Genomic DNA, 230,686 nt, shown 5'->3' with positions numbered 1-230,686 from the left:
CCCTCGGCGCAATGCCTCATGTTGATGCCTGAGTTGCGCTAAGTCACCCAGCGCCAGATAAATCGGGTGCAGAGGATCAAAGTTATCATCCGCGGTGCTCGCGCTGCTTCCCAGTAATGGATCGTCGTTGTCGCTGGCCACCAAAGAAGGGAACATATCTTGTCTGGCGTTTACGTCATTACCGTCACCGGTAAACCCCTGCTCGTCTCCGTAATACACAACAGGTATACCGCGAGATAAATACATAAACGCATGAGATAAAATACTGCGTTGCAGTTTTTCTTCGTTGCTAGCATCAGGTACCCCTTGCTCGATAAAGTAGCCAGTGCGGCCCATATCGTGATTACCTAAAAAAGTCATTAATAAATCCGCTTGGCTGTCTTCATCTGTATATAAATCATCCTGAGCGAATAAGGCATCAATAGTCTGAGGATTATGTTTGCGATAGAACACGTCAGCAGCGGCTTGCTGAAAACCAAAATCCAGCACGGATGGCAACTTACCTAGTGTAGTAAAGCGGCTTAATTGCGCTGGGTCTGGGTCATACACTTCACCGAAAATATGAAAATTAGGGATGCCCTGCTCTTGCGCGTAAGCCATTATCGAAGGGCTGAACGTCTGCCAAAATGGCATGCGCACATGGCGCACTGTATCAATTCTGAAACCATCGGGTTTAAATTCTTTGATCAAATCTTTGTAGATTTCGATCATGCCCTGCAACACCTTGGGGTTTTCTGTATCTAAATCATCGAGTCCATTGAAATCACCGTTTAACGAGCTCTCCCCTGTAAAGGTAGTATCCCCCTGGTTGTGGTAAAATTGCGGATCGTTTAGCCAGGCTGGCACTTTTACAGTTTGTTCGTTAAGCGGCACGAAAGGCGTGTAGTCGTCACCCTCAGCAAGCTGCTGTAAAGATTTATACAAGCAGTGGTTCTCTGCCTTAAAATCACCGTTGGCATGATGGCACTCTTCATACTTCACCACGTCGGCAGTGTGATTAGTGATGATATCGAAAAACACTTTAATGCCTTTTTCATGTGCTGTGGCAATTAGGCTTTTAAGGTCATCGTTCGAGCCGAAATGCGGATCGATCTCTGTGAAATCCACTATCCAGTAACCATGGTGGGCAACGCCATCCCTTTGAACCGCTTTATTGCGCAAGATTGGCGTCATCCAAATGGCGGTGATCCCCATGCCTTGCAGGTAATCAAGTTTCTGCTCAATGCCCTGCATATCACCACCATGAAAACCTCGGTTTGAGGTTGCATCGAAGCCACCAACAGAAATACCGCCCTCTACAGCCCCATTATCATTGCTTGAGTCACCATTGTTAAACCTATCCGGCATCACGAAATAAAACACATCGTCGCGCACATCACGCAACAAATAGTTATCGTTTGGCAGTTTGTTGTTCGCTTTACCGATGCCAGCGACCTTGCTCTCGCTGTTTACTGTGTGCTGCGTATCCTGATTTTCGGCGGTGCCGCAACCAGCAATAACCATAGCAAAAAGAATAAGTGATAATGCTTTGCTCAATATCATGCTGCAGTGTCCTTCATCTTAGCTTTTACAGTAAAACCGCAATCTTCAATTGCCGCTATTCCTAAGGCTTCATCTTCTAATTCGCTTAAACCGCTCACGCCGACTGCCCCCACACACTTTGTATCAACAAATACTGGCACACCACCTGCGATCCCAGTAAATTTAGCATCATTCCAATATCCCATGTCTTTATGGGTTTCTTGCGCCCACGTGGCAAGTTGGCGCGTAGTTTGTCGCTCTCGTGCTGCAGTATATGCCTTGGTTTGCGCCAAGACACCCGCTTGCAAGCTGGCGTCATCCATACGACTGAAGCACAACAGTTCACCGTGTCCATCGGTGACACAAATCGCGATGTGTTGATTATTTGCACGCGCCGTTGTTATGGCTGCTTGCATCATGTTTGTTGCTGTATTTAAATTCACTAAAGCGCTCTTTTGTTTTTATTTGCTGTTAATTGCGGTTGCTAGCTATTACTCAATGGTATCTGGTAATGAATAAGTACACCCTTATTACGGTAACTCATGGCCTTTAGCACTTTCATACAAGGCGTACCAATGTTCGCGACTGAGCTGAATATTCATGGCTTGGCAAGACGCCGCGATCCGCGCACAGTCTGTAGTACCAATAACGGGTTGTAGCTGCGCAGGATGTCGCATTAACCAAGCGAGCACTATCGCTTCAGAGCTTGTGTTATAGACACCAGCTAGGGTTGCGACCAACTGACTAGTGCGTTGTACGGCATCCGATTGCCCCTTTACATCACGCCCTGAATACACGCCCTGGGCTAAGCTCCCCCAACTTTGTAGTTGTATGTTTTGACGGCGACAGTATTCCAACGTACCCGACGTAAAATTGATGTGGCGCCCTTCACTGTTCCCCGCGTAAACGCCTTCATCGATCCAGTCTTGTTTAAGTAAACTGGCTTCAATTTGATTGGCCACTAACGGTTCATCCAATGCGCGTTGCAAGAAGGCGATTTGATGATGCTGCATATTGGACACGGCAAAATGATGTACCTTGCCTTCACGCTTTAAGGCCTCAAACACCCGAGCAATTTCTTCAGGTTGCATCAGAGGGTCCGGTCTGTGCAGCATAAGTACATCTAAATAGTCTGTGTTTAAACGTTGTAAGCTGCTCTCAACCGAGGCTTCGATCCAATCTGCTGACAGGTCATACCGTTTTGGGCCATTGGCATCCGCAAACCGGATCCCACATTTCGATTGAATATAAATTTGTTTACGTAACTGCGGGCGCTCACTAAGTACCTTGCCAAATACCTGCTCGGCTTTACCAAGCGTGTAGATATCTGCGTGGTCAAAAAAATTGATCCCTGATTCCAAAGCGGTATTCACGCAATCATTAGCCTGTTCGACATGCGCGTCAGTAATGGGTGAATCATCCCAATTGCCACCAAGGCCCATGCAGCCATAGGCAATTGAACTGACATTGGGTAAATAGTGAGCTAGGGGGAAATACGAACTTGTCATGACAGTCTCTTAAAGGAATATAGTGATTGAGCACAGTGTAGTGAGTTAACAGCAAAGCAAAAGAGTGAGTTAGTGAAAACATTATTTGATATAGCGAACAATGGAGCGCTAGAATATCGATATTATTTTCCAGTGTGAACGTTTGCCATGAGCCGTGAACATAAAAAGTTTGAACGCTTAATTTTATTCAGTGAAGTAGCAAAGCAATTAAGCTTCACCCGCGCAGCACAAGTGCTTTCAATATCCCGTGGGTATTTGTCAGAGCAAATTCGTAAGCTTGAACAAGACATGGATAAACATTTATTTATTCGCTCTACACGTCATGTATCGCTCACCGAGGAAGGGGCGCAATTATTGGCTGGCATGAATCAAATAAAGCGCTCACTACTGGCCCTAGAGCGTGAAGTTCGCCACGACAATGATGCCCTTGAGGGCGAGCTACGCATCACCGCACCCAATCAATTTACTCAACGTTATATACTGGATTTATGCGCTGAATTTCAAGCGTGCTATCCCGCAATTTCCGTCAGTGTTGATTGCAGCTACACCACTTACGACCTTTCTCAGAATGATTTTGATTTAGCCTTTAGAGCGACCAAAACGCCCCCACAAAACATGGTTGCTAAGAAACTATTTGATTATCGTCATACCTGTTGTGCCAGTCCTGAGTATTTAGCTAAACACGGCGAACCCAAGCGCATTGAGGACTTAGGGGCGCATATTTGCTTAAGTCAGTCGCCTAAGACCCACTGGCAATTTGCTGAGCACAAGGTGAATATTAATAGCCCGCTAGCAGTTAACGACAATTTTATTCTTAAGAAGCATGCCATGGCTGGAAAGGGCATTATTTTAGTGCCCGAATATGTTGTCGAACAAGAGGTTAGCTCAGGTGAGCTGGTTCCTTTGTTGGGCAACGCATTAAGCCCAGACTTTGCCATGTATCTTATTCATCCCCAATTGATCCATCAATCCGCTAGATTAAAGGCATTTATTGCCTTTACTAGAGAGTACTTTGATAACAGAGGTTGAGGATTACTGAATAGGAGCTGCCATAAAAAATCCCCATTACCGGCAATCAGTAATGGGGATGTCACGTTTGCTCATGCGCGCAGTGTGAGTATGCGTTTACAATGCAGCCGCTAAACGAGTACCTTGATCGATTGCGCGTTTCGCATCAAGCTCGACAGCGACATCAGCACCACCGATTAGATGATACGGCTTGGTTAAACCTTCCACTAATTCTCGCAGTGGCTCTTGGCCGGCACAAATAATAACGTTATCTACGTCCAGCACTTGCACCTCTTCATTCACTTTAATATGAATACCTTGGTCATCAATTTTCAAGTACTCACAACCGGCTACCATGCTCACGCCTTTACTCAACAAACCAACGCGATGCGCCCAGCCCGTGGTTTTACCCAGGCCTGCGCCTACTTTGGTGGTTTTACGCTGTAGTAAGAAAATTTCTCGTGGCGAAGGTGTTGGTTGGGGTTTAACACCTTCAATACCGCCACGAGAAGAAAAGGTCATATCAATGCCCCACTCTTTCATAAAGGCAGGAATATTCAAGCTAGTTGACTCGCCCGAGTGGGATAAAAACTCAGATACGTCAAAACCAATACCACCAGCGCCAATCACAGCCACTTTTTTGCCTACCGGTTTGTGCTCTTTAATGACTTCAATGTAGGTCATGACTTTCGCATGGTCGATACCTTCAATCGGTGGTGTGCGTGGCTCAATACCTGTTGCCACAATCACGTCATCAAAATCGCTATCGTTTAAGTCACTTGCGCTTACGCGTGTATTGAGCTTAACGGTCACATTGTGTAATTCGAGCTGACGTTTGAAGTACCGAATGGTCTCATAAAACTCTTCTTTGCCCGGCACTTGCTTAGCAATATTGAATTGCCCACCTAGCTCATCGGCAGAATCAAACAAGGTCACCGAATGACCTCGCTCAGCTGCGGTTTTAGCCGCTGCAAGCCCTGCAGGGCCAGCGCCAATAACGGCAATTTTCTTGGCAGCTTGTGTGGGGAGTATATTTAACTCTGTTTCATGGCAGGCTCTAGGGTTAACCAAACAACTGGTCATCTTGCCTTCAAACACGTGATCCAAGCAGGCCTGGTTACAACCGATACAGGTATTGATTTCATCAGAGCGGTTTTCGATAGCCTTAATAACAAAATCAGGGTCGGCTAAAAACGGGCGCGCCATAGACACCATATCAGCATCGCCCCGGGCGAGCACTTGCTCAGCCACTTCAGGGGTGTTAATACGATTCGACGTGATAACCGGAATAGACAATGATTCGCGGAATTTTGCTGTTACCCAAGTAAATGCAGCACGTGGGACTTTGGTTGCTATGGTAGGAATTCGTGCTTCGTGCCAGCCAATACCCGTATTAATGATGGTCGCACCGGCTTTTTCAATCAACTTACCTAGCTCAACCACTTCTTCATAGGTGGAACCACCTTCTACCAAATCAAGCATTGATAAGCGGTAAATAATAATGAATTTCTCACCTACGGCTTCACGTACACGGCGCACGACTTCAAGGGGTAATTTAATGCGGTTTTCGTAACTACCACCCCACTCGTCGTCACGTTGGTTAGTACGAGCAGCAATGAATTGGTTTAAAAAATATCCTTCAGAACCCATGATTTCAACACCATCATAACCGGCTTTTTGCGCCTGAGTTGAGGTGAAAATGAAATCTTCTATCTGTTTTTCAATCCCATCGTCATCTAAAGCCTTAGGCTTAAATGGATTAATAGGCGCTTGCACCGCCGAAGGCGCAACCAAATTCGGGTTGTAAGCGTAACGACCGGTGTGCAGAATTTGCATACAGATTTTGCCGCCTTCGTTGTGCACCGCATCCGTGATGACTTTATGGTGAGCCACTTCTTTATCGTTGCTCAAGCGTTTGGTATTTTGGTGTGTTGCGCCCTCATCGTTGGGGCCGATGCCACCAGTCACGATTAGGCCCACACCACCTCTGGCACGTTCAGCGAAAAACTTCGCCATGCGTTCATGGCCGTTAGGCGCTTCTTCGAGGCCAGTATGCATTGAGCCCATCAATACACGGTTTCTTAATTTAGTGAAGCCTAAATCCAGTGGCTTAAGAAGATTTGGATATACACTAGCGCCTGCTAGATTTGCTGTTGATGTCGTCATTTTTTGGTCCTGTTTTGTTCTGAATCAGCGCTTACTTATTACGCTGCATACCACTGATATTCTTATGTAATTCTTCGTAAACGGGTTTGCGCTGCTCTTTCGCCGCGCTCATGGCTTCTTGTATATCCGGCATTTGGAACATACCTGTTTGCCATGTAGCCATGTAGTTCAATGCATCTGCTACGGTATGGTCACGGGTGTAGTTAATCATCTCTTTACAACCCGCTACGGCGAGAGGCGAATTACTGGCAATTTTGGCCGCTATTTTCATAACGCCTGCGAGTAAACTTTCTTGGTCAGCAAATACTTGATTCACTAAACCAGACTCTTTGGCTTCTTTAGCGCCCATGTTACGACCGGTATAAGCCAGTTCGCGCACCAAGCCCTGAGGAATAAGGTGCGGTAAACGCTGTAGTGTGCCCACATCTGCGGTCATGCCAATTTCAGTTTCTTTAATTGTGAAGTAGGTATCTTCGGTGCAATAACGACTGTCTGCTGCGCAAACCATGTCAACTGCACCACCAATGACACCGCCCTGCATCGCCACTAATACAGGCATGCGAACGGATTCTAGGGCATTAAAACTGTCTTGCAGTTCGAGCACCATGCGACGCATTCGCTCACCTCGACGAGCAGGCTCACCCACAAAGTCCTTACCCATCTGGGTAAAAACTGACAGATCCATGCCTGCACTAAAATGTTTGCCCTGCGAGGAAATAACAATGACACGCGCTGCTGACTGTTCATCAATTTTGCGCACAGTGGCCGGCAGTTCATGCCAAAAGATGGGGATCATACTGTTCAATGCTTCGGGGCGAGACAACTGAATATGAGCGATATGTTGGTCAATACTGACGCTCAAGGTTTCCAGCTTTGAAAAATCTAAATCAGACACGTTACTCTCCATTTTCCGGATTTTAGGTTGCTAATTAGCGCGTTTTCTCGTGAAAAACGATGTCACGCCCATCAGCCAGTTAAACTAGACAACGTCAAGATAAAGTCTTATTTTGACGCTGTCAAGATGTGTGGTAAATTATCATTATGCAAAATACATCATCTAAAAAAGCTTCCGCCAAAGGCAGCTATCATCACGGCGACCTTCGCTCTAGTTTGCTTGAAGCAGCGAAAGCCATGCTTAGCGAATCGGGCATTGAAGGCCTTTCTTTGCGCAAATTGGCGGACCGGGTGGGTGTTTCGCGCACGGCGCCCTACCATCACTTTAAAGATAAAAATGAGCTGCTGTGCGCCATCGCTCAAGAAGGTTTTGATCATTGGCATAGCAATGCTGAGCGTATTTTGGCGCAAACCGACATCAGTAACCGAGAAAAGTATCACCAGTTTTTTCAAAGCTACATTGGCTACGCCGCTGAAAACCCTGAAATGTACGACCTGATGTTTGGCCGCACAATTTGGAAGCAGAACAGCGCGACTAAAGATCTGCGCGCCATTGCTTACCCTAGCTTTCAGCGCCAAGTTGAAATGACCAAAAAATGGCAAGAGCAGGGTCTAATGTCACCACAAGAAGATACCCTTCGTCTTGCCCAGGTCACCTGGGGCACGATGCACGGCATCGCACGCTTATTAATAGACGGCATATACGCTGATCGCAGTCATATCGAAGAAATGTGCACTTGCGCAGTCAATTTATTTATTCGCGAGCCTGATTAAACATACGCTGCTCGTAAGCGTTGTTTAAATATTTTGCCGCTGTCTTCTCTTGGCAACTGAGCATGTAGCTCTAGTTTTTTAGGCCATTTGAAACGCGCGATACGCCCGTCCAAAAACTCACACACTTGCGCTATGTCTAAATGTTGATCTGGCTGACATTGAGCCGCCAACACTATCATCTCGCCAAATTCACTGTCAGGAATACCGAAGATTGCGCAATCGGCTATTTGCGGCATATGAATCAGAACGGCCTCTATTTCGGCGGGGAATATATTTGCGCCGCCTGAGATGATCATGTCTTTCTTACGATCGTTGATGAACAAGTATCCGTCGGCATCTAAATAGCCCATATCACCGAGTGTGGTGTAATTTTGGTAATGCAGGCCATCGAGCGTCCCCTGCGTATTGGTGTATTTAAACGGTCCAAACATGGGTAGATGTACGTAAATAGAACCTGATTCCCCCGTGGGCACTGGCTGCATAGCATCATCCAGAATAATTATCGAACCGCCTGCTATCGCTTTGCCTACTGAGCCGGGTTTCGCCAGCGACTCTTGAGATGAAATTAACGTCATAAAACCTAATTCACTGGCACCATAGGACTCAAAAAATATCGGCCCGAACCAGTCAATCATGCCTTGTTTAACATCAACAGGCCAAGCCGAGCCCGTGGATAATGCGTAGCGTAAACTCGACACATCGTATTTTTCACGTACCTCTTGTGGCAGCTTTAACAAGCGGATCATCATAGTAGGCACTATGTAGGTATGGGTTATTTTATGCTGCTGCACATCGGCTAGAAAGCGCTCTGGATCAAATTTAGGCTCGATAAATACAGTTACGTTTCCTGCCGCCAGGCAGCATAGTGTTAATGCATGTGGAGCACTGTGGTAAAGCGGCGCTGCTATATAGAAGCGATCACCGCGGTCTAATTGCATAAGCGCCTTTGCTAGACCAGCAAAGACAGTGTAAGGATCGGGTCTTTGTTCATCGTATTCGCGTTTAATGCCTTTTGGCTTCCCTGTACTGCCAGACGTATATGAAAACATGCCTCTAAAGCGCTCAGGCTGACTTTCTATTTCGGGGGTATCACTAAGCACTGCGGACAATCGTTCCCCATGGTTAGCAGCGCTGAGCCTATCGTCGGTCGAATTTTTTGCTGTGGGAACTACATCGGACTGTGCGTAGCGGTGATTGATAACGTCTGGCGTATCAACCACTAAAACGGCTAAATCTGGGGGTAGCGGTTGCGTAAATTGATCCAGTAGATTGCTGTGGCCGACTAATACTTTCGCGCCGCTATCACTAAGGATGGGCATTAATTCCGCTTGGGTGCCATGCCAATTCAAAGTGACATAATACGCCCCAACATAGCGACATGCCTCTACGACCTCGTAAAGCGTAGTATCGTTACGCAGTAAAATGGCAATTACGTCACCTGTTGACACCCCTTTGTTTTGCAGTATTTGAGCAATTTTTCTCGCTCGGGATAACATGTCTTCACGCTTTACTTGTTCACCCGCTAAATGAAAATGGCCTGACATTCGCTTCTCCTATCCTTGGTGTAGCGTCCCCTTCATTGCTTTAAGCAATTTTATCAACACCCAAGGTTTGATTAATAAATCGACAGTATCAGCAGGATAACCCAAGCAAGGCTTTGGTTTGCATCAGCATTTTAAATGGGAGGGTATATCTAAAGTGAATGGCCAGTATGCACTGCGCGGCTGCGACCTAGTAGAGCACTGGGTCCGGTAAAAAAGTGCTACTGCAAAAACCTCGTGCACTTAGCGAAAGGAATGCCAAGTGAACTTAGGCCTGAAAGGCAATGTTTATTGCGCGGAGCCTTGACGCTCACTCAGTGTTTTTTAATACCCTCGGGCAGCGCTGCGAAATCAAATGCCGCCTCATTTGAGAAGTTTATGCAGCCCTTACCGGTTTTTTTAGGGTAAACATTTTATACGCCGCATTGTATTGAGCCTGGCAAGTATAAACCAACAAATGATGTTTTTAATTAGCGGCGGCTATCCAGCCATACTCTGTTCTGCATGCGGGCATCTTATAATCCATAGGGAGACTAGCAAAAGGCGAACACAGTTCAATGCAGTTCATGGCTTTTATCAGCCGCTCGCGCTTGTCTACTTGGTATTAAAAATATATTCCTTTTCCGGCGCATTGCCGTTAATGACAAATTCACCAAGTGATGTGGATAATGTTTATTGTTAGGTAAACAAACGCATAAACCAGCCTTTCTCTAACTCTTTACGGCAGCCCTTAAGTTGAGTTGCGTAACGCAACGAGCGCGCCTTGACGGTTTTGGCGACCTTTTGTAACCAGCGTTTTTTACGATAGCTTTTACGCTTATAACCGCCCCATCCTTCATGGTAATTCAGATATTGCAGCTCAGCGTCCCATTTTGAAACGCGGTTAATTTTGTTGGTTTTACTGATAAACCACCCCATGAAATCCATGGCGTCGTCAAAATCTTCTCGGCTCGCCCAGCCATTTCCTGTCTCGCGCGTGTAATCAGCCCACGTTGGAGTTTTAGCTTGGGAGTAACCATAAGCGCTGCTCACCCGCCCCCAAGGGATTAAACCGAAAAACACATAGTCTTTTGGCGGCAAAGCATCTGCCCGGAACGAACTTTCCTGATACATCATTGCCATAGGCACATGCATAGGCACGCCCCACTTTTCCGTCATGTCGTCAGCGGCATCAAACCAATCGCGTTTTTCGAAAAATATTTCACAAATATTACTGATGTTCTTCGGTGGCGTTGTGGTGCAACTTGACAGACAAAAGATGGAAGCAGCCAGCAGTAAAATTTGACCGAGCTTAATTTGACCGGACTTTGGATGAAGGTACACATTACGAGACATACGTCACTCTCGTCAAAAGTTACAGGAGAAGCACAAGTGTTAATTCATTCGTACCCAATGAATGCCTATACTAACCCGATCGACATGACGATGGTAAGTATGAGCAGTAAATCTGGCTAGATTATAAACAGATAACAAAAATTAAACTCACAATTGAACTATTCATGCGTGGCCGACTCTTACCTGTGTGTGTTTTAGTTTATGTGTGTTTCCAAAAATTTTTAGCCCGACATTTTGTTGGGCTTTTTTTTGCCCTTTTTTCGTCTTTCTTTTTGTACTTACACGCACAAAACCTTGGTCAGATACCATTTGAGTACACATGCTTACTTCGCAAGCCCTGCTTTGAATGGGACCAACTGTCGCTAAACGAACGGTTAGTAAAGAGCACGAGTGGTAAGTGGTAAACGGCACCAGAAGCCAACACGTTATAATGTTGAATGGACGAAGCTTAACTTTTGCTCAAACCAAAATGTTTAATTGAAAACACGCCTTGAGACGCGCTGTACGCCTTGCCGACTACCTTTTATGATTTTTTGTATATTTGTTTGAACTAACTGGCAGCACCTAGGGTCATAATTAGCGTGTGTTTTAGTTTATGTGTGTTTCCAAAAATTTTTAGCCCAACGTCTAGTTGGGCTTTTTTTTGCCTACCTTTTAGCATAATAACTAGATTCAATTGTTGTTTATGGCCAAATACAAGTTAAGTTGGTTCTTGGTTCTTGCGAAGCAAGTATTCTAAATCTGTCTCTCACAAAGTGCATTCAGCAGAGCACTCACTAAAGACACAGGGCTTTCTAGTGTTTCTTGTGTTCAGTAGCCCGTCGTTCAAAATCAAGGTAACCCAACTCATCCGGCTACATTAGGACTCCAGCCCAAGTATTTCAGTTTTTTAGTATATTTGTTTGAACTAACTGGCAGTACCTAGGGTCATAATTAGCGTGTGTTTTAGTTTATGTGTGTTTCCAAAAATTTTTAGCCCAACGTCTAGTTGGGCTTTTTTTTGCCTGTGATTTATATTTTACGTTGGTTCTCGCGCAAACTCTTTTTCGTTTCCTACCCTTTGTCACTGCTTTTTGACCTAACCTAATACGCCTGCTGGATTCTTACGCGATCAAAAACCACTGTCATTAAAGTACCTCTGAGTAACCAAGGTGAGCAAAGACAAGCAGCTGCAGTATTCAGCGTTAGCTGAACTCATTGCGTATTACGTATTACGTATTACGTCACGATATCGGTTTATTAACGAGCTCAAGTAAACCTACCTATGATGATAAAAACAGCCCGTAGGCCGCTAAATTAGTACTATCGACCAAAAAATTTAATTTTTGTTATTTTGTTGGGAACTATTTTTCGATATTTACGGTCATATTTAGCGTGTGTTTTAGTTTATGTGTGTTTTCCGAGTAAACTATTTGGCCCGACTTTTAGTCGGGCTTTTTTTTGACCTAAATAAAATTAGAAAAATGCCCATCACACTGAAAAATTTACCGCTAGCATCTACCCTCAACAGTGTCTCCGATGGGCTTATTTCGCATTAAATTTGCGCCAATTTCATACCAATCGATAAATAATTATTTTTTAACTCTTTTTAATGAACTAAATAAAGGATAGGTTGGTCATACTCGGTGTGTGTTTTAGTTTATGTGTGTTTCCTGAATAAACTATTTAGCCCAGCTCTTTAGCTGGGCTTTTTTTTAACCATAATGAAATCACCTAGCGAACCAAATTGTTGCTCATCTAAACCCTGTCTAAACTGATTGCGCTATTCGTTTAATGCTTTCAGCATAATAGATGGATTTTTACTGCCTGAACTCTCTAATCAATTTTTTTCATCTTTTTGTGAACTAAAGACGGAACACGCTAGTCATATGTAGCGTGTGTTTTAGTTTATGTGTGTTCCCGATTAAACTATTTTAGCCCAGCTCTTTAGCTGGGCTTTTTTTTGACCTAAGATCACGTCACTTTTCCAGACATCAAACGAACCAAGCGCTAACCGCTAGTCCTCCTATCTTGGGATAACCATCAGAAGGGATTGATTTAGTACCGATAGTTACGGAATTTATCTTTTTATATTTTTGTTGAACTAAATAGTGATGTGCCAATCATATCCAGTGTGTGTTTTAGTTTATGTGTGTTCCCGATTAAACTATTTTAGCCCGGCTCTTTAGTCGGGCTTTTTTTTGACCGATGAAAAGTCCCTAAGGCAAGGAAAAGTCACGTAAATTAGATAGGAAAGAACAGACAATATCGACGCCTCCCTAGTGGGTAAACTTACTCGCCTCACTACCAATTTAGTACCGATAGTAAACTAATTTATTTTTTGCATTTTTGTTTGAACTAAATTGAGAGTATATGGGTCATATTTAGTGTGTGTTTTAGTTTATGTGTGTTCCCTTATTAAACTATTTAGCCCAGCTTCTAGCTGGGCTTTTTTTTACCCTTAAAAGGTCAAATAAGAACACGTTTTGCAGCCCCCATGGTTATCCGTTTTGTGATTTTTCCTCGATTATTCTCAAAGTGCGTTCTACACCACCAAAATGACACCTATCAAAGAAAAATTTTATTTTCGTGAACTAACACCATTTGCTTCGGTCATAAGTTATGTGTGTTTTAGTTTATGTGTGTTCCTAAAATTTTTAAGCTCAGCTTTTTAGCTGGGCTTTTTTTTTGCACTGACCAACAGTTTAGCAAGTAGCAACAGGCATAAAAAAACCCGGCGTAGGCCGGGCTTATCTAATAGAATCGCTACCAAGCTAATTAAACTGATAGGTAAAATAGTCACTTAAGAATTGATCAAAGCTCACCGTGTCAGACTTCTCGATATGATGCTGAGCATCTAACGAGCTCACAGCATGCTGACTAAGCTTTTCTGCGTCGAAGAACTTATATTCAGCTTCATTTAGGCTCTGCTTGTACGCTGAGGCCAATTCTACCCCTAGCGTGCCATTATCTTTGTTTTCACCTAGTAATATTGCTAATACCTTGGCAGAAGGTGTTAACGCTGGATCAACAATTTTTTGCCACTCTTGTTCTACCGCTTGACTGTATTCTGCCACGGCATGGTTACTGTCCAGTACTTTGGCCACTTCTCTCATGCCTGCAAACAATTCAGCGGCCCATTGGGTCATTGGTACAGATTTACCCTCTTTCGAGAGCATCAGTTCAGGGTCGCGACCATGATCAACCACGGCACGTAAGTTAGTTTCTGTTTCACGGTACGAGTCTGGCGTCATATCCGGGCTCGGCATCACCACACAATACACAAGAAAAACATCTAAGAAGAAAAACTGATTACGCTCGATGCCAATATCACTAAACGGATCCACATCCAATGCGCGTACTTCTATGTACTCAACCCCTCGGGCTTGCAAAGCGTCTGTGGGCTTCTCTAACGGTTTTGTGGGTTGTTTCGGACGGATGGGTGAATACAGCTCATTTTCTATCTGTAACATGTTGCTGTTAAGTTGCTGGTATTGTCCGTCTTTCTTGCCCGCGTATTTCTCGAATATTTCTGAGGGCGTACTAATGGCTTTGCGTAACGAGGCTATATAACTGTCGACTTGGTTGTAACATGTCATCAACCCCGACTGAGCACTGTTAGTGTAGCCAAGATCACTCATACGTAATGACGTTGCATAAGGTAGATAGAGCGACCCTTTACCGATGGTTTTAAAAGGTAAAGTGGTGTTTTTACCTTTGATAAATGAACTGCATAATGCAGGTGACGCGCCATATAAATAGGGAATTAACCAGCAGAAACGCCGATAGTTTCTGATTAACGCGAAATAAGCTGCTGACTTCGTTTCTTTATTATTTTCGCTACTTTCGACTTTATCTAGCCAAAGATCCCAAAAACTGTCTGGCAATGAAAAATTAAAATGCACTCCCGCAATCGCTTGCATCATACTGCCATATCGATTCTTTAGGCCTTCCCGATAAAGGCTTTTCATTTTACCTACATTAGATTTGCCGAACTGCGCAATGGGGATCTCATTTTGATCATCTATGTAGCAAGGCATACTCATAGGCCACAAACATTCATCACCAATATTGGCGAGTGCAAATTTATGCACGTCACGAAGCTGGCCCAATGTTTTATCAACATTTTGCTCAGGTGGCGTAATAAACTCCAAAAGGGACTCAGAGAAATCAGTCGTAATGTAATCGTGGGTTAAAGCGGCCCCCAATTTTTCATTGTGGGGCGTTTGCGCTAACTTACCATTAGGTTGAATGCGCAGCGCTTCACGCTCTATTCCATGGCTTATGCCCGCTAATGTAGAAGCAAGGTCTTCTTTCGCTAGGATGGCTAAACGCTCGCTAAAATCTTTATCTAATGTTTGCAAAGTAAATTCCAATAGTGTCAGCAACCCACAGTAAATGGGGAGCGTAAAAGTTATTTCAAGGAATATAGACCCTCGCTAAGCAATTATTCGCTCAGCTCAGGCATTAATATTCAACGGTCAGGTCAACCACTTCCCTTCCAAGCGTTGCCAACTGAGCGCGGATGACACTTGCATCTCCAACGACTACAACTTGCATTGAGTTGGGATCAAGCACCTTTGCAGCAAGTGCATTCAGTTCATCTTTACCAATATTATGAATAATCTTGTTTTGCGTCCCGCGGTACGATTTGTCCAAGCCGTAGGTCAGCAGGTGACGCAGGAATCCCGCTTTGCTGGACGGTGTCTCATATTCTAATGCATCTCCTTGCGTAAAGGCATTGCGCATCAGCTCTAACTCAGTTTGCGTCATCCCTTTCTCATGATACTCAGTTATTTCACTGAGCATTTCACGAATACCATCAGCGGTGTTGCCTTGCTTGAGGTCAGCGCTAGCGTTAAACCAACCTAGCGTTTTGCCACCAATAAAATTGGTTGAAGCGCCATAGGTATAGCCTTTATCTTCGCGCAAATTCAGGTTGATACGACTACTGAATACGCCACCAAGAGCGAAATTCATCAGCTTACTTCTAAATTGCTCGCCTGTGGCATCGTATGGCAAGTAAGGTTTAAAGATAGATACAACCGATTGCTTTGCCCCTGGTTTATCCACCAGATAAATAACCGGCTTACCCATCTTAGGAAATTCAGCATAATCTTTAATCTGATAAGGCTTGGCTGGCCAATTTGTTAAAAAGTCTAAAGATGTCTGCAAAGATTGCGTGTCTACGTCTCCCACTACGACTACATTTGCTTTCGAAGGTGAATAATATTGCTGATAGTAAGCTTTCACATCATCTAGCGAAATATTTTGAATCGTGTTCAGGGTGCCAGAATCTGGCAGGCTGACACGGTTATCCTTGCCAAACAGTAACTCGCTGACCGCTCGACTTGCCAAAACAGACGGGTTTTTAACTTGCTGTTGAAGTGACTGAGCAGAACGTTGTTTTAATCGCTGGAAATCACTTTGTAAAAACGCGGGGCTGAACATCTTCTTTTTAAATAACGCCAAGGTTGCATCTAAGTTACGTGACAAACTATTAATACGCACCGTGGTAAAGCGGCCATTTGCATCGAAACGAATGCTGCTACCTAATAACGCTAATTGATTGGCCATTTCTTCATTGGTGAAGCCCTTAGTCGTTTCATTCATCATTTGCGCAGTAAAAGACGCTAAACCAGCCTTGTCGATAGGGTCGAGTAAAGGCCCGCCTTCCATGTTGAAGCTAATCGACACCGTGGGCGTTTCATCCGTTGCTAAGCTGACAAGGGTTAACCCGTTCTCAAAACGCTGCTCGTCAAAATCAGGCACACTGACCACAGGTGAAGGCCCCGCAGGGGGCTGAACACTGCGATCGAAGGTATCGACAATCGTGGCTTGTTCGATATGCGCTTGCACTGTTTTGATATTATCTAGTTGACGCTTAGGGACCGTGAAATTAGCCGGCTTGGCAGCTAAATCCACTTGGCCATTAGGCACGATACTTAACACCACACTCGGTTTATCTTTTATGTAACGCTGGTAAACACGCATCACGTCTTGTGCTGTGACAGCATTGTAGCGGTCCAAATCGTACTGCACCATGTCAGGCTCACCGTCAAAGGTTTGATTTGATGCTAGCGTTGATACCTTACCGGACACACTTTGCAAACCGAAGATCGTTGAAGATTCAATACCCACTTTAGTGCGGTTTAAGTCGTCTTCGCTCACACCGCGCTCTTCAAACTCAGCCAACGTTTGCTCGAAACGTGCATAAAGCTCAGACAAGTTGGTGCTATTTTGCGGGTTAGCAAGTGCTATCAATTGAAATTCACAGGCCAGCTCTCGGCAGGGGTGAGAAACCATTGCTTGGACTGCGTAGCCATCTTTGACCAGATTCTTATAAAACAATGACGTTTTACCCGCCCCTAGAATATTGGATAATACATCAAGCGGCGCCTCGTCTTCATGGCGCACATAAACAGTAGGAAACGTGACCTGCAATAAGGGCAAATGTATTTCATCTTCTAAAGTAACAAAGCGCGCTTCATCTAGGGTGACAAGTTCTTTCTCAGCGTTTTTCACACTTGGGCCAGCAGGAATAGAACCGAAGTATTTGTTTGCCCATGCAAGTACTTGCTCTGGCTCGATGTCACCGCCAATAGTCAACACTGCATTATTAGGGCCATACCAGCGTTTGAAGAACGCTTTTAGGTCATCTACGTTAACGCGATTCAAATCCTCAATATATCCAATGGTTGACCACGAATAAGGGTGCCCTGCCGGATACAAGGCTTCAGAGTTACGCTCACTACGCAGGCCATAAGGCTGATTGTCGTAACTCTGACCACGCTCGTTTTTGACCGTTTCGCGCTGTATCTCAAACTTTTCTTGAGTCACTGAGCCGAGCAAGAAACCCATGCGATCGGCTTCAAGCCACATCATTTTTTCAAGTTGATTAGCCGGAACCGTTTCATAATAGTTAGTGCGGTCAGAATTGGTGGTGCCATTCATATTACCACCAGCCTCAGTCACTACTTTTATATGTTCGTCATCTGCAACGTTTTTCGAGCCTTGGAACATCATGTGTTCAAAAAAATGAGCAAAGCCTGACTTGCCCACTTCTTCTCGAGCTGAGCCCACGTGGTAGGTCACATCAACATGTACAAGGGGATCGGAATGGTCTTCGTGTAAGACTAGGGTTAATCCATTGGCAAGACGATACTTTTTATAAGGGATCCTGACTTGGTCGTCACTTGCACCCTGCTCAGCGACTAAGGTTACCCCAGTGGGTAAATTTGTAGTCGTTGGTTGTGTCACAGTGTTGGTAGGTTGACATGCGGATAAAATGCCAGCAAATGTCGATAATATAACGATTTTTTTTACCACGAGAAACTTGCCCATTGATTTACACTAGTTGAATAGTCTACCCTTTCATTCATAATAAAGTCACCCAGCTTATCTGGTTGGCAACGCGCGATGTTACCGCCCGCTCAAAGGATCCTGTACATGAATCAAGAACCCGTAATTTTCGACGTAGACTTTGCACTGCGCCAGTTTAGCGGCAATCAGAGCCTATTGGTTAAAATGCTTGGTAAATTTAACGAGCAATATTCTGATGCTGAAAACACGCTTGTCAGTGATATTCGCTTACAAAATTTAGACTCGGTTCGACAGCTGGTTCACACTATAAAGGGCGTTAGTGGTAATTTGGGCATGTCGGCGCTGCATCAGGCCAGCCGTGATTTTGAAGCTCAAATCAAGAATGAGGAAGATCGAGCCTTAGATTGCACCACATACAATACAGTGCTTCGTGAAACATTAACGTGTATCAATGAATACGTAGCCGCATCGCAGGACGCAGCGGGCACTGCATCAGTAGAAACCTCAGGTGTGGTCAATGCCCAAGGTAAGCAAGACTTATTAACAGCGCTCAATAGAAACGAATTTATTACCCCCAGCAAACTCGATCAATATATTCGCGATTGCGCTTTAGATGCCGCAGGTCAGGTTGCACTGCGAGATGCCATTGATGATCTTGATTACCCCGCGGCGATTGCCTTACTTGAATAGCTCCCCGGCCACGTCTATTCGTGTTGTTTTAGATCACCCTGATTTTTTTGTTATCGACAAGCCCCATGGAATAAGCGTTCAAAATGAATTGGACGCCCAAGGTATCCTGCCTGTGGTTTGCGCTCAGCAAGCAGTCGACAAACTCTGGCTGGTACACCGCTTAGACAAAGTGACGTCAGGTTTACTGATTTTGGCCAAGCATGCTCAAGCAGCAAGCACACTGGGCAAACTGTTCGAAACACGTGCAATTGAAAAGTATTACCTCGCCTTAGGTGGCTCAAAACCCAAAAAAAAGCAAGGCACTGTCAGCGGTGCTATGAAGAAAATTCGCGATGGGAAGTGGGCGTTTAGTCAAGACGGTACTGGGATAGCGACCACACAGTTTTTCAGTAAAAGCGCTTCAGCGGGTATTCGTCTCTTCTTGCTAAAACCGTTAACGGGCAAAACCCACCAGTTGCGTGTCATGCTAAAAAGCTTAGGCTGCCCCATTTTAGGTGATGCTTTATATAAGGGCACTGAGCAAGATAGGACCTACCTACATGCTTATTGCTTGCGCTTCGAATACCAAGGGCAACTGATACAGCTTACGTGCCTCCCCTCCAGCGGGGAGCTTTTTACCAACGAAGACTGCCAAGTGGCTATGCAAGAGTATATTGAGCCATGGTTACTATCTTGGCCGAAAATAAAACCAACTGCCGCCAGTAAATGAAATAGAGGAACCTATCAATGAAAGTGGCGATTTTGGGTAATGGCGCTATCGGTAATTTACTGATGCTTAAATGTTATCAAATACAGCAAGATGTTGGTGTCTTCATGCGCTCCCAGCAGCACTTTACACTTACCGCAACCGACATTGAGCATCGGGTCCATCAAATTAACATCGACTCATTTGCACGCGCTAGCCTGAGCGAATTTAATGTGCTGATTATTCCGGTAAAGGCCTATCAGGTAGAGGATGCGCTCAAGCAGTTGCAAGCAGATTTAACACCTGTGCAAACGATTGTGTTGCTGCACAATGGTATGGGGGTGATTGAGAGTGCAAAAGCACTGCTGCCTGATAATCCAATTATCGCAGCAACCACTAGTCACGCTGCCTATAAGCCAGATGCGCAGAGCGTGACTGAAACGGGGTTGGGAGTTTGTCATTTAGGCTATCTACAACATTCAGAGGCGACTGACTCTGAAAAAATCCACAACATATTAAACCGTCTTTTAGGCCCATGTACCTGGCACCAAAACATCGAACAAGCCCTGTGGGACAAGCTTGCGATTAATGCAGCAATCAACCCATTGACTGCCATTCACGGGGTCAAAAATGGTCAGTTAACCGAGTTGAAATACCGCGCTGATATTGGAAGAATTTGTGCTGAAACAGTAAGCGTGATGACAGCAAGTGGATTTCATGCAGATGAAAGTGAACTGGTTGAAAAGGTGCTTGATGTGGCTAACGCCACCGCTGAAAACTACTCATCTATGTATCAAGATATTGCTCATCATCGTCTAAGCGAAATTGCTTTTATCAACGGGTACATATGCCAGGAAGCCCAAAAACAGGGATTAGACGCGCCATTTAATACTGAGTTGGTTAACAAAATAAACGCCTTAGCATAGAGCCTTTGCGCTCAAACGGTAAGATTAAGTATTAGCTATAAAGGGGCCCATTGTTTTAAAAGAGCGAGAGCTACTTTAGCGCAGCATTTCTTCAGTCCCCAAATACAAAAAGAGCGCTTAAAAGCGCTCTTTTTCATTCTGAACTTATTGGCTGATTATTCAGCCTTGTCGCCACTGACTTCTGGTTTCATGTGCGGGAACAAGATCACATCTTTAATCGTTGGGCTGTTAGTGAATAACATCACCAACCGGTCGATACCGATACCCTCGCCCGCTGTTGGCGGTAAACCATATTCAAGAGCACGAATATAGTCGTCATCGAAGTGCATGGCTTCATCATCGCCTGCATCTTTCTCTGCCACTTGTTTACGAAAACGTGCTTCTTGATCTTCAGAGTCATTCAACTCAGAGAAACCATTGGCTAATTCACGGCCGCCTACGAAGAACTCAAAACGGTCAGTTACAAAATGATTATCATCGTTACGACGCGCTAAAGGCGACACTTCCCAAGGATAAGCAGTAATGAATGTAGGCTGATCAAGTTGCTCTTCTGCTGTTGCTTCAAAAATTTCACATAGGTACTTACCAGCACCCCAAATGCCATCCACTTCAGGCTCTTTAATGTGCAGCTGTTTCGCCATGGCTTTTAGCTCATCGAGATGCGCTTCAGGATCGTTGATCGCCGCTACATTTGCTTCAGGCCAGTATTTAATGACCGCTTCACTCATGGTTAAACGTTGGAAAGGCTGGCCAAAGTCATAAGTTTTCTCTTCGACTACGTTACCTTCAGTATCTTTGATGGTGTTCTTAACGATGGCGGTACCTAATACATCTTGTGCAACGGTACGCAGCATTTCTTCTGTCAGGTTCATCAAGTCTTGATAGTCAGCATAAGCTTGGTAGAACTCAAGCATAGTGAACTCAGGGTTATGACGTGTTGATAAGCCTTCGTTACGGAAGTTACGGTTTATTTCAAACACACGCTCAAACCCACCTACCACTAAGCGCTTTAAGTAAAGCTCAGGGGCGATACGCAAGTACATGTCAATGTCTAAAGCGTTGTGATGCGTGTTGAACGGTTTTGCCGTGGCGCCACCTGGGATCACTTGTAGCATAGGCGTTTCGACTTCCATGAACTTACGCTCACTTAGGAAATTGCGAATACCGGTGACAATTTTGCTACGGATCATAAAGGTCTCGCGGGTTTGTTGATTAGTGATCAAATCAACATAACGCTGGCGATACTTTGTCTCTTGGTCAGCAAGGCCATGGAACTTTTCAGGCAACGGTCGCAGTGACTTCGTCAACAATTGATATTCGTTCATGTTAACGTACAAGTCGCCTTTACCCGACTTGTGTAGCTCACCTTTAACACCAATGATGTCACCAATATCTAAACTGGTGTAACGTGCTTTAATGTCTTTTTGCGTGTCTTTTGAGGCGTACGCTTGAATACGACCCGTCATGTCTTGCAACAACAGAAATGGACCACGTTTAGCAAGAATACGCCCAGCAATGCTGACCACTTTACCGAGTTCTTCTAGGGCTGCCTTCTCGTGCTCACCAAATTCAGCTTGAAGATCTTCGCTGTAAAATTCACGGCGGAAGGTATTAGGGAAGCCGTTCGATTTACAATTTTCACGGATCTGTGAAAGTTTAGCCCGGCGCTCAGCTATGAGCTTGTTTTCATCTTGTTGCTGTTCAGTCATCGACTTTCCTGATTTCTAGTAGCTGTATATTAATGTGGGTTACTTACAGACCAGACTTTAAGCTGGCTTGTATAAATTTGTCTAAATCGCCGTCTAATACGGCTTGAGTATTGCGTGTTTCAACACCGGTACGTAAGTCTTTAATCCGTGAATCGTCCAGCACGTAGGAACGAATTTGGCTACCCCAACCGATATCAGACTTACTGTCTTCCATGGTTTGCTTCTCTTCGTTCTGCTTTTGCATCTCGAATTCATACAGCTTGGCTTTTAGCTGTTTCATGGCTTGGGCTTTGTTTTTATGTTGTGAACGGTCATTTTGACACTGCACCACAATATTCGTCGGTTCGTGGGTAATACGTACCGCAGAATCGGTTCTGTTTACGTGCTGACCACCTGCACCAGAGGCGCGATACGTATCAATACGCAAATCAGACGGGTCGATGTCTATCTCAATATCATCATCAATTTCTGGGTAAGCAAACACAGAAGCAAACGAGGTATGGCGACGACTACCCGAATCAAAAGGGGACTTTCGTACCAAACGATGTACACCCGTTTCGGTGCGCAGCCAACCGAAAGCATATTCACCTTCAAAGCGAATGGTTGCACTTTTAATACCGGCAACATCCCCATCAGAAACTTCAATCAACTCAGTCTTAAAGCCATGCGCTTCACCCCAGCGAAGATACATGCGCAGCAACATACTGGCCCAATCTTGCGCTTCTGTGCCGCCCGAGCCTGACTGGATGTCAATATAGCCATCATTAGCATCATTCGGGCCGCTAAACATACGACGAAACTCTAAGGTTTCAAGTCTAGATACCAACTCGGCTAAGTCTTTTTCAGCTTCGTCCAGGGTTTCTTGATCGCTTTCCTCTACCGCCAGTTCAAGTAGCTCTTCAACCTCAACACAACCCTGCTCAAGAAAAACAATGGTTTCTACCACTTGCTCTAAGGCAACTTTTTCCTTACCAAGGGCCTGAGCACGTTCCGGCTCATTCCATACATCAGGGCTTTCTAATTCGCGGTTAACTTCTTCAAGGCGTTCACTCTTTTGGTCATAGTCAAAGGTACCCCCGAAGCGATGCACTGCGCTGCTTTACGTCACTGATAGTATTTAATATTGGATTGATTTCGAACATAAACCTTAACATTATCATAGCGATTGAATGGCGGCGGATTTTACCGGATTTTCTGTATTAATGACAGACGTCAAGGGCGATGAACTAAAAATCAATGTCCGCCAGCCATGACTACCGCCATCACCACAAACAAAAACACCCGCTAAAAAGCGGGTGTTTGCATTTTAATGTCGTTAAAGCGACTGTGTTACATGCGCTCCATCGTATCGATACCCAACAAACTTAACCCCGATTGCAAGGTTTTAGCCGTTAAGGCCGCAAGTGTCATTCGACTATCGCGCACGTCTTGTTCAATGCCGTCTTTTAACATCGGGCAGGCTTCGTAAAAGCTCATAAACAAGCTAGCAAGCTCGTACAGGTACGTACACAAGACATGAGGGGTGCCCTCTGCAATGACCTGATTGATGGCCTCAACATATTGTAATTGCTTTACTGCAAGGATTTTTTCTTGAGGGGCATCGAGTGAAATCGGTGCATTTAAGGTTTGGTGATCAACTCCTGCCTTACGGAAAATACTCATCACGCGAGTATACGCGTACTGCAAATATGGCGCTGTATTGCCTTCAAAACTAAGCATGCTGTCCCAGCTAAACATGTAATCAGTAGTGCGGTTTTTACTTAAATCAGCATACTTCACCGCACCAATACCAATCTTATTGGCCAGTACTTTTAGCTCATCACTGGATAAATCAGTCTCACGTTTACTCAATAACGTTTCAGCACGCTCAACCGCTTCATCTAGCAGTTCAACCAGTTTCACCGTACCGCCTGTACGGGTTTTAAACGGACGACCGTCATTGCCTAGCATCATCCCAAATGGGCAGTGCTCATAGGTTTGCTCTGGCTCAATAAAGCCTGCTTTACGGGCAACCAATTCAGTTTGTTTGAAGTGCAATGCTTGGCGCGCGTCGGTTAAGATCAGCGTGCGATCTGCGTGTAACTGCTTGTTACGGTGGCGGATAGCGGCCAAATCTGTAGTGGCGTACAAGTATCCGCCACCAGATTTTTGCACGATATAGGCAGCAGGGTTGCCTTCCTTATCGGCTAATTCAGGTAAAAACACCACTTGTGCGCCTTGGCTTTCAACCGCTAAGCCTTTGGCTTGCAGTTCGCTTACTACGTTGGCCAAGTCGTGGTTGTAGGCACTTTCACCCATAATGTCGTCACGGGTTAAGCTCACATTGAGCTTGTGGTAAACCTCTTCACTGTGGGTAATCGACACATCAATAAAGTTTTGCCAAAGTGCTAGGCAATGACTGTCGCCGCCTTGAAGTTTAACCACGTACTCGCGGGCGCGATCAGCAAATCCCTCTTCTTCATCAAAACGTACTTTTGCTTCACGATAGAAGTCTTCTAAATCTGAAAGTGCTGTTTCAGCGACCTGATTCGATTCAAGCTTATCGTTTAGATGCGCCAGCAACATACCAAATTGCGTCCCCCAATCCCCCATGTGATTTTGGCGAATAACCTTGTGGCCCATAAATTCGAGCGCTTTGACGACGGCATCACCAATGATGGTGGTACGTAAGTGACCTACGTGCATCTCTTTTGCTAAATTAGGCGAAGAGTAATCCACGACCACCGTTTTAGTCGGTTGGGTTTCAATGTTTAAGCGCGGGTCTGCCGCGGCGTGTGACAGCTGCGCGGCGAGCCATTCTTTGCTCAAGTAAATGTTGATAAAACCTGGGCCAGCAACTTCTAGTTTTTCTGCAATGCCATCAAGCTCAACGGCTTCTACTATTTTTTCCGCAATATCCCGAGGCTTTTGCTTAAGTACTTTGGCTAACGCCATAGCGCCGTTAAATTGATAATCGCCGAAGCCGACTTTGGTCGCACGGCTAAGAGGTGCAGGTGAGTTTTCAGGCGCACCGATAGCAACTAACGCTGCGCGAAATTTATTTAATAAAAGTGTGTGTAAATTCATAATGTAAAGCCAGTAATCGTATTTGTTAAACACATAGAAGATGTGCAGATTGGCGGGGCGAATTGCCCCGAACCATTAATGCTCGCGAGTTTGATGGAACTCAATCTCTGGGTAGCGCTCTTGGGCTAACGACAAGTTGACCATAGTCGGTGCGATGTAGGTTAGGTTGTCACCACCATCGAGGGCTAAATTAGCTTCAGCTTTGCGCCTAAATTCATCCACTTTGCGCTCATCTTTGCCATAAATCCAGCGAGCTGTCGCCACATTAATATGCTCATACATAGCATCAACATTGTATTCGCCTTTAAGTCGTGCAACCACCACATCGAACTGCAACACACCTACGGCGCCCACAATCAAATCGTTGTTTTGCAATGGTCTAAATACTTGCACCGCACCTTCTTCAGATAACTGGATCAAGCCCTTAAGTAATTGCTTTTGCTTAAGCGGATCGCGCAGACGAATACGCTTGAATAACTCTGGAGCAAAATTAGGGATACCGGCAAAACGGAACTTGTCACCTGAAGTAAAGGTATCGCCAATTTGAATAGAGCCATGATTATGTAAACCAATGATATCGCCCGCGTAGGCTTCTTCAAGAAGCTCTCGGTCGCCCGCTAAAAACGTTAAGGCATCAGAAATACGCACATCTTTACCGATACGGCTTTGATGCATTTTCATGCCCTTTTGATATTTACCTGACACGATCCGGCAAAACGCAATACGATCTCGATGCTTGGGATCCATATTGGCCTGTATTTTAAACACGAAACCACTGAATTTTTCGTCTTTTGCTTCCACTTTACCTTGGTCAGTTTCACGTCCTTGCGGAGAAGGAGCCCAATCAACCAGACCATCTAGCATGTGATCCACACCAAAATTACCCATCGCTGTACCAAAGAATACAGGAGTTAATTCACCGGCAATAAATTCTTCATGATTGAACTCGTGAGATGCACCTTTAACCAAATCCAGCATGTCACGTAGTTCTTCAGCATAATCGCCTATGGCAGTATCAAGTTCTGGGTTATCTAACCCTTTGATAACGCGTTTTTCCTGGATGGTATGGCCTTGCCCCGTACTGTACAGAATGGTTTCATCACGCAACAAATGGTACACACCTTTAAATTCTTTACCCATTCCAATAGGCCAAGTGATGGGTGCGCATTTGATATTCAGTACGCTTTCCACTTCGTCCAATAAGTCGATGGGGTCACGCGTATCGCGGTCGAGCTTGTTCATAAAGGTGATGATCGGCGTATCGCGCAAGCGAGTGACTTCCATCAACTTAATCGTACGTGCCTCTACCCCTTTAGCAGCATCAATTACCATCAAGCAGGAATCAACGGCGGTTAGTGTACGGTAGGTATCTTCTGAGAAATCTTCGTGACCTGGGGTGTCAAGCAAATTCACCAAGCAATCAGAATAAGGAAATTGCATCACGGACGTAGTGACAGAGATGCCCCTTTCTTTTTCCATCTCCATCCAGTCAGACTTAGCATGCTGTCCAGACTTCTTACCTTTAACGGTACCGGCACGTTGTAAGGCATTTCCGAACAATAATACTTTTTCTGTAATGGTGGTTTTACCCGCATCCGGGTGAGAAATAATAGCAAAAGTACGTCTGCGTGAGACTTCTTGCGGGACTAAAGCGTTCGACATCTAATAAAATCTTCTCGTGTTTTCACGGTTTTGCATGCACAGGTAGAAGCCATCGATAGCGCTTCAATCGTCAAATCCGTCTTGTTAATCGTCATTGCGCGCTATTTTCGCTGATATTAGGCACATAAACAATCAATGCTTGTGGATCAGCTTGGATTTATACTTTTAAAACGACTAATAGTGTTTTCTCAGCAGTTCTGCTGAATGTGAATGACACATCGTAAGATTGGGTAAGGCATCATTTGAAAGGCTAAAAGTGAAAACTAAGTAACAGAAAAAAGAGAAATAAAAAAGGGGCCGAATTGGCCCCAAAACTAGCGCATCGCGCTAGTAACGCAGTATGTACTCAACTTTATTCAATATCGATAACGACTTTACCTAGCCCTTGACCACTGGCTAAACGATCGTGCGCTTTGCTCACGTCTTCGAGGCTGAATGTCAGATCATCTAGTATCGGCCGTAAATGACCTGCTTCAATGATATCTGCTAATTCTGTTAAAATTTGTCCGTGCACTTCACGTTTGTGGTCGTGCAGCATCGGAATAAGCATAAACACCACGTGTAATGATAATCCCTTGAAATGCGCGCCTGATAGGTCAAGTTCAAGCAACGATACTGTTGTGGCAATTTGTCCATTTAACGCAGCCGCTTCAAAAGAGTTCAGTAGGTTTTCGCCACCGACTGAATCAAATATGACGTCAAAACCAGTACCTTGGGTGTGCTTTTGTACATAATCAGCAACCGTTTCTGTTTTGTAATTAATGCTCGTCGCGCCCAATTCTTCAATCAGTGCAGTTTGCGCATCGCCGCCACCCGTTGAAAAAACATTAGCTCCGAAGTAACGGGCCAGTTGCAATGCGATGTGACCCACACCGCCAGAACCACCATGTACCAAGACGTTTTGACCTTCTTTAACCTGTGCGCGTTTTAGGCCTTCGTAGGCAGTGATAGCAACCAAAGGCAATGCAGCGGCTTCACGCATCGATAAATTTTTAGGCTTAGTCGCGATTAGTTTTGCGTCAGCAAGCATGTATTCGGCGAGAGTACCCTGTAAATCGGCTAGCCCACCAGCGCAGCCGTAGACTTCATCACCCACGGTGAAGTCCGTGACTCCTTCGCCTACTGCTTCGATGGTACCCGCGAAATCCATGCCTAATATGGCTGGTGCAGGTGGCGACAATGGCAAGTCTGGGCCCATTTGCCTAATCATCATGTCAACTGTATTAACGCTACTGGCGGCAACACGCACTAGCACGTGGCCAGGCTTAATTTCAGGCTTGGCTATCTCGGTTGGCGTAAAAACACTGGAATCACCAAATTCATTTACAATCATCGCTTTCATCACAAGGGCCTCTTTATTGATTAAGAATGTGCATTGTAACCACTTCACTTTGTAGTGATAATCGGGCAATGGATACAATCAGTTTTTAGATTTAGTTGATAATAGAATGAATATTGAACACCTCAAGCTTTTCGTGCGTATCGCCAGAACCTGCAACATTAGTGCAGCGGGCCAAGAACAGGACTTATCACCTGCCGTAGCAAGCGCTTATATAAGCAAACTTGAAGATAACTTAGGTGTTCGCCTTGTACATCGAACCACCCGTAAGGTGTCATTAACTGAAGAAGGTGAAGCGTTTTTACCTCATGCAGAAGAAATACTCACGAATATCGAAACCGCACGGGCTTCCGTGGGAGATGGAGAACACAACCCAAAAGGTGTGTTGAGAGTCACGGCTCCAGCCTCTTTCGGGCGGATGCATATTGTTCCCGCATTGGATGAATTTTTAGCGCGCTATCCAGATTTATCAGTGGATTTTCGCTTTAACGACTCGATAGTCGATTTAGTTGAAGGTGGCTTTGATATTGCTATACGCGATGCTGCTTTAAAAGACTCCAATTTATTTGCACGCAAACTCGCGCCAGATCGCCGCATTGTTTGCGCTTCGCCAAAGTACATAAAAAGCCATGGCGCCCCTAAAATCCCTCAAGATATAGACGCACATCAGTGCGTTAATCTAATGGGGTTAGACACTTGGGATTTTGAAACAGATAAAGGCCCGGTGAGTATTAAAGCAACGGGTAGAATCCGTATTGATAATGGTGAGGCAGTACGAGACGCTGCCATTGAAGGCTCAGGCCTTGTTATGTCATCTATCTGGTGTGCCTATCAGGCTTTGCAATCTGGGCAATTAGTTCAAGTGTTAGAAGATTACCCCATGGTGTCCAAAACGGCGATTTGGGCAGTTTACCCGAGTAATCGCCAGTTAGCGCCAAAGGTGCGCGCTTTCATTGATTTCTTCTTGGCGTATTATGGGCAAACCCCTTATTGGGAGCGAGCGTTGCAAAATTAGTAACTCACAATGTTCACAGCGATAGCGTTTGCAGTGCGCGATAGTTATTTCCTGTACCAATGATTGACAAACGGCCCTATCGTCCCTATGTCTTTTGGTGGTGGCGTTAACAGTTTGATTGAACACGCTTCGCGTTGAAATATTACCAGCGTCGATTGAAATTCAATGCTGATTGTATATGTCAGTTTATTCATAAAATAAGGAGTCAATATGTTAGGCGAAAATCACTCACTTAATAGCGATTTCCCTGAGTACAGAGAAGTCATCTCAGCACTCAATAAGAATGATGCCAAATTTGCTGAGAAGGCAAAGCAGTACGACGAATTAGATAAAGAAATACGCGTGTTAGAACTTAAAGACGCCCCTATCGATGACGAGGCAATGCATCAGATGAAACACGATCGCGCAATGTTGAAAGACCTACTCTATCAGCGGATACTCGAAGAAAGTAAATAAGAAGTGTCTGGAACTCGCTAGTTGGGAAGTACCTGTTTCAGGTACTTCCTGCATCTCCCTGTGTAATTCCGTTTGACTAAACACATATCACTAAACGTTTTTAATTGCTAAGCGCTTACCTGAGAAACCATCTATCTGAAACCAGATCAGTATAACAATCTGTTACGCTTAAAGGACTAGCCCGCCTGAGAGGTTCATGAATACTGTGGCTGGCCCTGCAAATGCACTTTTTTAACGGTGCACACATGTTACTGAAAACTGTCACACGGATAATATCCACTGCAGCCGTACACAATGGACAATCTGAACACGGGCAATTTGATCACGGCCAATTTGATAATAGACAGCATGGTTAAATCGCTGCCACATAGAGTTAATTCGATGAAGACTCCTTTACTTAGAGGTAATACGCTGAATAATATCATCCATGGCGGCCACTATTTTTGGCGTTTTTTGCTCATCTAGGGCATCACGATGTGGTTGAGCGAATTGCTCAATATCATTGTCGTAGTATTGACCAGAGGCCTGTGAAAACTCTTCAGATAACGCACCGCGACATAAAATATCTGCACCTACACGCAAATCACTGCCCGCCATGCCATAGGCATCTTTTACCATCTTGCTGCCGAGCAGGGATTTGGGATTTACCGCAACAATCACTGGTCCTTCCTGCGCGAACGATAACCCTAACTGACGCGACCACATGGTTAGCGCAAGTTTACTTTGGGCGTAGGCTTGCGAGTCGCTTATCGATTGATTGCCCGCTAATGCCGCCAGACTCACAGGCGCTTGAGCTGCCGAAGACACATTCACCACACGAGCGTTTTTAGCGAGAATAGGAAGCAATGCCTTCGTTAGTACATAAGGGGCTACCGTATTAACCACAAACCGCACGTCGAGTTCATCAGCCGTTATGACAGATGGTACTTTAAAAACACCTGCATTATTAATTAGCGCATCAAGCGCCTTGTGCTTTTCTTTAATTGCATCGGCCAATTGGATAACTTGGCTAACGTCGGACAAATCGGCCAAATAACATTCTGTTTTATCACTGCCTGTTGCAGAGGTTAATGCGGCCTGTGCATCTTGCAACTTACGATCATTGCGACCGTGTAATAGCACTGTATGACCAGCAGACAACAACATTTTTGCCGTTTCAAAGCCAATTCCATCTGTTGCGCCTGTTACTAAAACTGTTTTACTCATGCTCGTCTCTCCAAGTGATAAAATAAAGTAATCTAACGTTAGCTAAACGTTGTCAACGCGCGGTAACAGCATTTTCTAGCGTGGCATCATTCAGCCAAAATAAATGCCAGCACTTATTGCCTTATGGGAAGCATCAACGCTTCAATGTATAAACGTTTCGATTTCAAACACCATTAGATTAGCACTCAAGCATTTACCTGATAATGACTAGGAAAACGGAATCAGTTTATAGAATCGATTGATAATGGTGATAACCGACTGCATTAAGTTGCGCCAATTTGGGAGCAATTTCCTGTTTTAGTACTGTGTTTCACCTCTGAAAACCCGCATATTGCTTAAACGACTCGCCACAGTGCGGGCACCTTCGATTAACGCTTGCAATATACACTGTGTTTATGACCTCCAGCCCCTAGAATTCGCCTAAGTTTAAGAATCTTATACAAAATTTAATTATCGATTGATTAAAAATGTTTGTTAAAAGTCATTTACAAGTTACTAGCATTGCCTTATATTCGAACAATCAAGGGTAACTTTTTAGCCCGAAAACCACTAAATGTACGATTAAATCATGTTTAGGAAGGAAGCCAGCTTACTATGTCACGTAGAAAGAAGTTCAGCGGTGTACAACTCAAATCACTTCGCAAAGAAGCTGGATACACGCAAGGCGAACTCGCGTTACGAGTCGGTATAAGTCGGGAAACTGTGTCGGCCATCGAAAACGAAAAGCCTGAAACCATGAATAGCATAGGTGTTGAGGTAATTAGTAAGTGGTGGGCAGTGTGCAGGCAAAAAGCATCAGAGCAAACCCGTGAATCTTTCTTTTCTACTGTTATGGATTATTTCGGTTTCAATCATACCTAATGCTATTGCGCGCGTACTTACCTAAACTAATTACGGCCCTCTTTGGAGGGCTTTTTATCGCCGCAGGTATTTTAACGTTTAATGACGCAGTTTTATTTGATCTTCTATTTATAGGAGTTTTGGTATTCACTGCGTTAATTTGTCGCAAAGATATAAATGTGCTCGGTGTGATCACGATTATGTTTTTATTAAGGGCCGTAGAAGAAATCTCGTGGTTATATCTAGGGGATTCGGATTTGACTAAGTTTTTTATATATCTGTCATGCCTCTCCATTTCCCTCTATTTGAGGTATGACTGGGGTGCTAAAGTGCTTTTTAGCATAAGCGTTTTAGTCTCGCTTACAGAGCTCTACTGGTATTATCAAAATTACAACGCTCCACAAATATATTGGAATATGGTTTTAGTCGCTATTACACTAATTTCTCGAAATCTAATATTCTCTCGCGTAAGCATTACAGAGCACTATTTATCTAATCGTTTTCAGTTAAAGGTTAAATCAATAAATTTAGATTGGATTATTTATAGGCTGTATGGTTTATCGCTAGTAATTCAAATAATTGTTATTTTGGAATATATTGTGAGGCACCTTATTGATGCACCATCTTTAGTATTATTCTATTACACAAGCGCTTATGCTATTCGAGCTATAAGTACCCTAGCTATTTGGGCAACCTTTAACGAAAGCTATAAACAAATAGCTCCGAAGTTTCTAAAGGCATAAGACTCTACTTTCATTAACAAAACATCCATAATCAGTTTTGCGAATAATCGCATAAACTAATTTACGTGGAGTTTTTTGAATGAATGTATTAAATACAGCGTTAGGTATATTATTAGTATCAACTAGTATTAACGTTTTCTGCAACATCCAATTCCCAGATAATATAATCCTTGATTCGCGCGATCTAATAAAAAGTAGTGAAGAGAGTAAATTCCCTGTTGTCACGATGTCCAGCAGCAAAATGAAACCATCTGTCGTCGCCATGACCAGCAGCAAAATGAAACCGCCTGTTATCGCCATGACCAGCAGCAAAATGAAACCACCTGTTATCGCCATGACCAGCAGCAAAATGAAACCACCTGTTATCGCCATGACCAGCAGTAAAATGAAACCGCCTGTCGTCGCCATGACCAGCAGCAAAATGAAACCACCTGTTATCGCCATGACCAGCAGTAAAATGAAACCGCCTGTTATCGCCATGACCAGCAGTAAAATGAAACCGCCTGTTATCGCCATGACCAGCAGCAAAATGAAACCACCTGTCGTCGCCATGACAAGCAGTAAAATGAAACCGCCTGTTATCGCCATGACCAGCAGTAAAATGAAGCCGCCTGTTATTGCTATGAATACAGGTAAAAGTAAGCCACCAGTTCTTGCTATGAACACGGGTAAAAGCAAACCACCAGTTCTTGCCTAACACTTAGCCGAATAAAACAAAGATATAAGCTAAGCAAACTAACGACATATCAGTTTATCAAGTAGATTAAGCCTCACTCTGTGGGGCTTAACTTTCCGCACGCGTGTATAAATCGCTGGTAACGATTCTGCCCATAGCCCCCTCAAATAATGTGAAATTAATTCACCTTGTGGAATCCAATCCACATTTGTTGGCATACACTGCGCCTGACAATAGAAAAACAGAGTTTTTTTATATGCTGTTTTAGCTCTGTTGTAGTTTCAATAAAATTATGAGGAATAAAAGCATGTATATCACAGGTGCAGATCTAAGAAAAATGAGACAAGACGCTGGCTTAACCACGGTTAAAATGGCAAAGCTTGCTAACGTTAAAACACGTAAGACCTATGAAAACTGGGAAAAAGAAATTGGTAGCCCTAGCATGAATCAGTTCATTGCCATGTGCGTAGGTTGTAACTACAACTCATCTAAGTTTGTTAAGCTAGCGATCGAACGTCAAGATCCTACTCAACAGTTAAACATTTCTTCAGCTCGTAGATAATGTTTTCGATGTGAAGCCCGCAAGGGCTTCATCGATTATCAATGTAGTTTAAGTTTAGCCCCCCAGTACTAACTTCATCATCAACGCGTCTTCTCGTCCATCCTGCGTTTCATAATAGTCTTTACGACACTCAATTTTCTCGAAACCATATGCTTGATATAAGCCTATTGCGGCAACATTAGATGCCCTAACTTCTAACCAAACGCAATGCATGTGTTTATTTACGCACAATGCTAAAAAATGTGACATCAACACCTTACTTAGCCCTCGACCGCGAAACGCTTCACCAACAGCTATGTCCATCAAAGTGGCTTCATCAAGCACAAATAATCCAACATACAAGCCTGCATACATGTCCTCTTGCAGTAACGCATAGGCTTGATAATTATCGGTCAAGCAATCAGCAAACACAGGTTCAGACCAAGGGTGAGTGTGCCCCTGGCAATGGATGGCATAGGCACATCGGTAGTTATCTTGATTGAGCTGAATTAAATCAGTCATTATTGTGCTTGAAACCAGATAACGTCGCCCACAGCTGTTTTTTAGTAGAAGATGAGAAACCGTTTCCGTATGCAGGGGTTGTTAGTAATCTCCCCTCTAACATCACGTCATCACCAACCTGCCACGCGAATGGATACCCGTCGTACTGAGTACACTGAGCATCCGCTATCTGCTCGTAATTTTGTTTTGAAATACCAATGCTAGATAAAATATCATTCAAGAATTTTTCAGGCAATTCGGCTAGTCCCACACCTAGAACGAAACTGTTCGGCACTATTTTTTTATCTAATGTCGATGCTGTTGCTGAAGTTGCGGCGGATTGAGTTTTAAGGCGCTTTATCGCATCAGGTACTGGGCTGGTCTTTTTGCTGTCATTAGTTTTTGCAGGGTCGATATCTGAACGAATTGAATCTTGCGAGCTTAGCTGGCTAGCTTTAGGCTCTGAGCCCTGAGGGTACCAGGCAACAATGCCCATCTCGCCAAGAACAGCGTGTTGATACGAAGTCAGTGTATGTGTTGTTTTAGTATTCATGGGCATAGATTATCACGATATCTTAAAAGAAGGCGGGCGCCAGTCGTTAATTAGTAGCAATTTATCAAATCCCATTGTACTTCTCATCTCTCAGCGGGATAAATCCATAAGTCTAGGTCGTTTGAGATGTGGCTAACAATAAGGTGTAGGAAATTTGTCAGACGCTATAGGGCTTCTCACTCTGCAATAGAGCAAATAGGGTATTCTAAATTCGTGGGGGATATGACTGAAGAGTGAATCTGAAAAATTGGCAGGGGTGGAGGGATGTACTCACGTACTTCCCTGTACCTGACCGTAAACGGCGCTGTGCGGTACAAATTGTTCCAGACAATTTGTCAAACCCCATGGGGCTTCTCACCCTCCAATCGGGTAAAAAAGTTATTTTTAATTTATGGGGGATATGATTGAAGAGTGAATCTGAAAAATTGGCAGGGGTGGAGGGATTCGAACCCCCAGCCATCGGTTTTGGAGACCGCTGTTCTACCAATTGGAACTACACCCCTGCTGAGCTGCTGAATTATACGTAACAAGGGTAAAAGGTAAAGTGCTTTTGTAGCTAAAATATCAGGTTTAGGTTCAACCGCTTATTTTATCGGCAGTATGACATTGTGAGGCGGTTATTTTCTTTGCTACAGCGTACCAAAGGCGACCCGTTAGATTAACTAACGGAAGCATTTCAGTGGTCTTTTGTAATACTAACGGCAGTGGTAACTGCGTATTTTGTGCATATCTTGATAGCAAATAAGTTTGAACCTCAAAATTGAGATTATTCACTTCGATGCAAGCCGCTAAGTCAAAGTAACGATTTGATAACGCGCAATATTCCCAATCGAATATCACGTTAGATTGTTCAGTTGTGACATGCTGAAACGACAAATCATTATGGCAAAAAACTAACTCATGGGCCGGTGTAGCAGACCAAATGCTCGCTAACCCCTGCGCTTCCTCGCGCTCTTTCCAATATTGTTGCTGCGGCAATTGTGATAGATAGCCTGCCCACTGTGCAGGTAAATTCAGTCTGTGCCCTTCAATATCTAAGCTATGAATGCGATGCAATGCATCAGCCAACTGATGCGCTTTAATGTCTTCGCTCAAAGTGCTGTTTTCCAAAGTATGACTTTGTACCCAAGCATCTAATTGAAAACCAGCGGCCGTTGACAGATAGACCGGCTCACAGGCCATCCCTTTCTGCCAGACCGCTTTTTGAATATCGAATAGCTGTTGACGATCAAGTTGGTTTACCTGATCAGATTCGAACATTTTCATAAAAAATTGACCAGAAGCAGTGGTTAAACAATAACTTGTATTAACCGCCCCCGCCTTTTGAACTGGCTTTACGTTAAATCCATCTCGGCAGAGCGCTAGACTTGTTAGCTCAGCCAATACAGCTGAGTTAAGCTGATGCCGATGGGGCATAAGGCCTACCTACATGCTGTTGGCGCCAATTGATATAACCATATACCGCAAATAACACATAAAAAATAAAAAGTGCCCCCGTTAGATACATCTCTTTCGTGAAATACAAGTAACAGGCAAAGCTATTGATCACAATCCAATAAAGCCAGTTTTCTAACACTTTGTGCGCGACCATCATAGTGGTGTAAACACTGAACACTGTGATAAAAGCATCTAGGTAAAGGTATTGAGAGTCCAACCACATACTAGCAAAAACGGTCAGACCAAACGCGATACACGTCAATAACATTAATCGCACCAGGTGCTTTTGAATAGACCAGCTTTGAATGGGGATCTCTTCATCTTCACGCTGCTTCCATTGTTGCCAACCATATACCGCCATTAACAAGTAATAGGCGTTCAGTAAAGTATGAAACAGCAACGAAACTTCCCAAAATAACCAAGTATAAATGCCAGTGCTTACCAGTGCACAAGGCCAGCACCAGATATTTTCTCTCGCTGCTAGCCACACATAAGCAACAGCGAGTATTACCGCCGTTGCTTCTAGCCAAGGTAGTGCAACAAACTGCTGAGCAATATTATTGAACAGCTCGATTAAGCCTTGCATTACACATCGCTGCTCATTTTGTCACCATTTAGGAACTTGCATACAAATATTGCCTGCCCGACTTCCTGATGACTGCGCTGCATTTCTTTAGCGAGTACTTGCATGGTTGCCAAATAGTCCCCGCTCACCAAAGTACTGGTAGCACTGGTGACTACCTTCAAGTGGCCGTATTCATTCAAACGGTCGATAAAAGTTTGGATCGGCTCAAGGTACTGTTCGTTTAACGGGTACATTGAAATCTCTGCGACTAATTTCATTATTAGCTCCTCTTGCTAAAAGTTGTATTGAGCACTGATGCCCACTTGACGGCCATCTCCCAGTTGATAATAAGGCTCCGGAGTGGCGTAACCTTCTCGTGGGTCATTGTTGAATCCACCAAAACCACGGACGTAGTAAGTTCGGTCAAACACATTTTTTACCCACACAGAACACGACCAGTCTTGTACATCAAAACGCATCGCGGTATTGACCAACACATAAGATGGTGACTTTTCGTCGTGACCGTCAGAAAAGCGGTATTCGTCCTTACCATCTGCGTCTATCGACCAACTGACTTGCTCAGACAACTGCACATTGGCGCCAATATTGAAGGTGTAGTTTGGAGCTTGGGCTTGGTCTTGCTTATCAACAACCGAGCCATCGGCTAGGGTATAATCTTCAAAAGTGGCATCAAGCCAACCGAAATTAGCGTGCAAATATACACTGTCGTTTACTTGCCAGCCTGACTCTAATTCGTAACCCCAGTTAGTGCCTGTATCAGCATTACCTATGATGTCAATGAATGTGGCGCTACCGTCTGCACGAGTTTGTACATCATAATCACTGACTTGGGTGTCTTCACGGTCCATGTAGAAAACTGCCATGCGAATAAAGGCGTCGTAATTAATAAAGTTGCCCTTTACCCCAATTTCGTAGTTCCAATTGTACTCAGGTTGATAAATACGCTTGTCCGAGCTGACCCGCTCATCTGGATTAAAGCCAGCGGCTTTGTAGCCCCTTGATACGCTGGCATAAACAGAGGCGCTATCGATACTATAATCAAGCACGGCTTTACCGCCGATCAACGTTTTATCATTGCTTTGGGTGAAACCGCTTATATCGCTGTAGTCTATTTCAAAACGATCGGCGCGAAGGCCCAAGCGTAAACTAAGGGTGTCAGACAGTTCGGTATCGACTTGCGAATATACGGCGAGGTTGTCTTGTTGATAACGACTTGTAAAGTCACCGTCTGCATAGGTGTATTGGCGCAGTAAACTCTCATCCATGGATTTCGAATACAGGCCAAATAACCATTGAGTTGAGCCATTGAATAAAGTTGAGTTGTCGTTTGATAAAAAGCGTATGTCAACGTTATCTGTATCGCGCTCTCTGAAATAGCTGTCTACGGAAGAATACTCGTCAGGATGAAAGCCGACGTATGTCCAATCTTCATCATAGCTGTAGCCCATATCTGAATTTGATTGACTCAAAATAACAAAAACATCCGTAAGCTCGGTGTTTATTTCCGTTTTTAGGCCTAGGGCATGAGTTTTTTGGCGGTCGAAACCAGGTTCATCAGCACGTGATTCTCGAGTATTTTCCAGAGAAAACGCGTCATAACCGTTATCTATATCGAAATATTGATAATTAAGGTCGAAGGTCAACCAATCTGCAGGCAGATATTTCAGTTTTACTCTTGAGGTAAATTCATCTAGGTTATCGGTGTCGTCACGATTTAAAAAAGTATTCTGTACAAAACCATCACTCTTAAACTGTTGAACCGCCACACGATAGAATAGATTATCCGTTATGGCATTGCCGTAAGCGCCGCCTACACTCCATGTATTTTGCTCGGCAAGTGAAAATGATAATTTACCGCTTTGATCCGGTCCGGCATCAACGGTTTTAACCTTAATAACCCCAGCCATGGCACTCGCCCCAAACTCGGTCGCTTGTGGGCCACGCAAAATTTCAACTTGTTCCACATCAAACAATGTGCCCACACCTGCAATACCAGAGAAGTCAAAATCATCCACTAGAAATCCAACAGATGGGTTACTTGGCTCTGAAAATTGGCTGCGCTCACCGATACCGCGAATTTGAATGAATCGCCCGCGAGATGCACCACTGGCAAAGTTGATATTGGCGCCAACATTTAAAATGTCTTCAAGGTGTTGCGCTTGGCGAGCTTCAATTTGTGAATCGCTTAATATGGTTGCGCTTGCAGGGATGAACATTAACGCTTGCTGGCGAAAATCTGAGCTAACAGTAATACGTTCAATGTCTTTGGACTCATCAGCGTGGCTGGCGAAACTTGATGCTATGGATAGAGCAAGTAAGGTAGAACAAAACTTCATTGGGATCTCTTCAGTAAAGGTTGAAAAGATCCGGCTTTGCGGCAGATAAATGGGAGATGTTTACATTTTTGAAATGCGAACGAAATAACCATTCCTACGCCGGTATTATCCGGATCAGGTGTAAGGGTCATATCTCTTAAGAGACAAATCTCAGCCTTTCGGCACCCCTTGGTAGTTAACAAAATGAATCTCGACAGTGTTAACGGCGACAGTGTAGCAATACTGTCATCCAGCGCAAGCGCTGATTATTCGCATAAACATGACGTTAGGTCGCTTTATGACTCGCTAGTTTTAACTTAACTAATTTACTACTGCTAAAAATTGAAGATTCTTGAGTAAACCAAATTTGCCCAGATGGATGAGCGCACACACCTTCTACCTGCCCGTACCCTGGTAACGGTATGGTTTCAATTAATGTGAAATTTTTATCTAGTAGCACTATAAATGGATCACCAAAGCCTACGCGTTTCGAAGGATAACCAACCAAGACATACCGCTCGTTCATTTTGTCGTAATCCGCACCGGTGATCACACCTGGAATGCCTTTTACTGAGATGTGAGCGCTGAGTTTTTGTTTACTTTCATTTTTATCTACCAGATACACGTTGAGAACATCGGTACGCCAGCTTTTTGAAAATAAGACTAAGTCATCACCCACAGCGACTAACGCCTCTGCATCAAAGTCATGATTAAGCGACTCGTTTGCTTTGTGATTATTCCCTTCGTAAGACACACTAAGTTTTTTGGTTTTCGCTTTATCCATTTCATTTCGGGGTAACTTGTATATAAATACATTTTTCCGTGTCCCTCGATTGTTGCCTATATCACCCACATAGAAAAATTCGTCATCTGCAGTCAGGGCTTCCCAATCTTTATTTTTGACATTGTCTGGGCTGCGTAGAGACAAAATATCGCCGTCATCACTTAGTTGAAAAATAATAGGCGCATTGCCTGAATCATTAATACTGTAAATTTGATCTTTACCGGCACAATACAATGCCGAGCTTTCTTCTAATTCACTCGGTAAAGAATGACTTTCAATAATTGAATAATCTGATTGCCCCGCTACGGCACAACTATTTATCGAGATAAAACTTATAGCAAACGCAAGCCAAATTTTTCCGGTAAATCGCGGAAGCTCGGCAACACGATAGAAAGAACCTAGATCCATTAAGTCAGTCCCTTCATTTCTAACCTTGCTCGTTCTTGCAGCTCATCAAACGTTTTACCGTGGGCGACGGGCAAGCGCGTTTCACGATCAACACGAACAAATACAATGTCGTCTGCTAAGCAGATCGTTTTCTTTGTTTCTTTATTTCTCACCAAGCAAGTAACCGTAATTGAAGTACGGCCCACCTTTTTGGTTTCTAGACCAAACTCCACTACGTCACCTTGTAACGCTGGTGATTCAAAGCTGATTTCACCAATGTGTTTGGTGACTAATTGATTCGTTTCTAGCTGACAAATTGCGTATATCGCAGACTCTTCATCTATCCACTCCAGTGCCCTGCCCCCGAACAATGAGTTGGCATAATTAAGATCATTGGGCATCACTAATCGTCTTGATAAAAAGCGCATTCGTATTCCTTGGTAACATTGCTTAAACTGGCGATAATTTCGAGTTTATTGTACAGATAATATCAGCGTGGATTTACACTTTAAAATAGAAGATTGGGTTAAACAGCGGAAAAGCCATGTTTTTCACCGCCAATTGGTGATTGTGAGCGGTGCTAAAGAGTGGGCTGAAAAGCAGGCTGAAAACTTACTTATTAATGTCGAGTCTCTTGCGAGTAAGCATCTGTGGGTAGGTGATGCCCCTAGTACTTATCAAGAGGTTAATAGCGTAGATTATCGTCAACACTTAGGCAGAGAATATAACACTCTTATCTATAACTGTTACTCGGGGTTAAGTGCAAATGCACTTATGGCCTATAGCGGCACTATCAAAGCGAATGGGTTAATGATTTTAATTTGCCCTGAGCTGAAAAGCTGGTCTCAATATACCGCTCCCCTTTCCAAAAAACGTTACTCATACGGCTATGCTAAATACTTGGAGCCAAGTCGGTTTATCAACCGTTTGATATCGATAATTGAAAAAGATCAGGACACGGTTGTTATTACCCCATCTTCGTTTCGTGGACACAATGCCGTCATTGCGCCAGAGCACCTTAATCGACAACTAGACAGCGCGACTTTAGAGCAAGATAAGGTTGTTAGTAGCATTATCAAAGCTGCGTCTGGACACAGAAATCGTCCCTTGGTGGTCACTGCAGATAGAGGTCGAGGCAAGTCCTCGGCGCTTGGGCGGGCCGCACGAGCTTTAATGTTAGAGCAGGAAAAAAGGATCCTTATTACCGCCCCGACTAAGCACAATGTCGAACAGGTATTTGCATTTGCCACCGCGCCAGAACGAAGCACCTCGAATAAGAATGGGAGTTTAGAATTTGTAGCACCTGACGCATTGGTGTCGGGGTGTTACCACGCAGACCTACTATTTGTTGATGAAGCTGCTGCAATCCCCCCCTCTATTTTAAAAACACTTTTAGATACATATCCTAGGGTTGTTTTAAGCTCAACTGTCCATGGATATGAGGGCGCAGGTAGAGGATTTGAATTACGTTTCAAGCCATACTTAGAAACTGCGCACAAAGGTTGGAAAAGCCTAACTCTTAGCACGCCGATACGTTGGTATGTAAATGACTGTTTAGAGCATTTTTGGTTTACTGTTTTTATTATGCAAGACTCCAATTCAAGTTCACACGCCCAGCCACAAAGCAAAGTTACTGGGCAGAATAAGATACCTGAAAACCGGGAAACCTCCCCCATGAGGTTAAACGAATTTAAGTGCCAAGAAGTATCTAAGAAGCGACTGGTTGACTCCCCAGATCTATTGTCAAAAATATTCTCTTTGCTTATCAGCGCGCATTATCAAACGAGTCCTGATGACTTATTCAGATTACTCGACGCCCCTGAACAACGAGTGTATGTTTGTACACTCAACGAGGATGTCATCGGCGTTGCGTTAATTTGTTTAGAGGGAGGAAGCGCCCTAGCAGATATATCACAAGAAATACTGCTAGGTCATAGAAGAGTAAATGGTCATTTAGTCTCCCAAAACTTGGCCTTACATACCGCAGATGACAAATTCGTAACGTATGAGCAATGGCGGATTGTACGAATAGCGGTTAGTCAAGACTATAGACGCACAAGCATCGCAAGCACATTGTTAAAGTTCGTCGAATCATCCGCGATTGAACATGACATACCGTTAATCACAAGTTCATTTGGAGCAACCACAAATTTACTAAAATTCTGGGGGCATAATGACTACGTTCCTTTAAAGCTTGGCTTTAAGCGAGACGCTTCAAGCGGCGAAGTTAGTCTGATTGTGGGTAAATCCTTAAGTCCGACTACTTCTAGCCTATTAAATAAACTATCACTGCAATTTGGTGAAGAACTTATTTACCACGCTTCCCGTTATCACAGAAGCATGGATACATCTTTGCTCGCGAACCTGTTAACGTACTGCCAGCCAGAAGAGAGCTGTACGCGCACTCGGTATCGGGTTGAGCAATTTATTGCATCTACCTCTCCTTACATGCCTTTCTCTCAGTTATTAGCAAAATACGTTTTGAACAAACTAACTAAAGTAAATAGCGCTAATACCCTTACCAAGGAAACTGAAATCCTTGTAGCTGCCTTAATACAATTTAAATCGACCCAAGATTTAATCATAGAATTTAATTTAAACGGCAAAAAAGAACTGAATACATATATAAGAATCGCGATAGCCAGTATTTAGCATCCCTACACCTAGCATAGAGCTCAAACCTGACACTTTGTCGCGGGGAATGCTTCATCATGGACGTGTCTATACCGTATTTGATACCCCCTGAAAGTTTGTTGCTGAGTCGCTTTGGCGCGAAGGCATTGGCGCAACGCGGTTGTCGCATCGGATGCCGCGCATGGGGGTGAAAGCGGGGCTTTTAGGAGCGTAGTTCCTACCGCTTGAACGGGCAGCATGGATGCTGCACTGGAGGTAGCCCCATGGATGGGTGGCAACGAGTAGCTTGATATGTGCTTAACTATTGCATGGGATGCCCCGCATGACATTCGAGGGATTTGGTTTCTTTGTGTGGGGTAGCATTGCGCGACAGCGCTTAAGGGAAAGGGCTATCCGTTTGTGTTTGCATTTCCCTTGCAATAATATTTCTTACACATGCAAAAAAGGGCTACCTCGGTCGCCGCGCGATTGAGGATAGTCATTTCTTTATTGGGAGTCTGGCAGTGTCTTCCGCCAATATCGATTGTCTTTAGTATTTTCTGTGTCGCAGAAACGAAAAAAGCCACCCGATTAGGTGGCTTCATTCTAAATGGGAGTCTGGCAGTGTGCTACTCTCGCATGGGGAAACCCCATACTACCATCGCCGCTAATGCGTTTCACTTCTGAGTTCGAGATGGGATCAGGTGGGGCCGCATCGCTATGGCCGCCAGACATAAACTGTTATCTATCAAGCCGTAGCTCAATAAATCAATATGTAAAAGCTGATGCCGTTCCTGTTAAGGTCTGGCTGTAATCATCGCTAAATCTCTTTAGTCTTACTCTTGATTTTAATACTTGTCATACATGCAACACTCAAACATTTTATTTAGCTCTAACTTTAGCGAGTAGGTAATTGGTCAGGAAGGTTTCCTTCCGTTTAAGCCATTTAACACGACTCGTTCGCTAGAACGATATAAAAAGTCATTTGGGCGTTGTATGGTTAAGCCTCACGGGCAATTAGTACAGGTTAGCTTAACGCCTTGCAACGCTTCCACATCCTGCCTATCAACGTCGTAGTCTTCAACAACCCTTTAGGACAGTTAAACTGCCAGGGATGACTCATCTTGGGGCTCGCTTCCCGCTTAGATGCTTTCAGCGGTTATCGATTCCGAACGTAGCTACCGGGCAATGCTTTTGGCAAAACAACCCGAACACCAGCGGTTCGTCCACTCCGGTCCTCTCGTACTAGGAGCAGCTCCCCTCAATCATCCAACGCCCACACCAGATAGGGACCGAACTGTCTCACGACGTTCTAAACCCAGCTCGCGTACCACTTTAAATGGCGAACAGCCATACCCTTGGGACCGACTTCAGCCCCAGGATGTGATGAGCCGACATCGAGGTGCCAAACACCGCCGTCGATATGAACTCTTGGGCGGTATCAGCCTGTTATCCCCGGAGTACCTTTTATCCGTTGAGCGATGGCCCTTCCATACAGAACCACCGGATCACTATGACCTACTTTCGTACCTGCTCGACGTGTCTGTCTCGCAGTTAAGCTGGCTTATGCCATTGCACTAACCTCCTGATGTCCGACCAGGATTAGCCAACCTTCGTGCTCCTCCGTTACTCTTTGGGAGGAGACCGCCCCAGTCAAACTACCCACCAGGCACTGTCCGCATTCCCGATAAGGGAACAACGTTAGAACATCAAACGTACAAGGGTGGTATTTCAAGGTTGACTCCACGCAAACTGGCGTTCACGCTTCAAAGTCTCCCACCTATCCTACACATGTAGGGTCAATGTTCAGTGCCAAGCTATAGTAAAGGTTCACGGGGTCTTTCCGTCTAGGTGCGGGTACACAGCATCTTCACTGCGATTTCAATTTCACTGAGTCTCGGGTGGAGACAGCGTGGCCATGGTTACACCATTCGTGCAGGTCGGAACTTACCCGACAAGGAATTTCGCTACCTTAGGACCGTTATAGTTACGGCCGCCGTTTACCGGGGCTTCGATCAAGAGCTTCGCTTGCGCTAACCCCATCAATTAACCTTCCGGCACCGGGCAGGTGTCACACCGTATACGTCATCTTTCGATTTAGCACAGTGCTGTGTTTTTAATAAACAGTCCCAGCCACCTTTTCACTGCGGCCCCCATTCGCTCAAAGAGCAAGTCTCATCACAAACAGGGGCGTACCTTCTCCCGAAGTTACGGTACGATTTTGCCGAGTTCCTTCACCCGAGTTCTCTCAAGCGCCTTAGTATTCTCTACCTGACCACCTGTGTCGGTTTGGGGTACGGTTCGATATATCATAAGTTTAGAGGCTTTTCCTGGAAGCAGGGTATTTGCAACTTCAATTCCGTAGAATCTCGTCTCGTGTCTCAGGCATGTAGAATCCCGGATTTACCTAAGATTCAACCCTACACACTTTCACATAGACAACCAACGCTATGCTTGCATAACCTTCTCCGTCCCCCCATCACTGATATACCAAGTACGGAAATATTAATCCGTTTCCCATCGACTACGCATTTCTGCCTCGCCTTAGGGGCCGACTTACCCTGCCCTGATTAGCATGGGACAGGAAACCTTGGTCTTCCGGCGTGCGGGTTTTTCACCCGCATTATCGTTACTCATGTCAGCATTCGCACTTGTGATATGTCCAGCAAACCTCTCAGTTCACCTTCAGCCACTTACACAACGCTCCCCTACCACGCAAAGTAAACTTTGCGTCCGCAGCTTCGGTATATTGCTTAGCCCCGTTACATCTTCCGCGCAGGCCGACTCGACTAGTGAGCTATTACGCTTTCTTTAAAGGGTGGCTGCTTCTAAGCCAACCTCCTAGCTGTCTTAGCCTTCCCACATCGTTTCCCACTTAGCAATAATTTTGGGACCTTAGCTGGCGGTCTGGGTTGTTTCCCTCTTCACGACGGACGTTAGCACCCGCCGTGTGTCTCCCGGATAGTACTCACTGGTATTCGGAGTTTGCAAAGGGTTGGTAAGTCGGGATGACCCCCTAGCCTTAACAGTGCTCTACCCCCAGTGGTATTCGTCCGAGGCGCTACCTAAATAGCTTTCGGGGAGAACCAGCTATCTCCCGGTTTGATTGGCCTTTCACCCCCAGCCACAAGTCATCCGCTAACTTTTCAACGTTAGTCGGTTCGGTCCTCCAGTTGATGTTACTCAACCTTCAACCTGCCCATGGCTAGATCACCGGGTTTCGGGTCTATACCTTGCAACTAAAACGCGCAGTTAACACTCGCTTTCGCTACGGCTCCCCTATTCGGTTAACCTTGCTACAAAATATAAGTCGCTGACCCATTATACAAAAGGTACGCAGTCACAGAACAAGTCTGCTCCCACTGCTTGTACGTATACGGTTTCAGGTTCTATTTCACTCCCCTCACAGGGGTTCTTTTCGCCTTTCCCTCACGGTACTAGTTCACTATCGGTCAGTTAGGAGTATTTAGCCTTGGAGGATGGTCCCCCCATGTTCAGTCAAGATAACACGTGTCCCGACCTACTCGATTTCACTTAAAATTCGCGTTCGTGTACAGGGCTATCACCTTGTATCGCTGTGCTTTCCAACACCTTCCACTCGCTTATCATTAGCTTAAGGGCTAATCCCCGTTCGCTCGCCGCTACTAGGGGAATCTCGGTTGATTTCTTTTCCTAAGGGTACTTAGATGTTTCAGTTCCCCTCGTTTGCCTCATACAGCTATGTATTCACTGTATGATACCGCCGAAGCGGTGGGTTTCCCCATTCGGACATTTGTGGATCAAAGCATTTTGTCGGCTCCCCACAACTTTTCGCAGACTTACACGTCCTTCATCGCCTCTAACTGCCTAGGCATCCACCGTATACGCTTAGTCACTTAACCATACAACCCCAAATAACCTTCAATATTTGACGTATAGACATTACTCATAACCGAAGTTATCAGTGTATCTACTGTGTATGCGTGACAAGTATTCATTTTCAAATCAGATAGAGTAAGCTCTTAAAGAGTTCTCTTAGTTTTGATTACTTTTATCAGCTTTCCATATTGTTAAAGAACATTGTGATACCGAAGTACGCACAATTAAGGTTTAAAAAACCTTAATCAATAAACATTTAATGTAATGCGTATTGATTAAGGCTACTTAATCTTTTTGAGCAAAAATCACTTTCTTAGAAAGTGGTGGAGCTAAGCAGGATCGAACTGCTGACCTCCTGCGTGCAAGGCAGGCGCTCTCCCAGCTGAGCTATAGCCCCTCAAAATCATTGAGGATTTTATTTTTTGGCCAGTTCGTATTTAGGCTAGGCGGATACCGAGGACGTTTAGCCTGCTAAACGACGAGGTGTCCAACACCGCATAAATGCGAAATGGTAGGCTTGGGCAGACTTGAACTGCCGACCTCACCCTTATCAGGGGTGCGCTCTAACCAGCTGAGCTACAAGCCTCTTGCTCGGTCTTTGTCATTGATACTGCCTTGCTGCAGAATTTGCTTGGTCATTAACAGACGTTAACTCCCGGCGACAAATTCTTCGCGGCGTTGTCTCAATAACAAATCCACTTCGCAATCTTCTTTCGAACATTGCGACAAGTTGCTTGAATATCCCAAGCACTTCTTTTTTGCTCTTCTTTACTAACAACAAAACAATCTGTGTGAACACTCAGCCTGATGAGGCCGACCTAATAGTAAGGAGGTGATCCAACCCCAGGTTCCCCTAGGGTTACCTTGTTACGACTTCACCCCAGTCATGAATCACAAAGTGGTAACCGTCCTCCCGAAGGTTAAACTAGCTACTTCTTTTGCAACCCACTCCCATGGTGTGACGGGCGGTGTGTACAAGGCCCGGGAACGTATTCACCGCAACATTCTGATTTGCGATTACTAGCGATTCCGACTTCATGGAGTCGAGTTGCAGACTCCAATCCGGACTACGACGAGCTTTAAGGGATCCGCTTACTCTCGCAAGTTTGCTTCCCTCTGTACTCGCCATTGTAGCACGTGTGTAGCCCTACTCGTAAGGGCCATGATGACTTGACGTCGTCCCCACCTTCCTCCGGTTTGTCACCGGCAGTCTCCTTAGAGTGCCCAACTTAAGGCTGGCAACTAAGGACAGGGGTTGCGCTCGTTGCGGGACTTAACCCAACATCTCACGACACGAGCTGACGACAGCCATGCAGCACCTGTATCTAGATTCCCGAAGGCACCAATTCATCTCTGAAAAGTTTCTAGTATGTCAAGAGTAGGTAAGGTTCTTCGCGTTGCATCGAATTAAACCACATGCTCCACCGCTTGTGCGGGCCCCCGTCAATTCATTTGAGTTTTAACCTTGCGGCCGTACTCCCCAGGCGGTCTACTTATCGCGTTAGCTTCGCTACTCACGGATTAAATCCACAAACAGCTAGTAGACAGCGTTTACGGTGTGGACTACCAGGGTATCTAATCCTGTTCGCTACCCACACTTTCGCACATGAGCGTCAGTTACTGACCAGGGAGTCGCCTTCGCCACTGATGTTCCTCCAGATATCTACGCATTTCACCGCTACACCTGGAATTCCACTCCCCTCTCCAAAACTCTAGCCTGCCAGTTCTAAATGCAATTCCCAGGTTGAGCCCAGGGCTTTCACATCTAGCTTAACAAACCGCCTGCGTGCGCTTTACGCCCAGTAATTCCGATTAACGCTCGGACCCTCCGTATTACCGCGGCTGCTGGCACGGAGTTAGCCGGTCCTTCTTCTGTTGCTAACGTCACAGCTAACGGGTATTAACCGTTAACCTTTCCTCACAACTGAAAGTGCTTTACAACCCGAAGGCCTTCTTCACACACGCGGCATGGCTGCATCAGGGTTTCCCCCATTGTGCAATATTCCCCACTGCTGCCTCCCGTAGGAGTCTGGACCGTGTCTCAGTTCCAGTGTGGCTGATCTTCCTCTCAGAACAGCTAGAGATCGTCGCCTTGGTGAGCCTTTACCTCACCAACAAGCTAATCTCGCTTAGGCTACTCTTTGCGCGGGAGCCGAAGCCCCCTTTGGTCCGAAGACGTTATGCGGTATTAGCTATCGTTTCCAATAGTTATCCCCCACACAAAGGCATATTCCTAAGTATTACTCACCCGTCCGCCACTCGTCATCTTCTAGCAAGCTAGAAATGTTACCGTTCGACTTGCATGTGTTAGGCCTGCCGCCAGCGTTCAATCTGAGCCATGATCAAACTCTTCAATTAAATATTTATCGAACATGAATTTTTTTGGTAGACACTCATCAAGTGAGTGCCCACACAGATTGTCTTGTTATTAATTGTTAAAGAACAGTGCTACCGAAGTAGCGTGCTTCCTTGGAAGCGGCTTAAGATGCTGTCCGTGGACCCTCTTAAGCGGGAGGCGTATAATACGCTCTCAAGTTTCGATGTCAAGGCGTTATTTTTATTTAATTTTAAATCAATTTTTGACGTGAATCACAAACTGAAAAACCAAACTAAACCGCCTTACATCACGCTGATTAAAGTCTTTATAAAAGGCTTAAATCACCTGGTGAAAACCAGTGTCGGTGCAGCTGTTTTAGCGGCTGTCCCGAAGCGAGAGGCGCATTATAGAGATCCCTTTTTTGATCGCAAGTGTTTATTTCAAAAAAATGTTCAACTGCTCAACTTATAACCATTAAGCACACAGAAGGTACAAATTGGTCGATTTTTCAACGTTTTGCCTTTTGTCTTAGAATCCCTAACTTGCAATCCACCCTATAACGCCAGATTTTTAGTATCAGATTTAGACAATTAACTGCCCTGTATTATCCAAAAAGCTGTGTATATAAAAACGCAAAACATGAATGAGTTTACTAGCGGGTTATGTCTTGTTGAAAATCAGGAAGAAAATGAAACGTAAATTAAGGAAAGTATGTGTGCGATCTGGAAAAGCTAACGACTAATCACTAGCCTACATACTACACGAGATAATTATTATATTGAGAGTTAAAGAACACAGCGGTGGATTTTGAAGCAGACGACAGGGCTTAGTTCTCTAATTAGCCCTGCCATCTTTATATAAGATTATGACTTTGATTTTATGAACGTCATAGCCACAAAGCGCTACTGCTTGTTCGTTGGTTCCTCAACGTCATCATCTGTGGTGCTCTCAGATTGCTCATCACCTTGGGTAAAATCGGCATCGTTTTCATCTGCATCCCCTACTACATGTTCCAACTTGACCTTATCTACACTCCTAAAGGTGTTGATAGGCCCGGCGAGTGCGTATAAGGCAAAAACCACGAATAGAACTAAAGCAGGCTCAGTCGCTACCACTACAAAAATCAGCATCACTAGAAGTAAAGCAACAAATGGCACTTTACCGTGCCAGTTTACTTCTTTGAATGAATTGTATTTAAAATTACTCACCATCAATAGGCCTGCCAAGCTAGTGACCAAGGCAACTAGAACGCCGTAGTCGTCACCATTGACGTCATACTCTCCGCCTACCCACACGAGACCTGCCACCAATGCAGCCGCCGCGGGGCTGGCTAAACCTTGGAAATAGCGTTTATCGGCAATACCAATTTGAGTATTAAAACGCGCTAAACGCAAAGCTGCTCCAGCTACGTATATAAAGGCAGCTAACCAACCTATTTTACCTAAACCGCTTAATCCCCAGTTGTAGGCAACCAGCGCTGGCGCCATACCGAATGACACCATATCTGCCATAGAGTCATACTCAGCACCAAATTCACTTTGGGTATTGGTCATACGAGCAACACGGCCATCAAGGCCGTCAAAAATCATTGCGATGAATATCGCTACAGCCGCAGCTTCGAAGTGTCCATTCATTGACGCAACAACAGCATAGAAGCCAGAAAATAAACCGGCAGTGGTTAATAAATTAGGTAAAAGGTAAATACCTTTACGCTTAGATTCGGGCATAACAGCTCCTTAGATAAAATAACGGCGCCAAGATAACATAAACGTTTGATGGTAGTTATTGGGCAATTCAAAAAAACTGCAAGATCAATCCATTACTAAATTTTTTTTCAAACTATGTTGGCGTATTTTTAAGCATACCTATTATACGTATTTCCTATATTCGCTCCCACAAATAAATGTATAATTAGCGTAATGTGTATTGATTGAGTCACTGGTCAGCTCAGCTGTCGAACTTCTTTACAATAAAACTAAAGTGCGATTCTAAAATCAAACAACCAATTGAAATAGAAGAATTTTTATAAGTGGCTTAATTTATGCTTAGAGTGAAAATATATAATTGATAACACTCAGCATCTTTTACGGACTGGAAGGTTAAATATGAAAAAACAACTTATTTTGCGCAGTGCAGCGATTGCGGCATCGTTAATGACTATGTCATTTGCCAGCTTTGCTACCGATACCACCGAATGGAATTTTAGATCCTACGGTGGTAACGATTATGGGACTGGCAACAGCACTAGTTCATACGGCAATACTTTGAATTTTAGTTCATCAAGCAACAGTTTGTCGGTAACAGCTTGGGCAGATACTAATGAAATCAGTGGTCCGGATACTGTAGAGAACGCTACCGCTGCAAATAATGGTTATGGTTTGCTCAATTACAACCGTAACAGCGACGGACACACTGTTGATAATAGTGGTGATACAGACATGCTGTTATTTTCTTTTGATGATTTAGTGTCTATCACAGGTATTAACATTGGTTATTACTCTAACGATTCGGATATATCCATTGCTGCATTTGACGACTTACCTACACTTCAAGGGCAGAGTTGGGAAAGCGTTGCAAGCACAGCATCATTTAGTGCAAGCTTTGCCAATATAGGTAATGGTTGGAGTTCTTTAGATACTGAATCAACAGAAGCACAATACTGGATCGTTGGTGCCTATAACAGCTCCTTCGGTGGCGCAAGTGGCGCAGGCGCAGGATGGAGCGATAATCTTAAGATCGCAGGTTTATCTACCGTTGCCGGCATTGGCCCAGATCCTAAGCCACCTACAGATGTTGCAGAGCCAAGCTCATTAGCAGTGTTAGCTTCGTTTGGTTTATTCGCTGTATGGCGTCGTCGTAAAACTGCATAAACACGTTTAACGTTTTGAAAACCTCACCTTGTGAGGTTTTTTTTTGCCTTGAAATATACATTAGTATATTTGTGTCCATCAAATACCTAGGGTATTCAGGTAAAATATACCGTAGTATTTTAGCCATGCATTCTATGGAAAAGAGTCAATCCAATATATGAAACTTCGTTCACTTCCCATTTCGCTTCGTGCCATTGCTTTTTGCGCAGTATTACCTTCATTGGCGTTCGCCGATACATCTGAAAACTATGAAAAAGCGCTCTCTGCGTTTAATCAAGAAGCATTCTCTGATTCTTATATTCATCTTAAAAATGCCCTGCAAGAATCCCCGTCTCATTTACCGTCGAAACTGCTAATGGGTCGTGTTTTATTAGTAGACGGTTATATCAATGACGCTATCACAGAATTTGAAGAGGTTATGGATGCAGGCGCAGATTTAAACTTAGTGCTAGTGCCATTGGCAAATGCTTACCTGATTAGTCGAAGATTTGACGCACTTATCGATTTGCCGACACCTCGCAGTTTATCTTCATCCGTAAAGCTCGATGTTCAGCTATTAAAAGCGGCGGCGCATATTCAGAAAAAGGAGTTAGATAAAGCAAAATCTATTTATCAGAATGCCCAACTTCAGCTCGGTGAAAACAGCAATGTATTAAACGGATTAGCGCAGATAGCACTTTTGAATAAAGAATATGCTCAAGCTAACCAATATCTAGATGAAGCCCTGTCAATTGACCATAACAATGCCAAAAGTCTAATGATGCGTGGCTTAGTGTTGCAAAGCCGGGGCAAAAGTGACGAAGCTCGAACCCAATTTGAGCTTGCCTATCAGTTTGATGACTTCGACCCAACCATTAAACGCGCTCTTGCCAATAGTTACGTAGAAGCGAATATGCTCAGAAAAGCACAGGAGATGATTGCCCTTATTGAAGAACAAACCTCTGGTGACTTGCAAACGCAACTATTAAAAGCCCGCGTATTAGCGATGCAAGAAAAAAGCTCAGAGGCTGATGCACTACTCGCTCAACTTAATCAAATGTTGAGCTTGGCCACCGAAGAAAATAAAGAACAAACAAGCTGGCTCAGCTTAGTTGCTGGCATAACCGCTTATATTAATAAAAATTACGAAGTCACTGTACGAGAGCTAAGCCGCTATATTAAAAGTGGCTCAGCTCCTCCTGAATTATTAGGTATGTTGGCCGAAGCGCATATTCGCCAAGCTGACGCCAAAAAGGCCATGGAATTGCTCGAACTTAACGAGCGTATCGTGCTCAGTAGTGTTCCTGTATCGTCGTTGTTATGCGACCTGTATTTAGCAAGTAACAAAGTATTTAAGTGCGACAGCCTAGTTGAAGAATTGAAACAGGTGCATGACAGTAATCATACGATTATTTTATTAGAGGCAAAGCTGCTGGTACGTAGAGGCAAAATTGATGACGCCCTCGCTCTTTTGAGTAACAGTCTTCTTGATGCTAATGCACAAGACGTTTTGCTTTTTAAAGCGACACTTGAAGCTAACAATCAACGTTACCAAGATGCATTACTGTCTGCTAATAAATTGATTGAATTAGCGCCCGAAAATGTAGATTACAAAAATCTACATGCAGATCTGCACATCCGCTTGGGTCACTTTGCCCAAGCCACTGCTTCTTTGAACGAAGTGCTTGCGACAGATCCTAACAACATTGCGGCTCTAATGAATTTGTCCCGAGTTCAGTTTGCACAACAAGCGCTATCAGAGTCTCGTCAAACAATTGAAAAAGTCATTACTATTCAACCGACGAATATATCAGCACTTGTTTTGCGCGCTCAAATATTAGTCAAGCAGGGAAATCTTGATGATGCAATAGAGGCACTACTCACGGCGAAAGCCTCAGCCCCTAATAAAGTGGCTCCCCATGAACTTCTTGCCAATATTTATCGTGTGCAACAGAAGTACGCTATTGCATTAGATGAAATTAATGCTCTGCTGAAAATAGACCGGTTAAATTCAGCTTACATATTCGAAAAAGCGAATTTGCTGATAGCATTAGATGAACCGCAAAAAGCCAAGAACCAATTGGATATCTTATCTGCACAATGGTCAGATGATGCCTCTCAACTCGTTGAATTAAGTCGTGTTCAATTACAAGCAAACGACATAAGCGGTGCAAAATCGAGCTTAGAAAGAGCATCTGTTATTGCCCCGCAATATGCGTTAGCGAAACTTGAGTACGGTCAATTACTTATCAATCAAGGGAATTTAGCCGACGCAAAATACGTTATTGATAATATGCAAAAAAACTTTATTGATAACCCGAATGTACATGTATTACAGGGGAATTACTTTAAAGCCCTGAACGATGATGACCAAGCTTATAACGCTTATTTTGAGGCCGTAACTCTTAACCCTAACTTTACCCTGCCGCTTATCGAGTTATATCAAATAGCCAGTCACGGTAAACATCAACAAGACTTTAGGGAGTATTTGGAGCAGCACTTATTAACGAATGAAGATGCACACTTTCAAAGGCACCTTCTTGCGGATTTGCTGTACATTGAGAAAAGTATGCAAAGCGCAGAAGCCCATTACCTTAAACTTATCGCGGTTGAAGACTTGCCCAACAAAGCGCGTATATATAATAACCTCGCTTTAATCAAAGTCAGTTCTCAACCAGAACTAGGCTTAGAGTATGCTCAAAACGCAGTCGAACTAGCGCCGAACTCTGCCGCTATCTTAGACACCAAAGGTTGGTTATTGGTTAATAACGCGCGCTATCAAGAAGCACTAACGACACTGCGAACGGCGTTTACCATGCGTTCGAATGATCCCTCTATCCGATATCACTTAGCTGCCGCGTTAAAAGGGCTGGGTAAAACTGATCAGGCGAAAAATGAATTGAAACAAGCATTAGCAAGTAATAAAACCTTTCCTGAAAAACAAGATGCCCAAGCGTTGCTTCAAACGCTATAACCGCTCAGCGTCTTTTTAACCAATTAATTTTTAAAGCAAAAAAACGGCTACCTAGGTAGCCGTTTTAGTTTGTGCACGAAAATAATTGATTGCTCTACAGCATTATAGCTAGTCGATGATTAACCCGTTTTCATCAGCATCAATACTTACCACACCTTCTGACACCAATTTTCCTGACAGAATTCTTTGCGCTAATGGGTTTTCAATTTCCATTTGGATCGCGCGTTTAAGTGGGCGGGCTCCATACACTGGGTCAAACCCTGCTTCCGCTATTTTCTTAAGGGCAGCGTCGGTTAACTCCAACCCAATCCCCTTCTCTTCTAAACGGTTGCGCAAAAACTGTAATTGCTTACTCGCAATTGATGTAATTTGCGCCAAGCCGAGGGGGTGGAACACAACCGTTTCATCAACACGGTTCAGAAACTCAGGCCTGAAGTGCGTGCTCAGCACGTTCAATACAGATTGCTTCATTTTCTCGTAATCATTTTCACTGTGCTGCTCTTGAATAATGTCTGAGCCCAAGTTAGAGGTCATGATGATAACGGTATTTTTGAAATCAACCGTACGCCCTTGCCCGTCGGTCAAACGGCCGTCATCTAGCACTTGGAGCAAAATGTTAAACACATCAGGGTGGGCCTTCTCGATTTCATCTAGCAAAATGACCGAGTAAGGTTTACGTCTGACTGCTTCGGTTAAGTACCCCCCTTCTTCATAGCCAACATAGCCTGGAGGTGCACCCACTAACCTGGAAACGGAGTGCTTTTCCATAAACTCTGACATGTCGATACGCACCATGGCGTCTTCTGTGTCAAACAAGAAATTAGCCAAGGTTTTGCAAAGCTCTGTTTTACCTACACCAGTTGGCCCTAAAAACAAAAACGAACCAATCGGTTTATTCGGGTCCGCAAGGCCAGCTCTAGAGCGACGTATCGCATTAGACACCGCATTCACGGCTTCACTTTGCCCCACTACACGCTCATGCAAGGCCGCTTCCATACTCATAAGTTTGTCTTTCTCACCTTCAAGCATTTTCGATACAGGAATGCCTGTCCAACGTGAAAGCACATCAGCAATTTCACTTTCTGTTACTCGATTTTTAAGAAGTTGGTGCTCCAGTGGTTGCGATTCAGATTCTGTGGCTAGCTCTAACTTACTTTCAAGTTCAGGGATCCGGCCATATTGCAGTTCAGACATACGGCTCAGATCGGATGCACGGCGAGCAATCTCCAAATCTAGTTTCGCTTGGTCTAACTCGGCACGAATATTTTGTGTCCCTTGCATGGCTTGCTTTTCTGATTTCCAAATTTTCTCCAATTCAGAAAACTTAATTTCCGCTTGTTCTCGCTCGATCTCGATCAGCTCTAAGCGTTTGTGACTCGCTTCATCCTTTTCTTTGGCCAGCGCTTGCTCTTCCAATTTTAACTGAATGATACGTCGCTCTAACCTGTCCATGTCTTCAGGTTTAGAATCCATTTGCATACGAATGCTTGACGCTGCTTCATCGATAAGATCAATCGCTTTATCTGGTAATTGGCGATCACTTATATAGCGGTGCGATAACGACGCCGCTGCCACAATAGCAGGGTCTGTTATCTCTACCGAATGGTGTAATTCATAACGCTCTTTTAACCCGCGTAATATCGCAACGGTGTCTTCAACACTCGGCTCATCTACCAATACTTTTTGGAAGCGACGCTCTAATGCTGCATCTTTCTCGATAAACTGCCTGTACTCATCTAATGTGGTAGCGCCGACACAATGTAGCTCGCCGCGAGCCAGCGCAGGTTTTAGCATGTTACCGGCATCCATTGCGCCTTCACCTTTACCTGCACCGACCATGGTATGCAATTCATCGATAAACAGAATAACGCGGCCTTCTTCTTTAGCCAGCTCGTTTAGAACGGCTTTCAAGCGTTCTTCGAATTCACCGCGAAACTTAGCACCCGCAATTAATGCGCCCATATCAAGAGATAACACTCGCTTGTTTTTGAGCCCCTCAGGCACTTCAGAATTAATGATACGCTGGGCAAGCCCCTCAGCGATGGCAGTTTTACCCACACCAGGCTGTCCAATCAGTACGGGGTTGTTTTTGGTACGACGCTGCAGAACTTGGATAGTACGGCGAATTTCATCGTCTCGACCAATCACAGGGTCTAGTTTGCCCTGCTCTGCGCGCTCAGTCAGATCAGTCGTAAATTTCTCGAGTGCTTGGCGCACATCTTCAGCATTCGGATCATTGACGGTTTGCCCGCCACGCATTGCTTCGATTGCTTTGTCGATAGACTCTTCAGTGGCGCCAACTTGGCGTAAGATCTCGCCGAGCTTGCCTTTATCTTGTACTGCAGCCAAAACGAAAATTTCAGAGGTAATGTATTTATCTTTACGTTTTTGGGCGATTTTGTCGCTCAAATTTAACAGCACTACCGTTTCTTTCGCTAACTGAACGTCACCGCCTACGCCTTCAACACGCGGTAGGTGATCTACAGCCTCTGCTAACGCCGAGCGTAAGGTATTCACATTCAATTTGGCATGATCGAAAAGCGAACGCACTGAGCCGCCTTGTTGGTTTAACAAAGCCGTCATCAAGTGCACGGGTTCAATATATTGATGGTCACGCCCAAGCGCTATTGATTGAGCATCGGAAATGGCAAGTTGAAACTTGCTGGTAAAACTATCTAAACGCATATGCCACTCACTTTAATGGATTATTAATTAACCTATTAATGGTGCGTTGCCGTCAATATTCAAGCTGGAAATGTGACATTCGTCACTGAATATTGCGCTAGATCAATTTTTCCAAGGTCGTCAGGGCTGCAAACAAATGCCCGACACCATACGCCCTGTTTGAGAAAGGCCTTGATGGGTGGCACGTCGGTGAGAGAAGAATTGCTCTTCAAGTTCATAAGTACACTTATTGGCGGTAAATACGCCGCTCACGCCCAGCCGCCACAGTTTTTCTATGGCGATTTGCTGTAGATCAGCGTAATACTTGCCAGCAACATTGCCTTGAGTAAAGCAATGCCCATATTGCTGAAAACGACTTAACACTGCTTCATTAACTTCAAAGTTCTTCTGACTAATATGCGGACCAATCCAAGCTATCAACTCTGAAGCAGAGCTGTTCATGTTATGGCAACAGTTTTCAATCACCCCGTCAGCCAACCCTTTCCAGCCAGCATGGACGGCCGCAACTTCACTGCCTTTTTTGTTGCATAACAAAATGGGCAAACAGTCTGCCGTCATGACTGCGCAGACAACACCGGCATCTAGCGTCGTACTGGCATCAACGCTTTGATTTTGTTCGCTGCTGGCGTCAACTGAAACGCATGCATTGCCATGAACCTGATTCAACCATTTTATATGTTGATGCTTTGGCAGTAACGCGCGATTCCCCTCCACAGTGGATAGATCGTCTCCTACATGTGCTCCCACATTGAGTGAGTCGTATGGAGCTTCGCTCAAGCCACCTGTACGCGTCGTTGAGAAAGCCCGCACATTATGTGGTGCGGGCCACTGAGGGACAATCAGATCTAGTGCCATGATGTGTTAAACAAGATCATCCGGATTTTGTGCCGTGTCTTCTTTTAACACGTCCAACAAGTTAACAAAATCGTCGGGCAACGGCGCTTGAAAAGACATCCACTCTCTTGTGATTGGATGTTCAAGCTCTAACTGGATGGCGTGTAAAGCTTGGCGCTTAAAGCCACGAATCGTTTCTATCATCAATTCGCTTGCCGCTTTTGGTAATCGAGGACGACCACCGTAAGCTTGGTCGCCCACCAAAGGGTGACGTAAATGTGCCATATGCACGCGTATTTGATGGGTACGACCCGATTCGAGTTTTAAGCGTAAATGCGTATGCGCCCGGTACTTATGTTTAACCCGATAATGGGTTAACGCTGGCTTACCAGATTGCACTACTGCCATGCTGGTGCGCTTAGTCGGATGACGACCGATAGGCTCATCAACACTGCCACCAGCAATCAAGTTACCGTATACGACAGCTTCATACTCGCGGCTGATTTCACGCGCTTGCAGCTTTTCAACTAAATGTGTTTGTGCTGGTATCGTTTTGGCTACCACCATCAAACCCGTGGTGTCTTTATCTAACCGATGGACGATACCAGCACGGGGCACACTGGCAATCTCAGGCACGTGGCTTAGCAATGCATTTAAAATAGTGCCACTCGCGTTGCCCGCCCCCGGATGAACAACCAAATTGGTCGGTTTGTTTATGACTAAAATATGCTCATCTTCGTAAACAATGTTTAGCTCAATTTCTTGTGCGCTGTGACGCTCTTGTATCTCGATACTGGCATCAATTTCAATTAACTCTTCACCAAGCAATTTTTCTCTTGGCTTGTTCACTATCTGACCATCAACGGCAACTTGATCCGCCAAAATCCAATCTTTTATACGAGATCGCGAATAATCAGGGAACATTTCAGCCAAAGCTTGATCCAAACGTTTACCTAATAACGTTTGCGGCACCACGGCCTGTAGTTGTATTTTTTCATAGCTGGTAGACATGCAAAGGAGACCCTAGTAGTGTTTCGGACGATTTATATGTGCATAGCCCAATACGCTGGGTTAGAATATGCAGTTGTTATCGGTTCGGTAAAACCCTATTCTAACGGATTTTTGCCAGCAATGAATCGGCGAACGCTTATCGCAAGCATAAATAAGAGCAAATAAGACAAATATGATGAGAAAGTTATCGTTACCCAAGATTTTTCTAGCCGCTGCGATCATCGCACTAGGTGGCTGTTCGTCCTCTCCAGATGAAGAAGAAGTCGTAGTCAACAACCGTAGTGCTCAGTCTTTGTATGAAGATGCGAAAGAAAAAATGGCAATTGGTAACTTCAATGCCGCGACTGCAACACTCAGCGCATTAGATTCCAGATACCCCTTTGGTCCTTTATCCAATCAGGTTCAGTTGGACTTGATTTATGCATATTACAAGTCAGGTAAAGTAAATGAAGCGATATCAACTATCGACCGTTTCACTCGCTTGAACCCAAACCATGCTGACGTTGATTACGCTATTTATATGCGTGGATTAACCAACATGGAATCCGATAAAAACCTATTCCAAGAATTGGTCGGTATAGACCGCTCAGATCGCGATCCAAGTAAGTCTCGTGAAGCTTTCGAAGATTTCAGGCGTTTAATCGAGAAATACCCTGACAGCAAGTATGCCGCTGATGCACAAAAACGTATGTTGCATATCAAAAGTCGCTTAGCAAAGTATGAAATTGCTATTGCACGCTTTTATATGCGCCGTGAAGCGTTTGTTGCTGCAGCCAACCGCGGGCGCTATGTTTTAGAGTACTACCCTGATACAGATCATGTACAAGAAGCACTAGAGATTATGGTGGAGTGTTACGACCAACTTAAATTAGACGAATTGAAAAATAACGTCATGAAAACACTTAAGTTGAACTACCCTGATAGCAGCTTCATTAGCTAACAATCCGGTAAATTTCACAAAAAAAAACGCGCCATGAGCGCGTTTTTTATTGTCTGTTATTGGGTAAATCAGGCCAACTTTATTTGAAAAATAATTGACTGAACGGATTCAAAAGACGGGCTAAGCCTGACGTAAAATGTAACGGCTTGTCCACCATAGTAAATACCAAACATCCCTCGTCAGCTTCTGAAAACGGCATATGCTTCTTGGTACTATCCATGATCGTGAAGTCTCCGCAATCGTAATCAGCTAATCCATCACTAAATTGACCATCAATCACTAACGTAAATTCGGTTCCCTTGTGAGTATGCTCTGGTACTTTGCCGCCCTTTTCCATGTAGATGAAGTTAGCTTGTCCGTCCTGGCCTAAATCAACCGGCGCCTGCCATAGCTTACCCACAAGCCGTGACCAATTACCCGTTTTATGGGTGTATCGAGCAAGCGCTCTTGGCAGGGCAAAGTGCTTTCCATCCAACTCAAGCATGTTATTAACGGGCTGAAGAACCGGAGCTTCAACGTTGGGAGTTTGCATTATTTGCAACATCATATCGTTAAAATCAGGTTGTGTTTCGACCGCTTCTAAGTTGGTTGGAAAAACCTCAAGTCCCGCCTCTTCTTGTGCCTGCATGGTTATTGCTTGGCAGCGAGGGCACATATCTACGTGGGCGGATATCATCAAAGCTAAATTTGTTGGGCACGTTCCTTCAGCGAAAGCGCGAAGATGCGCCAAATCTGGGTGAAAATTAATCATTATCTTTTAACATCTCTTTCAATCGCTGCAAAGCAAGACGGGTTCTGGATTTGACCGTCCCCAAAGGGATGTCAAATTGGTCAGCGACTTCCTGCTGAGATTTACCTTCAATATAAATTGCTTCAATCACTTCGCGTTGCTTTTTCGGCAGGTCTTCGAATATAACCCCGAGCTGCTGAAGTGTTATTTGCTCATCTAATGAGACTTCGTTTACATCAGCGGTTTGCTCGCAAAGCACCGGCCATAGATCGTCAGCGCAGATATCTTCTTTACGGTTACGCTGTTTGCGCAACATGTCGAAGCGGATATTACGTGCAATAGTGAAAATCCAAGTGGAGGGAGCACCTTTTTCGGCATTGAATAAGTGAGATTTCTGCCACACATTCGACATGGTGTCTTGCACCAATTCCATAGCTAAAGCCTCATTACCCATTTGTTTTAGGGCATACGAGCGAAGACGTGGCGCGAAATAATTAAATATCTCTGCGAAAGAACGTTTGCAACGAGACTGCCCTACCAACACAAGATACGATGACATTTCATCCGCACAATCTTTTGGTACAACAGCATGTGAATGTTTTGATTCCAAAGGGATTCCGACTAGCATCACTTTCCACCGGTATTTAATAATAGTCTTTATACTGGCTGTGATGCGAAAAAGATCATTTCACTAATTGTGTCAAATAATCGATCGTTTTGACATAGTCCCTTTGCTGAATAAAATGTTGTTTCTGTTCTGCTGATACTGGCAGTAATTCTAGCCAACGGTAGATGACCCACATGGGATCATTAAAAAGAGGCTCAGGATACAACTCTTGGATTTCCGGATACTTGTTAAATACATCCATCAAACGTTGCTTAACTAGCGCAACATTCGCTTCTGGCTCAGGTTGCCAAATTGGTGACCAACTGCACTGCCCTACATGCAAGCCGTCTTCCTCTGTGGTCACTTTTTCGATATTGAAACACCGGTCACCCTCAACGGTTATACCTAACAAACCATCACTAAGCATATCAAAGTCAACGACAGTGACATGCGTGCCTACAGGGTGAATATGCTCATTTCGGTCTTTGTCACCCTTTGCGTTTAACATGCATATTCCGAAACCAGTTTGTGTGGCGCAGGCATTTTTGACCATACGCACATAACGTGGTTCGAAAATGCGCAAATCCATACGTCCTTGGGGTAGAACGTGTGCTGATAAAGGAAATAAAGGTAGAGTTATCATATTCACTGTAAACAACGATTTTTTGTGGTTGATAGCAATAGTACGTCTGAGTTGAAATTAGGATCGCTCTTGTAACACGGCACTATACGAGTGATCTAAAACGCGTCTATCGCGTTACTATAATATCGCTAACAATATTCATACTTTTGAAGAGCATAACAGATGGAAGTAGTAACGCTTTTTGTCAATTTTTATAAATCACTAGGCACCCAATCACTCAGTGAGCTTAAAAACATATACAGCGATGATGTGGTGTTCGTTGACCCTGTCACTGAACATAAGGGTTTTGCTGCTGTTCATCGTTATTTCGAGCAATTATTAGCAGATGTCAATGAGTGTACCTTTGATATTTCACAGATAAAAGAAGCTGACTCAACTGTGTTTGTGAACTGGAAAATGCATTTTAGACACCCTAAATTAAAGGCAGGTAAGCTTATCAGCGTTGAAGGCATCAGCCAGCTGATAGTGAAGGAACAAAAAATTTGCTACCAGCGAGATTATTACGATTTGGGCAGTATGCTCTACGAACAAGTGCCGCTGTTAGGCACAGTGATTAAATATCTCAAAAAGCGACTCGCATCATGAAACGTATACTGATTACCGGCGCCACGTCAGGAATAGGCGAAGCTTTAGTAAAGCACGCCGCCCAAAGTGGATATGACGTCATAGCCTGTGGCAGAAATGCCGATAAACTAAAAACATTTGAGGGCGTTCGAGCTGTGACCACATTACAATTTGATGTCACTGACAGGCAGCAGACGAAGCTCAAATTAGAGGCGATCAGCGCCGACATTTATGTGTTAAATGCGGGGGTATGTGAATACGTCGATTTAGATTCATTCGACCCAGATATGTTCAAACGTGTATTCGAAGCCAATTTTTTTGGCGTTGTCCACTGTATTGACGCCCTGCTTCCAAAGTTAAGCACTGGCTCACAACTTGTATTAGTAGACAGCATGGCCAGATTCCTGCCGTTTACTCAAAGTCAGGCATATGGTGCCAGTAAAGCGGCACTGCATTATTTGACTAAAACCATGGAAGTGGATTTAGCGGACAAAGGCGTTGTCGTGCAAAGTATCTCCCCCGGCTTTGTAGAAACCCCGTTAACAGACAAGAATGACTTTGATATGCCGATGAAGATTTCCGTACATGAAGCAGCAGAAAGCTTGCTAAAAGGCATAGAGCGTCAATCTGCCAGTGTCTATTTCCCCACAATGTTTGGTTTATTACTGCGTTTTCTTTCTCGCTTACCAAGCTCACTGAAAGTCGCCTTAAGCAAAAAAATGAAAAATAATTAACAGGAAACGAACCAAGATGTCTAAACGAATTGCCATTATCGGCAGCGGTATTTCAGGTTTGACCTGCGGCTACTTATTACATAAAAATCACGATATTACCGTATTTGAAGCCAACGATTATATTGGCGGTCACACGGCCACTAAGGATGTCACCGTTAATGGCCGAGAATATGCTATCGATACCGGCTTTATTGTATATAACGATTGGACCTATCCGAATTTCATCAAGTTGATGGATTCACTCAATGTAAAAAGCCAACCCACCGAGATGAGTTTCAGTGTCAAAAATCCAGCGCAGAATCTTGAGTATAACGGCAATACCATCAACAGCTTGTTTGCCCAACGACGTAACATTTTCCGCCCGTTCTTTTGGCGTATAGTAAGTGATATTTTGCGCTTCAATAAATTATGTAAAGCACAAGATTTGGATGGCATCTCCGCTGACCAGAGCCTGTTTGGCTTTTTGACGGAACAGCATTTTAGCGACGCGTTTATTTATAATTACATATTGCCCATGTGTGCCGCGATTTGGTCCACTAGTGTCGAAGATATAAAAGCCTTTCCATTCAAGTTTTTTCTACGATTTTTCAGTAATCATGGCCTATTGAATGTGACGGATCGCCCTCAATGGCGCACGTTAATCGGCGGTTCAAGGGAGTATATTGTTCCCCTGACCAGAGGCTTCACAAATAAAATATTATTGAATACTCCCGTCACCTCTGTGACCAAAACAGCACAAGGCTATGAGCTGACCAGCTCTAAAGGCAGTGAATACTTTGATGATGTTATTTTTGCTTGCCACAGTGATCAGGCGCTTCGCCTATTAGACAATACCAGTATTGTGCAGCATGCTTCGGTGAAGAGCATTTTAGGCGCCATAAAGTACATTCCCAATGAGGTCATATTGCATACTGATGAAAGCGTTTTGCCCAAACGTAAACTGGCATGGGCCAGTTGGAATTACGCCATAGCCGATGAAAAACACGCTCATCAATCCCCCGCCGTGCTGACCTACAATATGAATATACTGCAATGTTTGCGTACTGATACGACATTTTGTGTGACGTTGAACGACCGAGCCTCAATCGCAGATGACAAAATACTAGGCGTGTACCAATACGCTCACCCCCAATTCGATAATGCAGCAATAGCCGCTCAATCCAGACGCAAAGAAATATCAGGTGTTGACGGCCTACATTTCTGTGGCGCCTACTGGTATAACGGCTTTCATGAAGATGGCGTGCTGAGTGCGTTAGACGTATGCCAGCAGTTTGGTGAAAGTCTGTAATGCAAAGCGCTATTTACAAGGGCCGGGTGTTTCATGCCCGGCATTATCCTAAAAAGCATGCCTTTAATTACGATATTTTTCTTATGTGGTTAAAGCTCGATGAGATAGAAAAAGTCGAAAAAGACGTGCGTTTTTTTTCCGCCTCTCGCTGGGCGCCGCAACGTTTTAAACGAGAAGATTACTTAGGCGACAACAACACCACATTACAAGACAGTGTGCTGGAACGCATGTCGGAATTAGCCGGAAAACCGCTGCAAGGCGACGTCTATTTTCTTGGCCAAGTGCGCACGTTTGGATTGTATTTCAGCCCAGTTAATTTTTACTACTTACGTCAACCTGACGGCACATATAGCCATATGTTAGCTGAAGTCAGTAATACCCCTTGGAATGAGCGGCATCATTATTTGGTGGATTTACACGACCAGAAAAATTCACAAAAAGCGTTTCACGTTTCCCCCTTCAATCCGTTGGAGATGCAATATCAATGGTCGGTTATGCAACCAAATCAAAAACTTAACTTGACCTTGAAATGCGTGAAAGATATTACTCATTTAGACACGGGGTTAAATTTAACGCGGATTGAATTGAACTCAAAATCCCTCTTTCGCGTATTAGTATCAATACCTCATATGGCCATAAGAACCGTCGTTGGTATTTATTGGCAGGCACTAAAACTATTTATAAAACGTGTGCCGTTTTACGCTCACGCAACACAAGGTAAGAAGTAATATGGTTAACAGCGAACAGACACTCCAAGCGGTGGATTCTCTCTCTTGGCAAGACAAAATTAGCCGCCAAATCATGTTGAAAATATTTGCTAGCCTGCCGGAAGGCGAAATGGTGATAAAAGAAAATGGTGTGCTCGTCGATGTATTCGGTGAAAAGGGCTCTGACTTGCATGCTGAGATAAACTTCATCGATTTACGCGCCTATCGCCATTTGCTTTTTGGTGGTAGCGTTGCTTCAGGGGAAACCTACACGGACGGTATGTGGACGACTCCCAATTTGACCAACGTTATTCGCATATTTGCCCGAAACCTGCCTATGCTTGACCGCTGGGAAGGCAAAATGGAATGGCTCGCCCTTCCCCTTAGAAAGTTAAGTCACCTTGCAAGGCGCAATTCCACCAGCCAGGCGAAGAAAAACATCGCAGATCATTATGATCTAGGCAACAAGCTTTATACACGCTTCTTAGATCAAACCATGATGTACTCCTCGGCAATCTATCCTCATCAAGATGCAGATTTACATCAGGCGCAACAACATAAACTAAAAACAATTTGTGAGAAGTTACAGCTGACCGAAGACGATCACCTTCTTGAAATTGGTACCGGCTGGGGTGGTCTAGCTGTGTATGCAGCCAAACACTACGGTTGCAAAGTGACCACGACCACTATTTCAGAGGAGCAATATCAGTTTGCCGAACAATGGGTGGCTCGGGAAAATCTAGAGCAGCATATTACATTGCTGAAAAAAGACTATCGCTTGCTTGAAGGCCAATACGACAAACTGGTCTCCATTGAAATGATTGAAGCAGTAGGCAAAGAGTACTTACCCACTTTCTTTCAGCAGTGCTCAAACTTGCTCAAAAAAGACGGCATTATGCTGTTACAAGCGATCACCATCAGTGACCAACGCTTGAACAGTTACGCTAAGAGTGTTGATTTTATTCAAAAGCATATTTTCCCCGGCGGTTTTTTACCCTCACAGCTTTTAATCAATCAACATCTGAAAAAACATACCGATATGATGATCCGCGATCTGCATGACATCGGTCTGGATTACGCGAGAACCTTACAACATTGGCATCAAGCGTTTAACGATAATATCGAAGCGCTAGCAAAAGACGGCTACGACGAACGCTTTGGCAACATGTGGCGCTATTACTTTAGTTATTGCGAAGGCGGTTTTCTTGAGCGCACCATTAGTACGGTGCAGCTAGTGCTGAGCAAGCCCGCTTACAATGCACAACTTAGTCGATAAACGATGAAAAAGTTGCTCACATATACACTTATAAGCGCGTTGCTGTTGCCTTTGAGCTTAAGTGCGTCGCCCATTGATGCACTCAAACCTGTAGGCAGCGCTAAGTTGTCGGTCGTATTTTGGGATATATACCAATCAACGCTCTACAGTGATGACGGCACGTTTACCAGTGATGACCTGACGCAAGAAAGTCAGAGTCCTCTCGCCCTAAATATTCAGTATTTGCGGGATATTGAGGCAGATGAACTGGTAGAAGCCACTGCCGATGAATGGAACAAGCTAGGGTTAGGTGAAGCAATCTACCAGCCATGGCTTACACAACTTACGGCGATATGGCCTGATATTCAGGAAAACGATGAGCTGTTGTTTGTCTTAAACCACACTGATGGTGGCGTCTTCTATTTTAACCAAGAAGAAATTGGGCGTATTGATGATCGCAGCTTTGGCGTCAATTTTTTGCGCATCTGGCTAGACAAAAAAGCCAGTTACCCGAAACTGCGTAATAAATTAATAGGCCAATCACAATAGGAACGTATATGACGATATTAAAAACATTGGCATTAACCGCCGGAGTAGCTCTGCTTGCAGGCTGCAGTGCCTCTATCGATGATTATCGTGACACTAGGCCCACATTTTCACTCAAAAACTATTTTGATGGTGAAATAACAGCTTGGGGAATTGTGCAAGACTATTCAGGAAAGCTAACTCGCCGATTCTGCGTTGACATCGTCGCCACGTGGCAAGGTAACAAAGGGCAACTTCACGAGTCATTTTTCTTTAACGACGGTACCCGCCAGACCCGTATTTGGAAGGTGAGTGTCGCGCAAGACCAAACAGTGACGGGCACTGCCGGTGACGTTGTGGGTCAAGCGTCTGGCTCATCCCAAGGTAGCGCGTTTAATTGGCAGTACACTTTGACCGTGCCCATTGATGGCACCGAGTATGATTTTGCCATTGATGATTGGATGTACGCTCTCGACGACCAGCGCATGATGAATCGTTCGTATATGAAAAAGTTTGGCGTGACGGTGGCAGAATTCTCTATATTCTTTGACAAGAGCGCACGTATTCCCTCTTGTGAATCACAAATGTAGGTTAGTACACAGAAATGAGGAAAATAAAAAAGCGGCATATGTGCCGCTTTTTAGATTTGAATTTATTGACTAAGCTAGCCCTACTCTGCTGCCTCCGCTTAGGTCAATACCGCTTATTCTACGACCGAGATAGGCTCTGATTCTTTCGCCTTACCCTGTTTAATCGCAATTTCCACGCGGCGATTGCGGCTTCTTGCTTGAGCATCGTCTTCACCTAACAATGGGGCGGTGTCCGCTTTACCAATGACCGCCATGCGCCCCTCATCAAACCCTGGGGCTTTACGTAGCTCCTCAGCTACCGCAACTGCGCGCTGAGCTGATAAATCCCAGTTAGAACGATACAGCTCGTTAGAAATAACCAAACTGTCACTATGACCGGATATCTCAATATCCCCAGGCATATCAGCCAACAAGGTTCCAATTTTACGCAGGATAGGCTTAAACTGCGGCTGCAAGAAAGCTGAGCCCGCTGAGAAAGAGCCGTTCTCACGAATACGGATAATCAGTTGTTGCCCTAGTGACTCCATCTCGATGGCACCATCAAGAATTTCCTTCTCAAGCTGCTGCGCCACCTTCTTCATTTGCTTATTGGCTTCTTCTTGACTCGCTGTGGTTTTGGCACTGGATTGTTCACTCGCCGTTTGCTGGGCAGCCCCGCCTTTTTGTTCACCGCGTTGTTTTTGACGCCCACCAGCGGAATCTTCATTACCCGCTTGAAACTCCAACATTTGCTGAGTCATTTCTATGGTTTGCTGCTGAATGGTTTCAATAGGGGTAGGATCGGGTCGACCCGGTCTGAATTCCATGGCGATAACACTGGTGCCTTTGGGAATATCTTTGACTTCAATTTTATTTTGAACGCCAAACGCAAACTTCATCGAGCCCGCGATCTGTTTGAACTTCAGTACATCCATTTCTGAAAACGACAGCAATAACACGAAGAAGCACATCAACAGTGACATCAAATCCGCGAATGTCCCCATCCACGCGGGTAATCCGGCGGGGGGGCATTTAGGGCATTCGTCTTCCATCAGTTATGCGTCTTCTGTCGCGCTACCGCGCTTACTGGCTGCAAGATAATTTTTCAAAATACCTTCAATAACACGAGGGTTCTGGCCGTCGGCTATGCCAATTATGCCATCGAGGATTAAGCTCTGGTTTAGTTTCTCTTCCACTGCTCTGTTACCTAGCTTCTCAGCAATAGGCAAACACACAACGTTCGCTAACACCGCGCCGTAAAGCGTTGTTAATAGCGCAACCGCCATTGCTGGTCCAATGGACTTAGGATCATCCATGTTTGACAGCATGGCAACCAAACCAATCAGCGTACCAATCATCCCCATGGCGGGAGCAACATCCCCCATCCCTTTAAAGATAGTAGCACCGAATTCATGCCGCTCTGTGGTCATAGATATGTCTTTGGCCATAGTGGCACGCACAACGTCCACATCGTGACCGTCAACCAGCATATCAACGCCTTTTTGCATAAATTCGTTTTCTATTTGTGCTTCTTCTAGCGCTAAAAAACCGCCTTTACGCGCGGCATCCGCCATTTCAACGATTTTTTCAATCTGAGACTCAGGCGATTCGATTTTGAACATAAAGGCTTTACCGGCCACTTTACCTGCACCAAAGAATTGCCCAAGGGTGAATTGAGATAAAACGACAAAAAGACTACCGCAGACCACAATCAAAATGGATGGAACGTTAAAGAACATCCCCAAATCACCGCCCAGCACCATGGCCATGATCACGAAGCCGATTGCGCCAATCATGCCTATAAGGGTTGCTAAATCCACATTGTACTCCCATCAAAAAAGTGTGTTACGCGAAATATCAAATGGCCCAGCTCTAAAAACGCCTGCTTTAAAAAGCGAAAATTCGCAGGAGGTGCATTTAGGTTGTTGACTTGGTTAATCATTTTATCGACAAAGTTGAAATAATCTATAGTACTTAGCTATAAACCTGCCTAAAGAAATCCAAATAAACGCATTCGTCGTAAGATAATTACTTTATCTCGGAACAATCTTTTGTACGTTGGCCCTATGCGCCATGAAAAAGGTTTGACCACTATTTACCCCTCAGGTAAGGTGCGCTCAACTCGCAAAAGAGCAAGATATAAAAGAAGCAAAACCTATGACCAGTCGCAAAAAAACCGAAAACTTAAGCTTTGAAGAATCAATGCAAGAGCTCGATAGCATAGTCAATCAAATGGAAGAAGGTGAGCTAAGTTTAGAAGACGCTTTAGGGCGCTTTGAGCGAGGCATTCAATTAGCCCGCCATAGTCAAAACAAACTTAAACAAGCCGAACAGAAAGTTCAGATCTTAATGGGTCAAGACGAGCAAGCTCCACTGACTGACTTCGACCCCAACAATACCCAAGACTAATGACATTTGAGACTCAACAGAAGCGTGTGCATCGACACGTTGACGCTTTATTACAAGCGCAAATTGGCAACCTTGGTGACCATGCCCCAACGTTAAAAAATGCCATGCAGTACGCCTTGCTAATGGGCGGAAAACGCATGCGACCTTTTTTGGTGTATGCTGTCGGCGAAGCTTTAGGGGTTGAACAGTCTGATCTTGATGCCCCCGCCCTCGCATTAGAATGCATCCATGCTTATTCCTTGGTACACGATGATTTGCCTGCGATGGACGACGACGATTTACGCCGCGGGCACCCCACGTGTCACATTCAGTTTGATGAAGCCAACGCTATTTTAGCCGGCGATGCCCTGCAAACTTTGGCCTTTGAGATCATCGTTAATTACCCATTATCAGATTTTGCCAATGTGCAACGTATCGAATTGGTGCGTATTTTAGGTCAAGCATCTGGTTACGACGGCATGTGTGGCGGACAAGGAATTGATTTAGCGTCCACCAATAAGCTGATCACTCAAACACAACTGGAGTTGCTGCATAGCAAAAAAACCGGGGCGCTTATCACTGCAGCGGTAAAAATGGCATCCGCGTTGTGCCCGTCAGTTAGCGATGAAAGCAAAACGCTATTGCAGCAATATGCGTCCACCATTGGTTTGGCGTTTCAGGTGCAGGACGATATTTTGGATGTGGTCGGTGATTCACAAACCTTAGGTAAACCCCAAGGTTCAGACCAAGAGCAGAATAAAAGTACCTATCCTGCACTGCTTGGTTTAGAAGGTGCTCAGGGCTATCTCGCTCAACTTCATCAAGAAGCGCTTCAAGCTTTGGACGCTTTACCTTACAATACACAGGTGTTGAAATCATTTACCGATTTCGTCATTCATCGTAATCATTGATTACGAACGATACATCATCCAATAATAATAGTAGAAACGTACCTCATGACCCTGGATTTAGCCCACTACCCGCTTCTGGCTTTAGCGGACACGCCCGAGCAATTGCGAGAGCTTCCTCAAGACAAACTAAAGCAAGTCGCCAAAGAATTACGTCAATATTTGTTAACCAGCGTAAGCCAAAGTAGTGGTCATTTTGCCTCTGGGTTGGGCACAGTCGAATTAACCGTCGCCCTGCATTATGTTTACAACACCCCGTTCGACCGCCTTATCTGGGATGTGGGCCATCAAGCTTATCCCCATAAGATTTTGACAGGCCGTCGTGATCGTATGCCTACCATTCGCCAAAAGAACGGTTTGCACCCTTTCCCTTGGCCGAACGAAAGTGAGTACGATACCTTTGCCGTAGGTCACTCATCTACCTCCATCAGCGCTGCAGTAGGTATGGCCGTTGCTGCAGAAAAAGAAGCATTGGGTAGAAAGGTCGTTGCCGTTATCGGTGATGGCGCAATGACCGCAGGTATGGCATTTGAAGCGCTAAATCATGGCGGTGACATCGATAAAGACATGCTGGTTATTTTAAATGATAACGAGATGTCAATTTCAGAGAATGTGGGGGCATTAAACAGTCACCTAGCCCGTTTACTTACAGGTAACTTCTTTAACTCTATTCGTGACGGCGGCAAGAAACTCCTCAGCAGCGTTCCGCCTATCAAAGAGTTCGCCAGCCGAGCCGAAGAACATATCAAAGGCATGGTAGTACCAGGCACTATCTTCGAAGAATTAGGGTTTAATTACATTGGGCCGATTGATGGTCACGATGTAAACGGTGTGGTCGACACATTGAAAAACATGCGCAACATCAAAGGGGCGCAAATTCTTCACGTGGTCACCAAAAAAGGTAAAGGCTATGAGCTAGCCGAGAAAGACCCGATTAAATTTCATGCCGTGCCTAAATTCAACCCATCTGCTGATGGTTTGCCTAAGGCTGCGCCGAGCGATCCAACGTTTTCAAACATTTTTGGCCGTTGGTTGTGTGACATGGCACAACAAGATCCGAATTTAATGGCTGTTACCCCTGCCATGCGCGAAGGCTCAGGTATGGTCGAGTTTTCACAAAAATTCCCAGCACAATATTTTGACGTCGCCATTGCCGAGCAACACGCAGTGACATTCGCTGCGGGCCTTGCCAAAGAAGGCCAAAATGCCGTAGTGGCTATTTACTCGACGTTTTTGCAGCGCGCCTACGATCAGCTGATCCACGATGTGGCTTTGCAAAACTTACCCGTGTTGTTCGCTATTGACCGCGCAGGTTTAGTCGGTGCTGACGGGCCAACGCACCAAGGCGCATTCGATATCCCATTTTTACGCTGTATTCCGAACATGGTTATCATGGTACCTGCGGATGAAAATGAATGTCGCCAAATGCTATACACAGGACACAAGCTGAACAAACCGGCTGCAGTCAGATACCCAAGAGGTTCAGGCACAGGGGTTAAGCCCGATAACACCATGCAAGCATTAGAAATCGGTAAAAGCAGAACCATACGCCAAGGCGAAAAAGTCGCTATCTTGAATTTTGGCGTGTTACTGCCTTATGCAGAAAAAGCCGCTGAAGTACTCAATGCCACTGTGATTGATATGCGCTTCGTCAAGCCCTTGGATACTGAAGCGGTGGCCAATGTAGCCAAAGATCATGAACTGCTTATTACCCTTGAAGATGGCGCTACCACAGGTGGTGCTGGCGGCGCGGTGGCTGAATACCTACTGAGTACAGTACACACCAGTCGCTTACTGCAAATCGGTTTGCCTGATGAGTTTATAATGCAGGGCACCCAAACTGAGATGTATGCTGAAATTGGAATGGATGACGCGGGTATAATCGCTAAAGCACACACTTTCTTGGCACAGTAAAAGCCCTCTATTCCCAATCTATTAAGCCGCTTTATTGCTACTCAGTAAAGCTAAAAGCGGCCTTGGTATTAGCCACCCACAAACCTATCGCTGAGCCAGTAACCTATCTAGATTATTGGCAAACGCTTGTTTCTCTTTGTTGCCATAAGCGCCAGGACCACCTGTTTGAACGCCGCTGCTACGCATGGTGTCCATGAAGTCACGAATATTCAATATGCTACCGATACTTTCTTTGGTGTAAAGCTCACCACGTGGGTTGAGCGCATGAGCGCCCTTAGCAATGACCTCGGCGGCAAACGGTATGTCGGCGGTGATCACCAAGTCGTTCGCTACGCATTGCTCAACAATATAATCATCAGCCACGTCAAAGCCACTTTGTACCTGAATACTGGTAATGTTTTTATCAGGCGGTACAGGAATGTGTTGGTTTGCCACCAAGGTCATTTCAACCTGAGTGCGCTGCGCCGCTTTAAACAAGATTTGTTTTACAAGAACGGGACACGCGTCCGCATCAACCCAGATTTTCATGGAGTACCTTTTCGATTAACAAACAACAAAGAATCAACAAAACAGAATAAAAAACAAAGAGTATGAAGCGTTAGCGCGCATAACTGTATCGTTTAGAAGCGGCTACAGCCAGCCAAAATACAGCGTGATGTGCATCAGAATGAGGGCGAAAAAACCTGCTAAAATATCGTCAATCATAATGCCGAACCCGCCATGTACCCGCGCATCTAAATAACTGATCGGCCAAGGCTTCAAAATATCAAAAATACGAAACAGAACAAAACCGAGCAACAATGTTTGCCAACTTAGCGGTACCGCAGTCATAGTGATAAGCAAGCCTGCAATTTCATCCCATACTATGGATGAATCATCATGCACCATCATGTCTTTGGCTGTTTTACCACATAACCAAATACCGATGACTGAGGCTATCAAAGTCACCAGCAAATAGCCTGTTAGCGTAGTGCTATAAGCAAGCAAACACACCAATGGAACAGCCGCAACCGTACCGAATGTGCCAGGCGCTTTTGGCGCTAAACCGCTGCCAAACCCCAAGGCTAAGAAGTGAATGGGGTTGGCTAGTGAAACGCGTTTACGAATATGCCTATCCATTATGCTCGCTTCGCGTGGTTAGGTTGTTCTTTCGTTAATTCAGCTGAATTGAAATGCTCAAACCCCGTTTGGCTGTATGCATAACTTTCATCATTGAATTTCAAATCAATCTTGCCAACCGCACCGTTAATTTGGCCGATGCAGGTTGCTGGCACATTACTGCAAGCTAACACACGCTCTACATTGTTTTTTTGCTCTTCACTCACAGTAAACAGAAGCTCGTAATCATCACCAGAACTCAAAGCGTAATGAAATGCGGCATCTCGATCTGCGGACTCGAGCATCGCTTTGGATAACGGCAGTTTATCGAGTTGCAAGCACGCCCCACATTGGGATGCCTTTAATATCTGCTTAATATCGGCCAACAAACCATCAGAGATATCGATACAAGCACTCGCCACACGGCGTAAACTGGTGCCAGCAAATACTCTTGGTGTTGGATAATGCAAACGTTTCAGCAAGTACTCACTGTGCTCGGTACTTTTAACCTCAGCACGATTAAGCAGAATATCTAGCCCTAAGCCAGCATCCCCTAATGAGCCCGTCACATAAACGAAATCACCGGGTTTAGCACCAGAGCGCTTCAAAGCTTGATCAGCGGCAACAAACCCTTGGGCGGTAATGGTGATCGCCAGTGGACCTTGCACCGTATCGCCGCCAATAAGCTGAACAGAGTAATACTCAGTGTGTTCTCTAAAGCCTTCAGAGAACGCTTTAAGCCACTGCTCATCCACGTTAGGTAAAGATAAAGATAGACTCAACCAAGCTGGCTCAGCGCCCATGGCTGCCAAATCACTCAAATTTACCGCAATAGCTTTTTGGGCAATGGCTTTAGGGTCGGCGTCAGGCAAAAAATGCACACCACTCACTAAGGTATCAGTCGTGGTGGCAAGGGCTTGACCGGCAGGAATCTGGGTAATAGCGCAATCATCGCCTATGCCTAACAGTACATCCTTGCGCTGAAAGCTTACATCGCGAAAATAGGTATCGATCAAAGAAAATTCTTTCACATTTTTATTTTAAAACTCTAAGATTAAAGGGAATACATGGCCTGTGTAACTCCCTAAAATATAACGATCTTTTATGACAACTCGTGTTTACGAAGGGTTTTTATGGCTTTATCAAGCACCCCATTCACAAACTTGTGGCTCTCTTCAGCACCAAACGACTTAGCAAGCTCAATGGCCTCATTAATGACCACTTTATAAGGGACATCAATACGCTCAACAAGTTCGTAAGTAGCCAGTCGTAAAATAGCGTTTTCAACGGGATCAAGCTCTTCCGGTAAACGCCCCAAATAAGGTTTGATTTTCGCATCCAGCTCGGCCGTTCTACGCACAACGGCGCGCAACAACTCTAGAAAGTACTCGGTATCAACGTCTTGCATGTTATTGCTCGTGACGATACTCAGTTCTATCTGATCAAGTGGATTTTTTGACATCTGCCAAGAGTAAACGGCTTGAACCGCTAATTCTCTAGCTTTACGACGAGCTGCTGGTTTCACCTACTCTGCCCCTTCGATATTGGCCATAACGTTAACCATTTCAAGTGCACCTAATGCTGCTTCAGCGCCTTTGTTACCTGCTTTAGTACCAGAGCGCTCAATAGCCTGCTCGATACTGTCAGTGGTGATAACGCCAAAAGAAACCGGAATACCGAATTCAAGTGACACCTGAGCTAAACCTTTGTTGCATTCACCAGCAACAAATTCGAAGTGTGGTGTACCGCCACGGATAACAGCGCCTAGAGCGATGATCCCATCAAAGGTTCCTTTTTCCGCTAGCTTTTTAGCCGCGATAGGCAACTCGTATGCACCAGGTACGCGAACCAAAGTGATATCTTGGCTGTTTACTTCACCGTGACGCTCTAGCGTATCTAATGCGCCTTCAACCAAACTCTCAACAACGAAACTGTTGAAACGTGACACAACCAACGCAAATTTTTTGCCTGTTGCGCGAATATTACCTTCAATGATATTCATGCCTAATAAGCCTTATCTGTAAAAAATGGCGCGTATGATAGCACAGCACCATATGATCCCAAACAGCTTAATGCGCTGTTTATAAAATAGTCATTATCGATGGCAAAGTATTTTGCTGCTCAAGGCGAAATCAAAGATCGGGGAGACGTTTAAGCGAATACCGCTTATCAACTGATGTGTAACGCGTAAAAACAAAAAACGCCTGACAAGCAGGCGTTTTTAGAGTTTGTGATTAACTGTTTAGCTAATCGACATATTCAACCACTTCCAAGCCATAACCTGATAAGGCATGGTACTTTTTAGGTCGACTTAGCAAGCGCATTTTCTTCACGCCTAAGCTGGCAAGTATTTGACTGCCAACCCCTACAGTGCGAGATGTGCCGCTCCATGCTGCGCCAACAGGCTTTTCGCCGTTGTCTTCGGCTTCAAACTGTTTCACTTGCGTCAGTAAATCTTCATCTTTACCCAGTAAAACCAGCACACCACCTTCAGCGGCAATGCGTTTTAGTGCTTGGGGTAAATTCATGCTGCGCTCAATTGCCCGCTCAGAACCCAGCAAGTCACTCAAAGTATTGTGCAAATGCACACGCACCAACGTTGGTTCATCAGGGCTAATTTCGCCTTTACTCAACGCGAAATGTACTTGGTTATCAATAGAGTCTTTGAAGGTAACCAAATCAAACTCACCGAACTCAGTCGGCAGTTTGCATTTTGCCACTTGCTCGATGGTGGTTTCATTTAGGTTACGATATTCAATCAAATCAGCGATTGTGCCAATTTTCAGGTCATGCTTTTTAGCAAATTCTTGTAACTCAGGGCCACGTGCCATGGTGCCGTCTTCGTTGAGTATTTCAACGATAACTGAGGCAGGCTCCAGGCCAGCTAAACGCGGTAAATCAACACCCGCTTCGGTATGCCCAGCGCGATTTAACACCCCACCTTCTTTGGCAATAAGGGGGAATATATGCCCGGGTTGCACAATATCGTTGGCCGTGGCATCCGTAGCAACCGCCGCTAAAATAGTGCGCGCACGATCCGCAGCAGAAATACCCGTGGTGACCCCTTCACGTGCTTCGATTGATACGGTGAAGTTAGTCGAGAACTGTGCACCGTTGTTATCCACCATCAAAGGCAAATTCAAGCGTTTACAACGCTCTGCTGTCATGGGCAAGCAAACCAACCCCCGAGCGTGAGTCACCATAAAGTTAATGTCTTTTGGGGTGACGCACTCAGCGGCCATAATTAAATCGCCTTCGTTTTCACGGTCTTCGTCATCCATCAAGATAACCATTTTGCCAAGACGAATGTCTTCGATAATTTCTGCTGTTGTGTTCATTGCCATAATATTGTGATTCTTTTTGGTTGTGTCTTAAATGAGCAGCTATCTGCAAATGTCATTGTGTGCCAAAAGCGCACGACTGTTGTTCAGCATGTGTCCTAACGTAAAAAGCCATTTTCAGCCAAAAACGCCATGCTGATATCTGATTTTTTCAGGCCTGTTTCAGCGGCTTTGTCGCCGAGCATTAATCGCTCTAGGTAACGGGCAACCACGTCCACTTCCAAATTAATTTTAGTGCCCTTCTTGTAGCCACCAATGATGGTTTCTTGCAGGCTGTGGGGAATAAGAGTAATCAAAAATTTGGCACCCTCTACAGCATTCACCGTCAAGCTGACACCGTCTACAGTAATCGAGCCTTTTTCCGCTAAGTAACGGGCTAAATCTTTTGGTGCTTGCACCCAAATTTCCACGTAACGCCCAACAGGGGAGACGGAAACGACTTCGCCCACACCATCAACGTGCCCGCTGACGATGTGCCCACCAAAGCGGGATGTCGGTAACATGGCCTTTTCTAAGTTCACCTTACTACCCGCTTTATAATCGGCAAAACCGCTGCGCTTAATGGTCTCGTGCGACACGTCAGCACTAAAGCCGCTCGAGTTCATGTCTACCACGGTTAAACACACACCGTTATTGGCGATACTGTCGCCAAGGGCCACATCCGACATATCCAGTTTATTTACCCGTATGCGCAAGCGAATGTCATCGCCCGTTGGGGTTAAGGATTCGATGTGCCCCACATCTTCAATTATTCCGGTAAACATAATGTCTTTTCACTCATATTAACTGTGTAATCTGTTTGAACATCGCGCTGATTTGAAACGAACAGGCTAGGTTAAACGAACACCCTATATCAAACACGCCCGTTATTTCCGTTATGTACGGGTCACTTGGCGTGGGTAGTAAATTATGTAAAGCGCGCCGTCAGCTTTAAATCTAGGCCGACTTGGCGTACATCCTGCCATTGTAATTCAAAAGCTTGCTGCATTTGGGTTAATTCGTCCACCGCAAATAAATCTCGGCCTTTATCTCCTAATAGTTTGGGCGCTTGGTACAAAATCAATTCATCTATTAGTTTATTCTGTAATAACGCCCCTGCAAGCTTCGCCCCTGCCTCTACCCATATATGGTTAAACCCGCGCTGGCCAAGGTGTTTCATTACATCTTGCAGGTCAAGTTGCGCACCGTTTGATTGGGCTTGATATTGCTCAACATGATCTGGAAATTCGGCTGTATTTGGCTGGCTATTGATAATCACAATGGGAGACGATAAAGCAAATAAATGCAGATCAGGGCGCATCTGGTTGCGCCCATCGAGCAAAACTCGCGCAGGTTGGCGTAAATTCACTTCTGCTAACGCATTTCTTGCAAAACCCAATTCGCTGTAACGCACATTCAATGAAGGGTTATCCGCCAGGACCGTGCCCGAGCCAGACAATATCGCGCAACTCTTCGCTCGGTGGCGTTGCACATCTTCACGGGCTAAGGGCCCGGTTATCCACTGGCTTTCACCATTATTTAACGCGGTTTTGCCATCCATGCTTGATGCCAGCTTAACGGTGACCCAAGGCTTGCCTGTTTGCATGCGTTTGATAAAGCCGCGATTAAGCGCCTTGGCTTCACTTTCAAGTAAACCACTGCTCACCTGGACACCCGCGTCACTGAGCTTTTGTAAACCACTGCCGGCCACGAGTGGGTTTGGGTCAACCACCGCGGCAACAACGCGTTTCACTCCCGCTTTAATAAGCGCTTCGGAGCATGGGCCTGTGCGACCGTGATGATTGCACGGCTCTAATGTGACGTAAGCGGTCGCGCCTTTGGTGCGCTCACCGGCTTGGGCAATAGCGTGAATTTCTGCATGGGGGGTCCCGGCTTTTTGATGCCAGCCTTGGCCGACAATATTGCCTTGGGCATCAGTAATAACACAGCCCACATTGGGATTCGGCGAAGTCGTGTATTGGCCTTTTTCAGCCAAACGGATGGCCAAAGCCATCATTTTTGCGTCAAGCGCAGAGAATTGCGTCACTCTACAACCTTATTAATTTAACTCTAGGGCACAGGAAAAACGTGAATCATTCGGCATGTTAGTCACCCAAACGTGCGATTTCTTCGCCAAATTCGCGAATATCTTCGAACGAGCGATACACAGATGCAAAGCGCACATAGGCCACTTTATCCAGCTCTTTGAGAGCGTCCATAATTAGATTGCCCAAGTATTCACTGGTGATCTCACGCTCGCCTGTGGCACGCATAGCCGATTTAAGACGACTGATACACTGCTCCACTTGCTCGGTACTCACTGGGCGTTTTTCAAGGGCACGCTGTAATCCTGCCCGCAACTTATCTTCGTTAAACGGCTCACGAGAGCCATCGCGCTTGACCACGCGGGGCATGACCAATTCAGCCATTTCAAAGGTAGTGAAACGCTCTTTACACATAGTACATTCACGACGGCGGCGCACCTGGTGCCCGTCAGCCACTAAGCGAGAGTCAATCACCTTGGTTTCTTGGATAGAACAGAAGGGACAAAACATAACGTTCTCTTGTACCGGAAATTTTCCGGTAAATTAACAAAAAAACGCGAAAGTTGATAGGAGTAAGAGCAAAGGTAGGGCAATAGAATTGTTAAACCAAAGCTAAAAGCCTGCTGTCTCCTGCAACTAAGGCTGTATTTGCTGCAAGAGCCCTCTGGGAACAAAAGTACTGGCCGCCGCGATAACGCTGTTGTCATCAACAGATACCACACGGCTGTTAATTTTCACTCCTCTATGAGTGGCGACCAGCGTGCCTGTCAGCACGTAATTCATATCGGTTTGGCCATTTAGAAGTGCACCGTCGCGCGATAGCGCTAAGTCACCCATGGCGGACACATCAATATTTTTAGTTAGCTTGAAATCCACTACATTAACGCCATAACTGGGCAGTTCAGTGGCTAGCGCTTCTGCAAATTGATTACCTAAACTACTGGAATTTCGTAACGTTTCATCAAAATCAACAAAGCTTGCAACACCCACCGTCATGCCTTCAAGGGCAGTAAACTTGGCCAACTTACCTGCCAATTGCTGGGCGTACTCGCCTAACCCCACTTTACTGTTGGCAAAGATTCCGCCGTGAGAGATGGCATAGCGCCCCGTAGACATACCAAGTTGGTTATTATGTGTTGCGCTTTCTAATTTGCCGTTGACAGAATCGCTTTGGGAATGAGCAGATGCTGTGATGTTATTTAATTTATTATATCGCTGAGTACGGGCTAATTTTTGTAGGTCGTTCATCAATTGCGTTAACTCTTCAGGAGAGTCAGCCAGTGGTGCCAACGGATTGGCATAAGAAGTATTCCCACTATTAACATTGTTAACGTTAATTGAGGTATTTGAATTATCTGTATTGATCGTCTGTGAGCTGCCGACTGAGATGCCTTTACTTTGGCTGCCGTCAGATTGAGCACTATTTCCTTGAGGGTTATTTCCTTGTGTATATTGCGGTTGCCCCTGCATGTATTGCTCTAACGACGGCGAACTGCCAATAACTGACATTTCACTTAAAGTATCAATTAAGAAAGCCAAATCTTCTTCGTTTTTCACCATCCGCTCAAGGGCCGGTTTTTGTGCTTCCCATTCAATTTTTTGTTGTTCGAGCATCGCTTTTAATTCGAGGTATTGTGGGTCGCTTTTGTCTATCACTATTTCATTGTTGTCTTGAAACATTGAACAACCGGATACTGATGTGAGAAAGACCCCTACGCAACATGCTTTGGTTAGCCCCCTAACTACGTACTGGTTATTCTTATTAAATTTACTCACAATGCACCTCAGAATTTTAACGATTAGCTTTAAGCGCTCAGAATATTCTTAGCTTTTTTCACTTTGCTTGAATTTAAGGCTAATGCCGGGATTGCCCTGACTTCGGTGTAATGCGTTAACCACACTGGCAGGGATAAACCCTTGCGCGCTAGACAACACCTTTTTGCTGTTGATAGACACCATACGGGCGTTCACAATGACCCCGTCTTGATGCTTTACCATAGTGCCACCCATTACATATTGCACAGGCATGTCTGGGTTTAGTTCTTCATAATCGCGGCTGAAATTAAAGTCGCCTGTTGGAGTAACGCGGATATAATCGGAGCTTTTGAAATCCAGTACGTTTAAACCAAATTGATGCAGTTCGTGAATAAAACTCTCGGATAATTGATTGCCCAGCAGGTCTGTTTCATCAAAGCTACCGTCGAGATAAACAAAACTCGTCACACCAATATCCATGCTACTTTCTGGGTTATCCATATTGGCAATCAAGTCTTGCATGATCCCTTGCACATAATGGTTAACATCACCTACTTCAACACGCTTGTAGATGTCTGACATGCGTTGGTTGTTATAGCGACTCACCGACGTCATTTGCTGGCTTGGCGTCATTGCTTCAACTTCTTGTACTTGCTCGTCGCTAGAAAACCAACTTGAACATGAAGTACTTAAAAAGCACATAAGGGGTATAGCGGCTAGTTTTATCGATTTCATAATTAACTCACTTTTATAATGACGAGCGATACAGCTTGTTATGTTTCATCTGGATCTGGTTGGCATTTAGGCCAATCACACTGTTAGGCACATTATCTGATACCGCAGCGATAACCGTTCCTTCCCGTAAATCAAGTAATCTGGCATTAACAGTGGTCATTTGATTACCTTGAAGTAAAGTACCTACCACCATGTAGCGCACATCTATATCTTTGCTGATATCTGCACTGTCACGACTTAGTAATCGCTCGTGATCTTTAAACAATTGCACTTGATTCGCGGCCCGTATTTCAACCACATTAAAGCCGCGCTGAGTTGATACCGATAACATGCTTTCTTGGAGCTGCAAACCCAACATGTTCAATGAGTGGTTGGCTTTTGATAACGCTAAACTCTCTAATTCGGTAAAACTCACTACTGCTAAGTTCCCATATTCAATGGGCGCTAAGCTTGAGAACAACTTATTGGCTATTTGATCTGTATGCAGCAATAGAGGCTCTTCGGCCACAATCTGCCCTTCATCGGCATCCTCTTGCCATGAAGGTAAATGGGCACAGCCTGCAAGAAATAGCACTAATAGACTCAAAAAAATCTTCAAAACATTCGCCCCGCGTTGTTCAGTGCGTTGCTATCTATGGCTATAGCGCAACGTTAAATCATGATTGAAGCGTCAAAAAACAGTGCCTCAGACCTTAGTATTGATGATTTCAGCAAATATCAGGCCATAAAAAAATCCGTTAAGGCTAACCTCAACGGATTTCTATTTAGTGCACTCGTTTTGCCGCACTACACTGGACGGTGTTTCTTATTTAATGAACGACGCAAAACCTACGCGTATACCGGGAACTTACCGCAAAGGGTCAATACTTCACCTTTTACGCGTTGGATGACCGCTTCGTCTTCGATGTTGTCGATAACGTCGCAAATCCACGTAGCCACTTGCTTCGCTTGTTCTTCTTTAAAACCACGGCGGGTAATGGCAGGTGAGCCAATACGCAAACCACTGGTCACAAACGGAGAGCGTGGGTCGTTAGGGACTGAGTTTTTGTTCACTGTGATGTTAGCGCGCCCTAGCGCTGCGTCAGCATCTTTACCTGTGATGTCTTTGCTGATCAAATCAAGCAAGAACAGGTGGTTGTCGGTGCCGCCAGATACGATGTCGTACCCGCGCTCTTGCATCACGCTGACCATGGCCTTGGCGTTAAGCAATACTTGCTGTTGGTATGCTTTAAAATCTGGCTGTAATGCTTCTTTAAACGCAACGGCTTTCGCTGCAATCACGTGACACAAAGGGCCACCTTGATTACCAGGGAATACTGAGCTGTTTAGTTTTTTGTAAATCGCTTCATCGCCACAAGCTGATAAAATCAAACCGCCACGTGGGCCAGCTAAGGTTTTATGCGTAGTGGTGGTCACCACATGCGCATGAGGTAATGGGTTAGGGTATAAACCAGCGGCTACTAAACCTGCAACGTGAGCCATATCCACTAATAAGTAAGCACCTACTTTGTCCGCGATTTCACGGAAACGCTGCCAATCAACAATACCTGAGTACGCTGAGAAACCACCGATGATCATTTTTGGCTTATGCTCAACCGCGAGCGCTTCAACTACGTCGTAATCGATTTTGCCAGTTTGCTCATCGATACCGTACTGCACTGCGTTATAGGTTTTGCCCGAGAAGCTAACATGTGCGCCGTGGGTTAAGTGACCACCGTGTGCCAAGCTCATCCCTAGCACGGTATCACCAGCGTCAAGTAACGCCATAAATACCGCTGAGTTAGCTTGTGAGCCAGAGTGAGGCTGCACGTTAGCGTAGTCAGAGCCGAATAATTGGTTAGCACGCTCAATGGCTAAATCTTCTGCGATATCAACGTATTCACAACCGCCGTAGTAACGCTTGTGCGGGTAACCTTCAGCGTATTTATTGGTTAGTTGCGAGCCTTGGGCTTCAAGTACGCGCGGGCTACAGTAGTTTTCAGAGGCGATCAGTTCAATGTGATCTTCTTGGCGCTGGGTTTCTTGCGCGATAGCTTGACTCAACTCAGGATCAAAATCGGCAATATTCATGTCACGTGATAACATCAGTTCTCCTCGGGGCCGCTACACTTGCGCGATAAAAGTCGCTTAACTGCGTGCGCTTTGGCCTGTCAAAAATACATAATTTCAACAGACACTTAACGCCGTAGCTGCATTTTTCATCAAACGCTATGTTGGCTGGCAATTTAAGTGCTAACTAAAAAGAGCGCACATTCTAGTCATTTTGCACTTTTTGTACATAGCTTTTATGCAATGTTCTATAACCTAAAAGTGTAAAGAAGGATCACCACGGCTTAGGTGGTGAACCAGTCGTGCTACATACGCTCTGCGTCAGGGCTGAATTTCAGGCCAATTTGGCGGCGAATTTCATCCATGGTTTGCATAACCGCTAGGCTATCGCCGTGGGGCATAAAATCACTGCATACTTGATTTTTCTCAATCATGTTCATGGCTTCTTCAATTTGATACTCAAAACCATTTACCCGATGGGCGAACTCAATCACCTCGTCTTGCACGTCTTCTTGCTGCAAAGTCGCTTTATTGCCGTTCCAAAACATATACGGCAATACAATACGGCCTTTACTGCCCATTAACGTCATTGAATTACTCGCCTGTGCAGCGATCGTGCAAGTAAACTGAGCGAAGCGCCCAGACGGATAGCGCATATTCACGATCGTGTTTTCATCTACTTGCAGGTTACCAAAATGGCTCATGGCGTTAATTTCACTGGGGTGCTCTTGCATCAAACATTGGCTCAAAGTAATGCTGTAAACGCCTAAATCGAGTAATGCGCCACCGCCCAAGGCAGGGTTATGTAATCTGTGCCCTTCTCTGTCACCAAAAGAAAAACCAATGTCAGAGCAAATATATTGCAGCTCGCCTATGCGCCCCTCGTCAAGCCATAATTTTACTTGCTCGAAGCATGGCATAAAGCGGCTCCACAGCCCTTCTTGCAGTAATAACTGCTTTTCTTGTGCTAACGCGATTAACGCTTCGGTTTGCGCCGCGTTAATAGTCAGCGGCTTTTCCATCAATACATGTTTGCCAGCTTCTAAGCACATTTTCGCTTGCTCGTAGTGCAGGCTTTGCGGTGTAGCGATATACACCACGTCTACCTCTGGATCAGCCAGCATCTGTTGATAGCTGCCGTAGGGTTTCGGAACGACGCCGTCAGCCTTATTAGGACTGCCGTCAGCTTGATGAAAAGTGCCGTCAGCCTTATTAGGAACGCCGTCAGCTTGATGAAAAGCGCCGTCAGCGCTGTATTTGTCAGCAAAGGCCTGTGCTTTATTAATATCGCGACTGGCCACAGCGTAAAGAATGCCTTTTTGTGACGGCATCAACGCTTCTGCAAACCTATCTGCAATCGAGCCTGGGCCCATAATGGCCCAATTAAATTTTTTCATGTTTCTTCCTAAATAATCTGCGACTAAGGATTGGATAAGCGATACATCAACACCGCGGTTTTCTCGATATTCTGTTTAAAGGTACGCATATCTGCCACTTCATCTTTGGTATGACCGCCCTCGCCCATCAGGCCCAACCCATCGATGGCCATTTTCACGTGCCCTGCGGTAAACGAGATATCTGCCGCCCCGGCATTTCGCGGGTTAACCGCTGTTACTGGACCATAGCCTAAATCAACGCTGACTTGACTGTACTGAGCCAGCAGTGATTTATTGCCTTTGGTTTCTTTCATGGGCGGGTAGCCCTCATCAAAGGTGAAAGTGGCATCGGTTTGCGCTAAGTGTTGCTCCACCACCTGGCTCATAATTGCTTTGGCTTGTTCTAGCTGCTCTTGAGATGCCGCCCGCAGGCCGCCTTTTACCGAGGCATCTTTGGCGACAACGTTTGTTTTGCCAAAGGCGACCACTTCATCGCCGCCCTTACTCGTTGTTACCCGCGTACCACCTGCAATCACACCAGGGTTAAAGCTAAGCAAAGGCAAATCGGCCAGTTGTAAACGGAATTCTTGTAAAATACGCGCCATTTCAAATATCGCCCCATCACCCACTTTGTCGGTGAATATTTGTGACGAGTGGGCAGCGTTGCCAGATGTGGTCACTTGCCATGTAGATGCACCGCGCCGAGCGGTTACCGCTGTACGAATATCGCCATCAGCATCTTCAAAACCAAGGGCGACGTCAGCCCAAATAGCCGCATCGATTAAGGCTTTTTTAGATTGACTCAACGGGCGACCGCTGGACTCTTCATCACCGGTAAGCACCACTTTAATATTTAAGCGGTCAAGCATGCCTTTGGCTTTTAGGGCTTTAATGGCGGTCAGCATGATCACATTGCCGCCTTTCATATCTGAAATGCCCGGCCCGGCAATATGTTGCTCGTCTATTTCTTTGGCTTGCTGGAAGTCATCGTCTTTAGCAAACACCGTATCCAAATGGCCGATTAACAAAAGCTTTTGGCCGCTTGGATGAGTCGGAGATTCATAGGTAGCAACAAGATGCCCTGCCCGGTTAAATTCACTGCCATCGACCCACTGGGTGTCAAAGCCTAGGGCGTCATACTCTTTGCGCATGATGTCACCGACTTCTTTCACGCCAGCAAAATTCATGGTGCCACTGTTAATATTGACCGTTTTTAACAGTAACGCTTTGGCGCTCGCTAACTCTTGGCTTGTTTGCTCTACCAAGGCATTTTCAACCAGGCGGCTGGCCAATGCTGGCTGACAAAATAACCCAGCGCACATAAGTAAAACAGATGATTTTTTTAACATAGCACTCTCTTTTTAATCCCTAAGACGATGCAAATACTACGCGAGTGATGCAAGGGATGCACACCGAAATTTGTCAAGGAATGTGTGCTCATTCAGCGCGTTTAAATCAATCAGTAAAAGATAGAAATATAGTTAAATATCAATCAGATAAAAAACAAACTCTGTTTAGCTGCGAGCACAAAGTAAACAATTACAAAAATAGTCTCAGCTAGCGCTTTCATCGCTCATGTGCAGTGTTTACAATAGGCAAAATTTTATGGAGTTGTTTTCATCATGGCGCAATACGTATATAGCATGAATCGTGTGGGCAAAATCGTGCCCCCGAACAAGTTTATTCTTAAAGATATTTCACTGAGTTTCTTCCACGGCGCCAAAATCGGCGTTCTCGGTTTGAACGGCTCAGGTAAATCTACCCTGCTTCGGATCATGGCCGGAATCGATAAAGACATCGAAGGGGAAGCCATTCCTCAAGCGGGCTTAAAAATTGGTTACTTACCACAAGAGCCACAGCTAGACGAAAGCAAAGACGTGCGCGGCAATATCGAAGAAGCCGTCGCCGATGTCGCCCATGCCCTCAAGCGCATTGAAGAAGTGTACGCTGCCTACGCAGAAGAAGACGCCGACTTTGACGCACTGGCTAAAGAGCAAGGTGAGCTTGAAGCCATTATTCAAAGTAAAGACGGTCACAACCTTGAAAACGCCCTTGAGCGCGCCGCCGATGCCTTGCGTTTGCCGCCTTGGGATGCAGATGTGAGCAAATTATCCGGTGGTGAGCGCCGCCGCGTTGCTCTATGTCGCTTGTTGCTTGAAAAGCCCGACATGCTGTTACTGGATGAGCCTACCAACCACTTGGATGCAGAATCAGTAGCCTGGTTAGAGCGCTTCTTACACGACTATGAAGGCACAGTGGTCGCTATTACTCACGACCGTTATTTCTTAGATAACGTCGCCGGTTGGATTTTAGAGCTTGACCGTGGCCAAGGTATTCCTTGGGAAGGCAATTATTCTTCTTGGTTGGAGCAAAAGGACGCGCGTTTACAACAAGAAGAAAAAACCGAAAGTGCGCGTCAAAAATCGATTAAAACTGAATTGGAATGGGTACGTTCAAACGCCAAAGGTCGTCAGTCTAAAAGCAAGGCGCGTATGGCCCGCTTTGAAGAGCTCAACACCGGCGATTACCAAAAACGTAACGAAACCAATGAATTGTTTATCCCACCGGGCGATCGCCTAGGCGAGCAAGTCATTGAAGTAAACCATTTACGTAAAAGCTACGGTGATCGTTTGCTTATTGATGATTTAACCTTCGCCATGCCCAAAGGTGCCATTGTCGGTATTGTCGGGCCAAACGGCGCGGGTAAATCGACCCTATTTCGCATGCTAAGCGGCGAAGAAAATGCCGATTCAGGGGAAGTCATTGTTGGTAAAACAGTAAAGCTGGCCAGTGTTGATCAGTTTCGCGATCACATGGATGGCAACAACACGGTTTACAAAGAAATTTCTGATGATTCTGACATTATTCGTATCGGCAACTTCGAGCTAAACAGCCGCGCCTATTGCAGCCGTTTTAACTTTAAAGGCAATGACCAACAGAAGTTTGTAAAAGACTTATCAGGTGGTGAGCGTAATCGTGTGCACTTGGCCAAGTTATTAAAAGCCGGCGGCAACGTGCTGTTACTGGATGAGCCAACCAACGACTTGGACGTTGAAACGTTACGCGCCCTTGAAAACGCGCTGCTTGAGTTCCCGGGCTGTGCCATGGTTATCTCGCACGATCGCTGGTTCTTGGATCGCATCGCCACCCACATCATGGATTACCGTGACGAAGGCAAAATTAACTTCTTCGCGGGCAACTACACTGAGTACGCCACTTGGCTCAAAGAAACCCAAGGTAAAGATGTGGTTGAGCCTCATCGCTTGAAATACAAAAAAATCAGTAAATAACAGGTTTTGCCGGTGTTTTAAGCGCACCGTTACCGCAATAAAACAACACGCCGCTGATGGGAAACCTAAGCGGCGTTTTTATTTACCAACAATGCTTGAATTAGTGGAAAAACAGTGCAAAATCGGCCAAATATTAAGACAGGGATCCCCCCTCTCTTCAAACGGATTTTGCTGATGTTTTTTAGCACTCATTTACGCTTTTCTACACTCAACTTTAATGGCTGGCTAAGTACATTTACCGCATTTGCTTTAGCCGTCATTCTTGCCTCTTTTTTGGCCAGTGTATTTAGCCCAGGTGAAGCGTTGTGGTTATTTTTACCTGCCGTATTACTGGCTGCTTATCGGAAAAACTCGGCGCTGGCCTACCTTTGTTTCATCGGCGCAATTTGCGTTGTGAGTTACCTGTTTCGCCACCATATTCCCTATGCGCTATTATCTGTTTTTTCATTGCAAATCAGCTGGTTTTCACTGCTCAGTATCGCCTTGATACAGCTGCTTACTAAATTGACACGGCTTCAGCAACCCGCGTCAGCGTTCGACGACGACAGCAAAGTATTGACCACTGACAGCAACGGCAAAGTCGTCACTGATGTATTAGAGCGTTTTGCGGTGTTTATGGGCGTATTGACCCCCGACGGTATTTTGCGCGAAGCGAACAAGACCGCCCTTGTTTCAGCGTCACTGCAGGAAGATGAAGTCATCGGTCTGCCGTTCGAGCAAACGTTCTGGTGGTCACACGATAGCCAAGTGCAGCAATCGATCCGCAAAGCGATAAACAAAGCAAAGCACGGTGTGTCTTCTCGTTTTGATACCACAGCAAGGTTGGCTGACGATGTACTCATCGATATAGATTTTATGCTGCACCCCATTTTTGATGAACATGGCAGTGTGGTGCAGATTATCCCTTCAGGCATTGACATCACCACCAGAAAACGTGCTGAGCGTAATTCGGCCATGTTGACGCAAGTCAGTTCTGACTTACTCAGTGCTGGCAGCCTAAAAAGAATCAAATCAATCATTACCGAAAACTTAGCTGCACACCTAGATTTAAGTGCCTGCATTTTTTGTGAAACCCATCCCGTTTCAGGAAGGCTTGGGATCACGCATGTATGGCAGCACGCATCGCTAGCAGAAATGCCTAAAGCTAAGATGGAACTGCCCTTTGAAATTGCCATGTGCGAAAAAGAAAACCTCACCTTGATCGTGAATAATGTAGCCACGGACCCCAGATACACAGACGGTCAGTTTCAGGAAAGAGGCATAGGTGCATTTATTTGTGTGCCTATCAGCTTAGATAAGAAGAACCATTTTGTATTGAGTGTTTATCGTAGCGCTTCACATGAGTGGCGTGATGACGAAATTGAATTAGTGATCGAGTTTGCTCGGCGTTTTTGGGTACGCACAGAGCACTTAAGAATTCTTGAAACTTTGCGTGCCAGCAAAACCACCTTAGACATCACCCTTGAGGCCGCTCAAGTGGGTGACTGGGAGGTGGATTTAGTCACAGGCCTAACCCGACGCTCTTTGCATCACGACAAATGCTTTGGTTACGAAGCCCAAATACCTGATGCTCAATGGGGAATTGAAGGCTTTTACGCCCATATTCACCCCCAAGACAGAGATGAAGTGAAATATAAATTCGAAAAGTCGTTGAGAGACGGCAGCGACTTTCGCGCTGAATTTCGCGTTATCTGGCCAGACAAAAGCATTCACTGGTTAGCGTCATACGGCAGTTTATACGGCGACACGGACGGTAAACCGACGCGCATGCTAGGTATTGTGGCAAACATAAGTGAGCGCAAACGAACCGAAGCGTTGCAGATTGCGCAAACCAACGCCTTGGAACAAATGGCCCAAGAGGCACCACTTAATAATGTGCTGGAAACCCTCATATTGTCTTTAGAGGAGCATTCTAAAAATGGCATGATTGGCAGCATTATGCTGGTTGATGAACACGCCCAATGTTTGCACTTTGCTGCCGGGCCCAGTCTTCCAAAAGACTATGTGCAACACATCGATGGCCTGAAAATAAACCAACAAAGTGGCGCTTGTGGTACGTCTGCGGCTACCAAGCAAGCTGTGTTTGTAGCGGATATTGCGTCTGATCCACTGTGGGTAGAGCACCGAGACTTAGCACTGGGCCACAATTTACGGGCGTGCTGGTCGTTGCCGATAATTTCAGGCAAAGACGTGCTGGGCGTATTCGCTATGTATTACAGTGCACCTCAAGCCCCTGCACAAATGGACTACGACAGCCTTGATATCATCATGCGTACCGCTGAGCTCGTTATTAAGCGTAGGCAAAATGAACAATCTGTCAGGTCAAGTGAAGAACGTTTTCGCGCGGTCGTCGACAATGTGCCCCAGCTAGCATGGATGGCCAATGCCCAAGGCGAAATAGAATGGTTCAATCAGCGCTGGTTGTCTTATACCGGTACCACCATGGAGCAAAACTTAAACGGCGGTTGGAAGGCGTACCATCACCCTGATCACCAAGAGGCGGTATTCAATAAATTTTCCGACTGTTTAGCCAAAGGTATCGACTGGGAAGACACCTTTCCGCTGCGGGGTGCAAACGGTAAATATCGCTGGTTCCTATCCCGAATGAATGCGATCTATGCCCAAGATGGCCAGCTAATCCGCTTTTTTGGTACCAATACCGATATCACTGAACAGCGTAAAATGGCTGAAAAACTCACCAAATTAACAGACAAGCTATCAGTGGCTGACAAGCGCAAAGATGAATTTCTTGCCACATTAGCCCATGAACTTCGAAACCCCTTAGCGCCCCTAAGAAACTCGATGGAATTGATACGCAATGTCAAGACCGATCCCGCCATGATGCAGACCGCAGTGGCAACCATGGATCGCCAAGTTGCGCAAATGGTACGCCTAATTGACGATTTACTGGATATTAGCCGTATATCAAAAGATAAACTGTCTTTGAAACGCCAACGTATTGATCTTAAAGACATCGTTGAGCAAGCAGTAGAAGCCGTGAGCCCCTACGCCAAACGCTTGGGCCACTCGGTACAGGTTAATATGCCACATGAAGCCATTTCTTTATTTGCTGACCCTGCACGTTTAGCGCAAATACTTGGTAACCTGCTCAACAATGCGTGCAAATATACCCCTAAAAACGGGTTTATTTGGGTCACAGTCAACTTAGACGATGAGCAACACGTCAGCATTAGCGTGAAAGACAGTGGCTTGGGTATTGCTGAGCATATGCGCTCACAAGTATTTGAATTGTTTACCCAAGTAAGCAATCAGCTTGAGCAAGCTGAGGGTGGTTTAGGCATCGGTCTGTCATTGGTCAAACGCTTAGTTGAAATGCACGGCGGGCACGTCGAATGTAAAAGCGAGGGCTTAGGCCATGGTGCAGAGTTTATTGTCACCCTACCGAGCACACCTGCTAAACCAAGTGGCAAGCCAAAAACTGTCGGCGTGAATCGCGCGGTGCAAACAGAAGCGTTAAATGTGCTGATAGTGGATGATAACCAAGACAGTGCAGACAGCATGCAGATGTTGCTTAACGTACATCAGCACACCACACATGTGGTTTATGATGGTGAGCAAGCAGTTATCGCTGCAGCGCAACACAAACCGGACGTCATTCTACTCGACATAGGCCTGCCTATTCTTGATGGTTACCAAGTGTGCAGCGCAATTCGTAAAGAGACATGGGGCAAAAATATAACGATCATTGCCCTAACGGGTTGGGGGCAGGATGAAGATAGACGTAAATCGAAAGAAGCAGGTTTTGACCATCATATGGTTAAGCCGATTTCATTAAACGCACTGTTAAACCTTTTGGCTCAAGTAAGCCCTGCTAACGGATCGTAGCAGAGGCGTTAAAAGGGCTTGTTCACAAGCTCAAGCTGATAGTTGCTAAGCCGATATTCGTTGGGCTGCGATTCACTCGGCTAAAAATAAAGGCCATTGAGTTAACGCGTTTGAATACGTTAACGTGATAGCCTTGATGTTCAGCTAAGCATCACTAGCAAACTCGGTGGCAAGGCCTGAAAATCAAAGGCCATGCCGATGCTAAGAGCAGTGATGGTTAAGATAGAAAAGCCAAATACTTGCCTTGCCCAAACCACTAACTCGATGTTTTTGCGATAGCCACGCAATGCCATAAACAGCCACCACAAGCTAGTCACACAAGCCACCGCCATAAACGTCAGCCCGGTGTAACCGCTTAGCGGCAGAAGCGCGCTGACAATCGCAAATACAGCGATATACAATACAATATGCAATTTGGTTTTTGCGATCCCCTTTGCTACTGGCAATACCGGTATATTGGCTTTGGCGTAATCGTCAAAACGAAAGATGGCGATGGCGTAAGAATGCGGCATTTGCCACAAACTAAACATCAATAATAGGATAGCGGCACCCGCATCAAATTGGCCACTTGCGGCGCAGTAACCGACCACAGGTGGCACCGCGCCTGACAAACTGCCCACTAACGTGCCATACACTGATTTGCGTTTCATATATAAGCTATACACGCCCACATATACTGCGTAACCCAGTACAGCGAAACCCACCGCAATACTATTGGTATAACGAATAAGCAAACCAAAACCGAGCACCGCCAAGGCCAGACCAAATTGCAGCGCGTGGGCAATGGACACATCTCCTGTGACAGTAGCGCGATTGCGGGTGCGCTGCATTTTGGCGTCAATGTCCGTATCAATACAATTATTGAGCACACAACCCGAGGCCACCACGAGCGACAAACCTAACACCGTCATGAGCATCAATAAACCGTCAACCTCCCCTCGCGAGGCAAGCAAAAAACCACCGGCTACAGAGATTAAATTACCCATGATGATGCCGGGCTTAGTGATGTTGATATAACGTTTTACTTTCATGGTGACCTCCTTATTACATCATCATCGCGTTAGCGCTATAGATAATCCAAATGGACAACCCAACCACCATCACAATAATCAGTGCGGTAAACAGAAACGCAAATGTGTCCAAACGCCCTTTGACTGAAAAATTCAAGTGCAAAAAGTACTTCAAGTGCACCACAATTTGCACCAACGCAAAGGACACCACACTGTAAAACAGAACTGATTTACCAAAGTGTCCACTCATCACCATCCAAAACGGAATAGCCGTGAGAATGACTGATAAAACAAACCCAATTAGATAGGACTTTACGCTGCCATGGGCAGTCGCTTCAGCAGAATGACTCATCACATTGCTCCTAATAAATATACGACTGTGAATACACAGACCCATACGATATCCAAGAAATGCCAAAATAAGCTTAGGCATCCAAGGCGCGTAACGGTTTGCGCACCTAAACCGCGCTTGAGTACCTCAAGCACCATGACCAGCATCCACACTAGCCCAGCGGTTACATGCAAACCATGCATGCCGACTAGCGCAAAGAATGAACTTAAAAACGCACTGCGATCAGGGCCATTTCCTTCAACGATGAGATGATGAAACTCATATACTTCCATGGCAATAAACACACAACCAAGGGCCATAGTGACCAATAACCACAGTAACGTACCTGCACGTTGTTGCTTGTGAGCGCACAAGAGTGCAAAGCCATAGGTAATACTGCTCACCAATAACGCGGCGGTTTCAACCAACACAAAGTTAAGGTCGAATATGTCTTTACCTGATACGCCACCGTCGGTGTTCATGTACAACACGGCGTAGGTAGCAAAAACAGAAGCAAATAAAATGCAATCGGTCATTAAGTACAACCAAAACCCGAACAGCGTATTGCCGCCGGTGTCATGGTGTTCGTCATGCCCGCCCCCATGATCATCTGCATGCAAGCCGTGATCAGAGGCGAATTTTAGGGTGTCTGGTACGGCGCTCATAACGCTTCCTCCTTCACTGTGGCCACACTGGCTAAGTGTGCTCGTTCAATTTCAGCCACTTCTTGCGGCTCAACATAATAGTCCACGTCTTTGGCATAACAGCGTGCAATTAACGCGACTACCATACCCAGTGAGCCAACGATGGCTAACCACCAAATATGCCAGATCAAGGCGAAACCAACGATGCCAGCCGCCCCCGCGATTTGCATACCCGCAGCGGTATTACGTGGCATGTGAATTGGCATATATTCATCGGGTGCCTGGTACTCAATACCTTTTTCTTTCATGTCTGTGAACGCGTCTATGTCATGTACCTTAGGTAGAACGGCAAAGTTATAGAACTGAGGTGGTGACGCTGTTGACCATTCGAGTGTGTGACCATTCCATGGATCGCCATCTACATCTGGGTTTTGTTCACGATCGCGAATACTCACGTAAAGCTGCACAAATTGCAGAATGATACCTACAAAGATAATCACTGCGCCTAACGCCGCGATATACAACCAAATGTTCCAATCTGGGTTGTTGGTATGATTTAAACGACGGGTCATACCTAGGAAGCCAAGCACGTAAAGCGGCATAAACGCCACGTAGAAACCAATTTGCCAGCACCAGAAAGAGTATTTACCTAAACGCTCGTTCAAATGAAAACCTGTGGCTTTTGGGAACCAAAAGGCAAAGCCCGCCATGTAACCAAACACCGCACCACCTATGATGGTGTTATGAAAATGAGCCACTAAAAATAAGCTGTTATGTAATACGTAATCAGCACCAGGCACAGCAAGTAACACCCCTGTCATACCACCGATACTGAAAGTAACCATAAAGCCTAAGGTCCATAAAACCGGCACTGTTATGCGTAAGCGACCACGGTACATAGTGAACAACCAGTTGAATAACTTCACCCCCGTGGGTATGGCAATGATCATGGTCATTACCCCAAAGAAGGCATTTACGTCAGCACTTGAACCCATGGTAAAGAAGTGATGCAGCCACACCACGAAGCCTAAAATCGAAATCGCGCCACTCGCCCACACCATAGAGGTGTAACCAAATAAGCGCTTACCGGTAAAGGTTGAAATAACCTCAGAGAAAATACCAAATGCAGGCAGCACCAATATATACACTTCAGGGTGACCCCACGCCCAGAACAGGTTGATGTACATCATGGCGTTACCGCCGCCATCATTGGTGAAGAAGTGAAAATCTAAATAACGGTCAAGTGTCAGTAAACCGAGTACCGCGGTTAAAATCGGGAACGAGGCCACAATTAATATATTCGCCCAAGTACAGGCCCAAGTAAAAATGGGCATTTGCATCAACTTCATGCCAGGGGCGCGCATTTTAAACACGGTGGCTAAAAAGTTGACGCCGGTAAGCAATGTTCCGATCCCGGATATCTGCAAGGCCCAGATATAATAATCGACCCCCACCCCAGGGCTAAAGGACATCTCCGATAATGGCGGATAGGCCAACCAACCTGTTTTGGCGAACTCACCTAAACCCAAAGAGATATTGATCAACACAGCACCTGCAGCGGCTAACCAGAAACTCAAGTTGTTCATGAAAGGGAATGCCACGTCTCGCGCGCCAATTTGCAGCGGCAGTACAATGTTCATTAAACCAATCATAAAAGGCATAGCCATGAAGATGATCATGATAATGCCGTGGGCGGTAAATATTTGGTCATAGTGCTCTGGGGGCAAATATCCCTCAGCGCCGTTAGTCGCCATAGCGAGTTGGGTGCGCATCATTATCGCGTCAGAGAAGCCACGGATCAGCATGACCAATGCAAGAATAATGTACATGATACCTAAGCGTTTATGATCAACTGACGTCAACCAGTTGTGCCAAAGCACGCCCCACTTTTGATATTTAGTAATAAGACCAACAATGGCCAAGCCAATGACACCAATGACTGCCAGCGTTACCATGATAATAGGTTCGTGGTACGGAATGGCCTCCAGGGATAAATTTCCTAATAGCGACATAGTTACTCCTCCGCCTGCATGTGCATTTGAGCAGAATGCTCTTGATGGTCTTCATGCATATCATGGGAATGCATGTTGCCCATAAACTGCATCACAATATGTTGGAACAGTTGACTGTCCACCGAGCCGTAATAATTAACGGGATTATTTTCACTTGGCTTTGCTAACTGGGCATAACTCTCATCACTCAGTTTTGCAGGGCTGTGTTTAACCGCGCTGACCCATTGCTCAAAGTCCTGTTCGCTGTTTTTAGCGATGGCTTTAAATTTCATTCCGGTGAACCCGGCACCACTGTAGTTGGCTGAAATGCCGTCAAACTCGCCCGCTTCGTTGGCGATCAGGTTAAGACGTGTCGTCATACCTGCCATAGAATAAATCTGGCTACCAAGCTGAGGAATAAAGAACGAGTTCATGGTGGTGTCAGATGTGATCTTAAATTCCACGGGCACATCTTTGGGAAACACCACTTCGTTAACCGTTGCGATACCTTGCTCTGGATAGATGAATAGCCATTTCCAGTTCAAAGACACCACTTGAATAGTGATGGGTTTATGCTCGTGTTCTAACGGCTTGTAAGGGTCGAGCTCTTGAGTGGAGTACCAGGTCAAGGTGCCCAATATCGCAATAATCACAATGGGGATTAACCACACAACCACTTCAATTTTGGTTGAGTGTGCCCACTTTGGGTCATAAATTTCATGCTCGCGACCTTCACGATAACGCCAAGCGAAATACAAGGTCATGCCAATAACAGGAATAACCACCAGCAGCATCAGTACCGTTGCTACAACGATCAAATACTTTTCATCGATGCCCACCTGACCTTTAGGATCAAGCACACCACCTTCACAGCCCGACAGCAATAATATGCTTGCCGTCAACGCTGAATAACCTAACTTACGGATCAACAAAGGATTTCCCCTACCCATAGTTTTCAAAGCACTGCCCAAGTGATTCTGGCAGCATTAAACACCGGACAAACCGGATTTATTGGGTGAGCGGGCTCAAGGTAGATAAGTGGTCAGACTGCTTAGCGCTAGCTGAACCTGTGCATGTGACTTGGTGCTATCGCTAGCACACTAACAACAGTGACTTATTTAATGACTTGAACCGCTACAAAAATAGGGGGGGAGCACGAGAGCCATGTGCGCTGGGCACAGGGCTGATAACAGCGGGAACAGTAAACAACGGCTTAGATTTAGCCGCCAAATGACGAAGTACATAATCAGGTACAAGATTCAAAAGCCATAAAGCATGTTTCGCGAAATAACCGCTTAGCGCCAATAACCAAAGAAAAAATGCACTGCTAAGCACATCGAAAGAAGAAAAGTCGAGGGCGAAGCCCACCAACTCAGCACCTTCGTAGATGCCGCCAAGCAATACACTGAAACCGCTTAAAAAAGCCATTACCCCAGACACCAAGCACACTTTCGCAAAAAACGACGAGCTCGATAGGTTCACCAACGCCTTGCTGCGCTGAATGAAGTTATCTGTATGGTAAGTAATTCGGTTCAATGTAAAATCCGGCGTTTATCACACGTTAAATACTGGGTATTGAGCAAGATCAATTTGTGCTCAATTTTGATGCGCGGATACTAGCAAAAGCCATTCAAGGCTACAAAGCGATGTCAGTCTTAAATTGTAAATATTCATTATTAAAATCATGGCATTACAAAATAGATACATTTTTAACACATTATAAAAACAAATCAGTAGACACAGAGATCGCAACCTCATGAACATGGCCCCGTTCCTTAAAATCGGCAACAAGCCACATATCTTGTATTGCTGTTTTCGGTCAAAAACGGCATGATTCTGGCGCTCTTTCAGTCGCAAGCCTGTGATGTATATGTGATTTAAGGTAAAAGTTAATTATGCCAACCCCAAGTGTTATCCCAGCCAAACAAATACGCAGTCAAGACACTCAGCGAAAACTTATGGCTGCTGTGCACCACTGCCTGCAAAGTAAATTTTTTGAGCACATCAGCATCAAAGAATTGTGCGATCACGCTGGCGTTTCGGTTGGTACCTTCTATCGGCGCTTTAAAAACAAAGAAGCCCTACTACCGCTGCTATACCAAGATTTTGGCCGCGAGCTTACCCAGTGGATTGAACAATTAGAGCAGATGCCGTTTGAGACGTTAGCTGAAGCAGTGAAAGAGATAACTCGCAAGACCCATGATTTTTTCATCGCCAATCGTAGCTTGTTTCGCACCATTCACCTTAATTCACGCTTGCATACCCACATTGTGGCAGGTGAAGCTTTAATCGACAGACAAGTTATGTATAAGCGTATGAGTCAGATATTACTCAGGTTCAGTGATGACATTGATGCTGCTGATAGATCATCGGTAACGAATATGGTGATCTTCACCATGATCACTGCTCTGCTCGATAAAGTGCTGTACCCCGACATTACCCCATCGATTGCATGCGAGTTAGATTCTGTCGCCTTATGCGATGAACTAACAAAAATGTTGCTCTTGTATTTGGGTCACTCAAACGTGCAATAGCCCGCAGCTCAGAGCAGTGGCAAAAAGCAAGATAGTGAATACCTCGAAACCATAATGATAACGTGAGAAAAACGAGCATGAAATTAGTGAAAACAATGGCCATATTAGGCCCAGGTATCGTTTGGGCCGCCACCAGTATTGGTGTATCACATATAGTGCAGTCAACCCGAGCAGGAGCAGATTTCGGTTTTGCCTTATTGGGCTTTATTTTACTGGCTCACGTGGTGAAGTACCCCTTTTTTCTATTTGGCCCTAGGTACGCTGGGTTAACAGGCAAGAGCTTACTCGATGGCTATCGCTCAGTGGGCAAATGGGCATTTTACCTGTTTCTCTGTTTAACCTTTATCACCATGTTTTTTGTTCAATCAGGGGTCACCATAGTCACAGCCGCATTAGCCATGAATCTATTTGGTGATGTGCTTACCCTTTCCCAATGGGCAGCCTTGATATTGGGTGTGGTATGCGCGGTGCTCTTGATAGGCCATTACAAGCTTCTCAACACGCTATTGAAGTGGATGATGCTGGTATTGGTCATTTGCAGCATTATCGCTTGGTTTGCAGCAATCGGGCGTTTGGGATTCAGCCCGGCCGAAGGGGTCCCAACTATCGAAGTTGGCTCTATGGCAAGTATCGCCTTTATCGTGGCATTGATAGGCTGGATGCCCACCGCCGTTGAAGTATCGGTTTGGCATTCGTTATGGATATTATCTCGCGGGGCCAAACCTGGTGTTCAAAACGCGAAAAATGCGACCTTAGACTTCAACATCGGTTATGCGGCGAGTTTATTGTTAGCCATCATCTTTTTATGGTTGGGCGCTTTGCTCATGTTTGGCCAAGGCGAAGGTTTTGCCAACTCAGCAGCAGCATTTGCTGGGCAACTTGTCGGGATTTACAGCAATGCCTTGGGGGACTGGAGCTGGTTGCTCATGGCCATTGTTACCTTTGTGGCGCTATTTTCATCTACCTTTGCGGTTGCCGATGGTTTTCCACAAGTATGGAAGCGTGCCTATCAGCTCAACCACTCACATGATGCCCCCTTACCCCTTGATAGCGCTAGTGATACGCCGCACGCTCGAAAAGGAAATGTGGTTTATATCGCCGCACTCTGCGTACTCGCCTTAGGCAGTTGGTGGATAATTTCTGACTTTAGCGCTGATATTAAAGCCCTCTTGGATTTTGTGACGACAGTGTCTTTTGTCAGTGCGCCTATCTATGCTTGGCTAAATTATAAGGTCATGATGGGTGCAGATGTTGACGCCCAATATAAGCCCCAAGGTATATTTCGCATCTACACTTTATGCTGCTTAAGCGTGCTAACACTCTTCAGTATGTATTATCTTTTTTGGAAATTTGTAGCTTAAATATAAGAGTTTTAGTAATGGGCTTTACCTAGTTACTTAGCCCAACTAGGTATTGTAAAAACGCCCTAATATGACTGCGTAGCACGGGCCGTTGTAGGCTGACGTGATGCACATATTCACCCTGAGGAAATAAAATGAAAGTAACCGGCCGTTGCCATTGTGGCGAACTTGTATTTGACGCCGTTATCGATCCTGAAAAAACCATGATTTGTCATTGCACAGACTGTCAGCTGTTATCAGCGACCGCATTTCGCACTGTGGTTGTCAGCGAAGTAGATGGGCTAACGTTTTCTAGCGGTAAGCCGAAAGAGTACGTGAAGATAGCGCAAAGCGGTAACCCGCGAGCCCAAGGGTTTTGTGAGCACTGTGGTACAGGAATTTATGCATCAGCTGTGGGCGATGAGCCCAAGGTATACAATTTGCGCGTAGGCGCTATCGACCAACGTAATGAATTAATACCAAAGCGTCAAATTTGGGCAAACTCTGCGCAAAAATGGCTGACTGATATTGCGACCCTTCCTGCTTTTGAAAAAGGCCCTGTGTAACGTTTTTCGGTACTGGCTTAGCCATTCATAAAAATGGCGGTTGGCTCATCTAAGTACACCTGAAATATCGCCCTCGACCAGCCCCTGCTACAGTTTTGGTTCACTCGAGGGCGATTGGCTTATCTCGCTGCTCGTCCCCCGAATTTATCGTGCTAACAATATCGCACATTAGAAGAGCCTAAACACTTAAAAAGCGCGTGCTACTTTGCCCCATTTGGCGCGTGCTTTATTTGTGGCAATTCCCTAGAAATTACCTTGCACCCAGCACCTTTACGCGAGTGCCTTACACGCTTTGCAATTTAGCTTGTAAATCTTACAGCCTAAGCGTAATAGTTACTGTTTATCAATGGCTTTGCATTGCTACACCTTTGCTTCTAACCGCTTCAAATACAGCAACCGCCGTTACTCAGGGCATAAAAATGAGCTGGCGTGCTCTTTGCGTAATCCTATTGCAACAGCTAATTTTAGAATAGCCAAGATGATTGTTGTACCAGGCTAAATGTGTGTGCCATCTGTGCACACCCGCAGCCGACACTTTCTATCTTGCCTATCACATCTACGAGTAGGGAGAACATCATGTTAGCAGGCTTACGAGACATTCAACGATTCACTATTGCAGCCACAGACGGTGACATTGGCATCATCAAAGATTTCTTGTTTGACGATCGTGCATGGACAATTCGATATATGTACGTCGATACCCACAAATGGTTACCCCTAGGGGAAAAGGTGCTGATTTCCCCTATTTCGTTACGAGAAATAGACACAGATGATGAAAAGATCCACGTTGCTTTGAGCAAACAGCAAGTGAAAGACAGTCCATCGATTGATGAAGAAAAAACTGTCTCCAGAGAGTACGAAGAAATACTGTTTTCTTATCTGGGTTACGGCTACTACTGGACTGGCCCTGGCGCATGGGGCGAATATGCTCACCCGACGGCCTTAGTAAACCAACAAGCACTTGAACAAGCCAACAGCAATTTAGAAGAGCATGACAAGAGCAAAGCGAATCACTTACGCTCAATTGAGGAATTGCAAGGCTATGATGTCATCGCAGGTGGTGAAACGGTAGGCCATATTCATGACCTGATTTTAGACACCGACAACTGGGAAGTGCCTATGTTGATTATAGATACCCACAATTGGCTACCCGGTGGAGAGAAGCTATTACTGGCACCGAAGCACATTGATGATATCAATTGGCTCGAGCAACGCGTGCATTGCACCTTATCAGCTAAGGATGTTGAACATTGCCCAGAGTGCGATCACGACATGTTAAATGACGCCGATTACAAACTCAAAGTGAAACGCGCCTTGCAGGGCTTGCCCAGCGCGTAATTCACCAACTAACAGCCGCGCGCACATGCCTGTGCATGGCGGCTGACTCTCGACGATATAAAACTCTCGAAGATATAAACCTATCACCAAACATCCCTCAGCCGGAGATTATCATGCAACAAGCTTCCCCTTATCTAAAAACCTTGACCCTTGAGGGTGAAAAATTCTCATATTATGCCCTCGATGCCCTTGCAGATACCCACGACATTGAGCGACTGCCTTTCGCCGCTAAAATATTGTTAGAAAACCTTTTGCGCCACAGCGCTGAAAACTTTGTTCAAGAAGAAGATATTAACAAACTCGCCACCTGGGATATTAATGACCAGTCAACGACTGAGATTGCTTTCGTCCCTTCTCGAGTGGTGCTACAAGATTTTACCGGCGTACCAGCGGTAGTTGACCTAGCCGCCATGCGCGATGCCATGGTTGATTTAGGAGGCGACCCGCAAAAAATTAATCCGTTAAAACCCGTGGAATTGGTTATTGACCACTCCGTTATGGTGGATTATTTCGCCCAAGACGATGCCTTCGACAAGAATACCGCTATGGAAGTACAGCGTAATAAGGAGCGCTATCAGTTCTTACGATGGGGTCAGCAGGCGTTTGACAATTTTAAAGTGGTTCCGCCAGGTAAAGGCATTGTGCATCAGGTGAACTTAGAATATCTGGCACGTGTCACCTTTATTGAAGAGCAGCACAAGCAGCCATTGCTCTATCCGGATACCCTAGTAGGCACAGATTCCCATACGACCATGATCAACGGCTTAGGCATTTTGGGCTGGGGTGTAGGCGGCATTGAAGCTGAAGCCGCCATGTTAGGTCAGCCAGTCACCATGCTAATACCTGAGGTAGTCGGCATGGAAATTACCGGCAGTTTGCCGCCAGGTACCACGGCGACAGATTTAGTATTGACCATTACTCAAAAGCTACGCGAATTTGGCGTCGTCGGTAAATTTGTCGAATTTTACGGCGAAGGGGTAAAACACCTCACTATAGCCGACAGAGCTACCATAGCGAACATGGCACCAGAATATGGTGCAACGTGTGGTATCTTCCCGTTAGACGAACAAACCGAAACCTACCTGCGTTTGACTGGCCGCGAAGAGCGCAATATCAATGTGATCAAAGCGTATGCCCAAGCACAGGGCATGTGGGGCAGCGAAGCTCAGCAAAGTGCAATCTATCATGCGAATCTACACATTGACCTTAGTGATGTAGTAACCTCGATTGCGGGACCTAAACGCCCCCAGGACAGGATCCCGTTAAGTGAAGCTGCAGACAAGTTCAGTACGTGGTTATCTGAGCAGGAAAAACTGATTATCACCACCGAAGATCCCGAGAAAGGGCGTTTCGAATCAGAAGGTGGCCATCAAGCAGAGAAAAGTGAGGACTCCTCGGAGGTCGAATACAATGGTCAGCGTTTCAGCCTTAACGACGGCGCAGTGGTGATAGCGGCCATCACCAGTTGTACCAATACCTCCAACCCTTCTGTGCTGATTGCTGCCGGCTTACTGGCCAAAAAAGCCAGTGAAATGGGTCTAACCGTAAAACCATGGGTGAAAACCAGCTTTGCGCCTGGCTCTCAAGTCGTCACCGAATACCTTAATAAGGCTAACCTAACCCACGAACTCGAAAATTTAGGCTTTCATCTAGTCGGATACGGCTGTACTACCTGCATAGGCAACTCGGGTCCACTGCCCGAGCCTATCAGCGCTGCTATTCGTAAAGAAAAGCTAAATGTAACTTCCGTGCTATCAGGCAATCGTAATTTTGAAGGTCGTATTCACTCTGACGTAAAAGCTAATTATCTTGCCTCTCCTCCATTAGTTATCGCATATGCGCTAGCTGGAAATATGCAGATTGATTTGCTCAAGGAGCCCCTTGGCACCAGTAAAAACGGTAAGCCCGTTTACTTGCGTGATATTTGGCCAAGCAATGAAGAGATTCAAGCGCTTGTGACTGATGTGGTCAATAGCAACATGTTCTCAGAACGTTATAGCCATATTTTTGAGGGTGACGAGACATGGAATAATTTAGACGTCGTCGATAGCGAGCAATATAATTGGCCTGAATCGACTTACGTTAAAAAACCCACCTTTTTTGATGGCATTCAGCAACACCCCGAAGCGATCAGTGCTATCAAAGATGCTCGCTGCTTGTTGAAACTCGGCGACACGGTCACCACGGATCATATTTCTCCAGCCGGTAGCATTGCCCCTGATGGCCCTGCTGCGCAATACCTGCAAGCGCACGGTGTTGAGGAGCACGAGTTCAACTCTTTTGGCTCACGCCGAGGGAATCACGAAGTTATGATGCGTGGAACATTCGCCAATGTCAGATTGAAAAATCAACTCGCCCCCGGTACAGAAGGCGGCTGGACGCGCTTTCAACCATCAGCTGAACAGATGTCTGTGTTTGATGCAGCAATGAAGTATCAAGAACAAGGCACGCCAACGGTGGTAATTGCGGGCAAAGAGTACGGCACAGGGAGTTCTCGCGACTGGGCTGCAAAAGGTCCACTGTTGCTCGGTGTCAAAGCGGTAATTGCCGAGAGCTACGAACGAATTCATCGCTCTAATCTGATAGGTATGGGTATTCTACCCCTACAATTTAAATCAGGCGACAGTGCCGCCAGTTTGAAGTTAGACGGCACGGAGCAGTACTCGATTGACGCCATAGATGGAGATCAAAAAGAAGTAGTGGTATCGGTAAAAGGCGAACAAGGAGAATTCACTTTCGACGCGCAGATCCGCATTGATACCCCCAATGAGTTCAGTTACTTCAATGACGGTGGCATTCTTCAATATGTACTGCGAAGCCTAAATAAAAGCGCTTAGAAAAGCGCGTAACGAGCACAGCGCTTACCTATTCAGTTGAGGCTTGCACCACTTAATCGAAGCCGACCATTTATACTGGTCGGCTTTTTTGTAAGCTCTTAATGAACAGGTGTTGCTCGGGGAGTCTCACTGTGGCAAACGCTGTATTTCACCTTTCTGTGCTTTAGGAGTTGTTATAAATAGGTAAATTTTATCTCTTAGTTGGGTAGCAATTACGCACTTTACATTAGCCATGCTAGACGGATTTTTAAGTTATTGATTCTTAAAGCCTTTTATTTTTAAGAAGTTGGCACAAGAATCGCTTAGTAATATGTAAGCAAAGTGTGAAATCACTTAACCATAAGGAAGACAATGATGAAAACCCAGATAGCAAATTCGTTAAAAGCATTTTTAAACTCTGTTGTATTAGTTGGTATTCTAGTCGTTGGACTAACCTCGTGTGCCACGATTGACGGTGCAGGAGAAGACATAGAGAGTGCTGGTGAAGCAGTCCAAGACGCGGCTAACGACTAAGCATTTGGTTAGGGTTCAGCCCGACCACCGAGTCTTTGCTGCTCAGCGAGCTTTTTTTCGCCCTATTTAAGCAAAGTATAAAGTCCATGTTAAGCGCTTATTTGTCTGATAATGCAGACACCAGATTGCTGTTTTTGAGTAGGAGATAGAAGAATGATTTACTCTAAAGATTCAACAAACCGTTTTGCAGAGCACTTACGCCGCTTACAACAATCAATTCAGCCTTCAAGCCCAAATAAGGCAGTCGCGCGCATGAGCAACAACAGTTGGTTAAGCAAGTTAAACCCTAACCGCTAGACCACCAAGTATCGCATTGCTCGAAAGTCTTACGCCTCAGCGGACTGCTCGAAAGTCGCACGACTCAGCGGACAATGCAGGCGTGAGTCATGTGCTTACGTTCAAGCGTTCAGTAACAGGTTTCTTAATTGGCGCACTGTTTAGTGAGCAAGCTTATCGACTGACGCACTTATTAGCTGACGCTCTTATTGGCTGATGCTCCTATTGGCTGATGCTTTTATTGGCTGACGCCCTTACTGGCTGATGCTCTCATTAATTGATACTATTTGGATACGCTACCCTCGTTAGCAGTCATTGCGACTTTGAACTTAACAAGCTGTTTATGGCGCATTCATAGCGTGTTAATAGCACCGAATTCACAGCCTTGAACTACATACTAGAGCCTTACGCTTTGGGCACTGTGTCAAATGTTCGCGCTATCAAGACGCCTGCTCAGTGAGAATACACATCAACGTTAAGATTCTTTAGCAGCCCGGCCATGCGCATTGAGATATGCTTCTAGTGCGACCACTTTTAAAGGTTTGCTATAGAAATAGCCTTGGATGATGTCACAACCCATCGATTTTAAGATCTGTACTTGGTAATCATGTTCCACACACTCAGCAACCGTACTTAACCCTAGGCTTTTGCCTAAGGTGATAATAGTGCGCACTATGCCTTCATCCCGTAAGTGATGGTCTTCAGCGTTCCCCTCATGAACACAATCTGGCGCAACTAAATCATTGATGAATATGCCGTCTATCTTTAATGTATTGATGGGTAGGTCGCGCAAATAACTCATACATGAGTAGCCTGTTCCAAAATCGTCAATGGCGATTTTCACCCCCAAACCGTGAATTGCACTCAGTACATCAACCGCTAACTCGGTAGATGCGATGAAGGTATTTTCAGTGATTTCTATTTCCAAATACTGCGCCGCTAAACCCGATTGATGCAATGCGCCTTTGATCAACTCGAGGCACTGGGGACTCATCAAAAACGATGCGGGTAAGTTCACGGCAACAGGTACAATATCAAAGCCCGCCCGCTGCCAATCTGCATTCTGCTGGCATGCCTGCTTTAACACCCACACACTGATGGATTCCATTAACCCTATGTCTTCTGCTATGGGTAAGAAAGTGGCTGGATTAATATATTCTTGGCCATTATTCCATCTTATTAAAGCTTCTAAACCAACCAGTTGTTCGTCGTTCACATTCACTTTAGGCTGATACACCAAAGCAAACTGCTGTTGAGCGGAGGCTTGGCGCAATTGGGTTTCTAGCTCTAATCGCCACACTGAGTCATTCAACATGTCTTGGTCAAAAAAGCGGAACCGCCCAGGGCCCAATTCTTTCGCCTTATACATGCTAGTGTCAGCATGTTTAAGTAAACTCGATGCATCGTCGCCATCATCAGGAAAACACGCAATGCCAATACTGGTAGAGATGTGTAATTGATGTCCAGATACAATAAGCGGCAGACTCAAAGATGCGATAATCTCTTTCGCCAAACTGTCCACTGAGCTGAGTTCCTTCGGGTTTTGAATTAGCACAACGAATTCATCTCCCCCCCAACGACCTACCACGTCACTGTCGCTTAGTTTATGTTGGATCTTCTTGGCTACTTCAATTAACAGTTTGTCACCCATGAAGTGCCCTAAGCTATCATTTATGACCTTAAAGCGGTCTAAATCAAGAAACATCAAGGCTAGATTGGTTTTACGTTCACGGGCTATTTCAATCGCCTGACTAATTTTTTCTGTTAGGGAGTGTCTATTTGGTAGTTGTGTTAACGCATCAAAATTAGCACGCTCGTACAATTGCTCTGTGCGCAACTCTACTAGCCCTTCTAGATGTTCATGATGTTCGCTCAACTTTGATTGGTGCTCTTCAATGGTATCTAGCATAGAGTTAATACCGTTGACCAAGCGCCCAATATCGTCTTGTCGACGATTGAAAATACGTTGATCGTAACGCCCTTCTTTGGCGACGTAATCAACTAAGTGAATAAGGCGTTTAACCGGTGACTGTAAGCGCTTTTGCATACGCCAATTCAGGAGGTAGGCTAACAAAGAACCCAACGCAAATACCCACAGTACAATGCGCCCGTACCGTCGCTGCTGAGCCTGTAGCGAATGAGTATCAGCTGATAAAACAATGTAGCCGAGTACGTCCTCCCCTAAGGTAATGTCTTGGGTCAGGTAAAGATTATCGTTTGTAAAAAAGTGTCCAGGTTTGATGTCATCTAACATAACATCCCAACTTGCATCGTCCCGGGTATAAGTCGCAAAGCGCTTTTTTTCGGAGTCCAGTAATTGAGCAAACCGCATGGCTGGGATCTTAGCTAAAGACGCCAGGATCGTCTGGCCTGCTTGCTCATCATGAAAAAGTAACGCTGAGCGGCTTGCCGCAGACAGCAAAGAGGCGTTGCTGTCCATAGTTTTAACAAGGTTGTCGCGGTAATCATCGACAAACGCGGAATAGATGAGAAAGGCGGCAATGGCCAATATCAGCAAATTTGTACCGATGATCGCCATTAATTGCTTTTGAAAAAATGATGCGCGCCTGAGCTTAGAAAAAAGCATTATCGAGCAATCCTAGCTAATTTAAGTAATTCAGAGCTTACTATCACGTCGACTTTGGCTAATTGTGCTAAATCAAACTCAAAGCGCACTCTTTGCTCTTGGGTATAGAACCTTATCGCGCTGTTCGCTTGTTTCACGTCCGTGGACTCTAGCACAATCACCGCCCGCCTCATTTGGTCTAGGGGTTGCTCAAGAGAAGAATGAAAGTATGCCATATGACATAGCGGCTCTTCCTGCACATGACCGATGGCGATATGCATCTTGTTGTTTCCCTGATTATGACGTGCCACAAGGGCCTGCATAAATTCAAAGAATGACCGATCACTTTGCAGACACAATTTGAAATCATTTTGCGCGCCACTGTTTGTGGGCCAACTCATATATTTAGTGAAATTCAGTAAATAGGCGGCCTTTAGTTTGCGCTCCTTACTCAACTCCTCTTGTTGTGCTAAAGCCGAGTGTAAAACCACGATATATGATAACAAGATGGCGCACAGAAAAAGCCATTTACTGATTTTCCTCTCCCCCCTGTTCGCTTTATTCACTTTGATCAAGTCAGACACAGTGTCACTACATCAAACGGGATAAGGTTAAGCCAGATTGAAAATTTTCTTTTGGTTGCGGGCCATTCAAATTCTGATAGAGAGGCTTTGAAAATGCCAAACTCAGCGCATAAGACTCGCTGAATTTCCATCTGACACCGATCTCAGCACTGATTTTTTTGCCACCATACAATCTTGGATTGGTAATACTCGCAGGATAGGGAAATGCACCACTGAGGGTAATTTCATCGTCTTGCCCATGAATGGCACTGCGGTACTGGTAAGACAATCCAACAAAGGGTTTCAGGTCGTCTGATGTGTTAAAGCGATAAGTACTTGCAAGACTGTAACTATTACCCAGACGATAATCCCTATCATTTTTACCGGTGCGTATCATCGCTGACATACTCAAACTAAAATCGTGCTCGCCCATGCTTTGGTAACTAAATTCTAGAGGGAAATCATACGTACCCGAACCAAGCTGCATTGTATAAGGTAGCTGCTGGTCCCCTGCATCTCGTGGAGTATCACCTTTTTCATCGATTGAGCCTGTAGGCAAGCTGACACCGGCGGTAAACCACCACACATCATCCGTTGTCGCGATAAGGCGACGACTCACAGACACCACTGCATCACCTATGCCATCACTATCGATTGTAAAATGATCATAGCCAGGCACGACGCTAATATGGTCAGTGCTCTGGGTGATATACGGCAGTGAAACGTGCACTCGCCAATCAGGGGTAATGCGATATCCCATCGAAAAAACATGCACTTGTTGGTCGATGATCGTAGGAAGAATAGGAAAGTTACTGTCCGTTCTTTGAGTGCCCGCACCTTGCCACAACACCTCAGAATCTGCGCGCTTAGCGTCACCATCAAGATAGCCTCGAAATTCAGCAAACTTAAAATTATATGCGAATGTCCAAGGGCTGCTCGCTTCACTGTTTTCGCTATCGTCCGCGATATTCATGTCAAACAGCTCATTCAGACTCAATTCGGCAAATTCAGAAGGAGTACTTTGTGCGTATGAGAGCTGGGTAAACCCGCTCGCTGCGATGAAAAAAGACAACGAAAAAGAAGAAAATTTAATCATGTTATTAGGCCATAAATTGAAAAAGATAAGTACGCCAATACGTTTTGTCACTTACTGTCTACAGTATCCATACCAATCTATCTATACTACTGTATTGGCTGCAATTATTCAGATAAGCGCATATAGCGTCCTGCATTAAGCCCTACGATTAACGGTAATATTTTTACCGTTAATCGTCCAGTTAATTAAAGCACCTCAAGTGCTTCACTTAAACGAGATACCCCGATCACTTCGATCCCATTAATGTTTTGTTTTGGCATATTGGCTTTTGGCACGATAGCTCGCTTGAATCCATGCTTTGCTGCTTCGCTGATCCGTTCTGAGCCATTAGGCACGGGGCGTATTTCACCAGCAAGTCCCACTTCGCCAAATGCAATTAACTGTGAATCAAGGGTCTTATTTCTAAAACTCGAAACAATGGATAGTAAAAGCGCTAAATCAGCACTGGTTTCTGCGACCTTTACGCCGCCGACGACATTGGCGAAAACGTCTTGGTCGTTCATCTGCACATCACCGTGTCGATTCAATACTGCTAAAAGCATCGCCATTCGGTTTTGCTCAAGACCAACAGCGACACGGCGCGGGTTTGCGGTCTGTGAATAATCCACCAATGCTTGTATTTCCACCAGCAATGGGCGAGTGCCTTCCCATACCACCATAACAATACTGCCAGGAGATTGCTCTTCTCCTCGACTTAAAAAGATGGCAGAAGGATTACTCACTTCTTTTAATCCTCTCTCGGTCATGCCAAACACACCCAATTCGTTCACAGCACCAAAGCGGTTTTTCTGACTACGCAACGTGCGATACCGGCTGTCACTTTCCCCTTCTAACATCATGGAGCAATCAATACAGTGCTCTAGCACTTTGGGCCCAGCCAGACTGCCATCTTTCGTAACATGCCCCACTAACAGCATGGCAATATGGTGCTGCTTTGCAAAGCGAGTTAAATATGCGGCGCTTTCTCTTACTTGCGAAACGCTACCGGGTGCAGATGCCACATCGGCCACATGCATCACCTGAATGGAGTCAATCACCATAATTTTGGGGTTGAGGGTTAATGCTAATTCACAGATAGTTTCAACACTGGTTTCGGCCAGCATATTCAGCTTATCGCTAGGTAGATTTAAGCGCTGAGCGCGCATAGCAACTTGCTGCAGCGATTCCTCCCCCGTGACATATAGCGCGGTGCGCTGAGCTGCTAGTTGGCACATGACTTGTAGCAACAAGGTACTTTTGCCTGCTCCAGGAGAGCCGCCAATCAAAATTGCACTGCCCGGCACTATCCCCCCGCCTAATACTCTATCGAGCTCACTAAAGTTTGAGGTAAAGCGCGGTAATTCACCCACATCAATGCTGTTAAGGGTTTCAATTTTGGCCCCAGTTTGACCGGCGTAGCCGCGCAAATTGCGCTCAGGCTGGCTGCGAGCAGGGCTCACCACAAATTCTGTGATGGTATTCCAAGCATTGCAGTCATTACATTGTCCTTGCCAGCGCGGAAATTCTGCGCCACAGTCACTACAGACATAGGCGGTTTTACGTTTGGCCATATTGCTCCACAAACAGTGTTTACAGTGATAAAAACGACAAGGGTTGCATTCAGTGTTGAATACGTTTTACTAGTTTTGAAAACGAAGAACCTTGAAGAAAGCCGCTTATAATAAGATAAGCTTGCGTATATTGCATTATGAAAACCGCACAGCGTGCCGATAAGTCTTTATGGCGTTCGTCTTTAACAATAAAAAATAAAGTACGTATTCATTATGAATCAAGATCTCGAACAATATCATGACATTATCGAACAATTAAAGCCCATGATACATGAGCCAGAGTTTAGTCAAATTCTGGCTCAGGTTGCCGGTTCGGTGCCCAAGCAAAAGCGCTTCCTGCTCAAGATGGAACTGAAGCGTTTAGCGCGTCCATGTACTCGACTAATCGATTTACGCGGGCATGTGGACGGAAAATGTAAGCTCTATGAATACGAGAGCCAGAGGCACTATTTAGATGACACGGCGATAGAGGTCTTTGAACGTCAGGTGCGCTCATTTGGCGAGTACACGGTTGGCGTGTATGAAGCGGTATTAAATACCGAAAACAATTACCGCGTAATGCATAAAAAAGAACAACAAGCTTCTTCACAACCAAAGCAACCAGACAATTCAACCCTTCCGGTTAGCCGTGGCTATTCAGCCCCTATCATGCCTTTTGGCGAATTCGCCCAACGGGGTGAAGAGCGCATGAATTATTCAATGAGCGTTGAACTGTTCACTGAAAATAACAAAAGCATGTTAGCCACAACGGTCGACGTATCCCTTAGTGGTTTAAAACTTAAAATAAGTAAAGAGCATAGATTTAAAGCGGGTGACCGGTTAGCCGTTCAGTTCAGAGGGTTAGAACATGAGTACATGTTGGACAACCGCCAAGGTGTGCAATATGTCATTGAGTCGATTGACCGCAATGCACAAGACCAGCGATTACACCTGAAACGCTTGTTCGATACCTTAATGCCTAGTTTTGATCGCTTTCTTGAGCGCTTTATTCATGGCAACAAGCGCCGCTATAAAGTCAATATGGACAACACATTTGACGCCATACATAAGAAAACGTATGAGCAATATTACATCCCCAATTTCACCTCCATCCCCGTATATATTGACTCTACTGACGGAGTATTCAAACCACGTTATGCATTAGCAAATGATTGCAATAGGCAAGATATTTTCTACTGGAATAACGAAATTAATGATCTCAAATTGGGCTACCTTTTTAAAAATGAGAGAATTAAACAATGCCTCACGTATCCAAAAGGAAGACAAGAAACCTACCTATACGCGTTCCATCATATTAAAAATGAAAAGGTGTATTTTTACTCCGCATCGCACGAGGAGCTATTAGCAAACCCAAGCTTACATGAGTTGTTTTTAAGTTACGGGTCACGCAAAGTGAGTTGGCGAGTATACAAGTTTCAAGTACAAGAGGTTGAACCTAAGCAAAGTCACCGGCCTCTCTCCATTGCCGATAGCATCAGCGAATCAGTCAAGCGTCAGAATCAACCACCAACCCCACGCTTAATGTCTCGTTTACGCCACTTAAGTCATATTGCATTACTAACTAATGTGACAGATGAATCAAACACACTCTGCTTTCAAAAACTGCCACTTAATCGCGCCAAGCTGCCCAGTTTAAAAGTGTTTGGTCACCCAAGGAATCGTAGTCCAGAAAATATCCAAGTATTTCGATTTAAATATGCAAATCAGCGCCGAGAGTCGCGTTTTATGCTGCGCAGCGCTGTGCAGCTCAAAGTGGAAGATATAATTATTGAAGGCCACACAGAAGATATATCCACACACGGCATTAAACTTGAGTTAAAAACGTTTTTTCATAAAGCCACCGATTGCCAAGTGCAACTGAGTTTTCCGCAATTGCAAAAAGTCACACGTAAATACGATCTGAGTAACCTTTCCTATCAAGTTCGTCATATTTCTAACGAACGAAATGTGCTGCACTTAAACGTATTAAATGACGAGAATAGCGGCGCCACCAAAGCTTTTTTTGAAGAGTTGATTAAAAATAATAAAAATAAACTTAAAGCATATCGAGATGAAGAAGATATTCCGGGTATCGGTGAAGCCTTGCGTAATATCTATGCCAATAATGTCCCTAACGTGGCGTTTTTTATCCGTAAAGAAGGAACCAAATTTGTACCTGATGCCACAGCGACCTGGGCGAACCAGAATCGATTGACCAATTTACTGAGTTTCCAAGCACCCCCTGGTGAGTTCAACTTACTGCCTCTGTTTGAAGGCTTCAATGGCCCGATTGATTTTGTGCAGCAAACACTGACTCACATTAAGCCCCATCAGCGTCCCGTTATGAGTGAGCTATTTGTGGCATTTGATCCCAGCAAAAACAGTGCTTCAGAGGCGATAAAGAGCTGTTACATAGACCAATTCGCCAACGACGATCAGCGTCGTCAATTTATTGCGCAAGCCCTTGAGCAAGGACAGTTTATTGCGCTAAAAATATTTTTAGCGCGCACTGGACGTCCAGATATTGACCGCCTGCAATCAGAGATTAACTACGTAGGTGTTTATGCCGTTCACAGAGCGAAACAACTAGAAGAAAAACTGTGGAACATAAATGGTGTTGGGGATATTTTAGATATAACGGATTTAGTGATGAGCCGATACCAATTCGACACGCAAGCCATTGTGAATAACTATGAAAGGCAACTGCATCACCCGCAAAAAAGCATAGAAATAGAACAGTTATTAAACGCTGAATAGTATTAGGCTAAGCGCCAGTATTGGCGCTTAGCCCTAGTCGTTTACTTTTTACACGGTGTGGCCGCCGCCAATACCCACAATATAGAATCTAAACCGCCGTTTCGAATAGAAATATCCGCTTGGGCACGTACAACCGGCTTTGCGTGAAATGCCACGCCAAGCGCTGCAGCATTCATCATGACCAAATCATTTGCCCCGTCGCCCATGGCCATGGTTTGACAATCTGTGATATCGAATTCATTCGCCAGCTCTAGCAATGTAGCAGCCTTGACCTGAGCATCGACCACTGCCCCTGAGACCCGCCCCGTCAATCTACCATCAACTATTTCAAGCTCATTCGCTACAGCAGCATCAAGCTCCAATCTGTCAGCCAAATAGTCCGCAAAATAACTAAAACCACCGGAGGCAATCGCTAATTTCCACTGGTGCTGCTTTAAGAATCTAACTAAGTTGAAAATACCCGGCATTAGCGGCAGGGCACGGCGCACTTGCTGCAATATGTCTTCATTGGCGTCCTTGAGGCACCTGACTCGGCTACGTAAGCTTTCCTCAAAATCGAGTTTTCCTTGCATGGCCTGCTCAGTGACACTGGAGACTTCCTCTCCTACCCCAGCAAGCTTGGCAATTTCATCGATGCATTCAATACTGATGACTGTGCTGTCCATGTCCATTAGCAATAAACCTGGTTCGTCCAAACGCGGCGCACTTGAAAATAAACATATTTCTACTGCATGCTCATTCGCAATACGCTCTAATAATGGCCTTAGGTCTTCTTTGCTCAGCCGCTCTACGCGCAACACGATACCGACGCCAGAAAGAGGCACATCTCGCAAAACTTGGTAACACAGCACATTTAACTTATCCGCAAAGGCCATGGACACAGCGAAGACTTTCGCGAGGCTTAACCCCTCAGCGAAGATAACCAAGCTACTGTGCTCTTTGGTTAAATCGAAGCCCTTTAAGCTGAGCTTGCTGGGGGTGAAATGCTCGTGAGCAATTGTGCTAACAATGCGATCATTGATGAAATGGAACTGATCGAACGTTTGATCTGCAATCAAACGTTCAAGGAAGAGGCTAGACGCCAACTGTTTAGAGTGCGGGCTAAATTCAAACACGTATTTGACCTAAATAGTAATTAGAGCTGAATGGTACCAAAGCGCAGGGTAAATGCCACCTGCATTGCTCTAGGCTTCAACACCTGCGGCTCTTTAACCGCAGGAATCCTCAAAGTAAAGCTCTCGTGCTGGCGTTAGGATAAAATTTACGTTTGAGATAGCCCTCAGGGCGCTTACCATAGATAAAATCTTTATAACTTTTGCAACAAAGTGACCCCACGTTATGAATCGAGTTGAATCCCTGCCGGTACAGGATCACATCAACCTAAGGCCATTGGGCGTAATTCGCACCCCGTACCAACAGAAGTTCGCTATTCCTAGGCAACCGAACCTGGTTGATGCCGCCAGTGGCGAAATTGTATTTCACACGGAATTTAGCGATCCGAACATGTTACGGGGTATTGAGCAATTCAGTCATTTGTGGCTGTTGTTTCAATTTCACCAAACAGTGGAAAAAGGTTGGTCCCCCATGGTGCGCCCTCCTCGTCTCGGCGGAAACAAGAAACAAGGCGTGCTGGCCACACGCAGCACTTTTAGGCCAAATGCTATCGGAATGTCTGTTGTTCAATACGATAAAGTCGAGCATAAAGGCGGGCGCTTAAGCTTGCATGTTAAAGGGGTTGATTTGCTTGATGGCACGCCAATCATCGACATTAAACCTTACGTACCTTGGGCTGACAGCATCCCTGAGGCGAAAGGTGGTTTTGCCGCCGAGCGCCCTACCCTAATGCCGGTATATTTTGAAAGCCAATCTGCCAAGCAGTTGGCCTACTGGCAAGCCAATTATCCTATGCTTAGCGCACTGATCGAACAAGTACTAGCGCAGGACCCACGCCCCGCTTATAAAGCCGAGCAAGACAGCAACGAAGAGTATGGAATGAGTCTTTATGATCTGAATATACGTTGGCGAGTCAGCGCTAAGGCCAACTATGTGGTGAGTATCACGCACAATCACGAGCCGCAAGCGCATAAAGATTAACAAGATTTACTGTTTAGGGACTTTAGCCCAGCCTGTGTGGCTGGTAGAATAGCCGCCGATTTCTAACCTATACCTAATTGAGAAGCTCACGCCAATGCGCACAAGCCAATATTTATTATCGACCCAAAAAGAAACACCTGCTGATGCAGAAGTCATCAGCCACCAGCTTATGCTACGTGCAGGCTTGGTTCGCAAGCTAGCATCAGGACTTTATACATGGTTACCCACCGGCTTGCGCGTGTTAAACAAAGTCGCTCAAATCGTGCGCGAAGAAATGGATCGTGCCGGTTCGTTAGAAATATTGATGCCTGTCGTGCAACCTGCCGATTTGTGGCAAGAGTCTGGTCGCTGGGACGAATATGGCCCTGAGCTTTTACGCATAAAAGACCGTCATTACCGAGACTTCGTATTAGGTCCAACTCATGAAGAAGTGGTCACCGCCTTAGTCAAAAATGAAGTAAGCAGCTATAAGCAATTGCCATTGAACGTTTACCAAGTTCAAACGAAGTTTCGCGATGAAGTTCGCCCGCGTTTTGGAGTCATGCGTGGTCGTGAATTCACCATGAAAGATGCTTACTCGTTTCATTTAAGCGATGAGTGCTTGAACAAAACCTACGATGGCATGTTCGCAGCATATTGCCGTGTGTTTGAACGTATCAACCTAGAATTTCGCCCAGTGATTGCCGATAACGGCTCCATTGGTGGTAATGCCTCCCACGAATTCCACGTGTTGGCTGACTCAGGTGAAGATGATATCGCCTTTAGTAACGCATCAGATTATGCCGCTAACATCGAAAAAGCAGAGGCGCTAGCCCCGCAATTTTCACGCCCGGCCCCCAGTGCTGAACTCACCAAAGTGGCCACGCCAAATGCGAAAACCATTGAGCAGGTCAGCGCGCTACTTAGCATACCTGCTGAACAATCAGTTAAAACCCTTATAGTACTGGGTGAAGCGGATGACAAGGGACAGCAAGGACTTGTAGCACTTGTGCTGCGCGGCGATCATCAATTAAATGAGCTCAAAGCAGAGAAAATAGACGGCGTTTATGCTCCGCTTACTATGGCCAGTGAAGCGCAAATTGAAGACACTATCGGTTGCTCAATCGGCTCTATTGGGCCGGTTGGTTTAAACATACCTGTTATCGCTGATCGCAGCGCGGCGGTATTAGCAGACTTTGTGTGCGGCGCGAATGAAAATGACGTGCATTACACTGGCGCTAACTGGGAGCGCGATGCAAAAGAGTTCCAAGAAGCGGACATTCGTAATGTACAAGCCGGAGATCCATCGCCAGATGGTCAAGGTACTCTTGAGATCAAACGTGGTATTGAAGTTGGTCACATATTCCAGCTCGGCAGCAAGTACTCAGAAGCATTGAACTGCGGTGTGCTAGATGAAAACGGCAAGCATCAAGTGCTTAATATGGGTTGTTATGGCATTGGGGTTTCCCGTATCGTGGCCGCGGCAATTGAGCAGAATCACGATAAGTACGGCATTATTTGGCCTGATGCAATAGCACCTTTTAAAGTTGCGATCGTACCGATGAATATGCACAAATCCCATCGTATACAACAAGTTGCAGAAGACTTGTACGCCCAACTTAAAGCCGCTGGAGTCGAAGTATTGTTCGACGATCGTAAAGAGCGCCCAGGCGTGATGTTTAACGACATGGAGTTGGTAGGTGTACCGCACACGATTGTCATCGGTGAGCGTAACCTTGATGAACAAAAAGTCGAATACAAAAACCGTCGTAGTGGTGAAAAGCAGCTGATTGATATCCCGCAGTTGGCGGAATTTGTTTCCACGCTGTAATCGCCAAGATAAGGCGTATTTCCGCGACGGGGTTAAACGCACCCAACGTTGAACAAATCCAAAACAAATGCAGAAAAATAAAAGCGCACTCACACTGCGCTTTTTTATTGCGTTTTTTTCAATCCGCCGCTTAAAAACTCTCAACATACCCGTGTATAAGATTAAGGCTTATTGAAAGCACCGTTTAGTGCTAATCTTCAACAATATCAACCGTGAGAAACACGCTACTTGCTGCGCTACCATTCGTTTTGCCCGCCTGTAGCACTGAATAATTGAGTATATAGATGCGATTAACTTTTTACGGCGTTAGAGGCTCGATACCTACCCCAGGAGCTGAGTATATTAAGTATGGCGGTAATACAGCCTGCGTACACATCGAGCTAAACGACGGCAATGACATCATCATTGATGCGGGCACAGGTATTCGCACATTAGGCCAGAAACTCGCCGCGAAAGAAGGGGATATACACTTATTATTGACTCACAATCACTGGGATCACATCCAAGGCTTTCCCTTTTTTACGCCTATATACCAACCTAAGCGCAATATTTTTATCACCCCAGGACAAACGACTCTAGCTGAGCACGATAATATTTTACGCCAAATGAGTGGTAGCTACTTTCCCGTTCAGTTTAATACCTTACCTTCGGCTATTGCTCTTGAAGCAAAGCCTGACAATCTGCGCCAATGGCATATAGGTGAGGCAAAAATTCAGCGTCAAAAAATTAATCATCCAGGTGGAGGCAGCGCATATTGTATTACCGCCGATGGCAGTAAAGTGGTATACATTACCGACAATGAGTTGTATCCCCCCTACAAGAAAAGCACTGACTTTCTCGATTGGGTAGAATTCGCCCGTGATGCAGACTTAGTCATTCATGATGCCCAGTACATGCTGGCTGATATGCCAGGTAAAGCGGGATGGGGTCACTCAGTGGCTGAAGAAGCGGTAAAATTGAGTATGGCATGTCGTGCTAAACGTTTAGCTCTGTACAGTCACGATCATACACGCACTGACGATAATATTGCTGCCGTAGAAGCCCACTGCCAAGAGCTAGTGGAAATAGCTCAAGCTGATCTCGAGCTATTCGCTGCAGCAGAAGGTATGAGCATCGCTTTGTAATAGAAAAGGCAGGATCCTAATACACCATGCATGAACGTAATCATTACGCGTTGCTTTTATCCGGCGGCGGCGCAAGAGCCGCATATCAATTGGGCGTGCTGAAGTCTATCAGCACTTATTTACCTAGAAACCAAGGGATCCCCTTTCCCATTGTGTGCGGAAGTTCTGCTGGGGCAATTAATGCCACAGGACTCGCATGCTATGCATCTTGTTATCATTTAGGTATTCGCAAGTTAGAACATGTGTGGAAAAATTTCACCACTCGGCAAGTATACGGGAGTGGAATACGAGATGTGTATTCACATCTAGCGCAAAGTTATTTCCGCAGTTTTCAGTCCACTTTAAATCAAAAGCAAGCCAGTAGTTTATTGAATAACCAACCTCTGCGTAAACTCATTCGTAACCGTTTGGATTTCAAACGCATTGATAATAACGTGGCAAGAGAATATTTACGGGCAATCAGTATCAGTGCGTCAAGCTATAGCACCCACGATTCAATTAGCTATTTTCAGGGGCACCAAGATATACAGCCTTGGCATAGGCAGCAACGCCGGGGAATAAAAACCGCTTTGCATAGCGAGCACTTAATGGCGTCATCAGCCATTCCGTTAGTGTTCCCTCCTGTTAAACTAGACGGGGAATTCCTTGGTGACGGCTCAGTCCACCAGCTTTCGCCTCTTAGCCCTGCTATCCATCTTGGCGCTCAGAAGATATTCGTAATAGGTGTGGAACAACCCGAACGAGCTCCGCGCTTTACTGACGTTATTCATTATCCCAGTAGCTTAGAAATTGCTGGGCATTTACTCGATACTATTTTTGCCGACACCTTGCGCTCTGATTTAGAGCGGTTGCATCGTATCAATCAAACGCTGGAACAATTAGATGCCGAGCAACGCCAAAAGAGCGCGCTCAAGACGATTGATTGTTTAGTGATTAATCCTAGTGTGACGTTTAACGACATGGCAGCACGGCACTTTCATCAAATGCCATCAGGCATTAAATCACTGCTAAAAATAATGGGATTACATAACAATGCGGATTCCTCGATACTCAGTTACCTTCTGTTTGAAAAAGAATACTGCAAAGAGTTAATCGCGCTAGGCTTTAAAGATGGCCTAGCAAGAGCGGAGGAAATCCGTCATTTTCTGACAATATAGCGCGTTTAGGATTTGGGTAAACCTGTGTCGCTAAGTTGAGTTTCGGGTTAATCTTTCTGGGCTTCACCGCGTAATTTTAGCTGTAACCCTTTAAGAAAATTGCGCAAGAACTGGTCTTGGCATTCGCGGTAATGGCGGTTACCGGGCTTACGGAACAAGGCACTCAACTCATGCTTAGACAGACGAAAGTCACTCTTGTCCATAATGGCCAGAATATCTTCAGCTTGCAGATTAAGCGCAATTTTCAGTTTCATTAAAATAATATTATTCGTTAGCACACGCTCTACCGGCGCAGGTGCACCCTCGCGTTTACCCCGTTTTAAGTTAATCAAACCGTTTAAAAATAGTGCGAACTGTAAATCTGTAATGCGAACAAATTCAGGCTCTTCTTCTTTTCGCAACCAGCTGTGTAATTGCGCAGTGGTGGCTGGGTATTCAGCCTGAGCGAAAACGTCAAGCATTTGTTTATCGTTAAAATCGAAAATATAGCGGATACGACGCATCACATCGTTATTGATCATGGGGAATTCCTATTTGTTCACTGGACTCAATGTGCTCATCGAGCTTTAATTGGCGCTATCATACGCATGTTGCCGCTAAAGCACGATCAAAAGTGTTTAGGGAGTTAAACAATTGGCAAATAAATATCTATGATGGTCTCATTTTCAGGTACGTCGGGGAACCCTTGGACTCGCTCCACAAATAGAGGTGCATTTCTTATCTCATAATCCTCATTTAGGGATATCGTTTTATACAACTCATCGATACTCTCGCTTAATAGCCTATCACTGCCATTATGTCGAAAATGGGCACATCGCCCGCTGCCGATAACGCCCTGCTGTACAGCATAATCATTCGGTTCAACGACCTTCCTTATGGAAGCTGCAACATCAAAACGATATTCCTCCTTGGGAACATCTCTAGGGTCATTGTATAAAATGTTGTATGTCTTGCTAGTGCGAGGTGAAGGTCCGTGCTGCTTTCGCCATTGAATAAATTGTGCAACGGTTTTCATGACACCTTCAGGGTCGCCCTCATGGGTTAAAAATGCGATCGCCGTCCGAGGAAAATCAATAACCTGTATCTGCTGTAGTGGAATGTTCTTACTGCTTATGTCAGTCATGTAAGCACCTCGTATATTTACCTCTTTGTTGTTGGCGTGTTTACCATTATTTTCGTTCACGGTGAGCATCTTTATACAGGATGAATGAGTCGTTGGGGTGAGCTCTTCAAAATAGCTAACATTGGCTGGCACGCCCACAATAGCTTGATGAGTGGGAATGGCATGAGACTTTCTAACATACTCAACAAATTGCTTTCGAAATACCGACGGGGCTTGATGAAACTGACGCTTAAATGCACGGGTAAAGCTCTGATGATGACTAAACCCGCAGCTAAGCGCAATATCAAGCACAGACATTGAAGGACGATACTGCAACTCATATATGGCTTTACGTAACCGCGTTAGCAACACATATTCGGCAACGTTATATCCTGTGTACAGAATAAAAGCGCGTTGAAAATGAAAAACGGAAAAACACGCAACATCGGCCAAATCCGTTGCAAGCAGCGGTTGATCAATATGCTCATTGATATACGTTAGAACGTTTTCAATTTTAACCTTGCTACCTTGTGGTCGCTTAATGCTATGCAAGCTGTCCATGAACACCAATGCCATATTGTTTAAGGTAAGCTAAGTTTGTCGCTTTATAACGGGTAAAACTTAACCATTTCTGCGCTTTACTATTTTCAAAAGAGTGTTTGCAGGATTACTGCTCGTGTATCAGCTGGGTCAATTACCGCATCAATCTCAAGCACACTGGCCACTTCTGTAGCTTGGCCATTTGCATACTGCTTAGCAACGAGTTTTTCAAATAACGCTTGGCGTGCGATAGGGTCTTCTTGCGCCGCGAGCTCTTTACTGAAGCCCAATTTAACGGCCCCTTCTAGGCCCATTCCGCCAAATTCGCCAGTAGGCCATGACAACATATAGTGAGGTTTCATGGTGCTACCTCCCAATAACGCTTGAGCGCCTAGGCCGTAACACTTGCGTATTGCCACAGCCACTAACGGCACAGTGAGCTTAGCGCCGGAGGTAAACAACTTGGCTAATCTGCGCACGGCCCCGCGCTGTTCATGTTCTGGCCCCACCATAAAACCTGGGGTATCACATAAACTCAGCAACGGGATTGAGAACTCATTACAAAATTGCATAAATTCAGCCGCTTTCTCTCCAGCTTCTACGTCTATCGCTCCCCCGAGCACCTTGCAGTCACTCGCCAATATACCTACGGGCCGTCCCTTGAGTCGTATAAATCCTGTGATAATCGCTCCCCCGAATTGACGCTGCAACTCAGTAAAGCTGTCGTTATCAGCCAGTATATTGATAGCTTTTCGCATATCGTACACAAAGCGTCGGTCATCGGGCAGTACGTCTCGTAAACTGGCTTGCTGCGCGTCTTTATCAGCCTGCTCTTTCTCTGAGTATGTGATTGGGCCTTGAAAATACCCCAAACAGCGTTTTGCTAGATAGGCGGCGTCAGCTTCATCCTCTGCGACTATGTCCACCACACCATTTTTAGCTTGCGTTTCTATAGGGCCAATTTCTTTTGCATTGACCACGCCTAGGCCACCACCTTCGATCATGGCTGGGCCAGCCATTCCTATCCATGACTTTTTGGTTGCGATTCGAATATCAGCCGCACCGAATAATGCCGCATTGCCGGCAAAGCAATAACCGTTGGCAACGCTAATACGCGGCACGACACCACTTAAAGCAGCCCAGCTTGAAAATGATGCGCACTGGAGCCCCGAATTAACTATGGTGATATCAGTATCGCCGGGCCGCCCGCCACCGCCCTCGGTAAACATAATGATAGGCAGAGTCTGCTCTTGCGCCACAGCCAAAATACGGTCTAGCTTTTGATGGTGAAAGAACCCTTGGGTGCCTGCCAGCACGCTGTAGTCATTAACGATGAGGGCCGTTTTATAACCTGCTGTCGCTTTCACTAATGACAACGTTTGACGATTGACCTCCCCTACACCTGTGATGATGCCATCAGCAGCGGTGGCAGTTTTCAATTCTTGGTAGTCTCGTCGCTGACGCTGCGCCGCTACCGCAAACTGGCCGTACTCCATAAAGTGAGCACCTTCGCACAGATCTTCAATATTTTGCCGGGCACTTCTAAAACCCAGTGCTCGTCGCTTGGCAATGTGCTGATCTCGAGCTTCGTCCGATGTCATGGTTTGGCGGGCTTCGAAAGCATGCAGGGCCTTGCGCGTGCTAGACATAGCACTTGCCTGTGCTTCTGAGGACACCATGTTGGGCTCATCCTCTATCTCTAACAATATCTGCTTAGTCACCACTTCATCCTCTATGTTGACGTGCAGTCGTTTGATAACGCCTGAGTGCGTAGCCACCACAGGCAACACCGTTCCCATGACCTGTAGAGTCAACAAAGGTTGGCCCTGAGTAACGGTTTGCCCTTGGATGATAAAAATGTCAGATATAACAGCGATAGAACTAGCGGTAATAGTATGAGAATGGGACATAATACTTCTTCAATAAAAGGTAAAAATCACTATAAAGCGGTAATGAGCAAAACGGGAACCGCACTTGAAAACAAGTTGATTCCCAACGATTATATAACAAGGCAGCCATCAATCGCCTTCCAGTAAATAACGCTCAGCGCGTTCGACTCGCCTAGGCTTTCCACTGATCACCAGCACATCGCCCGCTCTTAGCACCATATTCATCGGTGGACTTTCCATTTCAATATTGTCCCTGCGTAGGCCTTTAATTTTGACTCCGGAACGATTTACATTGAGATCAACCAATGCTCTACCCGCCGCATAGGCGTTAGGCGCAACGATCACCGCATGTAAAAACTCTAGCTTATCTTGCTTTTCGTAACTCAATTCGGTGGTTTCACCAGGAAAGAAACCGTGCATGTTGCCATATTGTCCCTTTCGCTCTTTACGCACGCGCTTCAATATACGCGACATAGGGATACCCGATAAATGCAAGACTTGGGAAACCAACATTAAGCTCCCTTCGAGAATTTCAGGTACTACCTGGCTCGCTCCTGCCTTGTATAGCTCATTCATACGATAGTCTTTACGAGTACGCACCACTATCGGTAAATCAGGATATAAACTAGATATAAGCTGAATAACCGCCATGGCTTTGTTGTGCTCATCAAATGTGATCAATACTAACTTAGCACGCTCTATACCCACCGCCTTTAAGATGTCGTTTTGCCGAACATCTCCAAAGTAGACAGGCTGTCCAGCACTTTGGCTCTCTTGCACTCGCACGGGATCAGCGTCAACCACTAAATAAGGGATCGCCTCGCTTTTAAGTAACCGACTCACTGACTGACCGACTCGACCAAACCCCATGATAATCACATGGTCATGCATCAGTTCATGCTTTGCCGCAACCGAATCGATTGCTTCAAATTCAACTGGGGGCGCATTCACCATACGCTTTGCAAAATCGGAACTACGGGTCACTAACCAAGGGGTCATTGCCATGCTTAAAATCCCAATACTGAGGATCAAAGAACCCACTTGAGTTGATAAAATATTGTGATCAACCGCCAAAGCGGCGATGACGAAACTGAACTCCCCCATCTGGCATAACTTAAAACCAGCAGCCCAAGCGTCTTCTTTGGGTACACTGAATAATCCGCCAGCCAGACGAATAATGAAGACCTTAATCAACAACATACCGGCCAGCCCCAATAGCGCCCAATGCCATTGAGCCAGTAAATCAGTCAGGTTTAGGCGCATGCCAATTGTGATGAAGAACAGCCCCATCAAAATATCGCGAAACGGGCGAATATCCGCTTCTAACTGATATTTATATTGGCTCTCGCCTAACATCATACCGGCTAAAAATGCGCCTAGGGCCATCGACAACCCAAAAGAATACGTTAGACCTGCTGCCATTAACGCCACCAAAATGGTGGTTAATACGAACAACTCATCCGTGCGAGTTTGCGCGACTTCGGTAAAGACTCTCGGTAGGATCCATTTACCTACGGACATAAGAATGAAAACCACCACTATGCCCTTCACGATAGAAAGCGCAATCGCCATACTTAAGCTTTGCCCGCCGTCCATTGCCAGAAGAGGCACAACGATAAGTAAAGGCACAACGGCCAAATCTTGAAAAAGTAGAATACTGACCGCCATTTGGGCGCGAGATGTATTTAGGATCCCCATGTCATTTGTTTGCTTAATAACGATGGCTGTAGACGATAACGCGACGATACTCCCGACTATGATGGCAGCTGGTAGCTCTACGCCTAAAAGCATACTAATCCCCATAAACGCAAGAGTAGTCAGAAGCATTTGACCTAAGCCCACCCCAAACACCATTTGGCGCATGGCGATCATTTTTGGTAGTGAGAATTCCAAACCAAGAGAGAACAGCAAAAACACCACCCCGAGCTCGGCAAATGTTTGCATATCTTCAGGGTGTTCAAATAAAGCAAGTAAATCAGGGCCTGCGAGGATCCCGCAAAAGAGGTACGCCAAAATAGGCGGCAAGTTTATGCGTTTAAACAACCAGACACTGGCAACCGCCACCGCCATCAAGAGTAAAATATTTGCAAAAATCCCATGCATTACAAGGGTTACCACCTCTTAGCTAGATCAATTCCATTTTTAGGCATGAATACTGCTATGTATCCATCGTTATCGTAATCGGTGCGCTATTTTTAGCGGAAGCGCCAATATTTTGGCAGGAGTCAATAGTGGAACAACTCAATCAACTTTATGAACAGCATGTAGGTGAAAATGTGTTTAATCCGAGCCATTACGCGCCGGTTTTAAATCAACATGAGCTCAGTGCGTTCTTTCAAAAGTGGTTAACCACAATTGATTTAGCTGTTCTTAGCGAGTTGTTTTTCGAACAACTGCAAAATACGTTACCTCTGTGCGGATTAAAAATCCAGTGGAATCACAGTGATATCACCCACGGTGCACTCACCAATAAACCGTATAATAAGTGCTTAGCCGTGCGTCAGGGGGATAAAGAAATCGCCATGATCCACTATTCACTGTCTCGCACTTTGGCCGTGCGTGAGTGGCAAATACTACAACAACTGCACATGCTGTTTAAGAACCCGCTAAAGAACGGTTTAGAGTACGAGCGCATCAAACTGGTTGCCACCCGAGATAACCTGACGGCACTGGGAAATCGCAGCAATTTTGATGACACCATGCACCGTTTATTCAGTCAGGCGAAACGCCAACCTTGTCAGTTCGCTTTACTGGTTATTGATCTTGATAAATTTAAACAAGTGAATGATCAATTTGGTCACACACAAGGAGACAAAATACTCATCACCTGTGCCCAAACAATCTCAGCTTGCTTGCGAGAAACCGACTTTGCCTTTCGTTTCGGTGGCGACGAGTTTTGTTGCTTGTTAACCGACACATGCATAGATTCCTGCCAGCAAATAACCCAACGTATTCAGCTGGCCTTTAAAGAAAATAGCCTGCTTGCTCAGCACTACATTAGTTGCAGTATTGGTAGTGCCATTTATCAAGACGACGACACACAGCATAGCCTTTTTATGCGCGCAGATGCCGCCATGTACCGCAATAAAAAGTAACTCTTTTTTAGCTATATCAAACGTTGGTGTTATTAAACGCGCTGCAAAACACAAGCGCCACTTCACTTTCTGAATAGTTATCCATACCCAAAAAATGATTGAGCTTATTCATCGTTCATTATAACGTTGGGCATATAACAACGAGATAGAAATGAGCATCATAAAATGGATGTAGTTTGATTAAGATCCCCCCGCAGCCACCTGTCAAAGAACTGAATGTCTTGGTCATTGATGGGCAATCACTTGTACAAGATACGATAAAATCTGCTTTTCTAGAAATGGGCATCGAAAACGTTCGTTGTGCTCAAAATGCTTTTTATGCTCTGCGGCTCTGCGAACACATCTCTTTTGATATTATTCTCGTGGCGTTTGATGTGCGCAGTGATAAAGATGGGTTTAACCTACTCGAAGAAATGCGCTTTAAAGGGTATATCGCTAAGACCACCAGCGTTGTCTTTCTCAGCGCTGACACATCTGCCGAACTCGTTAATTGCGTGATAGAACTGCAACCAGATGATTTTTGGGTTAAGCCGTTGGACAAGTCCCGAGTGGCACAACGCATCAATTATATTCTGAAAGTCAAAAGTCAGCTGTATCGTTTGAATTATTGCTTCGATCAAGAAGAATACCCAAGCGCCATATACCTTGCCCAGCGTCAGCTCCAAGACGCATCTTTAGTGCAGTACTATCCACAGATTAATCGCTTGATCGGTCGTTGTTTATTCAATTTGCAAGAATATGCTGATGCAGAGGCTTTTTATCGGCAATTGCTCACGCAATATGATTATGGCTGGATTGTAGTAGGGCTATTAAGGTCCCTACTCAAGCAGGACAAAATAGACCAAGCAATGACCCTTGCAGATGAGTTGTTAGACCGAGACGACGCGCGCTTCGCCACCTATGACACACTCACCGAGTACTACATAGAAAAAGAGAATTACGAGAAAGGCTACGAGCTTATTAAAGAAGCGAGCAAACTGGCACCACGCAATATACAGCGTCACCGTAAAGCGTGGGATTTGGCTCGTTTAAACCATGATCCCTTTGGCCAATACACTGCCACTCAGAACATGGCGAAATACGCTAAAAACTCTATCCATGACACGCCTGATCTTCAGCTCAATGTCATCCGTTCAGGTATTGATTTAGCCAGTACGGCTTCTAACACGCAAGCGCAAAAGTTATTAGCTGACATGGAACGAAAAGTAAGTAAATTTCAGCAAGATTTTACTCACGTTAATGACTTCAAAAGCCAATTAACGGTTTTACAAGCTCGTTTGCTGAGCTTGGGAGACAACAAAAAACAAGCGGAAGAGTTGATGCAAACTCAAGGCGAAGTCAATAGCTGGCACTCGGTTGAAGATAACTTAGACAAGGTAAAGGCGTTTCACGAAGTCGGCCAACGAGAGCAGTCCTTGGCGATCCTAGATAGAATGAAAGAACAAATTCGTGGTAATGAATTTGCCAATCAAGTCATGTCTGAATATATTGATCAAGAGCGTAATGAGCGTAGCGAAATTCATCACACCCCTAAAGAGCTCGCTGAGATGGCGTCTATTCATTATAAACATAAACGCTTTGCGCCTGCTTATAAGCTCTTAACCCAAGCGATGCAACTCGCCCCCAAAAACCCGAACATTGGTCTGAGTTTACTGAAGGTATTAGCGAGAATAGCCCAAGATGAGGGGTTAAATGAAGAACAGAAAAGCGGTTTAAAACACTGCAAATCGTTGTTGAAAACAGCTGAGCTCTCTGCCCAGCAAAAGCTTAAACAAGCGCAATATATTGACGCTATCAATCAGCACCTGTCACGACAATAGTGATGCGCCGCGCCGATAGTAATTTTTCTCGTCGATAATAGTCCGTCACGGCTTTAACAATAAATATTGAGCCTTTAAGCAAGGGATTACTAAAGCTAAGCTGTCGATTGAAAAGTGATGGCTAGAGAAAGCCGCTATCTTCACGTATCAACCCCTTTTAGGATTACATCTAAGACAAGTTAATACGTTCCCCCCCCTCATGATACTCAGTGCTTATCAAAAAAGTCTTTGTTGCGTATGTACTTATGCATGTAATGATAAGAAATAGGTGAGATAAGCCAGCTGGTAAGTGTTTTGTATAGCCGCACTGACGGCCGAATGTTTTCGTATATTCGCTCATTATGCAGCCAAAGATTACGCCCCACATGTTGAAAGATGCCCGGCAAAGGCGGTAAAAACGTAATTATGTCCAAATCGCAGCAAATGCGATAAGTACGGCGGTGCAACATATAATGCTTATTAAAGCTTCTGAATCCCGTAGATGGCTGTCCGAACGTCACGACTCTGCGCACGGGGGAGTCAAAACGCCGCTCAAGCCAATCTGCGGTTAAAATAGCCATCGCCCCGCCGGATGAATGGCCTGTTAAACTGATCCGCTTGCCGCTCGCGATTAAAGGGGTCAGTACTTTTTCAATCTGCTGATAAATACTCAATGCCTCTTCTTCAGGCACCGCTCCTGCTACTTTTTGATTGAGCAACTTATCGTAACCGTAATGAATGTAATAAACGGTCTTGTTGAAACGCTTGCGCTTAGGGAAGCAACACAAATTTGTCAGCCAGTCGCTCAGTACTTGAGAGCCGCGAAAGACAACTATGACTTCTTTCTTTTTGTCTTGCCACAAAATACGCGCCAATACATGCCCCTGCCTGTTTTTGATGGCGACGTGACCGTGCTCAGCGAATCCTAACGCCACATGATCAAAGGTTTTTGGATAAGCCAGCTTGCACAACACTGCATAGCGCTCGTATTGGTAGCGTTTGAGTTTTTTCAATCAATAAGAAGGCGTTAGTAAGTTAATGTTTGCAGGCTACCCGTGCATTGTGACACTTCCATGACTCAACATGTCAATTGTGTATCCAATTGTTATGAATTAAAGATACGAACAAATAGATAGGCTGAATTCAACGCAGCGGACTTGCTGTTACCCACCCTACTTTTGGTATGTTAGGGTGCCTGATGAATCAAGTTTGTTTTGCGATACGGCTTTGTGCTGAATCGATTTTCCAGCAACAAATCGACCATGGATCAGCAAGCCAATGATCTGCTCGCCGTGCCTGATGATCGCAATGTTTGTGCGCTCCCAAGGAGGTATCTTCCACTCTTTGAACCATTGCTTCAACGGCTTAGATTGGGGTGCATCTTGCGGTGTAAAGCGCTGAGAAAAACCACCAAAGACCACGCTTACTGGGGCAACATCAAGATTATCTATGTTGAGGCTGTCATCGCTTACTTCGGTTAATTGCCCACGTTTTAGCTCTAATTCCCCTAAGGATAAGGGTAATTTTTTTACTTCATATGGCTGTATAACCGTTTCATATGGACTTATCTGCTCAGGAATGGTTATCACATAAAGCGCATTTTCAAAACGCCTGAATTGCCATTTTTGCCACTGTATCACTGGGCTAGCATCTTGCGCGGCTAACAACAGCTCCCTGCTTAACTGTGCCAGTATTGCTTGGCTTGGACTGAGAATATTCTGGGTATCTAGCCACATGCGCACCACTTGCAAACGCCATGGCTCAGTCAACGCCAAGAGAAGCTCAACAGACAAGGTGTTGTTTGGGTTTCGCAGCGAGAGTAGTTTTTCTTGTGTTACTTCATCTAATAACGCTTGCTGCTGTGCGCATAACTGAGCGCTGCGGGAAACCGACTGAGCAAAGTGTGGCCAACGCTGATGTAAAAGCGGATTAATATCTCGGCGAATAAAATTACGCTCAAAGTCGACGTTTTGATTCGACTCATCTTCTTGCCACACCAGCGCGTGTTCATCAGCATAACGATGAATCTGCGCTTGGCTTATTTCTAGCAAAGGTCTAAAAAAATGTACTTGCTCTTGAGGTGTCGAAGGTTTAGCGCGAGAAAAAAGACGCCCCATACCACTTAAGCCTTTTGGGCCAGCACCACGTTTTAGTTGCAGTAATACGGTTTCTAACTGGTCGTTTTGATGCTGTGCTAACGCTACAACACTGCCTGGCGGCGCTACTTCGACTAATTTGGCATAACGCGCATCTCTTGCTTGTGCCTCAATCCCGTTCCCGCTCGCTACATCAACAAATACCTTGGCGCTATGAAACTCGACTTCAAGTTCACTGCACACAGTGGCACAGTGCTGCTGCCATTTATCGGCATTATCACTCAACCCGTGATGAATATAGAGAGCACTTAATTGAAACGATGAAATGTCAGCTTGTTTTAACTGCCACAAAGCATGTAACAGCACATGAGAGTCAATGCCAGCACTGTAAGCAACAACAAGGTGTAGAGGAGATGGGTGGGAGCGTTTCAGTGCAGATACTTGCGCTGCTAAATGGTCGAATAAAGACATATCTGCCAATGGGTTGCTAACAACGTCAGCGCGAGTACATGTTTGTAAAAGCGCTGAACATAAACAGCCTGCTTACACAGGCAGCTAATCAATTTTTTAACAGTAACCAAACGACATGAGTCGCTCGTACCGTTGATCGAGTAACTCTTCAACAGACAAGCTTTTTAGTTGAGCGAGTTGCTGTTTAATGGTCGCTTTCAGATTCGCCGCTGCAACGTCATGATCACGATGCGCGCCACCTAAAGGCTCCTCCACTATGCTGTTGATCAAGCCTAACTCTTTAATTTGTCCAGCAGCTACGCCCATCGCTTCTGCGGCTAAAGGGGCTTTGTCAGCACTTTTCCAGAGGATTGACGCACAACCTTCCGGTGAAATAACGGAATAGGTACTGTATTGCAACATATTAACACGATCGCCAACACCAATTGCCAATGCGCCACCCGAGCCACCTTCACCTATCACAGTACAGATAATGGGCACTTTGAGTCCGGCCATCACTTTTAAATTGCGGGCAATGGCTTCACTTTGACCACGCTCTTCAGCGCCCACACCAGGGTAAGCACCAGGGGTGTCGATAAAGGTAATGATAGGCAAATTAAAACGCTCAGCCATTTCCATTAAACGCAACGCTTTACGATAACCTTCAGGCTTAGGCATACCAAAGTTACGTTTGATTTTCTCTTTGGTATCGCGGCCTTTTTGGTGTCCAATGACCATAATAGGCTGCTCATCTAACATGGCTAAGCCACCGATGATTGCTTTGTCATCGGCGAAAGCGCGGTCACCTGCCAACTCATCAAATTCGCTAAAAATACGGGGGATATAATCCAAGGTATACGGGCGCATTGGGTGACGCGCAAGTTGCGATACTTGCCATGCCCCTAAGTCTGCGAATATTTTTTTGCTCATTTCCGCGCTTTTTTCACGCAGTTTTGTGATTTCTTCCTCGATACTAATATCGAATTCACCGCCTTGATTAACCAAACGCAATCCTTCAATCTTTGCTTCAAGATCAGCGATTGGTTTTTCGAAATCCAAAAAATTCAAGCTCATTCCACACCTAATTTGTTTATTCGTGAACAGACGTTATATCTGTCAAAATCAATGAAACACCAGCTCTACATGCTCTTTACCGAACTGCTGCTGTAATTCAAAAAGTAACTGATCCTCAGGGGTAACGTACCACTGGGCACCTAACGCTAATGTTACCTCGGCATCCGGATGCACAACATGGGCTTGTACCGGACAGCTTCCGCCTTGATAAGGCGCTAATATTGCTTGCAGTTTAGCGAGTGTTGAGGCATTACACCAGCTCGATTCAAACTGCATACTTAACCATTTTGCGTTCTTTTCCCTCGCCTGAACTATGTCCATAGCGTCGCGGGCGCCTATTGTATTGCCCCCGGAAAATTCATCAAAGCTGACCTGTCCACTTACCACCAATATTCGGTCAGATTGCAGTATTTCCTCGTATTGTTCAAACAGATCGGGGAAAAAACGTACATCTATCCTAGCACTTTTATCATCTAATGTGACAATGCCCCAACGTCGACCTCGTTTATTGGTCATCACCCGTACGCCAATAACTAACCCTACCGCGTATGATACGACATCTTTATGGGTCGGTTTGAGATCAATCAAGCGACCCGTACAGTAATGTTTAATTTCTTGGGCATATTGGTTAATTGGGTGTCCCGTTAGGTAAAGCCCTAATGTGACCTTTTCGCCGTCTAACCAGACTTTCTCTGCCCAATGTGGCACTTTAGCAAACGCTTGCTCCACTTGCTCAGGCTCTGTGGTTAGCAGGCCAAACATATCACTTTGCCCGTGGGCCTCGGCTTTAGCGTGTTGATCTGCGGCAGATATCGCTTCCGGTAAGGTGGCCATAATAGACGCTCGATGTGGCCCGAGGTTGTCCAGTGCGCCAGCGTAAACGAGTTTTTCAAGCACTCGCTTATTGATCCGTTTAGTATCCACTTTTGCACAGAAGTCGAATAAGTCTGTGAATTTTTCGTGGTTTTCCCGCGCTTCAATGATCGCGGCTATAGGGCCTTCCCCCACACCTTTGATGGCTCCGATGCCATAAACAATTCGCCCCTCGCTATCAACGGTAAACTTGTAGCTACCTGCATTGACATCAGGTGGCAATAAGGTAATTCCCATTCGCTGACATTCGTCGACTAAGGTCACGATTTTATCTGTGTTGTCCATATCAGCGGACATTACCGCCGCCATAAATTCAGCAGGATAATGGGTTTTTAACCAAAGGGTTTGATAAGAGACCAAGGCATAAGCAGCAGAGTGAGATTTGTTAAAACCATACCCAGCGAACTTTTCTACCAGATCGAAGATTTTAATCGCCAACTCAGGGTCAATGTTGTTGTTTTTGGCGCCGGTCTCAAATGACTCTCGCTGTTTGGCCATTTCTTCGGGCTTTTTCTTACCCATAGCTCGGCGAAGTAAATCTGCCCCTCCCAAACTATACCCAGACATTTCCTGAGCTATCTGCATAACTTGTTCTTGATACAAGATAATGCCGTATGTCGGCTCCAGAATTTCTTTCAAGCATTCATGTTGGTATGTGGCATCGGGATAGGAGATTGCTTCTCGGCCATGTTTACGGTCGATAAAGTTGTCCACCATACCTGATTGCAAAGGACCCGGTCTAAATAGAGCTACCAACGCGATAATATCTTCAAAGCTATCGGGTCGAAGTCGCTTAATCAAATCCTTCATACCGCGGGATTCAAGCTGGAAAACGGCTGTGGTTTCAGAGCGCTGTAAGAGTTTAAAGGATTTCTTGTCATCCATCGGAATCGCCAAGATGTCGATATCGACGCCTTTACCGGCGGAAATCATATCGATAGCCCATTGAATAATGGTCAGTGTACGTAAGCCCAAGAAATCAAACTTAACCAGACCTGCCGTTTCAACATCATTTTTATCAAATTGCGTGACTGGGTTTTTCCCCTCATCATCACAATATAAGGGCGCGAAATCGGTAATTTTATCTGGCGCGATAACCACACCACCGGCGTGTTTACCCGCGTTACGAGTTACCCCTTCAAGAATTCGCGCCATATCGATGAGATCTTTGACTTCTTCATCGTAGGCGTAAAGCTCCGGTAATCGCGGCTCTTCTTCAAATGCTTTGGTTAACGTCATACCTGGCGTAGGTGGAATAAGCTTTGAAATACGATCAACGAAGCCATAAGGGTGACCCAAAACTCGCCCAACGTCGCGCACAACGGCCTTCGCAGCCATGGTACCAAATGTGATAATTTGCGATACCGCATCACGACCGTACATTTCAGCAACGTGATCAATCACTTCGTCGCGTCTGTCCATACAGAAATCGACGTCGAAATCCGGCATGGAAACCCGCTCAGGGTTTAAGAATCGCTCGAACAGCAAATCAAATTCCAGCGGATCCAAATCCGTGATCCCTAGTGCATATGCCACCAGTGAACCAGCACCTGACCCTCGTCCCGGGCCAACTGGAATACCGTTATCTTTACTCCACTGAATAAATTCCATTACGATCAAGAAGTAACCGGGAAATCCCATTTGGTTGATTACCACTAACTCAATCTTTAATCGTTCATCGTATTCTGGGCGTTTAGCAAGGCGTTCTTCTTCGTCAGGGAAAAGAAACGCTAAGCGTTTTTCTAATCCCTCTTCAGATACTTTTACTAAGAAGTCTGCGATGGACATATCGCCCGTAGGGAAATCTGGTAGGAAATAAGTGCCTAGTAGTACTGATACATTACAACGCTTGGCAATCTCAACTGTGTTCTCAATCGCTTGGGGAATGTCGGCAAATAGCTCACACATTTCCTCGCTGGTGCGCATGTATTGTTGCTCACTGTACAACTTAGGACGACGTGGATCGTTCAGTGTGTAACCATCATGAATGGCCACGCGGATTTCGTGCGCTTCAAAGTTATCAGGTGAGATAAAGCACACTTCGTTTGTGGCCACTACGGGCAAGTCGTGTTGCCCTGCCCACTCCACCGCTCGGTGAATATAGTCTTCTTCGCCTAAGCGCCCTGTGCGTGTTAATTCTAAGTAGAAACGGTCAGGAAAATGCTGCTGGTAAAAGGCGGTAGCCTTTTCAGCTAGGCCAACATTGCCTTTGGTTAGATAAACGCCTAAGTCGCCCATACGGCCACCCGAAAGGATGATCACCCCTTCACTATGCTCAACCAACCATTCTTGGTCTATAACGGCTTTGTCTTGCACACTGCCGCGCAGATACGCTTTAGAGATGAGCAAAGTGATATTTTTATAGCCTTTGTTATTAGCGGCTAGCAACGTCAAGCGAAAAACATGATCTTCTAGTGCATCTGACTGCACCCAGAAGTCCGTACCAATAATGGGTTTAATGCCGTTTGAATGGGCCTGCTCATAAAATTTTACCAGGCCACACATGTTCATCTGATCGGTTAAGGCAACCGCAGGCATATTGAGTGATTTTACATGGGCAATCAGCGGTTTTACTTTGTTCAAACCGTCTAGCATTGAATAGTCGCTGTGGACTCTCAAGTGTACAAATTTACAATCAGACATTTAGTTTCCTGCCAACTGCCCGCCACGTTGCATTAACGATAATTGCACGGGTTTGAAGCTCATTCGGTACTGAGATAAAGGGCCAAGTTCAGCCAGTTTTTCTAGGTGCGCTTTTGTGGGGTATCCCTTGTGCTGAGCGAAACCGTATTCAGGGTGAGCATTATGTAACTCGCTCATTTCCGCATCTCTGGTCACTTTAGCAATAATCGAAGCCGCTGAAATTTCAGCAAATAGGCTATCACCTTTTACCACCGCTTCACTGGCATAATCCCAATTAGGACACCGATTACCGTCTACGCGCACAAACGTGGGCTGGGTTGCTAGCCCTTGTACTGCTCGCTTCATAGCGAGCATGGTGGCATGCAGGATATTTAACTCGTCAATCTCTTGCGGTGACGCTCTGCCTACACAGACCGCTAATGCGTTCTGCATGATGATATCAAACAGGGCGAGACGTTTTTTCTCTGATATTTTCTTTGAATCTGCTAACCCGGCAATTGGTTTGGCTGGGTCAAGGATAACAGCGGCGGTTACCACATCGCCCACCAAGGGCCCGCGGCCAACTTCATCGACACCTGCAATTAACTGGGTCATTTACTTGCTCTCTTGATTGGGTTCTATTAGCGATAATACCGCTTTGGCCGCTTGGGCATCTGCATCTTGCTTGAGTAACCCATGAAGTTCAGTAAAGCGGGCGACTAACGCAGCTTTCTGATCTTCACTCTGGTTAAAGTGGTGCAATAATTTGCCGGCAATATTCTGAGGGTTAACGTCTTCTTGCAATAATTCGGGGACTAACTCTTCATCCGCTAAAATATTGGGTAATGCAAAGTATTTAGCAATATATAAACGCTTCATCATTTGGTGGGTTAGCCAGCTCATACGATATGCTACCACCATAGGGCGTTTGCATAGCATGGCTTCTAGCGTCGCTGTCCCCGACGCTAGCAATACAACGTCAGAAGCTGTCATCACTTCACGAGCATGGCCGATAACCACTCGGTAATTTACGTCAACCAAGTGCTCTCGCATATAGTCTTCAACTTGACGTTTGCGCTCTTTGTTAACCACTGGGATGAGCACACATAAATCGCTTACGTCTTTGGACAATAGTTCTGCGCTTTGCATAAAAATATCGAGCAGCAAGCTCACTTCACTGTGGCGACTACCAGGCAACAAGGCCAATACTCGCTCGTCTGGGTGTACTTTTAATGCTTTACGTGCAGCACCTTTATCAGGCACCAAAGGGATGCCATCTGCCATGGTATGGCCCACAAATTGACATGGGATATTATGCTTATCGTAGACCTGCTTCTCAAACGGAAACAAACTCAAAACCAGATCGGTTGCTTTAGCAATATTGAACACGCGCTTTTCACGCCAAGCCCAAACCGTGGGGCTGACGTAATGCACGGTTTTAATACCCGCTTTTTTAAGAGGTAACTCTAAACGTAAGTTAAAATCTGGGGCATCAACACCGATAAAAATATCTGGGGGATTAGCGATAAAATGTTGATATAAACTTTTGCGAACAAACAACAATCTGCGAATACGCGATAACACTTCAACGAGTCCCATCACAGATAGTTCTTCCATGTCGAATATCGTTGTACACCCTTGCGCTTGCATGCGTGGACCGGCTATCCCTTCAAAAATGGCATTGGGATATTGCTGCTTAATACTGCTGATTAATCCGGCGGCTAGTATGTCGCCGGATGTTTCACCGGCAACTATTCCTACTCTAATGGCTTTTTCGCTCATGGCTTAGCGCACAATACCTCGTGAAGAGGTCGCCACAAAATCAGCCATGATCTTAACCTCGGGCGTGCTTTGCGCCATTTCGTTTAGCAACTCGACCGCTTCGTCTGCTCGATGACCATTTCGGTATAGCACCTTGTAGGCTCGGCGTAATTGCATAATGACCTCTTTATCAAAACCGCGTCGCTTCAAACCTTCACTATTGATACCATGAGGCGTGCTTTTATCACCGCCTATCATGACGTAGGGAGGTACGTCACGCAGCACGATTGCGCCACCTGCTACAAAGCTATGTGAGCCGATATGGCAGAATTGATGAAAGGCTGTCATACCGCCTAAAATAACGTGATCGCCAATGTGCACATGGCCTGCTAACGTCGCGTTATTTGCCAAAATAGAGTGATCGCCAATGACGCAATCATGGGCAACATGGGCATAAGCCATAAGCAAATTATGTGAGCCAATTTGAGTCAATGCCTTATCTTGAGCTGTGCCGCGATGGACAGTGACTGATTCGCGAAAAACGTTATTATCGCCAATGGTCAAATACGTATCTTCGCCAGCATATTTTTTATCTTGGCAATCTTCACCGATGGAACCAAACTGGAAGAATCGGTTGTTTTCGCCGATCTTAGTGTGGCCTTTTACGACCACATGAGACTCAAGCACCGTGCCTGAGCCAATTTCAACATTAGCGCCGATAAGACAATAAGGACCAATTTTCACATCATCGGCGATAATCGCCGAAGGATGAATGATAGCTGTAGAATGTATCACGTTATAGTTTCCGCATTGCACACATGAATTCTGCTTCGCAGACGGCTTTGCCATCTACGCTGCCGACACCGTGGAATTTCCAGATCCCGCGGCGCTCTTTTATAAGGCGCACGTCCATATCTAAACGATCACCAGGCACAACAGGATGTTTAAAGCGCGCTTTATCTATCCCTGCATACAAATATAAATCGTCACTATTACCTGCAGTTTTAAAGCCTAACACGCCTGCGGCTTGTGCTAATGCTTCTAAGATGAGTACCCCGGGGAAAATAGGCTTACCCGGAAAATGGCCAGTGAAGCACGGCTCATTAAAGGTAATGTTCTTATAGGCTGTGATCGATTCACCTAAGGTGTAGTCCGTAACACGATCAAGTAATAAAAATGGGTAACGGTGGGGTAAAAGCTCAAGAATTTCTTCAATTCCAAGCTGATTGATATTATTAACCAACAGGTTATCTCCTCAATTAAGTCACCAATTGGCAAGGTAACTTATTTTAAATGCGATTTTTCGAGTGTTTTGACACGCTGATTGAGGGTGCTAAGGTTACGCAACGCCACTGCATTTTTTCGCCACTCTCGGTTTTCAATAGCGGGCATTCCGGAAGAGTAAACGCCAGGTTTGTCTATGGCTTTTGTCACCATACTCATCCCCGTAATGTAAACGTTATCACAAATTTCCATATGTCCGTTAATTGCCACCATGCCACCAATTGTACAATTGCGGCCAATAGTAACACTTCCAGCGACAACTGTGCATCCAGCGATAGCAGTGTTCTCACCAATAATCACATTGTGTGCGACTTGACACTGATTATCGATAATTACACCATTACCAATGATGGTGTCATCAAGCGCACCACGATCAATAGTACTACTGGCGCCCACTTCAACACGATCTCCTAAGATAACCGTACCTAACTGAGGTATTTTAACCCAACGGCCTTTGTCATTTGCATAACCAAAACCATCAGCACCAATGACAGTGGCAGATTGTATTAAACAGTCTTGCCCTAGTACTACGCGATGATACAGAGTGACATTTGCCCACAGCTTAGTATTGGCACCAACACTTACCTCTTTACCAATAAAGCAGCCGGGGCCAATTTGTACGTTATCTGCTAGCTTAACACCCGATTCAATAACGGCATGCGCGCCAATACTAACGTTATCCCCCAATTCAACATCATCAGCTATCACTGCTAAAGGTGAAATGCCGTCGGCCGAACGAGGAGTAGAGTCAAGTAATTGTGCTGCGAGTGCAAACCCAACATAGGGATTGTCCATCACTAATGCTGAGCACTGACAATGCGATAAATCTTCGGATTTTAAAATAACGGCCGAAGCGGCCGTTTTTTCAAGCTGGCTACGATACCGACTATTCGACAAAAATGAAATCTGACCATTGCCTGCTGACGCCAATGTGGACAGTGAATGGATTTGTGTCTCACCACTGTCGCCATCAGTAAGATGTAGCGTGGCTCCAATTTTATCAGCTAATTGCTGTAAGCTAACCGTTTGATTCAAAGTCAGACCTTATTATCGATTTTAACGCGCGTCCTGTTGGACTTATTTTACTTTACTGACCTGCTCTAATACTTTCTTAGAGATATCATCTTCTGGATTAATAAACGCAACTGCATTGGCGTTTAATATAACGTCATACTTTTCTTTCGCTGCAACAACGTCAATTGACTGCTTGATGAAACCAAGCAATTTATTTTGCTCTTCTTTCAAACGACCTTGTACTTCTTGTTGAAGCGGCTGCGCTTTAGCTGCATATTCTTCACGAAGAGCGTTGATTTTGCCTTCAAGTTCAGTTTTTTCTTTGCTGCTCATAGTCGCTGCATCACGTTGATTCTTCTCAATGTAATACTTAATGTCTTTTTCTAAGCGGCTAACTTCTTCAGTTTTGTCTTTAAACTCTGCCGCTAAGTCTTGTTGAATTGTGGCTGCTTGAGGCATAGATTGGAAAATACCTTGTACGTTAACCGCACCTATTTTTTGCTCTGCCAATGCTGCACTACTGAATGCTGCTGCGCCAATTAATGCCCCTGCTACAAGACTTTTCGTAAATGTTTTCAAAAGATACTCCTGATTTTTAATCGTTATTTTTCTCAGCACTAAACAATACTGGATTTAAAATGTTTGACCAATGTTAAAAGAGAAAAACTTCGTGTCATCCCCTTCTCTTGATTCAATCGCTTTAGAGAAGCTGAATACCATAGGTCCCATAGGCGACAGCCATTGTACAGAAAGACCACCAGAAGCTCTATACAACTTGTAATCACTGTAATCTTCTAATGGATCGTTGTTAAACTGTTGATTAAGCGTTAAATCTTTATAACGGTCATACCTAAATTCGGTATCCCAAACGTTACCTACATCCACGAACAAGCTAGTACGTACCGAATTATCGAAGTCAGCTTCCACAAACGGAGTAGGCACGATTAACTCGACCCCCCCTAAGATCATCGCGTTGCCCCCAAGCGAACGAGACGAAATAGTCACAGTGTCATTAACTGGGCTGCCGTAAATAATATTGCCGTCAATATCTCGGATGACTGAAGGGGTAAGCTGCACACCACGAGGTCCAACAGTGTTGTTTTCAAAGCCACGCAGTGAATCATTACCGCCAGCACCGAAGTTTTGGTTAAACGGTAAGATTTGATCTACGCCATTGGCGGTGCCATAACCGTTACCATAACCTAACTTCAAGCGAGCCAAGAACGACCAACGCTGGTTACGAGACAATGGGAAATAAAACTTGGTATCCACTTCGGTTTTAAAGTAGTTAACGTCAGAATTCGGCGTGGTGATGCTGAACGACGCACGTTGCGACGAACCAGCCGTTGGAAAAACACCACGGTTTAGCGTTGAGCGGATCCAAGCAACTGACGCTAAGAAGCTATCGTATTTAATAGAGTCATCAGGGTTACTTTCATCCACAAACTGATTATAAAAGCGGGTTGTCTGTTCATAAGAAGTGCTTTGGAACAACTCAACATTACTGTAGGTCAAACCAAAGTTAATGCGGTTGAACTCATCAATAGGATAACCGACGTTTGCGCCAACTGAATATTGTTTAGAGTTATATTGAATAAAACCAGCGCTTTCTCCATCAAACTCGCTGTAGCCAACCGAGCCACCTAAGCTGATACCATCGATGGTGAAATACGGGTCTGTATAAGAAATCTGAGCACTTTTTTGATATGACGTGGTACTTAGGTTAAGGGCGATACGTTTACCTGTACCTAAGAAGTTATCTTGTTGGATACCCGCTTGTAAGCTCAGCTTAGTCCTATCACCGTAACCGATCCCGGCATTGAATGAACCAGAAGCTTGCTCTTTTACGCTGAAGTTAACATCAACTTTGTCGTCTTCGCCAGGTAGGCGAACCGTTTCAAAATCAACTGATTCCATGTAGGTTAAGCGAGAAAGTGCGTTCTTCGAAGATTCTAGCGTTGCATTTGATAGCCATGCACCTTCCATTTGTGTCACTGACTGACGCAATACTTCATCAGCAGTGCCAATGTTACCTTCGAAGTTAATACGACGAACGTAAATGCGTTTGCCGGGGTCCACGGATAAGGTCAATTTAACCGTTTTATCTTCTTCATTAATATCAGGAATGGTGGTAACCGTCGGATAAGCGTAACCAAAGCGACCAAAATACTTGCTGATAAACTCTTCTGTGTACGTTACTTCAGCCTGGTTATATAACTCCCCTGGCGTAATAGGCAATACGAGCTTTAAGTAATCCTCATGACCTAATAACTCACCGACCAATTCCACTTCAGAAACTTTATACTGCTCGCCTTCTTCAATATTCAAGGTGACGTATATACCCGCTTTCTCAGGCGTCATGGATACTTGCGTCGATTCAATATCGAACTTCAGATAGCCTCGGTCTTTGTAATAGCTTGTGACCGTTTCCATATCACCGGTAAGGGTCTGTTTCTGATACCGGGTTTCGGATAGGAAATCCCACCATGGGGCATCGAATTTCAGTTCCATTTGTTCGAACAGAGTAGCGTCGTCAAAAATGGTGTTACCAACAATGTTGATCTGCTCAATTTTGGCGGCGTCGCCCTCTTCGAAAAGCAGCTTTAGGTCAACACGATTACGTGGCAAAGGTGTAATGATCGCACTTACATCGGCATTATATTTACCAATACTGTAGTAGAAGTCTTTTAAGCCATTTTCGATAGAAGTCAGCACGGTTTTATCCAGTGGCTCACCTAAACGAATATTGCTGCCGTCTAAACTTTCTTGTAGCTGCTCGTCTTTAATGTCGTCATTGCCTTCAAGAATAATATTACTGATAGTGGGGCGTTCTTTCACCTTGACCACCAGTACATCGCCGTCACGCAGCACTTCAATGCTCTCGAAATGCGTTGATGCATATAATGAGCGAATAGCCTGTGCTATACGGAAGCTATTCATTTCATCACCGACTTTGACCGGCAAGTAGGTCAATGCCGCACCAAGGGCTACACGTTGCAGACCTTCGACTTTAATATCAGAAACGACAAATTCACTTTCTTGGGCCGACTTTGCCATATTGGCAACGGATAACATCAATCCTGCAGCAACTAACTGTTTAAACTTCATTTATTACCATTCTTCCTAAGCGCACATATGTTTGTGCTTTGACCAATTTGGCCGATAAAAATTATAAACGCGTAATGTCGTTAATGATGGCGATACTCATAAACAGGAGTAATAATAAGCCACCTATTTTAAAACCAATCTCTTGTATAGAGTCCGGAACGGGTCGACCACGTAAAAGCTCTATAAAGTAATAGAGTAAGTGTCCACCATCAAGCACCGGAATGGGTAAAAGGTTAATAATTCCCAAATTGACGCTAATTAACGCTAAAAAGCTCAGAAAATACACTATTCCTGAACTCGCACTCATCCCAGCACCCTGGGCAATGGAAATCGGTCCACTGAGGTTTTTAACCGACACATCACCTGTAATTAACTTTCCTAGCATTTCGACGCTAAGCGTCATCAGACGCCATGTTTTGTCGCTCGCTTGGGCAACAGCATCAATCAGACCGTATTGGTGAGTGAATAAAACCCCTTTCGGCCATGGTGCTAACGTTGGGCTGACACCCAAGTAACCAATCTTATTTTCACCATCTTGGCGCGAGCCCAACAAGCCGCTCAACCTCACAACCTGCTCGTCTCTTAGCACCTCAATGACAACATCAGCATTGGGACGCTTCGCAACATAACTGACTATTTGTTCCCAATTTGCCATGGTAGTTCCATCTACCTGCTGAATTTTATCGCCAACCTTTAAACCAAGTTGCTCTGCAGCAGACTTTTCAGCCACCAAACCAACGATACTCAAGACTTCTGGCCGATACACAGACAAACCTAAACTTTCGATTGCGGAGTCTTTGTCCGGATCAAATTGCCAAGTGCTCAAATTTAACACTTTAGTTTGTTCAACTGGGCTATTTGGCAATGTAATAGTGAGTGGCAGAGTATCATTGCCAATATATGAAATCAGCTCTAGATTCACCGCTTGCCAATCGATGGTGTCTCGCTCTCCCACTCGCTTGATGATAGAGCCCTCTAGCAATCCAGCTTGGCTGGCGATACTGTCTGGCTTTATTTCGCCTAGCATCGGCTTGATAGTTTGAACGCCGATAAGATACATCACAAATAAAGCAAATATGGCGAAAATGAAGTTGGTTAACGGGCCAGCAGCGATAATAGCAATTCGCTTGAGTACGTGCTGACGATTAAAAGCGTGAGGCAAATCTTCTTCTGCTACGTCGTCAACTCGCTCGTCGAGCATTTTTACGTAACCACCTAATGGTATGGCAGCAATAACGTATTCAGTGCCTAGCTTATCCGTGCGACGCCAAAGCGCTTTACCGAAACCGACGGAAAAACGCTCGACTTTGACTCCGCAGCGCCTTGCCACCCAGAAGTGTCCCCACTCGTGCACAGCGACCAAAATACCCAGCGCAATAACGAACGACGCTAAACTCCATAAAAAGCCTAACATTAGCGCGCCTCTCTTGAGTAAGATGAAATAATTTGTTGTGCCTGACGACGACATTCCTTATCCCACTCAACAATGGCATTGATGTCATCGAGCTGACACCCCTGCATTTTTGCTACGCATTGTTGATTGACTTGGGCTATTTGGCTAAATCCAATTTGGCCAGATAAGAAAGCTGCCACTGCCACTTCATTCGCTGCATTTAATGCGGTTGTAGCATATTGGCCTGCATCAGATGCTTCTATTGCCAAATATAAATTGGGATAGCGTTGTGGCTCAGGTTCGTCGAAACTAAAATTGCTCACGGTTTGGAAGTCCAGAGGTTTAACCCCAGAATCAATGCGTTTTGGAAACGCTAAGCCATGGGCAATCGGCGTGCGCATATCTGGGTTGCCCATTTGGGCTAACACTGAACCGTCGCAATACTGCACCATGGAATGAATAATACTCTGAGGATGTAATACCACTTTGATATCACTCGTTTGCAAGCCAAATAACCAACGCGCTTCAATAAACTCCAAGCCTTTATTCATCATAGTGGCGGAATCAACCGATATCTTTTGCCCCATATCCCAATTAGGGTGAGCACATGCTTGAGCAGGTGTCATCTCAGATAAACGATTTAATGGCGTTTCCCGAAACGGCCCTCCCGAGCCGGTTAATAAGATACTGCTGATCCCGGAGGCCGCCAAATCACCGTATTGAAAGTCATGAGGCAAGCACTGAAATATAGCGTTGTGTTCACTGTCAATGGGCAATATCGTCGCGCCATGCTCTTTAGCTGCATTAATGAATAACTCGCCTGACATCACCAACGATTCTTTGTTGGCCAATAGTACCTTCTTGCCCGCTTTAACCGCCGCGATAGTAGGTAATAAACCCGCACCACCGACAATAGCGGCCATCACTACATCAACCTCATCAGCGCTGGCAACATCAGCTAACGCTTGCGCGCCTGACAGAAGCTCTGTTTTTATTCCACTGGCGAGTAACGCTTGTTTGGCATTTTGATAACGAGTGCTGTCGGATAACACAAGATACTTAGGTTGGCACAGTTTGGCTTGCTCAAGGAGCTTATCTATTTGGCTATGAGCTGTTAACGCATAAACCTGATACAAACTAGGGTGGCGCAACACCACATCAATAGTGCTTTGTCCAATAGAGCCTGTTGCGCCTAATATACAAATATTTTGCATTAAGCCATCCACGAAACATAGCAAAAGGCAAAAACAGGAAATGCCGCCGTTAAGCTGTCAATGCGATCTAAAATACCACCGTGTCCCGGCAACAAGTTTCCACTGTCTTTGATACCCGCACAGCGTTTAAGCATACTTTCGTTTAGATCGCCTAATGCAGATACCGCAACCGTCAAGCCGCCAATTAAAATGTTGATCCAAATTCGGCTGGGGTCAACGGCATAGTGAAGTGCCGCAAAAGCGATGATAAGCGAAGAAGCGCCAACGCCTCCCATTAAGCCTTCAAAGGTTTTGCCAGGAGAGACTCTTGGGCGCAGTTTAGTGCGACCAAACTTAACTCCAACAAAGAATGCGCCAATATCGGCAGCCCATACTATGCCCAACACGTAAAAAATGAGTGACGCGCCGTAAAAGCTATCGACGTCATACAAACTGGTTCGCAATGAGACTATCGCGACCCAAGTCGGTATTAGCGTGAGTAGACCGAATATCCCTTGAATCCCCCTACGCGTGCGCCAAAATGAACTAAAACGAGGATAGGCAATGATCATCAACAAAGATACGAACCACCACAAGGCGGCGATACCTAAAATATAATGGTAAAGGCTATTTAACTGGCCTTGATACCAGATATTTTCCACGTCTATGGTAAAGGTGAAATAGCTGCATATGGCCACCACTATAAGCGTATATATGGCTTTAGTTTGGCGGGTAACAAACCCAGACATATTTGCCCATTCCCATGCACCTAATCCAAGCACGCCAATCATGGCTATTTCGAAACCAAGCATAGGTAGAAATAAAATCGAACACAGTACCAGCGGTGCCAACACCAGTGCGGTCAGAATACGTTCTTTCAACATTGTGAGCCCTCAGAAGCGAAAGTGGAGATAACTGCAAACGAACCTGTCATTAACTGACCTGTTCGCCCGTCATCCCGTAGCGGCGTTGCCTATCGGCAAAGTTATCGATGGCAAGTTGGAAAGCATCTTCGTTAAAATCCGGCCAGTAGGTATCGGTAAAATACAATTCTGCGTAAGCAACTTGCCATAGCAAAAAGTTGCTAATACGGGTTTCACCACCGGTACGAATGAGTAAATCGAGTTCTGGAAGGTCAGCGCAACAGGTATAACGGTTGAGCATGGCTTCGTCGATTTGTTCACATTCGAGTGCGCCTTCTTTGACCTGCTCAGCCAACGTCTTGGCTGCGTTGAGAATATCCCAGCGACCACCGTAATTCGCAGCAATGTTGAGAATTAAACCATCGTTGTTTTCAGTTAATGTCTCAGCATCTTGAATTTGTGCAACCAGCTTTTTGTCGAAGCGACTGGTATCACCAATAACACGTAATTTAACGTTATTTTTGTGCAGTTTTTTAACTTCACTGCTCAAGACCATTTTGAACAGTTCCATTAGTACCCCCACTTCTTCTTGAGGGCGATTCCAGTTTTCACTGCTAAAGGCAAATAAGGTTAAAACTTTGATGTTGTTTTTAAGGGAAAAAGACACAGAAGCACGAACACCTTTAACACCAGCACGATGCCCGAATGTTCGTATTTTGCCTTTCTTTTTGGCCCAGCGACCGTTGCCATCCATAATGATTGCAACGTGCTGGGGCACGAGTTTACTGGTCGATTGTGATTCTGAATTCATTTATCAGGCAACCACTATACTTCCATTAACTCTGTTTCTTTCGCTGCTAAGATGTCATCGATTTGTTTTACGAATTCATCAGTCAGCTTTTGAATAGCGTCTTCACCGCGGTGAGCATCATCTTCGCTGATTTCTTTTTCTTTCAATAACTCTTTGATATCGCCATTGGCGTCACGACGAATATTACGCACAGCGACACGGCCGCCTTCAGCCTCATTACGTACGACGCGGATCAAATCTTTCCGGCGCTCTTCTGTCAATGCGGGCATAGGAATACGGATAACCGTACCTGCACTCATTGGGTTTAACCCCAAATCTGACTGCATAATTGCTTTTTCAACGGCTTGTGCTGCGCTTTTGTCAAACACAGTTAAGGCAAGTGTGCGAGAGTCTTCAGCTATCACGTTAGCCAATTGCTTTAACGGCGTCGGTGCGCCGTAATATGGCACCATTATGCTATCTAATAAGCTAGGATGGGCACGACCGGTGCGAATTTTGGTAAATTGACCACGTAACGCAAGCACGCTTTTTTCCATGCGCTGACGCGCGTCTACATTGATTTCATCAATCATAAAATGTCTTCCTAATTAATTATCTTGTTTTTCTGGATGGCAAATTACGGTACCAACATCTTCACCAAGCACAACTGCGCGTAAGCATCCTGGGGTATTCATATTAAAAACGCGAATAGGGATATTGTGATCTCGGGCTAGCGTAAATGCCGCCAAGTCCATCACTTTTAATTCTTTGTCTAATACTTCAGAGTAAGACAGTTTTTTGTATAACACGGCATCTGGATTTTTCGCAGGATCTGAATCATATACACCGTCTACTTTAGTGCCCTTAAGCACAGCATCGGCTTCTATTTCAATACCACGCAAACACGCGGCTGAGTCAGTTGTGAAGAACGGGTTGCCCGTACCTGCGGCAAAAATAACCACGCGACCAGATTTTAATAAACTAATAGCTTCAGCCCAGTTATAGGCATCACATACGCCATTAAGTGGAATGGCTGACATTAGACGGGCATTAACAAATGCACGATGTAGCGCATCACGCATGGCTAGACCGTTCATAACTGTCGCGAGCATACCCATGTGATCGCCAACAACACGATTCATGCCTGCTTTTGCTAAACCTTCACCGCGGAATAGGTTACCGCCGCCTATGACTAAGCCAACTTCAATACCCAGTTCAACCAATTCTTTTATTTCTTGCGCCATACGCTCAAGAACTTTTGGATCAATTCCAAAGCCTTCTTCGCCCATTAAGGCTTCGCCACTTAGCTTTAGTAATATTCTACGATAGGCATGTTTAGGTGTTGTACTCATCGGCAGGCTGTTCCTTATTTAACGAATAATGGGGGTCAATAACTCTCGGTATAACAATGTACGTCTTAGCGTACAGGCATTACCTAAGTTGCTTTTGTGCGCACATAGTTCAACACTTAGCGCTAAACTTAGGCGTTAAGAACCTAAATGTACTGAATTTTACAGTACGTGCCGTTATACAGCTTGGTCCACATATAAAAAGGCACCTCAATTTGAGGTGCCAATAGTTTATATGACATTAGCTTTTCGCAAAAGCAAATGGCGCAATTATTTCTTAGCAGCGGCCATTTGTGCAGCTACTTCAGCAGCAAAGTCTTCTTCTTTCTTCTCAATACCTTCACCTACTTCGAAACGTACGAAGTTGATAACGTCAGCATTTTTCGCTTTAAGCAATTGTGCTACAGACGTTGAAGGATCTTTAATGAAAGCTTGGCCTGTTAGGCTTACTTCAGAAGTGAACTTGTTCATGCGACCAGAAACCATCTTCTCAGCGATGTCAGCAGGCTTGCCTGACTGCATAGCGATATCAAGTTGAATTTCTTTTTCTTTAGCAACAACTTCAGCTGGTACATCAGTTGGCTTAACAAACTGAGGGTTAGCTGCTGCAACGTGCATAGCGATGTCTTTTGCAAGCTCTTCGTCGCCACCTTGAAGGATAGCGATAACGCCGATGCGGCCGCCGTGTACGTATGCGCCAAGGTTATCACCTTCAACAGAGATAACACGACGTGGAGAAATGTTTTCGCCAATTTTAGCAACCAAAGTGTCACGTGCGTCACTTACTTTAACGCCGTCAACCACTGAATCGTTCAACGTTTCAATGTCATTGATTTTGTTAGCAGACGCCACTTCGATCAATTTGCTACCGAATGCGATGAAACCTTCGTCACGAGCAACGAAATCTGTTTCACTGTTCAATTCGATCATTGTTGCTACACCGTTAGCAACTTTGGTCAAGATAACGCCTTCAGCGGCGATACGACCTGCTTTTTTAGCCGCTTTTGCTTGGCCATTTTTACGCATGTTTTCGATTGCTAACTCGATGTCACCGTTAGCTTCAACTAGTGCATTTTTACAATCCAACATACCTGCAGCGGTACGCTCGCGTAATTCTTTAACTAGGGCTGCTGTCACTGCCATTGTCGTTTCCTCAGCAATATAATGTACTTAAATTAGGATTAAAAAACAGGGGCATTAGCCCCTGTTAGATTTTCGTGTCATGCACATTTGTGCATTAACAGACTGACTCAATAGGAATATTAAAGGGGCTGATTACTCAGCAGCTTCAACAAACTCACCTTCTTCAGCCTGTACTTCAATGTTCTTCTCACGACCTTCGATAACGGCGTCAGCAGCAGAGTTCAAGTAAAGTTGAACTGCACGGATCGCATCATCGTTACCAGGAATGATGTAATCAACACCATCTGGGTTTGAGTTAGTGTCGACGATAGAAACAACTGGAATACCAAGGTTACGCGCTTCGGTAATCGCAATGTGCTCGTGATCAGCATCAACAACGAAAAGACAATCAGGAAGACCGCCCATGTTTTTGATCCCGCCCAAGCTGTTTTCTAGCTTAGCCATTTCGCGTTGTAACATAAGCACTTCTTTCTTAGTGATTTTGTCGAACGTACCGTCTTGGCTTTGTTGCTCTAGATCTTTCAAGCGTTTGATTGATTGACGAACTGTTTTCCAGTTAGTCAACATGCCGCCCAACCAACGTTTGTTAACGTAGAACTGGTCACATTTAACTGCTGCGTCACGAACTGAATCACTTGCTGCACGTTTAGTACCAACAAAAAGGATTTTACCTTTCTTTGAAGCAACGCTGCCGATGTAATTCAACGCATTGTTGAATAACGGAACCGTTTTTTCTAAGTTGATGATGTGAACTTTGTTACGAGCGCCAAAGATGAAAGGTTTCATTTTTGGGTTCCAGTAACGAGTTTGGTGACCGAAGTGAACGCCTGCTTGAAGCATATCGCGCATTGATACATTTGCCATTATATTAGTTTCCTTAATATGGGGTTAGGCCTCCATACATCCCAGGTCTCGATCTGTGCAGACGAATCTTGCACAAACACCCCGAAAACTGTGTCGATGTATGTGTGTTATTAAATATAAGTTAGTCGCTGTAAATAACCGTTTTATGACAAGTTCAGAAGAGCATATCAATGAACAGTTGTTTCAGCGGGGCGCTTTATATCACGAGAATGAGGGAAATTCAAGTTTAGGTATAGGCGCTATACACCAGCGCCTTGAAAAGTTAAGATATAACCACATTTATTAAGACCCGAAAAAATTAGGACATTGCTTTGCCAGCTACTATCAAAACCGCACAAGAAATTGAAAAAATGCGCGTTGCCGGGCGACTCGCAGCAGATGTATTACAAATGATTGGTCCTCACGTCAAAAAAGGCGTGACCACAGAAGAACTGAACCAAATTTGTCATGATTACATCGTTAATGAACAACAGGCCATCCCTGCCCCGTTGAATTATGGTAATCCGCCGTTTCCTAAGTCTATCTGTACCTCTGTTAATCATGTTATCTGCCACGGCATTCCGGCCGACAAAAAATTGAAAGACGGCGACAGTGTGAATATTGACGTCACCGTTATAAAAGACGGTTACCACGGCGACACGTCAAAAATGTTTGTGGTTGGCAAACCAAGCATTATGACTGAACGCCTAATCCGCGTCACCCAAGAAGCCCTTTATATCGGCATTAAGATGGTAAAGCCGGGAATGCGTTTAGGCGACATTGGGCACGCCATACAGCAACATGCTGAAGGCCATAACTATTCAATTGTACGTGAATACTGTGGTCATGGTATCGGCGCTAACTTCCATGAAGAGCCTCAGGTCGTTCACTATGGTCGCCCAAACACAGGTGAGGTATTGGAGGCCGGCATGTGTTTTACCATCGAACCTATGGTCAATGCAGGTAAACGTTACTCTAAAGTGTTGCCTGATGACTGGACCGTCGTCACTAAAGATCGCAGCCTTAGCGCTCAATGGGAGCACACCTTATTAGTGACCGAAACCGGGGTCGAAATTCTTACCCTGCGGGACGATGAGGAAATAGAGCGCGTCATTAATCATTAAGCGTCATTCGTAAACTCTTTTCTAAGCTTATGATAAATAATTAATTCTTACCGGAATTAGTTATTTGTCATTAGGCTTTAATTAGATGAACCTTAAGAGTATATCTGTGTAATTAAATCGTCATCCAATTGAATAAAGGACCGTATCTTGTCTTTGCAAACGTTAATAAATCAAATCCAACTTATTCAATCCACTGACGACATTCCTGCATTTAAAGCCTGCATCAGCGATAGTTATGACTGGTTAGAGAGTGAGTTTACCCGAGTAGATGTAGACAGCCTTGTTCTTGGTCGTGCCACCTTTGTCGATGCTCTTTTATGCCATGCATGGGAACTACTCGATTTACATAAAGAAACTAAAATAGCATTGGTGGCGGTAGGCGGTTACGGTAGAGGCCAACTGCAACCCTATTCAGATATTGACCTGTTGCTACTTAGCCCTAGTTCGCTCTCTCAAGCCCAGCAAAATACCATAGGTCAGTTTATCACCTTTTTGTGGGACGTTGGTTTAGACATAGGCCAATCAGTTCGTACCATAAAGGAAACCGTTTCCCTAGCCCGTGGTGATGTCACCATAGCGACAAATTTGGTCGAAGCTCGGCTTTTGACAGGTAATCAGGACACCTTTTTAACTCTGAATAAAAAACTTCATGGGCGCGGTTATTGGACTAGCAAAGACTTTTTTATCGCTAAATCAAAAGAACAACAAATACGCCATTCTAAATTTAAAGGCACCTCTTATAACCTCGAACCCAATGTTAAAGAGAGCCCTGGCTGCTTGCGTGACATACAAAATATTGGTTGGATAGCTAAGAAACACTTTAAGGTGATGAAGGGCACGGAATTGGTAGAACGCGGTTACTTCACAGAGCAAGAATTTCAAGAGCTACTAGAGTGTCGCTCTAATCTATGGCGCATAAGATTTGCACTGCATATGCAAGCTGGGCGCAGCGAAAATCGTTTGTTATTTGATTATCAAAATGATGTGGCCAGTCGCTTAGGTTATGGTGATGATGGTAAGGCATCTGTCGAGCGCATGATGAAATCGTTTTTCAGAACGGTAAGACGTATTAGTGAGCTTAACGAAATGTTATTGCAACGTTTTGGACACGATGTATTGCATATCAAAGTCAAAGATCGCTCAATTATCAATCCAAGCTTTGAAATTGCCGATGGTCTACTCGCCACGCGGCATGACAACGTATTCAATGAGCCAGAAGACATTCTGCAATGCTTACTACTGATTGCAGATACGCCGCAAATTGAAGGTTTGCATTCAAGCGTACTTAGTCAACTACGCTTAGCGCGTCGTAAGTTCCATAGTCAATATTACTGCGAAATTCCTCGCTGTCGCACGCTATTTATTGAACTGATGCAACACCCAGATTTCTTTGGTTTAGGGTGGGACATCATGCATAAGCACGGTATTTTACAGTCCTATTTACCGCAATGGGATCATATTGTAGGCATGATGCAATTCGACTTATTTCATGCGTACACTGTCGATGAGCACACCCATCGATTAGTTAAGAACGTTTATCAATACAGTCAGGGCAACGCAGGCTTTCCTCGTTGTAGCCGTATCGTGCGTAACCTAGACAAACCAGAGCTGTTATACATTGCCTCTATCTTTCATGATATTGGTAAAGGCCGTAACGGTGACCACTCTAAATTAGGCGCTAAAGATGTCGCCGAGTTTTGCACCATGCATGACATTAATGACAAAGACGCCGAACTCATCGCTTGGTTAGTTGAAAGCCATCTAATGATGTCCGTTATTGCACAGCGCCGCGATATATACGACCCAGAGGTGATCAACGAATTTGCGGGTAATGTGCGCACGCACAATCACCTTAATCACCTTTATGTGCTTACACTGGCTGATATACGTGCCACCAATGACAACTTATGGAATGACTGGAAAGCCACCCTACTTCGTGAACTGTATTTGCTCACACAAAAAGCCTTAGATAACGGCTTGGAATGCAAGGTTGCTTTGCAAGATAGGATTGACGAACATCAGACCAAAGCAAAAAGACTACTGGTAAACCGCGGCGTAAATGAAAGCCAAGTTGAACAGTTTTGGAAGCGCTTAACGGATGATTACTTTGTGCGTTTCAAGCCCGATCAAATTGCGTGGCATGCGGGCGTTATTCTAGCTGCCCATCCTATGACTGATGACTTTTTACTCGTCGAAGCCAATGAACACACCGCTAAATCGGGTACAGAATTGCTGGTGTATGGTAAAGATAAAATCAACTTGTTCGCTCAGGTTGCTTCTGTACTTGATAGCCGCAACTGTTCGATTCATGATGCGCAGATCATGAAAACCAATGATGGCTACGTCTTTGATAGCTTCATTGTGTTGGAACAATCTGGAGACAGGATTGACTCGGCGAGTCGCTTAAGCAGTTTAAAAGAAGCTGTGACCAATCAGCTAAACAAACCGGGTGAAGAGCACCAGAACCGTCGTAAAATGTCCCGTCAAATGAAACAGCTGGACGTCCCCACTAAAGTGCGGTTCTATTCTAGTCAGCCTGATGTCACGCTGGTTGAACTTGAAGCATTAGATGCGCCAGGGCTGTTGGCTAAAGTGGGCAACTTATTGGTGGAAATGGAGTTTTCATTACGTATGGCTAAAATCGCCACGATCGGCGAGCGGGCTGAAGATTTATTCATCATTAGCAATAGTGACGACAAAGCCTTAACACAAAATCAGGAAATCGAGCTCAAAAAGCGCTTATCCGACACCCTAGATTAATACCCACCAACACCAGTGAGCTCTTTGCCATATATCGGTAATGAGAGCTCACTGTCATGATACTTTCAAATTAACGTCACTTTACTGTAAAACCCTGCTTTTAGCCTAAGCGCTAAACAGTTAAAGGGTTTTACCATGAAAAACACACTGGTTTATCGCGCGCACTACCGCACAGTTTGGTTGTCTGATATTCACCTAGGCAGCAAAGACTGTAAAGCTGAATACTTGCTCGACTTTTTAGAGCACTCAACTATTGAGACATTATACCTAGTAGGTGACATTATCGATATGTGGGCAATGAGCAAGCAATTCCGCTGGCCTGAGGCGCATAATAAGGTGCTGCACAAACTCATGTGTTTATCAAAGGAAGACACTCGCGTTATCTTTTTGCCCGGCAATCATGATGCTCCATTGCAAAAATATGATGGCATCACATTTGGTGAAATCGAAATAGCCAGAGAAGCCGTTCACATCACAGCAGACGGTAAAAAATTATTGGTGCTTCATGGCGATCAGTTTGATCAAGAAGTTTGCTTCGGCCCTTTACAGTCATGGATAGGCGATAAGGCATATGACTTTTTATTATTTATTAATCGTTGGTATAACCGCGCTCGCGCATCGCTTAAATTCCCCTATTGGTCATTGGCAGGCTATTTAAAGAGCCATATAAAAGAGGCTAATAAAGCCATTAGCCGCTATAAGCATGCGTGCATTAACCGCGCGACGGAAATGGACTTAGACGGCGTCATTTGTGGGCACATTCACCACCCCGAAGTTGATAATATCAATGGGAAAACCTATTACAACGATGGAGACTGGATTGAAAACTGCTCAGCCTTAACGGAGTTAGCAAGCGGGGAAATGAAGCTGATTTACTGGACCCAGACGGCTCACGCCAGCAATCTATTCAACCTACGCATGAGCAAAGCAAAAAGCCAAAATAAAGCCGCCTGATGGTCGTTTTTGTTCTTTGTACTGTAATTAAATTGCCATTTAACTGGCACCAAATCGTCATATATCGTCGCTAGTATGAGCCCTAATAACAGCAATAACGGCACTCTCTATGTTTACGGTTAATGACGTTTTACACAAGCACTACCCAAAAGTGGCTGAAAAGCCGTGGTTGTTTAAGTCAGCAGGATTTGTACTAAGACATTTGCTTCATGAGCGAGAAATGAACGAGTTTGCTCAGAGCTATCCGCACCACCAAGGTCTTGAATTCGTTGAACAAGTTATTGAATACTTCAATGTTAGCTATTCGGTGCGTGATAACGAGCGTGAGCATATTCAAAGCCAAGGTCGCTTGGTTATTATTGCCAATCACCCCATCGGCTCGTTAGACGCCCTAGCCCTCATAAAATTGGTTAGCGAAATCAGAACTGATGTAAAAGTCGTGGCAAATCAAATGTTGATGACAATCGACCCGTTACACTGCATGTTGTTACCGGTCAATAACATGGACGGCGGCACCGCAAAAGATCATATTCACAACATTCAGCAGCATTTAGAGCAAGAAGGCGCACTACTTATATTCCCTGCGGGGGAGGTGTCTAGGCTGCGCCCTCAGGGAGTGCGGGATACCCATTGGCATAGCGGCTTTTTGCGTATTGCGCGTCAAGCAAAAGCCCCTATCCTGCCAGTATTTATTGATGCTAAAAACTCCCCCCTATTTTATGGTGTATCCATGCTGTATAAGCCATTGGCGGCCATGCTACTGGTCACAGAAATGTTTAAACAAAAGCGTAAGCATTTGCCCATGCGTATTGGCGAAGTGATCCCATTTGAATCCTATGCCAATGATAAAATTAATCGCATCCAGCAAGTTAAATTACTCAAAAAACACCTTTATCGCATCGGCATGGGCAAACAAGGCATTTTTGCCACCCAAAAAGCCATTGCTATGCCAGAAAACCGCACTGAACTAAGCCGTGCAATAAAACGTGATTGTGAGCATTTAGGGGAAACCACTGATGGCAAAGCAATCTACTTATACCAATACAAGGGTAGTTCACCCATCATGCGCGAAATTGGGCGCCTGCGTGAAATAGCGTTTCGCGCCGTAGGCGAAGGCAGTCACCGCAGACGTGATATTGATCAATACGATACCCAGTATTTTCATTTGATTCTTTGGGATCCAGACGATCTAGAAATTGCCGGCGCTTATCGCTTTGGTGATGCTAAAAAGTTACTGGCACAAACCGGAACCGATGGTTTGTACTCAGCCACGCTATTCAATTATACCGACGCAATGCAGCCGTATTTTGAAAAAGGACTTGAGCTCGGCCGAAGTTTTGTACAGCCCAGGTATTGGGGTAAACGTAGCTTAGATTACTTATGGTACGGCATAGGGGCATTTTTGCAGCGCCACCCTGACTATCGCTATTTGTTCGGACCTGTTTCCTTGAGCGATACCTACCCTAAAGCGGCCAAAGACTTGTTAGTACAATTTTACCGCTTGTATTTTACCCATAAAGACACTATTGCCACCTCTAAAACCCCTTATCATTTGGCAACCGATTTAGCTGAAAGTTTTACAGGCGGTGATTATAAGAAAGATTTTACCCAACTAAAGCATATGCTGGCCAACATGGGAGTGGCGGTTCCGACGCTGTATAAACAATATACGGAAACCTATGACAACGGTGGCATTCATTTCCTAGACTTTAATATTGATGCTGATTTTGGCAATTGTATTGATGGTCTAGTCTTAGCGGATATCCATATGCTCAAAGCAAAGAAAAAAGCGCGTTATATGCCGCACAATGCTGCTAAAGAAGAAAAAGATGCCCCTAACAGCAAGGGAGAAACTAAAGAAATGATATTAAAAAAAGCAAGTTAATCTTATGCTTCTAATTGATAAAGAGCCACCTACTGAGCAGCCATAGGCGGCCTGACGGTCGCCTTTTAGCTTACATTTATAAATTTTCGCTCAGCGATTCATTGTTTACTGGAGTGGGTATAAGTTCTCAGTATTGAGCCGTGATTGGGCCCTGATCCTTAGGCTTTCTTTTTACTAAGGGCGACTACTTCAGCTTTTTCGTCAGACAGTACAGACTTTGCCTCAGTACCTTTGAACATCTTGCCAACCGCATCTTTATTTTTAGACAGCATGATCGCCAAATCCTCTAAAACATCCGCTTCGAACTTCATCCCCTTAGCTTCAATGTACTCGGCTAGGTTGTCTGCTACTTCTAGCATTTTGTCGTACTTATCGGCTTCTTTTTTATCTGCGGTCACAAACTTTTCAACCCCTTTATGCTCAACGACGTATCTGGTAATAATGGCCATATTTGTATCCTCAATTGCGTGTCTGTACAAAATATAGCACAACACCTGTTTTTATGTACAGTTCATTTTTACCGCCGTGCACATATAAAAAAACCAGCCTGTGGCTGGTTTTTGTTAAAGCAAAATCAAAATTAGCGATTAGTGCCCTTCACTAACCTGATTAACAGTGTAACGAGGGATCTCAACCACTAAATCTTCATCTTTAATAATAGCTTGGCAACCTAAACGCGAATCAGGCTCTAGCCCCCAGGCTTTGTCGAGTAAGTCGTCTTCTAACTCATCACTCTCGTCAAGCGATTCAAACCCTTCACGCACAATGACGTGGCAGGTGGTACAGGCGCATGACTTCTCACAAGCATGCTCAATGCCTATACCGTTTTTCAAAGCAACATCCAATACTGTTGTGCCAGAAGGCGCTTCGAGTACGGCACCATCTGGGCAAAGCTCAGCATGAGGTAAAAATATAACTTGTGGCATCTGTTGTTTCCTTAAATCGAAAAATTAATTCTGACGCTAAATAAAATTAAATGCTGTCGACCGTATGACCGGCCAGTGCCTTTTTGATCGAGTGATCCATACGTTTTTCTGCGAATATTTGACTCGCTGCATCGGCCGCGCTAATCGCTTGCTTTATCGCATCGATATCATCATTTTTGCCTGCGATATCTAATACCTCTAAGCTAGCTTGAATAGTGCCGATTTCCGCCGCGCTCAATAGCTCAGCTCCATCTGCATTCAGCGCAGCTTGTAGGGCTTCATGTACTCTTGCAGCTTCTACCTGTTGCTCTTTCAGCATGCGGGCCTGCATGTCGCCTGTGGCGTTCTGCATGGACGCTTTAAGCATGTCGCTGATTTGTGATTCGTCTAATCCATAAGAGGGTTTAACTTGGATCTCAGCTTGAACGCCACTGGATTTCTCCATCGCCATCACGTTAAGCAGACCATCTGCATCTACCTGAAAGGTGACACGAATGTGCGCAGCGCCAGCCGCCATCGGCGGTATACCGTGCAACGTGAATTTGGCTAGCGAACGGCAGTCGTCAACCAATTCGCGCTCGCCTTGCAACACGTGGATCATCATAGCCGTTTGGCCATCTTTGAATGTCGTAAATTCTTGCGCTTTCGCCACAGGAATAGTGGTATTACGGTGAATGACTTTCTCAACCAAACCGCCCATAGTTTCTAAGCCAAGAGACAATGGTAATACGTCCAGTAACAGCATTTCACCGTCAGGCTTGTTACCTACTAGAATATCAGCTTGAATAGAGGCGCCAATGGCCACCACTTTATCAGGATCAATAGAGGTTAAAGGGGTTCGGCCGAAGAACTCGCCCACTTGCTCACGCACATAAGGTACGCGAGTTGAACCGCCAACCATGACGACTTCTAGCACTTCGTCTTTTTCTAACTCGGCGTCTTTCAGCGCCCTGCGACACGCGCGTAATGTACTTTTCGTTAAGTCAGCAATCAAACCTTGAAAGGTTTCTCGACTAATAGATAAGCTGAGAAGCTTTTGCTCATCATCGGCAAAATCCACTGTAACAGTGTCATTGTCGCTCAAGGACTCTTTAGCAAACTTTGCTTTGTCCAATAGGACCCGATGCAAACGTTTTGACAACGCCCCCTCTAGGCCAAGCTGCTGGCGAAAATGCTTAACAATCATGTGATCAAAATCATCGCCGCCTAATGCTGAATCACCACCAGTGGCTAATACCTCGAATACCCCTTTGCTCAAGCGTAAAATAGAGATATCAAATGTGCCGCCACCCAAGTCATAAACGGCAATCACGCCCTCTTGAGCAGTGTCTAAGCCGTAAGCGATGGCGGCCGCTGTGGGTTCGTTTAATAGCCGCAACACTTTTAATCCCGCTAGTTGCGCGGCATCTTTAGTGCCTTGGCGCTGCGCATCATCGAAATACGCAGGAACCGTTACCACAGCACCGCTTAGCTCTTCACCCAAGCTCTGTTCCGCACGTAAACGCAGGATGGTGAGTATTTCAGATGACACCTCAACTGGATTCACTTGACGGCCGGTAACATTCAGCAACGGCGAGTTTGGGTTTGACTCATCGAAATCATAAGGCAAGTCTGGGTAACTGCGGCGAATATCATTGAGGCTACGACCCAAGAAACGTTTTACTGAAACAATGGTATTTGCAGGGTCAAGGCTAGCATCATGCTTAGCCTGCTCACCCACCACCACTTGATCAGCGGTGTAACTGACCACTGAAGGTAAAAGGTGTTGGTTATTGTTGTCACCCAACGTCTCTGCCTGACCACTGCGAACAGTCGCTACGAGAGAATTTGTTGTGCCTAAATCAATACCCACGGCAAGTTTACGTTGGTGAGGTGCCGCGCTCAGGCCAGGTTCTGCAATTTGGAGTAATGCCATTATAAAAACCGTTTAGTTGTTCAAAAGTCGCTTAACGCGTCTTCTTTGATTTCAATTTCGTGACGTAGCTTAAATAAAAACTTCAGCTTACGTACCAGATTTGCAGCGTTTTCATTCGCCGCATCATCGGATTGCTCGAGAAAAACCCCAAGCTCACTCAACAACCGCTTAATATCCGCCGCTACTTCGTCGTCTAGAGACTCAAGGGCAGTAAGTGGATCGTTAGCATGTTGAGCATCGTCTAATTGTTCACGCCATTCCATTTGCTGCATTAAAAATGCACCGTCTTGCATGGTTTTTTGCTCATGCTGTAGTTCTACCCCGCGTAGCTCCAACATATGCTCAGCACGACTCAGAGGTGTTTTTAAGACTTGATAGCCGTCATTAACTTGCGCATTTTTTTGCAAAGCAATGAGTTTGTCGCGCTCGCTGGCGGTAGCAAACCTATCTGGATGCGTGAGTTTTTGTAGTTGTTGGTACGTCGCTGCAAGCGCCGCTTTGTCTACATCGAATGAAGGCGTCAGGTTGAATAGCGCAAAATAATTCATATCAATTAGCGTCTTTTGAGTTTGGCCTATGAAGGTGTAGACAATGGAAGCGTCTACATCGTGATACGTCTTAATCGTCGTTAATAAAAAGCAGGCCTGTTAGCCTGCTTCTTTGATAGCCACGTATAGCAAACCTATACGTTAAAACTTTCGCCGCAGCCACATTCGCCGTTTGCGTTAGGGTTATTAAACTGGAACCCTTCGTTCAGGCCTTCTTTGGCAAAATCTAATTCGGTACCGTCTAAGTACACCAAGCTTTTACCATCGATAATGATTTTAACGCCATTATCTTCAAAAACATGGTCATCTTCGTTTAACTCGTCGACAAATTCCAACACATACGCTAAACCAGAACAACCCGTGGTTTTGACTCCTAAGCGCAAGCCTAGCCCTGAGCCTCTGTTTTGCAGAAAGCTAGATGCTCGTTGTGCCGCAGCCTCAGAAATTTTAATTCCCACTATGGTCTCCTCTTTCGTTTAACGTTTACTGGTGTTTCTTTTTGTAATCTTCAACGGCTGCTTTAATAGCGTCTTCTGCCAAAATAGAGCAGTGAATTTTTACTGGTGGTAAGGCAAGTTCTTCAGCAATATCCATGTTCGAAATCTTCACGGCATCGTCAATTGATTTACCTTTAACCCATTCAGTAACTAATGAGCTAGACGCAATCGCCGAGCCACAGCCATAAGTTTTGAATTTTGCATCTTCGATAATGCCATTAGCACCAATCTTCAATTGCAATTTCATTACGTCACCGCATGCTGGCGCGCCAACCATACCGGTTGCAATGCTAGGGTCATTCTTGTCAAAACCACCTACGTTACGTGGATTTTCGTAGTGATCGATTACTTTTTCGCTGTAAGCCATGATGGTTACCTCATTTGTGAAGACGATTTCGCCTTACTGTGAATTCTATAAATTATTCAAATACTAGTGGTGTGCCCACTCAACGGTATTCAAATCAATGCCTTCTTTGTACATATCCCACAAAGGAGACATATCACGTAATTTGTCGATTGCGTTACGTACTACGCTTATCACATGGTCGATTTCAGCTTCGGTGGTAAAACGGCCGATTGTGAAACGAATTGAGCTATGGGCCAATTCATCATTCAAACCAAGCGCGCGAAGTACATAAGACGGCTCTAAGCTGGCTGATGTACAAGCTGAACCAGATGATACGGCCATATCTTTAAGGGCCATGATCAAAGACTCACCTTCAACGAATGCAAAACTCACATTTAAGTTCGCTGCAACGCGTTGTTCAATGTCACCATTGATGTAAACCGCTTCAATATCTTTGATTCCATCCCATAAGCGATTACGTAGCATTAGAATACGTTCGTTCTCGGTGGCCATTTCTTCCTGTGCGATACGGAATGCTTCACCCATACCTACAATTTGATGAGTTGCCATGGTACCAGAGCGCATACCACGCTCATGGCCGCCACCGTGCATTTGCGCTTCAAGACGAACGCGAGGCTTACGACTAACGTAAAGTGCTCCAATCCCCTTAGGACCGTAAGATTTATGTGCTGAGAAAGACATCATGTCTACTTTCAGCGCTTGTAAATCGATTGCCACTTTGCCTGTGCTTTGCGCAGCGTCAACATGGAACAACACTTTACGCTCGCGGCACACTTCTCCGATAGCAGCGATGTTTTGGATCACGCCAATCTCGTTGTTTACGTGCATCACACTAGCAAGAATCGTGTCTGGGCGGATGGCCGCTGTGAATTTTTCGATATCAACCAAACCATTTGGCTCAGGATCTAAATACGTCACTTCAAACCCTTCACGCTCTAACTGACGGCACGTATCAAGTACGGCTTTATGCTCAGTTTTCACTGTGATGAGGTGCTTACCTTTTTTGCCGTAAAAATGTGCAGCGCCTTTGATTGCAAGGTTATTTGATTCTGTTGCGCCAGAAGTGAAAACAATTTCACGAGGATCTGCATTGATCAAATCAGCAATTTGATTACGAGCAACGTCGACTGCTTCTTCTGCTACCCAACCGAAACGGTGAGAACGCGATGCAGGGTTACCAAAGTTGCCTTCGTTGGTCAAACACTCTGCCATTTTGGCAGCAACACGAGGGTCAACCGGGGTGGTTGATGAATAATCTAAATAAATTGGTAACTTAATGTCGCTCATTGTCTACTCCGCTTATTTACTGCAGGCTCACTTCGATTTCGTTGCCGGCAATATAATTGAGGTGTTTCGTTTTATCTTGTCTGTCTGCTACTAATTTCACGTCGTGCTGCGCCATGAGTTCTCCAAGAGTAATGCCATCGAGAAAAAGGCTGATGCGCTCACTTAAATCTTGCCACAAGCTGTGGGTTAAACAGCGCTCACCACCTTGGCAATCTGACTGACCTTGACAACGCGTTGCATCAACTGACTCGTCTACGGCACGAATGACCTCACCGATAGGAATGTCGCTGGGTTGGCGGCCCAACTTGTAACCGCCGCCTGGCCCACGCACACTGTCTACCAATTTTTCTCGGCGTAAACGTGAAAAAAGTTGCTCTAAATAAGATAACGATATTTCTTGGCGCTCAGATATATCTGCTAACGACACGGGACCGCGCTGTGAATGTAAGGCTACATCCAGCATTGCTGTAACAGCGTAACGACCTTTAGAAGTTAATTTCATTCTGAACACCTAGCTAAAAACTTGCAGCTATTGTCCCAAACCCGACTATTTTAGTCAAGTATTTATCCTACTGTTTTAGTCAAGTATTAGAGTGCTGGTTTTTACTGAGTCATCCATCAACAACGCTAAATTTGTGGATCGAATGACGCCTTTGCCGATTCTTTTTCCGCCGTCGTTAAATGATCGCCGAAGCTATCAATTTCAAGGGTGGGCAGTGATTTACCGCAAACAGTCCCTCCCATGTTATTGATCTCTTTACACATTTCTTCCACTTTGGTATCAATAAGGTGAACATGATCAAGCATTAATCCAATAGCATTTGCGACAGGATCAGGGTTTTCATCTGAAATAGCATAGGCATCGAAGCCATACTTACGGGCAATTTTAGCCCGGTGGCCGTTCTGTTCTTTGTTCGCGCTTGGCATCACGATGCGACCAGGTATACCCACAACAGTGGCGTTCTCAGGGGCATCCTTTACCACAACAGAATTGGAGCCCACCTTCACGCCTTTGTGCATAGTGATAGGCCCAAGAATCTTGGCCCCTGCCCCAATCACGACATTATCTTCTAAAGTGGGGTGACGCTTACCAGCGCTCCAAGAAGTACCGCCAAGGGTGACGCCATGGTATAGGGTAACGTTATCGCCAATCTCTGCGGTTTCACCTATCACCACACCCATCCCGTGATCTATGAAGAAGCGTCTGCCAAGCTTAGCGCCAGGATGTATTTCCACTCCTGTCGCCCAACGGGAGAACGTTGATAAGCTGCGAGCTAACCAGCGCCAATTGGCCTTCCATAATCGATGACTTAAACGATGAAACCAAATGGCATGCAGCCCTGGGTAATTCGTCAAAACCTCGAACGTATTGCGCGCTGCTGGGTCGCGGTGAAATACACTCTGGATATCTTCTTTAATACGTTCGAACATTGTTATGTATTGTCTTTGCTGGACTTTTCGATAGATGCCAATATGCCGCGCAATATGTTCAGCTCCTGAGTTTCAGGACGAGCACGATTAAACAAGCGACGTAATTTGGTCATGACCATACCTGGATGTTGCGGAATGATGAAATTCGTTTTGTGAAGGGTTTGTTCCAAATGGCTATAAAAGCCTTCAAGATCATCCGCCAGCGGGTATTCTTCCTGCACACTCGTCTCTCGTCGCGTTTCATTAAGATGCGCCATGCGAATTTCGTAACATAGTGTTTGTACAGCAGCAGCCAAGTTCAACGAGCTATATTCAGGATTGGCGGGAATACATACATGAAAATGACATTGCTGTAGCTCCTCGTTACTCAAGCCGTTGTTCTCACGGCCAAATACTAAGGCAACGGGATATTTAGGTACTTCGGATACTAACTTTTCGCCGCATTCGCGAGGTTCAAGCATAGGCCAAGATAACGTTCGCGAACGGGCACTTGTGCCGACCACTAAACCACAATCCGCTACTGCTTCTGCCACGGTGGAGACAATTTTCGCGTTGGCCAGAACATCCCCAGCCCCAGCAGCTAACGCGCTAGATTTACCGTCTGGCGGTGATACTGGGTCAACCAAAACCAATTGGCTCAAGCCCATGGTTTTCATAGCGCGCGCTGTTGAACCAATATTGCCGGTGTGGGATGTATTGACCAATACGATTTTAATATTTTCTAGCATAGCAAAGGATTATCTGTGATTTATGGAGATTTTAGGGCGCGGATAATAGCACATTTTGCGTGCAAAAGTAGTGTTGGCACGGTGCGCAGAGTGAGCCACATGCTACAAAATATGTGAAGATGTTATAAGGGTGATTTTCCGGCCCGCTTAACTGCACGTAAGGATATTAGGTTACTTTCCAAAAGCCAAAAATCAACGTTTGCTGGCGGTTAAGTTGTACTTCATCTTGCTTGACCTCGTTAGCGCCTGCTTGAGGGCTGCTAACAAGCATGTAGGTATCATCTGAATTTAGTAGCAATTGGGTATCTGCGTCACACGCTTTAGTGCCAATGCTAACGCCAACAAGCACTTCATCACACTTTCCTTAGAGGCAACATCGTATTTATGCTTGATAAAGCTCCAAGGGTAAACCATCTGGGTCGGCGAAAAAGGTGAATTTTTTGAGGGTATATTCATCAATCCTGATTTCCTCTACCTCAACGCCCTTCGCCGTCAAGAAAGCCACTGTGGTTTCAACATCATCCACCACAAACGCTAGGTGCCGTAAACCTTGTGCTTCTGGGCGACTCGGGCGCTCTGGAGCCCCAGGGAATGAAAAAAGCTCAATCTGCCCGCCATCGGGCAGCGCTAAATCTAATTTATAAGAATCACGATGCGCTCGGTAGTTTTCAGCAATAATGTTCAGCCCTAGTGTTTCGGTATAAAAATGCTTTGAGCGTGCATAGTCAGAACAAATGACAGCGACGTGATGAATGCGTTTTAACATTGAGTATTCTCTATTGGCTATTATCAGGTACGAGTTATCAAGTGCCCTCACCCAGTACACTTGAAGATATCAAAGAGCGCTTACGCTAACATAGTTTGCTATAAATCCAGATTATGATTGCGAATATTCTGTAGTTTGGTAAACTGCGCGGCGATTTTTTGTTCACTTGCTAGCAAAAGCAATGCGAGTGACAAATTCTTTATCTTAACGTTCTTTTAAAAATTGGTGGTTTTACTATGCATCCTATGCTGAATATAGCAGTGCGCGCGGCGCGTTCTGCGGGCAACGTCATTGCCCGTGGTTTTGAAAATCAATCTGAATTAATGATTGAAGCCAAGGGCAGTAACGACTTCGTTACTCGCGTCGATAAAGAAGCCGAGCAAGCAATTATTCGCAAAATTCAACAATCTTACCCTGACCATTGTTTCGTGGGTGAAGAAGGCGGCGTAGTAGAAGGTAGCAACACTGATTACAAATGGATCATTGACCCGCTAGATGGCACCACTAATTTTATCAAGGGTATTCCCCACTTCGCAGTATCCATCGCTTTAATGCATAAAGGTCGTTTAGACCAGGCGGTTGTGTTCGATCCTATTCGTGGCGAACTATTTACCGCAAGCAAAGGCGCTGGCGCTCAACTTAACGGTTTCCGTATTCGTGCTAGTAAAGCAAAAGAGTTGAACCAAACGATCCTTGCCACCGCACTTCCATACAAAAACAAAGATGCATTACCGACATATCTTGAAAGCTTCCGTAACATCTTTTTCCAAGCGGGTGATGTGCGCCGTAGTGGTTCAGCTGCTCTGGATTTAGCCTACGTAGCCGCTGGTCGTTACGACGGTTACTGGGAAAGTGGCTTGAAGCCATGGGATATTGCAGCGGGTGAACTTCTCGTTCGTGAAGCTGGCGGCCTGGTAACAGATTTCAAAGGTAATAACGACCCTATGCATAACGGTGACATCGTTGCTGGAAGCGCTAAAGTCGTGCAAACCCTAGTCAAGAATTTGAAAGCTTAAGGTTGTAATAGGTTAAAAGTGTAATGGCTTAAGAACGTATGACCTTTTTAAAGCGAGCCCTATGGCTCGCTTTTTTTTTGGCTAAAAAATACGACCAATCTTCGCATTCAAAAGCTGAGTACTAAGTACCGGGTATTGAATACTGAATACTGAGTACTGGGTAGACAGTGTTAGCATAAACACACCACTAAAAAAGCCGCTTGATGGTTAATCAAACGGCTCTCGATGCGCAACTCTGTTTACCCTTATGGGTAATCTAATTTGCTACAGCATTGACTCTTGGTCAGCGCCTTCTTTTTCTATCTCAGTTGGCATCAAGTCTTCACGGCTTACACCTAACCATAGCGCCACTAAGCTGGCAACGTAGATAGACGAATACGTACCGATTATCACACCAAACAGTAACGCAGTCGCAAAACCATGAATAGTTGCCCCGCCCAAGAAGAACAATGACATCAATACCAATATCGTCGTTAACGAGGTAATAATGGTACGGTTCAAAGTCTGGGTCAGTGAAATATTAATGATCTCTTCGGTTTCTGAATTGCGGATTTTACGGAAGTTTTCACGGATCCTATCTGATACCACAATCGTATCATTCAAGGAATAACCGATTACTGCCAATACAGCGGCCAGTACCGTTAAGTCGAATTCCAGTTGTAGAATTGAGAACAAACCTAATGTGATGATTACGTCGTGGGCAAGTGCCACAACTGAGCCCAAAGCAAAACGCCATTCGAATCGCATTGCTACGTATACCAGAATACAAAGTAAAGAAACCAACATGGCTAACCCGCCCTGCTCGGCAAGTTCATCACCAATATTTGGCCCAACAAAAGCGATACCGCGTTTTTCAACGCTTGGATCGGCAGCTTGCAACGCAGCAACTACTCTGTCGCCAATTTCAACGTTCTTCACGCCTTCCATTGGAGCAATGCGTATTAGTATGTCTTGGCTGCTACCGTAGTTTTGCACTGTAGGCTCAACAAAGCCGGCTTGAGTTAACTCAGCGCGAACCGCGTCTAAGTTAGCCACACCTTCATATCGCATTTCAATCTGCGTACCGCCGGTGAAGTCCAAACCCCAATTAAGCTGGTTAACACCAAGGGATACCAGAGAGCCGATAACCAGTAACGCGGATAGTATCGCTGCGGGAACGCGCAACGACATAAAGCCGACGGTTTCTTTCATGTTTAGCAATTGCATGTCAGCGCTCCTATATTGATAATTTTTTCAAAGGCTTACCACCACACCATGCATTTACAACAGCACGGGTAACAAAAATAGCGGTAAACATGGAAGTGGCAATACCAATCATTAACGTGATCGAGAAGCCTTTAATTGGGCCTGTGCCCACAGCAAACAGAATCAGACCCGCAATGAAGGTTGTAATGTTGGCATCAAGAATGGTCGAGAATGCACTGTCATAACCGTGATGAATTGCCTGTTGGGGGCTGCGCCCTTCCCGTAGTTCTTCTCGGATACGCTCGAATATCAGAACGTTTGCATCAACCGCCATACCGACCGTTAACACGATCCCGGCCATACCAGGTAGCGATAATGTCGCGCCCGGTATCATCGACATAATGCCAACGATCATCACTAGGTTTAGAGTCAGAGCAAGGTTCGCGACCAAACCAAATGCTTTGTAGTAAATCAGCATAAAGATTAGTACTGCGACAAAGCCCCAAATGATGGCTTGTGTACCCAGTGCGATGTTCTCTTTACCCAAGCTTGGCCCAACGGTGCGCTCTTCTACGATTTGAATAGGTGCTATCAGTGCACCAGCTCTGAGTAGTAGCGACAGGTTATGCGCTTCTTGTGGCGAGTCTAACCCGGTAATACGGAAACTACTGCCCAAGCGCGCTTGAATGGTAGCGATACTGATCACTTCGCGCTTCGCTTCAAAAATCAGCTTGTCGTTAGCATCTCGCTCACCCGTTGATTTATATTCAATAAAGACGGTCGCCATCGGCTTACCAATACTGTCTTTGGTAAACTGTGACATCTTACTGCCGCCTTTAGAATCAAGTGAAATATTCACCTGAGGAATACCGTACTCATCTGCGCTAGAGTTAGCATCAATGATGTGGTTACCGGTCAGAATGATTTTCTTTTTCAGCAGTTGCGGCTGACCTTGCTGATCGAGTACCAGTTCAGAGCCTGCAGGTACACGCCCAGCAACAGCATCACGTACATCATGGTCTAAATCTACAGAGCGGAATTCCAAGGTCGCCGTTGCATTTAGAATTTCTTTAGCACGGGCAGTATCTTGTATGCCAGGTAATTGCACAGCGATGCGGTCAACGCCTTGCTTTTGTACACTTGGCTCAGCTACACCCAGTTGGTTTACCCGGTTACGGATAATGGTGATGTTCTGCTTAACCGCGTAATCGCGGGTTTCAGCAAGCTTCTGCTCTGACATACTGACCACGATTTTTAGGTCATTTTTCTCAGTGAAAACCAAGTCACGATTACGGTTACGTAAAAAGAACTCTGCCTTATCTAGGGTATCTTGGTCACGGAAGAATATTTCCACTCCACCTTCAACTTGGCGCACTGTGCGATAGCGAATACCTTCTTCACGAAGTGCACTTCTAAAATCGGATACCATATCTTCAAAAGACTTATTGACTGCTGAGTTCATGTCCACTTCCATTAGGAAGTGCACACCACCGCGCAAATCGAGCCCAAGCTTCATCGGTGCACCGCCAATGGCTTCAAGCCATGCTGGCGTGTCTGGGGCTAGGTTCATGGCCACGTAGTAGTCATCACCTAATGCTCGTTGCAGGGTTTCTCGCGCGATAAGTTGACTATCAGAATTGGTCAAGCGAACTAAAATTTGTTCATTATCTAAAGCGATATTTTTTGTTTCTATATTCTCGCTAGATAACGTTTCTGTGACTTTGCTTAGCAGTGACTCATCGACACTGGCATTTCGGCCGGCTGAGATTTGAACGGCATAGTCTTCACCGTACAAATTGGGAGTGGCGTATAGAGCACACATACCGACGATAAAAATCAGTACAAGATACTTCCATAACGGAGTTTGGTTTAACACGTAAAAATCCTTCCATTTTGAATGTCGTAAACATAAATAAAGCGGGCAATCGCCCGCTTTATTTAAGGTAACTCATTTTAAATCGCTTTCATTGTGCCTTTTGGCAACACAGCTGAGATAGCAGATTTTTGTACAACGATGTTGGTTGTATCGTTTAGTGCAATTTCAAGAAAGTCCTTTTCTTCTGATACTTTCACGATACGACCAACCATGCCACCTTGGGTCAAAACTTCATCGCCTTTGCTCAACGAGCTAACCAAGTTTTTATGCTCTTTTACACGTTTTGCTTGTGGGCGGTATAACATAAAGTAAAAGATTAAACCGAATACGCCGAGCATGATCAGCATTTCAAAACCGCCGCCTGTTGCACCGCCTGGTGCTGCCTGTGCATGTGCATCAGAGATAAATAAGCTCATAAATTCCCCATAGTTTGTTAAGTTTTGTTGTTATAGCGCCGGTACCGGCATATCTTTTTGTGCGTAGAAATCCGCAACGAATTCATCTAACTTCTGTTCGGCAATCGCATCACGCAACCCTTGCATAACACGCTGATAATATCGCAAGTTATGAATAGTATTTAAACGCGCGCCTAATATTTCGTTACATTTGTCCAAGTGATGTAGATATGACCGAGAATAATTTTTACAAGTGTAACAGTCACATTTATCGTCTAGTGGACTTGTGTCGATTTTATGGGCTGCGTTGCGAATTTTGACAATGCCACTGGTGACAAAAAGGTGACCATTTCGAGCATTACGAGTAGGCATAACGCAATCAAACATGTCGACTCCGCGGCGCACACCTTCTACCAGATCTTCCGGTTTACCCACGCCCATTAAATAACGCGGCTTGTGCGCTGGGATTTTGTCTGTGGTGTGATCCAAAATGCGGATCATGTCTTCTTTTGGCTCACCTACTGACAAGCCACCAATGGCATAGCCATCAAAGCCAATGTCTTCTAAACCTTTAAGGGATACGTCGCGTAATCCTTCGTACATACCACCTTGTATGATACCGAATAGCGCTGATGGGTTGTCGCCATGTTCCGCTTTACTGCGCTTGGCCCAGCGTAATGACAATTCCATTGACTGGCGTGCTTCGCTCTCAGTCGCTGGGTGCGGCGTACATTCGTCGAAAATCATCACGATGTCAGAGCCCAAATCACGTTGCACTTGCATCGATTTTTCAGGGGTCAGTAAGATTTTTTCACCGTTGATTGGCGAGCGGAAAGTTACCCCTTCTTCGGTGATTTTACGCAAATCCCCTAGGCTAAATACCTGAAAACCACCTGAATCCGTGAGGATAGGTTTTTGCCAATGCATAAAATCATGTAAATCGCCGTGCTGTTTAATGATTTCAGTACCAGGGCGTAGCATTAAATGAAAGGTATTCCCTAAGCATATATGCGCGCCCGTTTCATCAAGCTCTTCAGGCGTCATGCCTTTAACCGTGCCGTATGTGCCAACTGGCATAAACGCAGGCGTTTCAACTATGCCTCGGTCAAATTTAAGACGGCCGCGGCGCGCCTTTCCGTCTGTGTTATCTAATTCAAATTGCATAAATACTTCCTGCTGACAGGGCGTGCCCACCAGCGTGTTCTCGTCTTAGGTGATATTCAATGCCTAACAAGCGAGTTGCTGACAAAAAGTGGCCGGATTATATACGAATTGCGTCTACGAATAAAAACTAATAACGCACTATTTATTCGCCTAACGTAGGTATTGATAACAATCCGGATATCAGTCTTGGTTTTTCTCAATGAACATGGCATCGCCATAGCTGAAAAAGCGGTATTGCTGGGCAATAGCTTCTTGGTACGCATTCATCACATTTTCTTTTCCAGCAAAGGCGCTGACTAACATAATGAGCGTCGATTCTGATAGATGAAAGTTGGTTAACATGGCATCAATCACCTGAAATTTATAGCCAGGATAAATAAAAATGTCTGTGTCACTGAAAAACGGCGCCAGCGCAGTGCCATTTTCTAATGCTGCTTTCGCTGCTGACTCTAACGATCTTACCGACGTAGTGCCCACAGCAATCACGCGTTTACCCGCCGCTTTGGTTTTAGCAATAGCATCAACAACGTTTTGCGGTACCTCTGCATACTCAGAGTGCATCTGGTGCTCTAGAATGTTATCAACCCGCACTGGCTGAAAGGTTCCAGCCCCAACATGCAAGGTCACAAATTCTGTGTTTACGCCTTTATCTCGTAATTGCTTCAAAATGACGTCGTCAAAGTGCAAACCTGCGGTAGGCGCGGCGACGGCTCCTGGTTTCTCATTGTATACCGTTTGATAACGCTCTTTGTCAGACTCTTCATCAGGACGATCGATATAGGGCGGCAGCGGCATATGCCCATATTGTTCGAGTATCTCAAGAATAGGCTCAGGGTTAAGCAGCTTTAATGTAAATAGTGCATCTTGACGCCCTACCATTTCCATTTCCACTTTGCCCTCAAGTAATAGTTGCGTGCCCTCTTTAGGAGATTTACTGGCACGTACATGGGCTAAAACATGGTGTTCGTCAATAATGCGCTCAATCAACACTTCTACTTTACCACCAGAGGCTTTTTGCCCGAGTAACCGTGCAGGTATGACGCGAGTATTATTAAAGATCAGTAAATCACCTGGATTAATCAAGTTCACCACGTCAGTGAATTGCAAATGCGACAAGCCTGTTGTGGCTAAGTGCATTAATCGACTCGCGGTCCGCTCTTGAGTGGGGTAACGCGCAATGAGGGCTTCAGGTAAATCAAACTGGAATTCAGAAACTTTCATATATTATCCTGGGAAATGTAGCCCGTTATTTTACGTATAATAATTAATACCTGCAATCACCTTGGTATACGCTAACCAACTTGTGACTTTGCATATTGCGGCTAAAATAACATCAACAGTTTATTTATTATTGACGTTTCTCCTGACTGTTATTTTGCCCAGCGACTTTTGCGTTGGGCTTTTTTTTGTCTGTATTTTTTGGTCGTGTTCTGCAAGCTCGGAAAATTTTTACATCGCTACCGCGAGAGATCTTGCCCCATGTCGCTAAACATATCCACGATATCATCCCGTTCGATACGGCGCATATTAAGCACATACATGATTTGTAACAACAAATCGGCGCCTAATATTCCTTTATTCACTTTGTTGCGCAGGTTGTCTGCGCTTTGGTTCACCCCAATTGATACTAGGCGTTCACTGAGATCCTGATACTTAACACCGCGCTTAGACATTTCCGCTTTTAATAGGCGCTGAACCACTTGACGCCAATCTGCGGAGGCACTATTTGTCTGTTTTGCTGTCAGACCATCCGAATGATTTTGCATAACTATTCCAACGATACAAATGTGACGTATAATTTACATTAGTGACAAATAAATATCAAATGTTGAAAATAACATTTGACTAATTGTTTTTCACCTGACTACACTAAGCCCGAGTTTTGCCAACAAGCTCAACGAAATGTTGAGACATATTCGAACAACGGTCATTAGCCATACAGGAGAGTAGCCATGACATGGGATCTTAATCAACTTGAGGCCCTTTTTAGTGACAACCAAGATCTCGTTGTTACCCGCGAAGAAAATTGTTTATTAATTGCCAACAGCGATGGTGTTGATGCTTGGTTAGCAATAAGCGGAGAACAAATTCTCGTTGAGTCTTTACTCTTTTCTGTCAAAGAGGTGAAAGACAAAATCGCATTGAACGAAGAGATTTTAAAAACCCATATGATTTTCCCGCTGACCACTGTGGGTATTTCGAATGTGGCTGGCGATGAGTATTACACAGCGTTTGGCTCTTTAAGTTCTCAATCGAAAGCACAGAGCATTACGATCGAAGTGCAAACCTTATTTCAAAATGTAGAAGCATTTTTAGATGCTTATGCAGAACATTTACTTTAATCGAGGAGTGACATTATGTCAGTTTGGAGAAAATTAGTAACTGCCGTTAAAGGTGGTGCCACAGAAGCAGCACAAACAGTGGTAGACAGCCAAGCAATCCGTATCCTTGAACAAGAGATCCGTGAAGCAAAAGACGAGCTGCGTAAGTCAGATCATGCACGCACGCAAATTTTGGCTAAGTGCAAATTGTCTGAGCAGAAAGTCGCCAGCTTGCAATCTTCTATTGAGCAATACGAAGCCCATGCTCGCAAAGCGATAGATTCAGATCGCCAACTAGCCCTTGACTGCGCTCAAAAAGTCAGTGACTTGAAAGCTGAACAAGAAGGTGAACAGAAATACTTAGATCAGTTTAAGCAATCTGAGAAGCAGTTGGCGGGCAATATCAGTCAAGCAAAAGCTAATCTACGACGTTTAGAGCAGCAGGTCGACATGGTAAAGGCCACTGAGTCTGTGCAAAAAGCACAGGTCGCTGTGTCGTCACGTCACTTGGGTGCGAACAGCAAAATGAAAACCGCCACCGAGTCGTTGCAGCGTATTCAAGACAAGCAGACATTGCGCGATGCAGAGCTACAAACAGCGCAAGAACTTGCGACTGAAGAATCAAGCGACGACCTAGAGAAACGTTTGGCTCAAGCCGGTATCAAAGGCGGACAAACCTCTGCTGATGATGAGTTAAGCCGCATTTTAGGCAAATAGCTTGCGTATTATTTGAATGGCCAGCCCGCAGTTACAGGCTGGCCATTTTTTTATCTGTGGGTTTATTGTATCTATTACGTTTACACAGTTAGTGCTGACTGCGGAATGACTTACGTTGGCTAATGTCCTGGGATATGAAAGAATATCTCGAAATAACAATAACCTGAATTTAACGCCATGTTTATAAAGATACGTAAAATGCTGTCTCAGTATTTTTCTGAGATGCGTTGGTACACCTTACTGATTGCGTTAAGTTTTTACACTGTTTCGAGCTGGTGCTTAATGGCGCTCGCAAATGAAGATGCACTAACAAACAGCACTGATTTCATTTATTGGTTGGTGGTTACAGGCTCAACAGTGGGCTACGGGGATTTGTCGCCGACAACCACAGCAGGAAAATACATAGTCTCTTTATATGTAATACCTGTTGGCTTGAGTTTTTTTGCATTAGTGATTGGTCGGGTTGCGTCTTGGGTATCATTTCAGTGGGTAAAAGGAGTAAAAGGTTTGCAAAGTTTATCAGTATCTAATCATATTCTGGTCCTCGGGTGGAACGAGCAACGTACGCTTAGATTACTCGATTTACTGCTACGCGAGCGAGAAGCCGTGGACGAACGCCCGACGATTGTATTGTGTGTTCGCGCCGATATTACTAACCCGATGCCAGATAAAATCGAATTTGTGAAGGTTAATAGTTTTAGTAACGACAAAGACATGGACCGAGCTTGTATTGCCGACGCCAAAGTCGTTTTAATGGATAACCCAGAAGATGATTTAACCATGACCACTGCACTTTATTGCAGCCAACGTAATCCTAATGCGCAAATGGTCGCTTACTTCACTGATGAAACGTTAGCCAACCTCCTCCAGCGCCACTGCCCGAATGTTGAGTGCACGCCGAGCGTCGCGATAGAGATGCTGGCAAAATCAGCATTCGATCCAGGTTCAAGCGTATTACACCACGACTTACTCAGTGTGGCCGAAGGCCAAGCGCAGTATTCAGATACCCTTCCCCTTGAAATGTCTCCTGTGCAGGTTGGTTTGGCATTCAATCAGTTGAAATCTCGTTACAATGCAACGCTTATCGGCACGGCTAAGCGCGATGATAGATTGAACATACAAGTCAATCCTGATCTGGATGAGCAATTATCGCCGGGTGACAAGGTGTTTTATATCGCGAAAGCTAGGATCAAAAAAATCGAATGGCAACGTTTTTCTGAGGAATACCATGTTCAGTAAATTATTTGGTAAAAAAGACACGTCGAAAACCCCAAAAGCCCCTGAGGTTATGGGCCTTTACTTGGGTGGTTCATTTCAAATTGATCCACTAAAACTCAAACTGATAGAGCCGAGCCTTATCATTGAGTCTGCTGCCAGCTCACATATTATTCAGGCGGTTGGTGAAGTCGATTTAGATTCAGGTGGCAAAATTCTGCGCTTTTACACCGATGACGATGCATTTTTACAAGTTGTTTTGGACGGCGGTTTGACAGAAAATCACATTACTGATGTCAAGTTATGGTATTTCTATGAAACCAAAACCGTCGGCACCGACACTCAATGGCAGCAATTGCTTAAAAATGACATCTCCCAAGCCCAATATTCACTAGAAGGCAATAGCTATCAGCGCGTATGGGACGCTGTCGGTGATGTGTCACCCGCTGTCGCTATGACCGAAAAAACCTATGAAGAAGACGGTGACGTGAGTGAAACCGACCAATTCGTGATGCTGTACGAGCGCGAATTAGACGATAGCAACATAGAGGCCTTGCTGGTCAGCGGTGAAGAGAAACTAGTTGGTCAGAACTTCGATCGCTGCTTGGTTATCAGCAGTGGTTTTAATATTGAACAAGCCGACATCACGATAAACGGCTAACATCCCATTTAACGAAAGGAAAAACGATGGAAACAATACTTAACTCAATTGCCGGCCTAGGTCATTTTGCCGCTTATTTTGCGGTATCAATTGTATTGCTATTTATCTTCAAAATTGTCTATGCGTTCGTGACCCCCCATGATGAATGGAAATTAGTTAAACAAGAGAGAAATCTGGCCGCAGCGATTGGCTTTGGTGGCGCGATCATCGGTTTTGCCCTGGCGTTATCAAGTGCGGTTGCAAACTCAGCGTCATTGGTCGACTTTATCGTGTGGGGTGTTGTGGCAATTATTGCGCAAGTCGTCGCATTCTTACTTTTGCGGTTCACTTTTATGCCAAAAATTGCCGAGCGCATTATTAATAACGAAATTTCTGCAGGTACCATTCTTGGCGCTGTTTCTGTTGCGGTTGGTTTGCTCAATGCCGCTTGCATGACCTACTAGGAGGACATATGACTCAGCGTAAACGCTCATCAAATATCAACCTAAAGAGCATGCGTAAAGGTTTTTCGGTTAAGCCTTTAGCCTTGGGTATTGCAGCAGTCATGCTTAGTGGTTGTGGTGAAGAAACGGAAAAAGCCACGGTTTATACCTCAGTAGACGACTGTACAAATCAAAACCCTGGGCAAGAAGAGCTATGTAAAACGGCTTATCAAGATGCGCTAGATGAAGCTCAGCGCACAGGCCCTAAATATGCGTCACGGCAAATATGTGAAGAGGAATTTGGGGCCAATCAGTGTAATTATACCCGCACCGAAAGTGGCTCGTTCTTTATGCCTTTTATGGCCGGTTACATGTTGAGCAACCTATTGTCACCGCGAGGCTATAATACTCAGCCCATGTTTACCTCATACTCCCCTTACTCTTCGTATCGCCAACGTTGGATGGGTGCAGATGGCAGTGACTATGGTGATTATCGCCGCCGTAATATGAACGTCAGCAAAGATGCGTTTAAGTCAAAACCGAGTGTGACCAAAACCATGAGCCGAGGCGGGTTTGGCAGTAGCGTGCGCGCAAAATCAAATTGGGGTGGCTCGAGCAGAAAGTCCAGTGGTTGGGGCGGCTAACCTTTCGTATGTTTCGCATTCCTATTCAGCAACGGGCAAATTGGCAGCGTAAAGCCGCTGATTTTGGTTTTAAGTTTCATACTATGCATGGCGAACCCTATTGGGATGAGTCAGCGTACTATCAATTTACCCTAAACCAAATTGAAAATGATATAGAGCAGCCAACTGCCGATATTCATCAGATGTGTCTGGCGGTGGTCGAGCGCGTCGTTAATGACGAGGCTTTGCTTGAACGTTTTCAGATCCCACAGGGGTTTTGGCAGCCCATTGCCGATTCATGGAAAAACCGAGACCCAAGTTTATATTCACGTTTGGATTTTAGCTATGATGGCAGCGGCCCTGCTAAGCTTTACGAAAATAACGCAGACACGCCAACATCACTGTATGAAAGTGGATTTTGGCAATGGTTATGGCTTGAAGAACAAGTCAATAAAGGGCTAGTGCATAAAAAAGCCGACCAGTTTAACTCACTACAAGAGAAGCTTGTTGCCCGATTAGGCTACATCGCTAACCACTATCAATTAGACTTAATGCATTTCGCTTGCTGCAAAGATACTGACGAAGACAGAGGTACGGTGCAGTATCTACAAGATTGTGCGCGCGAAGCAGGGATCGCTGACTACTTCGTTTATATGGAAGACATTGGTTTGAGTGACAGCGGCGCGTTTACCGATCACGACGATCAAATCATTGAAACCTTGTTTAAGCTCTACCCTTGGGAATTTATGCAGCGAGAAGCGTTCGCTCAACATATTCAGCCTTCTGGAAGCCATTGGATTGAGCCCCTATGGAAATCAATATTGTCGAATAAAGCGTTGATGCCCATGTTATGGAAAATGTTTCCCGGTCATCCCAACTTACTGGCATCTTATTTTGAAGATGAACTGCAACTTGCTAACGAGACTAAATTGGTTAAGAAGCCAATATTTTCCCGTGAAGGCGCGAACATCAGTGTAATTGAAAACGGCAAGACGGTGCTCGAAGCACAAGGCCCCTATGGTGAAGAAGGGTTTATTTATCAAGCCTATTCGCCATTACCAAAGTTCGGAGAAAACCACACCTTGATTGGCTCGTGGTTGGTGGATGATCAGCCTGCGGGCATTTCGGTACGGGAAGACACCTCACTTATCACCCAAGATATGTCACGTTATTTACCGCATATTATTTTGTGACAATTTGACATCTCATTCTCCAGCCTTTTACGTCAAAATACCGATATGACTTACCTAACACAGTTTTATGAATAGCAAAACACTCACTTCGCGCAATCCTTCTCGCTTAAGCCAGCAGTTAAAAACGGTAGGCATTATCTTCATTGTGATCACCGCCATAGAGATCATTAATCTTCTCACTGGGCGCATGTTAAATCACTTTGGCAATATTCCACGTTACATTCCAGGGCTTGTTGGCGTCTTAACCGGTCCTTTTTTACACGCCAATGTTAGCCATTACCTGTCGAATATTATTCCGTTGTGTGTGTTGAGCTTTCTAATGCTGCAGTACGGTAATAAGCGTTTTTTTGGTGTCACGTTCTTTTGTATTGTCCTAACAGGGTTGTTGGTGTGGTTATTTGGCCGCTCAGCCAGTCATATCGGTGCGAGCAGCGTGATATACAGTTATTTTGGCTTTCTTTTATTAGCAGGGTTTTTAAGCCGAAAGTTTAAGCTCATTATTATTTCCTTGTTAGTGGCCTTTTTTTATGGCGGCTTAATATTCGGCGTATTGCCTGCAAGAACCTTTGTATCTTGGGAAGGCCATTTGTTCGGCTTTATCTCTGGCTTGATTGCTGCGAGATTGTGGGCCAAAAATGTGCGCTAATAATCCTAATTCTCGCAATCAGGCTTTATCATCAAATTAACCTAAGGTAGTGCTAGAGCGTGAAGTGCAACTTCCCTATAATGCTGTCGTTATCTAAATACAAACCAAGGCCCAAATGAGTAATCAAGCCCCCAAAAAACAAAATGGATTTTTCGGTAATCTAGCATTTAATATCATTATCCCTGTGGTGATCATGAGCAATTTGAGCTCTGATGAATACCTAGGCCCAGCATGGAGTATTGTTGCCGCACTGATATTCCCTATCGGTTATGGGTTGTGGGATCTTAAAGAGTCGGGCAAGGTAAATGCCTTTTCAATATTGGGGATTGTCAGCGTTATATTAACCGGTGGCATTAGTCTGTTGGAGCTCCCTGCTGAATATATTGCTATAAAAGAAGCGGCTATTCCGGCTGTGATTGGCATTGCCGTGTTAATTACCCAGCGCACTACCAAGCCATTACTAAAGGTACTTGTGCTCAACGAGCAAATTGTCAACTGGGACAGTTTGAGCCGAGCACTAGAAGCAAAAGGTACCACTAATGACTTTGAAGGGAAGATGGCGATCAGCTCTTATATTGTCGCCGGTTCATTCTTTTTATCTTCAGTTTTAAATTACGTTTTGGCCAAAGTGATTCTGGTAAGCCCCCCAGGGACGACCGAATATACAGAAGAGCTTGGTCGCATGACCGCACTGAGCTACCCAGTGATAGTGATACCGAGCATGATCATGTTAATGGGCGCCTTGTGGTACCTATTCGCTCAAATTAAGAAATTAACGGGTGAAGATTTAGAGAATTTCCTTGCCCAGCAGTAACAGCCAACAGTGATAACCAGCAATAACTAACGATACTGTTAGCGGAAAAGTCTTGAAAACCAAAAAACGCTGATAGATTGCTCTATCAGCGTTTTTTATTGGCTGCTTAAAAAATCTTAGTCGTGAACACTGACGACCTGCTCACTCAATAATTAGCCGACTAGATTGGTTACTCTCGGCCAAGCAAGGTGAAAATATTATCTGCGACCTGCGTGTTGTTTAACAAACCACGGAATTTTTCGCTGCCAGGCCCTATTGCATATACCGGCACGTCAACACCAGTGTGCCCACCCGTTGTCCACCCCGTATTGGTACGTATATCTAATAAAGTTTTCACTGTTTGATACGCTATTTCGTCATCTTGGGTATCTATTGCCTCGAGCATAAACTTTTCCTCATCGTTAAGAGAAAAGCCAAGAAGCTTAGCCGCTAACGCGCTTTTATTATTAGCTGTCATCAATTGTTTAGCAATAGCGTACGGCGATGCTTTAAGGTTATCGAGCCATTGCGGCTCCCAACGATAAATTTTGTTAGCACCAATGGTGAAACCACCTGTACTGTGGTCTGCGGTTAACACGACTAATGTATCAGGGTGCTGACTAACGTATTGCTCTAGCCACGTCATAGTTTGCGCTAAGTCTTGCATCTCTGTCATCGCTGCGCCGACATCATTGGAGTGGCCGGCCCAATCAATTTGGCTGGCTTCAACGAGCAAAAAGAAGCCTTTGTCGTTTTCAAGGTGTTTAACAGCGGTTTGAGTGAGCGTTTGCAAGCGTTGTTTCGCCGGCATATCTAACGCCCAATTTAAGCCTTGCTCTGCAAATAAACCTAACAATGGTTTATTTTTATCCGTCGTACTCAAGTCGGTTATCTTATCAACGTATTGATAACCAGCCCCCTTGAACTCTGCTACTAAATTGCGATCATCACGAATGAAGTAATTCCAACCACCTCCGAGCATGACATCAAGTACAAAACGGTTATCCACTTTGTCATCAAAGTAACTGTCAGCTATCTCGTTGTAATTCTTCCTACTCTCGTTATGTGCTGAATATCCTGCAGGAGTCGCGTGGTTAATTTGTGAGGTAACAGCAACACCTGTTTTCAATCCATGCTCTTTAGCCCACTCAAGTACCGTGAGAACAGGTTTTTTGTCTACATCCACAGCAATCGCGCCATTATAAGATTTTACGCCGGTGGCCAAAGCCGTTGCACCTGCCGCCGAGTCGGTGACATAACCAGAGACTTGCGCTGGGTACGTACTGGCCATGCCTACCAGCATGCGATCAAAAACGGTTTGCTCGACTACTGACGTATTTTTGTTATCTGCGAAGTAACGATATGCGGTGGTATACGCTGGCCCCATTCCATCACCAACGACCATAATTACATTCTTAGGCTCTTGCGCTACAGCTCCCATACACAGGGCTGATAGCAAAACGGTACTCACAAACTTCATCTCAATCCTATATTTGCTTAATATTTAAACCCTTGATTATACGCAGCCTTTTGCGACAAGGCGTAGTATTGGGTTCGATATTTAAAAAAAACATTAGCGTTTTTTGTCTCAAAATATTTGAATTGTAATTTTTAGGGACATCACGGTGTGGGAAAACCGTCCATATGGACAAAACGAGACAAACGTTGCTGGGATCTACATTCTTATTACGGCGTTAAAAAGGCAAATGCATTCTGTTTCACTGGGCTTATTTATTCTCTTCGCCTTGATATTTAAAGCAAGCCAACAATTATTCACAAGGTGAATACCGAAAATCAATATCATTTCCTTTCGTTATTTGAATTCTATTAGTAGGATTTGGTCATCGGTTAGCAGCAACATTCAGTTTACAACCTGCTAATCAAATTTTACCTACAAACATAAGGAACATCGTCATGTCTAACTACACAAACGACATTCAAGCTGCCCAAACCCTAACTGGCGAGAATAGCCAAACGTGGAGTGCTATCAACCCAGAGTACGTTGCACGTATGAAAGCACAAAATCGCTTCAAAACGGGCTTAGACATTGCGAAATACACTGCGGGTATCATGCGTAAAGATATGGCTGATTATGATAAAGACTCAAGCTCTTATACTCAGTCTCTAGGTTGCTGGCATGGCTTTATCGGTCAACAAAAAATGTTGGCAATTAAAAAGCATCATGGCACTACAGATAAACGCTACTTGTACTTATCTGGTTGGATGGTAGCTGCTCTACGCTCTGAGTTTGGTCCTTTGCCTGACCAATCAATGCACGAAAAAACGTCAGTGCCTGCGTTAATCGAAGAGCTTTACACCTTCTTACGTCAAGCCGATGCAAAAGAGCTTGGTGAGTTGTTCAGCGCACTTGATAGTGCCAAAGAAGCTGGCCAAGATACCAAAGAAATTCAAGCTAAAATCGATAACTACCAAACCCATGTTGTTCCAATTATTGCTGATATTGATGCAGGCTTTGGTAATGAAGAAGCAACGTACTTACTTGCTAAGAAGATGATTGAAGCAGGTGCATGCTGTATTCAGATTGAAAACCAAGTATCTGATGCCAAGCAATGTGGCCATCAAGACGGTAAAGTAACCGTGCCTCATGAAGACTTCCTATGTAAAATCAATGCCGTACGTTACGCGTTTCTTGAGCTAGGGGTAGATGATGGGGTGATTGTTGCGCGTACCGATTCTTTAGGGGCTGGCCTGACTCAAAAAATCCCAGTGTCTCAATCGCCTAACGATTTAGCTGCCCAGTACAATGCCTTTTTAGAAACCTCAGCAGTTGATTCTGTTGATGATTTGAAAGATGGCGATTCAGTATTGAAACTTGACGGCAAGCTAGTAAAACCAGTTCGTTTGCCTAATGGTTTGTACAAGTTCAAAGCAGACACAGGCTTCGACCGTGTAGTACTTGACTGCGTTACATCGCTACAAAATGGCGCTGACTTATTATGGATTGAAACTGAAAAACCGCATGTTCAGCAAATTGGTGAAATGGTAAGTGCTATTCGTAAAGAGGTACCTGATGCGAAATTAGTTTATAACAATTCACCTTCATTCAACTGGACACTAAACTTCCGCCAGCAAGTTTTCGATGCTTGGTCTGAAGCAGGTAAAGATGTGTCTGGCTACAGCCGTGATGAGTTAATGTCAGCACGTTATGATGCCTCTGAGCTGGCGCAAGAAGCAGATGAAAAAGTGCGTACATTCCAAGCGGATGCGGCTCGTGAAGCGGGTATTTTCCATCATTTGATTACGTTACCGACTTATCATACCGCAGCACTGTCAACTGACAACCTAGCGAAAGGTTACTTTGGTGAAGAAGGCATGTTGGCTTATGTGAAAGGCGTTCAACGTAAAGAGTTACGTGAAGGGTTAGCATGTGTTAAGCATCAAGCAATGGCAGGCTCTAACCTAGGGGATGATCATAAAGAGTATTTCTCTGGTGACCAAGCGCTTAAAGCGTCAGGCAAAGACAACACCATGAATCAGTTCGACGTTGCAGTGTAACGTCTAACTTCCAAAGTATAAAAATAGCAGGGTAACCTGCTATTTTTTTGTCTGTAAAACAGCATTCATTTGTAAAATGATTATTTCTTTAACATCAATTTTTTATATTGTTTTTTCTATAGAATTAACTAGCACACGCAGTTAATTTATAAAATAATCCTTTTAATACAAAAACTTAAATTTTTTCACTCACCCACTAGCATCTTTTTCTCATCTGAGTACAATCTGGTTATACAATAGAAAACAATAAGTGCATTAATATTATGAATATTTCAAAAGTAGACCTCAATTTATTGGTGTATCTGGACGTCCTTCTACGAGAAGGCAGTGTTACCCGCGCAGCAAATCAACTCAGTATTACCCAACCCGCCATGAGTAACGGTTTAAAGCGCCTTCGAGATCTTTTTAAAGATCCCTTACTAGTGCGCACCAGTGACGGGATGACGCCGACTAAGCGTGCCCTGGAGCTGCAACCCGTTATACGCGATGTGTTATCAAAACTTGAGGCCTCGATTCAACCAGAGACAGACTTTGTACCTGAAACCAGTAAGCGTACATTTAGGATCATGGCCAGCGATTACGCTGAATCCACGTTGCTTCTTGAGGTCATACGCCAGTTGGCCAAAGTGGCACCAAACATAACGTTAGATATGATTACCCCTAGCGACGTGACCTTTCATGATGTTGAGCAAGGTAAAGTGGATATGGCCATTAACCGCTTTGAAGAGTTACCGTTATCGTTTCATCAAAAAGTCGTTTGGTACGATCGCTTTGCCTGTGTCGTTAGCAGTAATAATCCCATAGTAGATAACTTTACATTGCAAAATTACATCGACAGTAAGCATATTTGGGTAAGTAAAACCGGCTTTGGTGTCGGAGTCGGAATAGATCCGAATGAAGTGCAAAAATTAGGTTGGGTAGATGCCGAGTTGACTAAAATTGGCCAAAAGCGCGATATAAGAGTGTTTACTCGCCATTATCACGTCGCTTTGCAACTCGCCAAGGTGCAGAACTTAGTGGCAACACTGCCTAGTAAAGCAGCCGCGCTATATGAAAACGACCCAAATATTGTGATCCTAGATCCACCGTTTGATATACCGCCGATTGGCCTAAAAATGGCTTGGAGCGCTTTGTTGCACCACGATGCTGGACATATTTGGTTACGTCGCTTAATAACAGATGTGGGTGAAATCTTGTCTGCCCAATAGCCATTCATGAAATAAATAGCTGAGATAGAAACCATAAATTAAACAAACTAGGCATTAGTTCGTAGACTGGGTTCATAGCCTTATCAACGGAGTAGATCATGCAACAATATATTCAACGCGAACAATTACAGGTAGCACCTCAGCTTGCTGCCTTTATCGAAGAGCAGGCTCTACCTGGCAGTGAAGTCGCCCCCACAGATTTTTGGGCTGGTTTTAGCAATATTCTAGCCCAGCTCACGCCAGTTAATGATGCATTATTGGCTAAGCGCGACTTGCTACAACAAAAAATCGATGCGTATTGCCAGTCTCATCCAACCTTAGAGCCTGCAAGTTACAAAGCTTTCCTTCAAGAAATTGGCTATCTAGAAACGCCACCAGCGGATTTCTCAATTACCACCGATAACGTTGACGACGAAGTGGCTACCATGGCCGGCCCTCAACTTGTGGTGCCCATCAATAACGCGCGCTTCGCGCTTAACGCTGCTAATGCCCGTTGGGGGAGCTTATACGATGCAGCCTACGGTACAGATGTTATCCCTGAAGATAACGGCGCTACGCGCACAAAAGAATACAATCACGCAAGAGGGCAACAGGTTATACAGTATGCAAGAAAGTGGCTCGATGTTATCGCACCATTGACCAATGGCTCCCATACCACCAGTCAAGGTTATGATATTACTTCAGGTCAACTAGTGGTAACGCTAGCCGATGCGAGCACAGCGACCTTGTCTCACCCTAGCCAGTTACTTGGATTTGTTGGCGATAAAAACAACCCTAGCGCCATTTTGTTACAACATAACGGTCTGCACGTAGAGCTGCAATTTGACCGCACTCATCAAATAGGGCAAAGCGACCCCAGTGGCATGAAAGACATATTAGTTGAATCAGCACTGACAACCATTATGGATTGTGAGGACTCAGTTGCCGCAGTGGATGCTGAAGATAAAACTTTGGTGTATCAGAACTGGCTAGGACTGATCAAAGGGACGCTTGAAGTGAGCCTAAATAAACCAGGCGGCTCCTCCGTCAGACGTTTAAGTGCCGATAGAAATTACACGACGCTTACAGGCAAGTCATTTTCGCTAAATGGTCGTAGTATGATGTTTGTGCGTAATGTGGGCCATTTAATGACGAACGACGCAATCTTGTTTCAGGGTAGGCCCATCTACGAAGGGATAATGGACGCGGTTATCACCAGCCTAATCGCCAAACATGACTTGCTAGGCAATGGCCAATATCGTAACAGTAAAGCGGGCAGTATTTATATCGTTAAACCCAAAATGCATGGCTCAGAGGAAGTAGCATTCGCTGACACTTTGTTTAGTCAAGTAGAAGATGCTTTGGCACTGCCTAAAAACACATTAAAAATGGGCATTATGGACGAAGAACGTCGCACAAGTGTGAATTTGAAAGCGTGTATCAATGCAGCAAAAGCGCGCGCAGTATTCATTAATACGGGCTTTTTAGATAGAACTGGGGATGAAATCCATACCTCAATGCATTTAGGGCCATTTGCGTTAAAAGCTGACATCAAGCAACAGCCTTGGTTGACTGCCTACGAGTTAGCCAACGTGAAAATTGGTGTAGACGCAGGTATGTCAGGTAAAGCGCAAATTGGGAAAGGTATGTGGCCAATTCCAGATAACATGGCTGACATGATGCAAAGTAAAACCAATCACCCTCAATCGGGCGCCAACACTGCTTGGGTTCCCTCCCCAACCGCTGCGACCTTGCACGCCTTACATTATCACCAGATTGATGTGTTTAGTTTGCGAAATCCGATTGCAAGCAATGATTTTGATGGGTTAGATGATATCTTGACCGTGCCCCTTTTGGCTGACCGTTCCAGTTTGAGCCAGCAAGACATTCAGCATGAGCTAGACAATAACGTTCAAGGGATTTTGGGTTATGTGGTTCGCTGGGTTCATCAAGGGATTGGTTGCTCTAAAGTACCGGACATCAACAACGTGGGCCTAATGGAAGACAGAGCAACGTTACGCATATCCAGCCAGCATATCGCTAACTGGTTGTTACATGGCTTAATTGACGAGGCACAAATAAATGACTCAATGTTGCGCATGGCACAATTAGTCGATGCACAAAATAGTTCTGATAAGGAATACATCCCTATGATGCCTGACCCAATCAAATCAATTGCGTTTCAAGCCGCTCAAGAGTTAATACTGCAAGGAACGCAGCAACCAAATGGTTACACCGAACCTGTTTTGCATGCTAAGCGCAGGGAAATGAAAGATAAACTGGCCACTGTGTAGCGGCTCTTTCAAACGCAGACGTTAAATGCCTGGTGGCGTGTTGTTCTTCGCGCTACCTGGCTTATTCACTCCTTTACCAGCCACCCACTTCAAAATATTTCTGTAACCTTTGGCAGCCGTATGCATGAGCAAAATATGCACTGGCATTTTTATCCAATGCCCTCTCAGCAACGCCATCGTGTTGGCCAAGCCCAACCCCCTCACATTACATAATCTATGATGTGGCTGCAGTACTCTGCAGTACATCCAATCGAATATCTTTAGCGTAATTTTAGGTGGTAGCCAAAGCTGGCTTTTATGCAATTCAGCTTGTGGAATATCGGTATCGAACAGCGTATTTACATAACGTAATGCGAGGGCGAGCTCTAAACCAAACCCCGTTTTTTGCGCCAGAATAAACAGTTCATCCCAAAATGCTTGCTCAGTTCCAAACTCGCTAAACAGCAAGTGCAAATCTGACAAGTCACGAAAGCCATGATGGTATTCTTCTTGATAAAACAAATGCACAGCGCTGTGCAATATCATTGCGCCTGGCGATAAGACGCGCGCGCCACAAGATAAGGTGCGAGCACCAGCGGTAAAATCATTTATATCTGGGGCTTTACCACTGATAAGCGGCACTAAATTATGGTGCACATCTAATATTGTGCCTCGCCCTGAATGCTTCAAAGGCGGAATTTCATGGGCCCACTGACGATAATACATGTCATCATAGTCATCTGTTGGCTGAGTAAACCACGCATATACGCTTAAACGTGCTTCGACTTCACGCAAATTAGCTTTTGATACCAACATATCAATATCAGAAAAAACACGCCCTCTACCTGCACTACATCCTGATAATGTGTAGGCCGCCCCTTTTAAATAAATAAGCTCGGTTTGCAGCTCAACAGGTAAAATTCGCTTGAATTCGCTGGCCTCAAATTTCACTTGCTGAGCGAGTAATTTTGCATGATATTTAGCGGAAATAAGGTGTGTCTGCGCGTACTCAGGAACCAATTCGATGACACTATCGAGCGCATAAGCAACTCTTGGTAAGACAGATGCTTCACGAGCGATCCGTATAAGAAACTCCCACTCCGTGTGTGCGATTGCCTTTGGCACGTTACCGGATAGCAGTGTGACTAAATGGTCAGTATACTTGGATATAGTATTCACGGTGCAAACTGCCCCTCGTCCAGAAATGCTGAGACTTCGGCTAAATCGTTATAATGAATTTCCACTGCGTCCGTACTTTCGACTAACTTTTGCAGTGCGAGAAAACCATCAGCACCTAATATTGAATCATTAAACGCGTTATCCGTTAACGCTTGAAACGCGTCAGCTTTGGTTAAACTGTAGATATCTAACGTGACATCAGATGTGTATTTGGGTAGTACGACAGCCATCACCGGAGCTGTTTGCTTGATTTTATCAATACTTGCAATAGGGGGTTTCACATGAGCCACATCACCTTTATTGGTATCTCTGGCAATATTTGAAATAGTCACCTCTGGGAACCAAGATCTCACCAAATCTATTGAGTTATTCTTTAAACAAATTGGACGAACAAAGGGGTGAACTAGGCCTGTCTCTAAATTAATAACCGTCATTTCGTCTGAGAGTAAACGCCATCCGGTATGGGCCAAGTAGGCTGTTAACGTGCTCTTACCTGAGCCCGGAGGTGCCGGAAAAATTATCGCTTTGCCGTCTTTTTCGAGCACTGCACCGTGGAGTAATAAATATCTGTGCATATGAGACGCCATACACCAGTTCATACCCCACTCTAACACTGGATAAGCTTGTGAGCGTGGCAAGGGTAAAAACGGCACGAACTCATCAAGTAGAAAGTGAATTTGCGGCTTATACCACCGCCTCAAGGATTTAGGTGATTGCACGGCAACCCGAAAATCCGCAGGAGATGCGTCATCAAGTAACTCATAGTCACCATATAGTTGATAAAACACACGCTGCACATCGGGCAATGAAGATTGAACACCAAAGGCTGCTACGCCCAAATCGATATTGATTTCCCCCTTTATCAGTCTCGTGGCGGCTTCATTTTCTGAAATATCCTTAAGTCTCAACGGATTCAACCTTCTGAATGACGCACTGGGATTCGAGGTGCCTGATTGATTGTTGAATATCAATCAACGAAGAATCGGGAAATAGAGCGAACATTTGCTCTTCATTGAAGGGAACACCAAAATGATACTGAGTAAAAAAAGCCTGAAATTGGCCACTCAATCTCAGAGAATTACCCGTGATAGGTACAAACACAAAAACGCCAGACGAATCGCTGGCGTTATAAATCAATATATTTGGGTTTACTTGGTACAAACTTAGCTGCAACAGGTTCAATTATCGCGTGTAAGTTTGACTCAATGCATCCATAAGCGCACCCTGGTCATTCATCGCTTCTTCCTCAAGCATTGAAGCATACATCTCAGGGGTCACTTGCGACGACAATGGATAATTTCCATAATAAGCATTCAAGTATCCAGCGACTAAACTTTTGTCGATGTCAGAACCTTGCCATAAAACACGATACAAATGTGGACGACTCACCACTCCACCACCGCCCTTTGTATATGTACCCGTAGTAGAGATACTGAAAACAGTGTCCCATTTGACCGCTTTAAGTGAGTCTCTTAAATTTTGGTTATTCTTAGCATCTTTTAACCAAGTAGCGGGTGATACTCCAGCAATCGTTGTGGTGGAGCATGCTTGTGATAAGTTTCCAGACAAGTTCCCCGATACTGTACAACCATTCGCCGTTGTAGCCCACGTCGCTTTCGATGGAAGGCTGACTATGAGTGCAGCGGCAGATCCTTTTAACAGAAACTTACGTCGGTTAGAAACAGCGCCTTGGCTATTCTCAGATTTTTTGTCGACGACATTCATTGTTCTTAATACTCCATTAGTAACGCATATCAGGCAGATAAAGCAAAATTTAAGCCAAATCCCAACCTACTGATCTTACTGGATATATTTAACTTAAAATCAAAAACTGTAAAGTTTCGTGACACAATTCGATCAACTATTATTCAGTTTACCGCAATCCCTTTCTTTTTGCTTAATAATCTTAAATATTTAACAGGAATTGCATAGCTAATGCCACTCGGTTTTTCTAAAACCGCTTCTTTGGTTTCTTTAATAAATACCTTGTTAATGATCCCCACCACACGGCCTGTCTCGGCATCATAAATGGCGCTACCACTATTGCCAGGGTAGGCGGTCATATCCAGTTGATAAATCATGAATGGACTCTCTAAACGATTGCGCATTTTCATGGTTAAGTTACGCGCATTGGCACTTGGGATCACGTCTGGGGTGAGTGCTGCAATCATTCCTTTATGGGTTGCCGGGTATAATCCTAATATTGACCCAATCGGGAATCCTGTCATTAGTATGTCTTGACCATCATCAACATACTCATCTGGGCCAAGCTGCAAAGCTGGCAGTGTGTCACGAATTTTCAGTATTGCTAAATCGTGCACCGGGTCCTTAGCGATAATTTCAGCTTTATGGATTTTAGGTTGTCGACCCGTCCCCGAAAAAACAATATGATATTGGACAATCTGTGGATCAAGCGGTTCTGATACAACGTGGAAGTTAGTCGCAATGAGCGTTCCATCACCAAATACAAAGCCACTTCCCCGCAGCTGATGCGAAACAGCAGACATTGCATCATACAATCCTACCCCTACCACAGAGGGTTTAACTTTTTTAACCACGTTTGTTTTTTGCGAGGCGCTGACTGACGTCGTTAAAAACACCAAAGAAAAAACCACACAAATGATTTTATAAATATAATTTTTCGTTATCATAATAAGCTACTTACTATTTCGTAGGGCTAGTGTGAACAGAAACTTTGTCACAACAATAGCGTAACGTGATTAATATCTTAGGGTTATACACAAAATATTAGGATTAATGAAATGAAAGTATTAGTCACAGGGGCTGCCGGATTCATCGGTTTTCATGTTTGTCAGGTGTTGTTATCACGCGGTGACGAAGTCGTGGGTATCGACAATATAAACGATTATTACGATGTTAATCTAAAGCATGGCCGTTTGGCAGAACTTGATGCTCACGAAAAAGCGCAAAATTTTAACTTCGTAAAAATGGATATAGCTCGCCGAGATGAAATGGAGTCACTGTTTCGTGAGCAAAAATTTGATAAAGTTGTACATTTGGCTGCACAAGCAGGTGTGCGTTATTCCATTGAAAATCCCCATGCGTATATCGACAGCAATATCGTTGGCTTTACTAATATTTTGGAAGGATGTCGTCACAATGCAGTCAAGCATTTAGTGTATGCTTCATCGAGCTCTGTTTACGGCGCCAATGAATCGATGCCTTTCTCGGTATCGGACAACGTTGACCACCCTGTATCTTTGTACGCGGCAAGCAAAAAAGCCAATGAATTGATGGCCCATACTTATAGCCACTTGTACGATTTGCCTACCACCGGCTTGCGATTTTTCACCGTTTATGGGCCATGGGGGCGACCTGACATGGCACTCTTTAAGTTCACCAAGGCGATACTTGAGGGCGATCCTATTCAGGTATACAACTTTGGCAATCATAGACGCGATTTTACGTACATTGACGACATTGTCAGCGGTGTTATATCCACCTTGGATCATAACGCAGCGGGTAACCCATCTTGGCAAGGCAAAAAACCAGATCCAAGTACCAGTAAAGCCCCGTGGCGCGTATACAACATTGGCGCACAAACCCCGGTCAATCTACTTGATTTTATTACAACTCTGGAAAGCGCATTAGGTAAAGAGGCTGAAAAAGAACTACTGCCAATGCAACCAGGAGACGTCCCAGATACCTTCGCCAATGTTCAGGCGCTTGTTGACGATGTTGGTTATCAGCCTAAAACCCAATTAAAAGAAGGGATTACCAATTTTGTAGATTGGTATAAAAGCTTCTACAAAATATAAGGAAATGTAAATGCTGCAGTCATTAGCAAACAGTTTAAGCTCGCCGTTAGTTCATGGGCTTTTGTTGTTTGTTATCTTGCAGCTCTTATCTCGGCTGCCACTTCAAGGTCGGCGTATTTACCAATGGGCGTCATGCGTCCCAATCTTATGGGTACTTTTTTGTAGTCTTGTTTATCCCAGTGTTCTATTAATTAAGCCATTGGAAGACCAATATCCGACCATCAAACTCTCTTCAAATGAATGGCAACTGACGGATGGTATCGTAGTGTTAGCCTGCAATCATTTCGATGATGACGGCTTACCTTTTGTGAGTAAATGGCCCCAGTGCACGATGCAGCGCAATTTACACGCTGCGTTAATGTACAACGAAAAACCTCTGCCAATATACTTAGCCGCTGGGATCCTAAATGAGACGGACTTAAAATCTCAAGCCCAATATAACAAGGACTTTTTGGTCACTTTAGGCGTAAATCCAAAGGACATTCATACCTTTCCTATGGGGCATGACACAGAATCAGAAGTAGAAGCATTGGCGCCATATTTGCAAAACAAACATATGGCATTAGTAAGCTCGGCGAGTCACCTGCCTCGCGCAGTGGAATATTTCAGACTACATGGACTCTCAGTATTACCGATACCTGTAGAGCACCTCAGTCGGAAACACGTTTCATTCACAATAGGCTTGCCCAACGCGTATAGTCTTTATCGCAGCGAGCGAGCAATTCACGAGTACTTAGGTCTAATATACCAGCGCTACATTAAGTGATAAAACTAGTAAACAATGCATTGACGCTATAAATCACCAGTCAGATTGTAGGCCTTAGTAGGTTCGGCGAAGGATAAGCAAGGAACTAAACATGAAATCAATAGTGCCGATTTTTTCGGGGGGCGGAACCCGCTTAACAGTGCATATTGGCGTGTTCGATGCTTTACAGAAGCTCGATATTCAGTTTCAACACATGGTGGGGGTTTCTGGCGGCTCCATCGTAGCAGCTCTTTATTGCTGTGGTGTGCCCTTAGCAGATATAAAACACTTAGCCATGACCACTGACTTCAAAAAGTTCAAAGGCTTTTCATTACTCAGATTATTACGCCAAGGCGGTTTAAGTTCGGGGGATCAATTTGAGGCGTGGATGGACAAACACCTTAAAGGTCTAACGTTCTCAGACATAGATAAAGACTTACACATTTTAGCGACCGATGTTAACGGCGGAGGCCCGGTGGTATTTAGCCGTAAAACGAGTCCCGATTTGAAGATATCGAAGGCGGTGCGCTTTTCAATGTCCATCCCACTTTTTTTCAGCTTTCAAGCCTATAAACAGCATGTTCTTGTAGACGGTGCTATTTTATCAGAAGATGCGTTGTATCAAGATTGGGCAGGTGATGGCTCACCAGTTATGTGTTTTAAATTAAAAAGCGAGCATGTGACAGATCCGAACTTTAAAAAAAGTTGGCTGCCATTACGGCAATATGTGATGATGCTGATTAGGACCTTCATGACGGCAATGTCGCGAGAGTATGTACATGCAGAGTACTGGCGTAATACTATAATCATCAATACGGGTAAATTATCTCCCGTCGATTTTAATATTACAGCGATACAAAAAGAGGAGTTGTACAATATTGGTTATAACACCGCATTTGAATTTGTGCCTAAACGAATGCAGATTTATACCGATACACAACTAAGGAACTAGATGTGGACTACCGTTTTAAAGAAATGAATCTATGAAACAACTTCGAAAATACGCTGATCTCCCTATTATTGGGCCAGTGGTAAAAAAAGTAATGAATTTGGTGGTAAGCCAGAAGGCTAATCAGATCTCTAGACATTTCGCGGAATACCTCAGCCCTGTTGTTGCCCTGTCAGACGATCTGCGTAATGAATCTTATAAAATTAGGCACAAAGTCTATTGCGAAGAATTAAAGTTTGAAGATGAACGTTCAGACAAGATGGAAACAGATCAATTTGATAGTCACTCTACCCATTGTTTAATTAAGCACCTCCCTACTGGTGAATATGCCGGTACGGTTCGCATCGTGCGCTCTATGAGCGAAGAGCAACTCCTACCAATAGAGAAATACTGTATTAGTTCGATTGCTGATGACGCAGTACATCCAAGTGATTTTCCACGAAGTGAAATATGTGAAATATCTCGATTGGCAGTCCCCGCTCAGTTTCGAAAGCGTGCCACGGATAAATTTAAGGGTTCAGCCACAGGTGCCATCAATGAGCATATTTACTCTGAGCGCGAGCTACGCTGCTTCCCTTTTATTGCGGTGGGGCTATATTTGTGCGCTGCGTCTACCTCGCGTAAACACGATATTAAACATTGTTTTGTGATGATGGAGCCAAGACTGGCGCGCAGCTTACGCTTTGTGGGCATCCCCTTTCAACAAGTTGGCCCCGTTGTAGAATATCACGGGAAGAGAGCCCCATACTATATCAGTCGTCACCTATTGATGAGCGGCCTGACACCTGGCTTTAAGCGCATGCTGAAGAATATCGAAAAGAAAGTCGCTACGCAGTTTAAATAAAATCAAAACCCTACTTTAGCATGTATACTCAGACCAAATTTTATACCTATAAAATAGGGTAAGATATTTGATATATTTCACCTGTGGCTTATGACGGAATACAAATATAGTTTGATGGTAAGCCCTTGATCGGTAATCGCCAAATAGCACCGTATGTCTCATCTTTAAGTAACAACGTTTAAATAATCTATGCTCTTTTATTCATTTTACTTTTGAAATTCAACATTCCCCATTAATTTACATTTACTCTTTGTGCTACCAATTTGTATAGTATATTCACCTTGCTTCGTGCCTAACCTAGGAAAAAAAAATGGACGTAAAGGAACTTATCCAAACAGCTATCTCGAAAGAAGAAGCTACCGTATTTGAGCAAGTTCAAGCAACTGAGCTTTACGGAAAAACGACTTTTTCCACTGACATCCATATCGATTTAGCAGTAAAAGTCTTTGACGAGGCAGCGATTCCAAAGTTACTGCACTTAGCAAATGAGCTCAAACTCCATCTTTACCCTATCAGTACCGGAAATAATTGGGGATATGGGTCAGTTCAAAATACACCTGTCGCCGGCATGAGAGTCGTGGTCGATTTAAGCCCACTTAAAACCATTATTCCCAACAACAAAAAAGCGGGGTTAGTGACCGTTCAACCGGGTGTGACCCAGCAGGATTTATTTGATTTTTTACAAGAAAACGACTGGCCATTTATGGTGCCCGTTACCGGTGCGGGGCCCCACTGCAGTATTTTAGGAAATACATTAGAGCGAGGTTACGGTATCACCCCCAGAACGGATCACTTTGCTGCTGCAAACGCGTTAAAAGCATATCTTCCTCACCCTAATTTGTGTCACACAAAATTTGCATCCGCGGTTTCTTCCCTAGATAGGTCTTCCAAAGACTATATCGATAAAACCTTTAAATGGGGTCTAGGTCCCTACATAGATGGTTTATTCACTCAAAGTAACTTTGGCATTGTCACTGAAATGACAATTCGCCTAGCCCCCAAGCCTGAGCACTTCAGTGCGTTCTATTTGCAAGTCTTTGATTTAGATAAGTTCACTGATGCAGTCGCCCTTATTGAGCAGACCTTACTAGAGTCTGAGGGTATTGTTGGCTCTATAAATTTGATGGACCGTCGTCGTCTAGTATCAATGGTTGCCCAAAACCCGAACGGTCAAGGTCAGCACAGTGTTATGACTGATAAACAGGTTGAAACGATAGCCAAAGAGCAGCGCCTACCTCAATGGATGGTAGTCGGTACTATTTACGGCTCCAAAAAAGTGGTTTCAGCCACCCAAAAGCAATTTAAGCGACGAGCAAAACATTTAGGTCAATTGAACTTTTCAAATAGCTGGCTGATTAACGTCGCTAAATTTATCGTCAACTTACCATTGCCATCCATTGGGGCCGTTGACAAGATAAAAGCGCAACTAAGCACCTTGGACGAGGGAATAGAAATTATGTTAGGTAAACCCAATCAGGTTGCCCTACCCCTTGCTTATTGGCGCAACCCTAGGATAAAAGTTGATAAAGCCAATGCACTCTTGCCCGATAAAGATAAGTGCGGATTGTTGTGGTACGCCCCTCTAATAGAAATGGCCCCTGAGGTGTTAATTGATTTTGTTGCGTTTATCAGAAAAACGACTCCTAAATACGGAATCGAGCCTTTAGTTACGTTTACTAATCTGAAACATGACTGTATTGATTCCACTGTGCCGCTTGTTTTCGATTTAGAAAACCCAGAGGCGGTGTCCGCCGCTCACAAGTGCCTAGAAGAGCTCTTTATCGAAGGATGCAAAAAAGGTTTTGTGCCTTACCGGATTAGCACGGCACAGCAAGCTACTTTATCGCCTGATGATATTTTCTGGCAAACAACGACTCTTTTGAAGCAAGCCATTGATCCAAATGGAATTTTATCACCTAACAGGTATAACCCTTAACAAACACCAATATCTTACTAGTTTGTATTTTTACATCTCATATTGTTCCTAATATGATAATACAATACAGTGGTGATACTCTTTCGCTGTGCCTCTGCCTCAACGGTGAGTGAATACAGAGCGGCAAGAAGAATTAACTAATGGAGTTAGTATGCGTATCAAACTTTTATCATCTCTAGTCGCAGTTTCAGCACTTACCCTGACAGGGTGCGATAGCAAGTCTGCAGAAGAATACATCGCGGCTGCGAAGGTTCAATACCAGAAAAACGACACACAAGCCGCCATCATTGATTTGAAAAATGCCATTGCCCTAGCACCACAAAATAAGGACGCGCGCGCGAACCTCGGGAAATATTACTTGGCAGGTGGTTCTTTTGTAGAGTCCGAAAAGGAGCTGCGTAAAGCGTTAGAATTGGGTGAGACCAAAGACACCATTTATCCTGATTTGGTAAAAGCGATTTATTATCAAAATGACTTTGATAGATTATTAAGATTAGTAACAGATTTTACAAGTGCTGATCCGAGGGTGCAAAGTAGCGTTGATCTTTATTCATTCTTGGCAAACCTGAAGCAGAATGACAATGACGTGGAAATAGACACTGATTTTTCACGTATGCTGGGCGATGACAAATTATTAGCACAAGTTTACTACGCTTTTGCACAAGGTGATCTTGAATCAGCGGATCAGCTTCTATCCACTTTTCAAACACCAGAACAAAATCATATTGAAAAGCTTATTGTGACCGGGCTTCTTAAAGCACAATTGAAAGAGTATGACCCCGCAATAGCCGCACTTGAGCAAGTCGTCGCCTTATCTCCAGAGTATTTTGTTATTCAGTTCCAGTTAGCCGAGATATTAATCAACGCACAAGAGTACAAAAAAGCCCGGAAACTCACAGATGAACTACTGAAGATAAATGCTCGAAGTGCTTATGCCAATTTATTAATGGCAAAAATAGAGTTACACGATGAGAACTTTAAAAATGCATTTGATGCCGCCGAAATAGCAATTCAAAACGGCATAGACAGCACCCAGAGCAATTTGTTAGCCGGTGTTAGTGCCTATAGAATAGAGCGCACTGAAAGTGCCTACAGATATTTAGCAAAAGCGTCGAAAAATCTACCACCAAATCATATGGCAAATCGTCTTTTGGCGGATGTAAAAATAAGACTTGGAGAAACGGATAACCTTGTTGAAATGCTTGACGGTATTTCAGGACAAGATGCACAGAAGTCATCTCTTTTAGAGAACGCAGCGATGCTTAAGTTTCGGGAAGGTGACCTTGAGAGCTCTAAGAGTTTATTTACTCAAGCAAAAGAAGGCGCTCCCGATAATGCAGTGACTCTACTTCGTGAAGGATTAGTAAAACTGTCTTCTGGTGACCAATCAGGCATTGAGAGTCTTGAGTCGGCAATACAGCTTGACCCTACGTTAAATGAAGCTTGGAGCCTTCTTGCGCAAGCCCACATGCAGGCCAACGAACCGCAGAAGGCAATTTCTGTCGCAAAGCGCTGGCAGAGTGTGAATGAGGTAGACGGCTTGGTATTGGAGTCATACTTACTTCAGCAGCAAAATCAGGATACTCAAGCGAGAGTTTTACTCGATAAAGCTTTATCGATAGAGCCCAACAATTTCCCCGCTACGCGTTTCCTCATGTTAATGAATGCACGAGAGAAACGTTTTTCAGAAGCGCGCGAACTAGCAGAAAAATTAATAAAATCTTCTGACAACCTCGATGGAAGGTACCAATTAGTACTGACCTTAATCAATATATCTATCGCACAAGATGATATGTCATCGGTAGAAACATTATTTAAGTCGTTAATCAACGAGAGCGAAGACTCCGAGACAGGCAGTGTTCTTCAACTAAAAGTTGGACTAGCCACGCTATATAATTATCAAGGAGAGTACCCAAAATCACTTGCCCTTTTAGAGCCCATAGAGGACTCGAAAGACTTTTTCGTTCTATCCGCTTTAGGGGAAACCTACGCTGGTTTAAATAATTTTAATAACGCGAAATCGACTTTTCAGGCACTAGTTGATGCATTTCCAAGAGATACGCGAAGCTGGGTACAGCTTGTTAACTTACTCAATCAATTCAACTTTCAACGTGATGCAGTTGATACCGCTGCTCGTGCAGAAGCGGCTATACCAAATGATCCACGCTTAACAGTTTTAAGCATTCGAGCGCTTATTCGTTCTGGTGATGTTAAAAAAGCAAAGCAAAAAATGGATGCTATGAAGACTAAGGGAAATAGCTCTCCTATGTTTGACTTATTCGATGGCGAGATGGCGTTAGCTAACAAGGATTATGAAAAGGCCAGTGATGTCCTCACCCAATATTATAACAATCACCCTTCTTGGGACTCAGCAATACCATTGGCAAAAGCGCTAGCGTTTCAAAGCAAGGCTGAATTAGGTGGGAGATATTTAGTTCAACAAACGGCCAAAAGTCACTCTAAGCTAAGTAAAATCCATTACATTGCGGAATATTATGCTAAACACGGTCAGCAGGAGTCTGCCGCAGAGTACTACGAAGCACTTTTAGAACTCATACCTGAAGACTTTGTCACTCTTAATAATTACGCCAACCTCGCAATCGCTCAAGGGAACATAGAGCGAGCCATAAACCTCGCTCAACAAGCTATTCAGATACAGCCAAACTCCCCTTATGCTATGGATACTTTGGGTTGGGCACTGTTTAGGAACAATCAATTTTCAGACGCGCTAACCTACATCAAAAAGGCAAATGCGGAATTACCGAAAAACAATGAAATTACCCTCCATCTGATTGAGCTGTTGATCGCTACAGGCAGTAAAGATAAAGCTAAAGGGCTTATCAACCGATTTAAGCCTGCTAATGATACTGAGAAAGACACACTGTCGCGCCTCAGCACCAGTATTTAAGTCACGGCAGTCGCAGGCCTAGCAAATGTTTGTTGCTTGGCCTGTTTAGTATATTTCAACCGAGTAAATCGTATCTATACCATCACTCATTATCCACTGGAAGATATTGCGCTGCATGAGGCGCTGTGGAGCGACCTTTATAAACAGTCTGATGCTAGCGTTTTTCTTAATTGGTCATGGATAAAAGCGTGGTTAACGTCAATAGATTCTGTGCCGGTTGTGTTAGCTGCATATGAAAATACCCGCTGTGTTGGTTTAGCTTTTTTAACACAGCGAAACGCCCGTTCTTCGAGCAGAATAGATATTAAACAGCTATGGCTGCATAGAAAAGGTGAGCAGGCGTCAGATCAAATGTGGATTGAGCATAACGATTTTCTGTTGCATCAGAACAACAAAGACCAGATTCGTTTAGCCATGTTGGAATATCTGTTTGCGCAAAAAAAACTGTGGCACGAATTGTATTTTGGATTAACGAATTCAAAAGTGATTGATTCACTTAAACTAAACTGGCCTTCTTGTCGAGAAGTCATTAGCTCTCCCGATTTCGAAGTCGACTTACGCTACAAAGCCAATTTAAATGATTACTTGGCTGATTTATCGAAAAACACTCGTTCGCAAATTAGGCGTACAGAAAAGCTATTAACACAATCAGGTGAATTAGCGCTTACCGTGGCTCAAACCACAGCCCAGAAAGAAACGTTCCTAGAAGATATATCTCGACTACACAAAGATAAATGGAGAGATACAGAATTTGGCAGTGGATTTGATAACCCGATTTTTGAGCAATTTCATAGACATCTGATTTTTGAAGATGATGTAACGAATAAAACTCGACTTTACTGCCTCACTCTCGATAAAAAACCAATCGCCTACATATATCTACTAATAGATGATGACACTTGGTATTTTTATCTGTCTGCCATAAACGGCCATGACGACAACAGAGTCAAAGTCGGATTACTTGCACATGCATATATAATCGAACAAGCCATAGCTGAAAAAGTCAGTAAGTATAGCTTTTTAGCAGGGGAAGCACGCTACAAGCGTTCGTTATCAAACCTCCCTGAAACAAGCCAAACACTGGTTTGTTTTTATCAACCCACTGTGTTTATGCGTCTACGAGAATGTGCACGACGATATAAAAACGCACTACCAAACATATTGAGACATTAGAATAAAAATGATAACTGAAAATGCCGGTGACTACTCTGTTCCCATAAAATTAGACTCATTGCAAGACAGCGCTGTCACTTCTGTGAGCGTGCCTCTAGCACAAGGGGTGTTGTATGAACTTACAGCGAGTCAGCTACTAGCAAATGGAGGGCCAATATCGTGTGGGGCAAAAGCACTCGCCAATTGGCCTGATGGCAGTATCAAATGGCTACATTTAACCTTTGCCGTTCCCGAGCAGTTAAGAGAAGACCTAATATTTAAGGTTACCAAGGCCAAGCAAAGCGAGACCGCAAGTGCACCAAAGAGCCTAACTTATGTTTCGAATGACTCACACACTACAGTCACTCATTCGCTTTATCGCTTTACGTTAACCCATGCTGATGGCAGCTTTTCAATCGCGTCAGGCACAACAGATGACGCCAATAAGGTTATCCGAGGTTGCCTGAACTTACATGACGCCCATAGCCAACCATGTGCCATTTCATCCTGTCTTGTATCCATAGACGACACCCTGTCCCTACTTGATGGCTCTATCTACGGTCTATCGGTTCAAGTCGACATGACTTATGCGCCCGTAGATGAAGACACCGTTTCGAATATTTCATCAACGAGCGTTTTTCTATTAACCGCCGCCCACGAAGCGATAAAGTTAGATGTCACCCTACACAACGCGAATGCGGCAGTGCACTCAGGCGGGAGTTGGGATTTAGGGGATGCCAATTCGTTTTACTTTTCAGCCCTTAACCTTTCTATGAAAGGCGATGGAGCCTCAACTTTTCAATATCGAACAGAACAGGACAGTCCGTGGCAAACTCATCTAACAGAAGCGGCCACAAATACAAGTGACGTGAGTATTCAACAATTTTCAAGTGGTGGTAAGAATTGGCTAAGCCCTGTGCACGTTGACCATAAGAACACCCTCCCTTTTAGTGTTAATGGCTATCAAGTCGCTAAAGAAGGCGAGGTCATTTCTTCGGGTCAACGGGCGACGCCGTTAGTATATTGGGATAAGAAGGTAAGTTTTACAATTGACAATTTTTGGCAGAAATTTCCTACTTCGATAACCATGACACCTAAGGAGATGCTACTCAGCTTTTTTCCTGCCCAGAAAAACCACCTGCACGAACTTCAAGGTGGTGAAAAAAGCACACATTCAGTATGGCTCTCAACTAACGATAAACCTGACGCACTTGACGAAATCACTAGGAGTAGTAAAGGTGTCCGTCTTTGTGGTGAATATATACATAGTGAAATACCGCTGTATACAGAGTGTCAAAATGCACAAAGCACAATACAAAACTTGATAAATAACGGGTTGCAGTCACAAAATAATTTTTTTGAAAAACGTGAACAGCTCGATGAATACGGATGGCGGAATTTCGGTGATATTTACGCTGATCACGAAACGGCTGAACACAAAGACAGTTCACTTTTTGTGTCCCATTACAATAATCAATACGATCCTATATTTGGCTTCTTACGCCAATTCTTACTGAGTAACGATCCACGATGGTTTACCCTTGCGGATGACTTAGCCAAGCATGTCATTGATATCGATATTTATCATACTAAACAGGACAAGGACGAATATAATGGCGGCCTTTTTTGGCACACTGATCATTATTTGCAGGCTTTTACATCGAGTCATCGTTCATATTCAAAACTTCAAGGTAAAGGTGCGTATCAGGATCACGCTGGCGGCGGCGGACCAGGCGGCCAACATTGTTACACATCAGGCCTTGCGCTGTATTACTTGCTGACTGGCAACCCAAACGCCAAAGAAGCCGTGCAAACACTAACCCAATGGATCACCTATGTGTATGAGGGCGGCAATACATGCCTAGAGTTGTTACTTGCTCTTAAAAACAGACATGTGCTCGGCTTAAAGAACCATTTTACCGGCCAATATCCCCTTGATCGTGGTACCGCGAATTACATTAACGCATTGCTCGACAGTTATGTGGTCACAAGCGAACGTGCATCCCTGCAAAGCGTTGAACATGTTATCCGACATACTATTCACCCAAATGAAGACATCACATTACGTCATTTGAGCAACGTCGAAGAAACCTGGTTTTACACAGTTTTTCTGCAATCTTTAGTGCGTTATCTGGACATTAAGTGCATTAGTAAGGAGTTTGATGACGCTTTTTATTATGCGCGAGATGGACTGCTACGTTTTGCTCAGTGGATGCTCGAACATGAATATATGTATCTCGATAAACCCGAAATTTTAGAATATCCAAATGATACGTGGACGGCTCAAGACTTGCGCAAAGCCCATGTGCTTAGCGCCGCGTATTTCTATGGAAATAAGCACGATCACTCACTTTTGCAAAAAGCTGAGTATTTTGAAAACGAAGTTTCGTCTCGATTACAGCAAAGTGACACTAAAACCTATACCCGTATTATGGTTTTGCTGATGCAAAACGACGGCCCTACGTCTTACTTCAAGCACGCTGTGCTACCAATTGAGTTTAACGAGCGAAAGATAGACTGGCCGGCCCCAGCTTATGCTAATGGTTCAAATGTGACGCGCTTAGTAAAAGCATTTGGGAAACGTATGCTAGCACTTTCAATTCGCAATGAAGTAAACTGGCTCAAAAAAAGGCTAGGATAGCCAGTGACACACTCAGGAACACCTAACTAGATGCAGATTTCTTTTATCATTCCTCACAAAGGAAGGTTTGAAATGTTAATTCAAACCATTGAATCTATTGCTAAACAAACCTATGACTTATCTCAAGTAGAAGTCATTGTCGTCAGTCAAACAGAAGAGGCGCTAAGCCACACCTTTTGTAACGACCATTCATTGCGTATCAACACATTTTTACGTCCTGAGTCAGACACCATCTCGGCCCTTAGAAATTACGGCGAGACTCAAGCTAACGGAGAGTTTTTAGCGTTTCTTGATGCGGATATCTACTTGTCAGAAAACTGGCTTGAGCAAATGTTGAACACCTTAGATTGCGATCCAACTCGAATTATTGCCAGTGCTATGCAAATTTGTCTACCAGAGGCTCCGCCGCTAGAGAAAATTCGCACGAGTTTGAGCAACGCAGAATTGGACACCAACGTGGCGTTTTTACCCGGTAGAAATTTATTTCTCACCCGAAACGCATTTCACAAAATTGGGGGGTTTCCAGAACACCTGCTGACCTGCGAAGATTACTATTTTACTGACAAAGCAGCGCAATTGGGCGCCCTGTTTTATACCTCAGCAGCTAATTACATTCATCTAGGTGAAGATAAAACCCTAAAAGGTATGTTTGACAAGGAGATATGGCGCGGGCAGTCAAATTTAAAGTCTATTGAAGGTAGACACATCCCTATTAGGGAATGGCCAAGCTTTATTGTTCCCCCAGCGATTTTTTTATGCATTCTGTGTGCGCTTATTCAAATATGCGCCGGGCAAATGGCCCTAGCCTTGCTTAGTTCGATACTAGCCCTGATACCTTTACTTGCATACACCATACGTTTATATCGCTTAGATACATTGAAGGTCTCTTTTGTAAACACATTCACCTTCTATGCGGTGTACTTTCCAGCTCGGGCGATCGGTACCTTTGCCGGCATATTTAAATCTATTAGCAATAAAAACCCTTAAGGCATGTTACCTATGATAAGAAAACGTAAAGTCCTTCAATTTATCTGCCCAACAGGCTTTTACGGTGCAGAGCGTTGGGTGCTTGCCTTAGCGAAGCATTTAAATCCCGATACGACGATATGCGACTTAGCAGTCACCATGGAGCCTGGTCAAAAACCACTGGAGTTGGTCAAGGAGTACCAAAAGTTAAATTTAGCAACGCATATTGTCGACATGAAGAATAAGTTTGATTTAGGGGCCGTGGATAGACTCGCCACGCTTATTCGTGAACAGAATATTGATATCATTCACACCCATGGATACAAGTCAGACATTATAGGCGTACTGGCGGCGAGGCGAGCAAAAATCCAGTGCGTGGTGACTCCACACGGCTTTGAGAATGCGAAAGACTTTAAATTAAAGACGTTTATCTGGCTTGGGTGTCAGTCGATGCGCTTTGCTCATAAAGTCGTTCCTCTTTCACAACAGCTTATGCAAGACGTGTTGAACATTGGCGTTAAGCCTGAAAAGACACTGTATATTCAGAACGGTGTAGATCTGTCTGAGGTGGAAGCAGAGCCCGTACCTGCTCGCGTGGAGCCCAACAAAAAACGCATTGGCTTTGTCGGCCAAATGATTAGTCGAAAAAATATTCACGATATTCTCGACATTTTTGAGAAATTACATAAAAAGCATCCTGATACTGAATTAATTTTACTCGGGGATGGGGATGCACGACAAGAATTAGAGCAGCATACTCAAACGTTAGCCAGTAAAGACGCGATACAGTTTTTAGGTTTTAGGGATGACAGATTAAGCCTGCTTAAGTCGTTTGATTTATTTGTTATGACCTCAACGTTGGAAGGGATCCCAAGATGCCTAATGGAGGCAACTGCTGCCAGTATCCCCGTAGCGGCTTATGACATAGCCGGTATTGACCAATTAATCAGCCATGAAAAAACAGGCTTACTCGCCACGTTAGGTGATAAAGAAACTCTACTTACCTATTGGGAAAAATTGTTGTACAACCAAACGTATGCAACAGAAATGGCTGAAAATGCTAAGCAATTCGTATACGATAATTATTCTGCTCAACGTATGGCAGCGCAATACAGTGATTTGTTTGACGAGATGACAAAGGATAGTTAATGCAACGAAGCAAATCGCCACCCATTATTTTTGTTCTCTCCATTGATACAGAGGAAGAATGGGACTGGTCAGGTGCATTCCCACAACAAAATGCTGATGTGAATAATGTGGCATTGTTGCCCAGTTTTCACGCGCACCTTGGTGCTTTAGGGGTTCGACCAACATACCTAGTCGACTATGCAGTTGCGGATTGCCCTACTGCTGCATCAACCATTAGAACAATTTCTGCTCAACAAAATTGCGAGATTGGTGCTCATCTTCACCCTTGGTGCAACCCTCCGTATTTTGGCCCTGCAACAGATGAAAGCTCACACGTAGTTAATTTGCCTAAAGAGCAAGTATCGCAAAAGCTTGACGTATTAATGCGCCGCATCGAAGAGCAATTCTCAGTTAAAGCCAAATCGTTTCGCACTGGGCGATGGGGAATTGATTCCAATGTTTTAAAGCTGTTGACCAATGTAGGAATAACCGTTGACTCGAGCGTTTATCCATTTTACAGCAACGACTATTTCAGTTGCCTTGGGGCACCATCACTCCCCTATTGGCCTGATTTAAACAATCCCCTTGTGTCATCACAACAGCGGGATATTTTTGAGTTGCCGGTAACTGTTGGCTTTAATCGTCCGAACTTTTCACGATGGAATGACATTCACACCAAATTTGCCTCTCCTCCGTATAGTTGGACGAGGTTTAATGGTATCGCTTGGCACACACATTTATTACGTAAACAATATTTGTGCCCCGAGTTATCAGCACCGAAAGACATGTTATCTCTGTGTGAAACCGTCATAAACAAAGGATACACAGTGCTTCACATGTACATGCACAGCTCAAGCTTATTGGATAACAACAACAGCTTACTAGGAAACCGAAACGCCTATGAGTTTTTAAGCGAATCCATAACTGAGGTGATCACGACGTTGCGCGCTAAATACCAACTGGATTTTTGTACGCTATCTGAAGCAGCTGAAAAAATTCAGCAACATCCACAGAAGAGTACAAAATGACGGTGCAAGTACGCTTAGTCACACAAGCAGACAAATCCATATGGAATGCTTACATCAATAACCACCCTAGAGCAACGCCATATCACTATTATGGTTGGGTAGAGAGTGTAGAACAGGCATACCAACACGAAAATACCTCAGCCATTGCCCTTTGCGGCGACGACGTTGTTGGCGTGTTCCCTTGCATCCTGATGCGTCGACCTTTGTTGCGCCCTGCATTCTGCTCCCTGCCCTATTGTGATTTGGGTTTCTTACTCGCTGATGACAGCACAACTGCAGATAAACTGATGGCATTCATGAAGCAGCAATTATTGAATGTCACTGGGCGAACATTTCAATTAAGAGACTACATAGACGAACCCCCAACAGAGTCACAAATGGAAGGCCAAAAAGTACGCATGCTTTTGTCGTTGCCCGCCACTAGTGAAGAATTATTGAGCAACTTCAAATCAAAACTACGCAGCCAAATACGAAAGTCAGAAAAAAATGGCCTGCGGTATGAAATCCATAAAAACGGTAATGGCTTGGACGATTTTTACCACATATTCGCGATCAATATGCGTAAATTGGGCTCCCCTGTACATAGCAAAGCATGGTTTCAACATATCATTGAAAACTATAAAGAAAACAGTATATTATCCGTCGTTTACAGTGAAAACATACCCGTTGGTGCTGGGATAACGCTGTCTACAGGGGGAGTGACTTCAATACCATGGGCATCGACAGTCGCCGAGTACAATCGTTTAGCTCCTAACATGCTGTTGTATTGGTCTTTACTAAAAGAAGCGTGTGACAATAACATGCAAACATTTGATTTTGGGCGCTCCACTTTTAATGAGGGGACTTATCGATTTAAAGCTCAGTGGGGAGCCACGCCCCAATTACTGAATTGGTATGATGCCACAACACAAATTCAACAAGATTTTAGCGCTCAGGATAACGATGAACGTGAAAACGTACCACAGGGTAAAATCAGACCCGTAATTGAGAAAGTTTGGGCAAAATTGCCTTTGCATGTAACGACCGCGCTTGGTCCTAAAATTCGTAAACATATCAGTTTGTAAAGATGACCAGCCATTTGGTATGCATCAAATGGTTTGTTCAATAAAGAACACCAACTACAGGGCCGAAATATCTATGTGTGGTATTGCAGGGTTTACACAATTTAGCGGGAACATGGGTAACCAGCAAACCCTTAAAAAAATGGGTGACAGTATTTATCATCGTGGTCCAGACGCTGGTCGCGAATATATCGATGAATACGTAGGTCTAGCCCATCGTCGGTTGGCCATTATCGACTTGTCAGAAGCCGGCACACAGCCAATGTACTCACATGACGAAAGATACATCATTGCCTTTAACGGTGAGATATATAACTTTCAGGCACTTCGTGATGACCTTGTCAGCGAAGGCTATCCATTTAAAACCCACACGGACACAGAAGTGATCCTTGCGCTCTATGCAGCGCACGGTGAAAAGATGCTTAACATGTTAAATGGCATGTTCGCATTCGCCCTTTGGGACACCACCAGCAAGCGTTTACTCATTGCTCGAGATCGCGTAGGCAAAAAGCCCCTTTATTACCTTAAAACTGACACTCAGTTTGCGTTTGCCTCTGAAATTAAAGCATTACTTACGCTCCCCAATGTGTCGCGGGAGGTCAGGCTAGACGCAGTACATGACTTCTTTGCTTATCAATATGTACCAGACCCAAAAACTATTTTCACCGATATTCACAAACTGCCTCCGGCACACTTTATGTGGGTCTCGCAAGATGGGATACAGATAGAACAATACTGGGATGTTTCCTTTAAGCAAACCAGCAATCAGTCTCAGACCGAACTGACCAAAGCACTTTACGATTTAGCCACAGAAAAAACCTGTTCTCGTATGGTCAGTGACGTGCCCTTAGGCGCATTTTTGAGTGGTGGAATAGACTCCAGTGGTGTGGTCGCTATGATGGCGCTGAATAGCGATAAGCCAGTCAAAACCTGCTCAATAGGATTCGATGAAAAGCGTTTTAACGAAACCGAATTTGCCCAAATTGTCGCTGATCAATATAAAACCGAGCACCACGAATTTACCGTTCACCAAAATGTAAAAGACAACTTAGAAGAGATAGTCGGTTATTTTGACGAGCCTTTTGCCGACCCATCTTTAGTACCAACGTATTTTGTTTCTCAGTTGGCACGCTCTCAGGTAACGGTAGCGATTGCCGGTGATGGCGGCGATGAAGTATTTGCAGGCTATGAAAAATACACCACAGATGCGCTGGAAAACAAACTACGTCAGCGCTTTCCCGAAGCGCTGCGCAAGAAAGTATTCCCTAAACTCGCCAACGTATTCGCTAAAAGTGAGCATCCACTATTTAGAAAGGCTAAATCTCTGTTAACAAGTTTGAGTTTAGACCCCGCCATGGGGTTTTATGTGACTAACTCGATGATAGATGATCGCCTTTGGGAACGTTTAGCCTCATCAGATACCAAGGCTAAGCTAGGCGCTTACCACCCAAGTGAAGTAACACTCGAAAACTACCACAAGGCCGATGGGAAAGACCACTTGTCGAAGATTTTGTATACCGACATGAAGACCTACTTGCCCGGCGGCATTTTAGTAAAAGTCGATCGTATGAGTATGGCGCACTCCTTAGAAGTACGTGCGCCCCTGCTAGATAAAGACGTCATTGAATTCTCTGCTACCCTGCCATCGGATTTAAAATATCGCGACGGCGAGAAGAAATTCATCCTCAAAGAAGCCTTTAAACCAGTTTTGCCTGATGATATTTTGTATCGTAAAAAAATGGGCTTCTCGGTGCCCTTAGCGACATGGTTACGATGTGAAATTAAAGAACTAACCGAAGATTACTTGTTTAATAAAGCTCAGGGCATTCAACAATATTTTGATATGAATGTGGTCAAGCAGCTTTGGCAGCAACATCAAGCAGAAAAAGCCGATCACAGCACGGTGTTATGGAGCATGTTGATGTTTCAAATGTGGTGGTTTCGTTATATTCAATCGCCTGAAATGACAAAATTGCAATGATGAGTCGATTTTAATGAATATACTTCATCTTACATTTGATATGCGTATCGGCGGTACGGAGCAGGTAATTAAAAACCTAATTTTAGGAGCCGACGCTTCACGCTTTACTATGTCAGTGCTGTGCATTGAATCACCTCTTGGGCCGTTTGCTGAAGACTTGATCAATAATGGCATTCACATAGAAGCTCTAAGCCGCAAACCTGGCTTCGACATGAGCTTGATATCCAAAATACGCCAACATATTACAACGCATAAAATCGATATTATTCACTGCCATCAATATACCCCCTACGTGTACGGTGTGTTAGGTGCATTAGCAACGTCAGCTAAAATCGTTTTCACTGAACACGGTCGGTTTTATCCAGATTCAACCACCTGGAAGCGCAAAATAATCAACCCTATTCTGCACCGTTTCACGCATGCGACCACAGCTATTTCAGCAGCAACACGCGATGCTCTTGTGGAATTCGAGTATATCCCCAGTAACGATATTGACGTAGTTTATAACGGGATTAAGGGTGTTGAACCCGTGCCGGCGAAATTAGAAGATGTGCAACGACAATTCCCTCTGACTCAAGAGTGTATTTTGTTTGGCACTATTGCTAGGCTCGACCCGATAAAAAACCACAGTATGATGCTAAGGGCCTTTAAACGGGTTATTGATGCTGGCGTAAAGGCAAAGTTGATGATTGTTGGCGATGGTGAAGAGCGAGAAAACACAGAGGCATTAATAAGTACCCTAGATTTGTCACAAAGCGTAATCATGACCGGCTATGAGCCAAAACCTCATGCCCATTTAGCATTGATGGATATTTATCTGCTGCCCTCACTCAGCGAAGGCACATCCATGACGCTGTTAGAAGCGATGTCATTGAGTAAGCCTTGCATTGTGACTCACGCAGGAGGTAACCCCGAAATCGTTTTACACGACGTCACCGGTCTTGTCACACCAAATGACGACGAGCAAGCTTACGCAGATGCAATGATAGTGCTGGCACAAAATAAGCAACTACAAGATACCTTCGGTAAAGCGTCCAAAATACGGTTTGAAAATACGTTTGATATTAAAAACATGACACAAGCATATGAAGCGCTTTATTTGCGATTATTCTCAAGCGTGCAGGCATAGACAATGAAAAAAGCACTGAAAAAGATGATGGTCAATATGACCGCTAAATTATTGCAACAGCCTTCAATTGAGCAACAACTAGACGACAAAGCACTGCACTGCGCGCAATCTCTACCTGCCTTGAGTAACCTGGTCTCGCCTTATGCATCAAACCAAGCTCCATTGTCCCCTGTCACATCTGAACGGGACGACATTGTCTTTATCACCAGTCGTTTTAGAAGCGGTTCAACCCTGCTGTGGAATTTATTCAGGCAAACCCCCGAATGCAGTGCCTATTACGAGCCATTTAATGAGCGCCAATGGTTCAACGAGCAAATGCGCGGCGACAATGTGGATAACACACATCGCGGCGTAGATGACTATTGGGCTGAATACAACGGCCTTAGCCAGTTGTGTGACACCTATAACGAGGATTGGATCCGCAAGAGCCTATATATGTCTGCCCAATCATGGGATCCGCAGATGAAACGATTTATTGAGCAGATGATAGAAGCAGCACCAGGGCGCCCGGTACTGCAGTTCAATCGTATTGATTTTCGTTTGCCTTGGATAAGGCAGCATTTCCCCAACGCAAAGATTTTGCATCTGTACCGTCATCCACGAGATCAATGGTGTTCGTTTCTCACTGATCAACAGCTAATGAATAAAGATGATGTACATAGCACGTATCAGGATGCTTTTTACTTAGACGTGTGGTGTCGCGATCTCGCTAAACATTACCCTGTACTTGATATAAAAAATACGCCCCATCCCTATCAACGCTTTTATTATTTATGGAAACTATCCTACCTACATGGTCTAACGTTTTCGGACATGAGTTTAAGTTTTGAGAACCTCACGAGTGCTCCTAAAGCCGTCATTTCAGATATGTTTACTGCACTGAATTTGGACACAAACAAGGTTGCCCCCTTAGTTGATGTCATTCAAGCGCCGCCGACTGAGCGTTGGCGTAAATATGCCGACGAAGATTGGTTTGCGCAGCATGAATATATTTGTGAACAGAACCTGTCACTGATGCTCGAAGAGCGCTCTATCACGGACCCAGAACGATGAAAAAAACCTTGTTATTGAGTGAAATTTTTCCCCCCGTTAAAGGTGGAAGTGGCCGTTGGTTTTGGGAGGTCTATACGCGCATAACAACAGGTAATGTCGTTGTTGCCGCTGGACAAGATGATAAAAGTGATGAAGTTGATAGCATAAGCCCACTTAAAACGTATCGTTTACCACTTAGCTCATGGAGCTGGGGCTTAAAGAGCCTAACGGGGCTAAAATACTACTTTCGCGCATTACGTGCTGTCTTAAAAGTCGTCAAGCAAAATGACATTGAGGTCATTCACTGCGGGCGTTGTTTGCCCGAAGGCTTTATTGGTTTTCTCATCAGTAAAATAAAGGGTATTCCGTATATTTGCTATGTTCACGGTGAGGATGTGGAAACAGCAGCGACCAGCCGAGAACTAAGTTGGATCGTTAATAAAGCACTCGGTGGCGCGACTCGACTTATCGCCAATAGCCAGAACACGGCTGACATATTACTCAATAAATGGCATACCGACCCTGCAAAAACCATGGTATTCAATCCCGGTGTAGACGCTAGTTTGTTCATCCCCGCCCTCCCCTCACAAGAGGTAAAATCACAATTGGGCTGGGAAGATAAAAAAGTGGTTCTCACAGTTGGGCGCCTACAAGAACGCAAAGGGCATGACAAACTCATTGAAGCACTGCCCAGCATCATAAAACGCGTTCCTACTGCCTTGTACGCGATAATAGGCGATGGCGAACGCAAGAGCGCCTTACACGCCCTTGTAAAAGACCTGAACCTTGAAGAGCACGTCTTATTCATGTCTGAGCTGAATGATGAACAAATGATCCAGTGCTACCAGCAATGTGATGTATTTGTTCTGCCAAATCGCACCGTAGGAAGCGATATCGAAGGCTTCGGTATGGTGCTAGTAGAGGCGCAAGCATGTGAACGCCCTGTCATTGCTGGGGATTCAGGAGGCACATCTGAAACTATGTTACTAGGTGAAACGGGTTTTATCGTTGATTGCACCCAGCCCCAAGTGTTAGCTGACAAGATATGCGACTTACTCGAAAACGATATCCTCAGAGAAAGAATGGGCAAAACAGGTAGAAAGCACGTTCAACAGACCTTGGACTGGCCAGTGCTTAGCCAAGCTTTGAAAGATGAATTTGAAACGTTATAAGTAACTATATCTGCAATCAAATTTGTTTTAGCGGAGTACAGAAATCAACTTAGTTAAATAAAATTTATCAATTTATTTAACTAAGTTGATAAATAATCCAGTACATAACGTAACTTCACTTGTAAATCCTAAATTTTAATACCCGAACTTACTAATTGTCGTAGAGCATATTTGGGTGATCAAGTCATAGTTTTTCTTTCCGAAAAACTCTTCAATTAATACCTTGTGATCACCTTTGGGCTGAAACTGTTTATTTTCAACAGCAGATATATCTCTCAAGCAAGGTAAGTCTATTTCCTCTAATGTCTTCTTTATATACTGACTTTTGTTCGCCTTGAAATCTTCATACTTAATTAGCTTTAAATTGCTACTATTTTTGATGTAAGACAAAGTTGTTTCTTCAATCCTCGAGGCTAATCTTTCAACAATCGACATATTATCGTTAGAGGTGGGGTCGCCGTTGATGATGTAATCCCAATTAGCTGTAGGCTTATTTAGATTGTCACACGAAATATTGCTCAACTCAGTGGTACCATCAATTGATAATCTATTAAAAATTGAACGTATTATTTGATGGGGCTCTCTAATTATAAAAACAAATTTTGCTGATGGATAAAGCTTGAAAACCTTATCAATAGATAGAATATAGTCTGGGTCCTTAACTACCTGCTGAAAAAAAAGTTTAGAATTTTTATTCGCAATACGGTTAAATTCGTCAGTTTTGTCAAAAAAAACACGCAAAAATTCCGAGTCAGATGGTGACATTTCATAAATCGGATCGTTTGAAAAGGACATATTAGCACTATGGGCTAATAGAGATGCAATTGCAGTAGTACCTGTCTTTTGGTGTCCTAACACCACAAGCTTCGTATTATTCTGCTTGTACACATAAGCCGTTAAAATATTAACTACTTTATTAATAGTTTCCATAAACACTCACACCTAAAATAAACATTGTAAATAAAAAATTTTAGCGTTTTTTGATTGGCCAACCAAATTTCTTTAACATCTTTTCAATATTCGCATCGTTTTTGTTATTTTTTACATTTTCGTTAATCAGTCCTACCTTTTGAGAACTAGGCCAACAAATAACTTTGAAATATTTCTCTGTCTTTTTAGTCGTAGTACCGTTCAATCTAGCCATCCAAAATAGCCAAATATCATCTGTCATTGGACTTTCTTTCAGAAAAATATCACTACGCACCACCAATTTATCGAAACATTTGGGGGGATATAGCACCCCCCCCGCTCCGACTGGAAATCCCAATAACGCATCTACATCATTCTTTTTACAACTGATCCAATCGTCATATGGCATAAGCTCATTCTGACCACTTTTAAATGTCACCTCATGTGCTATGTAACAAATAACTTCGCTGTTATTACCTTCGTATTCACATAACAGATTGGAGAGCCACCAACGAGGATAGTAAACATCATCATCTGCAGTTACGATAAAATGATCACTGTAATTCTCTATTGCAGGGATTATCTTCTTATAGGGACCTGTATCGTCGGTTTTGCATATCTTAAATGCTGTTCCCGCACTGTTGACTATTCCTTGTAGTTGAAATATTTCATTTGGGAGATCGTCATAGTCAGCTTCGGAAACCCATAATAAAATCTCATTAGGCACAATGTGCTGCTGAACTATAGATAAAATGGTTGGATAGAGTGTGGAAAATCTTGGCTTATATGACGTTAACGATACGACAAGTTTTTTAGGAAGCTGATGCAGCGTTGCTTTTTTTAAATTACTTGAAAGGAACTTCACCTTTCGAATATATATTTCAGACAGTAGCCTGCTAACGTACCAATTAGTTTTAATCTTAATTTTTGACAATATTTTTACTTCCGCCTGTATCAAAATACATATGAGATTAGTGAAAAGATTTTATTTGCTTTTACTCGCAATCCAAGACTTCATTAAGCGTAATTTTTCAATCAATCTCTCAAATATTGATGCTTGGCGCTCTTCGATAGTGGTGATAGAAAATCGAGTTAAGAACTCTTTATTTATACTTCGACTACCGAATGGGATTTTTGTATTTGATTCATTTGCACCAGTATTAATTTTCCAGCATGTCAATGGGCGCAATATTTTTTGTAAAGGGAGTTCCAGAGAGGCCATAAAGCCCCTCACAGCGATGTGATCACCCAACACCTGCACTAACACATATTCATCGCAAGCCTGTAAGAATTCTTGATAAGTAGATATCTTCTCACTTGTTACGGCCGAGGTAAATAAATTATCCGTCAATGCGGAGGCAGACAAGATTAAACTACTGCCACAGTAACGATTAAACCCGTATTTCTCTTGCGCTTTTCGATTATACATATCGAGCAAATAGCCTCTTTCAAGCCAATAGCCACCAGGTGACTTGGCCCAATCTAATTGCTGCAAATACTCTACGCAATCAGTGCTAACAAGATCATCCGCGTCTAATAAAAAGAAGAAATCAGGCTTTATTTCATCATTTGCCGTTTGTATTGCGAGCGCTCTTTTCACACCTTTATCGAGTAAAACCTCTTTTCGGCTGCTTGGAATCGGGCAATCAATAGTGCAAATACGCACTTTAGTCTTATCTATATCCAAAACAGGTGCAACGTTGCAACCGATATACACTCGGTAATTTTCATTCGTCTGGTTAGCCAGAGTGCGCAACGTAGCCTTGAGCAACTCAACAACATGACCATAGTTTTTAGTAGAATCTGGATGACGAAATGCAATGATAAATGCGATCATGAAATTACTCTTTTGATTATTTTAGAAATAGATACTGTGATTAATTTATCCACTATGCGTAAGCTTAGATAGATAAAAAAATAAAATGAATTCATCAGATAGAAAAAAGGTTTTGAGAATTTCACTGGTAGTTGGGCATTCTGACATGCATTAATATAGCTTGCGCCAACAATTTTGATATCAACTCGCCAACGCTCCGCATCACAAAATCGCTCAACTTTTTCCCTATACTGGTTAGAGAGCAAATATTCTAACTCTGTTAATTTGGCAACTTGCAATCCGTGTTGCTTAAAATACTTAAACGAATATGAGCTCTCAGAGCAAGCAAAAGGTAGCTTATTATAAATAAATTGCTGTGCTTTAGTCGGCGGCTTTAAGTCATATGCGAACGAGTCTATTTTTGTATCAAACGCAGCAACACAAGACTTCATAAGGTCAGCTTGCTTCTGTTCGGACCATTGTTCAACATATAATCCACAAATTACTGCTCCGTCCTTGGTTTTATTGGCAACCGTAAATGGAATACGAATTTTATGCAGGCTCTTTTCCAGATAGTTTTCGTATGCCGGTAGCTTTTCTAAATCCGTTAGTGCCCTAATCCTTAGATTGAGACGGCGTTTTTTTACAAAATGAAGGAGACTGGGAATATACTCTAAATGGCCTATCCATAAGAGAGCTTTCTGCTTAGGAATACGCGAGTCATGATCTACCTGATACTTTAAATAGTGTTCAATAGGAAACTGAGGCGCTGTGGCTGTTTTTGCGACTAAATCTCCCACTCTGTCGTTGTGCACCAGAAAGCCTGAAAATAGCTTTAGACGCTCTTTGTATTGCCAATAGACATAGTGAGAGTGAAATACGTCAACTGGTGCGTATAGGACTTTTATACCAGCCTCAGCTTTGTCTAACAACCATTCCACGCTGGGCATTAACTTTACGACAATAATGTATTTAGTTGCAATTGGCGTATTGAAGTCACTGAATTTTTGTATTTTTACGTTCTGTCGCAGCAAGTAATTTGCGACGTCTTCCCCCACCCAGTTACTTGAAGGCAAACCAACTAAAGGCCCTATTGCGATTGAGCCGTTAAAATCCATTGTAGTTTTTTGAGAATAATCCATAGCGTTACTCTAAGCGATTTTAGCTCAATCCCTTGCGTCTAATGAAGTTTTTTACCGCCACGACATAAGACAGAAATAACTTACATTCATAACGTTTCCTGTTTAGATACACTAAAAGCAGTAATATCACAGCATAAACAATTGAAAAAACGCTACAACCTAGGATTAGTCTAACCAGCCAATGCATCTCGGCGAGCCCCAAACCTGTTAAACACAAACTAGCTGCTCCTGCGGCAATTAGTGGTAGCACGAACAAAAAAACATCGGAAAATTTAAACAGCCTATATTTTAACTGAAAATAGCTTGCAAAAATGAATATACTCGTAAAAGAAATAAAGACTCGCGTTTTAGAGAACTCATCTAAATTCCCACCGATGACCAAATAAAGAACACCTAATGTAATGAATGTCATCGAAACTTGATAAAATACGATAGGCTTGTAGCCCCCTTCAGCCATAACATATTCGGATAAGACTTTGAACAGCACGCCAGGTACCAACATAAAAGCTAGAATTGAAAAAATATATGAGTGCTCGACCCACTTCTCTCCCAGCATGAGTAACACTATTTCCTTATCAAAGTATGCCATCATCGCTGTTAGTGGAACCACAAGAGAAAGCAATAGTAATAGTACCGTATTCATCTGATAGGGCTGGAAATCATCCTCTCGTATAGCCTCAGAGAATGTCGCTAGAAGAGGGTCAGTAGCTGGGTTTATAAGCTGAGTGAGTGGCATGCTCGATAAACTTTTAAATATCGAATAAACACCTATCATTTCTAGGTTGAAATACTTGGCAACCAAGATAGAGTCACCCTCTCCCCTAGCAAATCCTACTAAGCTATTAACTACCACCCATTGTGAAAACCTCACCTGTGATCCAATGTTGCTTAGCCTAAACCTTCGCTTATGGGTACATACAAAATTTGAAAAAATAGCCGGCAGAAGATATTGCAGAACTAGACCATACAACATAGCCCAATAAGTTCTATCGTAATACGCAATGATTAAAACAACAGTAAAGGAAATTAGCTTTGAACTAATATCGATTTTGAACAAAGGCTTATAATTCAAATCCCTAGATAAAAGCCAAATACCTGGATTTGATATCAAACCAACGATAAGAATAATAGATAGAAATCGCAAAGGATTTTCTATCTCAGGTTTATCCATAAATGCAGCGATTTCAGGAGTGAATACAAAGAATATTAACCAAATAAGACCTTTGATCAAAATATTCAGCGTCCAAGCGGTATTGATTAAATCATCATCAATTCGTTTTGCCCTGATAATATATTGCTTAGCTCCAACATCGCTGAGTGAGTTGAATAAGAATACCGCTAATGTACAGATTGATACTAAACCAAAATCTTCTGGGGTGAGAATTCGCGCTAAGATCAACATGCTGACCATGCCCAAACCACGTTGGACTAGTTTAGTAGACCCCGTGTAAAAGATACTGGTAACTGTTTTGCCTGTTAACGACATGATAAGGAGTCTATTGCGTTCAGCTTTATGAGATCAGTAATACACCGATACCAAGCATTGGTATTCAATTCCGTGTTCAATGTTTGATATCCTAATGTTTAAGAGAATCGTTGGTTGGATTCACGCAGTCTTTAAGGACCAAATAACTACTGGCGTAGAAATCTTCATCTCGCTCCAGGTAAGCCATACCGTGTAAATCATTCACTTTAATATCTAGATCAATACGCCAAGGACGCCCTTGCGCTAACTCATATGACTTAACCGTGTCACTCATTATTCGAGTGCCTACTTGGCAATTGCGATTTTGCATCACATACGAATTAGGGGACATTTCCTTAACACGCGAAATAATCCTTTCATATACGCTCTCAAAATTATCCTCGTCAGCAAAGTCGCCAGTTTGAGGATTGATGAAATCGTATTTTTCTCCATAATTATGCCCCTTACGCATAATCACGGGCGTATCACAGAACATGCCTTCGATGATTGCCCTATTATTACCTTCAAACTTGGACCAAAGTACGTTCACCTTTGCCCGCTTCTGTAAGGCGGAAACTTCTTGAGGTGTGATCCATTCAAAGACTTCGATATTGTGATCTACTTTGTGTAGAGCCGCGAGTTCAAGGATCTGTTCTTTCGTCATATCTACTGGATAGCCAACTAAGACTATTTTAAGTCTCGGGTTACTTTTGACTAATGGGGTGAGAGCTTTGAAAAAGGCACCATGGCGCTTAAATTTGGCCCATGCAGCTACCATTAAAAGATCGATATCTCGCTCGCCTGATGTAGGAGGAACGAAATTATTGTGATTTATAAACCAACTCGGTCCCACTTCAATAGGAATTATATTGCTATCGAGCTTTTCGATAAATTGCTTATCTCTTTTTTCATAAACCTGTAAAAATATCGGCGCATCAACCAACGTATAGGCAAGAATATTTTCTTCGCAGAAACCAGCCCAACTCGGCTCTAGAATAATATTAAATGACTTGGCAACTCGCTCAATATCAAAAAACCTAAGAAATAATGGAAAGTAGTAACTGTAGTTAATAATTAGAGCCCCCTTTTCTTCTCCTTGGGGTTCCTTAAGCACTGTTATGATACCGTTCAGCATAGCCTCGGGTTGCTTAAAAAATTTCTCCGTATTTTTCAAAGGGGGTAAGTCATTAATGAATTGCTGTGTAATAGCACGGCCTAAGTGTGGATTTAACTTAAAATAGTACAGTGCAATATTAAGCCCTAACTGTTCACTCTTAGCCCATCCAGTTCGGTAGATATTGCTTGCAACTTTAAACGCCAAGCTATGTTTATTTAATTTTTGTAAAAGTGAAATGATGCCATGGCTCGCTAGAACGAGAGGATACTTAAGGTGGTTATAATCGTACTTAATAAATTCTACAATACGATTTAGTAGCAAATTTATCCTTAATTTTACATTCATTATCGGTCTATCCTAAATGTGGGCTTTCCACTTAAATATTGCTTTATGAGATGTTCTAAAAAAACTGAAGTTATCACTTAATTAATAATGTTGACTAGGCACATTTTATCTACTAAAACTCGGTGCGTAGTACTACCAACCGTCCCAAATGTTAATCTCTACTCTTAATAACACGTGCAGGATTCCCAGCTACTATTGAGTTATCAGGAATGTCGTTAGATACTACTGAACCAGCTCCCACTATACAATTAGCACCAATATTCGCCATTATCATTGCCCCGTTTCCGATCCAACAATTTTGACCAATCCTGACTTTTTGAAATCTACCGCCTTGCTCTTTAATAGGACGTTCCAAATCGTTGAAATTGTGTTGCTCTTTGCCACTCATTACATGCACACCACTCCCTAATAGAGCGTTTTTTCCAATGCAACAACGGCCAATATTACTTTGAGGGCCAATATAAACACCTTCAGCTATTTCAGTGTCTTTTTGAGAAAGCAGTACTAAGAAGGAAATGACTGCGTCAGGACTACAGCGCGTCAAAGTAAATCGATAAAAACCAGCTCGTAAATAAACGCCTAGTTTGCTGGGTAACAGACTCAAAAATTGACTGAAACTTGTCAATACCCCGTCATTATTAAACAAACTACTTAGTAAAATACATAACACGCTCAGTGGTGAAACGACTACCGCGGATGTGAAGAATAGAAAGTGTTTAAGTGCGCTTTTCATTTACATTCTCTTGAGTAATTAAAAAGCTGATAAGGGGTGCTAACTGCCCTTCCCAAGAATACTCTTGTTGAATGAGGCGCAATGCCTCAGCCCCAATGTGCTTATTAAGTTCGTGATCTGAAGCTAAAAGACACACCTGCTCAACAAACTCACTTGGCGTAGATGCAAGCAAAATACTCTGGTCAGCAACGCAATTGATACCTTCCGCGCCCATAGGTGTTGAAATGACCGGTAGGGCACATGAGAACGCTTGCAGGACTTTATTCTGCACCCCTCTTGCCAATCGAAATGGGGCAACAAAAATATCTGCGGTTTGGTAGTAAGGTAGAATATCGTCAACGAATCCGGTCACGTCGATCCCTTCAAACTGAGCTAACAATTCAACTTCTTTAACTGGATTCATACCGGCAATAACGAATTTAGCGTGAGGAAAATGGGCAATGATTTTCTGCCAACAGTTTTCTACAAACCAGAGAACTGCATCTATGTTGGGTTTGTAATCCATTACGCCTGTGAATAGAAGCACTGGTTGCGCGTTTTGAGTTTTGGTGAGTGAGGGGTAGAAGCTATTCGTATCCAACCCGTTCCCTAGTACCTCGATATTGTTGCAGTCCAGCACCTTGTCTTTAAATAAGTTCACTTCAGCCTGTGCAATGAGATAGCATTTATCAAAGTGCTCTGCTATTCGGCGTTCAAATTGAGATACTAATCGCTGCTCTCTAGCGTATACCCAAGACATAGGAAAAACGCTAGTGTTTTGATATTGGGCCCACTTATCTGAATCTACGTCCATAAAGTCCATGACCAATAGAGGTCCACACCGCTTGCTATTAAGGGCTTGGCTATTGAAGACATATTCTGCCATGGAAGACGCAGTGCAAAGAATAACGTCAACTTGATTTTCAACAATGAATCGGTCAACACTTTTTTGCAGTGACTTTACATAGAAATTTGCAACACTAAATGATTTTCCTGACAGAACAGCTGATAGCAATTTGAATATTTTTGCAGGCAACCTGAAAGGCGAAGTGCTTTTACAACTAGTCTTTTGCAATGAAGTAAAATATGTCAGTTCTTCATCTGAATCATAGGGAGAAAACAAGTGAATTTCATGGCCTAAAGAGGCAAGAAGTTTTACTTGATTATAAGTCCTAATTTTTTCCCCTTTATTCGCAGGAAACGGCACTCGGTGGGCCAGTACAACAATTTTCATATCTAGTAGATTTAACTTTTAATACCTGGTTGTCCGCGCTTATCAGTGCACCGGACAGCTCATTTATGTCTCATTGTTTTTATACGAAATGTCACACAAAAACGTCTTAACTTCTTTAGGATATTATCCTGCGTATACGCTATGCGTAAGATCCGATATGTGCGATTACCGCCGCTTCATACTTACTCAATATAAAGCTGCACAGTTCAACCGTGTTATCTTGCGCAAAGTCATGCTTGACTATCTCTGAACTTTTCATCATTCCATGCTCTCGGTTACGAAACTCAATATACTCATAAGGCTTTTGTTTAAACTGGAGCATCCAAGCACTATAAAAATCTGCATAGTGGTTCTTAGCTAAGGGCTCTAGAACTCTACTTTTGTCGTCAGCACCAGAGTAAAGCAGCTTAGATTGAGCACTAGCGGCAAAAGGTAATATTCCTGAAAGAATACAAAGCTTACGTCTGGCGGTATTTATTTGTGTTAATTTTTTTTGTGTGCTCATACAGAAGCGTCCTCAAGGAGATGCTCGGCTAGCCTGATCGTCAACGCAGCTATAGTCAATGTGGGAGGAACGTGACTTCCAGTAGGAAATACTGAGCTTCCTGCAATATAAAAATTCTGGGTGTTAAATACCTTCAAATTTCGATCTACCACTCCGTTCTCTTCACTATCTGCCATTCTCGTTGTTCCCATATGATGATGGCTGAAAAAGAGTTTGTCGGACCGTAAACGATCTTCGTATTCTCTCATTATCTTTAAACGCCCTAAATCAAGACGCCCTAACTCTTTACCCAATACTTCAAGCGCACCCCACATGCGAGCTATATCGTCGTCATGCAAAGTCCAATCTATTAAGATTTTCTTCACTCCCTGCGCATCCACCTCATCAGAAAGGTAGATTCTATTGTCGTGTTTGGGAGTTTGCTCAATCATGATAGGAAGATCATAACCCCCGAAATCTTCGGAGTAATCAAACAATTTATCGCCAAGCGCTTTTCTAGAGATAGCTTCTGTCACCATGTCGATGTCAGACAATACATTTGCCACATGTTGCCCAAAATTATCCGGCAGCTCTTTTTCATCCCAAGCGGTTCCAAGCACATGGAAAGACTCGATGCCTTCCGAAATAACATAATGAGATGCTGGCGCAAGTGGCACTCTAATGTTATTCAGTTCTTTAGACATTAATGTGTCTTCACTGATCTCAATAAACCCATTGAGGAGACGATCACCGACTTCCTTCCTCATAGTGTAAAGCGACAATTTATCTTTGTCTTCCGGATAGAGCTTAGCGGCTCTTAGCACAGGATGATCCATAAAGTATCTGCCAACACAGTCTGACGAATTACCAAGTAAATTTTCATACTTCTCATTAAATACAAGCATTAAGCGCGCGTTTTCAATACCGCCCAAACATAATATAAACTTGTCTGCGGTGACTAATTGCTCAATACCAGAATAATTAGTAAAAACTATTTGCCTTACCTCTGAAGATGCTTGATCGAACTCTAAATCAATTAAGTTGGCATTTTTAAAGATTGATACATTATCCGCTTCAACAAGTGGCTGACCATACTTTGCAAAAAAATGTACAGGCGGTATAGCAGCCTTCACTATGTTTGAGCCAATCTTAGTAGAGTCCCTCAAAACATCCGTTTGTTCCAGTGTTTGTGCCCAGTACTTCGTTTCATAGCCATCAGTTCCTGTGCCGCAATATTGCGCAGCACGCTTGTAAAACGGTTGAACATCTTTGTATTCAATAGGCCATCCACTGTGCTCAATCCACGACTTAACTTTAAAGTCACTAGGCTTAAATTCTGAGGTGCTATTTTCCCAATGATTACTAGAACCTCCTAAAAACCGCAGCCTATTGTATGTTGTATCTTCATACGTTTTTGGCTTTTTAGCAGGGGTATAAAGACTTTGCGACTCCATGGTGAATGTTTCATCACCCCCTTCAACAATACACACCGATTTTCCGCTGGCCAGTAACTCGTTTGCTAGTGTAATACCAGCTACACCACCGCCAAGAATACAATACTGAAATCGGTGTTCCTGTGTTTGCGACAGGGTGTTAGCATCAATAATCATTGCTTTCCTTTGTTTTCTAACTTAGCTGGGGATGTATGCCCTTCAAATAGGGTGATGAGAATAGCGGTCAACCCCCATAGTAACCAAATAATATCGTTGTATGCCATTGCATAAAATGACGAGCCAATAAAAAATACGATAATACTCACAATTAAGAAATTGGCTGCATTCACGAAAAAGTAATCTTTGTCGCTTTGTTCTACTTTATTTTTGACTATATTTCTTATTTTAAATAGCTTCACGATTGACACTATGTACAACAATATCCAGCACAGTAAACCTAAATAACCTATTTCAGATAAAACCTCGAAGTGAGCACTATGCACGGTCCGGTAGAAACCGTATTTTCCAAACGATCCATCATAGATGTTGTAATAGGTATTGTAACAACCTGGCCCTACCCCTAGAGGATTATCCGCCACCATATCCAATGCTATATTCCAAAAATGCGGACGAGATGCCGCTGAACCGTCTAATTCTTCTTCATCAGCGAATGCGCTGGCTAATCTTGCTTCATATCCGTCAGGTAAACCTACGACAGAAAGTACTAGCAAACCAGCAAGACCGAATGCAAGAATATGTTTGAATTTGAGAAGTTTTGAGAGACTAAACCACATCATTAAACCGATGAACATTGCCAATGCGGACCCTCGGGAAAATAAGGTAATAACATTGTAAATGATACCTAAACATACAATCGGCCCCCCCAACTTTATCATCTTCAAAATATATTCTTTGCGAATAATTTTTGGCAGGTATTCCATCGCATTTTTTGCATAAGCCATTCGGATCACAAATATATTAAAAAACAACAATACTGCGGACCCAAACGCAAAACCATTGCTGCCACTGAAAAGTCCTTTCATGGTGGCAGCTCCGTAATAGGTCCCTCCCATCCCAAGCATACCCAACAAACCCGCTTTACCGGCATGAAATGCTAAAGAAAATCCAACTATCGCGACCAGCCAACAGAACCGTTGTTCCGAGTCTGTTACTCGTATAGTTAGAAGAATCGCAAAGATAAGGATACAAAATTGTTGTAAGTACTCAGCCCTAAAACCAATCGGCGAGCAAGCAGAAACCAATTGAGTGAGTAGCGTTAAAACGATATAGACCAGAAAAAATTTGCTGATCACGTCCCTGAATCTCGGCCAAAGCCCTTGGATCAGGCAAGGAATGACAAATAGCACGATGGCTATCATTGGCAATTTAAGCGTGTTGATATTACCCCACACCCAATCTTGAGGCCGAAAAATTCCGAACCACCAATAGCCAATAGCTCCTGCAAAACGGCTCGTGAGTGCAGCTAAAATAAACGATAGAGATACAAGTAAAACGATTATGTCACGCATGAAAGATTGCTCTTTTTAATTCAGTTGCACACAACTGATTTAAACGACTTGATTCACATCTACTCAGGCTTTCTCTTTCAAAACGAAAAGTCAAAATGGTAGGGCGGAGTTTTGACAATATATTAACGCGATTTTTTACTAAAAACTGCTAAAAATCAATACTAATACTGATGAGGATATTGAAAACTAACATTAAGCCAATGCTTAGATCAAACGTCTTTTAAACTTCTATGCTGTGTGAACAGCTCATTTTTTTGCCCCCCTAGTTAGTCTATAAACTAAGACAACAGGTGGTCTCAAATATTTGTTAAGTTTGTCTGCTCCTGGGAATGAGAGATATAACAAGCCACTTACTTCATCATAAGCGGCCCCGCCTACCATTGAGCGTTTATCTGCAAAAGGAGTCGAAAATTCACCATAATCATAGGGGCGAACATCATAGGGTTTAATCAGCCCAGACTTTACCTTCAAAAGTTGATTTACATCCCAGAGCCAGTAATAACTCGAGTAATCTGTGGCAGAAAAGGCGCAATAACCACCGCACAAACGGCCGTCATCTTGTTTGATTTTATAACCGACTCCAGTCTCATGCCCTCCCGATCTACCTATTGTCATATAAGTGCTGGTACCAGGAATAATGAAACCGTACCCAGCCCCAGACAAAAATGTCCACATCTTATTTTTACCATTATCATTTCTTAATATATCGTCTGGGTAAATCTTTCCTGGGTAAGCAGACTTGTCGTAAAGTAAATTTGATAATGGAAAATCCAACAATCCGTTAGCTGGCACCTCCCCCTGTCCTTGCTGTAAGATAGTTTCTTCGGGAGTTACGATATATGCTGATGGTCCGACTGAGCGCCTGCTGATGATGGAAGCATTTGGTTGTGAACCACTTATGTATGTTCCACCGAGCAATTTTTGCCATTCTGTTGGTATTTTTGAAATCCAACCTGCTGAATGTGCTGCCCCCTGCAGTTGATAAGGTCCATTTATCTTACTGTTAGCCAAGTCCGAAGCGTCATCGAAAAAGACAGTGGTATCTGTTTCTTTCCCCCCTGCATCGTACCAGTCGATGTAGTTCACCATTAAACCTTTGCCAACCAACTCCAAACCCGTCACTCTAAAGTGATTGCGAATACCGGTATCTACGCGTTTTGTCTTATGAAACCGTGTAAAGCTCTGAATTAATTGATTAGCGACGTTAAAATCGCTAACACTTGAGCTTTCAACTAAAGGAGGAATTTTAACTTCTGCGACTGCGGCGTATTCTGGATGCCCAATGATGAATATAGAGTGATTTTTCGCATTATATGTAAAGACACCTCCAGAATAATTGAGTGAGTTACCCTTTTCTTTTTGGTGAAAACGCCCTGTTGTTCTGAATCCACCCTTGTATTCTAACTGTTCAATATCAAATAACGGGTAGCGGAGCGCTGGTGAGTTTTCGACAGACGCAACCGATGAGTGTTGATCTTCATCATCTGCAAAATTTTTCGGTGTCTTGTCGAACGCCAAACAAATAGATGAAAAATTCAGAGCGACAAAATTTATCGACAACAAAACAGTGAGTGCACGTGTAACATGTAGCATTCTTTCGACCATACTGAGTATTTACCCTATTCGTATATTATCATTTTATGACCGCTCAGATCGGTCAATGATGCTGAATCACAGTCAATATCAATGGGCTTATATACGTATTACGTGTAGTGAGAAAACAGAAATCGTTATTTAACCCCACAAGCGCTTTAGTATACTTTTCTTCGGGTTGAGGTATTCATCAAGCATGAACCTATTTTGCAGTATGACGGTGTCCTCTCTGTATTCATGCTCTCTATAATTCCATTCGGGTGGCAGTACACTCAATCTCAGATTTGAATGGTATACCAGGTATCTGAAAAGACCTTGATCATGTGGGTGGCTAAACTTATCTTTTAAATACAACTCGGCCCATCTTGAGAGCAAATTCCGTACCTCTGTTGAATTGCGATATAAGATCAAATCACAATTGAGCTCAGGGAAAGCAACAGGTATTTCTGGAATGGGAGTATTGCCTAGCTCAGTATTGATTCTTACTGGAGCGTGTGCGGCTGCAATATCGAAGTGTTCTAAAATATTGGGCAGCTCCGTTACATGTTCTTTTAAAGCATAGGTATCTGCTCCTAATAACAGCACATGTTCCTCGCTCATCTGTTGCATTGCGGCATGTTTAACAATCATCTGACCATTTAAATGAACACGGTCTTTCAGATGTTCCGGAACAAAAAATTTGTAAGGAATCACTTCGTCAAATTCACAATCGGCAATTGGTTTTTCATAGTCCGTGTAAAGATAATACTTTGCATTAGGTAGGTATTTTTTAAAGCTTTTTGCTGAAGCGTTAGCCTCTTTTACGTAAAAGCCATCTTTATGGTGTGTATTGATGTACAAAACGGCGAGGGATTTGGTCATATTAACTCCATGTCATTTACTCAATTTAGTAGCATCCATTAACTCTAAATATGTTTAACAACTCCAATTTCTTACTATAAGCTAACGACTCTAATGCCCACCAATAACTTGGTAATTTGATAAAACCGTCATAGTTAATGGTAGCAATCAAAATGGGAATGTAAAATGAGATGTGGACAAGAATTATGAATAGACTATTAAAAATACTCAAAGTCGCTCTAAAAATCACATGCTTCAGTTTAATGCTTGTTGCTTCCCAATTAGTCACAGCACAAGACTCTTCGGACTTGAGAAAAGTGATTCATGTCAATAATATTTCCTCTTTTTATCAAGCGATAAATCAAGCAAACAAGTCAGGTATGACCGATATAGTATTAGCATCAGGGACCTATAAAATTTCGAAAACCGTTTTGATTTCTGCCCCTAATATCAGACTCATTGGCAATCCATCAGACCCATCCTCAACACATATCATCGGACATGGTATGCGCAACAGAAGCGCCGTAGAAAACATTCTCAATATTAATGCTAAGCATTTCACGTTAGATGGCATTAAATTATCAGACGCAGGCAATCATTTAATTCAAATATCAGGCGAAAGAGATGCCGATTTTCCAGTTCTGAAAAATTGTATTTTACAAGATAGCTATGAACAATTAGTGAAGGTTTCCTCTGGAGGCAGTTCTAAAAGGGCAAGCGATTACGGCATCGTAGATAACTGTGAGTTTAAATACACTAACGGAATTGGCCCCAATTATTATATTGGTGGGTTAGATGCTCACGGAGCTAGAGGTTGGATGGTTGCAAACAGCATTTTTCGTAATATAGCTAGCCCAGATAACCGAGTAGCTGAATTTGCGATACATTTTTGGAACGGCGCTAAAAGCAACACCGTTGAAAATAATATCATCGTTAACTGTGATCGCGGGATAGGGTTTGGTCTTCAAGGCAGGCCTGCTGAAGGGGGCGCTATAATCAATAATCTTATCGTCCATCAGGTCAAAGAACATCCCAGTTCAGATGTGGGTATAATCTTAGAGCAAACACCTAACACTCAAGTACTCGACAACAGAGTTTATCTAGCTCACAGTTACCCCAACGCCATTGAGTACCGGTTTAAAGAAACTCGCAATGTAGTCATCATGGATAACATCACGAATAAAGCGATACAAAAACGAAATAATGCTCAGGCGTCTTTATTCAATAATGTAGTCAAAAATAACTTATCGGATATTGTTACGGACGATGAGCTTTTAATCATTAATCAACAGTAGTGGTAGTAGGCTGGGACCCTCTCTCTCGGACGCGCTTACGGATATGCTCAACGTAATCATTGATATATTTATTAACCGCAATTGAGACAAGAATAGTCAAACCCAAACCGAGTAGAAACACCAACGGGCCCTTACTCATGTCGTCTGTTATTACCCAAGAAACAAGCGCCACACTTGACCAATGAAAGAGGTATACCGGATAGGATAAATCGCCAAAAAACCTATCCACTTTTTTACTAAAATAGTGACCACCAAATTTGAATAAAACTATGGTCATTAACGCACTGAGAAGCAAGTTTACCCAAGTTCCTAGCATACTCACAAACCATGCTTTATCAGGAATGAAAATTTGGCAAAGTACAACAAACAATATATTTGCTGAATATAGAAACACGACCGTTCGACCTCGAATAAGCTGGATTAATCTACTTACGAATGCTTGATAATGATAAATCCATGCACCAATCGAAAACGGGAGAGAAGCTTGTATTACATTTCCGTATTCTAGAAATAGATACCCAGATTTGTAGACGGTTACCGCAACCCAACTAAAGCTTAAAATTAACCAAAGTGAGCTGATTATCGGTGACTTTGATAAACCCAATCCAATAAGAATATAAAAAACGATTTCAATACTCAAAGCCCAAGTAGCAGGAGAAATACGCACTGGGTAGGTGACAGGCTCAAATGCAGGATAGATCATAGTGACATTTGCTATCGCACTCGCAATGTCATTAGGTAAAATCATTTTAGTGTGAAATACGCCTGAGACGTCATTTCCAATCAATAATATTATGCAGATACCTAATAATAAAAGGCACCAGTAGACAGGATAAAGACGAAGAAATCGGTTCAAAGCATAGCGTTTGAAACCATCTAATGAATAACCGTAGGACTCATTCATTATCATGGTCATCAAGAAGCCGCTTAGTACAAAGAAACTATACACCGCGTACGGACCAATAGAAGCGACGTCTAGCACGTGATATATCACCACATTAACCGCTAATATAAACCGATACACCCCAAACATAGATTTCCCTTTGTTATCTACTGTTGCTCAATTGGAATCGAAATACCGATCACATCGTATTGTTTCATTTCATACTGCTTAAAAAACGCTGTCGTTCTATCGACTTTTTTATCTTTAGAAACAATAGGGACATACCAGTCGAACCCTCGTAATGCTTCAGCTTGGCGAAACAGTTCTTCTGGTGTAATGTTCGTTTTTAACAGCACATCAGGGTGAATTTCAAGCAACAAAATGACTGAATCTACATGGGTTAATAACTGAGCTGCACCGGCCAGTACTTGTTGTTCTTGCCCTTCGACATCAATTTTAACGACCACACGCGAACATAATTTCACCTGAGGGTTCAATCTATACCAACTATCTAAACTGACAACATCGACAGCTCCCGAATCAGCTCTGATTATCTGGCCTTCATGGTCGTTAGCACGGCTCATATCAGCTTCAAGATCAGCCTTTCCATCAAAGTCAGACACCGCTGAATTTAGCGCCATTACATCGAGCGAAAATTGAGAAAAATTATGCTCTAGTACAGTGAAAGAGTTTGGATTTGGCTCAAATGCAATAATGTTACTTAAATTGGAACAGCGAGATGCAACTAAAGACGAGACTGTGCCGATATCTGCTCCTAAATCGAAAAGAGTAAAAGGCTTTTCTAAGTCACTGAGTAAATCGCAGAAGGGTATAAACTCTTCTAAATAGTAATTATTAGGTCCACCTTCCAACCAAAAACATAATTCGGTTAACGGGACAGAAAAGAAACGCTCTTTG

Annotated in this window: 194 protein-coding genes, 3 tRNA genes, 3 rRNA genes and 1 riboswitch (2 of these 201 running past the window's edge); of the genes, 75 read left to right on the top strand and 125 right to left on the bottom strand. The window is 44.3% G+C overall.

Annotated elements, in window-relative coordinates:
• The 3 genes from AC0L6N_RS04800 to AC0L6N_RS04790 form a co-directional block, all read right to left on the bottom strand.
• Nucleotides 1-1,542 carry the 5' portion of an alpha-amylase family glycosyl hydrolase gene (locus tag AC0L6N_RS04800; RefSeq protein ID WP_473479373.1) on the bottom strand. 240 nt of this gene lie to the left of the window's left edge, so 1,542 of the gene's 1,782 nt are visible here — the first part of the coding sequence; it begins with the start codon at nucleotides 1,540-1,542; the stop codon falls past the left edge of the window.
• Nucleotides 1,539-1,964 carry a GlcG/HbpS family heme-binding protein gene (locus AC0L6N_RS04795; RefSeq protein ID WP_473479371.1) on the bottom strand — a complete coding sequence of 142 codons (426 nt, stop codon included), beginning with the start codon at nucleotides 1,962-1,964 and terminating at the stop codon, nucleotides 1,539-1,541. Before AC0L6N_RS04795 ends, AC0L6N_RS04800 begins: the two co-directional genes overlap by 4 nt.
• An 87-nt stretch (nucleotides 1,965-2,051) precedes the next feature.
• Nucleotides 2,052-3,029: an aldo/keto reductase gene (locus tag AC0L6N_RS04790; protein WP_473479369.1), complete on the bottom strand. Its 978-nt coding sequence runs from the start codon at nucleotides 3,027-3,029 to the stop codon at nucleotides 2,052-2,054.
• 147 nt (nucleotides 3,030-3,176) lie between these two features.
• On the opposite strand from AC0L6N_RS04790, the gene AC0L6N_RS04785 reads away from it, so the two are divergent.
• On the top strand, nucleotides 3,177-4,058 hold the full coding sequence (locus tag AC0L6N_RS04785) for a LysR substrate-binding domain-containing protein (protein ID WP_473479367.1): 882 nt from the start codon (nucleotides 3,177-3,179) through the stop codon (nucleotides 4,056-4,058).
• A gap of 96 nt (nucleotides 4,059-4,154) precedes the next feature.
• Here the strand turns inward: AC0L6N_RS04785 and AC0L6N_RS04780 are convergent, their stop codons facing one another.
• Complete coding sequence (locus AC0L6N_RS04780) at nucleotides 4,155-6,203, bottom strand: oxidoreductase (protein ID WP_473479365.1); 2,049 nt, start codon at nucleotides 6,201-6,203, stop codon at nucleotides 4,155-4,157.
• A gap of 31 nt (nucleotides 6,204-6,234) precedes the next feature.
• On the bottom strand, nucleotides 6,235-7,110 hold the full coding sequence (locus AC0L6N_RS04775) for a crotonase/enoyl-CoA hydratase family protein (RefSeq protein WP_473479362.1): 876 nt from the start codon (nucleotides 7,108-7,110) through the stop codon (nucleotides 6,235-6,237).
• A gap of 134 nt (nucleotides 7,111-7,244) precedes the next feature.
• Here AC0L6N_RS04775 and AC0L6N_RS04770 point away from each other — a divergent pair, with 134 nt between their 5' ends.
• Nucleotides 7,245-7,871: a TetR/AcrR family transcriptional regulator gene (locus AC0L6N_RS04770; protein ID WP_473479360.1), complete on the top strand. Its 627-nt coding sequence runs from the start codon at nucleotides 7,245-7,247 to the stop codon at nucleotides 7,869-7,871.
• Here AC0L6N_RS04770 and AC0L6N_RS04765 read toward each other — a convergent pair.
• The 4 genes from AC0L6N_RS04765 to AC0L6N_RS04750 all read right to left on the bottom strand — a co-directional run bounded on the left by AC0L6N_RS04765 (nucleotide 7,868) and on the right by AC0L6N_RS04750 (nucleotide 18,070).
• The gene (locus AC0L6N_RS04765) at nucleotides 7,868-9,415 is read right to left on the bottom strand and encodes an AMP-binding protein (RefSeq protein WP_473479358.1); all 1,548 of its coding nucleotides are present in this window, start codon (nucleotides 9,413-9,415) and stop codon (nucleotides 7,868-7,870) included. The genes AC0L6N_RS04770 and AC0L6N_RS04765 overlap by 4 nt on opposite strands.
• A gap of 675 nt (nucleotides 9,416-10,090) precedes the next feature.
• The gene (locus tag AC0L6N_RS04760) at nucleotides 10,091-10,747 is read right to left on the bottom strand and encodes a transglycosylase SLT domain-containing protein (RefSeq protein WP_011574212.1); all 657 of its coding nucleotides are present in this window, start codon (nucleotides 10,745-10,747) and stop codon (nucleotides 10,091-10,093) included.
• A gap of 2,753 nt (nucleotides 10,748-13,500) precedes the next feature.
• Nucleotides 13,501-15,090: a glutamate--cysteine ligase gene (gene gshA, locus AC0L6N_RS04755; protein ID WP_473479356.1), complete on the bottom strand. Its 1,590-nt coding sequence runs from the start codon at nucleotides 15,088-15,090 to the stop codon at nucleotides 13,501-13,503.
• A 103-nt stretch (nucleotides 15,091-15,193) separates the two neighbouring features.
• Complete coding sequence (locus AC0L6N_RS04750; RefSeq protein WP_473479354.1) at nucleotides 15,194-18,070, bottom strand: M16 family metallopeptidase; 2,877 nt, start codon at nucleotides 18,068-18,070, stop codon at nucleotides 15,194-15,196.
• Between the two features lie 105 nt (nucleotides 18,071-18,175).
• Between AC0L6N_RS04750 and AC0L6N_RS04745 the strand changes: the two genes are divergently transcribed.
• The 3 genes from AC0L6N_RS04745 to AC0L6N_RS04735 are packed head-to-tail and all read left to right on the top strand — an operon-like array spanning nucleotide 18,176 to nucleotide 20,350.
• A complete protein-coding gene (locus AC0L6N_RS04745; protein ID WP_473479351.1) occupies nucleotides 18,176-18,739 on the top strand; it encodes an Hpt domain-containing protein in 564 nt (187 codons plus the stop codon).
• The gene (locus AC0L6N_RS04740) at nucleotides 18,732-19,448 is read left to right on the top strand and encodes a TIGR01621 family pseudouridine synthase (protein ID WP_473479349.1); all 717 of its coding nucleotides are present in this window, start codon (nucleotides 18,732-18,734) and stop codon (nucleotides 19,446-19,448) included. Before AC0L6N_RS04745 ends, AC0L6N_RS04740 begins: the two co-directional genes overlap by 8 nt.
• Nucleotides 19,449-19,465: 17 nt before the next feature.
• Nucleotides 19,466-20,350 (top strand): ketopantoate reductase family protein, encoded by an 885-nt coding sequence (locus AC0L6N_RS04735; protein ID WP_473479346.1) that lies wholly within the window; start codon nucleotides 19,466-19,468, stop codon nucleotides 20,348-20,350.
• Between the two features lie 155 nt (nucleotides 20,351-20,505).
• Here AC0L6N_RS04735 and lysS read toward each other — a convergent pair whose 3' ends face one another.
• The 5 genes from lysS to AC0L6N_RS04710 all read right to left on the bottom strand — a co-directional run bounded on the left by lysS (nucleotide 20,506) and on the right by AC0L6N_RS04710 (nucleotide 28,129).
• The gene (lysS, locus tag AC0L6N_RS04730; RefSeq protein ID WP_473479343.1) at nucleotides 20,506-22,059 is read right to left on the bottom strand and encodes a lysine--tRNA ligase; all 1,554 of its coding nucleotides are present in this window, start codon (nucleotides 22,057-22,059) and stop codon (nucleotides 20,506-20,508) included.
• A gap of 43 nt (nucleotides 22,060-22,102) precedes the next feature.
• A protein-coding gene (prfB, locus tag AC0L6N_RS04725; protein ID WP_473479340.1) for a peptide chain release factor 2 occupies nucleotides 22,103-23,201 on the bottom strand; the annotation gives its coding sequence in 2 pieces (ribosomal slippage) (nucleotides 22,103-23,125 and nucleotides 23,127-23,201; 1,098 coding nt in all).
• A 187-nt stretch (nucleotides 23,202-23,388) separates the two neighbouring features.
• A complete protein-coding gene (gene argS / locus AC0L6N_RS04720) occupies nucleotides 23,389-25,125 on the bottom strand; it encodes an arginine--tRNA ligase (protein WP_473479337.1) in 1,737 nt (578 codons plus the stop codon).
• A 75-nt stretch (nucleotides 25,126-25,200) separates the two neighbouring features.
• Nucleotides 25,201-26,787: a peptide chain release factor 3 gene (gene prfC, locus AC0L6N_RS04715; RefSeq protein WP_011574203.1), complete on the bottom strand. Its 1,587-nt coding sequence runs from the start codon at nucleotides 26,785-26,787 to the stop codon at nucleotides 25,201-25,203.
• Between the two features lie 352 nt (nucleotides 26,788-27,139).
• Nucleotides 27,140-28,129, bottom strand: coding sequence for a zinc-dependent alcohol dehydrogenase family protein (locus AC0L6N_RS04710; RefSeq protein ID WP_473479333.1), 990 nt, complete (start codon nucleotides 28,127-28,129; stop codon nucleotides 27,140-27,142).
• A gap of 106 nt (nucleotides 28,130-28,235) precedes the next feature.
• Between AC0L6N_RS04710 and AC0L6N_RS04705 the strand changes: the two genes are divergently transcribed.
• Both AC0L6N_RS04705 and AC0L6N_RS04700 read left to right on the top strand, forming a co-directional pair.
• Nucleotides 28,236-29,141, top strand: a complete 906-nt coding sequence (locus AC0L6N_RS04705; RefSeq protein ID WP_473479329.1) for a LysR family transcriptional regulator — start codon at nucleotides 28,236-28,238, stop codon at nucleotides 29,139-29,141.
• Between the two features lie 210 nt (nucleotides 29,142-29,351).
• Nucleotides 29,352-29,597: an HP1242/YdcH family protein gene (locus tag AC0L6N_RS04700; RefSeq protein ID WP_011574200.1), complete on the top strand. Its 246-nt coding sequence runs from the start codon at nucleotides 29,352-29,354 to the stop codon at nucleotides 29,595-29,597.
• A 393-nt stretch (nucleotides 29,598-29,990) separates the two neighbouring features.
• Here the strand turns inward: AC0L6N_RS04700 and AC0L6N_RS04695 are convergent, their stop codons facing one another.
• A complete protein-coding gene (locus tag AC0L6N_RS04695; protein WP_473479326.1) occupies nucleotides 29,991-30,803 on the bottom strand; it encodes an SDR family NAD(P)-dependent oxidoreductase in 813 nt (270 codons plus the stop codon).
• Nucleotides 30,804-31,397: 594 nt separating this feature from the next.
• On the opposite strand from AC0L6N_RS04695, the gene AC0L6N_RS04690 reads away from it, so the two are divergent.
• From AC0L6N_RS04690 to AC0L6N_RS04680, 3 genes are all read left to right on the top strand, one after another.
• Entirely contained in the window at nucleotides 31,398-31,664 is a 267-nt protein-coding gene (locus tag AC0L6N_RS04690; protein WP_006992269.1) for a helix-turn-helix transcriptional regulator, read from the top strand.
• Nucleotides 31,665-32,627: 963 nt separating this feature from the next.
• Nucleotides 32,628-33,083, top strand: a complete 456-nt coding sequence (locus tag AC0L6N_RS04685; protein ID WP_473479324.1) for a hypothetical protein — start codon at nucleotides 32,628-32,630, stop codon at nucleotides 33,081-33,083.
• A gap of 286 nt (nucleotides 33,084-33,369) precedes the next feature.
• Entirely contained in the window at nucleotides 33,370-33,624 is a 255-nt protein-coding gene (locus tag AC0L6N_RS04680) for a helix-turn-helix domain-containing protein (RefSeq protein ID WP_006993853.1), read from the top strand.
• A 54-nt stretch (nucleotides 33,625-33,678) separates the two neighbouring features.
• Here AC0L6N_RS04680 and rimI read toward each other — a convergent pair whose 3' ends face one another.
• From rimI to AC0L6N_RS04635, 9 genes are all read right to left on the bottom strand, one after another.
• Nucleotides 33,679-34,125, bottom strand: coding sequence for a ribosomal protein S18-alanine N-acetyltransferase (gene rimI, locus AC0L6N_RS04675; RefSeq protein ID WP_473479321.1), 447 nt, complete (start codon nucleotides 34,123-34,125; stop codon nucleotides 33,679-33,681).
• Complete coding sequence (locus AC0L6N_RS04670) at nucleotides 34,118-34,657, bottom strand: hypothetical protein (protein WP_473479319.1); 540 nt, start codon at nucleotides 34,655-34,657, stop codon at nucleotides 34,118-34,120. The genes rimI and AC0L6N_RS04670 overlap by 8 nt, the downstream gene beginning before the upstream one ends.
• A gap of 426 nt (nucleotides 34,658-35,083) precedes the next feature.
• A tRNA-Trp gene (locus AC0L6N_RS04665) sits at nucleotides 35,084-35,160 on the bottom strand.
• A gap of 73 nt (nucleotides 35,161-35,233) precedes the next feature.
• A complete protein-coding gene (locus tag AC0L6N_RS04660; RefSeq protein WP_473479316.1) occupies nucleotides 35,234-36,073 on the bottom strand; it encodes a phosphotransferase in 840 nt (279 codons plus the stop codon).
• The gene (gene pnuC / locus AC0L6N_RS04655) at nucleotides 36,051-36,680 is read right to left on the bottom strand and encodes a nicotinamide riboside transporter PnuC (RefSeq protein WP_473479314.1); all 630 of its coding nucleotides are present in this window, start codon (nucleotides 36,678-36,680) and stop codon (nucleotides 36,051-36,053) included. Before pnuC ends, AC0L6N_RS04660 begins: the two co-directional genes overlap by 23 nt.
• The gene (locus tag AC0L6N_RS04650; RefSeq protein ID WP_011574192.1) at nucleotides 36,680-36,937 is read right to left on the bottom strand and encodes a hypothetical protein; all 258 of its coding nucleotides are present in this window, start codon (nucleotides 36,935-36,937) and stop codon (nucleotides 36,680-36,682) included. Before AC0L6N_RS04650 ends, pnuC begins: the two co-directional genes overlap by 1 nt.
• A gap of 15 nt (nucleotides 36,938-36,952) precedes the next feature.
• The gene (locus tag AC0L6N_RS04645) at nucleotides 36,953-39,016 is read right to left on the bottom strand and encodes a TonB-dependent receptor (protein WP_473479311.1); all 2,064 of its coding nucleotides are present in this window, start codon (nucleotides 39,014-39,016) and stop codon (nucleotides 36,953-36,955) included.
• Nucleotides 39,017-39,090: 74 nt separating this feature from the next.
• Nucleotides 39,091-39,195: riboswitch (TPP riboswitch) on the bottom strand.
• A gap of 86 nt (nucleotides 39,196-39,281) precedes the next feature.
• On the bottom strand, nucleotides 39,282-40,187 hold the full coding sequence (locus AC0L6N_RS04640; RefSeq protein ID WP_473479308.1) for a hypothetical protein: 906 nt from the start codon (nucleotides 40,185-40,187) through the stop codon (nucleotides 39,282-39,284).
• On the bottom strand, nucleotides 40,187-40,594 hold the full coding sequence (locus AC0L6N_RS04635) for an acyl-CoA thioesterase (RefSeq protein ID WP_011574189.1): 408 nt from the start codon (nucleotides 40,592-40,594) through the stop codon (nucleotides 40,187-40,189). The genes AC0L6N_RS04640 and AC0L6N_RS04635 overlap by 1 nt, the downstream gene beginning before the upstream one ends.
• Before the next feature lie 67 nt (nucleotides 40,595-40,661).
• Here AC0L6N_RS04635 and AC0L6N_RS04630 point away from each other — a divergent pair, with 67 nt between their 5' ends.
• A complete protein-coding gene (locus AC0L6N_RS04630; RefSeq protein ID WP_473479304.1) occupies nucleotides 40,662-42,818 on the top strand; it encodes a tRNA(Met) cytidine acetyltransferase TmcA in 2,157 nt (718 codons plus the stop codon).
• 577 nt (nucleotides 42,819-43,395) lie between these two features.
• On the opposite strand, the gene rrf is transcribed toward AC0L6N_RS04630, so the two are convergent.
• From rrf to AC0L6N_RS04605, 5 genes are all read right to left on the bottom strand, one after another.
• Nucleotides 43,396-43,511: ribosomal RNA gene (gene rrf, locus AC0L6N_RS04625) — 5S ribosomal RNA — on the bottom strand.
• 264 nt (nucleotides 43,512-43,775) lie between these two features.
• Nucleotides 43,776-46,660, bottom strand: a 23S ribosomal RNA gene (locus tag AC0L6N_RS04620).
• Between the two features lie 298 nt (nucleotides 46,661-46,958).
• Nucleotides 46,959-47,034 (bottom strand) — tRNA-Ala (locus AC0L6N_RS04615).
• A 112-nt stretch (nucleotides 47,035-47,146) separates the two neighbouring features.
• Nucleotides 47,147-47,223 (bottom strand) — tRNA-Ile (locus AC0L6N_RS04610).
• 239 nt (nucleotides 47,224-47,462) lie between these two features.
• Nucleotides 47,463-48,995: ribosomal RNA gene (locus AC0L6N_RS04605) — 16S ribosomal RNA — on the bottom strand.
• Together the 16S, 23S and 5S rRNA genes with 2 tRNA genes alongside form the textbook arrangement of a ribosomal RNA operon.
• Before the next feature lie 136 nt (nucleotides 48,996-49,131).
• Between AC0L6N_RS04605 and AC0L6N_RS04600 the strand changes: the two genes are divergently transcribed.
• The gene (locus AC0L6N_RS04600) at nucleotides 49,132-49,425 is read left to right on the top strand and encodes a hypothetical protein (RefSeq protein ID WP_473479301.1); all 294 of its coding nucleotides are present in this window, start codon (nucleotides 49,132-49,134) and stop codon (nucleotides 49,423-49,425) included.
• 431 nt (nucleotides 49,426-49,856) lie between these two features.
• Here the strand turns inward: AC0L6N_RS04600 and pssA are convergent, their stop codons facing one another.
• Nucleotides 49,857-50,681, bottom strand: a complete 825-nt coding sequence (gene pssA, locus AC0L6N_RS04595; RefSeq protein ID WP_011574187.1) for a CDP-diacylglycerol--serine O-phosphatidyltransferase — start codon at nucleotides 50,679-50,681, stop codon at nucleotides 49,857-49,859.
• A gap of 378 nt (nucleotides 50,682-51,059) precedes the next feature.
• On the opposite strand from pssA, the gene xdp1 reads away from it, so the two are divergent.
• Both xdp1 and prsT (AC0L6N_RS04585) read left to right on the top strand, forming a co-directional pair.
• Complete coding sequence (xdp1, locus tag AC0L6N_RS04590) at nucleotides 51,060-51,824, top strand: exosortase-dependent surface protein XDP1 (RefSeq protein ID WP_011574186.1); 765 nt, start codon at nucleotides 51,060-51,062, stop codon at nucleotides 51,822-51,824.
• Between the two features lie 157 nt (nucleotides 51,825-51,981).
• Entirely contained in the window at nucleotides 51,982-54,777 is a 2,796-nt protein-coding gene (gene prsT, locus AC0L6N_RS04585) for an XrtA/PEP-CTERM system TPR-repeat protein PrsT (RefSeq protein WP_473479299.1), read from the top strand.
• 108 nt (nucleotides 54,778-54,885) lie between these two features.
• On the opposite strand, the gene clpB is transcribed toward prsT (AC0L6N_RS04585), so the two are convergent.
• The 3 genes from clpB to rluD form a co-directional block, all read right to left on the bottom strand.
• Complete coding sequence (clpB, locus tag AC0L6N_RS04580) at nucleotides 54,886-57,462, bottom strand: ATP-dependent chaperone ClpB (protein ID WP_473479297.1); 2,577 nt, start codon at nucleotides 57,460-57,462, stop codon at nucleotides 54,886-54,888.
• A 120-nt stretch (nucleotides 57,463-57,582) separates the two neighbouring features.
• The gene (pgeF, locus tag AC0L6N_RS04575) at nucleotides 57,583-58,317 is read right to left on the bottom strand and encodes a peptidoglycan editing factor PgeF (protein ID WP_473479295.1); all 735 of its coding nucleotides are present in this window, start codon (nucleotides 58,315-58,317) and stop codon (nucleotides 57,583-57,585) included.
• Between the two features lie 6 nt (nucleotides 58,318-58,323).
• Nucleotides 58,324-59,307: a 23S rRNA pseudouridine(1911/1915/1917) synthase RluD gene (gene rluD, locus AC0L6N_RS04570; protein WP_473479292.1), complete on the bottom strand. Its 984-nt coding sequence runs from the start codon at nucleotides 59,305-59,307 to the stop codon at nucleotides 58,324-58,326.
• A 175-nt stretch (nucleotides 59,308-59,482) separates the two neighbouring features.
• On the opposite strand from rluD, the gene AC0L6N_RS04565 reads away from it, so the two are divergent.
• Nucleotides 59,483-60,247, top strand: a complete 765-nt coding sequence (locus tag AC0L6N_RS04565; RefSeq protein WP_473481247.1) for an outer membrane protein assembly factor BamD — start codon at nucleotides 59,483-59,485, stop codon at nucleotides 60,245-60,247.
• Between the two features lie 79 nt (nucleotides 60,248-60,326).
• Here the strand turns inward: AC0L6N_RS04565 and AC0L6N_RS04560 are convergent, their stop codons facing one another.
• Genes AC0L6N_RS04560 through AC0L6N_RS04550 form a run of 3 tightly spaced genes read right to left on the bottom strand, consistent with a single transcriptional unit; the run spans nucleotide 60,327 to nucleotide 62,227 of the window.
• The gene (locus AC0L6N_RS04560; RefSeq protein ID WP_473479289.1) at nucleotides 60,327-60,998 is read right to left on the bottom strand and encodes a ChrR family anti-sigma-E factor; all 672 of its coding nucleotides are present in this window, start codon (nucleotides 60,996-60,998) and stop codon (nucleotides 60,327-60,329) included.
• Nucleotides 60,991-61,605 carry a sigma-70 family RNA polymerase sigma factor gene (locus AC0L6N_RS04555; RefSeq protein WP_011574179.1) on the bottom strand — a complete coding sequence of 205 codons (615 nt, stop codon included), beginning with the start codon at nucleotides 61,603-61,605 and terminating at the stop codon, nucleotides 60,991-60,993. Before AC0L6N_RS04555 ends, AC0L6N_RS04560 begins: the two co-directional genes overlap by 8 nt.
• Before the next feature lie 55 nt (nucleotides 61,606-61,660).
• Entirely contained in the window at nucleotides 61,661-62,227 is a 567-nt protein-coding gene (locus tag AC0L6N_RS04550; RefSeq protein WP_011574178.1) for an LON peptidase substrate-binding domain-containing protein, read from the bottom strand.
• Nucleotides 62,228-62,389: 162 nt separating this feature from the next.
• Here AC0L6N_RS04550 and AC0L6N_RS04545 point away from each other — a divergent pair, with 162 nt between their 5' ends.
• The 7 genes from AC0L6N_RS04545 to AC0L6N_RS04515 are packed head-to-tail and all read left to right on the top strand — an operon-like array spanning nucleotide 62,390 to nucleotide 67,890.
• Nucleotides 62,390-62,812 carry a nuclear transport factor 2 family protein gene (locus tag AC0L6N_RS04545; RefSeq protein ID WP_473479286.1) on the top strand — a complete coding sequence of 141 codons (423 nt, stop codon included), beginning with the start codon at nucleotides 62,390-62,392 and terminating at the stop codon, nucleotides 62,810-62,812.
• Complete coding sequence (locus tag AC0L6N_RS04540) at nucleotides 62,809-63,525, top strand: SDR family NAD(P)-dependent oxidoreductase (protein WP_473479284.1); 717 nt, start codon at nucleotides 62,809-62,811, stop codon at nucleotides 63,523-63,525. Before AC0L6N_RS04545 ends, AC0L6N_RS04540 begins: the two co-directional genes overlap by 4 nt.
• A 16-nt stretch (nucleotides 63,526-63,541) precedes the next feature.
• Complete coding sequence (locus AC0L6N_RS04535; protein WP_473479281.1) at nucleotides 63,542-64,813, top strand: NAD(P)/FAD-dependent oxidoreductase; 1,272 nt, start codon at nucleotides 63,542-63,544, stop codon at nucleotides 64,811-64,813.
• Entirely contained in the window at nucleotides 64,813-65,541 is a 729-nt protein-coding gene (locus AC0L6N_RS04530) for a DUF1365 domain-containing protein (protein ID WP_473479279.1), read from the top strand. Before AC0L6N_RS04535 ends, AC0L6N_RS04530 begins: the two co-directional genes overlap by 1 nt.
• A gap of 1 nt (nucleotide 65,542) precedes the next feature.
• Nucleotides 65,543-66,796: a class I SAM-dependent methyltransferase gene (locus AC0L6N_RS04525; protein WP_473479276.1), complete on the top strand. Its 1,254-nt coding sequence runs from the start codon at nucleotides 65,543-65,545 to the stop codon at nucleotides 66,794-66,796.
• Between the two features lie 3 nt (nucleotides 66,797-66,799).
• A complete protein-coding gene (locus tag AC0L6N_RS04520) occupies nucleotides 66,800-67,324 on the top strand; it encodes a chalcone isomerase family protein (RefSeq protein ID WP_473479274.1) in 525 nt (174 codons plus the stop codon).
• Between the two features lie 8 nt (nucleotides 67,325-67,332).
• On the top strand, nucleotides 67,333-67,890 hold the full coding sequence (locus AC0L6N_RS04515; RefSeq protein WP_473479271.1) for a DUF3833 domain-containing protein: 558 nt from the start codon (nucleotides 67,333-67,335) through the stop codon (nucleotides 67,888-67,890).
• A gap of 113 nt (nucleotides 67,891-68,003) precedes the next feature.
• Here AC0L6N_RS04515 and AC0L6N_RS04510 read toward each other — a convergent pair whose 3' ends face one another.
• Nucleotides 68,004-68,921, bottom strand: a complete 918-nt coding sequence (locus tag AC0L6N_RS04510) for a flagellar motor protein MotB (protein ID WP_011574170.1) — start codon at nucleotides 68,919-68,921, stop codon at nucleotides 68,004-68,006.
• Between the two features lie 3 nt (nucleotides 68,922-68,924).
• Entirely contained in the window at nucleotides 68,925-69,689 is a 765-nt protein-coding gene (pomA, locus tag AC0L6N_RS04505; RefSeq protein WP_006992184.1) for a flagellar motor protein PomA, read from the bottom strand.
• 337 nt (nucleotides 69,690-70,026) lie between these two features.
• On the opposite strand from pomA, the gene xseB reads away from it, so the two are divergent.
• The 3 genes from xseB to dxs are packed head-to-tail and all read left to right on the top strand — an operon-like array spanning nucleotide 70,027 to nucleotide 73,079.
• Nucleotides 70,027-70,278, top strand: a complete 252-nt coding sequence (gene xseB / locus AC0L6N_RS04500; RefSeq protein ID WP_473479268.1) for an exodeoxyribonuclease VII small subunit — start codon at nucleotides 70,027-70,029, stop codon at nucleotides 70,276-70,278.
• Nucleotides 70,278-71,168, top strand: a complete 891-nt coding sequence (gene ispA / locus AC0L6N_RS04495) for a (2E,6E)-farnesyl diphosphate synthase (RefSeq protein WP_473479266.1) — start codon at nucleotides 70,278-70,280, stop codon at nucleotides 71,166-71,168. Before xseB ends, ispA begins: the two co-directional genes overlap by 1 nt.
• A gap of 45 nt (nucleotides 71,169-71,213) precedes the next feature.
• On the top strand, nucleotides 71,214-73,079 hold the full coding sequence (gene dxs, locus AC0L6N_RS04490; RefSeq protein ID WP_473479263.1) for a 1-deoxy-D-xylulose-5-phosphate synthase: 1,866 nt from the start codon (nucleotides 71,214-71,216) through the stop codon (nucleotides 73,077-73,079).
• Between the two features lie 84 nt (nucleotides 73,080-73,163).
• Here the strand turns inward: dxs and AC0L6N_RS04485 are convergent, their stop codons facing one another.
• From AC0L6N_RS04485 to AC0L6N_RS04415, 15 genes are all read right to left on the bottom strand, one after another.
• Nucleotides 73,164-73,607, bottom strand: a complete 444-nt coding sequence (locus AC0L6N_RS04485) for a YaiI/YqxD family protein (RefSeq protein ID WP_473479260.1) — start codon at nucleotides 73,605-73,607, stop codon at nucleotides 73,164-73,166.
• A 102-nt stretch (nucleotides 73,608-73,709) separates the two neighbouring features.
• Nucleotides 73,710-74,198 carry a phosphatidylglycerophosphatase A family protein gene (locus AC0L6N_RS04480; RefSeq protein ID WP_473479257.1) on the bottom strand — a complete coding sequence of 163 codons (489 nt, stop codon included), beginning with the start codon at nucleotides 74,196-74,198 and terminating at the stop codon, nucleotides 73,710-73,712.
• Complete coding sequence (gene thiL / locus AC0L6N_RS04475) at nucleotides 74,198-75,208, bottom strand: thiamine-phosphate kinase (RefSeq protein ID WP_473479255.1); 1,011 nt, start codon at nucleotides 75,206-75,208, stop codon at nucleotides 74,198-74,200. Before thiL ends, AC0L6N_RS04480 begins: the two co-directional genes overlap by 1 nt.
• Before the next feature lie 71 nt (nucleotides 75,209-75,279).
• Nucleotides 75,280-75,702: a transcription antitermination factor NusB gene (nusB, locus tag AC0L6N_RS04470; protein ID WP_011574163.1), complete on the bottom strand. Its 423-nt coding sequence runs from the start codon at nucleotides 75,700-75,702 to the stop codon at nucleotides 75,280-75,282.
• Complete coding sequence (gene ribH, locus AC0L6N_RS04465; protein ID WP_006992174.1) at nucleotides 75,703-76,179, bottom strand: 6,7-dimethyl-8-ribityllumazine synthase; 477 nt, start codon at nucleotides 76,177-76,179, stop codon at nucleotides 75,703-75,705.
• Between the two features lie 244 nt (nucleotides 76,180-76,423).
• Nucleotides 76,424-77,521 carry a bifunctional 3,4-dihydroxy-2-butanone-4-phosphate synthase/GTP cyclohydrolase II gene (gene ribBA / locus AC0L6N_RS04460; RefSeq protein ID WP_473479251.1) on the bottom strand — a complete coding sequence of 366 codons (1,098 nt, stop codon included), beginning with the start codon at nucleotides 77,519-77,521 and terminating at the stop codon, nucleotides 76,424-76,426.
• A 95-nt stretch (nucleotides 77,522-77,616) separates the two neighbouring features.
• Entirely contained in the window at nucleotides 77,617-78,282 is a 666-nt protein-coding gene (locus tag AC0L6N_RS04455) for a riboflavin synthase (protein WP_473479248.1), read from the bottom strand.
• A 143-nt stretch (nucleotides 78,283-78,425) separates the two neighbouring features.
• The gene (ribD, locus tag AC0L6N_RS04450) at nucleotides 78,426-79,544 is read right to left on the bottom strand and encodes a bifunctional diaminohydroxyphosphoribosylaminopyrimidine deaminase/5-amino-6-(5-phosphoribosylamino)uracil reductase RibD (protein WP_473479245.1); all 1,119 of its coding nucleotides are present in this window, start codon (nucleotides 79,542-79,544) and stop codon (nucleotides 78,426-78,428) included.
• 58 nt (nucleotides 79,545-79,602) lie between these two features.
• Nucleotides 79,603-80,052, bottom strand: coding sequence for a transcriptional regulator NrdR (nrdR, locus tag AC0L6N_RS04445; protein ID WP_006992170.1), 450 nt, complete (start codon nucleotides 80,050-80,052; stop codon nucleotides 79,603-79,605).
• Nucleotides 80,053-80,178: 126 nt separating this feature from the next.
• The gene (locus AC0L6N_RS04440; RefSeq protein WP_473479241.1) at nucleotides 80,179-81,318 is read right to left on the bottom strand and encodes a FlgO family outer membrane protein; all 1,140 of its coding nucleotides are present in this window, start codon (nucleotides 81,316-81,318) and stop codon (nucleotides 80,179-80,181) included.
• A 48-nt stretch (nucleotides 81,319-81,366) separates the two neighbouring features.
• A complete protein-coding gene (locus tag AC0L6N_RS04435; RefSeq protein WP_473479239.1) occupies nucleotides 81,367-82,032 on the bottom strand; it encodes a FlgO family outer membrane protein in 666 nt (221 codons plus the stop codon).
• Between the two features lie 13 nt (nucleotides 82,033-82,045).
• The gene (locus AC0L6N_RS04430; RefSeq protein ID WP_473479236.1) at nucleotides 82,046-82,630 is read right to left on the bottom strand and encodes a FlgO family outer membrane protein; all 585 of its coding nucleotides are present in this window, start codon (nucleotides 82,628-82,630) and stop codon (nucleotides 82,046-82,048) included.
• A gap of 230 nt (nucleotides 82,631-82,860) precedes the next feature.
• Nucleotides 82,861-84,117 carry a serine hydroxymethyltransferase gene (gene glyA / locus AC0L6N_RS04425; RefSeq protein WP_473479234.1) on the bottom strand — a complete coding sequence of 419 codons (1,257 nt, stop codon included), beginning with the start codon at nucleotides 84,115-84,117 and terminating at the stop codon, nucleotides 82,861-82,863.
• A 269-nt stretch (nucleotides 84,118-84,386) separates the two neighbouring features.
• A complete protein-coding gene (locus tag AC0L6N_RS04420) occupies nucleotides 84,387-85,478 on the bottom strand; it encodes a Gfo/Idh/MocA family protein (protein ID WP_473479231.1) in 1,092 nt (363 codons plus the stop codon).
• A 23-nt stretch (nucleotides 85,479-85,501) separates the two neighbouring features.
• Nucleotides 85,502-86,806, bottom strand: coding sequence for a M20/M25/M40 family metallo-hydrolase (locus AC0L6N_RS04415; RefSeq protein WP_473479228.1), 1,305 nt, complete (start codon nucleotides 86,804-86,806; stop codon nucleotides 85,502-85,504).
• A 273-nt stretch (nucleotides 86,807-87,079) separates the two neighbouring features.
• Here AC0L6N_RS04415 and ettA point away from each other — a divergent pair, with 273 nt between their 5' ends.
• Both ettA and AC0L6N_RS04405 read left to right on the top strand, forming a co-directional pair.
• A complete protein-coding gene (ettA, locus tag AC0L6N_RS04410; protein ID WP_473479225.1) occupies nucleotides 87,080-88,747 on the top strand; it encodes an energy-dependent translational throttle protein EttA in 1,668 nt (555 codons plus the stop codon).
• Nucleotides 88,748-88,921: 174 nt separating this feature from the next.
• Nucleotides 88,922-92,593, top strand: coding sequence for a PAS domain-containing protein (locus AC0L6N_RS04405; RefSeq protein ID WP_473479222.1), 3,672 nt, complete (start codon nucleotides 88,922-88,924; stop codon nucleotides 92,591-92,593).
• Nucleotides 92,594-92,733: 140 nt separating this feature from the next.
• On the opposite strand, the gene cyoE is transcribed toward AC0L6N_RS04405, so the two are convergent.
• The 6 genes from cyoE to AC0L6N_RS04375 all read right to left on the bottom strand — a co-directional run bounded on the left by cyoE (nucleotide 92,734) and on the right by AC0L6N_RS04375 (nucleotide 98,105).
• The gene (gene cyoE / locus AC0L6N_RS04400; RefSeq protein ID WP_473479219.1) at nucleotides 92,734-93,624 is read right to left on the bottom strand and encodes a heme o synthase; all 891 of its coding nucleotides are present in this window, start codon (nucleotides 93,622-93,624) and stop codon (nucleotides 92,734-92,736) included.
• A gap of 13 nt (nucleotides 93,625-93,637) precedes the next feature.
• A complete protein-coding gene (gene cyoD, locus AC0L6N_RS04395; protein WP_011574143.1) occupies nucleotides 93,638-93,955 on the bottom strand; it encodes a cytochrome o ubiquinol oxidase subunit IV in 318 nt (105 codons plus the stop codon).
• Nucleotides 93,955-94,599, bottom strand: a complete 645-nt coding sequence (gene cyoC / locus AC0L6N_RS04390; RefSeq protein WP_473479215.1) for a cytochrome o ubiquinol oxidase subunit III — start codon at nucleotides 94,597-94,599, stop codon at nucleotides 93,955-93,957. Before cyoC ends, cyoD begins: the two co-directional genes overlap by 1 nt.
• A complete protein-coding gene (gene cyoB / locus AC0L6N_RS04385; RefSeq protein ID WP_473479212.1) occupies nucleotides 94,596-96,590 on the bottom strand; it encodes a cytochrome o ubiquinol oxidase subunit I in 1,995 nt (664 codons plus the stop codon). Before cyoB ends, cyoC begins: the two co-directional genes overlap by 4 nt.
• A 2-nt stretch (nucleotides 96,591-96,592) precedes the next feature.
• Nucleotides 96,593-97,501, bottom strand: a complete 909-nt coding sequence (cyoA, locus tag AC0L6N_RS04380; RefSeq protein WP_473479209.1) for a ubiquinol oxidase subunit II — start codon at nucleotides 97,499-97,501, stop codon at nucleotides 96,593-96,595.
• A 202-nt stretch (nucleotides 97,502-97,703) separates the two neighbouring features.
• Entirely contained in the window at nucleotides 97,704-98,105 is a 402-nt protein-coding gene (locus tag AC0L6N_RS04375; protein ID WP_473479206.1) for a hypothetical protein, read from the bottom strand.
• 359 nt (nucleotides 98,106-98,464) lie between these two features.
• Between AC0L6N_RS04375 and AC0L6N_RS04370 the strand changes: the two genes are divergently transcribed.
• The 7 genes from AC0L6N_RS04370 to AC0L6N_RS04340 all read left to right on the top strand — a co-directional run bounded on the left by AC0L6N_RS04370 (nucleotide 98,465) and on the right by AC0L6N_RS04340 (nucleotide 105,994).
• Nucleotides 98,465-99,103 carry a TetR/AcrR family transcriptional regulator gene (locus tag AC0L6N_RS04370; protein ID WP_473479203.1) on the top strand — a complete coding sequence of 213 codons (639 nt, stop codon included), beginning with the start codon at nucleotides 98,465-98,467 and terminating at the stop codon, nucleotides 99,101-99,103.
• Between the two features lie 77 nt (nucleotides 99,104-99,180).
• A complete protein-coding gene (locus AC0L6N_RS04365; protein WP_473479200.1) occupies nucleotides 99,181-100,464 on the top strand; it encodes an NRAMP family divalent metal transporter in 1,284 nt (427 codons plus the stop codon).
• 134 nt (nucleotides 100,465-100,598) lie between these two features.
• Nucleotides 100,599-101,009: a GFA family protein gene (locus AC0L6N_RS04360; protein WP_473479197.1), complete on the top strand. Its 411-nt coding sequence runs from the start codon at nucleotides 100,599-100,601 to the stop codon at nucleotides 101,007-101,009.
• A gap of 576 nt (nucleotides 101,010-101,585) precedes the next feature.
• Nucleotides 101,586-102,347 carry a PRC-barrel domain-containing protein gene (locus AC0L6N_RS04355; RefSeq protein ID WP_473479195.1) on the top strand — a complete coding sequence of 254 codons (762 nt, stop codon included), beginning with the start codon at nucleotides 101,586-101,588 and terminating at the stop codon, nucleotides 102,345-102,347.
• A gap of 113 nt (nucleotides 102,348-102,460) precedes the next feature.
• Nucleotides 102,461-105,184, top strand: a complete 2,724-nt coding sequence (gene acnA, locus AC0L6N_RS04350) for an aconitate hydratase AcnA (RefSeq protein ID WP_473479192.1) — start codon at nucleotides 102,461-102,463, stop codon at nucleotides 105,182-105,184.
• A gap of 354 nt (nucleotides 105,185-105,538) precedes the next feature.
• The gene (locus AC0L6N_RS04345) at nucleotides 105,539-105,697 is read left to right on the top strand and encodes an entericidin A/B family lipoprotein (RefSeq protein ID WP_006992141.1); all 159 of its coding nucleotides are present in this window, start codon (nucleotides 105,539-105,541) and stop codon (nucleotides 105,695-105,697) included.
• A 153-nt stretch (nucleotides 105,698-105,850) separates the two neighbouring features.
• Entirely contained in the window at nucleotides 105,851-105,994 is a 144-nt protein-coding gene (locus tag AC0L6N_RS04340; RefSeq protein ID WP_473479189.1) for a hypothetical protein, read from the top strand.
• 454 nt (nucleotides 105,995-106,448) lie between these two features.
• Here the strand turns inward: AC0L6N_RS04340 and AC0L6N_RS04335 are convergent, their stop codons facing one another.
• From AC0L6N_RS04335 to radA, 4 genes are all read right to left on the bottom strand, one after another.
• The gene (locus AC0L6N_RS04335; RefSeq protein ID WP_473479186.1) at nucleotides 106,449-108,560 is read right to left on the bottom strand and encodes a putative bifunctional diguanylate cyclase/phosphodiesterase; all 2,112 of its coding nucleotides are present in this window, start codon (nucleotides 108,558-108,560) and stop codon (nucleotides 106,449-106,451) included.
• A complete protein-coding gene (locus tag AC0L6N_RS04330; RefSeq protein WP_473481245.1) occupies nucleotides 108,560-109,030 on the bottom strand; it encodes a YfiR family protein in 471 nt (156 codons plus the stop codon). The genes AC0L6N_RS04335 and AC0L6N_RS04330 overlap by 1 nt, the downstream gene beginning before the upstream one ends.
• Before the next feature lie 100 nt (nucleotides 109,031-109,130).
• On the bottom strand, nucleotides 109,131-110,198 hold the full coding sequence (locus tag AC0L6N_RS04325) for a transporter family protein (RefSeq protein ID WP_473479183.1): 1,068 nt from the start codon (nucleotides 110,196-110,198) through the stop codon (nucleotides 109,131-109,133).
• Between the two features lie 185 nt (nucleotides 110,199-110,383).
• Nucleotides 110,384-111,748 carry a DNA repair protein RadA gene (radA, locus tag AC0L6N_RS04320; RefSeq protein ID WP_473479180.1) on the bottom strand — a complete coding sequence of 455 codons (1,365 nt, stop codon included), beginning with the start codon at nucleotides 111,746-111,748 and terminating at the stop codon, nucleotides 110,384-110,386.
• Nucleotides 111,749-111,961: 213 nt separating this feature from the next.
• Between radA and AC0L6N_RS04315 the strand changes: the two genes are divergently transcribed.
• Nucleotides 111,962-114,484, top strand: coding sequence for a PilZ domain-containing protein (locus tag AC0L6N_RS04315; protein ID WP_473479177.1), 2,523 nt, complete (start codon nucleotides 111,962-111,964; stop codon nucleotides 114,482-114,484).
• 41 nt (nucleotides 114,485-114,525) lie between these two features.
• On the opposite strand, the gene serB is transcribed toward AC0L6N_RS04315, so the two are convergent.
• Nucleotides 114,526-115,599, bottom strand: coding sequence for a phosphoserine phosphatase SerB (serB, locus tag AC0L6N_RS04310; RefSeq protein WP_473479174.1), 1,074 nt, complete (start codon nucleotides 115,597-115,599; stop codon nucleotides 114,526-114,528).
• A gap of 223 nt (nucleotides 115,600-115,822) precedes the next feature.
• Here serB and tsaA point away from each other — a divergent pair, with 223 nt between their 5' ends.
• The 4 genes from tsaA to AC0L6N_RS04290 all read left to right on the top strand — a co-directional run bounded on the left by tsaA (nucleotide 115,823) and on the right by AC0L6N_RS04290 (nucleotide 120,669).
• Complete coding sequence (tsaA, locus tag AC0L6N_RS04305) at nucleotides 115,823-116,578, top strand: tRNA (N6-threonylcarbamoyladenosine(37)-N6)-methyltransferase TrmO (protein ID WP_473479171.1); 756 nt, start codon at nucleotides 115,823-115,825, stop codon at nucleotides 116,576-116,578.
• Between the two features lie 94 nt (nucleotides 116,579-116,672).
• On the top strand, nucleotides 116,673-118,388 hold the full coding sequence (locus tag AC0L6N_RS04300; RefSeq protein WP_473479168.1) for a proline--tRNA ligase: 1,716 nt from the start codon (nucleotides 116,673-116,675) through the stop codon (nucleotides 118,386-118,388).
• A gap of 284 nt (nucleotides 118,389-118,672) precedes the next feature.
• Nucleotides 118,673-119,512 carry an MBL fold metallo-hydrolase gene (locus AC0L6N_RS04295; protein WP_473479165.1) on the top strand — a complete coding sequence of 280 codons (840 nt, stop codon included), beginning with the start codon at nucleotides 118,673-118,675 and terminating at the stop codon, nucleotides 119,510-119,512.
• Between the two features lie 26 nt (nucleotides 119,513-119,538).
• Nucleotides 119,539-120,669, top strand: coding sequence for a patatin-like phospholipase family protein (locus AC0L6N_RS04290; RefSeq protein WP_473479163.1), 1,131 nt, complete (start codon nucleotides 119,539-119,541; stop codon nucleotides 120,667-120,669).
• A gap of 47 nt (nucleotides 120,670-120,716) precedes the next feature.
• Here the strand turns inward: AC0L6N_RS04290 and AC0L6N_RS04285 are convergent, their stop codons facing one another.
• The 4 genes from AC0L6N_RS04285 to AC0L6N_RS04270 all read right to left on the bottom strand — a co-directional run bounded on the left by AC0L6N_RS04285 (nucleotide 120,717) and on the right by AC0L6N_RS04270 (nucleotide 126,303).
• Nucleotides 120,717-121,190: a YehS family protein gene (locus AC0L6N_RS04285; RefSeq protein WP_011574123.1), complete on the bottom strand. Its 474-nt coding sequence runs from the start codon at nucleotides 121,188-121,190 to the stop codon at nucleotides 120,717-120,719.
• Nucleotides 121,191-121,294: 104 nt separating this feature from the next.
• Entirely contained in the window at nucleotides 121,295-122,332 is a 1,038-nt protein-coding gene (locus AC0L6N_RS04280; RefSeq protein WP_473479159.1) for an AraC family transcriptional regulator, read from the bottom strand.
• An 86-nt stretch (nucleotides 122,333-122,418) separates the two neighbouring features.
• Nucleotides 122,419-124,221, bottom strand: coding sequence for a carboxyl transferase domain-containing protein (locus AC0L6N_RS04275; protein WP_473479156.1), 1,803 nt, complete (start codon nucleotides 124,219-124,221; stop codon nucleotides 122,419-122,421).
• 108 nt (nucleotides 124,222-124,329) lie between these two features.
• Nucleotides 124,330-126,303, bottom strand: coding sequence for a monovalent cation:proton antiporter family protein (locus tag AC0L6N_RS04270; protein ID WP_473479153.1), 1,974 nt, complete (start codon nucleotides 126,301-126,303; stop codon nucleotides 124,330-124,332).
• 128 nt (nucleotides 126,304-126,431) lie between these two features.
• On the opposite strand from AC0L6N_RS04270, the gene AC0L6N_RS04265 reads away from it, so the two are divergent.
• Nucleotides 126,432-127,295 carry a GGDEF domain-containing protein gene (locus tag AC0L6N_RS04265; RefSeq protein WP_473479149.1) on the top strand — a complete coding sequence of 288 codons (864 nt, stop codon included), beginning with the start codon at nucleotides 126,432-126,434 and terminating at the stop codon, nucleotides 127,293-127,295.
• A gap of 176 nt (nucleotides 127,296-127,471) precedes the next feature.
• A complete protein-coding gene (locus AC0L6N_RS04260) occupies nucleotides 127,472-129,115 on the top strand; it encodes a response regulator (protein WP_081429926.1) in 1,644 nt (547 codons plus the stop codon).
• 206 nt (nucleotides 129,116-129,321) lie between these two features.
• Here AC0L6N_RS04260 and AC0L6N_RS04255 read toward each other — a convergent pair whose 3' ends face one another.
• The 19 genes from AC0L6N_RS04255 to rpsB all read right to left on the bottom strand — a co-directional run bounded on the left by AC0L6N_RS04255 (nucleotide 129,322) and on the right by rpsB (nucleotide 150,971).
• Nucleotides 129,322-130,107, bottom strand: coding sequence for a lipase family protein (locus AC0L6N_RS04255; protein ID WP_473479145.1), 786 nt, complete (start codon nucleotides 130,105-130,107; stop codon nucleotides 129,322-129,324).
• A gap of 159 nt (nucleotides 130,108-130,266) precedes the next feature.
• On the bottom strand, nucleotides 130,267-131,661 hold the full coding sequence (tilS, locus tag AC0L6N_RS04250) for a tRNA lysidine(34) synthetase TilS (RefSeq protein ID WP_473479142.1): 1,395 nt from the start codon (nucleotides 131,659-131,661) through the stop codon (nucleotides 130,267-130,269).
• A 96-nt stretch (nucleotides 131,662-131,757) separates the two neighbouring features.
• Nucleotides 131,758-132,714 (bottom strand): acetyl-CoA carboxylase carboxyl transferase subunit alpha, encoded by a 957-nt coding sequence (accA, locus tag AC0L6N_RS04245; RefSeq protein WP_006992121.1) that lies wholly within the window; start codon nucleotides 132,712-132,714, stop codon nucleotides 131,758-131,760.
• A 48-nt stretch (nucleotides 132,715-132,762) separates the two neighbouring features.
• A complete protein-coding gene (gene dnaE, locus AC0L6N_RS04240; protein WP_011574115.1) occupies nucleotides 132,763-136,230 on the bottom strand; it encodes a DNA polymerase III subunit alpha in 3,468 nt (1,155 codons plus the stop codon).
• On the bottom strand, nucleotides 136,231-136,824 hold the full coding sequence (gene rnhB / locus AC0L6N_RS04235) for a ribonuclease HII (protein WP_011574114.1): 594 nt from the start codon (nucleotides 136,822-136,824) through the stop codon (nucleotides 136,231-136,233). It lies immediately after the preceding gene.
• Complete coding sequence (gene lpxB, locus AC0L6N_RS04230; RefSeq protein ID WP_473479138.1) at nucleotides 136,825-137,991, bottom strand: lipid-A-disaccharide synthase; 1,167 nt, start codon at nucleotides 137,989-137,991, stop codon at nucleotides 136,825-136,827.
• Nucleotides 137,992-137,994: 3 nt separating this feature from the next.
• Nucleotides 137,995-138,765, bottom strand: coding sequence for an acyl-ACP--UDP-N-acetylglucosamine O-acyltransferase (lpxA, locus tag AC0L6N_RS04225; RefSeq protein ID WP_473479135.1), 771 nt, complete (start codon nucleotides 138,763-138,765; stop codon nucleotides 137,995-137,997).
• A 1-nt stretch (nucleotide 138,766) separates the two neighbouring features.
• Complete coding sequence (gene fabZ / locus AC0L6N_RS04220; protein ID WP_006992116.1) at nucleotides 138,767-139,213, bottom strand: 3-hydroxyacyl-ACP dehydratase FabZ; 447 nt, start codon at nucleotides 139,211-139,213, stop codon at nucleotides 138,767-138,769.
• A 41-nt stretch (nucleotides 139,214-139,254) separates the two neighbouring features.
• Nucleotides 139,255-140,289 carry a UDP-3-O-(3-hydroxymyristoyl)glucosamine N-acyltransferase gene (gene lpxD, locus AC0L6N_RS04215; protein WP_473479132.1) on the bottom strand — a complete coding sequence of 345 codons (1,035 nt, stop codon included), beginning with the start codon at nucleotides 140,287-140,289 and terminating at the stop codon, nucleotides 139,255-139,257.
• Nucleotides 140,290-140,331: 42 nt separating this feature from the next.
• Nucleotides 140,332-140,847, bottom strand: coding sequence for an OmpH family outer membrane protein (locus AC0L6N_RS04210; RefSeq protein WP_011574110.1), 516 nt, complete (start codon nucleotides 140,845-140,847; stop codon nucleotides 140,332-140,334).
• A gap of 54 nt (nucleotides 140,848-140,901) precedes the next feature.
• Nucleotides 140,902-143,376, bottom strand: coding sequence for an outer membrane protein assembly factor BamA (gene bamA / locus AC0L6N_RS04205; protein WP_011574109.1), 2,475 nt, complete (start codon nucleotides 143,374-143,376; stop codon nucleotides 140,902-140,904).
• A gap of 61 nt (nucleotides 143,377-143,437) precedes the next feature.
• Nucleotides 143,438-144,790 carry a sigma E protease regulator RseP gene (rseP, locus tag AC0L6N_RS04200; RefSeq protein ID WP_473479129.1) on the bottom strand — a complete coding sequence of 451 codons (1,353 nt, stop codon included), beginning with the start codon at nucleotides 144,788-144,790 and terminating at the stop codon, nucleotides 143,438-143,440.
• On the bottom strand, nucleotides 144,790-145,983 hold the full coding sequence (gene ispC / locus AC0L6N_RS04195; protein WP_473479126.1) for a 1-deoxy-D-xylulose-5-phosphate reductoisomerase: 1,194 nt from the start codon (nucleotides 145,981-145,983) through the stop codon (nucleotides 144,790-144,792). The genes rseP and ispC overlap by 1 nt, the downstream gene beginning before the upstream one ends.
• Entirely contained in the window at nucleotides 145,983-146,846 is an 864-nt protein-coding gene (locus tag AC0L6N_RS04190; protein WP_011574106.1) for a phosphatidate cytidylyltransferase, read from the bottom strand. The genes ispC and AC0L6N_RS04190 overlap by 1 nt, the downstream gene beginning before the upstream one ends.
• Before the next feature lie 49 nt (nucleotides 146,847-146,895).
• Nucleotides 146,896-147,636 carry a polyprenyl diphosphate synthase gene (uppS, locus tag AC0L6N_RS04185; protein ID WP_473479123.1) on the bottom strand — a complete coding sequence of 247 codons (741 nt, stop codon included), beginning with the start codon at nucleotides 147,634-147,636 and terminating at the stop codon, nucleotides 146,896-146,898.
• Nucleotides 147,637-147,650: 14 nt separating this feature from the next.
• Entirely contained in the window at nucleotides 147,651-148,208 is a 558-nt protein-coding gene (gene frr / locus AC0L6N_RS04180; protein WP_006992108.1) for a ribosome recycling factor, read from the bottom strand.
• A 15-nt stretch (nucleotides 148,209-148,223) separates the two neighbouring features.
• A complete protein-coding gene (gene pyrH / locus AC0L6N_RS04175) occupies nucleotides 148,224-148,967 on the bottom strand; it encodes a UMP kinase (protein WP_011574104.1) in 744 nt (247 codons plus the stop codon).
• 267 nt (nucleotides 148,968-149,234) lie between these two features.
• Nucleotides 149,235-150,107 carry a translation elongation factor Ts gene (tsf, locus tag AC0L6N_RS04170; RefSeq protein ID WP_011574103.1) on the bottom strand — a complete coding sequence of 291 codons (873 nt, stop codon included), beginning with the start codon at nucleotides 150,105-150,107 and terminating at the stop codon, nucleotides 149,235-149,237.
• 132 nt (nucleotides 150,108-150,239) lie between these two features.
• Complete coding sequence (gene rpsB / locus AC0L6N_RS04165; protein WP_011574102.1) at nucleotides 150,240-150,971, bottom strand: 30S ribosomal protein S2; 732 nt, start codon at nucleotides 150,969-150,971, stop codon at nucleotides 150,240-150,242.
• Nucleotides 150,972-151,282: 311 nt separating this feature from the next.
• Here rpsB and map point away from each other — a divergent pair, with 311 nt between their 5' ends.
• The 4 genes from map (at nucleotide 151,283) to olsF (ending at nucleotide 157,673) form a co-directional block, all read left to right on the top strand.
• On the top strand, nucleotides 151,283-152,074 hold the full coding sequence (gene map / locus AC0L6N_RS04160; RefSeq protein WP_473479118.1) for a type I methionyl aminopeptidase: 792 nt from the start codon (nucleotides 151,283-151,285) through the stop codon (nucleotides 152,072-152,074).
• A 147-nt stretch (nucleotides 152,075-152,221) separates the two neighbouring features.
• The gene (gene glnD, locus AC0L6N_RS04155) at nucleotides 152,222-154,834 is read left to right on the top strand and encodes a [protein-PII] uridylyltransferase (protein ID WP_011574100.1); all 2,613 of its coding nucleotides are present in this window, start codon (nucleotides 152,222-152,224) and stop codon (nucleotides 154,832-154,834) included.
• A gap of 135 nt (nucleotides 154,835-154,969) precedes the next feature.
• Entirely contained in the window at nucleotides 154,970-155,788 is an 819-nt protein-coding gene (locus tag AC0L6N_RS04150) for a UDP-2,3-diacylglucosamine diphosphatase (RefSeq protein WP_473479115.1), read from the top strand.
• A 109-nt stretch (nucleotides 155,789-155,897) separates the two neighbouring features.
• Complete coding sequence (gene olsF, locus AC0L6N_RS04145; RefSeq protein ID WP_473479114.1) at nucleotides 155,898-157,673, top strand: bifunctional ornithine lipid synthase OlsF; 1,776 nt, start codon at nucleotides 155,898-155,900, stop codon at nucleotides 157,671-157,673.
• A 158-nt stretch (nucleotides 157,674-157,831) separates the two neighbouring features.
• Here olsF and AC0L6N_RS04140 read toward each other — a convergent pair whose 3' ends face one another.
• From AC0L6N_RS04140 to gloA2, 12 genes are all read right to left on the bottom strand, one after another.
• Nucleotides 157,832-158,122 (bottom strand): YebG family protein, encoded by a 291-nt coding sequence (locus AC0L6N_RS04140; protein ID WP_011574097.1) that lies wholly within the window; start codon nucleotides 158,120-158,122, stop codon nucleotides 157,832-157,834.
• Between the two features lie 138 nt (nucleotides 158,123-158,260).
• On the bottom strand, nucleotides 158,261-158,599 hold the full coding sequence (gene fdx, locus AC0L6N_RS04135) for an ISC system 2Fe-2S type ferredoxin (protein ID WP_006992099.1): 339 nt from the start codon (nucleotides 158,597-158,599) through the stop codon (nucleotides 158,261-158,263).
• A 46-nt stretch (nucleotides 158,600-158,645) separates the two neighbouring features.
• Entirely contained in the window at nucleotides 158,646-160,514 is a 1,869-nt protein-coding gene (gene hscA / locus AC0L6N_RS04130; protein ID WP_473479110.1) for a Fe-S protein assembly chaperone HscA, read from the bottom strand.
• Between the two features lie 20 nt (nucleotides 160,515-160,534).
• A complete protein-coding gene (hscB, locus tag AC0L6N_RS04125) occupies nucleotides 160,535-161,062 on the bottom strand; it encodes a co-chaperone HscB (protein ID WP_473479108.1) in 528 nt (175 codons plus the stop codon).
• A 134-nt stretch (nucleotides 161,063-161,196) separates the two neighbouring features.
• Nucleotides 161,197-161,520, bottom strand: a complete 324-nt coding sequence (iscA, locus tag AC0L6N_RS04120; RefSeq protein ID WP_006992096.1) for an iron-sulfur cluster assembly protein IscA — start codon at nucleotides 161,518-161,520, stop codon at nucleotides 161,197-161,199.
• Nucleotides 161,521-161,545: 25 nt separating this feature from the next.
• Nucleotides 161,546-161,926, bottom strand: coding sequence for a Fe-S cluster assembly scaffold IscU (gene iscU / locus AC0L6N_RS04115; RefSeq protein WP_011574094.1), 381 nt, complete (start codon nucleotides 161,924-161,926; stop codon nucleotides 161,546-161,548).
• 63 nt (nucleotides 161,927-161,989) lie between these two features.
• Nucleotides 161,990-163,213: an IscS subfamily cysteine desulfurase gene (locus tag AC0L6N_RS04110; protein WP_473479105.1), complete on the bottom strand. Its 1,224-nt coding sequence runs from the start codon at nucleotides 163,211-163,213 to the stop codon at nucleotides 161,990-161,992.
• 16 nt (nucleotides 163,214-163,229) lie between these two features.
• Complete coding sequence (gene iscR, locus AC0L6N_RS04105; RefSeq protein WP_006992093.1) at nucleotides 163,230-163,715, bottom strand: Fe-S cluster assembly transcriptional regulator IscR; 486 nt, start codon at nucleotides 163,713-163,715, stop codon at nucleotides 163,230-163,232.
• 125 nt (nucleotides 163,716-163,840) lie between these two features.
• A complete protein-coding gene (cysE, locus tag AC0L6N_RS04100; protein ID WP_011574092.1) occupies nucleotides 163,841-164,644 on the bottom strand; it encodes a serine O-acetyltransferase in 804 nt (267 codons plus the stop codon).
• Nucleotides 164,645-164,646: 2 nt separating this feature from the next.
• Complete coding sequence (trmJ, locus tag AC0L6N_RS04095; protein WP_473479104.1) at nucleotides 164,647-165,372, bottom strand: tRNA (cytosine(32)/uridine(32)-2'-O)-methyltransferase TrmJ; 726 nt, start codon at nucleotides 165,370-165,372, stop codon at nucleotides 164,647-164,649.
• A gap of 166 nt (nucleotides 165,373-165,538) precedes the next feature.
• Nucleotides 165,539-165,721: a hypothetical protein gene (locus AC0L6N_RS04090; protein WP_473479102.1), complete on the bottom strand. Its 183-nt coding sequence runs from the start codon at nucleotides 165,719-165,721 to the stop codon at nucleotides 165,539-165,541.
• Between the two features lie 33 nt (nucleotides 165,722-165,754).
• Nucleotides 165,755-166,138 carry an SMU1112c/YaeR family gloxylase I-like metalloprotein gene (gene gloA2 / locus AC0L6N_RS04085; RefSeq protein WP_473479100.1) on the bottom strand — a complete coding sequence of 128 codons (384 nt, stop codon included), beginning with the start codon at nucleotides 166,136-166,138 and terminating at the stop codon, nucleotides 165,755-165,757.
• Between the two features lie 236 nt (nucleotides 166,139-166,374).
• Here gloA2 and suhB point away from each other — a divergent pair, with 236 nt between their 5' ends.
• Complete coding sequence (suhB, locus tag AC0L6N_RS04080) at nucleotides 166,375-167,154, top strand: inositol-1-monophosphatase (RefSeq protein WP_011574088.1); 780 nt, start codon at nucleotides 166,375-166,377, stop codon at nucleotides 167,152-167,154.
• A gap of 264 nt (nucleotides 167,155-167,418) precedes the next feature.
• Here suhB and secF read toward each other — a convergent pair whose 3' ends face one another.
• From secF to AC0L6N_RS04050, 6 genes are all read right to left on the bottom strand, one after another.
• A complete protein-coding gene (gene secF, locus AC0L6N_RS04075; protein ID WP_011574087.1) occupies nucleotides 167,419-168,360 on the bottom strand; it encodes a protein translocase subunit SecF in 942 nt (313 codons plus the stop codon).
• Nucleotides 168,361-168,370: 10 nt separating this feature from the next.
• Nucleotides 168,371-170,215, bottom strand: a complete 1,845-nt coding sequence (gene secD / locus AC0L6N_RS04070; protein WP_011574086.1) for a protein translocase subunit SecD — start codon at nucleotides 170,213-170,215, stop codon at nucleotides 168,371-168,373.
• A gap of 77 nt (nucleotides 170,216-170,292) precedes the next feature.
• On the bottom strand, nucleotides 170,293-170,631 hold the full coding sequence (yajC, locus tag AC0L6N_RS04065) for a preprotein translocase subunit YajC (RefSeq protein ID WP_006992085.1): 339 nt from the start codon (nucleotides 170,629-170,631) through the stop codon (nucleotides 170,293-170,295).
• Nucleotides 170,632-170,661: 30 nt separating this feature from the next.
• Nucleotides 170,662-171,774: a tRNA guanosine(34) transglycosylase Tgt gene (gene tgt / locus AC0L6N_RS04060; protein WP_473479096.1), complete on the bottom strand. Its 1,113-nt coding sequence runs from the start codon at nucleotides 171,772-171,774 to the stop codon at nucleotides 170,662-170,664.
• Between the two features lie 180 nt (nucleotides 171,775-171,954).
• Nucleotides 171,955-172,995 (bottom strand): tRNA preQ1(34) S-adenosylmethionine ribosyltransferase-isomerase QueA, encoded by a 1,041-nt coding sequence (gene queA, locus AC0L6N_RS04055; RefSeq protein ID WP_473479094.1) that lies wholly within the window; start codon nucleotides 172,993-172,995, stop codon nucleotides 171,955-171,957.
• A gap of 236 nt (nucleotides 172,996-173,231) precedes the next feature.
• Nucleotides 173,232-173,540, bottom strand: a complete 309-nt coding sequence (locus tag AC0L6N_RS04050; protein WP_011574083.1) for a DUF6471 domain-containing protein — start codon at nucleotides 173,538-173,540, stop codon at nucleotides 173,232-173,234.
• Nucleotides 173,541-173,726: 186 nt separating this feature from the next.
• Between AC0L6N_RS04050 and AC0L6N_RS04045 the strand changes: the two genes are divergently transcribed.
• From AC0L6N_RS04045 to AC0L6N_RS04005, 9 genes are all read left to right on the top strand, one after another.
• Complete coding sequence (locus AC0L6N_RS04045; RefSeq protein ID WP_011574082.1) at nucleotides 173,727-174,116, top strand: YjfI family protein; 390 nt, start codon at nucleotides 173,727-173,729, stop codon at nucleotides 174,114-174,116.
• Between the two features lie 15 nt (nucleotides 174,117-174,131).
• On the top strand, nucleotides 174,132-174,812 hold the full coding sequence (locus AC0L6N_RS04040) for a PspA/IM30 family protein (protein ID WP_473479091.1): 681 nt from the start codon (nucleotides 174,132-174,134) through the stop codon (nucleotides 174,810-174,812).
• 177 nt (nucleotides 174,813-174,989) lie between these two features.
• Nucleotides 174,990-176,051, top strand: a complete 1,062-nt coding sequence (locus tag AC0L6N_RS04035) for a potassium channel family protein (protein WP_473479089.1) — start codon at nucleotides 174,990-174,992, stop codon at nucleotides 176,049-176,051.
• Nucleotides 176,041-176,688, top strand: coding sequence for a YjfK family protein (locus tag AC0L6N_RS04030; protein ID WP_473479086.1), 648 nt, complete (start codon nucleotides 176,041-176,043; stop codon nucleotides 176,686-176,688). Before AC0L6N_RS04035 ends, AC0L6N_RS04030 begins: the two co-directional genes overlap by 11 nt.
• Before the next feature lie 26 nt (nucleotides 176,689-176,714).
• Nucleotides 176,715-177,131, top strand: a complete 417-nt coding sequence (locus AC0L6N_RS04025; protein ID WP_473479084.1) for a DUF350 domain-containing protein — start codon at nucleotides 176,715-176,717, stop codon at nucleotides 177,129-177,131.
• Nucleotides 177,132-177,139: 8 nt separating this feature from the next.
• On the top strand, nucleotides 177,140-177,754 hold the full coding sequence (locus AC0L6N_RS04020) for a DUF1190 family protein (RefSeq protein WP_006992076.1): 615 nt from the start codon (nucleotides 177,140-177,142) through the stop codon (nucleotides 177,752-177,754).
• Nucleotides 177,755-177,762: 8 nt separating this feature from the next.
• A complete protein-coding gene (locus AC0L6N_RS04015) occupies nucleotides 177,763-178,926 on the top strand; it encodes a glutathionylspermidine synthase family protein (protein ID WP_473479082.1) in 1,164 nt (387 codons plus the stop codon).
• Between the two features lie 67 nt (nucleotides 178,927-178,993).
• Nucleotides 178,994-179,572, top strand: coding sequence for a rhomboid family intramembrane serine protease (locus AC0L6N_RS04010; protein WP_473479080.1), 579 nt, complete (start codon nucleotides 178,994-178,996; stop codon nucleotides 179,570-179,572).
• A 115-nt stretch (nucleotides 179,573-179,687) separates the two neighbouring features.
• Nucleotides 179,688-180,386 (top strand): VC0807 family protein, encoded by a 699-nt coding sequence (locus AC0L6N_RS04005; protein WP_006992073.1) that lies wholly within the window; start codon nucleotides 179,688-179,690, stop codon nucleotides 180,384-180,386.
• A 169-nt stretch (nucleotides 180,387-180,555) separates the two neighbouring features.
• On the opposite strand, the gene AC0L6N_RS04000 is transcribed toward AC0L6N_RS04005, so the two are convergent.
• The gene (locus AC0L6N_RS04000) at nucleotides 180,556-181,845 is read right to left on the bottom strand and encodes an alkaline phosphatase (RefSeq protein ID WP_473479077.1); all 1,290 of its coding nucleotides are present in this window, start codon (nucleotides 181,843-181,845) and stop codon (nucleotides 180,556-180,558) included.
• A gap of 434 nt (nucleotides 181,846-182,279) precedes the next feature.
• Between AC0L6N_RS04000 and AC0L6N_RS03995 the strand changes: the two genes are divergently transcribed.
• The 3 genes from AC0L6N_RS03995 (at nucleotide 182,280) to AC0L6N_RS03985 (ending at nucleotide 187,362) form a co-directional block, all read left to right on the top strand.
• Nucleotides 182,280-183,881, top strand: coding sequence for an isocitrate lyase (locus AC0L6N_RS03995; RefSeq protein WP_473479075.1), 1,602 nt, complete (start codon nucleotides 182,280-182,282; stop codon nucleotides 183,879-183,881).
• Between the two features lie 263 nt (nucleotides 183,882-184,144).
• A complete protein-coding gene (locus AC0L6N_RS03990) occupies nucleotides 184,145-185,089 on the top strand; it encodes a LysR family transcriptional regulator (protein ID WP_473479072.1) in 945 nt (314 codons plus the stop codon).
• Between the two features lie 98 nt (nucleotides 185,090-185,187).
• Nucleotides 185,188-187,362, top strand: coding sequence for a malate synthase G (locus tag AC0L6N_RS03985; RefSeq protein ID WP_473479069.1), 2,175 nt, complete (start codon nucleotides 185,188-185,190; stop codon nucleotides 187,360-187,362).
• Between the two features lie 21 nt (nucleotides 187,363-187,383).
• On the opposite strand, the gene AC0L6N_RS03980 is transcribed toward AC0L6N_RS03985, so the two are convergent.
• The 4 genes from AC0L6N_RS03980 to AC0L6N_RS03965 all read right to left on the bottom strand — a co-directional run bounded on the left by AC0L6N_RS03980 (nucleotide 187,384) and on the right by AC0L6N_RS03965 (nucleotide 191,171).
• Nucleotides 187,384-188,520 (bottom strand): nucleotidyltransferase family protein, encoded by a 1,137-nt coding sequence (locus AC0L6N_RS03980; RefSeq protein WP_473479067.1) that lies wholly within the window; start codon nucleotides 188,518-188,520, stop codon nucleotides 187,384-187,386.
• The gene (locus tag AC0L6N_RS03975; protein ID WP_473479064.1) at nucleotides 188,517-189,428 is read right to left on the bottom strand and encodes an HprK-related kinase A; all 912 of its coding nucleotides are present in this window, start codon (nucleotides 189,426-189,428) and stop codon (nucleotides 188,517-188,519) included. The genes AC0L6N_RS03980 and AC0L6N_RS03975 overlap by 4 nt, the downstream gene beginning before the upstream one ends.
• 274 nt (nucleotides 189,429-189,702) lie before the next feature.
• The gene (locus AC0L6N_RS03970) at nucleotides 189,703-190,245 is read right to left on the bottom strand and encodes a hypothetical protein (RefSeq protein ID WP_473479062.1); all 543 of its coding nucleotides are present in this window, start codon (nucleotides 190,243-190,245) and stop codon (nucleotides 189,703-189,705) included.
• A gap of 143 nt (nucleotides 190,246-190,388) precedes the next feature.
• Nucleotides 190,389-191,171: a S1 family peptidase gene (locus tag AC0L6N_RS03965; protein ID WP_011574068.1), complete on the bottom strand. Its 783-nt coding sequence runs from the start codon at nucleotides 191,169-191,171 to the stop codon at nucleotides 190,389-190,391.
• 111 nt (nucleotides 191,172-191,282) lie between these two features.
• Between AC0L6N_RS03965 and AC0L6N_RS03960 the strand changes: the two genes are divergently transcribed.
• From AC0L6N_RS03960 to AC0L6N_RS03885, 16 genes are all read left to right on the top strand, one after another.
• Nucleotides 191,283-192,299, top strand: coding sequence for an NAD-dependent epimerase (locus AC0L6N_RS03960; protein WP_473479059.1), 1,017 nt, complete (start codon nucleotides 191,283-191,285; stop codon nucleotides 192,297-192,299).
• Nucleotides 192,300-192,309: 10 nt separating this feature from the next.
• The gene (locus tag AC0L6N_RS03955; RefSeq protein ID WP_473479056.1) at nucleotides 192,310-193,065 is read left to right on the top strand and encodes a YdcF family protein; all 756 of its coding nucleotides are present in this window, start codon (nucleotides 192,310-192,312) and stop codon (nucleotides 193,063-193,065) included.
• A gap of 91 nt (nucleotides 193,066-193,156) precedes the next feature.
• Nucleotides 193,157-193,996: a patatin-like phospholipase family protein gene (locus AC0L6N_RS03950; RefSeq protein ID WP_011574065.1), complete on the top strand. Its 840-nt coding sequence runs from the start codon at nucleotides 193,157-193,159 to the stop codon at nucleotides 193,994-193,996.
• Nucleotides 193,997-194,027: 31 nt separating this feature from the next.
• Nucleotides 194,028-194,837 carry a PEP-CTERM/exosortase system-associated acyltransferase gene (locus AC0L6N_RS03945; RefSeq protein WP_006991463.1) on the top strand — a complete coding sequence of 270 codons (810 nt, stop codon included), beginning with the start codon at nucleotides 194,028-194,030 and terminating at the stop codon, nucleotides 194,835-194,837.
• 310 nt (nucleotides 194,838-195,147) lie between these two features.
• Nucleotides 195,148-196,773 carry an FAD-binding oxidoreductase gene (locus AC0L6N_RS03940; RefSeq protein WP_473479053.1) on the top strand — a complete coding sequence of 542 codons (1,626 nt, stop codon included), beginning with the start codon at nucleotides 195,148-195,150 and terminating at the stop codon, nucleotides 196,771-196,773.
• A gap of 151 nt (nucleotides 196,774-196,924) precedes the next feature.
• On the top strand, nucleotides 196,925-199,681 hold the full coding sequence (gene prsT / locus AC0L6N_RS03935) for an XrtA/PEP-CTERM system TPR-repeat protein PrsT (RefSeq protein ID WP_473479050.1): 2,757 nt from the start codon (nucleotides 196,925-196,927) through the stop codon (nucleotides 199,679-199,681).
• Nucleotides 199,682-199,717: 36 nt separating this feature from the next.
• Nucleotides 199,718-200,854, top strand: a complete 1,137-nt coding sequence (locus AC0L6N_RS03930; protein ID WP_473479047.1) for a GNAT family N-acetyltransferase — start codon at nucleotides 199,718-199,720, stop codon at nucleotides 200,852-200,854.
• Nucleotides 200,855-200,861: 7 nt separating this feature from the next.
• On the top strand, nucleotides 200,862-203,474 hold the full coding sequence (locus tag AC0L6N_RS03925; RefSeq protein ID WP_473479043.1) for an RIFT barrel domain-containing protein: 2,613 nt from the start codon (nucleotides 200,862-200,864) through the stop codon (nucleotides 203,472-203,474).
• 30 nt (nucleotides 203,475-203,504) lie between these two features.
• Nucleotides 203,505-204,461 (top strand): glycosyltransferase family 2 protein, encoded by a 957-nt coding sequence (locus AC0L6N_RS03920; RefSeq protein ID WP_473479041.1) that lies wholly within the window; start codon nucleotides 203,505-203,507, stop codon nucleotides 204,459-204,461.
• A 12-nt stretch (nucleotides 204,462-204,473) separates the two neighbouring features.
• Complete coding sequence (locus AC0L6N_RS03915) at nucleotides 204,474-205,589, top strand: glycosyltransferase (protein WP_473479038.1); 1,116 nt, start codon at nucleotides 204,474-204,476, stop codon at nucleotides 205,587-205,589.
• The gene (locus tag AC0L6N_RS03910; protein WP_473479036.1) at nucleotides 205,589-206,596 is read left to right on the top strand and encodes a polysaccharide deacetylase family protein; all 1,008 of its coding nucleotides are present in this window, start codon (nucleotides 205,589-205,591) and stop codon (nucleotides 206,594-206,596) included. The genes AC0L6N_RS03915 and AC0L6N_RS03910 overlap by 1 nt, the downstream gene beginning before the upstream one ends.
• Entirely contained in the window at nucleotides 206,593-207,660 is a 1,068-nt protein-coding gene (locus AC0L6N_RS03905; RefSeq protein ID WP_473479034.1) for a GNAT family N-acetyltransferase, read from the top strand. The genes AC0L6N_RS03910 and AC0L6N_RS03905 overlap by 4 nt, the downstream gene beginning before the upstream one ends.
• A 73-nt stretch (nucleotides 207,661-207,733) precedes the next feature.
• Nucleotides 207,734-209,638 (top strand): asparagine synthase (glutamine-hydrolyzing), encoded by a 1,905-nt coding sequence (gene asnB / locus AC0L6N_RS03900; RefSeq protein ID WP_473479032.1) that lies wholly within the window; start codon nucleotides 207,734-207,736, stop codon nucleotides 209,636-209,638.
• A 13-nt stretch (nucleotides 209,639-209,651) separates the two neighbouring features.
• Nucleotides 209,652-210,767, top strand: coding sequence for a glycosyltransferase (locus AC0L6N_RS03895; protein WP_473479030.1), 1,116 nt, complete (start codon nucleotides 209,652-209,654; stop codon nucleotides 210,765-210,767).
• Between the two features lie 3 nt (nucleotides 210,768-210,770).
• The gene (locus AC0L6N_RS03890; RefSeq protein WP_473479028.1) at nucleotides 210,771-211,820 is read left to right on the top strand and encodes a sulfotransferase; all 1,050 of its coding nucleotides are present in this window, start codon (nucleotides 210,771-210,773) and stop codon (nucleotides 211,818-211,820) included.
• Entirely contained in the window at nucleotides 211,817-212,971 is a 1,155-nt protein-coding gene (locus AC0L6N_RS03885; protein ID WP_473479025.1) for a glycosyltransferase family 4 protein, read from the top strand. The genes AC0L6N_RS03890 and AC0L6N_RS03885 overlap by 4 nt, the downstream gene beginning before the upstream one ends.
• Nucleotides 212,972-213,106: 135 nt before the next feature.
• Here the strand turns inward: AC0L6N_RS03885 and AC0L6N_RS03880 are convergent, their stop codons facing one another.
• The 13 genes from AC0L6N_RS03880 to AC0L6N_RS03820 all read right to left on the bottom strand — a co-directional run bounded on the left by AC0L6N_RS03880 (nucleotide 213,107) and on the right by AC0L6N_RS03820 (nucleotide 227,611).
• Entirely contained in the window at nucleotides 213,107-213,901 is a 795-nt protein-coding gene (locus tag AC0L6N_RS03880; RefSeq protein ID WP_473479022.1) for a sulfotransferase family protein, read from the bottom strand.
• A gap of 40 nt (nucleotides 213,902-213,941) precedes the next feature.
• Nucleotides 213,942-214,814: a hypothetical protein gene (locus AC0L6N_RS03875; protein WP_473479020.1), complete on the bottom strand. Its 873-nt coding sequence runs from the start codon at nucleotides 214,812-214,814 to the stop codon at nucleotides 213,942-213,944.
• Nucleotides 214,815-214,865: 51 nt separating this feature from the next.
• Nucleotides 214,866-215,717 carry a glycosyltransferase family A protein gene (locus tag AC0L6N_RS03870; RefSeq protein WP_473479017.1) on the bottom strand — a complete coding sequence of 284 codons (852 nt, stop codon included), beginning with the start codon at nucleotides 215,715-215,717 and terminating at the stop codon, nucleotides 214,866-214,868.
• Entirely contained in the window at nucleotides 215,714-216,838 is a 1,125-nt protein-coding gene (locus AC0L6N_RS03865) for a hypothetical protein (RefSeq protein ID WP_473479014.1), read from the bottom strand. The genes AC0L6N_RS03870 and AC0L6N_RS03865 overlap by 4 nt, the downstream gene beginning before the upstream one ends.
• A gap of 19 nt (nucleotides 216,839-216,857) precedes the next feature.
• The gene (locus AC0L6N_RS03860) at nucleotides 216,858-218,324 is read right to left on the bottom strand and encodes an oligosaccharide flippase family protein (RefSeq protein WP_473479012.1); all 1,467 of its coding nucleotides are present in this window, start codon (nucleotides 218,322-218,324) and stop codon (nucleotides 216,858-216,860) included.
• A gap of 91 nt (nucleotides 218,325-218,415) precedes the next feature.
• Nucleotides 218,416-219,765: a glycosyltransferase gene (locus tag AC0L6N_RS03855; protein WP_473479011.1), complete on the bottom strand. Its 1,350-nt coding sequence runs from the start codon at nucleotides 219,763-219,765 to the stop codon at nucleotides 218,416-218,418.
• A gap of 151 nt (nucleotides 219,766-219,916) precedes the next feature.
• Nucleotides 219,917-220,498 (bottom strand): acyltransferase, encoded by a 582-nt coding sequence (locus AC0L6N_RS03850; protein WP_473479009.1) that lies wholly within the window; start codon nucleotides 220,496-220,498, stop codon nucleotides 219,917-219,919.
• The gene (locus AC0L6N_RS03845) at nucleotides 220,482-221,711 is read right to left on the bottom strand and encodes a TIGR03087 family PEP-CTERM/XrtA system glycosyltransferase (RefSeq protein WP_473479006.1); all 1,230 of its coding nucleotides are present in this window, start codon (nucleotides 221,709-221,711) and stop codon (nucleotides 220,482-220,484) included. The genes AC0L6N_RS03850 and AC0L6N_RS03845 overlap by 17 nt, the downstream gene beginning before the upstream one ends.
• Nucleotides 221,712-221,850: 139 nt before the next feature.
• Nucleotides 221,851-222,216 carry a hypothetical protein gene (locus AC0L6N_RS03840; protein WP_473479003.1) on the bottom strand — a complete coding sequence of 122 codons (366 nt, stop codon included), beginning with the start codon at nucleotides 222,214-222,216 and terminating at the stop codon, nucleotides 221,851-221,853.
• Nucleotides 222,213-223,805 (bottom strand): GMC oxidoreductase, encoded by a 1,593-nt coding sequence (locus tag AC0L6N_RS03835; RefSeq protein ID WP_473479001.1) that lies wholly within the window; start codon nucleotides 223,803-223,805, stop codon nucleotides 222,213-222,215. Before AC0L6N_RS03835 ends, AC0L6N_RS03840 begins: the two co-directional genes overlap by 4 nt.
• Nucleotides 223,802-225,157, bottom strand: coding sequence for an O-antigen ligase family protein (locus tag AC0L6N_RS03830; RefSeq protein ID WP_473479000.1), 1,356 nt, complete (start codon nucleotides 225,155-225,157; stop codon nucleotides 223,802-223,804). The genes AC0L6N_RS03835 and AC0L6N_RS03830 overlap by 4 nt, the downstream gene beginning before the upstream one ends.
• Before the next feature lie 246 nt (nucleotides 225,158-225,403).
• Nucleotides 225,404-226,762, bottom strand: a complete 1,359-nt coding sequence (locus AC0L6N_RS03825) for a hypothetical protein (protein WP_473478998.1) — start codon at nucleotides 226,760-226,762, stop codon at nucleotides 225,404-225,406.
• A 129-nt stretch (nucleotides 226,763-226,891) separates the two neighbouring features.
• Nucleotides 226,892-227,611 (bottom strand): hypothetical protein, encoded by a 720-nt coding sequence (locus tag AC0L6N_RS03820; RefSeq protein WP_473478995.1) that lies wholly within the window; start codon nucleotides 227,609-227,611, stop codon nucleotides 226,892-226,894.
• A 185-nt stretch (nucleotides 227,612-227,796) separates the two neighbouring features.
• Between AC0L6N_RS03820 and AC0L6N_RS03815 the strand changes: the two genes are divergently transcribed.
• On the top strand, nucleotides 227,797-228,885 hold the full coding sequence (locus AC0L6N_RS03815) for a right-handed parallel beta-helix repeat-containing protein (protein ID WP_473478992.1): 1,089 nt from the start codon (nucleotides 227,797-227,799) through the stop codon (nucleotides 228,883-228,885).
• On the opposite strand, the gene AC0L6N_RS03810 is transcribed toward AC0L6N_RS03815, so the two are convergent.
• Both AC0L6N_RS03810 and AC0L6N_RS03805 read right to left on the bottom strand, forming a co-directional pair.
• Nucleotides 228,872-229,918, bottom strand: coding sequence for an acyltransferase family protein (locus AC0L6N_RS03810; RefSeq protein WP_473478989.1), 1,047 nt, complete (start codon nucleotides 229,916-229,918; stop codon nucleotides 228,872-228,874). The genes AC0L6N_RS03815 and AC0L6N_RS03810 overlap by 14 nt on opposite strands.
• 17 nt (nucleotides 229,919-229,935) lie before the next feature.
• Nucleotides 229,936-230,686 carry the 3' portion of an FkbM family methyltransferase gene (locus tag AC0L6N_RS03805; RefSeq protein ID WP_473478986.1) on the bottom strand. The gene runs 149 nt beyond the window's last position, so 751 of the gene's 900 nt are visible here — the last part of the coding sequence; the start codon falls outside the window, past its right edge; the stop codon is at nucleotides 229,936-229,938.

Source organism: Paraglaciecola sp. G1-13 (assembly GCF_055809255.1).
Note: the sequence above shows the minus strand (reverse complement) of the source record. Positions and strands in the feature narration are given on the sequence as shown.

Excerpts from the sequence above, each read along its gene's own strand:
- tsf (WP_011574103.1), bottom strand. The coding sequence starts at position 150,107 with ATGGCAGTGACAGCAGCCCTAGTTAAAGAATTACGCGAGCGTACCGCT.
- AC0L6N_RS03815 (WP_473478992.1), top strand. The coding sequence starts at position 227,797 with ATGAATAGACTATTAAAAATACTCAAAGTCGCTCTAAAAATCACATGC.
- AC0L6N_RS04685 (WP_473479324.1), top strand. The coding sequence starts at position 32,628 with ATGAAACCATCTGTCGTCGCCATGACCAGCAGCAAAATGAAACCGCCT.
- AC0L6N_RS04520 (WP_473479274.1), top strand. The coding sequence starts at position 66,800 with ATGAAAAAGTTGCTCACATATACACTTATAAGCGCGTTGCTGTTGCCT.
- AC0L6N_RS04325 (WP_473479183.1), bottom strand. The coding sequence starts at position 110,198 with ATGATTAAATTTTCTTCTTTTTCGTTGTCTTTTTTCATCGCAGCGAGC.
- asnB (WP_473479032.1), top strand. The coding sequence starts at position 207,734 with ATGTGTGGTATTGCAGGGTTTACACAATTTAGCGGGAACATGGGTAAC.
- AC0L6N_RS03810 (WP_473478989.1), bottom strand. The coding sequence starts at position 229,918 with ATGTTTGGGGTGTATCGGTTTATATTAGCGGTTAATGTGGTGATATAT.
- AC0L6N_RS03965 (WP_011574068.1), bottom strand. The coding sequence starts at position 191,171 with ATGATAACGAAAAATTATATTTATAAAATCATTTGTGTGGTTTTTTCT.
- AC0L6N_RS03855 (WP_473479011.1), bottom strand. The coding sequence starts at position 219,765 with ATGAATGTAAAATTAAGGATAAATTTGCTACTAAATCGTATTGTAGAA.
- tilS (WP_473479142.1), bottom strand. The coding sequence starts at position 131,661 with ATGTCTTTATTCGACCATTTAGCAGCGCAAGTATCTGCACTGAAACGC.
- AC0L6N_RS04635 (WP_011574189.1), bottom strand. The coding sequence starts at position 40,594 with ATGCGCTTTTTATCAAGACGATTAGTGATGCCCAATGATCTTAATTAT.
- AC0L6N_RS04365 (WP_473479200.1), top strand. The coding sequence starts at position 99,181 with ATGAAATTAGTGAAAACAATGGCCATATTAGGCCCAGGTATCGTTTGG.
- AC0L6N_RS03840 (WP_473479003.1), bottom strand. The coding sequence starts at position 222,216 with ATGAGCACACAAAAAAAATTAACACAAATAAATACCGCCAGACGTAAG.
- AC0L6N_RS03915 (WP_473479038.1), top strand. The coding sequence starts at position 204,474 with ATGATAAGAAAACGTAAAGTCCTTCAATTTATCTGCCCAACAGGCTTT.
- AC0L6N_RS04020 (WP_006992076.1), top strand. The coding sequence starts at position 177,140 with ATGACTCAGCGTAAACGCTCATCAAATATCAACCTAAAGAGCATGCGT.
- secF (WP_011574087.1), bottom strand. The coding sequence starts at position 168,360 with ATGCAATTGCTAAACATGAAAGAAACCGTCGGCTTTATGTCGTTGCGC.
- AC0L6N_RS03880 (WP_473479022.1), bottom strand. The coding sequence starts at position 213,901 with ATGGAAACTATTAATAAAGTAGTTAATATTTTAACGGCTTATGTGTAC.
- AC0L6N_RS04485 (WP_473479260.1), bottom strand. The coding sequence starts at position 73,607 with ATGAAAATCTGGGTTGATGCGGACGCGTGTCCCGTTCTTGTAAAACAA.
- AC0L6N_RS04780 (WP_473479365.1), bottom strand. The coding sequence starts at position 6,203 with ATGACGACATCAACAGCAAATCTAGCAGGCGCTAGTGTATATCCAAAT.
- AC0L6N_RS04005 (WP_006992073.1), top strand. The coding sequence starts at position 179,688 with ATGAGTAATCAAGCCCCCAAAAAACAAAATGGATTTTTCGGTAATCTA.
- iscR (WP_006992093.1), bottom strand. The coding sequence starts at position 163,715 with ATGAAATTAACTTCTAAAGGTCGTTACGCTGTTACAGCAATGCTGGAT.
- AC0L6N_RS03845 (WP_473479006.1), bottom strand. The coding sequence starts at position 221,711 with ATGAAAATTGTTGTACTGGCCCACCGAGTGCCGTTTCCTGCGAATAAA.
- iscU (WP_011574094.1), bottom strand. The coding sequence starts at position 161,926 with ATGGCTTACAGCGAAAAAGTAATCGATCACTACGAAAATCCACGTAAC.
- AC0L6N_RS04650 (WP_011574192.1), bottom strand. The coding sequence starts at position 36,937 with ATGAAATTAGTCGCAGAGATTTCAATGTACCCGTTAAACGAACAGTAC.
- dxs (WP_473479263.1), top strand. The coding sequence starts at position 71,214 with ATGACCCTGGATTTAGCCCACTACCCGCTTCTGGCTTTAGCGGACACG.
- AC0L6N_RS03895 (WP_473479030.1), top strand. The coding sequence starts at position 209,652 with ATGAATATACTTCATCTTACATTTGATATGCGTATCGGCGGTACGGAG.
- AC0L6N_RS03830 (WP_473479000.1), bottom strand. The coding sequence starts at position 225,157 with ATGCGTGACATAATCGTTTTACTTGTATCTCTATCGTTTATTTTAGCT.
- cyoC (WP_473479215.1), bottom strand. The coding sequence starts at position 94,599 with ATGAGCGCCGTACCAGACACCCTAAAATTCGCCTCTGATCACGGCTTG.
- AC0L6N_RS03985 (WP_473479069.1), top strand. The coding sequence starts at position 185,188 with ATGCAACAATATATTCAACGCGAACAATTACAGGTAGCACCTCAGCTT.
- rpsB (WP_011574102.1), bottom strand. The coding sequence starts at position 150,971 with ATGGCAAATGTATCAATGCGCGATATGCTTCAAGCAGGCGTTCACTTC.
- AC0L6N_RS03920 (WP_473479041.1), top strand. The coding sequence starts at position 203,505 with ATGCAGATTTCTTTTATCATTCCTCACAAAGGAAGGTTTGAAATGTTA.
- AC0L6N_RS04000 (WP_473479077.1), bottom strand. The coding sequence starts at position 181,845 with ATGAAGTTTGTGAGTACCGTTTTGCTATCAGCCCTGTGTATGGGAGCT.
- acnA (WP_473479192.1), top strand. The coding sequence starts at position 102,461 with ATGCAACAAGCTTCCCCTTATCTAAAAACCTTGACCCTTGAGGGTGAA.
- accA (WP_006992121.1), bottom strand. The coding sequence starts at position 132,714 with ATGAGCTTGAATTTTTTGGATTTCGAAAAACCAATCGCTGATCTTGAA.
- AC0L6N_RS04405 (WP_473479222.1), top strand. The coding sequence starts at position 88,922 with ATGTTTTTTAGCACTCATTTACGCTTTTCTACACTCAACTTTAATGGC.
- AC0L6N_RS04015 (WP_473479082.1), top strand. The coding sequence starts at position 177,763 with ATGTTTCGCATTCCTATTCAGCAACGGGCAAATTGGCAGCGTAAAGCC.
- AC0L6N_RS04550 (WP_011574178.1), bottom strand. The coding sequence starts at position 62,227 with ATGATAACTCTACCTTTATTTCCTTTATCAGCACACGTTCTACCCCAA.
- AC0L6N_RS03825 (WP_473478998.1), bottom strand. The coding sequence starts at position 226,762 with ATGGTCGAAAGAATGCTACATGTTACACGTGCACTCACTGTTTTGTTG.
- AC0L6N_RS04545 (WP_473479286.1), top strand. The coding sequence starts at position 62,390 with ATGGAAGTAGTAACGCTTTTTGTCAATTTTTATAAATCACTAGGCACC.
- tgt (WP_473479096.1), bottom strand. The coding sequence starts at position 171,774 with ATGCAATTTGAATTAGATAACACAGACGGAAAGGCGCGCCGCGGCCGT.
- radA (WP_473479180.1), bottom strand. The coding sequence starts at position 111,748 with ATGGCCAAACGTAAAACCGCCTATGTCTGTAGTGACTGTGGCGCAGAA.
- AC0L6N_RS04415 (WP_473479228.1), bottom strand. The coding sequence starts at position 86,806 with ATGTTAAAAAAATCATCTGTTTTACTTATGTGCGCTGGGTTATTTTGT.
- AC0L6N_RS04300 (WP_473479168.1), top strand. The coding sequence starts at position 116,673 with ATGCGCACAAGCCAATATTTATTATCGACCCAAAAAGAAACACCTGCT.
- fdx (WP_006992099.1), bottom strand. The coding sequence starts at position 158,599 with ATGCCACAAGTTATATTTTTACCTCATGCTGAGCTTTGCCCAGATGGT.
- AC0L6N_RS04455 (WP_473479248.1), bottom strand. The coding sequence starts at position 78,282 with ATGTTTACCGGAATAATTGAAGATGTGGGGCACATCGAATCCTTAACC.
- AC0L6N_RS04700 (WP_011574200.1), top strand. The coding sequence starts at position 29,352 with ATGTTAGGCGAAAATCACTCACTTAATAGCGATTTCCCTGAGTACAGA.
- AC0L6N_RS03850 (WP_473479009.1), bottom strand. The coding sequence starts at position 220,498 with ATGAAAAGCGCACTTAAACACTTTCTATTCTTCACATCCGCGGTAGTC.
- lysS (WP_473479343.1), bottom strand. The coding sequence starts at position 22,059 with ATGACTGAACAGCAACAAGATGAAAACAAGCTCATAGCTGAGCGCCGG.
- AC0L6N_RS04480 (WP_473479257.1), bottom strand. The coding sequence starts at position 74,198 with ATGGATAGGCATATTCGTAAACGCGTTTCACTAGCCAACCCCATTCAC.
- AC0L6N_RS04695 (WP_473479326.1), bottom strand. The coding sequence starts at position 30,803 with ATGAGTAAAACAGTTTTAGTAACAGGCGCAACAGATGGAATTGGCTTT.
- AC0L6N_RS03905 (WP_473479034.1), top strand. The coding sequence starts at position 206,593 with ATGACGGTGCAAGTACGCTTAGTCACACAAGCAGACAAATCCATATGG.
- AC0L6N_RS04035 (WP_473479089.1), top strand. The coding sequence starts at position 174,990 with ATGTTTATAAAGATACGTAAAATGCTGTCTCAGTATTTTTCTGAGATG.
- olsF (WP_473479114.1), top strand. The coding sequence starts at position 155,898 with ATGTTTACGGTTAATGACGTTTTACACAAGCACTACCCAAAAGTGGCT.
- AC0L6N_RS03945 (WP_006991463.1), top strand. The coding sequence starts at position 194,028 with ATGAAACAACTTCGAAAATACGCTGATCTCCCTATTATTGGGCCAGTG.
- trmJ (WP_473479104.1), bottom strand. The coding sequence starts at position 165,372 with ATGCTAGAAAATATTAAAATCGTATTGGTCAATACATCCCACACCGGC.
- prfC (WP_011574203.1), bottom strand. The coding sequence starts at position 26,787 with ATGTCGAACGCTTTAGTCCCGCAAGAAGTCTCACGCAGACGTACTTTT.
- AC0L6N_RS04640 (WP_473479308.1), bottom strand. The coding sequence starts at position 40,187 with ATGGATCTAGGTTCTTTCTATCGTGTTGCCGAGCTTCCGCGATTTACC.
- clpB (WP_473479297.1), bottom strand. The coding sequence starts at position 57,462 with ATGCGTTTAGATAGTTTTACCAGCAAGTTTCAACTTGCCATTTCCGAT.
- AC0L6N_RS04735 (WP_473479346.1), top strand. The coding sequence starts at position 19,466 with ATGAAAGTGGCGATTTTGGGTAATGGCGCTATCGGTAATTTACTGATG.
- AC0L6N_RS04670 (WP_473479319.1), bottom strand. The coding sequence starts at position 34,657 with ATGAATACTAAAACAACACATACACTGACTTCGTATCAACACGCTGTT.
- AC0L6N_RS04355 (WP_473479195.1), top strand. The coding sequence starts at position 101,586 with ATGTTAGCAGGCTTACGAGACATTCAACGATTCACTATTGCAGCCACA.
- AC0L6N_RS04510 (WP_011574170.1), bottom strand. The coding sequence starts at position 68,921 with ATGGAAGACGAATGCCCTAAATGCCCCCCCGCCGGATTACCCGCGTGG.
- frr (WP_006992108.1), bottom strand. The coding sequence starts at position 148,208 with ATGATTGATGAAATCAATGTAGACGCGCGTCAGCGCATGGAAAAAAGC.
- AC0L6N_RS04340 (WP_473479189.1), top strand. The coding sequence starts at position 105,851 with ATGATTTACTCTAAAGATTCAACAAACCGTTTTGCAGAGCACTTACGC.
- rluD (WP_473479292.1), bottom strand. The coding sequence starts at position 59,307 with ATGTCTACCAGCTATGAAAAAATACAACTACAGGCCGTGGTGCCGCAA.
- lpxB (WP_473479138.1), bottom strand. The coding sequence starts at position 137,991 with ATGAGCGAAAAAGCCATTAGAGTAGGAATAGTTGCCGGTGAAACATCC.
- rimI (WP_473479321.1), bottom strand. The coding sequence starts at position 34,125 with ATGACTGATTTAATTCAGCTCAATCAAGATAACTACCGATGTGCCTAT.
- AC0L6N_RS03865 (WP_473479014.1), bottom strand. The coding sequence starts at position 216,838 with ATGGATTATTCTCAAAAAACTACAATGGATTTTAACGGCTCAATCGCA.
- uppS (WP_473479123.1), bottom strand. The coding sequence starts at position 147,636 with ATGAATTCAGAATCACAATCGACCAGTAAACTCGTGCCCCAGCACGTT.
- AC0L6N_RS04335 (WP_473479186.1), bottom strand. The coding sequence starts at position 108,560 with ATGCTTTTTTCTAAGCTCAGGCGCGCATCATTTTTTCAAAAGCAATTA.
- pyrH (WP_011574104.1), bottom strand. The coding sequence starts at position 148,967 with ATGAGTACAACACCTAAACATGCCTATCGTAGAATATTACTAAAGCTA.
- AC0L6N_RS04275 (WP_473479156.1), bottom strand. The coding sequence starts at position 124,221 with ATGTCCCATTCTCATACTATTACCGCTAGTTCTATCGCTGTTATATCT.
- suhB (WP_011574088.1), top strand. The coding sequence starts at position 166,375 with ATGCATCCTATGCTGAATATAGCAGTGCGCGCGGCGCGTTCTGCGGGC.
- AC0L6N_RS04040 (WP_473479091.1), top strand. The coding sequence starts at position 174,132 with ATGTCAGTTTGGAGAAAATTAGTAACTGCCGTTAAAGGTGGTGCCACA.
- cysE (WP_011574092.1), bottom strand. The coding sequence starts at position 164,644 with ATGTTCGAACGTATTAAAGAAGATATCCAGAGTGTATTTCACCGCGAC.
- AC0L6N_RS04345 (WP_006992141.1), top strand. The coding sequence starts at position 105,539 with ATGAAAACCCAGATAGCAAATTCGTTAAAAGCATTTTTAAACTCTGTT.
- xseB (WP_473479268.1), top strand. The coding sequence starts at position 70,027 with ATGACCAGTCGCAAAAAAACCGAAAACTTAAGCTTTGAAGAATCAATG.
- hscA (WP_473479110.1), bottom strand. The coding sequence starts at position 160,514 with ATGGCATTACTCCAAATTGCAGAACCTGGCCTGAGCGCGGCACCTCAC.
- AC0L6N_RS04535 (WP_473479281.1), top strand. The coding sequence starts at position 63,542 with ATGTCTAAACGAATTGCCATTATCGGCAGCGGTATTTCAGGTTTGACC.
- argS (WP_473479337.1), bottom strand. The coding sequence starts at position 25,125 with ATGAATTTACACACACTTTTATTAAATAAATTTCGCGCAGCGTTAGTT.
- AC0L6N_RS04745 (WP_473479351.1), top strand. The coding sequence starts at position 18,176 with ATGAATCAAGAACCCGTAATTTTCGACGTAGACTTTGCACTGCGCCAG.
- AC0L6N_RS03820 (WP_473478995.1), bottom strand. The coding sequence starts at position 227,611 with ATGACCAAATCCCTCGCCGTTTTGTACATCAATACACACCATAAAGAT.
- AC0L6N_RS04750 (WP_473479354.1), bottom strand. The coding sequence starts at position 18,070 with ATGGGCAAGTTTCTCGTGGTAAAAAAAATCGTTATATTATCGACATTT.
- glyA (WP_473479234.1), bottom strand. The coding sequence starts at position 84,117 with ATGTTATCACGTGACATGAATATTGCCGATTTTGATCCTGAGTTGAGT.
- cyoB (WP_473479212.1), bottom strand. The coding sequence starts at position 96,590 with ATGTCGCTATTAGGAAATTTATCCCTGGAGGCCATTCCGTACCACGAA.
- AC0L6N_RS03860 (WP_473479012.1), bottom strand. The coding sequence starts at position 218,324 with ATGTCGTTAACAGGCAAAACAGTTACCAGTATCTTTTACACGGGGTCT.
- pssA (WP_011574187.1), bottom strand. The coding sequence starts at position 50,681 with ATGCCCGAATCTAAGCGTAAAGGTATTTACCTTTTACCTAATTTATTA.
- AC0L6N_RS04270 (WP_473479153.1), bottom strand. The coding sequence starts at position 126,303 with ATGCATGGGATTTTTGCAAATATTTTACTCTTGATGGCGGTGGCGGTT.
- ettA (WP_473479225.1), top strand. The coding sequence starts at position 87,080 with ATGGCGCAATACGTATATAGCATGAATCGTGTGGGCAAAATCGTGCCC.
- AC0L6N_RS04110 (WP_473479105.1), bottom strand. The coding sequence starts at position 163,213 with ATGAGCGACATTAAGTTACCAATTTATTTAGATTATTCATCAACCACC.
- AC0L6N_RS04680 (WP_006993853.1), top strand. The coding sequence starts at position 33,370 with ATGTATATCACAGGTGCAGATCTAAGAAAAATGAGACAAGACGCTGGC.
- ispA (WP_473479266.1), top strand. The coding sequence starts at position 70,278 with ATGACATTTGAGACTCAACAGAAGCGTGTGCATCGACACGTTGACGCT.
- hscB (WP_473479108.1), bottom strand. The coding sequence starts at position 161,062 with ATGAATTATTTTGCGCTATTCAACCTGACGCCTTCATTCGATGTAGAC.
- pnuC (WP_473479314.1), bottom strand. The coding sequence starts at position 36,680 with ATGCAAGGCTTAATCGAGCTGTTCAATAATATTGCTCAGCAGTTTGTT.
- rseP (WP_473479129.1), bottom strand. The coding sequence starts at position 144,790 with ATGTTAGGCTTTTTATGGAGTTTAGCGTCGTTCGTTATTGCGCTGGGT.
- ispC (WP_473479126.1), bottom strand. The coding sequence starts at position 145,983 with ATGCAAAATATTTGTATATTAGGCGCAACAGGCTCTATTGGACAAAGC.
- AC0L6N_RS04705 (WP_473479329.1), top strand. The coding sequence starts at position 28,236 with ATGAATATTGAACACCTCAAGCTTTTCGTGCGTATCGCCAGAACCTGC.
- AC0L6N_RS03890 (WP_473479028.1), top strand. The coding sequence starts at position 210,771 with ATGAAAAAAGCACTGAAAAAGATGATGGTCAATATGACCGCTAAATTA.
- AC0L6N_RS03925 (WP_473479043.1), top strand. The coding sequence starts at position 200,862 with ATGATAACTGAAAATGCCGGTGACTACTCTGTTCCCATAAAATTAGAC.
- AC0L6N_RS04530 (WP_473479279.1), top strand. The coding sequence starts at position 64,813 with ATGCAAAGCGCTATTTACAAGGGCCGGGTGTTTCATGCCCGGCATTAT.
- AC0L6N_RS04285 (WP_011574123.1), bottom strand. The coding sequence starts at position 121,190 with ATGATCAATAACGATGTGATGCGTCGTATCCGCTATATTTTCGATTTT.
- AC0L6N_RS04775 (WP_473479362.1), bottom strand. The coding sequence starts at position 7,110 with ATGGAGAGTAACGTGTCTGATTTAGATTTTTCAAAGCTGGAAACCTTG.
- AC0L6N_RS03885 (WP_473479025.1), top strand. The coding sequence starts at position 211,817 with ATGAAAAAAACCTTGTTATTGAGTGAAATTTTTCCCCCCGTTAAAGGT.
- xdp1 (WP_011574186.1), top strand. The coding sequence starts at position 51,060 with ATGAAAAAACAACTTATTTTGCGCAGTGCAGCGATTGCGGCATCGTTA.
- AC0L6N_RS04315 (WP_473479177.1), top strand. The coding sequence starts at position 111,962 with ATGAATCAAGATCTCGAACAATATCATGACATTATCGAACAATTAAAG.
- ribH (WP_006992174.1), bottom strand. The coding sequence starts at position 76,179 with ATGAATATCATTGAAGGTAATATTCGCGCAACAGGCAAAAAATTTGCG.
- AC0L6N_RS04420 (WP_473479231.1), bottom strand. The coding sequence starts at position 85,478 with ATGAAAAAATTTAATTGGGCCATTATGGGCCCAGGCTCGATTGCAGAT.
- AC0L6N_RS04295 (WP_473479165.1), top strand. The coding sequence starts at position 118,673 with ATGCGATTAACTTTTTACGGCGTTAGAGGCTCGATACCTACCCCAGGA.
- gloA2 (WP_473479100.1), bottom strand. The coding sequence starts at position 166,138 with ATGTTAAAACGCATTCATCACGTCGCTGTCATTTGTTCTGACTATGCA.
- AC0L6N_RS03910 (WP_473479036.1), top strand. The coding sequence starts at position 205,589 with ATGCAACGAAGCAAATCGCCACCCATTATTTTTGTTCTCTCCATTGAT.
- AC0L6N_RS03950 (WP_011574065.1), top strand. The coding sequence starts at position 193,157 with ATGAAATCAATAGTGCCGATTTTTTCGGGGGGCGGAACCCGCTTAACA.
- AC0L6N_RS04030 (WP_473479086.1), top strand. The coding sequence starts at position 176,041 with ATGTTCAGTAAATTATTTGGTAAAAAAGACACGTCGAAAACCCCAAAA.
- AC0L6N_RS03970 (WP_473479062.1), bottom strand. The coding sequence starts at position 190,245 with ATGAATGTCGTCGACAAAAAATCTGAGAATAGCCAAGGCGCTGTTTCT.
- AC0L6N_RS03955 (WP_473479056.1), top strand. The coding sequence starts at position 192,310 with ATGCTGCAGTCATTAGCAAACAGTTTAAGCTCGCCGTTAGTTCATGGG.
- yajC (WP_006992085.1), bottom strand. The coding sequence starts at position 170,631 with ATGAGCTTATTTATCTCTGATGCACATGCACAGGCAGCACCAGGCGGT.
- AC0L6N_RS04785 (WP_473479367.1), top strand. The coding sequence starts at position 3,177 with ATGAGCCGTGAACATAAAAAGTTTGAACGCTTAATTTTATTCAGTGAA.
- AC0L6N_RS04690 (WP_006992269.1), top strand. The coding sequence starts at position 31,398 with ATGTCACGTAGAAAGAAGTTCAGCGGTGTACAACTCAAATCACTTCGC.
- pgeF (WP_473479295.1), bottom strand. The coding sequence starts at position 58,317 with ATGGCACTAGATCTGATTGTCCCTCAGTGGCCCGCACCACATAATGTG.
- nrdR (WP_006992170.1), bottom strand. The coding sequence starts at position 80,052 with ATGTTTTGTCCCTTCTGTTCTATCCAAGAAACCAAGGTGATTGACTCT.
- AC0L6N_RS04370 (WP_473479203.1), top strand. The coding sequence starts at position 98,465 with ATGCCAACCCCAAGTGTTATCCCAGCCAAACAAATACGCAGTCAAGAC.
- bamA (WP_011574109.1), bottom strand. The coding sequence starts at position 143,376 with ATGAAGTTTAAACAGTTAGTTGCTGCAGGATTGATGTTATCCGTTGCC.
- AC0L6N_RS04560 (WP_473479289.1), bottom strand. The coding sequence starts at position 60,998 with ATGATTAATTTTCACCCAGATTTGGCGCATCTTCGCGCTTTCGCTGAA.
- AC0L6N_RS04710 (WP_473479333.1), bottom strand. The coding sequence starts at position 28,129 with ATGAAAGCGATGATTGTAAATGAATTTGGTGATTCCAGTGTTTTTACG.
- AC0L6N_RS03995 (WP_473479075.1), top strand. The coding sequence starts at position 182,280 with ATGTCTAACTACACAAACGACATTCAAGCTGCCCAAACCCTAACTGGC.
- AC0L6N_RS04645 (WP_473479311.1), bottom strand. The coding sequence starts at position 39,016 with ATGAAGTTTTGTTCTACCTTACTTGCTCTATCCATAGCATCAAGTTTC.
- AC0L6N_RS04565 (WP_473481247.1), top strand. The coding sequence starts at position 59,483 with ATGAGAAAGTTATCGTTACCCAAGATTTTTCTAGCCGCTGCGATCATC.
- AC0L6N_RS03870 (WP_473479017.1), bottom strand. The coding sequence starts at position 215,717 with ATGATCGCATTTATCATTGCATTTCGTCATCCAGATTCTACTAAAAAC.
- AC0L6N_RS03940 (WP_473479053.1), top strand. The coding sequence starts at position 195,148 with ATGGACGTAAAGGAACTTATCCAAACAGCTATCTCGAAAGAAGAAGCT.
- AC0L6N_RS04770 (WP_473479360.1), top strand. The coding sequence starts at position 7,245 with ATGCAAAATACATCATCTAAAAAAGCTTCCGCCAAAGGCAGCTATCAT.
- AC0L6N_RS04190 (WP_011574106.1), bottom strand. The coding sequence starts at position 146,846 with ATGTTGAAAGAACGTATTCTGACCGCACTGGTGTTGGCACCGCTGGTA.
- ribBA (WP_473479251.1), bottom strand. The coding sequence starts at position 77,521 with ATGGCAATGAACACAACAGCAGAAATTATCGAAGACATTCGTCTTGGC.
- tsaA (WP_473479171.1), top strand. The coding sequence starts at position 115,823 with ATGAATCGAGTTGAATCCCTGCCGGTACAGGATCACATCAACCTAAGG.
- AC0L6N_RS04140 (WP_011574097.1), bottom strand. The coding sequence starts at position 158,122 with ATGGCCATTATTACCAGATACGTCGTTGAGCATAAAGGGGTTGAAAAG.
- AC0L6N_RS04025 (WP_473479084.1), top strand. The coding sequence starts at position 176,715 with ATGGAAACAATACTTAACTCAATTGCCGGCCTAGGTCATTTTGCCGCT.
- queA (WP_473479094.1), bottom strand. The coding sequence starts at position 172,995 with ATGAAAGTTTCTGAATTCCAGTTTGATTTACCTGAAGCCCTCATTGCG.
- AC0L6N_RS04045 (WP_011574082.1), top strand. The coding sequence starts at position 173,727 with ATGACATGGGATCTTAATCAACTTGAGGCCCTTTTTAGTGACAACCAA.
- AC0L6N_RS03960 (WP_473479059.1), top strand. The coding sequence starts at position 191,283 with ATGAAAGTATTAGTCACAGGGGCTGCCGGATTCATCGGTTTTCATGTT.
- prsT (WP_473479299.1), top strand. The coding sequence starts at position 51,982 with ATGAAACTTCGTTCACTTCCCATTTCGCTTCGTGCCATTGCTTTTTGC.
- AC0L6N_RS04515 (WP_473479271.1), top strand. The coding sequence starts at position 67,333 with ATGACGATATTAAAAACATTGGCATTAACCGCCGGAGTAGCTCTGCTT.
- rnhB (WP_011574114.1), bottom strand. The coding sequence starts at position 136,824 with ATGACCCAGTTAATTGCAGGTGTCGATGAAGTTGGCCGCGGGCCCTTG.
- AC0L6N_RS04360 (WP_473479197.1), top strand. The coding sequence starts at position 100,599 with ATGAAAGTAACCGGCCGTTGCCATTGTGGCGAACTTGTATTTGACGCC.
- cyoE (WP_473479219.1), bottom strand. The coding sequence starts at position 93,624 with ATGAAAGTAAAACGTTATATCAACATCACTAAGCCCGGCATCATCATG.
- AC0L6N_RS04760 (WP_011574212.1), bottom strand. The coding sequence starts at position 10,747 with ATGTCTCGTAATGTGTACCTTCATCCAAAGTCCGGTCAAATTAAGCTC.
- dnaE (WP_011574115.1), bottom strand. The coding sequence starts at position 136,230 with ATGTCTGATTGTAAATTTGTACACTTGAGAGTCCACAGCGACTATTCA.
- AC0L6N_RS04540 (WP_473479284.1), top strand. The coding sequence starts at position 62,809 with ATGAAACGTATACTGATTACCGGCGCCACGTCAGGAATAGGCGAAGCT.
- AC0L6N_RS03835 (WP_473479001.1), bottom strand. The coding sequence starts at position 223,805 with ATGATTATTGATGCTAACACCCTGTCGCAAACACAGGAACACCGATTT.
- AC0L6N_RS04010 (WP_473479080.1), top strand. The coding sequence starts at position 178,994 with ATGAATAGCAAAACACTCACTTCGCGCAATCCTTCTCGCTTAAGCCAG.
- AC0L6N_RS04525 (WP_473479276.1), top strand. The coding sequence starts at position 65,543 with ATGGTTAACAGCGAACAGACACTCCAAGCGGTGGATTCTCTCTCTTGG.
- prsT (WP_473479050.1), top strand. The coding sequence starts at position 196,925 with ATGCGTATCAAACTTTTATCATCTCTAGTCGCAGTTTCAGCACTTACC.
- AC0L6N_RS04765 (WP_473479358.1), bottom strand. The coding sequence starts at position 9,415 with ATGTCAGGCCATTTTCATTTAGCGGGTGAACAAGTAAAGCGTGAAGAC.
- AC0L6N_RS04555 (WP_011574179.1), bottom strand. The coding sequence starts at position 61,605 with ATGCTAGTCGGAATCCCTTTGGAATCAAAACATTCACATGCTGTTGTA.
- AC0L6N_RS04660 (WP_473479316.1), bottom strand. The coding sequence starts at position 36,073 with ATGCCCCATCGGCATCAGCTTAACTCAGCTGTATTGGCTGAGCTAACA.
- AC0L6N_RS04150 (WP_473479115.1), top strand. The coding sequence starts at position 154,970 with ATGAAAAACACACTGGTTTATCGCGCGCACTACCGCACAGTTTGGTTG.
- AC0L6N_RS04435 (WP_473479239.1), bottom strand. The coding sequence starts at position 82,032 with ATGAAATCGATAAAACTAGCCGCTATACCCCTTATGTGCTTTTTAAGT.
- AC0L6N_RS04290 (WP_473479163.1), top strand. The coding sequence starts at position 119,539 with ATGCATGAACGTAATCATTACGCGTTGCTTTTATCCGGCGGCGGCGCA.
- AC0L6N_RS03990 (WP_473479072.1), top strand. The coding sequence starts at position 184,145 with ATGAATATTTCAAAAGTAGACCTCAATTTATTGGTGTATCTGGACGTC.
- AC0L6N_RS04050 (WP_011574083.1), bottom strand. The coding sequence starts at position 173,540 with ATGCAAAATCATTCGGATGGTCTGACAGCAAAACAGACAAATAGTGCC.
- AC0L6N_RS04790 (WP_473479369.1), bottom strand. The coding sequence starts at position 3,029 with ATGACAAGTTCGTATTTCCCCCTAGCTCACTATTTACCCAATGTCAGT.
- AC0L6N_RS04280 (WP_473479159.1), bottom strand. The coding sequence starts at position 122,332 with ATGGACAGCTTGCATAGCATTAAGCGACCACAAGGTAGCAAGGTTAAA.
- cyoD (WP_011574143.1), bottom strand. The coding sequence starts at position 93,955 with ATGAGTCATTCTGCTGAAGCGACTGCCCATGGCAGCGTAAAGTCCTAT.